The sequence below is a fragment of the Rufibacter immobilis genome, from assembly GCF_003721565.1.
In the GTDB taxonomy this organism is placed as follows: domain Bacteria; phylum Bacteroidota; class Bacteroidia; order Cytophagales; family Hymenobacteraceae; genus Nibribacter; species Nibribacter immobilis.
On record NZ_RJJE01000002.1, the window covers coordinates 56,540 to 287,225 of the forward strand.

193 protein-coding genes (2 of these 193 cut by a window edge) are annotated in these 230,686 nt (G+C 51.1%); 78 read left to right on the forward strand and 115 right to left on the reverse strand.

Annotation, left to right across the window (positions count from 1 at the left end; translation table 11 throughout):
• Positions 1 to 925 carry the 5' portion of a tetratricopeptide repeat protein gene (locus EFA69_RS02720; RefSeq protein WP_123131560.1) on the reverse strand. The gene continues 164 nt to the left of window position 1, outside the view, so 925 of the gene's 1,089 nt are visible here — the first part of the coding sequence; it begins with the start codon at positions 923 to 925; the stop codon falls past the left edge of the window.
• Positions 926 to 1,164: 239 nt separating this feature from the next.
• On the opposite strand from EFA69_RS02720, the gene EFA69_RS02725 reads away from it, so the two are divergent.
• The 5 genes from EFA69_RS02725 to EFA69_RS02745 all read left to right on the forward strand — a co-directional run bounded on the left by EFA69_RS02725 (position 1,165) and on the right by EFA69_RS02745 (position 4,387).
• On the forward strand, positions 1,165 to 1,536 hold the full coding sequence (locus EFA69_RS02725) for a phage holin family protein (RefSeq protein WP_123131965.1): 372 nt from the start codon (positions 1,165 to 1,167) through the stop codon (positions 1,534 to 1,536).
• Positions 1,537 to 1,550: 14 nt separating this feature from the next.
• Positions 1,551 to 2,189: a hypothetical protein gene (locus EFA69_RS02730; protein WP_123131561.1), complete on the forward strand. Its 639-nt coding sequence runs from the start codon at positions 1,551 to 1,553 to the stop codon at positions 2,187 to 2,189.
• Positions 2,149 to 2,931, forward strand: a complete 783-nt coding sequence (locus tag EFA69_RS02735) for a geranylgeranylglyceryl/heptaprenylglyceryl phosphate synthase (RefSeq protein WP_123131562.1) — start codon at positions 2,149 to 2,151, stop codon at positions 2,929 to 2,931. Before EFA69_RS02730 ends, EFA69_RS02735 begins: the two co-directional genes overlap by 41 nt.
• 410 nt (positions 2,932 to 3,341) lie before the next feature.
• The gene (gene rnk, locus EFA69_RS02740; protein WP_123131563.1) at positions 3,342 to 3,746 is read left to right on the forward strand and encodes a nucleoside diphosphate kinase regulator; all 405 of its coding nucleotides are present in this window, start codon (positions 3,342 to 3,344) and stop codon (positions 3,744 to 3,746) included.
• A 197-nt stretch (positions 3,747 to 3,943) separates the two neighbouring features.
• Positions 3,944 to 4,387, forward strand: a complete 444-nt coding sequence (locus tag EFA69_RS02745) for an STAS/SEC14 domain-containing protein (RefSeq protein WP_123131564.1) — start codon at positions 3,944 to 3,946, stop codon at positions 4,385 to 4,387.
• 139 nt (positions 4,388 to 4,526) lie between these two features.
• Here EFA69_RS02745 and EFA69_RS02750 read toward each other — a convergent pair whose 3' ends face one another.
• From EFA69_RS02750 to panC, 7 genes are all read right to left on the reverse strand, one after another.
• Positions 4,527 to 5,447: a helix-turn-helix domain-containing protein gene (locus tag EFA69_RS02750; RefSeq protein ID WP_123131565.1), complete on the reverse strand. Its 921-nt coding sequence runs from the start codon at positions 5,445 to 5,447 to the stop codon at positions 4,527 to 4,529.
• A 168-nt stretch (positions 5,448 to 5,615) separates the two neighbouring features.
• Positions 5,616 to 6,755, reverse strand: a complete 1,140-nt coding sequence (locus EFA69_RS02755; RefSeq protein WP_123131566.1) for an acyl-CoA dehydrogenase — start codon at positions 6,753 to 6,755, stop codon at positions 5,616 to 5,618.
• A 224-nt stretch (positions 6,756 to 6,979) separates the two neighbouring features.
• On the reverse strand, positions 6,980 to 7,660 hold the full coding sequence (locus EFA69_RS02760) for a zinc metallopeptidase (protein ID WP_183906669.1): 681 nt from the start codon (positions 7,658 to 7,660) through the stop codon (positions 6,980 to 6,982).
• A 19-nt stretch (positions 7,661 to 7,679) separates the two neighbouring features.
• Positions 7,680 to 8,171, reverse strand: coding sequence for a D-glycero-beta-D-manno-heptose 1-phosphate adenylyltransferase (gene rfaE2 / locus EFA69_RS02765; protein WP_123131568.1), 492 nt, complete (start codon positions 8,169 to 8,171; stop codon positions 7,680 to 7,682).
• Positions 8,172 to 8,286: 115 nt separating this feature from the next.
• Positions 8,287 to 9,300: a lysylphosphatidylglycerol synthase transmembrane domain-containing protein gene (locus tag EFA69_RS02770; protein ID WP_123131569.1), complete on the reverse strand. Its 1,014-nt coding sequence runs from the start codon at positions 9,298 to 9,300 to the stop codon at positions 8,287 to 8,289.
• Positions 9,301 to 9,311: 11 nt separating this feature from the next.
• Positions 9,312 to 9,659: an aspartate 1-decarboxylase gene (gene panD / locus EFA69_RS02775; protein ID WP_123131570.1), complete on the reverse strand. Its 348-nt coding sequence runs from the start codon at positions 9,657 to 9,659 to the stop codon at positions 9,312 to 9,314.
• 89 nt (positions 9,660 to 9,748) lie between these two features.
• Positions 9,749 to 10,588 (reverse strand): pantoate--beta-alanine ligase, encoded by an 840-nt coding sequence (gene panC, locus EFA69_RS02780; RefSeq protein ID WP_123131571.1) that lies wholly within the window; start codon positions 10,586 to 10,588, stop codon positions 9,749 to 9,751.
• A gap of 141 nt (positions 10,589 to 10,729) precedes the next feature.
• Here panC and EFA69_RS02785 point away from each other — a divergent pair, with 141 nt between their 5' ends.
• From EFA69_RS02785 to EFA69_RS02805, 5 genes are all read left to right on the forward strand, one after another.
• Positions 10,730 to 11,542, forward strand: a complete 813-nt coding sequence (locus EFA69_RS02785) for a glycogen/starch synthase (RefSeq protein WP_123131572.1) — start codon at positions 10,730 to 10,732, stop codon at positions 11,540 to 11,542.
• Entirely contained in the window at positions 11,526 to 12,974 is a 1,449-nt protein-coding gene (locus EFA69_RS02790; RefSeq protein ID WP_123131573.1) for a DUF4270 family protein, read from the forward strand. The genes EFA69_RS02785 and EFA69_RS02790 overlap by 17 nt, the downstream gene beginning before the upstream one ends.
• Positions 12,975 to 13,014: 40 nt before the next feature.
• Entirely contained in the window at positions 13,015 to 14,853 is a 1,839-nt protein-coding gene (gene glmS / locus EFA69_RS02795; RefSeq protein ID WP_123131574.1) for a glutamine--fructose-6-phosphate transaminase (isomerizing), read from the forward strand.
• A gap of 455 nt (positions 14,854 to 15,308) precedes the next feature.
• A complete protein-coding gene (locus EFA69_RS02800; RefSeq protein WP_123131575.1) occupies positions 15,309 to 17,333 on the forward strand; it encodes a DUF1800 domain-containing protein in 2,025 nt (674 codons plus the stop codon).
• Entirely contained in the window at positions 17,333 to 18,634 is a 1,302-nt protein-coding gene (locus EFA69_RS02805; RefSeq protein ID WP_221175659.1) for a DUF1501 domain-containing protein, read from the forward strand. Before EFA69_RS02800 ends, EFA69_RS02805 begins: the two co-directional genes overlap by 1 nt.
• 62 nt (positions 18,635 to 18,696) lie before the next feature.
• On the opposite strand, the gene EFA69_RS02810 is transcribed toward EFA69_RS02805, so the two are convergent.
• Positions 18,697 to 19,110 carry a hypothetical protein gene (locus EFA69_RS02810; RefSeq protein ID WP_123131576.1) on the reverse strand — a complete coding sequence of 138 codons (414 nt, stop codon included), beginning with the start codon at positions 19,108 to 19,110 and terminating at the stop codon, positions 18,697 to 18,699.
• Positions 19,111 to 19,157: 47 nt separating this feature from the next.
• On the opposite strand from EFA69_RS02810, the gene EFA69_RS02815 reads away from it, so the two are divergent.
• A complete protein-coding gene (locus EFA69_RS02815; protein ID WP_123131577.1) occupies positions 19,158 to 19,541 on the forward strand; it encodes a RidA family protein in 384 nt (127 codons plus the stop codon).
• A gap of 90 nt (positions 19,542 to 19,631) precedes the next feature.
• Here the strand turns inward: EFA69_RS02815 and EFA69_RS02820 are convergent, their stop codons facing one another.
• Positions 19,632 to 20,612 (reverse strand): YihY/virulence factor BrkB family protein, encoded by a 981-nt coding sequence (locus tag EFA69_RS02820; protein WP_123131578.1) that lies wholly within the window; start codon positions 20,610 to 20,612, stop codon positions 19,632 to 19,634.
• A 208-nt stretch (positions 20,613 to 20,820) separates the two neighbouring features.
• Here EFA69_RS02820 and gltX point away from each other — a divergent pair, with 208 nt between their 5' ends.
• The 3 genes from gltX (at position 20,821) to EFA69_RS02835 (ending at position 23,710) form a co-directional block, all read left to right on the forward strand.
• Positions 20,821 to 22,359, forward strand: a complete 1,539-nt coding sequence (gltX, locus tag EFA69_RS02825; RefSeq protein ID WP_123131579.1) for a glutamate--tRNA ligase — start codon at positions 20,821 to 20,823, stop codon at positions 22,357 to 22,359.
• A gap of 214 nt (positions 22,360 to 22,573) precedes the next feature.
• Positions 22,574 to 22,936, forward strand: a complete 363-nt coding sequence (locus tag EFA69_RS20195) for a hypothetical protein (RefSeq protein WP_183906670.1) — start codon at positions 22,574 to 22,576, stop codon at positions 22,934 to 22,936.
• A 12-nt stretch (positions 22,937 to 22,948) separates the two neighbouring features.
• Positions 22,949 to 23,710 carry a TIGR00266 family protein gene (locus tag EFA69_RS02835; RefSeq protein WP_123131580.1) on the forward strand — a complete coding sequence of 254 codons (762 nt, stop codon included), beginning with the start codon at positions 22,949 to 22,951 and terminating at the stop codon, positions 23,708 to 23,710.
• Positions 23,711 to 23,845: 135 nt separating this feature from the next.
• On the opposite strand, the gene EFA69_RS02840 is transcribed toward EFA69_RS02835, so the two are convergent.
• On the reverse strand, positions 23,846 to 25,330 hold the full coding sequence (locus EFA69_RS02840; RefSeq protein ID WP_123131581.1) for a GH3 auxin-responsive promoter family protein: 1,485 nt from the start codon (positions 25,328 to 25,330) through the stop codon (positions 23,846 to 23,848).
• Positions 25,331 to 25,637: 307 nt separating this feature from the next.
• Entirely contained in the window at positions 25,638 to 26,369 is a 732-nt protein-coding gene (gene lptB / locus EFA69_RS02845; protein WP_123131582.1) for an LPS export ABC transporter ATP-binding protein, read from the reverse strand.
• Between the two features lie 194 nt (positions 26,370 to 26,563).
• Here lptB and EFA69_RS02850 point away from each other — a divergent pair, with 194 nt between their 5' ends.
• Entirely contained in the window at positions 26,564 to 27,313 is a 750-nt protein-coding gene (locus EFA69_RS02850; protein WP_123131583.1) for a glycoside hydrolase family 25 protein, read from the forward strand.
• A 58-nt stretch (positions 27,314 to 27,371) separates the two neighbouring features.
• On the opposite strand, the gene EFA69_RS02855 is transcribed toward EFA69_RS02850, so the two are convergent.
• Both EFA69_RS02855 and recJ read right to left on the reverse strand, forming a co-directional pair.
• Positions 27,372 to 27,767, reverse strand: a complete 396-nt coding sequence (locus EFA69_RS02855) for a spore germination protein GerW family protein (protein WP_123131584.1) — start codon at positions 27,765 to 27,767, stop codon at positions 27,372 to 27,374.
• A gap of 192 nt (positions 27,768 to 27,959) precedes the next feature.
• Positions 27,960 to 29,672 carry a single-stranded-DNA-specific exonuclease RecJ gene (recJ, locus tag EFA69_RS02860; RefSeq protein WP_123131585.1) on the reverse strand — a complete coding sequence of 571 codons (1,713 nt, stop codon included), beginning with the start codon at positions 29,670 to 29,672 and terminating at the stop codon, positions 27,960 to 27,962.
• Between the two features lie 333 nt (positions 29,673 to 30,005).
• Between recJ and EFA69_RS02865 the strand changes: the two genes are divergently transcribed.
• The gene (locus tag EFA69_RS02865) at positions 30,006 to 30,440 is read left to right on the forward strand and encodes a PH domain-containing protein (RefSeq protein WP_183906671.1); all 435 of its coding nucleotides are present in this window, start codon (positions 30,006 to 30,008) and stop codon (positions 30,438 to 30,440) included.
• 79 nt (positions 30,441 to 30,519) lie between these two features.
• Here EFA69_RS02865 and EFA69_RS02870 read toward each other — a convergent pair whose 3' ends face one another.
• From EFA69_RS02870 to EFA69_RS02910, 9 genes are all read right to left on the reverse strand, one after another.
• The gene (locus EFA69_RS02870) at positions 30,520 to 32,343 is read right to left on the reverse strand and encodes a tetratricopeptide repeat protein (RefSeq protein WP_123131587.1); all 1,824 of its coding nucleotides are present in this window, start codon (positions 32,341 to 32,343) and stop codon (positions 30,520 to 30,522) included.
• 159 nt (positions 32,344 to 32,502) lie between these two features.
• Complete coding sequence (locus EFA69_RS02875) at positions 32,503 to 34,608, reverse strand: peptidylprolyl isomerase (protein ID WP_123131588.1); 2,106 nt, start codon at positions 34,606 to 34,608, stop codon at positions 32,503 to 32,505.
• Positions 34,609 to 34,691: 83 nt separating this feature from the next.
• Entirely contained in the window at positions 34,692 to 35,957 is a 1,266-nt protein-coding gene (locus EFA69_RS02880; RefSeq protein ID WP_245964476.1) for a hemolysin family protein, read from the reverse strand.
• A 172-nt stretch (positions 35,958 to 36,129) separates the two neighbouring features.
• A complete protein-coding gene (gene lptC, locus EFA69_RS02885) occupies positions 36,130 to 36,696 on the reverse strand; it encodes an LPS export ABC transporter periplasmic protein LptC (protein WP_123131589.1) in 567 nt (188 codons plus the stop codon).
• Positions 36,697 to 36,782: 86 nt separating this feature from the next.
• Entirely contained in the window at positions 36,783 to 38,126 is a 1,344-nt protein-coding gene (locus EFA69_RS02890) for a hypothetical protein (protein ID WP_123131590.1), read from the reverse strand.
• A complete protein-coding gene (locus EFA69_RS02895) occupies positions 38,119 to 38,835 on the reverse strand; it encodes a type III pantothenate kinase (RefSeq protein ID WP_123131591.1) in 717 nt (238 codons plus the stop codon). The genes EFA69_RS02890 and EFA69_RS02895 overlap by 8 nt, the downstream gene beginning before the upstream one ends.
• A gap of 15 nt (positions 38,836 to 38,850) precedes the next feature.
• Positions 38,851 to 40,548, reverse strand: a complete 1,698-nt coding sequence (locus tag EFA69_RS02900) for a pseudouridine synthase (protein WP_123131592.1) — start codon at positions 40,546 to 40,548, stop codon at positions 38,851 to 38,853.
• A 54-nt stretch (positions 40,549 to 40,602) separates the two neighbouring features.
• Entirely contained in the window at positions 40,603 to 41,166 is a 564-nt protein-coding gene (scpB, locus tag EFA69_RS02905; RefSeq protein ID WP_123131593.1) for an SMC-Scp complex subunit ScpB, read from the reverse strand.
• Between the two features lie 16 nt (positions 41,167 to 41,182).
• The gene (locus EFA69_RS02910; protein ID WP_123131594.1) at positions 41,183 to 41,566 is read right to left on the reverse strand and encodes a TraR/DksA family transcriptional regulator; all 384 of its coding nucleotides are present in this window, start codon (positions 41,564 to 41,566) and stop codon (positions 41,183 to 41,185) included.
• A gap of 311 nt (positions 41,567 to 41,877) precedes the next feature.
• Here EFA69_RS02910 and EFA69_RS02915 point away from each other — a divergent pair, with 311 nt between their 5' ends.
• On the forward strand, positions 41,878 to 42,414 hold the full coding sequence (locus tag EFA69_RS02915) for a DUF3575 domain-containing protein (protein WP_123131595.1): 537 nt from the start codon (positions 41,878 to 41,880) through the stop codon (positions 42,412 to 42,414).
• A 186-nt stretch (positions 42,415 to 42,600) separates the two neighbouring features.
• Here the strand turns inward: EFA69_RS02915 and ribH are convergent, their stop codons facing one another.
• The 3 genes from ribH to pdhA all read right to left on the reverse strand — a co-directional run bounded on the left by ribH (position 42,601) and on the right by pdhA (position 45,088).
• On the reverse strand, positions 42,601 to 43,083 hold the full coding sequence (gene ribH, locus EFA69_RS02920; protein WP_123131596.1) for a 6,7-dimethyl-8-ribityllumazine synthase: 483 nt from the start codon (positions 43,081 to 43,083) through the stop codon (positions 42,601 to 42,603).
• 172 nt (positions 43,084 to 43,255) lie between these two features.
• On the reverse strand, positions 43,256 to 43,945 hold the full coding sequence (locus tag EFA69_RS02925) for a tetratricopeptide repeat protein (RefSeq protein WP_245964477.1): 690 nt from the start codon (positions 43,943 to 43,945) through the stop codon (positions 43,256 to 43,258).
• A 111-nt stretch (positions 43,946 to 44,056) separates the two neighbouring features.
• Positions 44,057 to 45,088, reverse strand: a complete 1,032-nt coding sequence (gene pdhA / locus EFA69_RS02930; protein ID WP_123131598.1) for a pyruvate dehydrogenase (acetyl-transferring) E1 component subunit alpha — start codon at positions 45,086 to 45,088, stop codon at positions 44,057 to 44,059.
• A gap of 140 nt (positions 45,089 to 45,228) precedes the next feature.
• Between pdhA and recF the strand changes: the two genes are divergently transcribed.
• The 4 genes from recF (at position 45,229) to EFA69_RS02950 (ending at position 48,014) form a co-directional block, all read left to right on the forward strand.
• A complete protein-coding gene (gene recF, locus EFA69_RS02935) occupies positions 45,229 to 46,350 on the forward strand; it encodes a DNA replication/repair protein RecF (protein WP_123131599.1) in 1,122 nt (373 codons plus the stop codon).
• 196 nt (positions 46,351 to 46,546) lie between these two features.
• Positions 46,547 to 46,873: a DUF721 domain-containing protein gene (locus EFA69_RS02940; protein WP_183906672.1), complete on the forward strand. Its 327-nt coding sequence runs from the start codon at positions 46,547 to 46,549 to the stop codon at positions 46,871 to 46,873.
• Between the two features lie 20 nt (positions 46,874 to 46,893).
• Complete coding sequence (locus tag EFA69_RS02945; RefSeq protein WP_123131600.1) at positions 46,894 to 47,367, forward strand: hypothetical protein; 474 nt, start codon at positions 46,894 to 46,896, stop codon at positions 47,365 to 47,367.
• Positions 47,368 to 47,438: 71 nt separating this feature from the next.
• Complete coding sequence (locus EFA69_RS02950; protein ID WP_123131601.1) at positions 47,439 to 48,014, forward strand: acyl-CoA thioesterase; 576 nt, start codon at positions 47,439 to 47,441, stop codon at positions 48,012 to 48,014.
• A gap of 52 nt (positions 48,015 to 48,066) precedes the next feature.
• Here the strand turns inward: EFA69_RS02950 and cls are convergent, their stop codons facing one another.
• The 8 genes from cls to EFA69_RS02990 all read right to left on the reverse strand — a co-directional run bounded on the left by cls (position 48,067) and on the right by EFA69_RS02990 (position 58,523).
• Positions 48,067 to 49,539 carry a cardiolipin synthase gene (gene cls / locus EFA69_RS02955; protein ID WP_245964478.1) on the reverse strand — a complete coding sequence of 491 codons (1,473 nt, stop codon included), beginning with the start codon at positions 49,537 to 49,539 and terminating at the stop codon, positions 48,067 to 48,069.
• Between the two features lie 89 nt (positions 49,540 to 49,628).
• Positions 49,629 to 50,675, reverse strand: a complete 1,047-nt coding sequence (locus tag EFA69_RS02960) for a metal-dependent hydrolase (RefSeq protein ID WP_123131602.1) — start codon at positions 50,673 to 50,675, stop codon at positions 49,629 to 49,631.
• Positions 50,676 to 50,791: 116 nt separating this feature from the next.
• On the reverse strand, positions 50,792 to 52,141 hold the full coding sequence (locus EFA69_RS02965) for a serine hydrolase domain-containing protein (RefSeq protein WP_148041240.1): 1,350 nt from the start codon (positions 52,139 to 52,141) through the stop codon (positions 50,792 to 50,794).
• 236 nt (positions 52,142 to 52,377) lie between these two features.
• Positions 52,378 to 53,070 (reverse strand): ABC transporter ATP-binding protein, encoded by a 693-nt coding sequence (locus EFA69_RS02970; RefSeq protein ID WP_123131604.1) that lies wholly within the window; start codon positions 53,068 to 53,070, stop codon positions 52,378 to 52,380.
• 37 nt (positions 53,071 to 53,107) lie between these two features.
• Positions 53,108 to 54,595, reverse strand: a complete 1,488-nt coding sequence (locus EFA69_RS02975; RefSeq protein ID WP_123131605.1) for a DUF5687 family protein — start codon at positions 54,593 to 54,595, stop codon at positions 53,108 to 53,110.
• A gap of 709 nt (positions 54,596 to 55,304) precedes the next feature.
• Positions 55,305 to 55,943 carry a hypothetical protein gene (locus tag EFA69_RS02980; RefSeq protein WP_148041241.1) on the reverse strand — a complete coding sequence of 213 codons (639 nt, stop codon included), beginning with the start codon at positions 55,941 to 55,943 and terminating at the stop codon, positions 55,305 to 55,307.
• Positions 55,927 to 56,469: an RNA polymerase sigma factor gene (locus EFA69_RS02985; RefSeq protein ID WP_123131607.1), complete on the reverse strand. Its 543-nt coding sequence runs from the start codon at positions 56,467 to 56,469 to the stop codon at positions 55,927 to 55,929. The genes EFA69_RS02980 and EFA69_RS02985 overlap by 17 nt, the downstream gene beginning before the upstream one ends.
• Positions 56,470 to 57,098: 629 nt before the next feature.
• Positions 57,099 to 58,523, reverse strand: coding sequence for a Glu/Leu/Phe/Val family dehydrogenase (locus EFA69_RS02990; RefSeq protein WP_123131608.1), 1,425 nt, complete (start codon positions 58,521 to 58,523; stop codon positions 57,099 to 57,101).
• Positions 58,524 to 58,753: 230 nt separating this feature from the next.
• On the opposite strand from EFA69_RS02990, the gene EFA69_RS02995 reads away from it, so the two are divergent.
• From EFA69_RS02995 to EFA69_RS03005, 3 genes are all read left to right on the forward strand, one after another.
• A complete protein-coding gene (locus EFA69_RS02995) occupies positions 58,754 to 60,130 on the forward strand; it encodes a M20/M25/M40 family metallo-hydrolase (protein ID WP_221175660.1) in 1,377 nt (458 codons plus the stop codon).
• Positions 60,131 to 60,287: 157 nt separating this feature from the next.
• Entirely contained in the window at positions 60,288 to 61,652 is a 1,365-nt protein-coding gene (locus tag EFA69_RS03000) for an HTTM domain-containing protein (protein ID WP_245964479.1), read from the forward strand.
• Positions 61,653 to 61,941: 289 nt separating this feature from the next.
• On the forward strand, positions 61,942 to 64,257 hold the full coding sequence (locus EFA69_RS03005; protein ID WP_123131609.1) for a patatin-like phospholipase family protein: 2,316 nt from the start codon (positions 61,942 to 61,944) through the stop codon (positions 64,255 to 64,257).
• Positions 64,258 to 64,622: 365 nt separating this feature from the next.
• Here the strand turns inward: EFA69_RS03005 and EFA69_RS03010 are convergent, their stop codons facing one another.
• The 7 genes from EFA69_RS03010 to EFA69_RS03040 all read right to left on the reverse strand — a co-directional run bounded on the left by EFA69_RS03010 (position 64,623) and on the right by EFA69_RS03040 (position 72,431).
• Entirely contained in the window at positions 64,623 to 65,117 is a 495-nt protein-coding gene (locus EFA69_RS03010) for a GIN domain-containing protein (RefSeq protein WP_245964499.1), read from the reverse strand.
• Positions 65,071 to 65,352, reverse strand: a complete 282-nt coding sequence (locus tag EFA69_RS03015) for a GIN domain-containing protein (protein WP_123131611.1) — start codon at positions 65,350 to 65,352, stop codon at positions 65,071 to 65,073. The genes EFA69_RS03010 and EFA69_RS03015 overlap by 47 nt, the downstream gene beginning before the upstream one ends.
• A gap of 236 nt (positions 65,353 to 65,588) precedes the next feature.
• Positions 65,589 to 66,104: a fasciclin domain-containing protein gene (locus EFA69_RS03020; RefSeq protein ID WP_123131612.1), complete on the reverse strand. Its 516-nt coding sequence runs from the start codon at positions 66,102 to 66,104 to the stop codon at positions 65,589 to 65,591.
• Positions 66,105 to 66,192: 88 nt separating this feature from the next.
• Positions 66,193 to 66,816 carry a rhomboid family intramembrane serine protease gene (locus tag EFA69_RS03025; protein WP_123131613.1) on the reverse strand — a complete coding sequence of 208 codons (624 nt, stop codon included), beginning with the start codon at positions 66,814 to 66,816 and terminating at the stop codon, positions 66,193 to 66,195.
• A 111-nt stretch (positions 66,817 to 66,927) separates the two neighbouring features.
• Positions 66,928 to 67,902: a polyprenyl synthetase family protein gene (locus EFA69_RS03030; RefSeq protein WP_123131614.1), complete on the reverse strand. Its 975-nt coding sequence runs from the start codon at positions 67,900 to 67,902 to the stop codon at positions 66,928 to 66,930.
• A gap of 185 nt (positions 67,903 to 68,087) precedes the next feature.
• Positions 68,088 to 70,427, reverse strand: coding sequence for a ribonuclease R (rnr, locus tag EFA69_RS03035; RefSeq protein ID WP_123131615.1), 2,340 nt, complete (start codon positions 70,425 to 70,427; stop codon positions 68,088 to 68,090).
• 189 nt (positions 70,428 to 70,616) lie between these two features.
• Positions 70,617 to 72,431 carry an ABC transporter ATP-binding protein gene (locus tag EFA69_RS03040; RefSeq protein WP_123131616.1) on the reverse strand — a complete coding sequence of 605 codons (1,815 nt, stop codon included), beginning with the start codon at positions 72,429 to 72,431 and terminating at the stop codon, positions 70,617 to 70,619.
• Between the two features lie 228 nt (positions 72,432 to 72,659).
• Here EFA69_RS03040 and EFA69_RS03045 point away from each other — a divergent pair, with 228 nt between their 5' ends.
• Complete coding sequence (locus EFA69_RS03045) at positions 72,660 to 73,271, forward strand: hypothetical protein (protein ID WP_123131617.1); 612 nt, start codon at positions 72,660 to 72,662, stop codon at positions 73,269 to 73,271.
• Positions 73,272 to 73,338: 67 nt separating this feature from the next.
• Here EFA69_RS03045 and EFA69_RS03050 read toward each other — a convergent pair whose 3' ends face one another.
• Together EFA69_RS03050 and ileS are read right to left on the reverse strand one after the other, a co-directional pair.
• Positions 73,339 to 73,956: a lipoprotein signal peptidase gene (locus EFA69_RS03050; protein WP_123131618.1), complete on the reverse strand. Its 618-nt coding sequence runs from the start codon at positions 73,954 to 73,956 to the stop codon at positions 73,339 to 73,341.
• A gap of 98 nt (positions 73,957 to 74,054) precedes the next feature.
• Positions 74,055 to 77,612 carry an isoleucine--tRNA ligase gene (ileS, locus tag EFA69_RS03055; RefSeq protein ID WP_123131619.1) on the reverse strand — a complete coding sequence of 1,186 codons (3,558 nt, stop codon included), beginning with the start codon at positions 77,610 to 77,612 and terminating at the stop codon, positions 74,055 to 74,057.
• Between the two features lie 492 nt (positions 77,613 to 78,104).
• On the opposite strand from ileS, the gene EFA69_RS03060 reads away from it, so the two are divergent.
• Positions 78,105 to 79,193 (forward strand): dipeptide epimerase, encoded by a 1,089-nt coding sequence (locus EFA69_RS03060; RefSeq protein WP_123131972.1) that lies wholly within the window; start codon positions 78,105 to 78,107, stop codon positions 79,191 to 79,193.
• Positions 79,194 to 79,420: 227 nt separating this feature from the next.
• Here the strand turns inward: EFA69_RS03060 and EFA69_RS03065 are convergent, their stop codons facing one another.
• Entirely contained in the window at positions 79,421 to 80,917 is a 1,497-nt protein-coding gene (locus EFA69_RS03065) for a glycine--tRNA ligase (protein WP_123131620.1), read from the reverse strand.
• A gap of 243 nt (positions 80,918 to 81,160) precedes the next feature.
• On the opposite strand from EFA69_RS03065, the gene EFA69_RS03070 reads away from it, so the two are divergent.
• A complete protein-coding gene (locus EFA69_RS03070) occupies positions 81,161 to 82,567 on the forward strand; it encodes an inorganic phosphate transporter (RefSeq protein WP_123131621.1) in 1,407 nt (468 codons plus the stop codon).
• A 582-nt stretch (positions 82,568 to 83,149) separates the two neighbouring features.
• Here EFA69_RS03070 and EFA69_RS03075 read toward each other — a convergent pair.
• The 10 genes from EFA69_RS03075 to EFA69_RS03120 form a co-directional block, all read right to left on the reverse strand.
• A complete protein-coding gene (locus EFA69_RS03075) occupies positions 83,150 to 83,629 on the reverse strand; it encodes a hypothetical protein (protein ID WP_123131622.1) in 480 nt (159 codons plus the stop codon).
• Positions 83,630 to 84,198: 569 nt separating this feature from the next.
• Positions 84,199 to 85,788 carry an Ig-like domain-containing domain gene (locus tag EFA69_RS03080; RefSeq protein WP_123131623.1) on the reverse strand — a complete coding sequence of 530 codons (1,590 nt, stop codon included), beginning with the start codon at positions 85,786 to 85,788 and terminating at the stop codon, positions 84,199 to 84,201.
• A gap of 68 nt (positions 85,789 to 85,856) precedes the next feature.
• The gene (locus tag EFA69_RS03085; RefSeq protein ID WP_123131624.1) at positions 85,857 to 86,744 is read right to left on the reverse strand and encodes a class I SAM-dependent methyltransferase; all 888 of its coding nucleotides are present in this window, start codon (positions 86,742 to 86,744) and stop codon (positions 85,857 to 85,859) included.
• Position 86,745: 1 nt separating this feature from the next.
• Complete coding sequence (gene mnmG / locus EFA69_RS03090; RefSeq protein ID WP_123131625.1) at positions 86,746 to 88,608, reverse strand: tRNA uridine-5-carboxymethylaminomethyl(34) synthesis enzyme MnmG; 1,863 nt, start codon at positions 88,606 to 88,608, stop codon at positions 86,746 to 86,748.
• Between the two features lie 69 nt (positions 88,609 to 88,677).
• The gene (gene ybeY, locus EFA69_RS03095) at positions 88,678 to 89,109 is read right to left on the reverse strand and encodes an rRNA maturation RNase YbeY (protein WP_123131626.1); all 432 of its coding nucleotides are present in this window, start codon (positions 89,107 to 89,109) and stop codon (positions 88,678 to 88,680) included.
• Positions 89,090 to 89,509 (reverse strand): ATP-binding protein, encoded by a 420-nt coding sequence (locus tag EFA69_RS03100; protein ID WP_123131627.1) that lies wholly within the window; start codon positions 89,507 to 89,509, stop codon positions 89,090 to 89,092. Before EFA69_RS03100 ends, ybeY begins: the two co-directional genes overlap by 20 nt.
• Before the next feature lie 33 nt (positions 89,510 to 89,542).
• Complete coding sequence (locus EFA69_RS03105; RefSeq protein WP_245964480.1) at positions 89,543 to 92,845, reverse strand: DUF4175 family protein; 3,303 nt, start codon at positions 92,843 to 92,845, stop codon at positions 89,543 to 89,545.
• A 350-nt stretch (positions 92,846 to 93,195) separates the two neighbouring features.
• Complete coding sequence (locus EFA69_RS03110; protein ID WP_123131629.1) at positions 93,196 to 93,969, reverse strand: exodeoxyribonuclease III; 774 nt, start codon at positions 93,967 to 93,969, stop codon at positions 93,196 to 93,198.
• The gene (locus EFA69_RS03115; RefSeq protein WP_123131630.1) at positions 93,970 to 94,311 is read right to left on the reverse strand and encodes a hypothetical protein; all 342 of its coding nucleotides are present in this window, start codon (positions 94,309 to 94,311) and stop codon (positions 93,970 to 93,972) included. It lies immediately after the preceding gene.
• Positions 94,312 to 94,456: 145 nt separating this feature from the next.
• Positions 94,457 to 94,807 carry a carboxymuconolactone decarboxylase family protein gene (locus tag EFA69_RS03120; protein ID WP_123131631.1) on the reverse strand — a complete coding sequence of 117 codons (351 nt, stop codon included), beginning with the start codon at positions 94,805 to 94,807 and terminating at the stop codon, positions 94,457 to 94,459.
• Positions 94,808 to 94,876: 69 nt separating this feature from the next.
• Here EFA69_RS03120 and EFA69_RS03125 point away from each other — a divergent pair, with 69 nt between their 5' ends.
• Positions 94,877 to 95,590 carry a ComF family protein gene (locus EFA69_RS03125; protein ID WP_123131632.1) on the forward strand — a complete coding sequence of 238 codons (714 nt, stop codon included), beginning with the start codon at positions 94,877 to 94,879 and terminating at the stop codon, positions 95,588 to 95,590.
• Between the two features lie 71 nt (positions 95,591 to 95,661).
• Here the strand turns inward: EFA69_RS03125 and gldJ are convergent, their stop codons facing one another.
• Together gldJ and EFA69_RS03135 are read right to left on the reverse strand one after the other, a co-directional pair.
• On the reverse strand, positions 95,662 to 96,849 hold the full coding sequence (gene gldJ / locus EFA69_RS03130) for a gliding motility lipoprotein GldJ (RefSeq protein ID WP_123131973.1): 1,188 nt from the start codon (positions 96,847 to 96,849) through the stop codon (positions 95,662 to 95,664).
• A 74-nt stretch (positions 96,850 to 96,923) separates the two neighbouring features.
• Entirely contained in the window at positions 96,924 to 97,997 is a 1,074-nt protein-coding gene (locus EFA69_RS03135) for a PorP/SprF family type IX secretion system membrane protein (RefSeq protein WP_123131633.1), read from the reverse strand.
• A 45-nt stretch (positions 97,998 to 98,042) separates the two neighbouring features.
• Here EFA69_RS03135 and EFA69_RS03140 point away from each other — a divergent pair, with 45 nt between their 5' ends.
• Together EFA69_RS03140 and EFA69_RS03145 are read left to right on the forward strand one after the other, a co-directional pair.
• Positions 98,043 to 101,060 (forward strand): AsmA family protein, encoded by a 3,018-nt coding sequence (locus tag EFA69_RS03140; RefSeq protein ID WP_123131634.1) that lies wholly within the window; start codon positions 98,043 to 98,045, stop codon positions 101,058 to 101,060.
• Between the two features lie 237 nt (positions 101,061 to 101,297).
• Positions 101,298 to 101,996: a DUF4382 domain-containing protein gene (locus EFA69_RS03145; protein WP_245964481.1), complete on the forward strand. Its 699-nt coding sequence runs from the start codon at positions 101,298 to 101,300 to the stop codon at positions 101,994 to 101,996.
• 114 nt (positions 101,997 to 102,110) lie between these two features.
• On the opposite strand, the gene EFA69_RS03150 is transcribed toward EFA69_RS03145, so the two are convergent.
• The 3 genes from EFA69_RS03150 to EFA69_RS03160 form a co-directional block, all read right to left on the reverse strand.
• Entirely contained in the window at positions 102,111 to 102,596 is a 486-nt protein-coding gene (locus tag EFA69_RS03150) for a DinB family protein (protein WP_123131636.1), read from the reverse strand.
• Positions 102,597 to 102,689: 93 nt separating this feature from the next.
• The gene (locus tag EFA69_RS03155; RefSeq protein WP_245964482.1) at positions 102,690 to 103,079 is read right to left on the reverse strand and encodes a diacylglycerol kinase family protein; all 390 of its coding nucleotides are present in this window, start codon (positions 103,077 to 103,079) and stop codon (positions 102,690 to 102,692) included.
• A gap of 98 nt (positions 103,080 to 103,177) precedes the next feature.
• On the reverse strand, positions 103,178 to 104,116 hold the full coding sequence (locus tag EFA69_RS03160) for an acyltransferase family protein (protein ID WP_394342812.1): 939 nt from the start codon (positions 104,114 to 104,116) through the stop codon (positions 103,178 to 103,180).
• 769 nt (positions 104,117 to 104,885) lie between these two features.
• On the opposite strand from EFA69_RS03160, the gene EFA69_RS03165 reads away from it, so the two are divergent.
• Genes EFA69_RS03165 through EFA69_RS03175 form a run of 3 tightly spaced genes read left to right on the forward strand, consistent with a single transcriptional unit; the run spans position 104,886 to position 110,512 of the window.
• A complete protein-coding gene (locus EFA69_RS03165; protein ID WP_123131637.1) occupies positions 104,886 to 107,984 on the forward strand; it encodes a SusC/RagA family TonB-linked outer membrane protein in 3,099 nt (1,032 codons plus the stop codon).
• Between the two features lie 11 nt (positions 107,985 to 107,995).
• Positions 107,996 to 109,624 (forward strand): SusD/RagB family nutrient-binding outer membrane lipoprotein, encoded by a 1,629-nt coding sequence (locus EFA69_RS03170; protein ID WP_123131638.1) that lies wholly within the window; start codon positions 107,996 to 107,998, stop codon positions 109,622 to 109,624.
• 12 nt (positions 109,625 to 109,636) lie between these two features.
• Positions 109,637 to 110,512, forward strand: a complete 876-nt coding sequence (locus EFA69_RS03175; RefSeq protein WP_123131639.1) for a DUF4397 domain-containing protein — start codon at positions 109,637 to 109,639, stop codon at positions 110,510 to 110,512.
• 95 nt (positions 110,513 to 110,607) lie between these two features.
• On the opposite strand, the gene fumC is transcribed toward EFA69_RS03175, so the two are convergent.
• The 3 genes from fumC to EFA69_RS03190 all read right to left on the reverse strand — a co-directional run bounded on the left by fumC (position 110,608) and on the right by EFA69_RS03190 (position 114,536).
• Positions 110,608 to 112,002 (reverse strand): class II fumarate hydratase, encoded by a 1,395-nt coding sequence (fumC, locus tag EFA69_RS03180; RefSeq protein ID WP_123131640.1) that lies wholly within the window; start codon positions 112,000 to 112,002, stop codon positions 110,608 to 110,610.
• 138 nt (positions 112,003 to 112,140) lie between these two features.
• Positions 112,141 to 113,682, reverse strand: a complete 1,542-nt coding sequence (locus EFA69_RS03185; protein ID WP_123131641.1) for a glycoside hydrolase family 10 protein — start codon at positions 113,680 to 113,682, stop codon at positions 112,141 to 112,143.
• A 134-nt stretch (positions 113,683 to 113,816) separates the two neighbouring features.
• Positions 113,817 to 114,536 (reverse strand): M15 family metallopeptidase, encoded by a 720-nt coding sequence (locus EFA69_RS03190; RefSeq protein WP_123131642.1) that lies wholly within the window; start codon positions 114,534 to 114,536, stop codon positions 113,817 to 113,819.
• A 527-nt stretch (positions 114,537 to 115,063) separates the two neighbouring features.
• Here EFA69_RS03190 and EFA69_RS03200 point away from each other — a divergent pair.
• Both EFA69_RS03200 and EFA69_RS03205 read left to right on the forward strand, forming a co-directional pair.
• Complete coding sequence (locus tag EFA69_RS03200; protein WP_123131644.1) at positions 115,064 to 117,928, forward strand: M16 family metallopeptidase; 2,865 nt, start codon at positions 115,064 to 115,066, stop codon at positions 117,926 to 117,928.
• Between the two features lie 213 nt (positions 117,929 to 118,141).
• Positions 118,142 to 118,843, forward strand: a complete 702-nt coding sequence (locus EFA69_RS03205) for a hypothetical protein (RefSeq protein ID WP_148041242.1) — start codon at positions 118,142 to 118,144, stop codon at positions 118,841 to 118,843.
• A 3-nt stretch (positions 118,844 to 118,846) separates the two neighbouring features.
• On the opposite strand, the gene EFA69_RS03210 is transcribed toward EFA69_RS03205, so the two are convergent.
• Positions 118,847 to 121,555, reverse strand: coding sequence for a TonB-dependent receptor plug domain-containing protein (locus EFA69_RS03210; protein ID WP_183906675.1), 2,709 nt, complete (start codon positions 121,553 to 121,555; stop codon positions 118,847 to 118,849).
• Between the two features lie 186 nt (positions 121,556 to 121,741).
• On the opposite strand from EFA69_RS03210, the gene EFA69_RS03220 reads away from it, so the two are divergent.
• Positions 121,742 to 122,059 carry a thioredoxin family protein gene (locus tag EFA69_RS03220; RefSeq protein ID WP_123131648.1) on the forward strand — a complete coding sequence of 106 codons (318 nt, stop codon included), beginning with the start codon at positions 121,742 to 121,744 and terminating at the stop codon, positions 122,057 to 122,059.
• A 9-nt stretch (positions 122,060 to 122,068) separates the two neighbouring features.
• On the forward strand, positions 122,069 to 122,311 hold the full coding sequence (locus EFA69_RS03225) for a DUF6952 family protein (protein ID WP_123131649.1): 243 nt from the start codon (positions 122,069 to 122,071) through the stop codon (positions 122,309 to 122,311).
• Positions 122,312 to 122,377: 66 nt separating this feature from the next.
• Here EFA69_RS03225 and EFA69_RS03230 read toward each other — a convergent pair whose 3' ends face one another.
• The 5 genes from EFA69_RS03230 to EFA69_RS03250 form a co-directional block, all read right to left on the reverse strand.
• Entirely contained in the window at positions 122,378 to 122,986 is a 609-nt protein-coding gene (locus EFA69_RS03230; RefSeq protein ID WP_123131650.1) for a TetR/AcrR family transcriptional regulator, read from the reverse strand.
• Positions 122,987 to 123,104: 118 nt separating this feature from the next.
• Positions 123,105 to 123,713 (reverse strand): TetR/AcrR family transcriptional regulator, encoded by a 609-nt coding sequence (locus EFA69_RS03235; protein ID WP_123131651.1) that lies wholly within the window; start codon positions 123,711 to 123,713, stop codon positions 123,105 to 123,107.
• 200 nt (positions 123,714 to 123,913) lie between these two features.
• Positions 123,914 to 125,332, reverse strand: coding sequence for a hypothetical protein (locus EFA69_RS03240; protein ID WP_148041243.1), 1,419 nt, complete (start codon positions 125,330 to 125,332; stop codon positions 123,914 to 123,916).
• Between the two features lie 190 nt (positions 125,333 to 125,522).
• Positions 125,523 to 127,010 (reverse strand): 1-hydroxycarotenoid 3,4-desaturase CrtD, encoded by a 1,488-nt coding sequence (crtD, locus tag EFA69_RS03245; protein ID WP_123131653.1) that lies wholly within the window; start codon positions 127,008 to 127,010, stop codon positions 125,523 to 125,525.
• 117 nt (positions 127,011 to 127,127) lie between these two features.
• The gene (locus EFA69_RS03250; RefSeq protein WP_123131654.1) at positions 127,128 to 127,571 is read right to left on the reverse strand and encodes an SRPBCC family protein; all 444 of its coding nucleotides are present in this window, start codon (positions 127,569 to 127,571) and stop codon (positions 127,128 to 127,130) included.
• A gap of 188 nt (positions 127,572 to 127,759) precedes the next feature.
• On the opposite strand from EFA69_RS03250, the gene EFA69_RS03255 reads away from it, so the two are divergent.
• The gene (locus EFA69_RS03255; RefSeq protein WP_123131655.1) at positions 127,760 to 128,413 is read left to right on the forward strand and encodes a hypothetical protein; all 654 of its coding nucleotides are present in this window, start codon (positions 127,760 to 127,762) and stop codon (positions 128,411 to 128,413) included.
• A 141-nt stretch (positions 128,414 to 128,554) separates the two neighbouring features.
• Here EFA69_RS03255 and EFA69_RS03260 read toward each other — a convergent pair whose 3' ends face one another.
• The 9 genes from EFA69_RS03260 to rbfA all read right to left on the reverse strand — a co-directional run bounded on the left by EFA69_RS03260 (position 128,555) and on the right by rbfA (position 137,837).
• Positions 128,555 to 128,794, reverse strand: coding sequence for a PLD nuclease N-terminal domain-containing protein (locus tag EFA69_RS03260; RefSeq protein WP_123131656.1), 240 nt, complete (start codon positions 128,792 to 128,794; stop codon positions 128,555 to 128,557).
• Between the two features lie 73 nt (positions 128,795 to 128,867).
• Positions 128,868 to 129,602, reverse strand: a complete 735-nt coding sequence (locus EFA69_RS03265; protein WP_123131657.1) for a hypothetical protein — start codon at positions 129,600 to 129,602, stop codon at positions 128,868 to 128,870.
• Between the two features lie 408 nt (positions 129,603 to 130,010).
• A complete protein-coding gene (locus EFA69_RS03270; RefSeq protein WP_123131658.1) occupies positions 130,011 to 130,430 on the reverse strand; it encodes a hypothetical protein in 420 nt (139 codons plus the stop codon).
• Positions 130,431 to 130,704: 274 nt separating this feature from the next.
• Complete coding sequence (locus EFA69_RS03275) at positions 130,705 to 131,103, reverse strand: hypothetical protein (protein WP_123131659.1); 399 nt, start codon at positions 131,101 to 131,103, stop codon at positions 130,705 to 130,707.
• A 200-nt stretch (positions 131,104 to 131,303) separates the two neighbouring features.
• Positions 131,304 to 134,246, reverse strand: coding sequence for a DEAD/DEAH box helicase (locus EFA69_RS03280; protein WP_123131660.1), 2,943 nt, complete (start codon positions 134,244 to 134,246; stop codon positions 131,304 to 131,306).
• A 313-nt stretch (positions 134,247 to 134,559) separates the two neighbouring features.
• On the reverse strand, positions 134,560 to 135,783 hold the full coding sequence (locus EFA69_RS03285) for an FtsX-like permease family protein (protein ID WP_123131661.1): 1,224 nt from the start codon (positions 135,781 to 135,783) through the stop codon (positions 134,560 to 134,562).
• Positions 135,784 to 135,912: 129 nt separating this feature from the next.
• Positions 135,913 to 136,380 carry a GNAT family N-acetyltransferase gene (locus EFA69_RS03290; protein WP_123131662.1) on the reverse strand — a complete coding sequence of 156 codons (468 nt, stop codon included), beginning with the start codon at positions 136,378 to 136,380 and terminating at the stop codon, positions 135,913 to 135,915.
• 149 nt (positions 136,381 to 136,529) lie between these two features.
• Positions 136,530 to 137,339, reverse strand: a complete 810-nt coding sequence (locus EFA69_RS03295) for a class I SAM-dependent methyltransferase (RefSeq protein WP_123131663.1) — start codon at positions 137,337 to 137,339, stop codon at positions 136,530 to 136,532.
• Positions 137,340 to 137,384: 45 nt separating this feature from the next.
• Positions 137,385 to 137,837, reverse strand: a complete 453-nt coding sequence (gene rbfA / locus EFA69_RS03300) for a 30S ribosome-binding factor RbfA (protein ID WP_123131664.1) — start codon at positions 137,835 to 137,837, stop codon at positions 137,385 to 137,387.
• Between the two features lie 96 nt (positions 137,838 to 137,933).
• On the opposite strand from rbfA, the gene EFA69_RS03305 reads away from it, so the two are divergent.
• Positions 137,934 to 139,343 (forward strand): hypothetical protein, encoded by a 1,410-nt coding sequence (locus EFA69_RS03305; RefSeq protein WP_148041244.1) that lies wholly within the window; start codon positions 137,934 to 137,936, stop codon positions 139,341 to 139,343.
• Positions 139,344 to 140,187: 844 nt separating this feature from the next.
• Here EFA69_RS03305 and rpiB read toward each other — a convergent pair.
• The 9 genes from rpiB to EFA69_RS03350 all read right to left on the reverse strand — a co-directional run bounded on the left by rpiB (position 140,188) and on the right by EFA69_RS03350 (position 152,084).
• Positions 140,188 to 140,619: a ribose 5-phosphate isomerase B gene (rpiB, locus tag EFA69_RS03310; RefSeq protein WP_123131666.1), complete on the reverse strand. Its 432-nt coding sequence runs from the start codon at positions 140,617 to 140,619 to the stop codon at positions 140,188 to 140,190.
• 10 nt (positions 140,620 to 140,629) lie between these two features.
• A complete protein-coding gene (tatC, locus tag EFA69_RS03315) occupies positions 140,630 to 141,484 on the reverse strand; it encodes a twin-arginine translocase subunit TatC (RefSeq protein ID WP_245964483.1) in 855 nt (284 codons plus the stop codon).
• Between the two features lie 14 nt (positions 141,485 to 141,498).
• A complete protein-coding gene (locus tag EFA69_RS03320; protein ID WP_123131976.1) occupies positions 141,499 to 142,773 on the reverse strand; it encodes a serine hydroxymethyltransferase in 1,275 nt (424 codons plus the stop codon).
• Positions 142,774 to 142,947: 174 nt separating this feature from the next.
• Positions 142,948 to 145,284, reverse strand: coding sequence for a T9SS type A sorting domain-containing protein (locus EFA69_RS03325; RefSeq protein WP_123131668.1), 2,337 nt, complete (start codon positions 145,282 to 145,284; stop codon positions 142,948 to 142,950).
• Between the two features lie 635 nt (positions 145,285 to 145,919).
• Positions 145,920 to 149,336: an IPT/TIG domain-containing protein gene (locus EFA69_RS03330; protein WP_123131669.1), complete on the reverse strand. Its 3,417-nt coding sequence runs from the start codon at positions 149,334 to 149,336 to the stop codon at positions 145,920 to 145,922.
• 404 nt (positions 149,337 to 149,740) lie between these two features.
• Complete coding sequence (locus EFA69_RS03335) at positions 149,741 to 150,436, reverse strand: metallophosphoesterase family protein (RefSeq protein WP_123131670.1); 696 nt, start codon at positions 150,434 to 150,436, stop codon at positions 149,741 to 149,743.
• 137 nt (positions 150,437 to 150,573) lie between these two features.
• Positions 150,574 to 150,816 (reverse strand): hypothetical protein, encoded by a 243-nt coding sequence (locus EFA69_RS03340; protein ID WP_123131671.1) that lies wholly within the window; start codon positions 150,814 to 150,816, stop codon positions 150,574 to 150,576.
• Positions 150,817 to 150,872: 56 nt separating this feature from the next.
• Positions 150,873 to 151,160, reverse strand: coding sequence for a hypothetical protein (locus tag EFA69_RS03345; protein ID WP_148041245.1), 288 nt, complete (start codon positions 151,158 to 151,160; stop codon positions 150,873 to 150,875).
• A 63-nt stretch (positions 151,161 to 151,223) separates the two neighbouring features.
• Positions 151,224 to 152,084: an SDR family oxidoreductase gene (locus EFA69_RS03350; RefSeq protein WP_123131673.1), complete on the reverse strand. Its 861-nt coding sequence runs from the start codon at positions 152,082 to 152,084 to the stop codon at positions 151,224 to 151,226.
• A 209-nt stretch (positions 152,085 to 152,293) separates the two neighbouring features.
• On the opposite strand from EFA69_RS03350, the gene EFA69_RS03355 reads away from it, so the two are divergent.
• From EFA69_RS03355 to EFA69_RS03380, 6 genes are all read left to right on the forward strand, one after another.
• Entirely contained in the window at positions 152,294 to 152,539 is a 246-nt protein-coding gene (locus tag EFA69_RS03355; RefSeq protein ID WP_123131674.1) for a 4a-hydroxytetrahydrobiopterin dehydratase, read from the forward strand.
• A gap of 102 nt (positions 152,540 to 152,641) precedes the next feature.
• The gene (rsmI, locus tag EFA69_RS03360; protein WP_123131675.1) at positions 152,642 to 153,331 is read left to right on the forward strand and encodes a 16S rRNA (cytidine(1402)-2'-O)-methyltransferase; all 690 of its coding nucleotides are present in this window, start codon (positions 152,642 to 152,644) and stop codon (positions 153,329 to 153,331) included.
• Positions 153,303 to 154,940 carry an apolipoprotein N-acyltransferase gene (gene lnt, locus EFA69_RS03365; RefSeq protein ID WP_245964484.1) on the forward strand — a complete coding sequence of 546 codons (1,638 nt, stop codon included), beginning with the start codon at positions 153,303 to 153,305 and terminating at the stop codon, positions 154,938 to 154,940. Before rsmI ends, lnt begins: the two co-directional genes overlap by 29 nt.
• Positions 154,941 to 155,196: 256 nt before the next feature.
• On the forward strand, positions 155,197 to 155,997 hold the full coding sequence (locus EFA69_RS03370) for an inositol monophosphatase family protein (RefSeq protein WP_123131677.1): 801 nt from the start codon (positions 155,197 to 155,199) through the stop codon (positions 155,995 to 155,997).
• A gap of 124 nt (positions 155,998 to 156,121) precedes the next feature.
• Positions 156,122 to 156,307: a FeoB-associated Cys-rich membrane protein gene (locus tag EFA69_RS20205; RefSeq protein ID WP_183906677.1), complete on the forward strand. Its 186-nt coding sequence runs from the start codon at positions 156,122 to 156,124 to the stop codon at positions 156,305 to 156,307.
• A gap of 232 nt (positions 156,308 to 156,539) precedes the next feature.
• Positions 156,540 to 156,878 (forward strand): hypothetical protein, encoded by a 339-nt coding sequence (locus EFA69_RS03380; protein WP_123131678.1) that lies wholly within the window; start codon positions 156,540 to 156,542, stop codon positions 156,876 to 156,878.
• Between the two features lie 36 nt (positions 156,879 to 156,914).
• Here EFA69_RS03380 and EFA69_RS03385 read toward each other — a convergent pair whose 3' ends face one another.
• The 4 genes from EFA69_RS03385 to radA all read right to left on the reverse strand — a co-directional run bounded on the left by EFA69_RS03385 (position 156,915) and on the right by radA (position 162,031).
• Positions 156,915 to 157,889, reverse strand: a complete 975-nt coding sequence (locus EFA69_RS03385) for a mechanosensitive ion channel family protein (protein WP_123131679.1) — start codon at positions 157,887 to 157,889, stop codon at positions 156,915 to 156,917.
• A 111-nt stretch (positions 157,890 to 158,000) separates the two neighbouring features.
• Positions 158,001 to 159,056, reverse strand: coding sequence for an SPASM domain-containing protein (locus EFA69_RS03390; RefSeq protein ID WP_245964485.1), 1,056 nt, complete (start codon positions 159,054 to 159,056; stop codon positions 158,001 to 158,003).
• Positions 159,057 to 159,117: 61 nt separating this feature from the next.
• Positions 159,118 to 160,563, reverse strand: a complete 1,446-nt coding sequence (locus EFA69_RS03395; RefSeq protein WP_123131681.1) for a peroxiredoxin family protein — start codon at positions 160,561 to 160,563, stop codon at positions 159,118 to 159,120.
• 88 nt (positions 160,564 to 160,651) lie between these two features.
• Complete coding sequence (gene radA / locus EFA69_RS03400) at positions 160,652 to 162,031, reverse strand: DNA repair protein RadA (protein WP_123131682.1); 1,380 nt, start codon at positions 162,029 to 162,031, stop codon at positions 160,652 to 160,654.
• Positions 162,032 to 162,239: 208 nt separating this feature from the next.
• Between radA and EFA69_RS03405 the strand changes: the two genes are divergently transcribed.
• The 3 genes from EFA69_RS03405 (at position 162,240) to EFA69_RS03415 (ending at position 165,333) form a co-directional block, all read left to right on the forward strand.
• Positions 162,240 to 162,695 carry a hypothetical protein gene (locus EFA69_RS03405; protein WP_123131683.1) on the forward strand — a complete coding sequence of 152 codons (456 nt, stop codon included), beginning with the start codon at positions 162,240 to 162,242 and terminating at the stop codon, positions 162,693 to 162,695.
• A gap of 57 nt (positions 162,696 to 162,752) precedes the next feature.
• The gene (locus tag EFA69_RS03410; protein WP_123131684.1) at positions 162,753 to 163,826 is read left to right on the forward strand and encodes a hypothetical protein; all 1,074 of its coding nucleotides are present in this window, start codon (positions 162,753 to 162,755) and stop codon (positions 163,824 to 163,826) included.
• A 91-nt stretch (positions 163,827 to 163,917) separates the two neighbouring features.
• Positions 163,918 to 165,333, forward strand: a complete 1,416-nt coding sequence (locus EFA69_RS03415) for a methyltransferase RsmF C-terminal domain-like protein (protein WP_123131685.1) — start codon at positions 163,918 to 163,920, stop codon at positions 165,331 to 165,333.
• A gap of 366 nt (positions 165,334 to 165,699) precedes the next feature.
• Here the strand turns inward: EFA69_RS03415 and EFA69_RS03420 are convergent, their stop codons facing one another.
• A complete protein-coding gene (locus EFA69_RS03420; protein WP_123131686.1) occupies positions 165,700 to 166,887 on the reverse strand; it encodes a class I SAM-dependent rRNA methyltransferase in 1,188 nt (395 codons plus the stop codon).
• 161 nt (positions 166,888 to 167,048) lie between these two features.
• Between EFA69_RS03420 and EFA69_RS03425 the strand changes: the two genes are divergently transcribed.
• The 6 genes from EFA69_RS03425 (at position 167,049) to EFA69_RS03450 (ending at position 177,124) form a co-directional block, all read left to right on the forward strand.
• Positions 167,049 to 168,035 carry a dipeptidase gene (locus tag EFA69_RS03425; protein WP_123131687.1) on the forward strand — a complete coding sequence of 329 codons (987 nt, stop codon included), beginning with the start codon at positions 167,049 to 167,051 and terminating at the stop codon, positions 168,033 to 168,035.
• Positions 168,036 to 168,292: 257 nt separating this feature from the next.
• Positions 168,293 to 171,031, forward strand: coding sequence for a TonB-dependent receptor plug domain-containing protein (locus EFA69_RS03430; RefSeq protein ID WP_183906678.1), 2,739 nt, complete (start codon positions 168,293 to 168,295; stop codon positions 171,029 to 171,031).
• Between the two features lie 306 nt (positions 171,032 to 171,337).
• Positions 171,338 to 173,944, forward strand: coding sequence for an MG2 domain-containing protein (locus EFA69_RS03435; protein ID WP_183906679.1), 2,607 nt, complete (start codon positions 171,338 to 171,340; stop codon positions 173,942 to 173,944).
• Between the two features lie 113 nt (positions 173,945 to 174,057).
• The gene (gene prfA / locus EFA69_RS03440) at positions 174,058 to 175,131 is read left to right on the forward strand and encodes a peptide chain release factor 1 (RefSeq protein WP_123131690.1); all 1,074 of its coding nucleotides are present in this window, start codon (positions 174,058 to 174,060) and stop codon (positions 175,129 to 175,131) included.
• Positions 175,132 to 175,260: 129 nt separating this feature from the next.
• Positions 175,261 to 176,685, forward strand: a complete 1,425-nt coding sequence (locus EFA69_RS03445) for a hypothetical protein (RefSeq protein ID WP_123131691.1) — start codon at positions 175,261 to 175,263, stop codon at positions 176,683 to 176,685.
• 16 nt (positions 176,686 to 176,701) lie between these two features.
• Positions 176,702 to 177,124 (forward strand): secondary thiamine-phosphate synthase enzyme YjbQ, encoded by a 423-nt coding sequence (locus EFA69_RS03450; protein WP_123131692.1) that lies wholly within the window; start codon positions 176,702 to 176,704, stop codon positions 177,122 to 177,124.
• A gap of 110 nt (positions 177,125 to 177,234) precedes the next feature.
• Here the strand turns inward: EFA69_RS03450 and EFA69_RS03455 are convergent, their stop codons facing one another.
• Positions 177,235 to 179,478, reverse strand: coding sequence for an ATP-binding protein (locus EFA69_RS03455; RefSeq protein WP_123131693.1), 2,244 nt, complete (start codon positions 179,476 to 179,478; stop codon positions 177,235 to 177,237).
• Positions 179,479 to 179,647: 169 nt separating this feature from the next.
• On the opposite strand from EFA69_RS03455, the gene EFA69_RS03460 reads away from it, so the two are divergent.
• Complete coding sequence (locus tag EFA69_RS03460; protein ID WP_123131694.1) at positions 179,648 to 179,947, forward strand: antibiotic biosynthesis monooxygenase family protein; 300 nt, start codon at positions 179,648 to 179,650, stop codon at positions 179,945 to 179,947.
• Positions 179,948 to 180,044: 97 nt separating this feature from the next.
• Here EFA69_RS03460 and EFA69_RS03465 read toward each other — a convergent pair whose 3' ends face one another.
• Together EFA69_RS03465 and gpmI are read right to left on the reverse strand one after the other, a co-directional pair.
• The gene (locus tag EFA69_RS03465) at positions 180,045 to 180,668 is read right to left on the reverse strand and encodes a hypothetical protein (RefSeq protein ID WP_123131695.1); all 624 of its coding nucleotides are present in this window, start codon (positions 180,666 to 180,668) and stop codon (positions 180,045 to 180,047) included.
• 118 nt (positions 180,669 to 180,786) lie between these two features.
• The gene (gene gpmI / locus EFA69_RS03470; RefSeq protein WP_123131696.1) at positions 180,787 to 182,322 is read right to left on the reverse strand and encodes a 2,3-bisphosphoglycerate-independent phosphoglycerate mutase; all 1,536 of its coding nucleotides are present in this window, start codon (positions 182,320 to 182,322) and stop codon (positions 180,787 to 180,789) included.
• 141 nt (positions 182,323 to 182,463) lie between these two features.
• On the opposite strand from gpmI, the gene EFA69_RS03475 reads away from it, so the two are divergent.
• From EFA69_RS03475 to purU, 9 genes are all read left to right on the forward strand, one after another.
• On the forward strand, positions 182,464 to 182,865 hold the full coding sequence (locus EFA69_RS03475; protein ID WP_123131697.1) for a DUF4783 domain-containing protein: 402 nt from the start codon (positions 182,464 to 182,466) through the stop codon (positions 182,863 to 182,865).
• A 101-nt stretch (positions 182,866 to 182,966) separates the two neighbouring features.
• Positions 182,967 to 183,824: a carboxylating nicotinate-nucleotide diphosphorylase gene (nadC, locus tag EFA69_RS03480; RefSeq protein ID WP_123131698.1), complete on the forward strand. Its 858-nt coding sequence runs from the start codon at positions 182,967 to 182,969 to the stop codon at positions 183,822 to 183,824.
• A gap of 141 nt (positions 183,825 to 183,965) precedes the next feature.
• Positions 183,966 to 184,565, forward strand: a complete 600-nt coding sequence (locus tag EFA69_RS03485; RefSeq protein WP_123131699.1) for a YcxB family protein — start codon at positions 183,966 to 183,968, stop codon at positions 184,563 to 184,565.
• A 42-nt stretch (positions 184,566 to 184,607) separates the two neighbouring features.
• Positions 184,608 to 184,907 carry a hypothetical protein gene (locus EFA69_RS03490; protein WP_123131700.1) on the forward strand — a complete coding sequence of 100 codons (300 nt, stop codon included), beginning with the start codon at positions 184,608 to 184,610 and terminating at the stop codon, positions 184,905 to 184,907.
• A 230-nt stretch (positions 184,908 to 185,137) separates the two neighbouring features.
• Positions 185,138 to 185,227 (forward strand): heavy metal-binding domain-containing protein, encoded by a 90-nt coding sequence (locus tag EFA69_RS20680; RefSeq protein ID WP_394342818.1) that lies wholly within the window; start codon positions 185,138 to 185,140, stop codon positions 185,225 to 185,227.
• A 64-nt stretch (positions 185,228 to 185,291) separates the two neighbouring features.
• Positions 185,292 to 186,026 carry an SAM-dependent methyltransferase gene (locus EFA69_RS03500; protein WP_123131977.1) on the forward strand — a complete coding sequence of 245 codons (735 nt, stop codon included), beginning with the start codon at positions 185,292 to 185,294 and terminating at the stop codon, positions 186,024 to 186,026.
• Positions 186,027 to 186,029: 3 nt separating this feature from the next.
• Entirely contained in the window at positions 186,030 to 186,824 is a 795-nt protein-coding gene (locus EFA69_RS03505) for a ZIP family metal transporter (protein ID WP_123131702.1), read from the forward strand.
• A gap of 161 nt (positions 186,825 to 186,985) precedes the next feature.
• Positions 186,986 to 187,669: a DUF2939 domain-containing protein gene (locus EFA69_RS03510; RefSeq protein WP_123131703.1), complete on the forward strand. Its 684-nt coding sequence runs from the start codon at positions 186,986 to 186,988 to the stop codon at positions 187,667 to 187,669.
• 101 nt (positions 187,670 to 187,770) lie between these two features.
• Entirely contained in the window at positions 187,771 to 188,601 is an 831-nt protein-coding gene (gene purU, locus EFA69_RS03515; protein WP_123131704.1) for a formyltetrahydrofolate deformylase, read from the forward strand.
• Between the two features lie 62 nt (positions 188,602 to 188,663).
• Here the strand turns inward: purU and EFA69_RS03520 are convergent, their stop codons facing one another.
• Both EFA69_RS03520 and EFA69_RS03525 read right to left on the reverse strand, forming a co-directional pair.
• Entirely contained in the window at positions 188,664 to 190,031 is a 1,368-nt protein-coding gene (locus EFA69_RS03520; RefSeq protein ID WP_123131705.1) for a deoxyguanosinetriphosphate triphosphohydrolase, read from the reverse strand.
• Between the two features lie 116 nt (positions 190,032 to 190,147).
• Positions 190,148 to 192,304, reverse strand: a complete 2,157-nt coding sequence (locus EFA69_RS03525) for an IPT/TIG domain-containing protein (protein WP_123131706.1) — start codon at positions 192,302 to 192,304, stop codon at positions 190,148 to 190,150.
• 693 nt (positions 192,305 to 192,997) lie between these two features.
• On the opposite strand from EFA69_RS03525, the gene EFA69_RS03530 reads away from it, so the two are divergent.
• The 3 genes from EFA69_RS03530 (at position 192,998) to EFA69_RS03540 (ending at position 197,561) form a co-directional block, all read left to right on the forward strand.
• A complete protein-coding gene (locus EFA69_RS03530; protein WP_123131707.1) occupies positions 192,998 to 195,184 on the forward strand; it encodes a prolyl oligopeptidase family serine peptidase in 2,187 nt (728 codons plus the stop codon).
• Between the two features lie 115 nt (positions 195,185 to 195,299).
• Positions 195,300 to 196,982, forward strand: coding sequence for a S41 family peptidase (locus tag EFA69_RS03535; protein ID WP_123131708.1), 1,683 nt, complete (start codon positions 195,300 to 195,302; stop codon positions 196,980 to 196,982).
• A gap of 102 nt (positions 196,983 to 197,084) precedes the next feature.
• Complete coding sequence (locus tag EFA69_RS03540; RefSeq protein WP_123131709.1) at positions 197,085 to 197,561, forward strand: GNAT family N-acetyltransferase; 477 nt, start codon at positions 197,085 to 197,087, stop codon at positions 197,559 to 197,561.
• Positions 197,562 to 197,743: 182 nt separating this feature from the next.
• On the opposite strand, the gene EFA69_RS03545 is transcribed toward EFA69_RS03540, so the two are convergent.
• Entirely contained in the window at positions 197,744 to 198,052 is a 309-nt protein-coding gene (locus tag EFA69_RS03545; RefSeq protein ID WP_123131710.1) for a DUF4286 family protein, read from the reverse strand.
• Positions 198,053 to 198,393: 341 nt separating this feature from the next.
• Positions 198,394 to 199,629, reverse strand: coding sequence for an MFS transporter (locus EFA69_RS03550; protein ID WP_123131711.1), 1,236 nt, complete (start codon positions 199,627 to 199,629; stop codon positions 198,394 to 198,396).
• A gap of 206 nt (positions 199,630 to 199,835) precedes the next feature.
• Between EFA69_RS03550 and EFA69_RS03555 the strand changes: the two genes are divergently transcribed.
• The gene (locus EFA69_RS03555) at positions 199,836 to 200,723 is read left to right on the forward strand and encodes a TraB/GumN family protein (RefSeq protein ID WP_123131712.1); all 888 of its coding nucleotides are present in this window, start codon (positions 199,836 to 199,838) and stop codon (positions 200,721 to 200,723) included.
• Positions 200,724 to 200,878: 155 nt separating this feature from the next.
• Here EFA69_RS03555 and EFA69_RS03560 read toward each other — a convergent pair whose 3' ends face one another.
• From EFA69_RS03560 to EFA69_RS03570, 3 genes are all read right to left on the reverse strand, one after another.
• Positions 200,879 to 201,436 (reverse strand): type 1 periplasmic binding fold superfamily protein, encoded by a 558-nt coding sequence (locus EFA69_RS03560; RefSeq protein ID WP_123131713.1) that lies wholly within the window; start codon positions 201,434 to 201,436, stop codon positions 200,879 to 200,881.
• A 34-nt stretch (positions 201,437 to 201,470) separates the two neighbouring features.
• Positions 201,471 to 203,867: a TonB-dependent receptor gene (locus tag EFA69_RS03565; protein WP_123131714.1), complete on the reverse strand. Its 2,397-nt coding sequence runs from the start codon at positions 203,865 to 203,867 to the stop codon at positions 201,471 to 201,473.
• Between the two features lie 150 nt (positions 203,868 to 204,017).
• Entirely contained in the window at positions 204,018 to 204,293 is a 276-nt protein-coding gene (locus EFA69_RS03570) for a hypothetical protein (RefSeq protein WP_221175662.1), read from the reverse strand.
• 520 nt (positions 204,294 to 204,813) lie between these two features.
• On the opposite strand from EFA69_RS03570, the gene htpG reads away from it, so the two are divergent.
• Complete coding sequence (gene htpG, locus EFA69_RS03575) at positions 204,814 to 206,640, forward strand: molecular chaperone HtpG (RefSeq protein WP_123131716.1); 1,827 nt, start codon at positions 204,814 to 204,816, stop codon at positions 206,638 to 206,640.
• Positions 206,641 to 206,723: 83 nt separating this feature from the next.
• Here the strand turns inward: htpG and EFA69_RS03580 are convergent, their stop codons facing one another.
• Positions 206,724 to 207,668, reverse strand: coding sequence for a hypothetical protein (locus tag EFA69_RS03580; protein WP_123131717.1), 945 nt, complete (start codon positions 207,666 to 207,668; stop codon positions 206,724 to 206,726).
• 233 nt (positions 207,669 to 207,901) lie between these two features.
• Here EFA69_RS03580 and EFA69_RS03585 point away from each other — a divergent pair, with 233 nt between their 5' ends.
• Positions 207,902 to 209,170: an exo-beta-N-acetylmuramidase NamZ family protein gene (locus EFA69_RS03585; protein ID WP_123131978.1), complete on the forward strand. Its 1,269-nt coding sequence runs from the start codon at positions 207,902 to 207,904 to the stop codon at positions 209,168 to 209,170.
• Between the two features lie 117 nt (positions 209,171 to 209,287).
• Here the strand turns inward: EFA69_RS03585 and EFA69_RS03590 are convergent, their stop codons facing one another.
• The 5 genes from EFA69_RS03590 to EFA69_RS03610 all read right to left on the reverse strand — a co-directional run bounded on the left by EFA69_RS03590 (position 209,288) and on the right by EFA69_RS03610 (position 214,343).
• On the reverse strand, positions 209,288 to 210,046 hold the full coding sequence (locus EFA69_RS03590; RefSeq protein ID WP_123131718.1) for a DoxX family membrane protein: 759 nt from the start codon (positions 210,044 to 210,046) through the stop codon (positions 209,288 to 209,290).
• Between the two features lie 209 nt (positions 210,047 to 210,255).
• Positions 210,256 to 211,086: a 4,5-DOPA-extradiol-dioxygenase gene (gene ygiD, locus EFA69_RS03595; RefSeq protein ID WP_123131719.1), complete on the reverse strand. Its 831-nt coding sequence runs from the start codon at positions 211,084 to 211,086 to the stop codon at positions 210,256 to 210,258.
• A 409-nt stretch (positions 211,087 to 211,495) separates the two neighbouring features.
• Positions 211,496 to 212,110 carry a Crp/Fnr family transcriptional regulator gene (locus tag EFA69_RS03600; protein ID WP_123131720.1) on the reverse strand — a complete coding sequence of 205 codons (615 nt, stop codon included), beginning with the start codon at positions 212,108 to 212,110 and terminating at the stop codon, positions 211,496 to 211,498.
• Between the two features lie 171 nt (positions 212,111 to 212,281).
• Positions 212,282 to 213,277 carry an NAD(P)H-dependent flavin oxidoreductase gene (locus EFA69_RS03605; RefSeq protein WP_317125618.1) on the reverse strand — a complete coding sequence of 332 codons (996 nt, stop codon included), beginning with the start codon at positions 213,275 to 213,277 and terminating at the stop codon, positions 212,282 to 212,284.
• Between the two features lie 67 nt (positions 213,278 to 213,344).
• Entirely contained in the window at positions 213,345 to 214,343 is a 999-nt protein-coding gene (locus tag EFA69_RS03610; RefSeq protein ID WP_123131979.1) for a sugar phosphate nucleotidyltransferase, read from the reverse strand.
• Between the two features lie 312 nt (positions 214,344 to 214,655).
• On the opposite strand from EFA69_RS03610, the gene EFA69_RS03615 reads away from it, so the two are divergent.
• From EFA69_RS03615 to EFA69_RS03630, 4 genes are all read left to right on the forward strand, one after another.
• The gene (locus EFA69_RS03615; protein ID WP_123131722.1) at positions 214,656 to 215,234 is read left to right on the forward strand and encodes a LemA family protein; all 579 of its coding nucleotides are present in this window, start codon (positions 214,656 to 214,658) and stop codon (positions 215,232 to 215,234) included.
• Positions 215,235 to 215,364: 130 nt separating this feature from the next.
• Entirely contained in the window at positions 215,365 to 215,829 is a 465-nt protein-coding gene (locus EFA69_RS03620; RefSeq protein WP_123131723.1) for a TPM domain-containing protein, read from the forward strand.
• On the forward strand, positions 215,826 to 216,617 hold the full coding sequence (locus EFA69_RS03625) for a TPM domain-containing protein (protein ID WP_123131724.1): 792 nt from the start codon (positions 215,826 to 215,828) through the stop codon (positions 216,615 to 216,617). Before EFA69_RS03620 ends, EFA69_RS03625 begins: the two co-directional genes overlap by 4 nt.
• Before the next feature lie 258 nt (positions 216,618 to 216,875).
• The gene (locus EFA69_RS03630; RefSeq protein ID WP_221175664.1) at positions 216,876 to 217,463 is read left to right on the forward strand and encodes a DUF4269 domain-containing protein; all 588 of its coding nucleotides are present in this window, start codon (positions 216,876 to 216,878) and stop codon (positions 217,461 to 217,463) included.
• A gap of 71 nt (positions 217,464 to 217,534) precedes the next feature.
• Here EFA69_RS03630 and fbaA read toward each other — a convergent pair whose 3' ends face one another.
• Positions 217,535 to 218,599 carry a class II fructose-bisphosphate aldolase gene (gene fbaA, locus EFA69_RS03635; protein ID WP_123131726.1) on the reverse strand — a complete coding sequence of 355 codons (1,065 nt, stop codon included), beginning with the start codon at positions 218,597 to 218,599 and terminating at the stop codon, positions 217,535 to 217,537.
• A gap of 52 nt (positions 218,600 to 218,651) precedes the next feature.
• On the reverse strand, positions 218,652 to 218,933 hold the full coding sequence (locus EFA69_RS03640; RefSeq protein WP_123131727.1) for a 2TM domain-containing protein: 282 nt from the start codon (positions 218,931 to 218,933) through the stop codon (positions 218,652 to 218,654).
• A gap of 664 nt (positions 218,934 to 219,597) precedes the next feature.
• Between EFA69_RS03640 and polA the strand changes: the two genes are divergently transcribed.
• Entirely contained in the window at positions 219,598 to 222,465 is a 2,868-nt protein-coding gene (polA, locus tag EFA69_RS03645; protein ID WP_123131728.1) for a DNA polymerase I, read from the forward strand.
• A 152-nt stretch (positions 222,466 to 222,617) separates the two neighbouring features.
• On the opposite strand, the gene EFA69_RS03650 is transcribed toward polA, so the two are convergent.
• From EFA69_RS03650 to EFA69_RS03665, 4 genes are all read right to left on the reverse strand, one after another.
• Positions 222,618 to 223,061, reverse strand: a complete 444-nt coding sequence (locus EFA69_RS03650) for a hypothetical protein (protein WP_148041246.1) — start codon at positions 223,059 to 223,061, stop codon at positions 222,618 to 222,620.
• Positions 223,062 to 223,223: 162 nt separating this feature from the next.
• Complete coding sequence (locus tag EFA69_RS03655) at positions 223,224 to 223,688, reverse strand: lipocalin-like domain-containing protein (RefSeq protein ID WP_123131730.1); 465 nt, start codon at positions 223,686 to 223,688, stop codon at positions 223,224 to 223,226.
• Between the two features lie 130 nt (positions 223,689 to 223,818).
• Positions 223,819 to 225,162: an SGNH/GDSL hydrolase family protein gene (locus EFA69_RS03660; RefSeq protein ID WP_123131731.1), complete on the reverse strand. Its 1,344-nt coding sequence runs from the start codon at positions 225,160 to 225,162 to the stop codon at positions 223,819 to 223,821.
• Between the two features lie 18 nt (positions 225,163 to 225,180).
• Complete coding sequence (locus EFA69_RS03665) at positions 225,181 to 226,425, reverse strand: OmpP1/FadL family transporter (protein ID WP_123131732.1); 1,245 nt, start codon at positions 226,423 to 226,425, stop codon at positions 225,181 to 225,183.
• A 258-nt stretch (positions 226,426 to 226,683) separates the two neighbouring features.
• On the opposite strand from EFA69_RS03665, the gene EFA69_RS03670 reads away from it, so the two are divergent.
• Entirely contained in the window at positions 226,684 to 227,577 is an 894-nt protein-coding gene (locus tag EFA69_RS03670; protein WP_123131733.1) for an NAD(P)/FAD-dependent oxidoreductase, read from the forward strand.
• A 122-nt stretch (positions 227,578 to 227,699) separates the two neighbouring features.
• Here the strand turns inward: EFA69_RS03670 and EFA69_RS03675 are convergent, their stop codons facing one another.
• A complete protein-coding gene (locus EFA69_RS03675) occupies positions 227,700 to 228,530 on the reverse strand; it encodes a cyanophycinase (RefSeq protein WP_123131734.1) in 831 nt (276 codons plus the stop codon).
• Between the two features lie 149 nt (positions 228,531 to 228,679).
• Between EFA69_RS03675 and EFA69_RS03680 the strand changes: the two genes are divergently transcribed.
• Positions 228,680 to 230,017 carry an MBL fold metallo-hydrolase gene (locus EFA69_RS03680; protein ID WP_123131735.1) on the forward strand — a complete coding sequence of 446 codons (1,338 nt, stop codon included), beginning with the start codon at positions 228,680 to 228,682 and terminating at the stop codon, positions 230,015 to 230,017.
• Positions 230,018 to 230,044: 27 nt separating this feature from the next.
• Here EFA69_RS03680 and EFA69_RS03685 read toward each other — a convergent pair whose 3' ends face one another.
• Positions 230,045 to 230,260 (reverse strand): hypothetical protein, encoded by a 216-nt coding sequence (locus tag EFA69_RS03685; RefSeq protein WP_123131736.1) that lies wholly within the window; start codon positions 230,258 to 230,260, stop codon positions 230,045 to 230,047.
• Between the two features lie 87 nt (positions 230,261 to 230,347).
• Here EFA69_RS03685 and EFA69_RS03690 point away from each other — a divergent pair, with 87 nt between their 5' ends.
• On the forward strand, positions 230,348 to 230,686 hold the start of the coding sequence (locus EFA69_RS03690; protein WP_221175665.1) for a DUF481 domain-containing protein. It continues 468 nt past the right edge of the window; the window shows 339 of its 807 coding nt (coding positions 1-339); its start codon is at positions 230,348 to 230,350; its stop codon lies off the right edge, out of view.

Here is a 230,686-nt window from a genome sequence, read left to right on the forward strand (position 1 = left end):
CTGTGTCTTGCCACGCCTTCTCCAGGTTCTTCATGCGCAGGTACGCAAACGCGCGGTACAGCAATGCTTCTGCCGTGGCAGTGGCGGCTACACTCTTGGAGTGGCGCAGGTAGTGGCTGATGTCTGCCTGGGCGGCTTCAAAATCGTCTTCAGATTGCAGGTGCACAATGCCCCGGTCCAGGTAAGCCTCAGCCTGTTTGTTGTCCAGGAAAATGGCTCGGTTCAGGTCTTCCAGCGCCTGCGGGTACTGCCTGGTTCTGAGATAGCCTTTGCCGCGGGCGGCGTACCAGGCGGCGGGCGGCTCCTCGTTTCCCTGCAGGGCCTGGGTATAATCGTCAATGGCTCCGCCGAAGTCCTGGAGATGGCGCAGCCGCAGGGTGGCCCGGCCTACCCGCGCTTCTTCCAGCCCGGGGCGGTGCTCCAGTGCGGTAGAATAGGCTTCATGGGCCTGGTGCCAGTTCTGCTCCCGTTCCGCTTCGCGGGCCCGGTCCATGGCCCGCCCAGAGGCAATCTGCCGCCAGCCAAGGGCCACGGCCACTACCAGCAGAACCGCCAGCAATACGACCGTAACCGTGATCTGGATATCGCGGCGCGAGAAATGGGTATGCTTCACGGGCCGCTGCCGGTAATACCGCTCCTTAAACCCGGCAGGCGGACGGGTATGGTGGTAGCGCGGATTAGTGTAGGCTTCGGCTTGCCGCTGACGCTGCTGGTATTCCTGCTGCAGGTCAAAGGAAGCCCGCCGGCGGGGGTCTGAGAGCACCTGGTAGGCTTCGTTCACCTGCTTGAAGCGCTCCTCGGCCTGGAGATTGTTGGGGTTTTTGTCTGGATGGAACTTGAGCGCCAGCCGCTTGTAGGCCGCCTTTATCTCAGCGGCCGAGGCGGTGGAGGAAACCCCCAGAATATGGTAGTAGTTCTTGCTCAAGAGATACGGTCACAGACACACACGTTGCAAAAATACGAGATAGCCCGCTGCTTGGGCATACCTGCGGCGCGTTTTTAGCTTAATTTCTGAAAATGAGCCCCTAAACGGCACGCTTCCCCACCTCATCTGGTAATCCGGGAGCGGGCCATTTGCGTATGGAATTTTGAAGACGTTTATTTTTGGAATATTTTCCGCCAATGTTCCGTATATCCACTACGCACACCATCAAAAAAACACACATGGCTACCGAAGACAAAAGCAAAACGGACAGTATCATCGCCAACCTGATGGGGTACATAGATACCCGCATAGAACTGGTTAAACTAGACCTGCAGACTAAACTGAAAGGGGTGTTCGTGAGCACCATCCACGGGGTGCTGCTGGGACTGGTGGCGTTAATGGTGTTGCTTTTCCTCAACCTATTCATCGCGCTGCTGTTGAACGATGTATTGGACAGCCGGTACTGGGGCTTCGGGATTGTCACGCTTTTTTACCTTATCTTGCTCGTTGTTCTGGTGGTGGGCCTTGATAAGAAGGTATTCCAGGGCATGGCAGACAAGGCATTCCGGAACACTATTTACAAGGCTGACGAATCTAACCAAACCAACTAATTATACCTGTTGCCATGAGCGAACTAAACAATCCGCTTTTTGATGACCCGCGCGAGTTTCTGGAACGTCAAAAAGAAGAATATAAAAACGCCCTCCTCAGTGACGTGACCGACCTGAAGGACCAATCGCAGAAGATGGGCAAAAACCTATTGATTGCCGGCGGCGTGCTGGCGGGTATTTACTTTGTGAGCAGAGCGCTTAACGGCGGCGGCAAAGACAAGCCCAAGAAGAAGAAAAGCAACCGCCTGGAGAACCCCGCCCGGTTCAAAGGCGCCGAAGACCGCGCCTGGATTTCGTCTATTCCGGAGGTAGAGGATGACGAGCCCCTGTACAGCGCCATTGAGCGTACCTACCCCGCGGTATACCACCCATCTACCGGCACGGTAGCTTCTGGGCACGGCCGCTCTGCCTCCAAGGAGGAAACTTCTTTGGTGAAAGCGTTCTTCAAATCAGATTTATTTAAGATCTTGGAACAGCAGCTGGCGGCTATCCTGATGGTGTACCTCACCAAGATGGTGGAAAAACACCTGCAAGCCCCGGAGGCCCCGCAGCAGCCTGTTCTGGTGGAAGAAACCACCGTTGCATACGAGTTACAGCCAGACCCCATCACGGATGCCCAACCACCGCAGTCATCAGCTTTACCTAACGCCTAACACCCCAGACGTAACCGCCAACCGCCCCAAACGGCTGGCGGTACTTCTGGACCCCGACCACCTCACCGTAGCCCGCTGCCAGGAAATTCTGGCCTTGAGCCACCGGCACGAGGTGGATTTCTTTTTCATGGGCGGCAGCCTGATCTCTAACCCAGAGCAGGCCTCGTTTGTGGGCTACATCAAGCAGCACAGCAATATTCCGGTTATTCTGTTCCCCAGCAGCGGCTTGTACATAGATGCGCAGGCAGACGGCATGCTCCTGCTTTCGCTTATCTCTGGCCGTAATCCAGATTTTCTCATAGGCCAGCACGTGGCGGCCGCTCCCCTGCTCAAGAAAAGTGGCCTGGCCCTGTACCCCACCGGGTACATGCTCATAGACTCGGGGCGCCAGACCACGGCCTCCTACATGAGCGGCACCACGCCTATTCCGCATGATAAACCCTCTATTGCCGCCTGCACCGCGCTGGCCGGGCAAATGCTGGGTCTGCAGTACATGTACCTGGACGGTGGCAGCGGGGCTATGTACCCGGTAAGCGCTTCTATGATTCAGGCGGTGCGCGAAGCGGTTTCCGTGCCTATTATTGTGGGCGGCGGCGTGAACACCGTGGAGAAAGCCGAAGCCGCCTGGAAAGCCGGCGCCGACATTCTGGTAGTGGGCAACCACATTGAGAAGAGCCCGCAGTTTATCTCTGAGGTAAGCGAAGTGAAACAGCGGTTCAACGTGGTACTGCCGCAGGCATAGCCCTGGCCAAGATTGCTCCTGAGTTTTCTTTTGGCTATCTTTGAATAATTGACCTAACGCCGTGCTGCCTTATCGGAACATATCAACTACCCTGGAAAAGCCTTTCACTGGCCTGGTAGCAGCATCGCATCATGCTTCTCTGCGTGATGTCCTGAACGGCTATTGCCTCTTCTTTTTTACGTCACCCAAAGACTTTAATAACTAAGCCGGGATAAAGTATTCCCCGGCACCCTTCGTCGTCGCCATCAGGAGATGAAGCTGGAAACTGTCCTTAGGGGCATTTCCTTCCTCATCTCCTGATGGCGCTTTCCTTTTCTGGCTTTTCCTGGGTTTTGGCAACAGAGGCATACCGCTGAGGTACGCCCAGAACCCAACGCTTTCATCAGAAAATAACCTTAACCTAAACTATTATGGAAACTGTTTTTCTAACCGAAAAAGACTATGAACGCCTGCACCTGCTGGTACAAGCCCAGCGTTCATCCGGAGCCCCTGCCCAAGTGGAAGGCCTCTGCAAAGAACTCCGTACTGCCCAAATCATTCCCTCAGAGGAAGTGCCGGTAGATGTGGTCACCATGAATTCGCTGGTGAGGCTGCGGGAGAAAAAAAGTGGCACGGTAATGGAACTCACCATCACCTATCCTAAAGACGCCAACGTAGCGGAGCGCAAAATATCTGTGCTGGCGCCGGTAGGTACGGCCATCTTAGGTAGAAAAGTAGGGCAGGAAGTGGCTTGCGCTGCTCCTAGGGGTATGTTAAGCTATGAGATTGAAGAAGTGATTTACCAACCAGAGGCCGCCGGTGACTTTTATCTGTAACGGCCTCCGGCGCCGCAGACTTCTGCTACTGCGCCTATTTGCTTCTCTTTCCGTTTAGGGGCTGTTTTTAGAAAAAGAGCCCCTAAACGGGAAAAAGGAGCTCCTCCCTTAGGAAGCCTAAGGGAATTACTGGAGGCCAGCTGCTCCACAAGCGCTAGCCTTTGGTTGAACTGTGACGAATCTTTAATTTTTGTGCTATGAGATCAGAACTTGTGAACGCTTTTGGCCATGTGTATCTCCAAATTTTGGCAGATCCTGATAACCATTGGATTCAGGCCACCTGGCAAGGTTATTCTACCCCAGAGGCTGTTAGAACCGGTATGGAAGCCTATACTGAGGCCCTGGAGGAAGCCAATTGCCATGCCATGCTCATAGACACCCGCGACATGGTAGGCTCCTGGAGCCATTCCCTGGAGTGGACGCTGGAGGAGTGGGCTCCCAAGGCTGCCCAGGCGGGGCTTCAGTTCTACGCACTGGTGGTAAAGCCTGAGACGTTTGCGGAAGCCACCGCCGATGCCTTCTATGCCAGCGTCACTTCTTTTGAGGCCGAAGTCTTCGCAGATCTGGCCACCGCCCGGGCCTGGCTGCGCCAACGCCGGCTCCACCAGAAACAAAGAGACAGTTACCAATTCAGCATATAAACATCCTCCACCTTGGCCTGAACGGCTTGCTCATAAAACCCATAAGCTGTTTAGGGGCTCTTTTCAGAAAAAGAGCCCCTAAACAGAAAAGCCCGCTTGCGGCGGGCCTTTCTGTGGGTATGTGAGTGGAAGATGTACGTTATACGTTCATGGAAGACTCTCTGCGGCGCATTTTACCGGCCGGAATCCCGAACATCATCTTAAAGCGGCGGCAGAAGTACGCCGTGTCTTTGTAGCCCACGTCTTTGCCAATTTCTCTGATGCTTTTCTTGGTTGTGCGCAGCAAGAATACGGCACGCTCCATGCGCTGGTATTCAATGTAGTCCTGCGGGTTAATACCGGTCAGCATTTTGAAGTATTGGCCTACATAGTCCTCAGACACGTTGGCTACGTTGCTGAGCACTTTGTTAGACAAGTCGCCACCCAAGTTCTCTTTGATGTAGTTGAACAGGTCAATGAGGCGTGGGTCTTTGAAGTAGGTACTGTTGGTGGCCAACTGCTCCACAAACATCTTGTTCTTTAAGATGTAACGGATCAGTTCCACCACCATCTGCTCTGTGTACAGGCTGATGATACGCTCCTTACCCGGCAGATCCTGCATGCTTTCCTCCACAATCTTGATCACCAGCGTGGCCAGCTTGTTGCTGGAAATCACGAACGCCGGCACCTCCAGAGAGGTGAAGAAGTTCACAGAATCAAATACCTTAGCCTCAAAGCTCACAAAGCTGTGGCTGTCATCTGCCTCTCCAATAAGGTCAAGGTCATTGTTGCTTTTGAAGAACTTGTCTTTGGTGGTGATGTAGTCATCATTGGAGATGACTCTACTCTCGGTGTCACCGTAGTAGATTTTGGTACTACGTCCACCCGGAATGAAGAGCAACTGTCCTTCTTCCGCCACTTGCTTATCATCACCGAAAGCAACAATGCCATTGTGCACCAATATGAGGTTGTTACCAACATCATAGTAGTTACGCACAGTGAGTGGCTGCTGCAACACCAGGTTTTTAGCCTTGATGTAGCGCACTTTCAGCGACTCAATTATTTTATTGTAATCTTCCATGTAAGGGAACTTATTAAAGGGTTTCTATTTTTGTTGATTTTTTAAGTTGTCTGTCGGCTTAAAATTAGTACTTATCTTTGAGCTTATCAAACAAATAAGTAATATATTTATAAAAGCACATTCCCTATATACCTAAATATCAACTTTAAACGTTTAGAAACCCCTATTCTATTTCAAGATCTCCCTTGAGATTACTATTTTCTGAATTTCAGACGTACCCTCATAAATTTGCGTGATTTTGGCATCACGCATTAAGCGCTCCACGTGATATTCTTTCACAAAGCCGTAGCCACCGTGTATCTGAACGGCCTCTACGGTTGTTTCCATGGCCACTTTAGAGGCAAAAAGCTTCGCCATGGCGCCAGATTTAGAATAATCGCGGTGCGCGTCTTTGTCTGCGGCGGCCTGAAGGCACAGCAAACGGGCGGCATCAATGTTGGTAGCCATGTCTGCCAGCTTGAACTGGATAGCCTGGTGCTGTGAGATAGGCACCCCAAACGCTTTACGCTCTTTTGAATATTTCAGCGCCAGTTCATAAGCTCCGGAGGCAATGCCCAGCGCTTGGGAGGCAATTCCTATTCTACCGCCGTTAAGGGTAGACATGGCAAACTTAAACCCGAAACCGTCCTCACCTATGCGGTTCTCCTTGGGCACCTTCACGTCTGTGAACATAAGAGAATGGGTGTCTGAGCCTCTAATACCCAATTTGTTTTCCTTAGGCCCTACCACAAAGCCCGGCGTGTCTTTCTCCACAATAAGAGCGTTGATGCCTCTGTGGCGCAACTCTGGGTTGGTTTGGGCAATAACTAAGTAGACAGAAGCGGTGCTTCCGTTGGTGATCCAGTTTTTGGTGCCGTTGAGCAGGTAGTGGTCTCCCATGTCAACAGCAGTGGTGCGTTGCATGGTGGCGTCTGAACCCGCCTCAGGTTCAGAAAGGCAGAAGGCGCCAATGATCTCGCCGGAAGTAAGGCGTGGAAGGTATTTCTGTTTCTGCTCCTCGTTTCCGTACTTCTCCAGCCCCCAGCAGACAAGGGAGTTATTGACAGACATTACCACTGAAGCGGAGGCATCTACCTTAGAGATTTCTTCCATGGCCAGCACATAAGAAACGGAGTCCATTCCGCCGCCGCCATATTTAGGGTCTACCATCATTCCCAGAAAACCAAGCTCCCCCATTTTCTTGATCTGTTCTGCAGGAAACTTCTGGTGTTCATCTCGCTCAATTACACCAGGCAATAATTCTGTCTGCGCAAAATCCCGGGCAGCTTCCTGCACGGCTAAATGTTCTTCCGTTAATTTAAAATCCATAGAGAAAGTTACTTATGAGTTGCAGTCATTAAATAATAGATTAAACAAAGTTAGGTAAAATTTAGTATGCAAGCAGCGCATCTAAATTTCTACACCTTTCAAAGCTAACATTTGTTCGGTAAAATTGTTGCATTTTCCCCGTTCTATCATACGTAGGCATTCATAAAAAAAGAGGGAGCAAATTATTATGCTCCCTCTTTTTTTATGAATGCCTTAGCTGTTTACTAGTCTCTTCTGCCAAACAGGAAGGAGGCATAGTATAACAATGTGGCCAATGAACCCAAAGCAGCTACCACATACGTCATGGCCGCCCATTTAAGCGCATCTTTTGCCATGCCATGTTCTTGGGTGGTTACTACGCCGCGGGTGCTCATCCAGGCCAAAGCCCTTTTGCTGGCATCAAACTCTACCGGCAACGTGATAAAGCTGAAAAGTGTGGTCAAAGCGAAAAGTGCCACCCCAATGGCCAACGGCAAAATAGTGGTCTGTATCATCAAGATCCCAATGAGCAGAATCCATTGCATGTAGCGGCTAGCCACACTCAAAGCCGGCACCATAGCCGAACGGAATTTCAAGAAAGAATATGCCCGGGCGTGTTGCACGGCGTGACCGCACTCGTGTGCCGCTACCGCCGCCGCGGCCGCAGAACGGGCTTCATACACATACTCACTTAAATTCACCGTCTTGTCGGCGGGGTTGTAGTGGTCTGTGAGTTTGCCGGGGGTGGAAATCACCCGAACATCGGTAATGCCGTTATCAGCCAACATCAATTCGGCAATCTCCCGTCCGCTCAGGCCAGAAGTCAGACCCAATTTAGAGTATTTCTCAAACTTACTTTTCAAGGTCCAGCTGACTAAAGCCGAAGCCAGCATCATGACAATCATTATAATCCAAATACCACCCATAGTCTTTTCTGTTTAAAGTTTAACGCGGCTGTACAGCTAACACTCTCTCTACCACCTGTGTAGTAGAATACCCCTTCACCAACGGAATTGTTTTCACAGCCCCTCCATTTGCTAAAACGATGTCATGTCCCACAATAGTGTCAACCGTGTAATCATCGCCTTTCACCAGGATGTCTGGCTGTACCGCTTTGATGAGTTCATAAGGAGTCTGCTCGCCGAACAGCACTACGGCATCTACAAACCAAAAGGATGCCATAACCCTTGTACGTGACATTTCGTCCTGCAATGGCCGGGATGGCCCCTTTAAAGTACTGACAGATTGGTCAGTATTCAGCCCCACCACCAGTTTATCGCCTAAAAGGCGCGCGCGCTCCAGATAATCTACGTGCCCCAGGTGCACAATATCAAAGCAACCGTTGGTGAACACAATCTTCTGGTCTTGAGCCCGCCACTCCTGCACATTGGCCAGAAGCTGGGGAAGCGATACAATTTTCTCTTCTGAGGGAAGCATGGATATGGAAATGATGGATGGTTTCTTTTACGTAAAACAGGAATGGCTACATGGCCCAAGAACAGATAAGTTTCCCGTTTAGAGGCTCTTTTTCTGAAAACTGCCTCTAAACGGCCTAAGCTACCTGCTGGGCTGGTTTCCTTTTGACTTGCAGAAGGCTGGCCACCAGACTCACGCCTCCCATTGCCACCACCAGCAGGGCGCCCGTGGTATGGGTAATCAACGCATAGGCCATGCCGGTGTCTAGTGGCACCGCGTATAAAAGCAAGGCAGTACGTACCAGAATATGGTAAACGCCAATACCACCCTGTACGGGAGCAGACATTCCCAGCCCTCCTACTACCAGAATAGCCATACCGGCTTGCCAAGAGAGGCCGGCTGTACCCGGCAGCGCAAAGAACGCAAGGTAACTGGTAAGATAGTACGTGAGCCAAATGAAGACCGTATGGAAAATAAAGGCTCCTTTCTGCTCCATTCTCTGGATACTGGAGATTCCTTCCCAAAGCCCCCGCATAAAATCGCTCACCTTTATGAAAAAGGCGTTCCGCCGAAGCTTTGCGATATTTTTATAAATGTACCAGCCTATGCTTCCCGTCCCAACAACGGCCACCACACCCAACAGATACAGCGTCTGCAGGTTCTGCTGGAAGCCATGATAGCGCTCAGTGAAAATTTTCAGGAAGAAATCGTGCAGGCGGTCAAACTCCAGCAAAAAGGTAAAGCCGGTGCACATCATTAACATGAGCAGATCTATGACACGCTCTGTGATGACCGTCCCCAAAGACACATTCACCGGCACGTTGGCGGAACGCTTCAGGAAGGTACATCTAATCACTTCCCCTGCCCGCGGCAATACCACATTGGCCAGATACCCCACCATAAGTGCGTGGTAAGATTGCCACAGCCCAGGCTTGTACCCCAGCGGCGCGTACTGCATCTGCCACCGGATGGCCCGGCTCAGGTAACCCGCCACCGATAAAAGCAGCGTTACCCCAATCCAGACATAATCTGCCCGGAGCAGTTCTGCTTTTACCGCGGCAAAGTTAATGCTGCGCAACGCATAGGCCATCAAGAAAACCGATACCGCCAACAGCAGCAGGTACTTAAGTACGTTTGCGATTTTCTTCATGCCGGGCGGGTCTACACTAGCCGGTTGTGTTGGTCTGGGAAAATAACGGTAGGTTCGTGGGTACGGGCGTCAGCGAAATTAATAAGAGCATAGGAGATGATAATAATCACATCGCCTACCTGCACCTTACGGGCCGCTGGTCCGTTCAGGCAAATGGTTCCGGTGCCTCGCTCCCCCTTGATAATATAGGTCTCAAACCGCTCCCCGTTGTTCACGTTCACGATCTGCACTTTCTCATGGGGTACCATGTTGGCGGCATCCAGCAGATCTTCGTCTATGGTAATGCTACCTACGTAGTGTAATTCGGCCTGGGTTACTTTAGCCCGATGTATCTTGGATTTAAGAACTTCAATCTGCATCAAAATAATCTAAAAACGTGCAAAGTTAGAGATTATTTATGAGACAAACAGGTCTTCTTGCCTTGCGCTTACTACCGGAACTTGCTCTTTTAGCGCAGAATATTGTCAATCAAGCGCACTTCCCCTAAAAAAGCGGCCAGACACAAAGCTACAGGCTCTCCTTCAGCCAAGTATTCAAGCGGTTGCAGGCTTTTGGCATGTACCACTTCAAGATACTCCAACTTAATCTCCTCAAAGCTGCGCAAGAATGTTTCCGTTTCTTTTTTAGCCTCCTCAATAGGCAATGTCTCCAATTTGGAATTCAGGAACTGCAACGCCTGGTATAAACGGGGCGCCAATGCTCTCTGCTCTGGGGTAAGCCGGCGGTTTCTGGAGGACATGGCCAGACCATCTTCCTCGCGTATGATTGGATAACACACCAGCTCCAGGTCAAAACTCAGATCCTGCACCAACTGCTGCACTACGGCAAACTGCTGTAAATCTTTCTGCCCAAAAAACGCTTGGTGCGGCTTTACTAAATGGAAGAGTTTACTTACCACCGTGGCCACCCCATTGAAATGGCCCGGCCGGTGAGCCCCCTCCATTACCCGCTCCAACTCACCAAAATCAAAGGTGAGCTTGGCTTTTTGCTTGTACATTTCATCGGCGGTGGGCAAAAAGAGCACATCACACCCTACCTGCGCTAGCAATTGCGCGTCTTTCTCCGGCAGCCTTGGGTAGAGCTTGTAGTCTTCGGCATTGTTGAACTGCACCGGGTTCACAAAAATGCTGCAAACGGTGATATCATTTTGGCTCTTGGCCGCTTTTATCAAGGAGAGATGCCCTTCATGCAAGGCCCCCATGGTGGGCACAAACCCAATGCGTTTACCCTGCTGGCGCAGCATCTCTGTATGCTGCCGAATGTCTGATAAAGAAGAAAGCTGCAACATGAAGGCTGCTAATTTTAATGTGAGGAGGCAAAAGACGCCAAAGGTATGATTTTATTCAAATAAATTGAGAATCAGCTAATAATTGCTTAATTTTGCGTCTTGCAATACCTATTGCCAATTTTATTTTAATCATTCCAACCTATGTCCAAATTGAGAATCTTATACGCGGCCACTGAGATTGATCCCTTTCTGCAAACCACAAAAGTAGCGGAATTCCTGAGGATGTTGCCACAAGCGATGCAAGAGCGTGGGATGGAAGTTCGTATTTTCGTGCCTCGGTTTGGCCTGATCAACGAACGCAAAAACCGTTTGCATGAGGTTGTTCGCCTTTCCGGCATCAACATTGCCGTAGGCGAAGAAGAAAAGCCTCTGATTATCAAAGTGGCTTCTATTCCTAATGCGAAGCTACAGGTTTATTTTATTGACAACGAAGACTATTTCCACCGCAAATCCGTTCTGGTGGACAAAGACAACAAATTCCACGCAGACAATGATGAGCGTGCCATCTTCTTCTGCAAAGGCGTTTTGGAAACGGTGAAAAAATTAGGCTGGGCTCCGGATATTGTGCACTGCAATGACTGGATGACAAGCTTAATTCCATTATACCTGAAGACGACTTATAAGAATGACCCTATTTTCAAGACGTCTAAGTCTGTTTTCTCTGTCTACAACAGCGAATTTACCCACAAATTTGAGGGAGATCTGCTGGAGAAAGCCAAAATGCTGGACATTGAAGACGAGATGCTGACAAACCTGAAGTCGGGTGACTTTGGCGCTTTCATCAAAATGGGCATCCAGTACGCCGATACCGTGATCAAGTCTACTGAAGACTTCAGTGACAATCTTAATGCTATGTTCCAGGAGTACAACAGCACAAAGCAGATCAACACCATCAGTGCAGACGAAAACACATTAGATTCTTACTTTGACTTATATAATGAACTGGCGAATTAGTAAAGCAGCTGCCGTACTCTTTCTTTCCTCCTTCTTATTTCCCTCTTGTGAAGACCCTACTGCCATTGGACTGGAATTGCAGGAACCGGGCACCCAGATAGGAACCACTTATTCAGATACATCTACGGTAGTAGCCTCTACTGTTCTGCTGCAAGACTCTATCATTGGTCTAGGGGCCCCGAATGTGCAGGTAGGCCGCGTCACCGACGGTGAGTTTGGCACAGTAACAGCCAAGACATTCGCGGAGTTTGGTCCGCTGAGTTTCCCGGCACATCCAGACTCTATTGATGTAACCAAAGGTGCCGACTCCCTGATCATCAATCTGGATTACAGCTACTCCTTCGGCGATACTACCAAGACCCTTGCGTTCAACGTGCACCGTTTAACGCAAGGGTTCAGAGATGACGAAACCTACTATACCAACGAGGCTATGTCATACAATGACACGCCCGTAGGTACGGTTACCTTCTTGCCACGGCCTAGGTCTACCGTCAAGAGCACCGCGGATACTTCTAGAACTGTACCGGTTTTGCTTAAACTGAAGATTACCGGTGGCTTCGCCAACGAGGTACTCCAGACACTAGCGCAAACGTCTACCCTTGATGCCTTCACAAATGTGATGAAAGGCTTAGCTATTGTTCCCGCTAACGGTTCGGCCGGGGAAGGCAGCATCATCGGGTTTTCGTTGCTTTCTTCTTCCACCAATCTTACGCTGCACTACAAATCAAAGAAGAACATAGCTAAGACCACCACCTTCCTCTATACAGACCGTTATTACAACCAAGTACAGGCAGACAGAACGGGCACACCATTAGCCTCCTTCACCCCTACCTCAGCTAACGGGAGCACGCTCAGCTCTACTGCAACGAACAACCGCACATACTTACAGGCAGGCACCGGATTGGCTACGGTTATCCGTATGCCACACCTTGCGTTCTTCCGGGAGTCAGATCCTGTAGCCGCGGCACTCACCGGTAAAAAACAGGACAGACAGTTGGCCATCAACAAGGCTGAACTGATCATTCCGGTGGTAGAATCTTCCGTGATTTCCGCTCAGGACTCTGCCAAGCTTCCTCCAGTTATCTCTGTGGTAACGGCCACCCCTTCTAACCGTATGGCCTTAACTCAAGGCACCCAAGGGATTCCTATTGCCCTAACGGCAGAAGGCACCTCTCAACGTGCTACTCTCCAGTACAGAGGTAAACAAGGAGGCTACGTATACGTAATCAATATAACAAGCTATATCCAAAACCTGCTCTACAATAGATTGGCGAACAACGGTCTCATATTATTGCCTTCAAATCTATCTGATGACGCAGCAACGCCTACCAATCTGGCGCAAACGGTGAATCGTGCTATCATTGAAGCTAACCAAAGCAACAATGCTGCCCGCCGGATCAAGCTCAGATTGTTTTATTCAACAGCTCAATAAAACATCTATTACTTTAAGCTAAACCGAACCGAACATTACTATGTGTGGAATTGTCGCATACGTAGGGCAGCGTGAGGCATGCCCTATTATTTTGAAAGGATTAAAGCGTTTGGAATACCGCGGCTATGACAGTGCCGGGGTAGCCTTACTCAGTGAGGGAAACCTGAATGTGTTCAAAAAGAAAGGCAAAGTAGCTGATCTGGAAGCCTACATTGGGGACCGCAACACAAGCAGCAACATTGGTATAGGGCACACCCGCTGGGCCACCCACGGTGAGCCGAATGATGTAAATGCGCACCCACATTATTCTAGCTCAAAAAAGATAGCCATTATTCACAATGGCATTATTGAGAACTATGCTTCTTTAAAGCAACACCTCATCAACAAAGGCTACGAGTTCCACAGCGATACAGACTCTGAGGTATTTGTCAACCTGATTGAAGACATCCAGAAGAACAACAGTGTTTCACTGGCAGAGGCAATCCGTTTGGCATTACATGAAGTAGTGGGCGCGTACGCCATTGTCGTGATCTCCCATGACTCTCCTACCCAATTAGTGGCCGCCCGCAAAGGAAGCCCCTTGGTGATTGGGGTAGGCAAAGGAGAATATTTCTTAGCTTCAGATGCGACACCTATCATTGAATACACCAATGAAGTAGTGTACCTGAATGATTATGAGATTGCGGTCATCAAAGACGGCACCCTAGATATCCGTACCAAAGAAGACGTAGTACAAACACCTTATATCCAAAAACTGGAGCTGGAGCTGGAGTCTATTGAAAAAGGCGGCTACCCACACTTCATGCTGAAGGAGATTTTTGAGCAGCCCCGCTCCATCTTAGATAGCATGCGCGGTCGTTTGGTGGCTGAGAACACACAGCTTACTATGTCCAGCATCAGAGAGTATGCAACGCGATTCAAAAATGCGGAACGTATCATCATTGTGGCTTGCGGTACCTCCTGGCACGCCGGCTTGGTAGCAGAGTACATGATTGAGGAGTTTGCCCGCATCCCGGTAGAAGTAGAGTATGCCTCTGAGTTCCGTTACCGGAACCCTATCATCCGCGAAGGCGATATTGTGGTAGCCATTTCACAGTCTGGCGAAACGGCAGATACGCTGGCCGCTTTAGAACTGGCAAAATCCAAAGGCGCACTCATCTTTGGGGTATGTAACGTAGTAGGTTCTTCTATTGCCCGCGCCACAGACGCAGGTGCCTATACTCACGCTGGCCCAGAAATTGGAGTAGCTAGTACAAAGGCTTTCACCGCTCAGGTGACTGTTCTTTCTCTCATTGCCATGATGATCGCCGAAATGAGAGGTACCTTGGAGCTGTCTACCTTACGTCAGCTCATGCTGGAGATGGAAACCATCCCTTCCAAAGTAGAGCAGGCGCTCCAGTTAGATAAAGAAATTCAGGCTATCTCTGAGATTTTCAAAGATGCTTCTAACTTCATCTACCTAGGCCGTGGCTATAACTTCCCGGTAGCCTTAGAAGGTGCCCTCAAGCTGAAGGAAATCTCCTACATCCACGCGGAAGGATACCCGGCGGCAGAAATGAAGCACGGCCCTATTGCCTTGATTGATGAGAACATGCCGGTAGTGGTGATTGCCACCAAGGATAGTTCCTATGAGAAAATCGTTTCTAACGTACAGGAAGTAAGAGCCCGCAAAGGAAGAGTAATCGCTATCGTGACGGAAGGAGATACAACAATCCCTCAAATGGCGGAATTTGTGATTGAAGTGCCAAGCACCCACGAAGCCTTGATGCCATTGATCTCTGTGATTCCGTTGCAGCTATTAAGCTACCACATTGCAGTAATGCGTGGCTGTAACGTTGACCAACCACGTAACTTGGCTAAATCTGTAACGGTAGAGTAATTACTCCAAGTTCTAATAAAACAAGAAAGGGAAGCATATTGCTTCCCTTTCTTGTTTTATTAGAACTTCCGTTTAGAGGCTCTTTTTAGAAAAAGAGCCTCTAAACGGAAGTTCTAATAAGCTGGCTGGTTCTGCTTCGCACTCAACGGCAGAAGTTATGATACGGTGTTGTTCCCATCTTCGTCCCCTAGGCGTACTGATTAGCCAAAGTCCGTTTAGGGGCTCTTTTCCCAAAAAGAGCCCCTAAACAGAATCTGACCATGGAAGCTATCTTGGATTACCCGTCTACTGATTCCCCTCGCAGATTATAAAAATTAATCTGCCTCTCATTAAACCTTATTAGCGTTTTCCTATCTATAGGAGACAAAGCAATATTCCCTAGAAGCACAAGTAACTCAATGGCTTAGGGCCTGCTGTTCGTCTTTTGCCCAAACCTAGTCACCACCTCACAGCCTATGAAAAAAGTAATTCAGCTTTCTTGTTTTGCGTTGCTCCTGCTGGCAGGAGGGTTGCTCTTTTCTTCGTTCGGTGTTAAAAATGCATTGGGTGCCAAAGGCCCCAGATTCCCCTACAAAAAAGCCGGGCTTACAGAAAGGCAGGCGGCCGCCCATTTACTCAGCCGGTTCACCTACGGGGCTAAGCCCGGGCAAATAGACGAAGTGGAAAAGATGGGCCTGGAAAACTGGTTCATGCAACAACTGACCGCCCAACTCCCCGACCAAGCGTTACAGCAACGGCTGGAAGGCTTGGCCGCTCTTAAAATGACCAATGAGCAGATAATACAGACTTTTCCGCAGGGAGGGCAACTGGTGCGCCTGGCGGTGAAAGATGGCGTGATTGAGCAAGCGAAGGTGAAAAATGGGTTTGCAGATAAATCTGCCAATGACGAATACCGCCAAAAGCTGGGCAACTACATGAAGCAAAAAGGGTATCGGCCGGAGCGGGAGTTGTACCAGGAGCTCATCAACCAGAAGATATTAAGGGCAACTTATTCGCCAAACCAGCTACAGGAGATTCTCACCAGCTTCTGGTTTAACCACTTCAATGTGTCCTTCACCAACAAGAACTGCTCTCCTTATATTCTCTCCTATGAGCGGGACGTGATAAGGCCTAACGCAGTGGGCTCATTTGAAAAGCTACTGTTGGCTACCGCCAAATCGCCGGCCATGCTGACTTATCTGGACAACTTCAAGAGTACTGTCTCCTCAGAAAGCCTTACTCCCTCTCAGAAGAAAGTGCAGCAGTACCAAATGCGGGCGCTAAAAGAACGACAAGCTCAAGACACTTCTATGCAAGGGATGCAGATGACAGAGAGGATGAAAGCGGCACAGAAAAAACAAGGCCTCAATGAGAATTACGCCCGCGAAATCATGGAACTGCACACCTTAGGCGTAGACGGCGGCTACACCCAGCAAGACGTAACCCAGGCGGCCCGCGTCCTCACCGGCTGGACCATCAACCCCGCTATTGGCCAAAGCAACGTGGAAGGGAACAAGAATGCGGCCTATACACCCAAACGCCTGGAGGCCATGGCTCAACAAGGGTACGTACTGGAAGGGGACTTCAGATTTGCGGCAAACAAGCATGACAAAGGCCAAAAGACAGTCTTGGGCAAAGAATTCCCGGCTAACGGTGGGTACGAGGAAGGGGTAGAACTCATTAAATTACTGGCTCACCACCCTTCCACCGCTAAGTTTATCTCTAAAAAACTGGCTGTACGGTTTGTGCATGACAATCCGCCACAGAGCCTCATAGACAAGATGGCCAAAACGTTTTCTGAAAAGAACGGCGACATTCAGCAAGTGTTACTCACTATGGTTTCCTCGCCGGAGTTTTGGAGCAAGGGCGCGTTACGCGAGAAAACAAAGTCGCCGTTTGAGTTAGCCATTAGTTCGGTGCGCAGCCTGAACGCTGAGGTCAAAGCTCCTTTCCAACTGCACAACTGGATCTCCAAAATGGGCGAACGCCTCTATTACTACCAGGCCCCCACCGGCTTCCCCGACAAAGCTGCTTACTGGATTAACACCGGCTCTTTGCTCAACCGCATGAACTTTGGGTTGGCGTTGGCGTCGCAGCGCATTCCGGGGGTGAGCATAGATTTGATGGCCCTGAACCAGCACCGGGAGCCGGAAAGCGCGGAAGCTGCTTTAGCCATCTACAGCCATTACCTCCTGCCCGAGCGAGACCTCACCGAGACCATCAAGCGCCTCACCCCTTCCCTCAAGGATCCTACGTTCAGCAGCAAGGTTGATGCCGCCGCCAATCAGAACAACCCCATGGCTCCCAGCGGTGCATCTTCAGAAGAAGACGAAGAAATGACAATGACCGCACCTCGGGAGAAAAGGAAAGGTGCCCGCAGAAATGGAGGCGCAGAGAATGCTGTCTCGGCCAACGCTTTGCAGATGAACAACGGCAGCAATACGATGTTGGCCCAAGTGGTAGGCATCATCATCGGGTCCCCCGAATTCCAGCGCCGGTAATGAACCCATTTTCCACCCCTAAAGACACAGATATGATCACCAGAAGAGGTTTTCTTAAATCAGGGGCGTTTGCCATGTTTGTGGCTGGGTTAGGCGGCGTGCCCAATTTCCTGGCGCAGGCGACCAGCAGCTATAAACTATCAAGACCATACAAGCGCAACAAAATACTGGTCTGCATCTTCCAGCGCGGTGCCATGGACGGACTCATGGCCGTTACCCCATTCACTGATCATTACCTGCAGAAAGCCCGCCCCAGTCTGTTCATGACCGCTGCCAAATCCGCGGCCAACCCGTTACTGGATTTAGACGGAAGGTTTGGTCTACATCCCGCCATGCGTTCATTTGAGCCCCTGTTCCAGGAAAAGCGGCTGGCTATTGTGCACGGTATGGGCTCCCCTAACCCTACCCGCTCCCATTTTGACGCCCAGGATTACATGGAAGCCGGGACCCCGTTCCATAAAGGCACACCCAGCGGCTGGTTAAACCGCGCCGTAGGTTTAATGGGCCATGAAGCGGCCACGCCGTTTCAGGCGGTGAGCCTCACCTCTTCCCTGCCCCGCTCCTTTTATGGAGACCACGCAGCCGTGGCCATCAGTAATTTGCAGGACTTCGGGGTTCAGCTCCGCGGCAATCAGAAAGCCTCCACATTGGCCTCCCGCAGCTTTGAAGACCTCTATGACCAAACCTCTTCCTCACTGCTCAGCCGTACCGGCAAAGAAAGCTTTGAGGCCGTGAAAATGCTGAAGCAGGTAGACACAAAGAAATACACGCCCGCCAATAACGCAGTATACCCTAATAGCCCATTGGGGAATTCATTGAAGCAGATTGCGCAATTGATCAAAATGGACGTGGGGCTGGAAATTGCCTTCGCAGAATCTAACGGCTGGGATACGCACTTCAACCAGGGGGCCGCCCAGGGTACTTTCGCGCGCAATGTGCAGGACCTGAGCCAAAGCATGACCGCTTTCTGGACCGATGTTGAGGCTTACCAGGACGAGGTAGACGTGATGACCATGACCGAGTTTGGCCGCACCGTGCACCAGAACGGCAGCAACGGCACAGACCACGGCCGTGGCTCCTGTATGTTCATCCTGGGCAATGACGTGAACGGAGGCCTGGTCCACGGTAACGTACCAGTACTAGCCCCCGAAAATCTGGAAGACGGCCGTGACCTTCCCGTCACCACTGACTTCAGGAACATTTTCAGTGAAGTGGCCGGCAAACATCTGCACATCAAAGATACGCAGGTGCTGTTCCCAGACTGGAAAGATGCTCCCATAGGCGTAATGCGCCACAGCTAAGGCCGTTTTATGTGGTTGCGTTTAGAGGCTCTTTTTGCAAAAACGGCCGCTAAACGCAACGCTTATTTCTTCTCCTCTACCAGTTCATAGAGCGTGGCCAGAAACACAAACGCTTTGTCCACTGCCCGCCTGGAGTCATCGCGCAGCAGGCTTACCTGCAACACTTCCTTGTTGAGCAAAGGCGTACCTTTGAGACCGGCCAGGTGAAAGTTAAGGGGAGTATACGCTTGGGCGAAGGCCGCTATATCTACGCCATTGGCGTTGAAGAAAACCGTTAACTTATCGGCTTTGCCCTGCGTCTGGTATTGGGCTAACCGCTCGGGCTGTTCATGCAAAAGCAAATCAATTACCAGATCTGCCTGCGGAAGCCAAATAGCCAGGTCTTTGGAATCCTGTACGTGCAGGTAAGCCCGATGGTGGAATTTAAGCCCGTACTCTTCTTCCTGCTCCGGGGTAGCCAAAAGCAATGTGTTCATAATTCTGTACCTTTAGGCTTGTAAAGATACAGATAACCTATCCGCTTATGGCAACCAACATCATAGAAAGTAAAGCAGCGCCGGCACCAATTGGGCCGTACAGCCAGGCCGTTTTAGCCGGTAACACCTTGTACATCTCGGGGCAAATTGCCTTAGACCAGGCCACGGGCCAGCTTGTGCAAGCAGATATTCAGACGGAGACGCACCAGGTCATGAAGAACCTGCAATACATTTTGCAGGAAGCAGGCATGGATTTCAGCCACGTGGTAAAGTGCAGCATCTTCGTGAAGGACCTGGGTAACTTTGCGGCCATCAATGAAACGTACGGCAGCTATTTCACCAGCAATCCACCGGCCCGCGAGACCGTGGAGGTAAGCCGCCTGCCCAAAGACGTGAACGTGGAAATTTCCTGCATCGCGGTGAAATTCTAACTCCCTTTTTTAGAGTGAATCCTTTTGCGTTTAGCGGCTGTTTTTCGAAAAACGGCCGCTAAACGCATTTTAGGCGAAGGCTTAAAAACGTCACGGCTTTGCCTCTTCCTCCTCGCCTTTGGCTTTGGCCTCATTAGGGCCAGGATCATCGTTGACGGGAGCGTGCCCTACTTCCTCCTCCCGGTTAATGACGCGCACGGCATAATCTGACGGATAAATATCGGCGCCATAGCGGCGGGCGTAGACTAAGGTGAACTGCGCCCCCAGGAAAACAATCTGCGAGGTGTAGAATACCCAGGTAAGCACCACAATCACAGAACCGGCGGCGCCGTAGATGCCCGCAAAATCACTGTTGCCCAGGTACAAGCCTATGAGGGTTTTGCCCAGCGTGAAAAGCAACGCCGTGACCAGCGCCCCCACCCACACATCGCTCCACCTGATCTTGGCATCGGGCAGGAACTTGTAGATGAGCGCGAACAGGAACGTCACCACGCCCGTGGAGACCACAAAATTGGCCAACTGCGTCAATTGTAGCATAGAAGGGTCTACTCGGTCGGCTAGAAAAGAGGTGACGGCCACCAGAATAGCGTGTACCACCAAACTCACCAGCAGCAGGAATACAATGGCCAGGATCATGGCAAAGGAAAGCAGCCGGTCCCACAGCAGTTTCAGATATTCATTGCGCGGCTTGGGCTTCACCCCCCAAATCTGATTCAGGGATTCCTGCAGGGAAACAAACACGCCCGTAGCCCCTATCAACAGCGTACCCACCCCCACCAGCGTGGCGAAGGTAAAATCTGCCGAATGGTTGATGTTCTCCACCATGGTCTGGATGTCTGCGGCGCCTTTACTCCCCAACAATTCCCGCAACTGCGTATAGACGCGCCCGCTTACGGCATCGCGGCCAAAGACGGCGCCCGCAATATTGATCATGATGATGAGGATGGGCGGCAACGCGAAGATGGTATAATACGCCAGCGCAGCCCCTTTCTGGAAAGAGTTCTCGTCCAGAAAATCAAACCACACTTCTTTCACAATGCACCAGGCCTCTTGTAACTTCTTCTTGAGCATGTACCAAATTTTACGCCTACATACGCAGAAGCGGCCACAGGTATACAAACATGTTGAGAAACAAATACTTTCGGCAGGCCAGCTACTGTCCCGGCAGCGGTACCTTCCAAAAAGAATACACTACCCAAGGGCAAGGTTTTAAGGGTAAAATTTCAAGAAAGGCTTGAAATACTGTACTTTTGCACCTCTATTGAAACACCTACACAACATGGAAAGAGAAGTACGAGTACGCTTTGCCCCTAGCCCCACCGGGGCACTGCACATTGGCGGGGTGCGCACGGCGTTGTATAACTATCTGTTCGCGAAGAAAATGGGCGGCAAGATGTTGCTGCGCATTGAAGATACTGACCAAACCCGCTTTGTGCCCGGCGCAGAGCAATACATCTTTGAAAGCCTGGAGTGGTGCGGCATTAAGCTGGACGAAAGCCCCATCCATGGCGGCCCCCATGCCCCTTACCGCCAGTCTGAGCGCAAGCCCATGTACATGGACTACGCCCTGCAACTGGTAGAAGCCGGCCACGCCTACTACGCTTTTGACACCGCCGAGGAACTGGACGCCATGCGGGAACGCCTGAAAGCCGCCAAAGTGGCTACCCCGCAATACAACGCCATTACCCGCGCCACCATGAAAAACTCCCTCACCCTACCAGAGGATGAGGTGAAACGCAGGCTGGAAAGCGGAGAGCCGTACGTAATCCGTCTTAAGGTGCCCCGCAAAGAGGAAGTAAGGCTTAAAGACATGATCAGAGGTTGGGTAATGGTGCATTCCTCTGCCCTGGATGATAAAGTTCTGATGAAGTCTGACGGCATGCCTACCTACCACCTGGCCAACATTGTGGATGACCACCTCATGGGCATCACGCACGTGATCAGGGGCGAGGAGTGGTTGCCAAGTGCTCCGTTGCACGTGCTCCTGTACCGCTATTTGGGCTGGGAAGACACCATGCCGGAGTTCGCGCACTTGCCTTTACTTTTAAAGCCAGACGGTAACGGAAAATTGAGCAAGCGCGACGGCGACAAACTAGGCTTCCCGGTGTTCCCATTGCGCTGGGTAGACCCGGTGTCTGGTGAGGTTTCCAGCGGTTACCGTGAGAGCGGCTATCTACCGGAGGCGTTCATCAACTTCCTGGCCTTCCTGGGCTGGAACCCGGGCACGCAGCAGGAACTGTTCACCATGGAAGAACTCATTGAGGCTTTCAGCATTGAGCGCATTGGCAAGTCAGGTACCCGTTTCGATATCCAGAAAGCCCGTTGGTACAATGAGCAGTACCTGCGCGCCAAGCCAGACACAGAATTAGCCCAGTATTTATTAGCCGCACTGCCCGAGCAAGACATTGCCTGTTCACCGGAGCGCGCCGAGAAAATTGTGGGTCTTATGAAAGAGCGCGTAACCTTCCCGCAGGATTTCTGGAAAGAGGCTTCCTATTTCTTTGTGGCTCCCACGCAGTACAATGAGCAGGTGGCCGCCAAAAAATGGTCTGCCGCCGCGGCCGGTGCCTTTGAGCAGTTCAGAAATGAGTTGGGTTCTTTAACAGAGTTCAACGCAGACACCGTGAAAGCCCTGCTTTTGCAGGTGCTGGAGCGCAACGGCCTCAAAATTGGTCAGGTGATGCAGGCTTTGCGCATTGCCCTTACCGGCGTAGAGGCTGGCCCAGACTTAATGGCCATTATTGAGATCATTGGCAGAGAGGAAACCGAGCAGCGCATTGACGCCGCGCTGAGCAAGCTGGCCCAGTACGCCGCTTAAGCTTAGCCAAAAATGCGTTTAGCGGCTCTTTTTCCTAAATAAGGCCTAAAACAGTTTACAATAGTTTAATACATCCGCCGTCTTAAATAAGCCACAGTTGCTTGTTAAAGACGGCGGTTTCTTTTTAATTCGTTTATCCTTCTTCCAGATTTCCCGTTTGTAATAAAAGGCAGACCGGGCGGCTGTGTGTTGCTGCGGTGTAAACTTTACTACTATGGCAAAGAAGAAAGCAGATAAAGACAAAAAAGAGAATAAGCCAGAGAAGAAGGCGAAAGTACATCCAGAGCTGGAAGGCTTTGAGATCAAGATCAACCCTTTAGGCGATATCACCTCCAACTTCAACATTGACCAGTTGAATTCCTTCCTGGACCGCAACGTCACCGACAAAAAGCTGGTGGGCGACCAAGGCAAGAAACGGGCCCAGGAGGAGGAAGAGGAATATCCCATTGAGGAAACCGTGGATGAAGAGGAGAACGAGGAGGATTTCTTCAAAAAAGGAGCATCTTTAGAGGACGAAGACGATGATTTCCCTGACAAAGGCGATGAGGCTTCTAAACCCACTCCCAAGAAAAAATAACCCTAAACCCCTATGACATCCCACGAAGTAGACTACCGTATTTACGGCTCAGACATCCAGGTATTGGAAGTAGAACTGGACCCGCAGGAAACCGTGATTGCCGAGGCCGGCGCCATGGTGTTCATGGAAGACGGCATCCAGTTTGAAACCAAGATGGGCGATGGATCCAACCCCAGTTCAGGCTTCTTCGGAAAGCTGATGCAGATGGGGAGCCGCGCCATTACCGGTGAATCGCTGTTCATGACGCACTTTACCCACCGCGGCTATGGCAAAGCCAAAGTAGGTTTCTCGGCTCCTTACCCCGGCACTATCGTTCCCATTAGCCTGGCGGAGTATCCTAACGGTTTAATTGTGCAGAAAGACGGGTTCCTGGCGGCGGCCTTGGGCACCAGAATCGCCATGCACTTCAACCAGCGGCTGGGGGCCGGGTTCTTCGGGGGCGAAGGCTTTATCATGCAACGTCTCACCGGCGATGGTCTGGCCTTCATCCACGCGGGTGGTACTGTCATTGAGCGCCACCTGCACAACGAGACCCTGCGCATAGACACCGGCTGCGTGGTAGCCTTTGAAAGCGGAATTGATTTTGATATTCAGCGGGCGGGCGGCTTGCGTTCCATGGTGTTCGGTGGCGAAGGTTTGTTCCTGGCCACCCTCAGAGGCACCGGCCGGGTCTGGATCCAGTCTATGCCCGTGAAGAAACTGATTCAGGCATTGATGCCATACGGCGGCAACTCCAACAAAGAGGGCGGTTTGCTGAGCAGCTTCTTAGAATAGCCGTTCCTCCAGCGCACCTTGCGTGCGGCAGCGCCTGATATACGTTTACAAAACACCGCCTTAAAAGGCGGTGTTTTGCGTTTAGGGGCTCTTTTTTGAAAAAGAGCCCCTAAACGCAAAAATGGAGCAATTAACCTATAGATTATTCACAGCCAGAATCTCCTCCAGATACTCCCGGTTGTTGGCCAGGCGCGGTACCTTGTGTTGTCCGCCCATTTTGCCTTTGTGCTGGAGCCAATTGAGGAAAGCGCCTGCGGGGGCTACCGTGATTAGGGGTGCCTGCAGGGCCAGGTCTTTCTGGCGCTTGGCGTCATAGTCTGAGTTCACAGTGCGCAGCGTCTGGTCTAATACCTGCGTAAACTGATCCAGGCTGGAAGGCTGCTGGGAGAATTCAATCACCCACTGGTGGCCGCCTTTGCTTTTGCCTTCAAAATAGACCGGTGCCGCGGTAAAGTTGGTGATGGTGGCGTTGGTAGCCTCACAGGCTTTGGTGATGGCAGTCTCGGCGTTTTCCACTACCACCTCTTCGCCAAAGGCGTTGATGAAGTGCTTGGTACGGCCAGATATTTTAATGCGGTACGGGTCCAGCGATGTGAACTTGATGGTGTCCCCTATCTTATAGCGCCACAGCCCGGCATTGGTGGAGATAAGCAGGGCATAGTTCTTGCCTAATTCCACTTGGTCTAGCGTGAGCACCTGCGGTTGCTCCTGGTCCATCTGGTCAACGGGAATGAACTCATAGAACACGCCGTAATCCAGCATCAGGAGCATCTCGTCCAGCAGGCTGGGCTCATCCTGTATCCCGAAGAAGCCTTCCGAGGCATTGTATACCTCCAGATACTTCATCTTATGGCTTGGAATCAGCTGGCGGAACAACTCCCGGTACGGCCCGAAGGCCACGGCACCGTGGGTGAACAGCTCCAGGTTAGGCCATACCTCCGTGATGTCTTTGGCGCCGGTCTCCTCCAGAATCCGGTTCAGGAGCACATAGGTCCAGGTGGGCACGCCCGAAAGACTGGTCACATTTTCTTTGACGGTGATCTCCACCATCTTCTCTATCTTCTCCTCCCACTTGTCCATGAGCGCTACTTTGAGCGGGGGAGTGCGCATGGCCTCGGCCCAAACGGGAAGGTTCTGCATGATCACGGCAGAGACATCGCCGCAGCGGGTATTGCTGTTGAAGTCATTAGGATGGTGGCTCCCGCCAATGGACAAGCCTTTGCCAGAGAACACCTTGGTGTCTGGGTAGTTGTTCACGAAGATAGACAGCATGTCTTTGCCACCTTTGTAATGGCAGTCTTCCAGCGCCTCCGGGGTAACGGGAATGAACTTGCTGCGGGCGTTGGTGGTACCAGAGGATTTGGCGAACCATTCCACCTTGCTGGGCCACAGCACATTCTGCTCGCCCCGCATCACCCGCTCAATGTACGGGTACAGGTCTTCATAGGCACTGACTGGTACCCGCTCCTGAAATTCCCGCACGGTTAACTTGTCTGAATAGCCGTATTTCTGTCCCCACTCTGTGCCTCTGGCAGTATGGATAAGATTGGTAAACAACTCGTTCTGCACATCATGCGGGTACTTCCGGAAGAGATCTATCTGATGGATTCTCTTCTTCATGACCCACGTTACCAGCGAATTGATTATCTCCACTCTATAGAATTGTTGATGGTTGGTTGTTGATTGCCTAAAAGTATGAGCTTGTACTGTTATATCGCTTTTTGGTTTCCGATGATAGCAGTTAACCTTCTAGAAACGGCCTTTCCTCCTCCCTTGTCCTCCTAAAAGGATCTTGTAGGCGAACAAGAGCGCCGTTAGCTATGGGAAAACCACCTTTCCTTTTATCAACCGCTTTTAGATCTGACCCACAAGGTTCTTTTAGGAGGACAAAAGAAAGTGTAGTCCTTAGAACACCTGGCAATCAGAATCAGACTTTCCGCTTCAGCTCAAAGTGCTTGCCCAGGTATACCCGGCGCACCTGTTCGTCGGCGGCCAGCTCTTCGGCGGTGCCGGCTTTCAGGATCTTTCCCTCAAAAAGCAGATAGGCGCGGTCCACGATGGAAAGGGTCTCGTTCACGTTGTGGTCTGTGATAAGGATCCCGATGTTCTTGGTTTTGAGCTTGGCCACTATGGTTTGGATCTCTTCCACGGCAATGGGGTCTACCCCGGCAAAAGGCTCATCCAGCAACACGAAGGAAGGGTCTACGGCCAGGGCGCGGGCAATCTCGGTGCGGCGGCGTTCCCCGCCTGAGAGTACCACACCTTTGTTTTTGCGCACGTGCGTGAGCGAGAACTCTTCCAGCAATTCCTCTACCTTCTCGCGGCGCGCCTGCTTGGATTTATCGGTCATCTCCAGCACAGACATGATGTTCTCTTCCACCGTGAGGTCGCGGAACACAGAGGCCTCCTGCGCCAGGTAACCCACTCCTTTCTTCGCGCGGCGGTACATGGGCAGGTCCGTGATGTCTTCCTGGTCCAGGAAAATACGGCCGGAGTTGGGTTTCACCAGCCCCACAATCATGTAGAACGAGGTGGTTTTACCGGCACCGTTAGGCCCCAGCAGCCCCACAATCTCCCCTTGGTTCACCTCCACACTCACATCGTTCACTACCGTGCGAGACTTATATTTTTTGAAAAGATTTTCGGAACGTAGAATCATCGCTTAAAATTAAGGAATTAACCTTATATCTTTTGCGTTAACGCCCAAGTGGGCCCGGTACGTGTACGCAATGAAGTTGGTTGCGCCAATTTTATCAGTTAGCGAACAAGTTTCTGTATTTATAGCATTTTATTTGCGAGGGCGCAAAATAACTCTTAACTTTTACTACATAGTTTTACACCAGTACTTCCCTCATGTTTTCCTTCTCAAGACTGGTAACGGGTCGCGCGGGAGTGGCCGTTGCCTTGTTTGTCTGCTTTCTAACCCTTGTGAGCGCCCGCACGTTCACCGGTGAGTACTTGCACGGCATTGACGTATCACGTTACCAGAAGGAAGTAGACTGGAGAAACGTCAAAGACTCCAACATCAACTTCGCCTTTATCAAAGCCACCGAAGGCGATTTCCTGAAAGACCCTTACTTTGACCGCAACTGGGAGCACAGCCGCCAGCACGGCATTAAGCGCGGCGCTTACCATTTCTTTCTGCCCTGGGTAGACGCTGACCAGCAGTTGGCCCATTTCAAAAGAAACGTTGTTTTACAGCCCGGCGATCTGGCCCCGGTGCTGGACATTGAAACCTTCGCGCAGGATGTTTCTGATGCCCAGATGCGGCAGAACATACGCCGGTGGCTGGAAGGCGCGGAGGCGCACTACGGCGTGAAGCCCATCATCTACACCTACCAAGGGTTCTATGACCGCAAGCTGAGAGGCCATTTTGCCGGTTACCGCTTCTGGATTGCCCGCTACAAAAACGAAGAGCCTTCTACCCATCCTTCAGACAAGATGGCGTTCTGGCAGTACTCAGAGAAAGGCATTGTAAACGGCATTGAGGCCCCGGTAGACGTGAACTGGTTCTACGGCGACTTAGCGGCCCTTAACACCTTGTGCGTTCCTAAACTGCCTGTTTCCTCTGCCGGAGCAATGGCCCAGAAAGAAGCGTTTTAAGCCTAATTCCGGAAAAAGAGCCGCTAAACGGAAAACCCTTCCCTGCTGCCCCCAAAGGCTAGTGCAGAAGTTTAGCCTTTGCCTTCCGTTTCGCGAGCAGCCAGCCTACAGCGAAACCCATCATGGCTCCTAGCCAATAAGGCCTTGCCGGGGACACCGGAACGTAGCGGGTTCTTTTGGCGGTGATTTCAAAAACTCCTTTGGGAATGGTGATGAGACCGGCCCCAGCCCCACTGCCCTGCCCCTGGCGATCCTGCACGCCTTCTTCGGCTTCTCGTTCGCCGCTCCCCTGTCCTCCGCCCAAACCTAACACCACCTGCGCCACCGGCACAATGGTTTTGCCCTGGGCATGAATGGGTTCGCCAAAGATATTTTGGATGGACGCGTTCTGGTTCAGGCTTCCGGCTATGTGGGCCACCACGTTTCTGTCTTCTTGAGCGTTGGAAGAAATCATCTTATACAAAGGCTGGTTTCCTGCCTCTGTACCGCATCTTGCCGCCAAATGTTACTTTCACCCTCAAACCCAGCCTTCAGTGATTGCCTATAGAGATAAGTAAAAGCTATTCTCCCCGCTGAGTACGCTGTTTTAGCCCTAATTTTAGAAAAAGAGCCGCTAAACGCACTGAAGGACGAAAGAAAGTTTCCGTTATTCCTGGAACCGGATGTCTTTGATCCGAAGCTGTAGGGTCACGTTGCCCCTGAAGACGTTCTCCTCTATGCAGTAGCACACATCAAACGGAATACCTTTCTGGATGCGGGGATAATATTCGGCCATGCCGAAAGCAATGGCGTCAAAGGAAATGTCGCCATCCTGGGTGAGGCGGAGCTTCAGGTGGGCGTCGCCTACCACGCGGGCAGAACCGGTGTCATAGACGCAGGTGCTCATGAACACGGGCGCCATGTTGCCCGGGCCCAGCGGCTCCATCTGCTTCAGGATATTGAAAAAATTAGGCCGTATCTGGTGGAACTCCAGGGGCATGTCTATCTCCACCATGGGTACCAACTGCTCTTCCAGAATGGTGCTGGCGACAATCTGCTCAAACTTCTCCCTGAAGGCGGGAACGTTCTCTACGGGCAGCGTAAGCCCGGCGGCGTACATATGGCCGCCAAACTGGTCCAGCAAATCTGAGCAAGCCAGTATAGCCTGGTGCACGTCAAACCCATGCACAGACCGCGCCGAGCCCGTGGCTTTGCCGTTAGACTCCGTGAGAATGATGGTAGGTCGGTAATATTTCTCTATGCAACGGGAGGCCACAATGCCCACCACGCCCTTATGCCAATTTTCCTTGAACAAGACCGTGGAGCGCGCATTCCGCAGGAAGTCATCCTCTTCAATCATCTGGAGGGCCTCTTTGGTGATGCTGGTGTCATGCCCCCGCCGCTCTGAGTTGGAGATATTGATGTTCTGGGCTACCTCAAAGGCTTCTTCTTTGGTCTTGGCCAGCAACATGGCTACAGAACGCTTGGCATCGCCCATGCGGCCGGCGGCGTTAATGCGCGGGGCAAACCCGAAGACGATCTGGGTAATATCCAGCTCGCTGCGCAAGTCTGCCAGTTCTTTCAGAGCCTCTAAGCCCGGGCGGAGCAGGTCTGCATTGTTCATGCGCTGTAGCCCGTGGTAGGCCAGCACGCGGTTTTCGCCGGTTATGGGCACAATGTCTGCGGCTATGCTCACCACTACCAGATCTAAGAGCTGGTACAGCGGCTCCAGATCATACCCTTGGTGCAAACTGAACGCCTGCATGAATTTAAAGCCTACGCCGCAGCCAGAGAGTTCTTTGTAGGGGTACGGGCAATCTGAACGCTTGGCATCCAGCACGGCTACGGCCTGGGGCAGTTGATCGTCGGGGAGGTGGTGGTCACAGATGATGAAGTCTATGTTGCGCTCATTGGCATACGCAATCTTGTCAATGGACTTTACGCCGCAGTCCAGGGAGATAATTAGGCTGAACCCATTTTCCTGGGCCCAATCTATGCCTTGGAACGAAATGCCATAGCCTTCCGCGTAGCGGTCTGGGATGTAGTACTCAATCCTGTCCTGGAAGTAGGGCTGCAGGAACCGGAAGACCAACGCCACGGAGGTGGTGCCGTCCACGTCATAATCGCCGTAAATGAGGATGCGCTCCTGGCGGTGCAGGGCATTTACCAGCCGGTCTACGGCTTTGTCCATGTCCTTGAGCAGGAACGGATCATGCAGGTCTTGCAGCGAGGGGCGGAAATACGCTTTGGCTTCCTCAAAGGTGCAAATCTCACGCTGACAGAGGATGGCGGCCAGGGTGCGGCTAATGTTCAGGCTGTCTGCTAAATTCTGTACTTTTGCGGCGTCCGGCGCTTCCTTTACTACCCATCGTTTCTGCATCGGTGTTGCTGCGGCTTAATCTGTGGTGTGAGGCCACAAATTTACGAAATCTGAGAGAGAACCAGGCACTCCTTAGGGCTGCTTGGTGTTTTTAACAAAGCGAATCCGTTTTATTTTAGTTTCTGTCCCGTGAAAAGATTAAAAGAAATTTACCACAAGTACAAAGATTACGGCTTGGTAGACATTCTCATGTACCTGTCTTTCTTCCTGTTCCTGGCTATCTTGTTCATCTTTTTCCGGGATTAGCATTTAGCGGCTCTTTTTCCTAAAACAGGCCCTAAACGCCCACGAGTGCCAGAACTTTGCTATCTTGAAGAAAAGAAACCAATGGGTATGGCTCCCGTCACCTTCCTTTCCTCCAGAAGTTGGTTAAGTAGTTTGACTATCTGGGGCACCTCGCTCCTGCTGCTGGGCTTACTGGCCACGGAAGTACAAAGTACCATGCCCCTACTGGGTAAAATCGCGCTGGCCTTGCTCTGCCTCCTCCTCTGCGGACTGCTCCTCTGGATTTGGTTTGGCACCTTCTATCGCATTACCTCCTCTACCCTTTCCTACAGAAGCGGCCCTATTCATGGGCAGATACCGGTGCAGCAGATTAAAGAGATCAGGCTGAATACCTATCTGTGGTCTGGGTTGCGTCCGGCGCTGGGGCCGAAGGGGCTGGTGGTTCTTTATAACAAGTGGGACGAAATCTACCTTTCACCGCTGGACCAGGAAACCTTCCTGAAGACGCTACTACAGCTTAATCCAGATATTATAATTTCTTAATATTCTACTGCCTTCCCCGTGCGGTGCGTTTAGCGCCTGTTTTTGGAAAAAGAGCCCCTAAACGCACCGCATGGTTTCCTTATACTTTGTCCCCTCTCAATTTGCGCAGGCGCTTGCGGGCTTCGGCCACAAATACGCTGCCGGGGTGCTTTACCAGTAGCTGGTTGTAGAGTTCCTGAGCTTTTTGGGGCTGGTTCAGGTTTTCTTCGTTGAGTCTGGCCAGCAGAAAAAGGGCATCGTCTGACAGGATATCGTACTTGGGGTTGTCAATGATGAGCTGTAGGTTTTGGGCGGCTTCGGCAAATTGCCCCATCTGTTGCTGCAACTCGGCTTTCTGGAAGTAGATTTCATCTGTGAGACTGTGGCCCGGGTACTTGGTCAGGAGTTTATCCAGAGCGCTGAGGGCCTCAGGGTATTTGTGCTGGAACACCAGGAAGTCAATGGCCGCATATTCTTTCAGGGCGGCCGCCGAGGTATCAAGCCCTGTGTTGTCTATAATGAGCAGGCTCAGGTCCAGGGCATCATTGGCGATCTCGCGGCTGGTGGCTAGCTTTAAAATGTCTAAATGGCTTTGCGCCAACTCAAAGTCGCCTTTGTAGTAGTTGAGCCGGGCGTTGCGGAGTTTGGCTTCATAGCCCAATGGCTGCTCTTTGTGCGTCTTCTCCACCTGGCTGTAGAGCAAAGTGCTTTCCCAAGGCTCGCCCCGGAGCAGGTACACATCGGCTAAGGCCAATTTCGCCTCCGCCACCACATTTTGGTTGGCCCGGGGCATGGCAATGACTTCCTGCAGGTTTTTAACGGCCGTTTCCGGGGCATCTAAATAGAAAGCCTGCAGTTCTCCCAGCTCTTTCAGGATTTCGGCGGTACGGTCAGTACGGCCCATCTCCTGCAACAGTGCTTCGTACTCTTGGGCGAGAAGTTTTATTTTTTCTCTGTCTAAGGGAAAGGTATTCTTCACCTGCTCTTCCCGGGCCTGGATGATGCGCTGCCTCGCGATGGGGTACAGGTCGCCGGTGCGGTACTGCTGCATTACGTAGGTGTATCCTTCTATAGCGGTGGCGTAGTCTTTGTTCCGTAGACTGATGTCTGCCATGGAGAGCACCCGTGCCCCGCCGCCTTGCGTACGGCGGTCCAGAGCCCGGGTCTGGAGCAAGGCCGGGCCGAAGTCTTTGCGCTGGAGCAAGGTCCAGATGAGGAGTTCCTGCACAGGGGTGGCATCGGGATCGGTCTGTACCTCAGTCATGAGGCGCTGTTCCAGCTGAACCAGAGACTCCTCATCCCGAAGCACGTTTTGCAGCAGATTTTGAGCATAGGTTAAGGGTACGGCATTGCCTTTTACCTGCCGCAGCACTTCATCTACCAATTGATCGGTTTTGCGTTGAAAGGCGTACAGTTGGAGCAACTGCGCTGCGAAGCTTTTCTCGCTGCCGCTCAACTGGCGGGCCCGCAGGTAACTTTGTTCGGCGTAGGGAAGCAAATCGGCCTGTTGAAAAGCACTGGCCACGCTGTACACGTTCTCTGGCGTGGTAGCCTGCACCACCTGTGCCCACTTCTTCTCGGCGGCGGCGGCATTGCCGGTGGCCTGCAGCACTTTTCCTTCATCAACGGCATAGGCCGGCACCGCTGGGTACTTCTTCTGGGCGCGCTTTACCAGTTTATCGGCTTCCTTGAAATTACGGAGCGCCAGCAGGGTTTTGAGGTAATCTGGGTAAACCAGCCCAAACTGAACATCCTGCTCCACCAGTTGGCTGTACAGCGCCTCGGCTTTGGCAAAATCATTCTGCCGCAGGTACTCTTTGGCCAAGGCCATCTGCTCAGCCACCCCCTGCGCTTTTGCCTGCGGCACCATTAGGCCCAGACACCCTATGGCCAGTAACCAGATCAACAATAACTTTCTCTTCATGCGTATCTCTTTGGCAGTGCCTTCTCCTTAACGTATTCTGCGCCTGTACAATATACTGTTTAGGGGCCGTTTTTCTAAAAATAGGCAAAAACCAGGCGGGCATAAATAACAAGAGCCGCGCTGGATGGCGCGGCTCTTGTTATTTGAAGAAGATTTGGCTTAGAAGAATCTAACGCGATTGTCTTCAATCTCTGCGTTTTTACGGATGGCTTCATACAAGGCGCTCTGTACACGTCCGGCGCGGGTTCCTTGCAGTTGCTGCTTCACAGAGGCGATGTCTGCCACTGGAGTGGCTGGCGTCACGTTGGTTAACTCTACCACAATCACGCCGCCTTCACCGTCTACCGGGGCCGTACGCTGACCTGGCTTCAACCCGAAGGCTCTACCAATGGCCACCGGCTCGTATCCAATTCCCTGTGCGTTGGCGGCACCCAAGGTAACGTCTGTAGCGGTACGCACAAGCGCATCTGGACCGTATTTAGCTGCAATTTCCTCTAATGTACCAGAAGCAGCACCTAACTTCTCTTTAATCTTTTTGGCTTTGAGCTCATTGCGTACAGCGGCGGTTAACTCTTCCCGCACGTCTTCCACTTTGGCAGTTCCTTTTTCACGTTTACCGGTTAATACCGCTACCACGTATTGGTCATCCATAGTGATTACCGGAGAGACATCGCCTTCTTTGGTGTCTTTGGAGAACGCCCAACGTACCAATTCACGCGCATTCTGCAGGTTGTTTACAGAGCGGTCGCTGGCGCTGAAGTTCTTGGCTTCTGCTTTCACCAGACCTTTCTCATTGGCTACCGCTTTGTTGAAATCCTCCAGGTTTGAGCTGTTAGCGGCAATACCGCTGGCACGCCCGAAAGCAAACTCACGGGAGTTGTCGCTTGGGGTTAAGGCGCGGGTTACTTGGGCAATCTGGTAGGTTCTGGTAGTTTTAGGTTCTGTGATCTTCACAATATGGTAACCGTAATCTGTTTCTACCAGGTTTGGCAGCAAACCTGCTCCAGAAGCACCAAATACTGCTTTCTCAAAAGATGGCACCATTCTGCCTTCGGTGAACCAACCTAAATCCCCACCTACAGAGGCAGTTCCGTCAGAGCCGTGCTGGGCAGCCAGTTGGGCGAAGTTCGCTCCCCCTTTGATCTGGTTCAAGATGCCCTGCGCTTTGGTTTTAGCCGCGGCTTTGGCCTCTGGGGTATCACTTTCTGGTTTGATCAGGATGTGGCTGGCACGTACAGAAGCCTGGCCACCGTCTTTCACATCCATTACTTTGTACAGGCTGAAGTTTCCGTTCTGAGCGAAAGGACCGTACAGTTTGCCTTTCTCCAGGGTTTGGTTTTTCAGTTCTGCCGGTACTTCATGGGCTGCCACGTAAGCTCCGTTGAAAGGAGTATCTGACTCTGCTTTTACAAACAGGGAATCATTCTCAGCAGTGGCAAAGCGCGCCGCCAGTTCTGCGGTTTCAGTGCTGTATTCTGCGCTATCTTCTTTAGAGGCAGCAACCGGCACAGACACATACGTAATGGAACGGCCTTCTTCTACCTCAAATTTCTTTTTGTTCTTGTTCAGGTATTCGCTCAGTTGGTCATCGGTTACCTTCACCGCTGAATCAGCAATGCTGAAATAAGGCACGAACAACGCTTTGATGGAAGCTCTGGTGTTTTGTTCCGTGTTGAAGCGTTTGGCTTCTTCTGTGGTTACATAGTTAGAGAACGTGAACAGGTTGTAATATTTGTTACGCAAACGGTCTGTAGCCAGATCTTGCTCATACTTACGCCAGGCCGCTTGTTGCTCTGGAGGCATGCTGCCCAGGTTGCGCAGGGTCTGTTTTACCTGTTCCACGTTGAACTGACCGGTCTGCGGGTCTGTGAACATCTGTCTCAGGGCAGGGTGCACGTTACGTCCCTGCACCATGTCTACCTGCTCTTCTTCAGAGATTCCCAAGCCCACTTTCTCAAACTCTCCTTCAAAAGCGTATTTGAAAACCAACTGGTTCCAGGTTTGCTCGCGCAGAGAAGCCATTTCAGCTTCAGAAGGCTGGCGTCCGTACTGGTTGGCGTAATTGTTTCTGGCTTCCTCAAACATGGCCTCAAACTCCTGCACAGAGATTTCATGCCCCGCAACTTCCCCTACCACCATTTTGTCTCCGAACAACCGGGAATTTGGTCCCAGCAAGTCTCCCAACACAATGAAAATGAGCAAGCCAATGGCTATTGCGCCAATGGCGAAGCCTGACTTCTCCCGAATCTTGTTAATTAATGCCATGTAAGTATTAGACGTATTTTAAGCGTTATGCAAAATAATCTGAATATGTGATAAAATCAAAATATAAGTGTCTATAGAGCAGGTTATTCTTCTGCGGGGGCAGATCTGACGGAAAGATGCACGGTGTTGATGCGGTGCTCATCCATGGAAAGGATTCTGATTTCAAAAGGCGGAACCACCACCACATCGCCGGCGGTGGGTATTTCTTCCAGTACAGACAAGATAAACCCGCCCAAAGTTTCATAGTCGCCCTCTGGTAGGCCTAGGTTGTATTTCTCATTGAGGTAGTCTATCTCCTGCCGGGCGCTGAACAGGTAAGATCCGGTTTGGGCCAAAGATTGCTCCAGCAGGTCTTCCTCATCATATTCATCGTTGATGTCGCCCAGGATTTCCTCCATCACGTCTTCCAGGGTCACCAAGCCGGAGGTACCGCCAAATTCATCTACCACCAGCACAATGCTGCGGTGTTCGGTAATGAATTTCACGAAGAGTTCCCGCGCCAGCATGTTCTCGGGCACGGCTTCCAGAGGTGTCAGGATCTGCTCCAAGGAAGTGGGGTTGTTGAAAAGGGAAAACTGGTGGCAGTAGCCTAAGATATGGTCCAGGGAGTCCTGGTAGATCAGAATTTTGGAGTGGCCAGTTTCAATAAACGCCTGCCGCAGCACCTCCACGCCTTCGTCCAGCTCAATGGCGTCTATCTCAATGCGGGGCACCATACATTCCCGCACCTTCACGTTTTTGAACTCCAACGCATTATGGAAGATCTTACTGTCTACTTCATTGGTAGGCGTCAGCAAGGTTTCCTCCGCTGTAGGGATTTTCAGCCCAAAGGGTTGAAAGGCTACGGCATTGCCTACTACCTCCGGGGCGTTTAGCGGCTCTTTTTCTGAAAACAGCCCTAAAACAGCGTGCACTACGGCAGTAATTGGGTACAGCAACACCACCATAATTGCCATTGGCCCCGCCACCACGTTAAACAGCCGGATGGGTGAGGCTACGTTGGCCCACATGCCTATGGTAAGCAGCAGAAGCCAGGAAGATACTACTGCCGCAAGACCAGCCAGCAAAACCGCTGCCCCAGGCACTACGTGCGACTGCAACTGCCCATAGAAGCTCCCATACAGACCAAGACCCAGCAACAGCAACGCTGCCCCCATTCCAATCTGAATGGTAAGCGCTAGAATACCTTCGCGGCGCAGCAGGAAACTACGTATGGATGGCTTCTGCTCCGCTGTTTCCAGTTGGATGTAAGGTTTCCCAACTTGCCGCAGGGCGACTTCTGCCATACTGAACAGGAGAAGCAGCAGCACTCCTACCCCAGCGGTCATGTAAGAGGAGACAAGGTCCATCAGAATCAAATCTATTGCTTTGGCTTTGCCTTATCCATACGGAAAAGCATCAGAAAGATAACGGATAACATGAAGATCCAATAGCTTCCTATCAAGCCCGCCACAATAGATTGATGTACTCCTATCACCAGACAGACCACTGCCAGGGCCATGTAGATGGTTTGTTTTAAGGTCATTGCTTTAGTACAAAAGAGCCGGAGAACTGTTTTAAAGTATAATCAGAGAAATCTTGTTTGGCAGTAAGCCCTACGCCGGTCACTACTTCCTCTTTGCTCGTGATCCGGACGAATTTGTCAGTGAAGATGCTCTGCTTTTGCCGCTCCCAGAAAAGCTCCTCGGTGTTTAACTGCTCCTCTTTCACCACATTTCTTACCACCACGTCATTGCGGGCAAAGTACTGATCTTTGGCTTTATCATACTTACCATATTTGGCGGTGATGATGGTAGTGGGCCTTTCCTCCTCGTAGAACGTGATGTACATGCCTTTGGGGTACAGGATGTCTCCGTTCTGTAACTGCTGCTCTACCGGAGCACTTAGCTTCAGCTTGGTTTTGGCAGAATCACTGTAAATAGTTACCTGGTTGTATGTCTCAGAGGTTGGCCCTTTGTACTCAATGGGTCTTACTACCTCATCTGCCTTCTGGCAGCTCCAGCTAAACATGGCCACCAAGGGCAAACAGGCCATTGCGGCTTTCATACGCGTGTATTCTTTGAGCAGAGCCAGCACTTGATTCACCATTCCTTTAAACGTTTCAGATACCAGACCCCAGAATCTAATGATTCAGGACCTGGTATCTGTCTATGTTCTTTAAGTACGTCTTCTTTTTAATCAAACCTGCGTTTAATAAACCAGCGGTTATTAAAGGTAATACCTACGTTTACCCTAAAGTATTGCTCTTTAAGACCCGTGTTCTTGGCCTCCAACTGTCCTACCGTGAAACTGGTGTTCAGGAGCGCCTGCGTGTAATCTGGTGGCCTCACCCCTCTTCCCAGAGGAAGGGAGAAACCCCAGGTGAACGCCATGTCTTTCAGATCATGAGCTGTAACGGCATTAGAACCAATTGTGCCCACTAACTCTGATTTTCCGTAGTAGCCACCCAGGCGGTAGCTTATCCGTTTAAAGTAAGAACTGACAGAACCCGCATCTGGTGTAAACTCAGTACCTAAACCAACTCTGTATCCATCGCCCAACTCCTGGCCGCCTTCGTTCTTGTTCAGGGAGAATCCTCTGAAGTCAGAACCTTTTATGTTGGTGAAGTCTGCGCCTATTGTCCAGTTTTTATTGTTGTCAAAAGACACACCCGCCTGCCACATCTGAGGCAAAGTAGTATGCCCATCCAAACTATCTATAACTAAGGCAGAGATTAGAGATTCATCCAAAAACCTGCGTTCCTGGGTGGTGACACGGTCTGCGCTAATGGCAGCCTTGCCTGTATAGGTAGCACCAAGGCCTATATTCGCTTTCGGGCTGAGTGATTTACGGTAGTGCAAGCCGCCTTTCAACATTACCCCAGTGTATTTGGTAGTAGTGTTGAATAAAGTTTTCTGCAGGGCGCTAGTTTCATCAGCGGGATCTACCAAAATATTTGACGACTGTCTCTCAATCGTCCCAAAAATATAGGACCCAGACACCCCCGCCGTTAAGCCGTTCGCAATTCTAATGCCGTGGGCAAAATAGACTTCGTTCAAGCCGCCGCTGCCTCTGTATTCTGTAAGAGCCGTTACTGGCACTTCATTCTCTGTACCGGGCACGGTAGAAGTAGCAACCGTCTCATAGTTCACCCGGCTGTATGGCTTAAGCCCTAAAGCAGTTGTCCAGCGGCGGGAAAGCGGAATAGACAGGGAAAGAGAACCCAAATTTGCCGTGCCGTCTACCTGAGACGTATTTCTATCAGAGAGCTTCTTCAGCTCAGAAGCCACAGTTGCCTCAAACGTTACCAAATTATTGTAATACAGCAGCGCCGGGTTCATGTCATTGATAAGAAAGGGACTAGCAGTTGCCACCCCTACCTGGCCCATACCGGCACTACGGACTGTACCGGTGCCATGCACCAGATCACCTACGCCGAAGCGGGAATATGGGGAGTTGGAAAGCTGCTGCGCCTGTACCTGCTGTGCTCCAATAACTAAACCAGAGATGACTAACAGTGCGCGGAAGGGCTTATACATTATACTCAAGTATTCGGTTTAACCCGATTAAAACCAATTCGGGAATGACAAAGATGCGTGCTTTTACTGTACTTTCAAAAAACGGGGCATCGCCGCCGCAGAATATGACCGTTACCGGTTTGTATTGACGTTCATAATGTTGAATAAGCGCTTCTGCCTCTGCCTGAACCCCAAACAGAACACCTGCTCTCATGGCGTCTGCCGTGGTTTTGGCGGGTAGAGATGGCAGCTCATATCCCTCCAGTAGCGGCAGTTTACCAGTAAAGGCATGCATGGCCTGGTACCGCATGTAAATACCAGGTGAAATACTCCCTCCCTGAAACGTGCCATTGGCCAGGAGCAAATCATAGGTAATACAGGTGCCGGCGTCTATAATGAGGCAATTCCGCTCCCGGAACAGGTAATGGGCTCCCACAGCCGCCGCCATACGGTCTACACCCAGCGTATGCGGGGTGCCGTAGTGGTTCTGCACCGGAACCGGCGTCTGGGCATTGTACATGATTCGTTGCCCAGAAACCGGAACATGCTGCACCAGCTCCCCCGACTCATTGCTGACAGAGGACATGATAGCGTTCTGCAAAGGCATACCCTCCAGTTTCTGCCCCAAAGAGGCAAAATCTGGGCAGATAAACTGCTGCACCAGCTGCCCGTCCTGGAAAAGACCGGCTTTGATGCGGGTATTGCCCCTGTCTATTGCCAGATTCAGCATTCTATGAACGAATGATTACATAAAGTATTTCAGACGCACTACTTCTTTTTCTGTTAAGAAGCGCCAGTTACCTCTTGGAAGGTCTTTCTTAGTGAGTCCGGCATACTGTACACGGTCCAGCGTAACTACTTCATAGCCCAGATGCTCAAAAATACGGCGCACAATGCGGTTACGGCCAATGTGGATCTCAATCCCCAGGAACTTGTTGCTTTCACCTAACAGCGCTACTTCATCTACATCGGCTTTGCCGTCTTCCAGCTCCAAGCCTTCCTGTATTTCTTTCACGTGGGCCTGCGTGATAGGCTTATCAAGTTCTACCTGATAGATTTTAGACACTTTGTTGGACGGGTGCGTCAGTTTCTGCGCCATTTCACCGTCATTGGTGAACAGCAACAAACCAGTGGTGTTTCTATCCAGACGCCCTACCGGAAACAGCCGCTCCTTTGAAGCGTTTTTCACCAGGTCCATCACCGTTTTACGGCCTTCTGGGTCATCTGTGGTGGTGAGGAAATCTTTTGGCTTGTTCAGAAGCACGTACACGGTTTTCTCCCGGTTCAGGGTTTTACGGCCGTACTGTACTGTATCTGTAGGCGCTACTTTGTAACCCATCTCCGTTACGACCTGTCCGTTTACTTTGATCTCACCGGCGGCAATTAACTCATCTGCCTCGCGGCGGGAGCAAATACCGGCATTGGCGATGTAACGGTTCAGGCGAAGGTCTTCATTGCCGTATTCTGGGTTCTTTCTCTTCTGGCGCTCTTCATAGCGTCTCAGGTTGTAAGAAGGAGCCTCCTGGATTTCTTCGTTTGAACGGCCAAACTGGCCTTCTTTGATGCCTCTGTCACTTCTCTCTGACCTATCTTGGCGGTCTGGTCTGCTGCCCCGGTCAAACTTACCGTCACGTTTCTGGAACGAAGAGGAGCGGTCATCGCGGCTGCGGTTTTCACGTGGAGCGCGGTCAAAACTTCTCTCACCTTCTCTGCGCGGTGCACGGTTATCGTCTGAGCGGTTAAACCCTCTGTCTTCCCGGCGGTCAGCGCCTTTGTCTCTCCTGTCCTCGCCGCCACGGTTGAACCCGCTGCGGTCATTACGGTCAGAGGAGAAACCTGGCTTGCGGAAGCCGCTCTCTCTTCTGTCTTCGCCAAAAGAAGGGCGTTTATTGTCCCGGCGCTCGCCGCCCCGGTTAGCCCCACGGTCATCGCGGTTCCCGAAAGAGCGGCGTTCCCCTCTTTCGTCGCCTCCGCGGGCCGGGCCTCTGCCTTCTCTTCTTTCAGAGGAATAGCTGTTGCGGCGGTCATCTCTGCCTTCAGATCTGTTGTAGCCACCTTCTCTGCCTTCGCGGTTGTTCTCTCCCCTGGGGCGGAAATCTGAGCGGTCATTGCCTCTGTCTGGCCTTTCAAAGCCACGGGCCGGACGGAAATCGCCGCCTTTGCGGTCGTTTTCTCTTCTGGGCGCACGTTCTCTGTTTTCGCGGTTGGTATTGATGTCACCCTCACGGTCATCACGGTACGGCCTGTCTGAACGCTCCCGGTTACCGTAGGGTCTGTCTGATGGGCTGGAATTTCTGTCTCGGTTGCGGAAGCCGCCTTCCCGTTTGCCGCCTTCCTGGCGGTCAAAGCGGGTGCCTCTGCCAAATACTTTCTTGCCTTCGTTCCCGGAGTTACCCCGTGAACGATTGTTGCCTTCTTGAGGCCTATCTTCGTTTCTTGCCATGTTCTTGTGAAAAATTGCAGTATCGCTACTGTATAAAAGGATGTGTGTTGAAGCTTATAGTCCGGCGGCTTCGCCGATGGTGTTCTCCTCCGTGGCCAAATCTCTGAGTTGCGGGAGGTCTTTGAGGTGGTTTATCCCAAAGTATTCCATGAATTTCTGGCTGGTGCCAAATAATACCGGGCGGCCAATGGTGTTGGCTTTGCCTTTGATTTCCAGCAGGCCTTTTTCCAGCAGGCGCTGGATGGCATAATCACAGCTCACGCCTCTGATCTGTTCTACCTGTGAACGCGTAATGGGCTGTTTATAGGCAATGATGGCCAGAGTCTCCAGAGAAGAGGCAGAGAGTTTCTTCTTGGACTTATGCTTAAGCAGAATGCTTACTGAGTCTTGGTAAGCAGGCTTGGTTAAAAACTGATACCCGCCTCCAATGGCGTAAATCTGAAAGGCGAAGGCATCGGTAGAGAATTGAGCATTGAGCTGCTCAATTCCCTCCAATACATCACTCACGCTCACCTCCGTGACCAGTGCTTCAGAAAGGCATTTCTGCAGTTCCTCAATAGACACCGGCGAAGTGGCGCAAAAGATGAGCGCCTGAAGATGGTTCAGTAACAGGTTCAAATTCTAATGGATTAACTTAGTCGTTGCGGCTCATTTTGGCCTCAATGGTGTGCTGCGTGTGCGGCACCGCCTTTAAACGCTCCTTAGGGATCAGTTTGCCTGTTTTGATGCACACGCCGTAGCTACCGTTCTTAATGCGGATGAGCGCGTTCTCTAACTGCTGGATAAACTTCAACTGACGGGAGGCCAACTGGTTTAAGCTTTCTTTCTCTGCGGTATCAGCGCCATCTTCCAACACTTTAGCGGTAGAAGCGGTATTGTCTGTACCGGCATCATTGCGGCGGCTCAGGGTTTCCTTAATAAAGGCTACTTCTTTGCGCGCGTTATTTAGTTTCTCAATGATAATTTCCTGGAATTCGTTCAACTCCTCTTGGGAATACCGCTGTTTTTCTTCACTCATGGCTTTTTTGTTCGTAACGGTTGGGGTATAGTTTGTTAGTATTCAAGTTCTGGCAGCCCGTGCCTTCTGTGTTTCCCTCACTTCCCACTACGGAGAATTTATTTCATCCCGTGGGTTTTGAAAGCACTGGCTACTTATTTTTTGCGCAAAAATACTTCTAATATTTCGGAAAAGTAAGCAGAGTATCAAAATGGTAGCTGAATTTTACCATTTCTTTAACCTGAGCGCGAGCAGGTGCACCTTCTTCGGCCGCTGCGGCTAAAGTTGGCACCATTTCTGAATAGCCGCTCCTGAACCTTATTTTCCGTTTCATGAAGTCACTACTCGCCTCTTTTCTGCTGTTCTTAGCCGCCCTGGCTGCGCCCCGTTTCTCCCAGGCGCAGCAAGTAACGGTAAAAGCCAACATCTTAAGTCCTATCGTGAAGACGGGCTCTTTCTTTGCCGAATATGCCATCACGCCCCAGGTGAGCGGCCAGATTGGCTACTTCCAGACGGGTATTAAGGTGAAAGACACCAGTTTTTCCGGGTTTGGCATTACGCCCGAGGTGAGGTATTTCTTTTCTGGAAACGCACCCACAGGGTTCTACGGGGCCGGTTACATGCGCTACCAGAATTTTGACCTTACCCGCGAAGACACCCAAGCCCAGGGCACCCTCACGTCCTTCGGTGGGGGCGCGTTGTTAGGTTTTCAGTTCCTGATGGGGCAGTTTATAGTGGTAGACCTCTTCGCCGGACCTGGTTTTAATGCTGCCACAGTAAAAGGAGGCGGCGGGGAAGATAATTTCAACCTGGGCACATTTGGCGGTTTCAGCCCCCGGGGCGGTCTGTCAGTGGGATTTGCTTTCTAAGCAGCCCCATTACAACGTTTGAGCAGATTTGCGTTTAGCGCCTGTTTTTGGAAAAACGGCCGCTAAACGCAATCTGTAAGTTTGATGCCTGTTTAGGCCGCAGAACCCCAACTTTGATCATCAACAAAAAAAGAGGAGCCTGGCTAGTATGGCCGGGCTCCTCTTTTTGGTAGAAACAGGATAACCTTACAGCACCCAGTTCAGCATCTGAATGGCCGTGGCCGCCGCTTCTACTCCTTTGTTGCCATGTTTTCCGCCGGCGCGGTCCCAGGCCTGCTGCTCGTCATTGGTGGTCACCAACCCGAAGATCACGGGCTTTTGGAACTTAAGTCCTACCTGCGTGAGCCCCTGCGCCACGGCGTGGCAGATGTAGTCATCGTGTTTGGTTTCCCCTTTGATCACAACGCCTAGGGCAATCACTGCGTCTATCTCATTGCTCTGCGCCAGATACTGGGCACCCAGGGTCAGTTCAAAGGAACCGGGCACGGTGTTGCGGTAGATGTTCTCAGGTTTGGCGCCGTGCTGCAGCAGTGTATCATAAGCTCCCTTGCAGAGCGTGTCTGTGATGGCTTTGTTCCATTCTGCCACTACCAGTCCGAACTTCTTTCCGGAGATATCCGGCAGGTTATCTGAGTTGTACTCACTAAGGTTTTTTAGGGCGCTTGCCATTCCTTTACAAGAATTAAGAGGATAAATGTTGAGGGTACTGCGGTTACTGTTTTAGGGCAGATTTAGGAAAAACGGCCGCTAAACGCTTCTACGCAAAGTTGCATAAAAAAACGGATCGGGTACCGAAAATCTCTTCCGGTACCCGATCCGTTTCTAAGTAGCTCTAGGTGACTTATTTTTTGGCTAAGCCTTCGGCACGGGCCTTGTATTTCTTGGCGTCGTTTACCTCTGGACTCAACGGATAGTCGTTGATGATGCGGTCATACACCTCTGCGGCTTCTGCATACTGGTTGGCAGCTTCATGGGCCACGGCGGCTTTCATGAGGTACTGCGGCGAGAAGAAATCATTGGCTTTGTGCTCAGCGGCTTTCTTGTACAGCGCAGCGGCCTCTTCTTTCTTACCCAGTTCCAGGTTGGCATCGCCTTGCAGGCTGTAGGCGCGGGCTTGCAGGAGCAGGTCATCAGACTTGAACTCCTCCAGGAAATTCAGCGCCTCCTGGTATTTACCTTGTTTCAAAGAAGCGATACCGGCGTAGAAGTTGGCCAGGTTACCGGCTTTGGTGCTGCCGTATTCCTCGGCCACAGCCTTAAAGCCTGAGTTCTGGCCATCGCCGTTGAGGGCTTTGTTCAAAGAGTCAGCTTCTAAATAATACTCGGCTTGGAACATGGCAGCCAACGCCTCCTGGTTTTTGTTCTGCTGGTTCTGGTAGTACAGGAAACCTCCCACTACGGCGGCGGCAATGGCCACAAACAGACCTATCAGCAGATTCTTATGGCGCACCACAAAATCCTCTGACTGCACAAGGCGTTCGGCCAGGGCATCTGGATTCTCCACTAGCTCGAATTCGCTCTCTCGCTTCATTGTGTTATTTGACATCAGAAAGTATAAAAAATAAGATTAGATGCTACTCTATAAAATGCGTTGCCTGCTGAACCCCAGTTTTTTACGCCTGGTTCCCGCATGCCCGCCTTTTTAGACCATCACGTACGGATAGTCTTTCTCTACATAGATATCGGTGTACAGTTCTTCAGGGGCTGGGTACGGAGAGTTCTCTGCGAACTCCACAGATTCCTGCACCTGGGCTTTGATCTTGTTGTCAATCTCCTCCAGTTCCTGCTCCGTGGCGAATTTGTTTTCCAGAATGGTGAAACGCACGCCCTCAATTGGGTCTTGGCTGCGGTAGTTCTCCAGCTCTTCTTTGGTGCGGTACTTGGCAGGGTCAGACATGGAGTGGCCTTTGTAACGGTACGTTCTGAACTCCAGGAACGTAGGTCCCTCGCCGGCGCGGGCACGCTCAGCGGCACGGGCCACGGCCTCATGCACGTCTTCGCAACGCATGGCGTTCACGGGCTCGGAAGGCATGTCATAGCTCAAGCCCAGCTTGTACAGTTCTGTTACATTGGAGGTACGCTGTACAGAAGTACCCATGGCGTAACCGTTGTTCTCCACCACAAAGATCACGGGCAGTTTCCAGAGCATGGCCATGTTGAAGGCCTCGTGCAGGGCACCCTGGCGCACGGCACCGTCTCCCATGTAGGCAATACACAGGTTACCGGTTTTGTTGTATTTCTCGGCAAACGCCAAGCCAGCGCCCAAAGGCACCTGGCCGCCCACAATACCGTGGCCGCCCACAAAGTTCACCTCTTTGTCAAAGATGTGCATGGAACCGCCTTTGCCTTTAGAGCAACCGGTGGCTTTGGCAAACAGTTCGGCCATAACGGCGTTAGGCGATGTTCCCAGCCCTAGCGGGTGGGCGTGGTCGCGGTACGCGGTGATCCACTTATCGTCTTTGGTGAGCGCGGTGATGGCACCGGCCGCACACGCTTCTTGCCCAATGTAAAGGTGGCAAAACCCTTTTATCTTTTGTTGACCATACAATTGGCCGGCTTTCTCTTCAAATTTGCGCATGAGCTGCATCATCTCATACCAACGCAGATAGGTCTCTTTTGAAAATGCAGGGGCACCGTTTACCTTTGCCTTCTTCGCTGCTTTCGTCTCCGCCATACTTTATGTCTGTTGTTCGTAAGGGTTAATTGCAAGAATACAGAACATCAAAATTACTTTTTCAAGCCTGAATCAGTTCTAGTTTTGTTCTGTAAGGTCTTATAACATGCGAAATTAAGTAAAAATCTGGAAACAAGTTCATGCTCCTCGAAAATCTACACGTCCTGCACTTCAAGAACTACGAGGAGGCCACGCTGCCCTTTTCTTCCCATATCAACTGTTTCATAGGCGATAACGGCAGCGGCAAAACCAATTTGCTGGACGCCATCCATTACCTTTCGCTCACCAAAAGCGCCTTCACCTCCAGTGATCTGCAGAACATCAAAGACGGCGAAGACTACTTTATAGTACGGGGCAGGTTTAAAACCGAAGAGAAAGTAAGCGCGGTACAGTGTTACCTGAAGGCGGGGCAGAAAAAAATCATCACCTTAAATAAAGCGCCCTATGAGCGGGTAAGTGAGCACGTGGGCAAGTTCCCGGTGGTCTTGATCTCGCCGTATGACACAGACCTGATCAGGGAGGGCAGCGAGGAGCGGCGCAAGTTCTTTGACAGCCTCATGGCGCAGCTGGACCACTCTTACCTGGATTTGCTCATTCACTACACTTACGTGCTCAAGCAGCGCAACTCGCTCCTGAAGCAGTTCTATGAGAAGAACTACGTAGACAAAGAGTACCTCCAGGTCTTAGACGAGCAGCTCATGCCGCTGGGCACCGAACTGAGCATCAGGCGGGCGGCGTTTCTAGAGACTTTTGAGCCGGTGTTCCAGCGCCACTACCGCCACCTCTCAGATTCTTCTGAGGTGGTAACGCTTGACTACCAGAGCCCGCTCATCAGGCAGAACTATGCTTATCTGCTGGACCAAAGCCAGCGCAAAGACCTGCTTTTGCAGCGCACCACCGTGGGGCCGCACAAAGACGATTTCGTGTTTCTCATGGACGGGAAAAGCGTGAAGAACTTTGGGTCACAGGGGCAGCAGAAAAGTTATGTGATTGCCCTTAAGCTGGCGCAGTTTGAGGTGCTAGCCCAGCAGAACGGCCAGAAACCGCTCCTGCTCCTGGACGATATCTTTGACCGCCTGGACCAGAAGCGCATTGAGCAGCTCATGCAACTGGTGGCCAACAACACCTTCGGGCAGATTTTCCTTACCGACACCCACCTGGACCGCACAGACCGGATTCTTCGGCCGCTTTCCAACAACATCCGTAGATTCAGGATAGCCCAAGGCACCGCCGTGACCATTGAGGATGAGGAGGACGTATAACTTCTACTTTGAATGGTGGCAGTAACCAGAAATTGCGTTTAGCGGCTCTTTTTCGGAAATTATGCCCAAAACAACGTGCATAACTGAGGGAAGTCTGGGGGATAACTGAGTGCGTAAATTCATCTGCCCCCGGGCGCACTTTCTCGTATACAAATAGAGTAATTTAGCGCCGTAGCACCACCTAAAATAGCCCACTATGTCCCTGCGTCCGCTTAACCCCAGAAGTCCGTTCATGCGCAAAGCCGATACTATCTCTCTCAAAGACAGTATTGAAGCCATGCTCAAAGCCTACAAGCTGAACGGTAAACTGAGCGAGGTGCAGTTGGTGAGTTCCTGGGAGAAAATCATGGGCCGGGCCATTTCCCTCAAAACGCAGGAAGTATTTGTGCGCAACCGCAAACTGTTCGTGCGCCTCACCTCGGCCCCGCTCAAGCACGAGCTCAACATGGCCAAGACCAAAGTAATCGCCCTCATCAACAATGACATGGGCGAGCAAGTGATTGATGACGTGGTGTTTCTGTAATGCCTTAAACAGCCGCCGCTATGAAATACTTCCTTCTGTTAGGGTTTGTCGTATTTGCCAGGTTTAGTAGCGGCCAATCTGTTTCGCCTGCCTTAGATACGGTATTGCTGAAGAAAATTGTGGATACTTCCATTCGTTTCTCCAGTAGTAGCTTTCCAGAAGCACCCGGGTTTGCCTTGTTGCTTATCTCAAAGGAAAACGGTGTCTATCAACTGGAGTCCCTGCATGCCACCAACCCTGGCTATGATCTTTCACAACAGCAGTTGCTTCTACAGAAACTTAGAAAACAACCCGCGGGCGCGCTGCCTGAAACGTTCTCAGCAGTAGTTTCATTTGAGTTCGATCTGGCAGGGAAAACGTCTTCTCCGCCCCTTGCAGAAAAACAGGCAGTACAAAAGAAAATAGCCGAACTAAAAAAGAAACGCCAACTTGTGCTGAACCAGGGAAAGATGACGCTGTCTTTCATCACCTGTCATCAAATCAGAACAAGGTAACCAGAAGCACCTTCCTAGCTGTATATTTCCTGTTTTTGCCTTACTTTTAGAAAAACAGGCGCTAAACAGACATGCAGCAACCCATTCCAGAACCGGATTTCTACCGGCCCGTCTCCCACTCCCGCACCACCCTCACCGAACTCATGATCCCCAGTTACGCCAACTTCGGGGGGAAGATCCACGGGGGCATTCTGCTTTCGCTCATGGACAAGGTGGCCTATACCTGCGCCGCCAAGCACGCCGGCAATTACTGTGTGACGGTAACCGTAGACGGGGTGCATTTCCTGCAACCGGTAGAGGTGGGAGAACTGGTGAGCCTCATGGCCTCAGTGAACTACGTGGGCCGCACCTCGCTGGTGATTGGCATCAAAGTCATTGCCGAGAACGTGAAATCAGGCTACGTGAAGCACACCAACACCTCTTACTTTACCATGGTGGCCAAGGCCGAAGACAACAAACCCACTAAAGTACCCGGCCTGCTGCTGGAAACCCCCGAAGACGTGCGGCGGTTTATGGAAGCCATCCAGCGCAAAGAAATAAAAACCCGTTCTGAGCAGGAGCTCACCAAGATGAAAACCAACCTGGAGCTGCGCCAGAACATTTCGGCGCTGCTGGGGCAGCGGTGTTCCCTGGGGTTTGAGCTGTAGTGCGTTTAGCGGCTCTTTTTGGGAAAACGGCCCCTAAACGCAAACCGGCCGCTTACAGCAACGGCGACAGCAGGCGCGCCAGTTTCTCAAAGAACTGTTTCAGGCGGGGCCGGTTGCGCCAAACCTCCAGGTCAATTTTATCGGCGTGCCGAAGGTCCTGGTAGAAAATCTCCCTTAGCTGCTGCGAAAGTGCGGTGTCATAGACCACGGCGTTCACCTCAAAGTTAAGCTCAAAGCTGCGGTTGTCCATGTTGGCGGTGCCCACCATGCTCACAGAACCGTCTATGACCAGGGTTTTGGAATGGATGAAGCCTTTCTGGTACAGGTAAATCTCCACGCCGGCGTTGAGCATGTCATCATAATAGGACCAGGCGGCCGCGTTCACCAGCCCAGAGTCTGAGATGCCCGGCACCAGCAGTTTCACTTTCACGCCGCCCATGGCCGCCACCGTGAGCGCCTGCAGAATACTCTCGCCGGGAATAAAATAGGGCGTGGTGATGAGCACTTCCTCCTGCGCCAGATAGATGGCCTGCAACAGCGAGAACAGAATGGTGGGTCTGGGCGAATCTGGTCCGCTGGCGGCTATCTGCACCAGTGAGTTGGCATCTGGCTTGGGCCTGTTGATGAAATAGCCTTCGTGCGGGTGCAGCTGCTGGCCCGAGGAGAAATTCCAGTCGCAGAAGAACAGGTACTGGAGGTAATAAATGCCGGGGCCGTCAATGCGCAGGTGCGTGTCGCGCCAGTAGAGGCCTTTGGGGTTCTGCGGATCGTTTATGTAGCGGTCGGCTACGTTAATGCCGCCCACAAAAGCCGTTTGGGCATCTACCAGAATAATCTTGCGGTGATTGCGGTAATTGAGCCGGTTGGCCAGCAGCAGGAAATGCACCTTGTGGAAGGGATACGCCTCCACGCCCGCCGCCCGCAGTTCTGCCGTGTACTTCCGCCTGATGGCCCGGCTGCCGTAATCGTCATAAATGAACCGCACCTTTACCCCTTCACGGGCTTTCTGGATGAGGATGTCTTTGATCTGGTTGCCTATGTGGTCATTGTCAATGATGTAATACTCTATATGGATGTGGTGCCGGGCCTGCTGGAGCACCTCCAGCACCTCGGGGAATTTTTCCTCGCCGTTCAGGAGCAGTTTTACCTGGTTGCCGCCGGTGAGCGGGCTCAGGCCATCGTTGAGCAACAGTTTCACCAGTTCGCGGTAACTCTGCACGGTGGCATTGCTGGCGGCCAGGGTTTCTTCGGTGTGGGCATGCACCCGCCGCTCCAGCCGCTGCAGAAAAATTTCATCGTCTACCAGCTTTTTAGAGTAAATGCGGCGCTTCTTGTAGTTTACCCCGAAGGAGAAGTAGATAATAATTCCGGCCACGGGCACAAAAATGGCCAGCAGTAGGTAGGCCAGCGTTTTGGAGGTGGAGCCGGTATCATAGATAATGCGCAGGCACACCAGCGCCAGCACCGGGAAGTACACCAGGTTCCAGATGAGCAGCCAGTCTATGCTTGTGAGCAGTTGGGTCACGCGTTATGTCTTCGGGTTAATGGAACAGTTGTCATCAAGAACTTCTCGGCTTGCCCTAGGGCAGGAACAGAGCAGATTCTGTTGGTTGATTATGGCATTGCTGAATGTGCTTTCTCTGGCGGCGGCCCAAAAATGGCGATTTTCATGCGTTGCAGCGATTCTCTGTTCCAGCCTTTGGCTCTTCCGCGCTGCATTACCAGCCTGTTGTCTACCCCGGCGGGGCTCAGGAAATAATGGAACGTGAAACGGGATTTAGGGTCTTGCCAGCCCTGCATCTGCCCGTAGCGCAGCACATTGAACACCAAAGTATCATTCCAGCGCTCTACGGTGTAGTAGCCATGGGCGAAGCGCTTCAGCTCCTGTACTTCTCCGGGGTCTATGGCAAACCGGAGAAGTTCTTCCTGCTTGGGAAAGAAGGTAAACTCCGTGGGCACCGCTTTCTCGGTAAACACAGACCTGTGCCCTATCTGGTAGCCATTTTCGGTAGCCACCACTGCGTACCAGAGCCAGTTATTGAAGGGCGTAGGCGTCACGAAGTAATCTGAATACGGGATTTGCTGCTTGGCCAGAGAGGCTTCTATCTGCTGACTTATCTGCTGCTTGTTCAGAAACGCGTACCCTAGGTACACAACCGCGGGTACTAAACCGGCCAGGGCCCAATAGGTGCGTTTGGGGTTTGAGTTTCTGAGCAGCAGCAAGGCTATAAGGCCCAGGCACGGCCACAGGGTGAAAAGCGGATCTGCCACGTAGAGCAGGTGAAAGGAGAAACGCTCCTGGCTGAAAGGCTCCAGCAGCCCGGTACCGTAGGCATTGCAGGTATCCAGCAGGTCATGCACCAGCAGCTGCACCAGAAAGAAGCCGAAAAACTGATTCCAAGGCACCTGCCGGTCCCGATATTTCCTTCGGGCTAATAAGGATAGCAGCACGGCTAGCCCCAGGGCGAACAAGAACGAATGCGTGCCACCCCGGTGCACCAGCAGGTTCTGGTCCGGCGATAGCCACAGAGCGGCTACTACGTCAATATCTGGCAGGTTCTGCGCAAGGGCTCCCCAGAACAAAGCCCGCTTCCCTATTTTCCTGGAAAGCATGACTTCACCCAGGCAAGCGCCAAGTGCGGCGTGGGTCAATGAATCCATGAATTATGTGTCTGGAGTTTCTATACGCTCCTGAACAGAACAGCGTTTTGAGCCAAATTTAGGAAAAACGGGCTCTAAACGCTGCCTTACCAAAATCAGCCGCTACGGCGGGAGCTTTACTGCTCTTTGGTGAACGTGAACTTGCCGCCGCCCTGCTTCAGGGTAAATTGATCATAGGCTGCCCCGGCAGCCGACTTGTTGAACTCCATCACGATGCCGGCAGGCTCAAACACAAACTCGCTTTCGCTGCGGGCCTCCAGGTCTATGGTGCCCTGCCCGGTTGCCTGTGCCACCAGTTTCTCCCCTTCTTTCCTGACCACTATCTTAAGCGGGAACTGCTGCGAAGAGAAAGTACCTTCATACTTAGCCAAATCCAGCTTCAGGTTCTTAGGGGCAGCGTACGTGGGTACTTTATACGGGAAGTTAAACGCTATGCTCAGGATACCTACCAGCACGTCGTTGGCATTGGTGTTCACTCCGTTGAAGGTAGAGACCATGGTTACTTTCTGAGTAGGATAATAGCTCATCATGGCAGAAAACCCGTCAATCACGCCCCCGTGCCCGTACCCGGTGTATGGCCCCAAAGGCAGCGGAGTAAGAGCCATGCCGTAATTGTCTTTCATGCTGGTCATCTTGGCCAGAGAAGCCTCAGAAACCAATTTATGCTGAAACAGTGCCTGTATGAACCTGGCTAGGTCCTGGGTAGTAGACACCACCGCACCGGCTCCGTGCGGAATGCTCATATCCGTCTCCGGGACTTCGGTCCATTGGTCGTTTATAAACCGAAACGAAGAGGCCTCCTGTTGGGCACTGTTGATTTTACCGCCGTAATATGTGTTTCTGAGGCCTAATTTATCCACAATGTTTTTCTTAAGCACCTCAGCGTAAGACTGTTTTGTTACCTTTTCCACAATATAGCCCAGCAGTACATAATTGGTGTTGCTGTACTCATACTTGGTGCCCGGAGCAAAACTACTTTTCTGCGCTAACATGATCTCCAGCATTTGGGCCTGCGTTTTGGGTTGGTTCAAGTAGAGGCTGTATGCTGGGTCTGTGGTAAAGCTTTTCAATCCGCTGCGTTGGGTAAGCAGATGCTCTACAGTAATGGAAGAGGCGTTCTCAAACTGCGGGAAGAACTTAGCCAGCGGTGTTTCTAACGTCAGTTTCTTCTGTTCCACCAGTTGCATAACCATGACCGCTGTAAAGGTTTTGGAGATAGAACCTACCCGAAATTTAGTACTTGTGGTTGCCTTTGTTTTCTGACCATCTTTGATGGATTGATACCCGATGGCCCGGTTGTAGACCAGCTGATCCCCCTGGTAGAGCGCCACCGCGCCCATCACTTTGTTCTTCTCTTCCAATACCGTGAAGAGGCTATCCATCTTAAGTTTGTTGAATGACTGTTGCGCCTGACTTACCAGCGGCAGGGCCAACAGCAGCCCAAACATTATTGAATAAGTTTTCATGATAGGAGATTTAAGATAAGATTGGAGAATGGGCGGGGAATTGGTACACGTCTTGCTGGAAGGCGCCAAAGAAGTACTTCTGGAAGAAGCCTAGGAAATCAAATAAAACAAGGCGGTCCTGTTTAAGGGCTACTTTTCAAAAAAGAGCCCCTAAACAGGACCGCCTCCCTTGCTGTTTTTACTGTGGATTAATTCTGATCCGCTATTGGGTTATCCACAAACAGCAACGTGGATAATTAGACTGTGAAGTAGCTTTCCAGCTGTTGGAGCGTGGTTTCATTGGTTTGCATATCTTCCACCACCTGGCCTTTTTCCAGCAGCACAATGCGGTCACAGACTTCAATCACGTGGCTCAGGTCATGGCTGGAGATAAGCATGGTCATGCCCTGGCGCTTAAGGTCTTTGAGCAGGTTCTTGAGCCTGATCTGGGAACTTGGGTCCAGGTTGGCGAAGGGCTCGTCCAGAATCAACAGCTCGGGATCAGACATAGCGGCGGCGGCCACGCCCACTTTTTTCTGGTTCCCCTTGGAGAAGTCTCTGATGTACTTGCGCTGCTCCAGAATCTCACCGTTGAAGAAATCCCGGAAGCGGTCCAGGAACGCCTGCACATCGCCGGGCGTGAGGCCGTTCAGTTTGCCAATGAAGTTGAAGTATTCTTCGGGGGTGAGGAAATCGATCAGGAAGCCTTCATCCAGGTGCGAGCCGGTGTACTGTTTCCAGTCCTCGGTGGAACGCACATCTTCGCCTTTGCTGAACACCTGCCCTTTGGAGGGACGGATCAGGTCCAGAATCATCCGGAAGAAGGTGGTCTTACCCGCCCCGTTGTTGCCTACCAGGCCAATGGTTTCGCCTTTCTGAACCGTGAGCGCCGGAATATTGACTACCGTTACGCCGTTGTAGATTTTTTGGAGGTCGCGTACTTCTATCATATCGTTTAGAGGCTATTTTTCTGAAATCAAGGTAAAACTAAGCTTGCCGGAAACCGGCGGCAATGGCATATTTCTGCTCCTGGAACCGCTTCACCACCAGACCCAGCAACTGCCGGTGGAAGATGAAGCCCAACAGCCCCAGCACGCCCACGGCGGCCACTCCCCAGTAAGGTTTGTCCATCAGCCCGAAGGGCACATACACCAGAATGGGCAGCACCAGGGCAGGCAGCATCAGGATGAACTGCGAAGCGCCCACGCCCTGCCAGTTAAACGAGGAGCCTTTGCTCAGATCAATGCGCTTCTTGTTGTAGGTACTCATGTACAGCACCACAAAGGTGTTTATGCCAATGTTGTACAGGAAGCAGGCCGTATTGATGAGCATGATCTTGCCGCCAATCTCGGGCATGAGGCCGTAGAGCAAGGTAATGAGGTAAGCAGCGGTACAGGCGGGCACAAACATCCAGAACTTGCCCAGGAAGAAGGTGTACGGACTCAGGCGCTTGGTGAGCAGGGCATCAAAATGGGCGCTCTGCCAGCCCGGCACAAACTGCCCGTAGCTCAGCATCACAAACCCCGACATGAAAATGCCTGGGAAAATAAGCATGGCATAACCGTCTGTATAAACTTTGTTGGTATAGAACAGAAAGCCGTAGGCCAGAAAGAACACGCCCATGGTCATGGTAGATTTGGGCCGCTTGTGGCGGGCAATGAGTTTCAGTTCCAGGCTGATGAGGGTACCCAACTCCCCGAAACGCTGTAGGAAGCCAATCTCAGTGGTGTCGCCTACTTTGGATTGCTTTCTGATGCGCATTTCCTCCGGATAAGTGTGCGCCTTGAGGTAAGCATAGTTGACCACGTACGCGCCTGCAAAAAGCACCAGAGGCAGCAGAAGCCACACTGGGTTACTTCCCAGACCGCTGAAGAACCCCGCCGAAACCGTTCCCAAACCAATGTACCCCAGATAATCGGCGGCACCCAGGCCTACCACGGCAAAGAGAAACCCGAAGGTGACCAGTGGTTTCTCCACCAGCAGCCGTTTGAAGTAGAGCGTCAGGAAGTTGTTGAACAGCGTGAGCAGGAATAGTCCCAGTACCCAGGCCCAGGTGCCAACGGTGCCGTACAGTTCCGGCAGCATTCTCACCGCAAACGGGATGAACAGCAACAGAGACAAGAAGTTGAACATGCTGGTGATAGACTTCCAGAGCACAAAATGGATGAGTTTGCCTTTGCCCACCGGCAGGTGCAGGTACGGCTGTATGCCCATGACCGGCAGTTCCTGAATGAAGAAGCGTAGGGCAAGATCAAAAAGGAAGTAGTACAGCAAGGCCCGGTTCACCACCTCAATGGTATTGGCGCCCGGCTTCACGGCCTGCACCAATTCATCCATGAAAAACCCGATGAGCACCACGTACATCAGCAGGATGAGCATGAAGAAGCCCAAGACGGCATTGATGGCTACATTTTTTTGCCACACGCTAGACCGCGTAGCCTCTTTCCATTGGTGTGAAAGCAGAAGTCTTATCATACTGGTAGGGGTAAATGAAAAGCTGTTTTACCTGTTAGTCTCCCCAACCCCTTAAATATTACAGCTTTGCCATATATTTTTCTCTTCTGTTCGTCTAAGGGTTTCCTTTCTCAGCCCAGAGAAGTAGCGCTGCGGCTTCCGTTTAGCGCCTGTTTTTCCAAAAAGAGCCCCTAAACAGACCTGCTACTTTCTGAACCGATAGGCATTAAACAATGAAGAGGCAGATTGGCGTGAGCAGGCATGGGGTATTACAAATTCCCCTCTCAGGGTGCTTTCAGCTTATAAATCAGAAAGAACAGGAAGGAACTGATTGAGAAACGAAGGGAGTCTAAAGAACTTCAGATGAACCGAATTTGGTAGAAAGAATGAACCAGCGGCAAAGAAAGTGAATCTGTAAAGGTAAAGCTGCTTAGGATTGGCAACCAAAACGAAGGGGGGTCGGATTTGTAATTACCTGCTTCCACCTACAACTGCTTCTACTACCCGCACCGTTTCCAGTCTTCCCATCGAGCGCCTCGCTTGTGGCCACAGATAGGCAGTTACTAAGTACTAACTTCAGCTACATGGCCGCAAGGGCAGTGCGAGAGGGGAAGACGGGGCCCCGCGGCCGTGAGCGCTTGCCGCCAAAGATGAAACATCACAGCCCATAAACCCATAGACAAACGCCACCGCGCAGGCATCAGCCAGCTAAAGAACTATCTTACACAAATCAAGCCGCTACCTCCACACTCTCCAACTCCTGATAAGCACCGCGTAAGGCTTTCAGGTGATCCCCGAACATTTTCCGGATGTACCATTTCAGGAAGAAGTAGCCCAACACCGCCCCAAACACAAAGCCAATGATGAGCCGCAGGTACAGCTGCTCCCAAGGTAAATGCGTAGCATTGATGCCTTTGACCAATTTAAGGTACACCAGTTGCCCTGCCATTAAACCAATAGGCGCCAGCAGCATGTTGGTCCAAAAATAGAGCCTGATGAGGCCCTGGAGCATGTCTGTGAGGTTGCGCAAGGTGGCTCTGAGATTGGCGGTGGTCACGTTCAGGCGCTTGATGTAAGACAGCTTGGCCCAGAAATAGCCCAGGAAGGGCAGGCATACCATCACCACCACCACGCACAGCGCCTGGAACGCCGGGTCTTCCTTCACCAGAAAAATCGTCACCCCAAACAGCAGAACGGTTAACCCCTGCACGCCCAGCTCAAAGTAGATGTTCTGCTTGAGCTTGGTTACGGCATTCTCCGTGCGCACCTTGAGCAGGTCTGCTATCTGGTTCTCCGTGACCTGGTTTGCCGCCGCCGCTTGCGCCGCGTACACTTTCCAGGCATCTTTCAGGCTATCTAAGTTCATCATACACGGGGGTTAAGAGCTTCTCCAATTTCGCTTTGATGCGATTCAACTTCACGCCTACGTTAGACTTGGTGATCCCGATGATCTCGGCCATCTCCTCATAGGTTCTATCTTCCAGGTACAGCATCACAATGGCTTTCTCTACCTGAGAAAGCTGGTCAATGGCGGCATAGAGGTACTTGATCTTCAATTCATATTCTGCGGAAGTATCCGGCGAGGCCGGAATCTGCAGATCTAAGTCAGAGAGGGAACCGTGGTACGGACGGCGACTTTCTTTCCGGAAACTGGAGACGGCTGTGTTCAGCGCCACGCGGTACATCCAGGTACTTACCTTAGACTCGTGCTTAAACGCAGGATAGGACCGCCAGAGTTGCAGCACTATCTCCTGGAAGAGATCTTTCCGCTCCTCGAGGTCCCGGCAGTACATGCTGCATACCTTATGGATCAGGGCCTGATCCTGGGCAATGAGCTTCACAAATTCTGCGCGTAAAACCGGATTCTCCACCGTGGTACGTAAAGGTTTAGCCATTAGTAGCCGAAAGCCCGGGTAAATTACACTACACCTTTCAAAAGACACACATTTTTAGTTCTGAGTCTTGAGTTCAGTTTTGGCTTAGTTTGGGAAAAAGAGCTCCTAAAGGGAAGCCTTGGGTTCTGAGTCTGCATCTATAGCAGAAACTGGCGCGAGACTAAAGTCTCGTGACAAAGGATGAAGCGAGTCTCCAGACTCGCCGGGAACCACCGGCCGGAACACGGGAGTCCGGAGACTCCACTCATCCATCGGCACGAGTCTGGAGACTCGCGCTATGCCATCATTAGTTTCAAACTGGAACTGCTCTTACTACCCGCACCTATTCCAGTCTTTCCCTAGAGCGCCTCGCTTGTGGCCAAGTAAGAAAGAAGCTAAGAGCCAACTACACTGGCCTGGCCGCAAGGGCAGTGCGAGAGGGGAAGACGGGGCCCCGCGGCCGTGAGCGCTTACCAGAAGAAACGCAGCAACACAGTCTATAAACCCATAGACAAACGCCACAGCCAAGGCATCAGCCTAATCCATCAGCCAAAGGCAAACCACCCAACGCAAAAATTCCGTTTAGGGGCCGTTTTCCCAAAAACAGCCCCTAAACGGAATCCTATCCATTTACAATAGTTACGCCGGCATCACGGGAAGATACCCAATGACTGGTAGCTCACGCCAATTTTCTCAATGGCGGTATAGAAACCGGCCGTACGCAGGTCGGTGATGGCTTTGATCTGGTGTGTGACCTCGCGCATTTCATTGTAGGCCGTGATCATGGTGTCTTCCAAACCGGAATATACCAGATCGCGTTCATCGGCCCCGTGAATGATCAGGAGTTTCTCCTCAGCGCTGAGGCTCTTGCCGGTGGTTTTCTCAATGGTACTCACCAAACGTTTGAGGCTGGCTTCCTCGGCGCGTTTCCCCATCCGCCCGAAGCGGACGTTAGACAGGTTCTTGAGCCACTCAAAGTAAGAAACGGTAACCCCGCCGGCATTGAGGTAAAGGTCGGGCAAAATCACTACTCCGCGGGCATGCAGAATGCGCTCGGCTTCCTGCGTAATGGGGCCGTTGGCGCCTTCGGCGATGATTTTGGCTCTGATGCGCTCGGCGTTGCCATTGTGAATCTGGTTTTCCAGGGCGGCCGGCAGCAACACGTCACAGTCGTACTCCAACATTTCCACCGAGTTCTGGATGAACGCCCCGCCGTTGTAGCCTTCAAAAGAGCCGTTCTCTTTGCGGTACTGGAAGATGCTCTCAATATCCAGACCGTCTGGGTTGAAGATACCGCCCTCGCGTTCGGCCACGCCGGTAATGATGGCACCGTCCTGTTGCAGGAACTTGGCGGCGTGGTAGCCTACGTTTCCTATCCCCTGCACAATGATGCGTTTGCCCGAGATGCCGCTGTTCAGGTTGAGCGGTTTCAATACCGCCGGGTCTTGCAGTGCTTCACGGATACCAAAGTAAATACCCAGACCGGTGGCCTCGTTTCGGCCCCTGATTCCGCCTTGGCCTACCGGTTTACCCGTTACGCAGCCCAACGCGTTGGTTTCCCCAAATTTGAACGTGTGGTACGTATCGGCGATCCAGGCCATTTCACGGCTGCTGGTTCCGTAGTCGGGCGCGGGCACGTCTACGGCCGGGCCAATGAGGTTTTTCTTGATCAGCTCGGTGGCGAAACGGCGGGTCACTCTCTCCAAGGTCTCCACCGAAGAGGTTCTGGGGTTGATTTTCACGCCGCCTTTGGCCCCGCCGAACGGCACATCCACCACGGCGCACTTAAAGGTCATGAGGCTGGCCAGGGCCACTACCTCGTCTTCGTCTACGTGGGTGCTGAACCGGATACCGCCTTTGGTGGGCAGTTTGTGCTGGCTGTGCTGCGCCCTGATTCCCTCAATCACGTGGATTTGGCCGTCTATCTCAACCGGAAAATTTACTTTGTAGACACTGTTGCAGACTTTGATCTGCGCTAGAATACCAGGATGGAGTTTAGAATGTTGGGCAGCCTGGTCATAGTAGTAATGGACACTGTCCAGAAATTCTCTGCCGGGTGATACGGGTTGGCTCATAGTTTCTGCAATTGGTGGAATAATGTAAGACGTACGGAAACCGGGGCGCGTTGTTTAGGGCTGGGTCATGTTCCACGGAGAACGTTTCCTGGGTAGCCCTCCCGGTTTGGGTGCGTTTCCGCAAAAGTAGCCTTTAAACAGATACCTTCGGCTTGCCTTCTTTCCATTGGTTTCTGCGGATAAATGCAGAAATTACCTACCCATTACACCAACACAAACCAATACTTTCTATGTCTTCTTCCGTTTTCTCGTTCGCCCGCGCGGGTGCCGCTGCGCTGGGCTTGCTTTTTTTACCTAGCCTTACCCAGGCGCAAGCCATCATCAAGACAGACCCCGTCATCAAAACCATGACCGAGCAAGTGTCTGCGCAGGAACTGGAGCGGCTGGTGCGCGGTCTGGTTAGCTTTGAGACCCGCCACTCGCTCAGCACCGTCAAAGACAAGAAGAAAGGCATTGGCGCCGCCCGCAACTGGGCGCAGGCCGAAATGGAGAAAGCCGCCGCCACCTCCGGCGGACGTATGACCGTGACCCAGGACCGCTACACCGTGAAAGCCGACGGCCGCCGCATTCCCCAGGACGTGGAGATGGCCAACGTGATGGCTACCCTCAAAGGCACCGACCCCAATGATGACCGCGTGTTCATTGTGAGCGGCCACATAGACAGCCGAAACACAGACGTGATGGATGCCAAAGGCAAAGCCCCCGGAGCCAATGATGACGGTTCCGGCACCGCCGCCGTGATTGAACTGGCGCGGGTCATGGCCAGGCAGCAATTTCCAGCCACCATCATTTTCGTGTGCGTGCAGGGCGAAGAACAGGGCCTTTACGGCGCCAAACACTTAGCCGAACGTGCCAAGCAGGAGAACTGGAACCTGGTGGCCATGCTCAACAATGACATGATTGGCAACTCTTTCTCAGACGAGACCAACCTCAAAGACAACACCCGCGTGCGGATTTTCTCTGAAGGCGTACCGGCGGTGGAAACCCCCGAGATGGCGGCCCTGCGCAAAAGCACCGGCGGTGAAAACGACAGCCGCAGCCGTCAATTGGCCCGCTATATGAAAGAAATGACCAGCCGCTACGTGCCGCAACTGGAAGTGGTCCTGAATTACCGCACAGACCGTTTCCTGCGCGGCGGCGACCACACCCCGTTCAGCCAGGCGGGTTTCACGGCTATACGCGTCTGTGAGATGAACGAGAACTACCAGTACCAGCACCAGAACGTGCGCACCGAGAACGGCATCAACTACGGCGATTTCCCGGAGCACGTGGACTTTGAGTACGTGCGCAAGAACACCGCCATGAACCTAGCTACCCTGGCCAACCTGGCGCTGGCTCCTTACTCACCAGAGGAAGTGGGCGTAGTCACCAGCAACCTCACCAACAAGACGGAACTGCGCTGGAAAGCCCCTGCCAAAGGCGAAAGACCGGCAGGCTACTACATTCTCATGCGCGAGACTTCCTCGCCCATGTGGGAAAAGAAAATTTACGTAGAAGGCACCACCACTACCCTGCCCTACTCCAAAGACAATTACTTCTTCGCGGTACAGGCCGTTGACGCCGAGGGCCACGAGAGTCTGCCGGTAGTGCCAAGGCCTTTGCGTTAAGAAGCGTTTAGCGGCTCTTTTTCCAGAATTAAGCCTAAACCAGCCCGGCAGTGCGTTCTGCTGGGCTGGTTTGTTTTTTTTAATGCAGTCCTTTTCTTAGCGCACCTGAAATCATTCCAGGTTTAACTCTTTTGCTGTTCCTCCAGTACTAGTGAGCATGCTGTCTACCGCTACTGCCCCCGTTTCTAAGATGTCTCTCCTGTCGTGGCTCCGCCAGCCGGTAGACAACGCGCCGTTGGTGGTGTTCCGGTGGTGTTTCGGGTTGCTGCTGTTTCTGGAGACGGGCGGGGCTATTTTGACGGGTTGGGTGAAGAAGAACCTCATAGAACCTACGGTACATTTTCCCTTCATCGGGTTTGAGTGGCTCAAACCGCTGTCCGGCAACGGCATGTACTTCTACTACGGGACAATGGCGCTGCTGGGCCTGCTGGTGATGGTGGGCTTCTACTACAGAGCCAGTCTTACGCTATTTACCTTGCTTTGGTGGGGAGCCTACCTTATGCAGAAAGCGGCTTACAACAACCACTACTACCTCTTGCTGGTGCTGTGTTTTCTCATGCTGCTGGTACCGGCCCACACCTATGCTTCTATAGACGCCAAACGCAACCCACCGCTAAAATCCCTTTCCTGCCCCCGTTGGTGTCTGCTGGTGTTTGTGGTGCAGATGACCATTGTGTATACCTATGCCGCCATTGCCAAAATAAACGAAGACTGGTTGGCGGGTACTCCGGTTTCTATCTGGTTCTCCAACAAAAGCCATTATTGGCTCATCGGGGGACTGTTGCAGCAGGACTGGTTTCAGAAGCTGGTGGTGTACGGCGGTATTTTCTTTGATTTGCTCATTGCCCCCTTGCTATTATGGCGGCGAACTCGGATTTGGGCCTTTTTCCTGGCGGTGTTCTTCCACGGGTTCAACTCGGCGGTGTTCCACATTGGCATTTTCCCGTATCTGGCGCTGGCGCTGTGCCTGTTCTTTTTTCCGCCGGAGCAGATTAGAAAGATTTTCCTGCGCCGCAAACCCATGCTGCCTGTTTCTGCACCTGCGTTAGCGCCTGCCCCTCCTGCCTTCAAAGAGAAAGCGGTGCTTCTGTTGCTGGCCCTCCATCTGGTGGTGCAGCTTGTTTTGCCCATGCGGCAGTGGTGGTTCCCGGGCAATACCAACTGGACCGAGGAAGGCCACCGCATGTCCTGGCACATGATGCTCAGGAGCAAGTCTGGGTATGCCACCTTTAAGGTGGAGGCAGACGGTAACGCATTTTGGGAGCACCCTGAAACCCACCTTACGCCCAAACAGTCCCGCTCCGTAGCCACCCGCCCCGATCTGATTTGGCAATACTGCCAGTTCCTGGCGCAGAAGTACCAGCAGAAAGGCTATAAACAAGTGAAAGTATTCGCGTATACCCACGTAAGCCTCAATAACCGTCCGGCGCAGGCCTTGGTAGACTCTACGGTTAATCTGGCGGCAGTGCCCTGGCTCACGCACCAACCTTCGCCGTGGGTGGTGCCGTTACAGGAAAACTAACCTTTTCCCGCGGGCTGAAGAGAAGTGCGTTTAGGGGCTCTTTTTGGAAAAAGAGCCCCTAAACGCACTTCTGGTATTCACGTGAAAAAGCGGCTTTTCTCTCTTCCCTCCTCCAGCTCTAACCTTTTACCGCAGAAATAGTAAGTGCACCTAAGCGGCTTTGCCCATGGCTTTTAGTGTAATGGCGTTCCTTTTCTCCTTGCCTCTGGAAAGCTCCCCGTTTCTGGTTAGAGGAGAATCTGTAGTCACGCAGAAGCTTTTACCTCAACTCAATTTCTAGCGAATTCATATGTCTACACAGTTACCCCGCCTATGGGTACTTTTGTTCTTTTCTCTGGTTCTCTCCTGGCAGGCCCGTGCCCAGAAGGTGGGGCTTGTTTTAAGCGGCGGCGGCGCCAAGGGACTGGCCCATGTGGGGGTACTCAAGGTGCTGGAGAAAAACCAGATCCCCATCGACTACATTGTGGGCACCAGCATGGGCTCTGTGATAGGAGCGCTGTACGCCGCCGGCTACTCGCCGCAGGATATTGAGGACCTGGTGCTTTCGCCTAAGTTCCAGTACTGGGTGTCTGGGAGGCCACTGGAGGAAAACGCCTTCAACTACTTCAGCCTGGACCCATCCCCGGCCGCGCTCCGGCTGCCCCTCACGCTGCAGAAAAACATAAAGGTACAGACCTCCCGCGGGCTGGTGAGCGACGTGAACTTGAACTATGCCCTGGCCTCTACCCTGGCTGCCGGCGCGGCCATCTCCAAATATGACTTTAACCGGCTCTTTGTGCCTTACCGCAGCCTCACCGCCGAGATTTTCACCCGCCAGCAGATTGTGCAGCGCAGCGGGTCTCTGGCAGATGCCGTCCGCAATTCCATGGCCGTTCCCCTGGCGTTCAGGCCCATTCGGCAAGCCGATGGAAGGTATCTCTTTGACGGAGGCTTGTTCAATAACTTCCCTACAGATGTGATGCGCGCTGAGTTTAAGCCCGATGTGGTCATTGGCGTGAATGTGGGCGATGTCTCCTTCAAGAAGTACCCCCATGAGAAAGACGATGAACTCCTGAGCTCTTCCCTGGTTTTTCTGGGCTTTGACGTAGCCGATACCTTGGCCGTGGGGCCCAACGGAATCCTGATCCAGCCCGATCTGGAAGGCTTCGGCACCACCGCCTTTGACCGCGTGCGCGAACTCATTGAACTGGGCGTGAAATCTGCCGAGGAAAGACTGCCCCTCATGAAGGAGCGCATTAAACGCCAGGTAGACACGGTGAGCCTACAAGAACGGAGAAGAGCCTTCCAAGACAAAGCACCGCCCGTTCGCTTTACCAATGTAAAAATTCAGGGGCTCAAAGAAAACCAGCACAACTACGTCCGGAACTTCTTCAGGAAAGAAGGCAATAATTACACCATCAGTGACATTGAGGAAGGCTATTACCGGCTGGCGGCCAATGATTTCTTCAAAGGAATCTATCCCAGAATCAGGTTTGACAGCCTCTCTGGCGGCTATGAGCTCAACATTGACGCCAGACAGAGCAACAATGCCACCGCCGAGGTGGGCGCCGTGTTCAGTACCCGCCCCGTAGACAATCTGTACCTGGGGCTGGAGTACCGGTACCTGAACAAGCTGCTGTACACCGTGGGGATCAACGCCAACGTGGGTCGGTTCTATACCGCCGGTCAGTTCGGGTTTAGGGTGAACGTACCGGCCAAGCTGCCTTTCTACATAGAACCCTCTGTCATGTACAGTTCGCTCAATTACCAAGACGCCAACGATTTCCTGAACCGCGATGCCACCAGTACCCAGCTAAGGCAACGTGATTTCAAAGTGGGGTTGCAAACCGGCTTCAGCCATAACTTCAGGAGCCGCGTGGTGCTGGACGGGGCCTGGTTCTCCAACGAAGACCAGTACGCCAACATCAATGACGTGTCTTCCTCTGACAAACTAGACGAAACCGACTTCAGTGGATTAACCTTGGCCCTGCGTTTTGAACGAAACTCCCTTAACCGGAAAATGTATTCCACCAGAGGGCACCGGGCGGTACTGGGCGTACGTGGCGTGACCGGCGAAGAGTTATACAGACCCGGCACCACCTCCCTCCAACCCCAATCCAGAACGAAAGAGCACCAATGGTTGCAGTTTTCGGCCACCTATGAGGGCTACTACCCTTTCAACCAGGATAAGAGTAGCTGGGGCTATTTTGTGGAAGGGATGGTAAGCACCCAGGGCCTGTTTTCCAACTACCGGTCATCGCTCACCACCGCCCCGGTGTTTGCGCCCCTGCCAGATTCCCGCACCCTTTTCCTGGACAAGTACCGCGCCACCCGCTACGGAGCCGTGGGCTTGCGCTACTCTCAAAACCTGCTCACCAAATTTGAGTGGCGCACCGAAGCCTTTGTACACGTAATGCACCGGCCGTTTGAGGAAGGTCCGCTCCAGGAGGCCATACGGGCAAGTGGCTTTGAACGCCCCCGGCTTACGGCCAGTACCGGCATTGTAATGCAGTTGCCCATTGGTCCGGCGGCCCTGCACTTCATCCACTATGACAATGACCAGAACCGCTGGAGCGTGTTCGGGCATGTGGGGTTCCTGCTGTTCAGGGCTCGGTCTTTGCAGTAATGGTTTTGCAGGGAGCTTTTGCGTTTAGGGGCTCTTTTTTGGTAAAAGAGCCCCTAAACGCAGATTGAATTTAGAAAGTAACTTCTGCTAAGAGCATGCTAAACCTTCAGCAAAAACGAAGACCTCCCCGGCACGCATTGGTGCCAGGGAGGTCTTCGTTCTGCATTGCCTTTTGGGCATCCTTTACCAGTAGCGTAAGGTAATCTTCACCGCGGGGATTTCATGTTTCTCTACAAACAACAACCTGAAGATGCGGTGAAGATACCTTACGCGTATCACTGGTAACGGCACTATGTAATAGTTTGCTTCTGGTGGGCTGATTTTGGCCTCATTCTGGAAAAAGAGCCGCTAAACGCTTTTTGGGGCTAACCGCGCTTCCTCACAGAGCCGCTGCCGCTCACCCGGCTGTCTACGTTGGGCGAACCATGGTAAGTCACCCGGCCGCTGCCGCTGATGCTGGATTTTAAAGAGGAGGTAGCGTTGATCTCACAGGAGCCAGAACCGCTGATGCTCACTTTGGCGTCTGAGGTTTTAAACTCATACCCCTTCATGGAGCCGGAGCCGCTCACCGAGATGACGCTTTGTTTTCCTTCGCCGCTCAACAGAATGCTGCCGGAGCCCGCGATACGGCTGGTGACTTCCTCCACCGTGGCATTCAACTGTATGGCACCAGAGCCGCTCACGGCCAAGTCTAAAGAAGAAGCCTGGAAGGTTCCCTCGCCCTTGATTTTACCGGATCCACTCACGCTCAGGCCGTCTACCGTTGGCACGGTGATGTAGATGGTGAGCCTGTCTTTGTCTGAGGTAAACCAATTATTTTCCTTGTACTCGTCTTTTCTTATTAATGATGAGGCGGCCACTTTCAACTTTGAGATCCAGTTGGCTCATTTGCTCCTTATTGCCCTCTATGCGCAGGCTTTGGGTGTTTCCCTGCCTCAGGATGACATTGGCCGGATAAGCCAACCCGATTTTTCTGAAGGGAGCCACATTGCGGGTCTCTTCATCTTCGGTTTGAGGGGCACCGGCTTTGAAGGAAGAAAGCGTTGCGAAGAGGGCCAGCACAGCCAGCAAAGGGAGGATAGACAGTTTTTTCATGGCAGTTGGGTTAGGTTTCGTTCTAAAGATGGCAAGTAACTACCAAGGGTTGCTTCTACCCTGAAAATATTTTTTTGATTATCAGGAACATTCCCCATCTGCCCCGCAACCCTGCCACACTATGTATGCTGTTTAGCGCCTCTTTTTCCAAAAACGGCCCCTAAACAGCATGCACCTAAACACGTGAGGCTGCCTTGAGAAAGGCAGCCTCACGTGTACATTCACTGATGCGTATACTATAGTTGGGAAGTGACCGCTGGCTGAAAAGCTCCATTCAGGCGGTGCCACACACCGTTGGCATAAAGCTGGTCAGTTTCTTTCAGGCGTACTCCACTCACAATGACAGCACCTTTCTTACGGCAGATGCGCAGGTTGTTTCCGCTCAGCGCCTTTAGATCATGGCCGTCGCGCAGGTCTTCGGCGGTTAAGTGGCCTTTCACTATGTGCTGTTCCAGAAAAGCCCTGAGCTGTTCTGGTGTGTCTGCGGCGTGCTGTTGCAACACTTGCATAGACGGGGCAAACAAGGTATGTTCTTCGTTGCTGGAAAGAACCGGCATGAGGCCCGCCTTGGTAATGAGGTCTAGCAACAACTGGTCTTTTTGGGCAATGCCTTCGCCCAGGCTCATGCGGGCTACTTCGGTGGTAGCGGCTACTTCGGCCATAAAGGTCTGCGCCTCGGTCTTGGTGGCCTGTAGGCCCAGCCAGAGCACTAAAGCCAGAAATATCTTCGGATAATCAAACAATCGCTTCATCTCTCTCCCCTTTAAATCTCCTGTAATACAATAGTATACGCAGATTTAAAGAAAATAGATGTAGCGTCCCCTCTACAATAAATACAAATCAGGAGCCAATAATAGCCTGAAAGAAGCCCAAAATTTGGCTGGGTACCAGAAGCACACTTACCAGAAACCCGAAGGCCGCGCCATAAAAGTGCGCGCTGTGGTTAATGCCGTCATTCCCTCTCTTGCTCAGGTAATAGGAGTAGCCCAGATACAACGCCCCAAAGATGTAGCCTTTGATGGGAATGGGAATAGGGAAAATAATGAGCTCTGTGAGCGGATTGAAGTAGATACTGGCGAAGATAATGGCCGCCACACCACCGGAAGCCCCCAAAGAATAGTAGCGGCTATCGTTCTTGTGTTTGATGAGCGTGGGAATATCTGACACCACAATGGCCGCCAGATACAGCAGCACATAGAAAATTGCCCCCATGGGGAACCCGAAGGCGCCCAGAAACACCTGTTCCACCACACCGCCAAACACGTAAAAAGAGAACATGTTGAAGAAGAGGTGCATGAAATCTGCGTGCAGAAACCCAGAGGTAAGCAGGCGCCACCACTCCTTGTCCCTGGCCACCGACTGCGGATGGTGCACCCAGTTCTCCATCAGGTTCTGGTTCTGCCAGGCAAACAGAGACACCAGCACGGTTACCGCAATAAGAATAATGGTTATACTAAGGATCATGTTCAAATAAGTTACTCCAGGAACCAGCCTTTTGACTCCCTTCCGTTTAGCGGCCGTTTTTCTAAAAACAGGCGCTAAACGAAGCGCTGTTCTACCAGAACGGTGCTGTTATTAATTGTCACGCTCAATGAGCTGAATGGCCAATTCCCGAAGCAGTTCTTTTTTGCTGTTGAGCGCGTTGACATTGTTCAGGTGGTGCAGGCCTTTCTGAAAGTAATGGTTGATCTGGCTTTGGGTGATGTTCTGGATGTCCAGTTCATCATAAATCTCTTTCACCGCCTTCACTTTCTGATCCTCCTTCTCAGGCGAGAGAGTACCCTGCCATTTCTCCAGTTCTTTGCGCTGCGTGGCAGAGGCACGGTCCAGCGCAGTGAGTAGCAGGTACGTTTTCTTGTCTGAGACAATGTCTCCGCCCACCCGCTTGCCAAACTTGGCTTGGTCGCCGTACACGTCCAGCAGGTCATCGCGGAGCTGGAAGGCAATGCCCATGTTTATCCCGAACTCCTTCAGGTGGCGGGCATCTTCTGGCGTAGCGTTGTTGAGTAGCGCGCCCAGCTCCAGGCTGAAGCCCAGAAGCACGGCAGTCTTCAGTTTAATCATGTGCAGGTACTCCTCTATCTGCACATCTTGCCGGTTCTCAAAATTCATGTCCAGCTGCTGGCCTTCGCACACTTGGGCGGCACAGGTACTGAACAACTTTAGCACCACCGGAAGCTTCTCGGGCTCAATGTCCAGGAAGAACTCATAGGCGCGCACCAACATCACGTCGCCACTCAAGATAGCGGTGCTGGTATTCCACTTTTCATGCACCGTGGCTTGCCCTCTGCGTAACGGGGCCTTGTCCATGATGTCATCATGCATGAGCGTGAAGTTGTGGAAAACCTCTACGCCTATGGCGGGCATAAGGGCGTTGTCCACGTTGTCATGGAAGAGGTAAGCACCTAGCAGGGTAAGCAGCGGACGCACTCTTTTCCCGCCCATTTCCATTGTATAGCGGATTGGCGCATACAGCTCCTCTGGATTTTGCCCGTACTGGAGCGTGGACAACTGCTGGCGAATGCGTTCTGAGAATTGTGAAATATCCACAGAGATAATTTTAGCTAAAGGGTAAAAATCTGGCTGCAGCTTTTGGAAACAGCTTCTTTACTTGCTCAAAGCTACAGTAAAATAAAGAAACAGCCTTTTTGTTTTTGTGTTTAGTTAAAAAAGCGTTTAGGGGCGCTTTTTGGAAAAAGAGCCCCTAAACGCTTTTCAGGGTGAGCAGCAACCTGCTATTTCTTTACCACATCAATCAGTTCAAGGTCAATGGTACGCTCCAGCACGTTGGCCGCTTTCACTTCCACTATGACCTCATCCCCGAAGGAAATGATGCGCTTGTTGTTCTGCCCAATGAGGCGATAATTAGCGGCATCAAGCTCATAGAAATCGTCTTGCAGGTCTGCCAGCCGCACCATGCCCTCGCATTTGTTCTCCTCAATCTCCACGTACATGCCCCATTCCGTTAGGCCAGAGACAATGCCTTTGAACTGCTGCCCAAGGAACCCGCTGATGTACTCCACCTGCTTGAACTTGATAGAGGCCCGCTCTGCGTCTGCCGCGCGTTTCTCCATGTCTGAGGAATGCAGACTGCGTTCTTCAAACTCTTCCTTCTCTGCGGTGAAGTCTTTGTGCTGGTACAGGTCAATGAGGCGGTGGGCCATCATGTCTGGGTACCGCCTGATGGGCGAGGTAAAGTGCGAGTAGTGCGCAAACGCCAACCCAAAGTGCCCTTCAGCCTCTGTGCTGTATTTGGCTTTGGCCATGGTTCTGATGGCCAGGTTCTGCAATACGCTCTGTTCCGGCTTGCCTTCAGTTTGGCTGGCCAGTTTGTTCAGTTCCTTGGAGATGTCCTTGCCTTCCTCCAGGTCAACCTTATAGCCGAACTTACGCGCGAACACCGAGAAGTTCATGAGTTTCTCCGGGTCTGGAGCACCGTGCGTACGGTACACCATGGTCAGTTTCTTGGGCCCTTTCTTGAGCTTGTACACGTGCTCGGCCACGTACTTGTTGGCCAGCAGCATGAACTCTTCAATGAGCTTGTGCGCGTCTTTGCGTTCTTTCACGTACAGGTGCAGCGGCTTGCCGTTCTCGTCCAGCTTGAATTTTACTTCAATGGTCTCAAAGTTCACGGCTCCGTTCTTAAAGCGCTTGTCTTTGAATTTCTTGGCCAGTTCGTTCAGCTTCAGAATCTCCGTGGAGAAATCACCCTCGCCGGTTTCAATCACCTGCTGGGCTTCTTCATAGGCAAACCTGCGGTCTGAGTGGATGATGGTGCGGCCAATCCAGTAATCATGGATCTTGGCGTTTTCATCTATCTCAAACACCACGGAGAACGTGAGTTTGTCTTCATTGGGCCGAAGGGAGCACAACCCGTTAGACAGGCGCTCCGGTAACATAGGAATGGTTCTGTCTACCAAGTACACAGAGGTGGCTCTGCGGTAGGCTTCTTTCTCCAGTCTGCTGCCCGGGCGCACGTAATGCGTTACGTCTGCAATGTGCACCCCAATCTCCCAGTTTCCGTTTTCCAGCTGCTGCACACTCAGGGCATCGTCAAAGTCTTTGGCGTCTGCGGGGTCAATGGTGAAGGTGGTTACGTCTCTGAAGTCGCGGCGCTTGGCAATTTCCTCTTTGGTAATGCCCTCCGGGATGCTCTCGGCCTCTTTCTCCACCGACTCCGGAAACTCAAACGGCAAGCCAAATTCGGCCATGATGGCATGGATCTCAGCGTTGTGTTCTCCGGCCGGGCCGAATACCCTAGTGATCTCTCCCGTAGGATTGCGCTGCGGATCTTCTGGCCACTCGGTCACTTTCACCAGTACTTTGTCACCGTGCTTGGCATCGGCTAGGCCGCGTTCACCCACAAACACATCAAAGTACATGCGTTTCATGTCTGGCACCACAAACCCGAAACCTTTGGACATCTCCAGGCGGCCTACCACTTCCTCACGCTCGCGCTTGAGCACTTCCACTACTTCACCCTCGGGGCGGTCACCTTCGCGGCGGCTGCGCCGAAGCTGCACCCGCACGGTGTCACCGTCCATGGCAAACCTAAGCCGTTCCACGGGTACGCGTACGTCCTGTTCGCTTTCCTCGCTCACCACATAGGCATGACGGCCATTGGCTAAATCTACCTTGCCCACAATGGTGGCGCCTCCCCGGCGGGAAAGGAACCCACCACGGTCTGTGTCTCGTCGGCTGCCGCGTTCCCCGCGGTCATAGCTCTTCTCAGTAGTGCCTTTATAGTCAGGGTTGAAGATATAGGCGTCTTCCTGCAGGTGAACAAGCTCACCGCTTTTGCGCATTTTCTTCAGGAGGGCGAATACTTCCTCACGTCCTTCTTTGTTGTTGATGCCCAACCGGCGGTGCAGTTGGCGGTAGGTGAACACCTTCTTCGGCTCCCGGCTGAAAATATTCAAGAGCACTTCTCTGGACACTTCACCGGCATTTACGCCCCGGCCACCACGGCCCGAGGAAGCACTGCTCCTGCGTGGGGCACCTTTGTCTTTTCTGGTATTACTAGAACGGGGCGCAGAATCTCTGCCTCCACCCGAACCTCTTCTTTTTCTTTCCATTAATTCTTGTCAAATGTGTGCTGCTCCCATGTTTGGAAAATAGCACTTGGCGGCAGCTTCTTTTACCACTGCCCAATTTTGTTTAGTTCTGCTCCCCTGGCTTGGGGAGCGGTTTATTTTCTGTTTAGCGCCTGTTTTTGGAAAAACGGCCGCTAAACGCACCTCAAGAAAAGCTGCCTACAAATATATCTATTCATCTATACTTGCTTTGTACGCATTTCGTTTCTCTTGCGCCGCTAAAATATCTGCTATTTCTCCGGCCGGAATGGCCTGCAGCAGTGCCTTGGTATAAGGTTGTTGCGGAGAAGAGAAAATTTGCTGTGTGGGTCCCTGTTCCACTATCTGTCCTCTGTCCATCACCAACAGGCGGTTAGACATGAATTTGGCCACAGACAGGTCATGGGTAATAAAGAGCAGCGTGAGGTTGAATTCTTGTTTGAGACGGTTGAGCAGGTTCAGGACCTGGGCCTGCACAGAAACGTCTAAGGAGGAAACTACCTCGTCGCAGATGATACACGTGGGTTCCAGGGCCAGCGCTCTGGCAATGCAGATACGCTGTAATTGACCACCGGAAAATTCATGGGGATAACGGTGAAAATGCTCTGGGAGAAGGCTTACTGTTTCCAGTAACGCCAAGGCGCGTTGTTTTCGCTCCCATTGATTCTTTAACACCTGATGTACCTGCATGGGTTCCATAATGGCTTGCCCAATGGCGAGGTTTGGATTAAGCGAAGCATAAGGGTCCTGGAAGATCATCTGAAAGTTTTTCCGCCTCTTTCTCAGTTCCTCTTTAGACAAATTGCTCCAATCTTCCCCGTTGAAAACTACTTTACCGGCCGTTGGTTCTATCAACCGTAATAAGGTTCTGCCCAACGTGGTTTTCCCACAGCCAGACTCGCCTACAATACCAATAGTTTCCCCGGGGAAAACTTCAAAAGAAACTCCGTTTACAGCTTGTATCTGCTCTTTCTGCTGCCAAAAGAAGATCCTGCCTCTGGTGAATTCCACGTGGATATCCTGTACCTGCAACAATGGCTTCTGCGGTGCTTCTTGCTCCTGTTGAGATAGAAGAACAGCTTGCTCATCTTTCCGTTTTTCCACAGGCAAATGCTGCTCTTCTATAGGTAAGGCATCTACCGGAAGAGTTCCCTCCTCTGGCACCGGCATAAAGTCTGTGAGGGTAGGCAAAACGGCTGCTTGCATCTTCACCGTGGGTCTACAGGCCAGCAACGCTTTGGTATAAGGGTGCTGCGGATTGCTGAAGATTTGCAGTACCGTGCCATGTTCCACTATTCTGCCCTGGTACATGACCAGAATTCGGTCTGCTAGCTCAGCGACAACTCCTAAGTCATGAGAAATGAAGAGTAAGGCCATCTCCTTTTCCAGACGTAGTTGATTGAGCAGCTGCAACAGATTAGCCTGTACCGTTACATCCAGCGCAGTGGTAGGCTCATCGGCAATAAGAAGGGATGGGTTACAAGCCATGGCCATGGCAATCATGACCCGCTGCTTCTGCCCTCCTGATAACTCATGTGGATAGCTCCTGAAAATACGGTCTGGATTTGGGAGCTTCACCAACTCAAAAAGCTCCTGAACGCGCGAATAAGCCTCTTTTTTAGAAATAGGTAAGTGAAGTAACAGCACCTCTGCCACTTGTTTTCCACAGGAGATAACAGGGTTCAAAGAGGACATGGGGTCTTGGAAAACAATTGAGATCTCTTGGCCCCTTATCTTTTGCAGTTGCTTCTCCTGAAGTGCATACAGATCCACTTGCCCTAGTTGACCGCTGTTAAAGACAGCTGAACCGGTAATCTGCGCGGCAGAAGGCAACAGCTTCATGAGTGACAGACCCGTCACAGTTTTCCCGGAACCCGACTCGCCTACAATGGCCACTGCCTCCCCCTTCTGTATCTGAAACGAAATAGAATCAACTGCCTGCACTACACCCTGCTCTGCCTGAAAGCTAATGCTGAGTTGTTCTACCTGTAGAATGGGTGAAGCCATATAAGGTTTGTTTCTGCGTAAGAGGTACTGTTTGGATGAATATTCCAGATGTAATTCTAAAAGAGTATGGCTCTATCTAAAGACATTCAATAGTTTACCTATCGTATTAAGGTAAGTTAAAAAGCAAAGTATATAGAAATCAATCACAGAGACAACCTAAATTCTCAAACCTAAGTATTGTCAGTACTTAACACCCATAATCCCCTTCTTCGGCATTACAGAACTTTTATGAAACACTTTCACTACTTAAGCACCCTGCTTCTGAAAACAGCTTTAGTAGGGTTCTTCTTCCTATTCTTGCAGCAGAGCGCTTTTGCCCAGCACCGTTACCCAAACCACTTCCGTACCGGCGTGGGCTTTGCGTACATCATGGAGGGAGATAACAGTGGAGCCTTGTTCTCCCAGCAATATACCCGCGAACTCACCGACCATCTACACTTTACCGTGTCTGCGGAATATCTCAGTTCTTCAAGATATGACCAAACCAGAGAACTCTTCACTTCCAGAAAGGCATTTGTCATGTTTGATGCCTCTTTGTTTTATGACCTCACGGAAACCGCAAAATATACCATCAAGCTGGGAGTAGGACCTGCCGTGAGAAGACGCTCTGAGCTGGATCTGGTACGGGGAGAACCTGATGAAGGGGTAGTCACTCCCATCGCTAATTCTGATGATGCTTTCGTGCACATCAGGAAACGTGATATTGGTGGCAAGGTAGTGCTGGAAACAGACTTCTTTAATGACAACCGCCTTTTCTTCGGGATGAGGGCTTCCGGTTATGTCTACAACCATGGCACCTCTATCTTTGCGGTAGGCTTAAACATGGGCTATTCCTTCTAATTCCTTACATCACCTACATACGTCCATAAAAAGATGGGGCGGCTCAAATTTGAGCCGCCCCATCTTTTTATGCCTCTACAATATTAATTTCGTGCTTTTCCTTGGCCGGTGGTGGATTCAGGAATTTGTTCTGGTTAAAAATGATGATCAGGACTCCCATGAAAATGGCTGCATCTGCCACGTTGAAGATTGGCCAAAGTGACATAGGCGTACCGCCGATGATGGGAATCCAGTTAGGTACAATACCTTCCCAGATATCAATGTAGAACATGTCTATCACCTGACCGTGCAGCCAGGGAGTAGACACGCCATAAGGGGCATTGTCTAACAAAACCCCGTAGAAAATACTATCAATCAGGTTACCAACAGCGCCGCCCAGAATCAGACCCACGCACCAGATCAATCCTTTGTGGTAACGGTGCTGCACCAGGTAGTAGACCAAATACCCAATGGCTACCATAGCCACCATTCTAAACACGGTAAGGATGATCTTGCCGTAATCTGAGCCCAGTTCCACGCCGAAGGCCATGCCGGGGTTCAGGGTGTAATGCAGCTTAAACCAATCCCCGAATACCGGAATCTGTCCGGGCATCCCCATCTGCATGTTATTGTGCACCAGCATCTTCACGACCTGGTCAACAATGATTACCAACACGGCAACCAGATAGTATTTTGTGTACTTCATGATAGTGGTTTAGCCTTTGCGTTTAGCGCCTGTTTTTGGAAAAAAAGGCGCTAAACGCAAAGGCGGTCAATCTTCATTTCTCTCCCGAAAGGGCGGGTTTATCTGGCCACTTCTAAACGGACCGGCAAACTGAATCCTTCCATGTCCAGCACGGCGGCTTCTGCATCCGCTAAGGACTGCACCAGGGTTAGTTCTACCGCCTGTACTTCTTCCGCGATGTAGGCTCCAAAAGCTTGAACGGCGGCGGCTACTTCTGCATTGTCCTCCTGCAGGAACACTCTGATCTTATCCTGCACATCTAGGCCGCTGTCTTTGCGGAGGTTTTGCAGGCGGTTCACCAGTTCGCGCGCCATGCCTTCCAGACGAAGTTCCTCGGTGATGGTAATGTCCAGCGCCACAGTCAACGCTCCTTCCGAAGCCACCAACCAACCCGGGATATCCTCAGACATGATTTCTACGTCTTCGCGGCTGAGCACGGTCGTGTCATCTTCCACCGGAATCTCGAAGAAACCTTCACGCTCCATCTTGGCAATGTCTTCCTGGCTCATCTGCTGGATTTGGGCGGCCACCAACTTCAGCTTCGGACCGAACACCTGGCCCAGACGCTTGAAGTTAGGTTTGATCTTCTTCACCAGGATGCCGGTGGTGTCTTCCAGGTACTCCAGGCTTTTCACGTTCACCTCAGACAAAATCAGATCTTCCACGGCTTGCAGCTGCGTCTTCATCTTCTCATCTAAGATCGGAATCAGGATACGGCCCAGCGGCTGACGCACTTTAATCATGTGCTTCTTCCGGAGCGAGTGCACCAAAGAAGACACGCTCTGTGCCAACTGCATGCGTTGCTCTAGATCTACGTCAATCAAATCTTCCTCTACTTGCGGGAAAGATTCCAAATGGATAGACTCGGCTTTACTGCGGCCACTCACTTGGTTCAGATCCAGGAACAGGCGGTCCATGTAGAACGGCGCAATCGGTGAAGCCAGTTTAGCTACCGTTTCCAAGCAAGTATATAACGTTTGATAAGCCGCCTGCTTGTCCTGGTTCAGTTCGCCTTTCCAGAAACGTTTACGGTTGAGGCGCACGTACCAATTGCTCAGCTCATCGGCCACAAAGTCCTGAATGGCGCGGGCGGCTTTGGTTGGGTCGTAGTCGTCAAAGTACGCGCCCACTTCTTTCACCAGCGTATTCAGGCGGGAGATGATCCAGCGGTCACTTTCGGTGCGTTGCGCTACCGGGATTTCTGCTCCCTCAAACGTGAAGCCGTCCAGGTTGGCGTACAGCGCGAAGAACGAGTATGTATTCTGCAGTGTCCCGAAGAACCGACGCTGTACCTCGGTGACGCCATCAATATTGAATTTGAGGTTATCCCAAGGTGGCGCGTTCACGATCATGTACCAACGGGTGGCATCGGGACCGAAGCGGCCGATGGTCTCAAACGGATCTACGGCGTTGCCGAGGCGCTTGCTCATCTTGTTGCCGTTCTTGTCCAGCACCAGGCCGTTCGCAATGACGTTCTTGAACGCCACGCTGTCTTCCAGCATCACGGCCAGGGCGTGCAGGGTGAAGAACCAACCCCGGGTCTGGTCCACGCCCTCAGCGATGAAGTCAGCCGGGAAGTTGGCTTTGAACGTCTCCTGATTCTCAAACGGGTAGTGCCACTGGGCGTACGGCATGGCGCCGGAGTCAAACCACACGTCAATGAGGTCGGTCTCGCGCTTCATGGGTTTGCCGCTCGGGCTTACCAGGATGATGTTGTCTACGTACGGACGGTGCAGGTCAAAACCTTCGTAGTTGAAATCAGTGATGCCCAGTTCAGCCCGAGGCTCCTCGGTACCGGTTGGGCTCAAGGCAAACTCACCGGCAAATTCCAGTAAGGTGTTGGCCTCATGCTCGTCTTTGGTGCCAGTGTTAGTAGTGCCTTTCGCGGACTTGCGCAATGGGTTCTCCGTCATCACGCCGGCAGCAATGCTGCGCTCGATTTCACGGTCCAGCTCGGCCACAGAGCCGATGCAGATTTCCTCGTCGCCTTCCTCTGTGCGCCAGATAGGCAGCGGCGTTCCCCAGTAGCGCGAGCGCGACAGGTTCCAGTCTACCAGGTTCTCCAACCAGTTCCCGAAACGGCCCGATCCGGTTGACTCCGGTTTCCAGTTGATGGTTTTGTTCAGGTCAATCAACCGCTGCTTCACCGCGGTGGTCTTGATGAACCAGGCATCCAGCGGGTAATAGAGAATCGGTTTATCGGTGCGCCAGGAGTGCGGGTAGGTGTGCTCGTACTTCTCTACCTTGAAGGCCTTGTTCTCTTCCTTCAGGATGATGGAGATGATGACATCCGTGGTTTTGTAATCCGGGTGGCTTTCATCTTCATTCGTGTAATTCTTCACGTAGAAGTCATCGGGCCCAAGCGGCTTGTGGGTTTTGATGTTATACTTCTGTACGCCTTCCTGCAGCCTTACCCCAATCTCATGGATGAACTTTCCTCTGCGGTCAACCGTGGGGAGTTCATTGCCCAATTCGTCTTTGATGGTGAGGGCTGGGATGCCGTGTTGCTTGGCTACCCTAAAGTCATCGGCCCCGAAGGTTGGGGACGTATGCACTACGCCGGTACCATCCTCGGTGGTCACGAAATCTCCGGCCACCACCTGGAACGCTTTGTCTGCATCGTAGAACGGCTGCAGATACGGCATCAGTTGCTCGTACCGAAGTCCCACCAATTGCTTCCCGGTAAACTCCTGCACCATCTCGAAAGGAATGGCTTTGTCTCCGGGTTTGTAGTCAGTAAGCTGCAGGTCTTTGTTCTTCTCAGAGAAATATTTTCCAACCAGCGCTTTCGCCAGCACCACACTCACCGGCTGGTGGGTGTACGGATTGAAGGTATTTACCTGCACATAGGTAATCTTGTCGCCAACGGCCAGAGCGGTGTTGGAGGGCAAGGTCCAGGGAGTGGTGGTCCAGGCCAGGATGAAGACATCGCCGGAAGGCTGCGCGAAAAGAAATTCTGAAGCAGAATTCTTGATCACTTTAAACTGCGCCACGATGGACGTATCCTTTACTTCTTTGTAGCAGCCCGGCTGGTTCAACTCGTGGGAGCTGAGTCCGGTGCCGTCTGAAGGCGAGTACGGCTGAATGGTGTAACCTTTGTAGAGGTAGCCCTTATCATAGAGTTTCCGGAGCAAGGCCCAGTTGGATTCTATATATTGGTTGTCAAAGGTGATGTACGGTTTGTCCAGGTCCACCCAGTACCCCATGCGCTCAGTTAAGTCATCCCACTGGTGCTTGAAGCGCATCACGGTCTCGCGGCAACGGGCATTGTACTCCTCCACCGAGATGGTCTTCCCGATGTCGTCTTTGATAATGCCCAGTTCTTTCTCTACCTGCAACTCAATGGGCAAACCGTGAGTATCCCAGCCACCTTTGCGGACTACCTGGAAACCTTGCAGCGTTTTGTAGCGGCAGAAAATGTCTTTCACGGCACGGGCCATCACGTGGTGAATACCCGGTGCGCCGTTGGCCGAAGGTGGTCCCTCATAAAACACAAAGGTAGGCTGACCCGCACGGGTCTCCACCGATTTCTCAAAGATGCGGTTCTCTTTCCAGTAGGCTCTCACCTCTTCGGCCAGACCCGCATAGTCCAGTTGCTTATACTCGTTGTACTTCACCTTATTGTTTGTAGGATGTGGTAGGTGTTACTCTATATTAATATGCAGTAAGGCCAGAAACCAAATGGAACCGCCCCCGGCAGATACTTGCAAAAGCGTAGGACCGCAAAATACGACCTATGTAGCTCTCTTCGCTCCTTTTAGCAAAGTTAAGCAATAAAAACTTGAGTACAGGTTTTCAGCGCTTTTCCGTTTAGCGGCTGTTTTTCTAAAAACAGCCGCTAAACGGAAAAGCGCTGATGTATGGTTGTTCATGGCTAGTAGTAGGCGCTGTAGTTACTGCCTGTGCCAAGCGGCAATTACTGTTCTTCAGGTAAGTGGATAACCGCACGTTTAGCGGCCGTTTTTCTGAAAACAGCTCCAAAACAGGAAAATCATTTTTTCACTGGATAACTTCAGGAAAAATAGGGCAGGTATGATTCTTAGGCGGATTTTGTGTTGTACGGCTTCGCTTTCTTTGTTTCTTTGCCGCTACATTTTTCCACCAAAACTATGACTTCTACCAAAATCGCCTCTGTACGTTATCAACCATTGAATTTACCCTTGATTGAGCCCTTCGCCATTGCCACGGGCACGCAATACCAAGTAGAAAATGTGGTGGTGCAGATCACCTTGGAAGACGGAACCCTTGGCTTGGGCGAGGCAGCCCCCTTCCCCGCGGTGAGCGGCGAGACGCAGCAAAGCACCCTGGCCATGCTGGGCGAACTGGAGAAGCACCTGCTACAGAAAGATGTGAAAAGCTGGCGCACTCTGGCTAAAGAACTGGAGCAATTGGCTCCCCAGGCACCCGCAGCCCGGTGCGGTCTGGAGATGGCAATCTTGGATGCGCTCTGCAAACATTACCAGATGCCGCTCTACGTGTTCTTCGGGGGGGTGCAGACAGAACTGAAAACCGACCTCACCATCACCGCCGGCGACGAGGCCCATGCAGCCGCCTCTGCCAGGTCAATCGTGGAACGTGGCTTCTCTGTTATAAAGGTGAAGACCGAAGGAGTAGATGTGGATTATGACTTGCGTCGTTTGCAGGCAATTCACAAAGCGGCGCCGGGGACAAAACTGATTGTAGACGGAAACTGCGGCTATAATCTGGCCCGGGCGCAAGACTTTGTCAACAGAGCTACCGAAGCCGAAATCCCGGTTATTTTACTGGAACAGCCGCTTCCGCGCGAATCCTGGGAAGACCTGGCAGTGTTGGCAACGAACTGCCCTTTCCCCATCGCCGCCGATGAATCTGCGCGCGGTGCCCAGGATGTTTCACGATTAGCGCAGGACCGAAGTGCCTCGGTTGTCAACATAAAATTGATGAAGTGCGGAGTGTTGGAAGCTATGCAGATGGCGGCGCTGGCTCAGGTGCACGGCCTAGGGCTCATGATTGGCGGAATGGTGGAGAGCATTTTGGCCATGACTTTCTCGGCGCATTTCGCGGCAGGCGTTGGCGGATTTGAGTACATAGATCTGGATACTCCTTTATTTATAAGAGAACATCCGTTCAAAGGTGGCTTCACCCAAACAGGTGAACTCCTGCAACTGAATCCCACAATAGCGGGGCACGGGGTGAGTTTGACTTCTCCCCTACCCTAAGAAATTCCTGCTTAAAACCCACGGGCGTTTAGGGGCTCTTTTTTGAAAAACAGCCCCTAAACGCCCGATACAGTTTCGCCTTAGTACCACGTGGAAAACCGCTGATTCTTCTGTGCTCGGGTCTCTAAGCTTTCCACAACAAAAAAGGCTCTCCTGTAGCAGGAGAGCCTTTTTTGTTATTTCTGTTTTGGGCTTTATTTCAGAAAAAGAGCCGCTAAACGCACAGTTTACAGTTTCTCAAAAATCCGCTTGAAGCTAACCGCGTCACCAATGTACTGGCGCAGTTCTGAGATAGGCATACGCTTCTGCTCACGGCTGTCGCGGTCACGCACGGTAACGGTGTTGTTCTCCAGGGTCTCATAATCAACCGCAATACAGAACGGCGTCCCGATCAAGTCCTGGCGGGTATAGCGTTTGCCAATGGCATCTCGCTCTTCGTAGATCATGTTGAAGTCATAACGGAGATCGTTGAAAATTTCCATGGCTTTCTCAGGCAGCCCGTCTTTCTTCACCAGCGGGAACACGGCGGCTTTCACCGGGGCAATGGCCGGGTGGAATTTCAGGAAGGTACGGGTCTTGGTGTTCTCGCCTTCGGTGATTTCCTCTTCCTGGTAGGCGTTGCAAAGGGTCATCAGGAACAGACGGTCGGCGCCAACGGAGGTTTCTACCACGTATGGTACGTAGTTTCCAAACGGTTTGCCATCTTCGTTCAGGTCGTTGTCAAAGTACTGCTGCTTTTTACGGCTCAGTTCCTGGTGCTGCGTCAAGTCGAAATCGGTGCGGGAGTGGATTCCTTCTACTTCTTTGAAACCGAACGGAAATTCAAACTCAATGTCAACTGCGGCGTTGGCATAGTGGGCCAGTTTCTCGTGGTCGTGGAAACGGAGTTTTTCGGCGGGAACGCCCAGCGCCTCGTGCCAGTTGCGGCGCATGGTTCTCCAGTGCTGGTACCATTCCATTTCGGTGCCAGGGCGAACGAAGAACTGCATCTCCATCTGCTCAAACTCACGCATTCTGAAGATGAACTGACGGGCCACGATCTCGTTCCGGAAGGCTTTCCCAATCTGGGCAATCCCGAAGGGCACTTTCATACGGCCCGATTTCTGCACGTTCAGGAAGTTCACGAAGATTCCCTGCGCGGTTTCGGGGCGTAGATAAATGGTGCTGGAGTCCTCGGCCACGGATCCTACCTGTGTGGAGAACATCAGGTTGAATTGGCGCACCTCGGTCCAGTTAGAAGTACCTGAAATTGGGCACTTTATGTTTTCTGAGATAATCAATTGCTGTACGCCTTTGAGGTCTTCGGCTTCCAGCAGACGCGCCATTTGGTTGAGCAGATTCTGCTTTCTTTCCACATCGCCGGCTTTCTCGTACTCAGCGGCTTTCTCCTCTAAGAGAACATCGGCGCGGTAGCGCTTCTTGGAGTCGAGGTTATCAATCATGGGGTCATTGAACGAGTCCACGTGGCCCGATGCTTTCCAGGTGTTGGGGTGCATGAAGATGGCGGCGTCTATACCCACCACGTTTTGGTTGAGCTGCGTCATGCATTTCCACCAAAGTGTCTTGAGGTTATTTTTCAGTTCTACCCCATTTTGGCCATAGTCATACACGGCCTGCAGTCCGTCATAGATCTCGCTGGAGGGGAACACGAAGCCGTACTCCTTGGCGTGCGAGATGATATCTTTTAACTGTGCGTTTTCTGTGGTTTTCTCAGTTGTGCTCATGGCGCAAATATAGAGGTTTCCTTGGCACTTTCTCTAAAGCGCCGCATAGGTTTGGTTATGGCAATACCGCTTCTGGAGGAGAAATGTTTGGTTAAAAATCCTGAGAATGAGAAGGGTTTATGCTTACTTCGTACTTTTGTGTCCGTATAATTTCCTTTCAACTGATTCCTTAACAATTCGGTAACATTACAAGGAATTAATTCCTTTACTTTTGGCACCTTTTTTTCTCACCAATACTTAATTATGTTCGGATTAGAGACACATTTACTGATCTTGCTGGTAATTTGCTTACTGGCCGCGTGTGCTTTTGAATTTGTGAACGGTTTCCATGATACCGCCAATGCAGTGGCTACCGTTATTTACACCAATACGCTCAGACCATGGGCAGCGGTAGTCTGGTCTGGTTTCTGGAACTTCATTGGCGTTTTTGCCGGCGGTATTGGGGTGGCCATGGGAATTGTGTACCTCCTGCCCATAGAAACGCTTATTGACCAAGATGTCTGGCACGGCATTGCCATGATTGGTGCACTGCTGTTAAGTGCGATCATCTGGAACGTGGGTACCTGGTACTACGGCTTGCCTTCTTCCAGCTCCCATACCTTAATTGGTTCTATTCTAGGCCTTGGCATTGCGTATTCTCTACTTCCTTCCACCACTGAGGCTACTTTCTCCTGGGACGAGGCCAGCAAAACCGGTATGTCTCTTCTGGTTTCCCCCGTTTTGGGCTTTACCTTAACCGTGTTTCTGATGTTCCTCCTGAAGCGGTTTGTGAAGAACAAGACTATTTTCAAGGAGCCGCATAAACGCAAAGCCCCCCCTCTGTGGATCAGAATCATCTTGATTATTACGTGTACCCTGGTTTCATTCTTCCATGGTTCTAATGACGGTCAGAAGGGAGTAGGTCTGGTGATGCTGATTTTGATTGCCATTGTGCCTACTTATTATGCTCTGGACAATGACAAAGACCCAGCCGGACTCAGAACCTCCATTACCCAAGTTGAGCAAGTTCTTTCTAAAGTAGACAGCACCGTGCTTTCTGCGTCAGATGCCAGAGAATTAAGTTTGCTTAACGCCGAGGTAAGAGAAATGAACGGTGTTTTTGCCGCCAATCCTACTACTCATAACCTTCCTAAAGATACCCGTTTCCTTCTGCGCCGCGATATTCTCCTGATTACTAAAGGAACAGACAGACTCATGGAGAGCCCAGACATCACGTTGAGCCAGCGCGACCGTGATCAGCTGAAAGCTGGTGTCACCGGTATGCGGTCTTACACAGATTATGCTCCTAATTGGGTGATTATGATGATTGCGCTTTCTCTGGGTATTGGAACCATGATTGGCTGGAAGCGCATTGTGAAAACCATTGGCGAAAAGATTGGAAAAGAGCACCTCACCTATGCCCAAGGAGCCTCTGCCGAGTTCATGGCAGCCAGCGTGATTGGTTTCTCTACGTTTATCTTTAAGTTACCCGTTAGTACCACCCACATTCTTTCCTCTGGTATTGCAGGTAGTATGGTGGCCAACCGCGGTATCAAAAACTTGAATGCCGGTACCATCCGGAACATTGCTTTGGCTTGGGTACTAACGTTACCAGTCTCTATGTTCTTATCTGGTACCTTATTCCTGCTTTTCCGCTGGATGTTTGCCTAGGACTATAGTAAAGAGATATAAAAAGAGCCGCTTCAGAAATGAGGCGGCTCTTTTGCTTTATAATATCTTATACTCTTTGAATAGCTTAAACGCTTACGCTCTCAAGCTCTTATCTGTACCTATATGGGAAATTAGAAGCTCCAACAATATTCTGATGATCAATAGTAGGTCGATTCATTAGCGGCAAGGCTGATGAACTCCTATGCCTGCCCTTCTATAACCCAGTAGCCCTCGAAGTCCTTTTCCCTTTTTAGACTCTGTAGAAGACTTTGAAGATTCTAGGCTCTCAGAGTTCGCTATTTCTAATAGGTGGTCTTGTAGGGCTTAAAAATGGCCTCTCTTAGGGCCTTCTGAAAGGCTGTTCCACGCTAAATACCGTGGAACAGCAAAAATGAATCGCGCGAGAATGGCGTATTTTTATTGAAATGGGTAGTTCATGGAGAATAATGTCAGTAGCAAAAGGATTCTTTAAAGCTTAATTATGCTAAGGAGGCTTACACAGAAGGTATTAAAAACAGAAAGAACCGCTTGAGGCGGTTCTTTCTGTTTAAGTGAGATGTTATAAGAATGTCTCAGTCTGCATTAGGCTTGTTTTGGCCAAAGAACTTCCAGGTTATCGTCCATATGAACTCCAAAGTTCACCGCCAGCAGCTTTCCTTCTTCAAAATAAAGGTCAATCATTTCACGCTCGTAAGAAAGACAGGTCACGTTGTTCTCAATCTTTTCCTTCTCCACGTTCTGCACGCCGTTCTGTTTAAACAGATCCTCCACTTCCTGCTGGCTCATTTCAAAAATCTTTTTGCCAAACAGTGTTACGTTAGGGTTTGCGGTTTCAATGCAGCTCAGGCGGTAGTCATCTTCCTTATCAAAGTAGAATGAGAAGCCACTGTCCCAGTAGTTCCAAGCCTTGTGCTCAAATTCATCTTCTTCATCAGACTCTTCAATTTCCTCTGGCTCGCCCATGATCTCCTCCACGTCATCCATGCTCAGCCCGAAGTACAGGTCACCTATGCCGTACCCTAATTTTATCTCGTTGTCAAATTCTTCTCTGTCCTGTTCCATAGTTTCAAATGATTATATGGTGGTCCGTTTCCGGCTTTGTTTTCCTAAAACTACTCAAAAATTGCGGTTCTTCCACATTGTACACCTGTTTGGGGCCTGCCTAAAAAATTTGCGCCGCGCCCCAGCTCCCCCTTTCTCTTTTCTGATCTGCGCGCTTTTCCCACTTTTCCACGAAGTCAACTTGATATCTATTATAAAATGATTTTTTTAAAAAGAATCTTGTTCGTCATTAGGGCTGTGTAGAAGTGGATAAAAAATCTTATCCGCACGTTTTCCCCGCACTTTCTCAATATCCGCTTACTACCCACTTTTATACTCACTGTTGTGTGGATTCTTTTTTTATCATTTTCAAGCACTTAAATCAGATTTCCACTTCTGCACACATATTCTGGAAAATTGAGGCCTACGTTTATACTCAGGTTGATAACTTCTCAAAAACTTTGATTTTATAAACGCTTCCCCACATTTCTGCTAGTTCTGCTCCTTTTTGGGTTCTGGTGAATCTGATTTTTCAGACAATGGGTTCTTTTATCCATATTCTTGTCCACAGTTATCCACTGTGAATCCACCTAAAATCTGATTTCCTGAGTTTCTATTTCCCAATTGGCCCTGATCTCCCATTTATCAACTGGCAGGACCACGGGTTCAGGTAATCTTCGTTCTTTTAATAGACCATTATCCCATTTTCCATTGCCGTTCTCGTCTACCAAAATCCTGATTTGGTAAGATCCTGGTTCCAATTGGTCCCACAGAATTGACTTTTGGTCCCTCACTTCCTTCACCACCACATTCTGACGCATGAGCTGTACAATGAAGTTTTTCTGTTCAGTGGCCAATTTCACGAGCAAGCTACCTACGTCTACTTTATCTGTGATCTGTATTTTCTGTGGAGTATTGGCATAAGGCGCACCTATGAAAGGCACTACCTTAGTTGTGTCCATGGTGATAAGAATATCTCTTTTGGCTTCCAGGGGAAGATTAAAAGTAATAGTGGTACCTTCTTGGTTTAACTGAAAGTCTTTGGCAGATCTAGTAGCTATAGTGGTAGCTGAATCTAATAGGAAGGTAAAGGCGCCTACTGTGTCTCGTACAACTGTGGGTACTTCAAACTGTACCGTAATCTTCTCTGTTGGCGCTATGGAAGAACCATTAGTCACCGCAAAACTATTGTTCTTTCTGGCCGCAGCGTTACCACTCAGACGTACAGCTACGGTGTCTACTCTTGGATTGGAGGCGCTGTCCTGTACTTCTACCAGCCAGCGTTTCTCTTCTGGTTTACCCGGGAAAAGACGAAGTGTTTTGCCGTTGTTGGCAATCAGCCATTTGATGTTCTGGTCCTTATCTGGGGCAGTTACAGTTGCTTTAGAAATACCCTCATTATATTCTACTTCATACACATTCAGGAAACTTTTGCGTGAGACAACATTGGGTTTGGTCACATCCTGGAAGTGTAGCTTTAGCTGTATGTTTTCAGCTACAGGACGTACCTGAATAGAATCGCTTATATAAGCTATATTCTCCTTTTCATTGTCGTACCGCAGGTTGTTGTTGGTTTCCGTTAACCCATAAATGAAATAATTGCCTTCTTTAATGTTCCGGATGCTGAAGTTTCCGCTGGAATCTGCGGTGGTCACATAGAGAGGTCTTCCTTTGGTAACCTGTGAGGTATCATTAGTAGGGTACAGCAGTATGTTTGCCTCCTTAGGTGGCGTATTGCTGAACAGTAATTGGGCTGTACCGCTCACCCTACCTGAATCTAAATAAGACCCGGTGCTGAAAGTGATGATCACATCTTTAGCCGGATTCTTTTCAGTGATATCTGCCAGGCTATTTCTGAAATTCAAACTGTAGGTAGTGTTCTCTTGCCAAGGGTCAGTGAAGGTGAGTTCTACTGTATTGTCTTTTACTTTGCTTTTATACGTGTTGTCTGTGAAGGGCGCAATGATGAGTTGCCGGGTAAGGTCCACGGTCTGGATGTCTTCATCAAATGTTAAGACAATTTTCTCCGGTTTTACGTTGATCTGCCCGCTTTTTGGGTAGCTCTGTACTAGTTTTGGAGCAATGATATCCCGTTCCCCTCCTTCTGGGCTACTGATGCTAGCGCACCCGCTTAGAACTAAGGCTAACGCCGATAGTGCGTTTTTAAGCTGTTTTTTCATTTTTTGCTTTAAAATGGAAATGACCTTATAGTGTCAACTATAAGGTCATTACTCTAAGTATAGATTCTTTATTTCTTCTCGGCAATGAAGATTTGGCTTGAGTACGAATTACCATTTTGGGCACCATGAAGATTAGACCTGAAGCCCGTATAAAACGAATCCAGCATCTTAGTCTGCCCATGTTTGTACTTCTCGCTTAAGATGCTCACATAATAGGCATCCCACTTCATGGGCAGTACTTCTTTCAGCTGTAGCCGGTGCTTTTTCAAAAGCCGCTGCATACTGGCTTTGTTAAAGTGGTACAAGTGACGGGGAACATCATATGCCGCCCAATCTGCACCGTACTTTTTAGCATCGTAGGAATCTGCATTAGGAACAGCTATGACTAGATGACCTCCGGTTTTAGTTGCGTTTACCAAAGTTTTGAGCGTTTCATTCAACGTGTGTACATGCTCTAAGACGTGCCACATAGAAACAACATCAAAACGTTCTTCGCCTAACTCCTGCAACGGCTCTTGAAATAAGGCTTTCCCAAGCTTTTCTTCGGTCTGTTTACGGGCTGCTTCATTCGGTTCAAAACCTTCTACTTTCCAGCCCTCTTTCTGACAGGCTTGCAGGAAATACCCTACCCCGCTACCATAGTCTAAAATTTCTCCTTTGCCACTAAGGCGGTTTACTAATTCCACCTTATTTTTCACGGCCATTGACCTAACCAACCGGTAGGTCTTGTTCAGTAGACCTTTACTGGTATCTGAATGTGAAATATAAGCCTCAGAGGCATAGTAGGGGCCAATACTTTCTTCGTTGGGCCGGGGATTTGTAAATTTGAGTTGGCAGTTGGTGCACTGCACAATCACAAAACTCTCCTGGCTTACACTTTTGTCTTGTACTACTAGAAAATTTTTAAACTCTGTTTTGGAACAAATGGGGCAATGGTCTAGCCGTTCGTAGCTCATTCTATTTACCTAAGTATACCATCAGGATGGAGATATCTGCCGGAGATACGCCACTGATGCGAGATGCTTGTCCTAATGTTTCTGGTTGGATTTTGAGCAATTTTTCACGGGCTTCATTGGAAAGCGCAGTGATGGCTTTGTAATCCAAGCGATCTTTGATGCGGTAATTCTCCAGTTCCTCCATTTTAGAGGCCATCTGGTTTTCTTTGTCAATATAGCTGGCATACTTCAATAAGATTACCGCCTGTTCTAAACTTTCTGGTAAATACTTGCTCAGGTATAGTTTCAGACTTTCAGAAGATTCCAGCAAATGCTCCAGCTCCACATTAGGGCGCTTCAACAAATTGCCGGCCTTAGCTCTCTCACTGATAGGCGCTGAATCTAAAGATAGAAGCATAGCGTTTACTTCTTCCGGTTCAATGCCTTTCTGCTGGAGATAAGTTAAGACTTCTTGGGTCTCTTGCTTTTTACGCATGACTTTCTGCAGACGCTCTTCTGAGGCCAGCCCCAGTTGGTAACCTTTCTCTGTTAAGCGGAGATCAGCGTTATCCTGGCGAAGCAGAATGCGGTGCTCGGCGCGGGAGGTGAACATACGGTAAGGCTCGTTGGTCCCTTTATTCACCAGGTCATCTATCAAGACACCAATGTATGCCTCTGATCTTTTCAAGATGAATGGCTCTGCGTTATGCACCTTGTTGTGGGCGTTAATTCCCGCCATAAGGCCTTGGCAAGCGGCTTCTTCATATCCGGTGGTACCATTAATTTGGCCCGCGAAGTAGAGGTTATCCACCAACTTTGTTTCCAGAGTCAGGTTCAATTGAGTTGGTGGGAAGAAGTCATATTCAATGGCATAACCTGGCCGGAACATCTTCGCATTCTCAAAACCCGGAATCTCACGCAACGCCTTTAACTGTACATCTTCGGGCAACGAGCTGGAGAAACCATTTACATATACTTCCACGGTACTCCACCCTTCCGGTTCCACAAAAATTTGGTGACGGTCACGTTCCGCGAAGCGGTTGATCTTGTCTTCAATGGATGGGCAGTAGCGCGGACCTAATCCTTGAATCCTTCCCTGGAACATAGGCGATTTCTCAAACCCGGTCTTCAGTATTTCGTGAACTTTGGAATTGGTATAAGTGATGTAGCAGCTCCGCTGATTGGTAAGCGCCGGCGTATCGGTGTAAGAGAACTTGGACGGATTTTCATCGCCCTTCTGTTCTTCCATTACCTCATAGTTCAAGCTCCGGCCGTCTACCCGCGGTGGTGTTCCGGTTTTCATGCGACCGGCTTCAAAGCCTAATGACACCAGTTGCTCTGTAATACCCTTTGCTGATTTTTCGGCGGCTCTGCCGCCGCCCAATTTTTTCTCACCAATATGGATGATGCCGTTGAGGAACGTACCGTTGGTCAAGACTACCGCTTTGGCTCTGATCTCAATGCCCAAGCTAGTCTTTACTCCCACCGCTTTTCCTTCTTCCACTATAATCTCTGACACCATCTCCTGCCAGAAATCAATGTTAGGCGTTTGCTCCAGAGCCATTCTCCACTCCTCCGCGAAACGCATACGGTCACTTTGGGCACGGGGGCTCCACATAGCTGGGCCTTTAGACATATTGAGCATCCGGAACTGGATCATCGTCTTGTCCGTGATGATTCCGCTCATGCCGCCCAGAGCATCAACTTCTCTTACTATTTGGCCTTTGGCCACGCCACCCATGGCTGGGTTACATGACATCTGAGCTATGGTATTCATGTTCATGGTTACGAGTAATACCTTCGATCCCATGGTTGCGGCCGCATGTGCTGCTTCACACCCGGCATGTCCCGCCCCTACTACTATTACATCATAACTTGTGAACATAGTGTGGATTAATGTGGTGTTTCACGTGAAACATTGTTGATAAGTGAGGAAAACTTCAGAAATGAGTGTTTACAACTTAAAGAGCTCTAAGCATTCATTTTCTTTAGAACGCATGATAGTCTGCTTTTCTGGTGATTTATCGTCAAAACCAAGCAGATGAAGCAATCCGTGCGCCATTACCCTGTGGAGCTCTTCTTCTGGGGTAATGTTGAAAGTTGCGGCATTGTCCACAATGCGATCAATACTAATAAAAACATCACCTTCAATAACTCCTTCAAAGTCGGAATTATCAAAGGTGATGACATCAGTGAGCGTGTCATGCTCCAGGTATTCTACATTCATCTGATGAAGATATTCGTCAGAACAAAAAATGTAGTTCAAAGATTCTAATTCAAAAGAATATTTTGAGATAATTTCTGAAAGCCACTCTTTGACTTTCTCTTCGTTCTTTACCTCAAAGTCTACCTCCTCGGTAAAGAACTCAATTGGCAGTTCCTGCATTCTCTATATTAAAAGTTAACGAAACGGTGCGGCCGTCATTGCTGAAAGAAACGTCATCACAGAGGTTACGCATTAGGAAGATGCCCCTACCGCCTGGATTCTCCAGATTCTCTGGAGCGGTTGGATCTGTCAAAGACTCCGGATCAAAACCATTTCCTTCATCTTCTATTTCAAAGCGCAATTGGTTTGGTTCTACAAAAAGAGAAAGATAAACGTTTTTATCTTTATCAAACTTGTTTCCGTGTCTAATGGCGTTGTTCACAGACTCCGTTACGGCAACCATGATATTACCATAGATGTCATCCTCTATCTGGAATTTCTCCCGGGAGTTGTCAATGAAGCTCTCCACAATGCGGATATTCTCAATGATAGAAGGAATCTGAATTTTTACTTGATTCATAATATGTTTACTATATCTGAAATGTCTGCAAATCTAATAACCTAATCGCTTATAATAAGCATCTACTTGCTTTTTATAATAAGGTGTCAAAGCAGGTAGGTTCTGACGGAGCGATTCTGTCTGCTGTTTCTGGCGTTCCTGGTACTTCTGTAACGAAGGCGGGATACGAGCGGGCAAATCTTTGGCGGTATTGGCCTCTCGTTTCTCATCCAGATCACGTTCATTGGCAGCTTTCTCAGCCTGTAATAAGCGCGTCAGAATCTCTTTCTGCCGCATCATTGTCTGCTCCGTGAGACGTTTATTAACGAGATCAGTTTCGGTTTGTTCCATGAGCTTGTTCAAATTGCTTAGTTTCTCGCCGCCTTCCTTTCCGCCTGGGGAGGTAGGCGATGGAGCCAAGTCTTTCATGGCATTTCTGAGCATTTCCTGTTGGGCTGCCAAACGGGCCAATTGCTCAGACAATTCTTTGCCGCTTTTCCCGCTCTGCTGTAACTGCTGTATCTGCTGATTGAGCTGCTGTTGCATTTGGCCCAATGCCCCCGGCAGATTCTTCCCGCTCTGGCCCTTCCCTTTCTTCTTGCCTGGCCCGCTCTGTTGTGCCGCCATCATGGCTTGCTGCATTTGCTTCTGCACATCACTCAGCATTAACGCCAGGTTGTTCATAGAGGTCATAGCCAGTTGCTGGTGCGTACCGGTTTTGGAAAGATTACGGTCTTTGATAGACTCAGAGCTTTTGCTCATTTCTTCTTCCATGGCCCCTACCTCACGGGTCACGAATGACTGAATCTGGATTACCCGCTTGGCCAATGAGAGCAGGCTGTCTTCAATGATTTTGGCGTCATCAGACAACTTGAGTTGCTGTTGGGCTAATCCAATGAATCTGGGATCACTTTGCTGCACGTTCCGGAAGTCTTTCATCAGTTTCTCCTGATCAAAAGATAAGGTAACCAGGTTCTCCAGAATGTCGCGGAGATGGTCCAGGTTCTGCTGCATCTGCTGCATGTCTCCGCTCATTTCCTGGCTCTGCATTTGCTGGGACATTTGCTGCATTTTCTGCGCCGCCGATTTCTGCTGCTGGCTCGCTTTTTTGTTCTGGCCTTTCTGCATAGATTCCTGCGCATTCTGCTGCTCCTGCTCTATCTGCTCTTCTAACTGCTCAGTGTTGGGCATGTCTTCTGGGTGCTCCAGTTGCTCATTCATCTGTTCGGCCTCCTTGAGGTCTTCCTGCATTTGCTTGAATTCCTCTTGCAGTTGTTTCTGTTCCTGCTGCAGGCTCTGGTCTGCTTTGTCTTTCTGCTGGGCTGTCTGGTTGGCTAGCTCTTCCTGTTTCTTGGCCAGATCATCTAGCTTCTGCATAGCGTTCTCCAGTTTCTGTTCTGCCTGTAGCTGCTTGAAAAGTTCCAGTAGTCGGTCTAACTCTTTCTGAAGGTTCTCTTCCTTGTTATTGAGCTTGTCTAACAGCGGCTGAATCTGGGCGGGATTTGGCTCTTTCTGCTGCAGAAGCTTCTCCAGTTCCTCATAGAGCTTCTTGGTTTCATCGTCCAGCAGTTGGTCCATCATTTTCTGGAGCTGCTCGCGTTTAGCGGCCATTTTTTCGTTTTGAGGCGAAAAACGCTCCTGTTGTTGGTTTAGCTGCTCGTTCATCTTCTGCAGGGCTGCCAGGTCTTCCTGCAAGGCTTTCTTCTTTTCTGTCAGTTCCTGCAGGGCTTTCTTGTCTTGGTAAGACAATTCGCGTTTCAGTTTGGTCTTCTCTTCATTTCTCTCCAGTGACTTCTGCAACTCCTCTGCTTTGGTAAGGGAAGATTTCATCTGTGACTGCACCTGCTGGGAGGTCTCCTCAATGGACTTTTGCAGTTCAGAGGGGTCTGGGTACTTGAAGAGGAAGGTAGAAGTGCGGGCGCTCTTAGGTTGGGGCACCTGATCATTATCACTTACCTGCACGTAGTACTCCAGCTTATCGCCGGGCTGCAGGTTGAAAGGTTTCAGGTTGAGCTGCTGGAAATAGGATTGGGTGGCCAGGGAGCCGTTGAAAGGGATGGCCACAGTTCTGTAACCCGATGTAGAGTTGTTTCCCTTCAGCACGCGGTAATGGAGCGCTAGCCTGCTGAATCCATAGTCATCTGAGATGGTTCCTCCTACCACCAGGTAAGAATACAGAACTGAATCTTTGAACTGCTCCAGCGTAATTTCTGGGGCTCGGTCTGGAACAACCGTAATCTGGTGCGAGATTTCCTCCTTATTCTCGCTGTAGCGATTACGGAGATGCATGCTATAGCGCTGGTTCTGCATAAACGTGCGTGTGACCACAAACCCGTCTTCCCGGGCCTCTGCTTTTACTTTCTGTGCGGGAGCGTCAAACTGTAACCAAAGGGAATCAGCATTGTCAGCGGCTAAGTGCCAAGTCACCTGAGTTCCTTCTGGGATGGTGAGGTCACCGGTGTTGTCCAGCACCTCGGCTGGTTTGCGCAGATAAGATGGGTACTTCAGCTCTGCCTTCAACTGCCGAAGGGCAGGCCTGGCTACCACTGTTAAGCGGCTGGGTTTAGAGTAGAAGCCAGCACCGGCCAACTGAAAATCCACCGATTCCTGCACCTGCTGAAATTCATAGACGTAGGTCTGCCCTTTTCCTTTTTTAAGAGGTACTTCCTGCCCATCCAGCACCAAGGCCACTTCTTCGGGCACCGATTTTCCTTTGATTGCAACCTCCAATTGAAAATCCTCGCCCTTGAAGGCTTGCAGGCTTGAATTTTGGATAACAAACTCAAACGGCGCCTCGGGAGCATAATGCGTCTTGAAGTTGATGATGCGCTCAGTTCCCTTCACAAACAGAGCCGGATAGATGAAGGCCAGGATGAGCACCAGTGAGAGCGGCAACAGCAGGTATTTGAAGTAAGATCTGTTCTGGGTGAATTTGATCCGCTCAGGGAATTTATAGGAAGCCAGTTCGCCAGAGCGTTGCTCTACGCTGGCGGCCACCAAGTCATTGGTCATGGCCACGTTCTTGAGCTGGAGCAGGTTTAAAAGCCGGTCTTGGATCTCGGGGAAAAACTGCGCCACCTGTTGGGCCGCCTGTTCATCTGTGAGCAGTTTCTTGAGGTTGGCCAAAGCCAACAGCGGAGTCCAGAGCCAGCGAACTACGGCAAACGCGCTTATGCCCAGAAATGAGAAAAGAAGGAATGCCCTCACCTCCGGCTGAAAATAGAAGAAGTACTCCAGCACAGTGATCAGCAGATAAGAAGACAGCACCAAGCCTAACGTGAGCAAAATACCTCTGAAAAGCAGGTTCAGGTAAAATTTGCGCTTAAACGCCTGAAGCTGCTGTAAAACTGTATTCAAGGAGCTGGCCGCCTGCATACGGGTAAATAGGGTTAGTAGAAGTATTGGGATTAGGAAGCAAGGGTAGGCGAAGCCTTTCCCCTTCTGTTCCTCCTATACGTAATTGAAGATTAGAATATTAACTCTTCTGCTTACTAATTTATTGTTATTTCTTAGATAAGAGCCTGCCTGCTCCTGGTTTTGCCTCAAATTAGGAAAAAGAGCCCCTAAACGCGCTTTGAGTTGCTAGTAAACAAAGAGCCGAACCAGAAATTGCTAGGTATTTACAACGGTTCTAAAAGAAAATTGCGTTTAGCGGCTCTTTTTGGAAAAATAGCCGCTAAACGCAATTACTGCTGGGTGATTTAATTTTACGCCTCTACCGGATGCATTTCCAGCAAAATTGGGCAGTGGTCAGAATGCTTGGCTTCTGGCAGAATGGCCGCTCTCTTCAGGAGCGGCTTCAGGTGCTCAGAAACCAGCAGGTAATCAATGCGCCAGCCCAGGTTCTTCGCCCGCACGTTGGCGCGGTAACTCCACCAGGTGTATTGGTGTGGCTCTGGGTTAAAGTGCCGGAACGAATCTATGTACCCGTCTTGCAAGAAGCCAGAGAACCAATTCCGTTCTTCCGGTAAAAATCCGGAGCTGTTGGCGTTGGCTTTCGGGTTGTGGATATCTATAGCCTGATGGCAGATGTTATAGTCGCCGCAAATGACCAAACCGGGCACAGTGGCCTTCAAATCCTGAATATACTGTTGAAAATCTCTGAGCCATTCCATCTTGAACGCCTGCCGGTGCTCCCCACTGGAGCCCGAAGGCATGTACACATTCAGGACGGAATAGCCTTCATAATCTGCCCGGATAACCCGCCCTTCCTGGTCATACTGCTCCATGCCGCAGCCAATGCACACGTTCTTGGGCGCAACTTTTGAGAGGATGGCCACGCCGCTGTAGCCCTTCTTCACCGCCGGGTGGATGTACACGTGGTAGCCTAGTTCCTCAAAGCAGGCCTTGTCAAATTTGCTCTCATCGGCTTTTATTTCCTGGAGGCACAGCACGTCTGGGTTAGCGGCCTTAACCCAATCCAGGAATCCTTTGGAAATAGCAGACCTGATTCCGTTTACGTTGTAGCTAATGATTTTCATTTACTTCATTTGATCAAAATACTCCAGAGCGTGCCACTTGAGCATTCGCTCCTGCTCTTTCAGATTACAGGCCGGCAGCGGCTTCACCGATTTCCAGTGCGGCCATCCTTCCTGGTCCAGCCCTTCCAACGCATAATAACCCGACAAACTCAACAGTTTGCAGGTGGCAATGTGCATCAGGTCCTGTTTCTCTTCTTTGGTGAACTCCCGTACCCCCTGCCCCAGCTCCTGCACACCAATCAAAAAAAGGATAGCGTTCAGGTCAGGCTTTTTCCCAAACATGCTTTTGATGTTCTGCCGGAGGTCGGCCCACCGCACATCAAAATCTTCTTCGTTCTCCATACATCAATTATGAGTGAGTGGTGAGAGAACATTTCTGCAGATTTCTTTCACCACTTATTGTTAGTTTACTCAAAAAGATTCCTGTTTAGGGGCTGTTTTTAGAAAAACAGCCCCTAAACAGGAATCTTCTATAAAGACAAAAGAACTAGGCTTGCTGTTCCGTTTTTAGTTCTTCCCAGTATTCTACCGCTCTGCGGAAATGCGGTATCACAATGGAACCGCCAATTAGATTGGCAATGGCAAATACTTCATACACTTCCTCATCGGTAAGGCCGCATTCAAAACATTTGCCCAGGTGGTACTTGATGCAGTCATCGCAGCGCAGTACCATGGAACAGGCAAGGCCCAACATTTCCTTCGTCTTCACGTCTAAAGCACCCTCGGCATAGGCATTGGTGTCCAGGTTGAAGAAACGTTTGATTACTTTATTGTCCGCTTCCATGATCTTCTCGTTCATGCGGGTGCGGTAGTCGTTGAATTCTTTTATTAAGCTCATTGTTGATCGGGATTATAATTGGCCCTGTAGGCCATTTCTGTAAAGTTACATCAAAATCTGCAAGAGTGTATGGCGTCTCTACAGTTGGGGTTACGCACCGTTTACCATGATTTTCTGGCCCTGCTTTTTCCGGAGGATTGCAAAGCCTGTGGAGGTGAACTTGCCGTGGGCGAAACGGTCATTTGCAGCCATTGCCGCATCAAGTTGCCTTATACCAATTTCCACCTCACCCCCTCTGATAATATTGTGCACAGGGTATTTTGGGGAAGAGTACCTGTTCAACTGGCAACGGCCTATCTTAAATTTCAAGAGAAGGGCCGGGTGCAGCGGCTCCTCCATCAGCTAAAATACAGAGGACAGGAAGAAGTAGGCAATGTTTTAGGCCAATGGCTTGGTACTGAGTTGAGCACGCAAGCTGATTTTAAAGCGGTTGAAGTGGTAGTGCCTGTACCAATGCACAAAGCCAAGCAGAGACAGCGGGGATATAATCAGGTAGAAGGATTTGCGAAAGAAATCGCGCTGGCTCTTGAAGTGCCTTTCTCCACAGACGTACTAAAGAAGAATGCCACCAAAGGCAGCCAGACCAGTAAGAACCGAGAAGCCAGATGGGAAGCCATGCGCCAGTTATACGGCATCAAGAATGTTGCCGCCATAACAGACAAACATGTGTTATTGGTAGATGATGTCATTACCACGGGTGCTACCGTAGAAGCCTGTGCGCATGTATTGCTGAATAATGGGGCTAAAGCCGTGAGCGTAGTTTCTATCGCCTACACTCTATAAATATAATTAGCCATAAATAAGAAAGGCCGGGTTATTAACCCGGCCTTTCTTATTTATGGCTTCTAAGCCAATTATTTATTTGAACCAGTGTTGATCATGGCGCAACGGAAACCGATGGTTGAAGTAGCAGAATCCTGCTCCATGTAACGACGGGTACCAGGTGACAACCAGTAAGCTACGTCTTTCCAAGAACCACCTTTGTACACGCGTACGGTGTTGGTGATTAAGGACTGGAAGCCAGCTACATCATACATAGAGGAGTCATCTTGTACCCCATTTCTACGTACTGGGTTCAGGTCTTCTACGTCTTGGAAAGAAAGCGGACGGTAAACGTCTTGTACCCACTCATTCACGTTACCTGCCATGTTGTAAAGACCGAAGTCATTTGGCGGGTAAGCGTATACATACTCCGTGATCATGGCACCGTCATTCAGTGAACCGGCAATACCAGCGTAGTCACCGCGGCCACGTTTAAAGTTAGCCAGGAATTGACCTTGGCCTTTGCCATACGGGTTCCGAACCTGATGGCCGTCCCAAGGATAGATACGTTTGTTAGTTTGGTTTTCTTCTTCGCTCAATTGCGTGCCAATCAAAGCCTGGGCAGCATATTCCCACTCAGCCTCTGTGGGGAGACGGTAGTTTGGCAGAATGGCGCCAGACTCAATTGGAGGAGTAGATCCTTCAGTGAGTTCGCCGTCATAGTTGGCTGCCAAGCCTTTATTTACCATGGCAGTACGCCACGTACAATAATCCTGCGCCTGTAACCAACTTACTCCCACTACCGGGTAGTAACGGAAGCCTGGGTAACGCAGGTAATAATTTACGTAGGGGTCATTGAAGGATAATTCACGCTCCCAAACAGTAGTATCTGGTAAGGCTTTGGCGTAGATTTCTTCAGAAGAGTCTTTCCGGATATAATGCAGGTATTCCAACCAGTGAATATTGGCCACCTCTGCTTCATCCATATAGAAAGAAGCTACTGTAACGGTACGCTCAATGTTGTCACGGGTCATGGCCACATCTTCCTCAGAAGACCCAAGGGTAGTTCTACCCCCTTCAATAAATACCAGACCAGGTCCTTCAGGTACGTCGCTGTAATCAGCTACTGCGAACCCACCATCTTCTTCATCATATTCAATTCCGGTAGCGGTACTTCTGCTCCCGGGATCTGTACTGGTAGGACGGTTATTCTTGGAGCAGGAGGAGAAAACCATAGCTCCTGCGGCCAATACGTACAATAAGTGTTTAGACAGTTTCATAAAATTGGTAAATACCAGGTAAAATTGTATTCTTTTGGTCAAATGCGGCTTTTAACACGTAAAAATATATAAAATTAAAACGCAGGGCAAGCAATGCGATTGTATTTTTTATCGTAACCGGATCTTTTAAAGATCTTGAGGTAATCCACTTTCTCAAAGGAAAGAACAAGTTCATGTGACGGGCCTATGGCAACCGGGCTTGAAGCCAGCGGGTGCCTATACGCATACCCTATCTTAACTCCTTTATGCGTAACGCCCAACAGTCCTTGTATAGTACTGGCAAGCGGTGTATTTTCTGTGCCTGGTAACAATGTCATCCCAATCCCCATAGTAACCGGTGTAACAGTTGCATAAATAGTTGCGTCTAAGCGGTTAAAGTTGCGTTGCTGTGTATACGTAAGAGTGGGAATAAAGCTAATCTCCTCAAAATGATTTTTAGCGAAATAACTTCTCACGTAAAACTTATAGCCTGTCTGTAGTTGAAAACTGGGAGCTGCTGTGCTGGAAGACATTTCCCCAACAGTAGGATTATTTAAATGATTCCCCGATAGTCCCACCCAGAACTGATTTGTGAAAAGGAGCACCCCTACTGATACCGTTAGATACGATGTTTTGTCCAAATTAAAGGTTTCAGCAGTTGGCCGGGTGACTGTTCCATTGGGGGTAAGCTGATCCTCAAATATGAGGCCGTTGGCAGAAGGCTTCTGCGACCCATACCCTATTTGCATGCCAGCACTTATATCTAGTTTTTCTCTCAGTTTGGTGTGGTACGCGTAGAGAGCCCCAATTTGTATTTTCTGATAACCACCGGCTGGTGCTCTATCCGTCATGAACGTAGCGCCTACGGCATTTCTGTTATTTTCAAACCGGTACTCGCCGCTGGCCCATTGGGTACTGAACCCGCCCTTGGTGCCTGTCCACTGAGACCTATGCCCGCCCGTGATGCTGTATTCAGACAATAATCCGGTAAAAGCAGGGTTAAGAAAAAGGCGGTGGGCATAGGGAAGAACACTGGTGGTTTCCTGGGCCAGAGCGCAAACAGAACAGGAAAAGCAAAGAGCGCCCAGCAGAAAATACTTTCTCAGGCTTTCCTGCTTAGGAAAGAACAGGCGGCACACAAATTGCAGGGGCTCCAAGAATATTTTCATTTGAAAATACCTAAACTTACAAGCTGAAAACACATCATTACCAATATGAGGAAAGTATTTATAGGGTTGGCAATATTCATTGTAGTACTGCTAGCCTCCGCAGCACTTATACCTGTCTTTTTCAAAGATAAAATCAAAGAGCGGCTGGATAAAGAAATAGCCAAAAGTATTAATGCCCGCGTCTTATACGAAACAGATAACGTTGGTCTCTCTCTCTTTAGCACATTCCCAGACTTAGGATTGAGTGTAAAAGAATTAACCATCATAGGCAAAGATTCTTTTCAGCGTGATACGCTGGCGTATTTGCCCAACTTCAGCCTGGGATTGGATTTAATGAGCGTGATTTCAGGAGATCAAATAGAGATTAAATCAGTGCAGCTGGAGGAGCCAAGGCTTAGATTGTTGGTGCTTAAAAGCGGAAAAGCCAACTGGGATATCTTTATTCCAGATACCGCCGCCACGCCAGAAGCTCAAGATACTACTGATTTCAAAATGGGTATTAACCATTGGGAGATCAACAAAGGGCAGATTGTGTACCAAGACCTCAGTATTCCGTTTGGGGTAAACGCCTATAACGTGCAACATACCGGTAGCGGTGACTTAGCCAAAGATATCTTTGACATGGACACCAAGACACAGGCAGAGCGTTTTACGGTCACCTATGCCGGAACAAACTATATTGAGAACAAGAAGCTGGACGCTGATGTAACCTTGGCTATGGACTTGGCTAATGCCAAGTATACCTTCAAAGACAATAATTTCAGGATAAATGATTTCGTGCTGGGTATGGCTGGTTCCATAGCCATGCCAGCGGAAGACATTAATCTTGATCTTACTTTTAAAGCGCTTGAGACTGACTTCCGGAATATTTTCTCATTGGTACCAGGTGTTTTTACGGAGAAATTCAAAGACGTAAAAACTGATGGAAAGGTAGCTTTCAATGGTTACGTGAAGGGGATTTTTAATGAGACGTCTATGCCGGGGTTTGGAGTAGACCTAAAGGTGAACAACGGTACCTTTCAATATCCAGATTTGCCACAGGCAGCCCGTAACATCAATATTGACATGAGTGTGAAAAACACCGATGGCAATATTGACCACACTTTAGTAGACGTACGAAAACTGCACCTGGATTTAGGTAAAAACCCAATAGATGGCCGGGTAGTGATAGACGGCCTGGAGCCGATGAAAATTGACGGGAATCTGCAGGCGAAACTAGATCTGGCTGAGATCACCAAAGTGTTTCCGCTGGAAGGTACTACCCTCAGAGGCTTGCTTGCCGTAAACGCCCAGGCCAAAGGGGTATATTTTGAGAAGCATATGCCAGTGGTAACAGCTACCCTCAACCTCTCCAACGGGTATGTGAAATCTTCTTCTTTCCCAGCTCCGCTGGAGCAAGTTACAGTGGCTGCTACAGTAGCTAACCGTACGGGCAATGCCGCAGACACAGACATTCAGATTTCCCGCTTCAGAATGTTACTGGACAAAGAGCCTTTGGAAGGTAGGGTAGCTATCAAGAACTTGGCCCAGCCTCAGTTTGATGCAGACATTAAAGGGGTCTTGGACCTCACTAAACTAACCAAAATCTTTCCCATTGAAGGAACCACCCTTAGTGGACGCTTGAATGGGAATATCATGGTCAAAGGAAAGATGACTGATGTAGACGCCGGTCGCTACGGTAATGTTCAGGCCAGTGGAACAGTGCAGATAGCACAACTTAATTATAAGAGTACAGACTTGCCACAGGGCATGCGCATCAATTCGGCCAAAGCCACCTTTAATAATGAGCAGGTCGCATTGCAACAATTAAATGGTTATCTGGGCAAGAGCGATGTGCAGATGAATGGTACAGTCTCTAATTACATGGGCTATCTGTTCTCTGAGAACCAGCCGCTCCGGGGTAACTTCACGCTACGTTCCACTAGCTTCAATGTGAATGAGTGGATGGTAGATGAGCGTACGGGGCAGACAGTATCCGCTTCTACCCAGCAGGCACAGGGTGTAGTACAGGTTCCCGCTAACATAGACATGGTGTTGACAACTCAGATTGGAACTGTGGTATATGATAACCTGAAGCTACAGAATATCAATGGTAAAGTTTCACTTAAAGATCAGATAGCCAAGCTGGAAGATGTTTCTTTTAATACCTTGGGTGGTCAGTTTTCCACTACCGGTTCCTATGACTCAAGAGATCTTATCCACCCCAAGTTCTCCTTCGGACTTGATATTAAGAACCTGGATTTTCAACAGTCCTTTAATGCTTTCAATACCATTCAACACATAGCACCCATTGCTAAATTGCTGAAAGGCGAATTCTCCACCAAATTCAATCTAAATGGTGAATTGGGGAGTGACATGATGCCTGTTATGAGCACCCTTACCGGTAAGGGAATGGTGGAAGTGGTAGAAGCCGTAGTTTCCAATGTGAAGGCCTTAAGCAAGATCAGCCAGTTGACTAATTTAAAAGAAGTTCAGAACTTCTCTTTGAAAAACCGTGGCTTTGCGGCCGAGATTGTGGGCGGTAACCTGGTGGTGAAACCCTTTGATTTTTCAGTGGGTGATATAAAAATGACTGTGGGGGGCACCAATAATCTTTCTGGAAAAGTAGACTATGTAGTGGCTATGGATGTACCCTCAGGCAAAGTAGGAAGCTCATTAGCTAGCAAGATTACTGGTTTAACGGGCGCCCAGAACCTGAACAGCCTGGAGCGGGTAACCCTGCAGTTAGGCGTTACGGGCACCTACAATGATCCGGCCGTTGCCTTGAAAGGCAGCAGCCTTAAAGCAGAAGCCTCTTCTATTGTGAAAGAAGTAGTCTCCAGTAAACTGGAGAATGTGAAAGAGAAGCTAAATGTGAATGTGCCTACTAACAGAGACAGCATTAACGCAGAATTGGCAAGGCGTAAACAAGAAGCTGAACTGAAAGCCCGGCAAGAACTGGAGAAAAAGCGCCAAGAAGCAGAGCAGAAGCTGAAGGAGGAGGCTAAATCACGGTTGAACAAACTTTTAGGTCCTAAAAAGCCTGTAAGTACACCGCCTGTAGATACAACCAAGCAACAATAGTCTTTTCACTTGGCATTAAGTTTGTTCCAGGCTTGCTTCTATGAAGCAGGTCTGGAACAAACTTTTTAAGGGACTTTCCTTCTGGCAACTACCACGTACAAGGGCCTGCTATCATAGGATAATATTTCACCCTAATATTTTTACATGAAGAAGAGTTTCTTTTTTGCAATGCTTTGGACTGCAGTCTTCGGATTTTCATCTTGTTCAGATGAGGCAGACCCCGCGGGATCGGCACGTATGGAAGTGCGGCTAACCGATTCTCCCGGTGATTATGATGAGGTTAACATAGATATCCGCTCCGTACAGATACACCGGGAGGCTACTGATGATGGTACTGGCTGGACCACTCTAGAGCATATCACTCCCGGAGTATACAACCTTCTAGACTTTGCCAACGGCCGTGACACGCTCTTGGCCAGCGCCACTCTTCCCGCCGGGCGTATTTCTCAGATAAGATTAGTGTTAGGTGAGAACAACACGCTCAAGTTAAAAGGTGAGCCAAACAGACGCCCGCTTACCACACCAAGTGGCCAAACCTCTGGTTTAAAGCTACAGATCAATGCAGACCTGAAATCTGATGTCACGTATGTAGTCCTGTTAGATTTTGATGCCGCTAAATCAATTGTGCCCCGTGGCAACAGCGGGCAGTACAACCTTAAGCCGGTCATCCGTACCCTAACGCAGGCGATTGCTGGTGGCATTAGAGGCAACGTTACCCCGGCGGCTGCCAAGCCAGGAATCTTAGTGATTTCTGCCGCTAACGACACCATTGGCGGTTTCACCGATGATGCCGGGCGGTTCCTGATCAAAGGAGTACCCGCCGGGATATATAAAGTACAGTTCAGCGTTACTGAGCCTTATCAAGGAAAAGAACTCACCAACATTGTAGTGACTAATGATCAGATCACTGAACTACCAACTGTGAACCTGGACTAAAGAATATACCTTCCTAAAAGAAGAGGGGGAGAAGCTTTTGAAGCTTCTCCCCCTCTTCTTTTTTATGATCTGTTTTTGCCCAGTTTTCAGAAAAAGGGCCGCTAAACGCACTTATCAGATCTCTAAGTCCTGCCCGTACTGAATACGCACATAAGTTACATAATCTGAGTTAATCGGCTCATGGCCTGCTAACCGAAGTTCACGGGCTACTTGCCCCCGGTGGTACGTGGCATGGTTAATAGCATGGGTAAGGATATCCTGTACTTTGGTAGAATAAGCTTTCCCTTGGGTATTGGTATAGTCAATGGTGCGGTTCAGTTCTGCTTCATCTGCGTTGGCGTATAGTTCTACCAATTTTGGCGATGTCTGCTCGTGCAGGCGGTGCAGTTCTTCCAGCGTGTGCCGTTGCAAAACCGTAACCGGGCTTTTAGTGCCGGTAATACGGGCAATCCAGATGGCTTGGGCATTCAATACGTGGCTGAACATAAGTTGGGCATAGTCTGGAAGATCGCCTTCAATGCGGTCCATGCTTTTCAGAACCCGGGCGTTTGCCCAGACATTATATTCCGTTAGGTTCTTGAGTACGTCGTTTGATGTCATATAAGAATAAGAAAAGTAAACACACAGAAGAAGTTTGTGCCGTTCAAAATTGGGCAAAAGTAGTAAACGCGCGGTTTAGAAAGAATGTTTATTTCATTTTTGAAACAGAGCCCCCAAGTAAGGGAAGAACACCAGCAAACCTACTAAGGAAGCGGTAATGGAAGCTACCAAAACAGCGCCCGCCGCTATATCCTTTGCCTTGCCCGCCAACAGATGATGCCCCGGCGATACCAAGTTAACCACCACTTCAATGGCGGTATTGAAGAGTTCAGCCATCCAGACCAAGCCTATGGAGAAACAGACAAGGGCCCACTCTATCTTGGAAAGACCAACATAAAACCCAACGGCTACCACTGCCCCAGCTGATAATACATGCCATCTCAGGTTGATCTCTGACCGGAAAGCCGCCGCAATTCCCTTAAAGGCATAGCCAAAGCTATTAAGGCGTCTTCTTATAAAAGCAGGTCGTCTTCTTTCCATCATGAACGCATACGAAAAGAAAGCGGAAGCAGGTTTGTGGCCAGCTTCCGCAACTATGGTTAATAAGGTTAGGGAATAACAGTAGCGTTGTAGAGCAAGTACTAAACTTTGATGATGATGTTCTTTCTATACATGATCCAGAGGATGATCATCCAGAAGCCAATCCAGGTGAGCGCCCACGCTAGTGATGCATTGTAAGGGTCTAAATGAGGAGTATAGAAAGTCTCATACAGATAGGTCTTGCTGTCTACTTCTCCTGAGGCTGTCTGTACCTTGATCATCCCCATGATACGGGGAATCAGGCCTGATAAGAAGAACACCGTAATCGCATTGATGCCATAAACCAAAAATGGAGTAGTGAACTTCTGGTACCCTTTTACATCAATAAGCCAATAGCAAAGCCCTAACCCAAGCATAGCCAATCCGGAGGTATACAGCACATATGAGCTGGTCCAAAGGCTTTTATTGATAGGAAAATGTAGATCCCAGATTAGGCCCAGGCAGGTGCAGATCACACCCCATACCATTAGCCACGCAATCTTGTTTCCGGCATCGTCTTTCTTCTTGAGCCACTGCCCTACCAGTACTCCCGTTAAGGCGGTAGCCACGGCCGGAATAGTGCTCAAAATTCCTTCAGGGTCCCATACTTTAGTAGACTTCCATAAGTGACCAGCCAGTAATTTATAGTCTAGCCACGCAGCCAGATTGGTAGTAGGCTGTAGATTGGCTAGACCTATACCCGGAACGGGTGCAAACATCATCACTGCCCAATACCCTATCAGTATAACTGCAATAGTCATGATTTGGGTGCGTCGTTCCGTCTTCAGAAAGATGATACCAGCTACAATGAAGACAATCCCTATGCGCTGGAGTACACCCGGTATACGAACAGTATCAAATTCAAACTTTGGGAACAGTGACAGGAACATGCCTAAGGCAAACAGCGTCAAGCCCCGTCTGATGATTCTTACTATTGTTTGGGTGTGTTTCTCATGGGTGAGCTTGGCTCCGGACAACGCATAGGCTATGGAAACTCCCACTATAAATAGAAAGAATGGAAAAACCAGATCTGTAGGCGTGCACCCATGCCAAGCCGCATGCTTCAACGGCGCATAAATCTTTCCCCAGCTCCCGGGGTTGTTCACCAGAATCATGGTTAGTACGGTTATGCCCCTAAATACATCCAGAGACAGGAGCCTTGTTCTAACAGGTTTAGTCTCTTGCAGAAGGGGTTGTTCTAAACTGGGGGCTGAGGTGGGGAGAATTTGCACGGGTGGATGTTAAGAGTGTGAATCTAAAAGATCAAATTAACTTTTTGCTTCCTTCCGCTAGAAATACTCTTAGCAAAATAAACTGTGCCATAGATAGAGTGTTGAAAAGCTTAAGTGTAAGAGAGTTTTACTCATACTAGCTACAAAAGCAAATTTGTTTAAACTTATGCAGAAAGTTTGTAATGGAGATATCTTAGCTTTAATAATTAAATTAAAATCTTCCTTGTATAAAAGGAGTATCTTAGTTATTTTCAGCATTTCTTCTAGTTTCATAAACTCGATACGGACAATATTTCTGTAACTAAAGGTCTAGTTTATAAATTTTATTAAAAAGCTTTGATTTTTCTTTTACTAATTAAAAAGATCAAAATAGAATTCGATATTTAATAAATTTATAATATTGTGCCTGTTTTATAGAAGCCTTTAAATGTTTGTATTCCTCTCTAACTCAGGAAAACTACTTTTGCTTATGATATAACTATCTCTTTTTTATTCCGATGACCAACAACAAAACAATCATTACCTAAACCCTTTTTTTATGAAAATACTATTACGGCTAATGCTATTTACTTTGAGCTTATGTATTGCTCAAGCTGGTTTTGCCCAGAGCAAGACCATTACCGGGAGGGTGACTTCCTCCGAAGACGGCTCTGCTATGCCCGGCGTGAGCGTAGTTTTAAAAGGCACAACCGTAGGTGCTTCTACAGATGGAAATGGCCGTTATTCCATTCAGGCTCCAGTGGGAGGAGTCTTAGTGTACAGTTTTATTGGGACCATCGCTCAAGAGAAAGTTGTGGGTGCCTCTAATTCTATTGATGTTATTTTGAGAGCTGACTCTAAAGCAATTGATGAAGTTGTAGTAACAGCATTAGGTATTCAAGAAGAAAAGAAATCATTGGGCTACGCAATTACTGAAATCAAAGGGGCAGATGTAGCGCAAACACAGCGGGAGAATTTTGTCAATGGTTTAGCTGGGCGTGTGGCCGGAGTTGAGGTTACTTCTACTTCTGGTTTACCAGGTGCTTCTTCCTCTATTGTCATTAGAGGTATTAGTTCTTTGAGTGGTAATAACCAACCCTTATTTGTGGTAGATGGGTTACCTATCAGTAATAACACTACCTCTACTAGCGTGTTGGCTTCAGCAGGAGTTACTGGGAAATCTTTTGAGAACAGAGGTGTTGATTTTACAAACCGTGGAGCTGATATAAACCCTGAGGATATTGAGAGTATTACTGTACTTAAAGGACCAGAAGCTTCTGCCCTATATGGAATTGAAGCTGCTTCAGGGGCAATAGTGATTACAACAAAGCGTGGTAAAGCTGGCCAAGGCCGTATTAACTATAGCTATAACACTAGAGTTAGCAAAATCACAAGACTCCCGGAGCGTCAATTAGTATATGATAGAGGCGTTAATGGTTATACAGCTGAGGGTAATGAGGAAGTTAGATATTTTGGAAGCAAATTCCCTGAAGGGACACAGTTCTATGATAATATCGAGAGCTTTTTTGAAACAGCTATCCAACAAAAACATAATGTTTCTTTTACAGGAGGAAGTGACAAAACTCAATATCGAATTTCAGGAGCATACACAGATTCTAAAGGGTATGTTCCTAATACAGGTCTTGATCAAATCAATTTATCCTCTTCTATCTCTTCAACGTTGAACAGATTCATCAATACGGATGTAACTTTCGATTATACTAGATCTGACAATAACAAGTCCTTTACCGGAGCAAATGGAGCATTCCTGCATTTAATGCTTTGGCCAGTAACAGATGATGCCAGTAATTACCTGACTCCAACAGGAGGAAGAAGAGATTATGCTGGTGCTTTCTCTAATGATGTTGAAAATCCTTTCTTTAACGTCAATAAAAATAAATTTAATACGCTCACAGATAGATATAGAACCAATGTGTCGTTAACCATTGATCCTACAAACTGGTTTAAGTTCGTGGTTCAAGGAGGGGTAGACTATTATACAGAGAAGACAACTATTGTACGTCATCCAGAATCAAATACCGGGAAGTCATATGGGGGACTTTTTGATCAGTCAGTAGGGACTACACGCAATCTCACCCTTCAGTACTATGGTGCTTTTAACAAAGCATTCTTCAATGACAGGTTTAGGGTGAATTTTAGGTTAGGAAGTATGGTACGGGATTATAATACCTTTACTGCTTCTGCTAGTGGAGAAAGATTTCAAGCTCCCAATCTTTACTCAATCAACAACACTCTACTCACTTCACAGAGAGCTTTCAACAACCTATGGCAGTATCGTAACATTGGTGCATTCAGTCAGTTAACATTAAGTTATTCTGACATGTTATATTTGACTGTAACAGGACGTAATGACTGGACTTCTACCCTTCCGGTGGAGAATAATTCATTCTTCTACCCGTCAGCAGCAGTTAGTTTCGTATTTACAGAGTTAGCACCTTTTGCAGGAATCAAGGACATTCTTTCATACGGAAAATTGAGAGGATCCATAGCGCAGGTAGGTAAAGATGCAAGGCCATATAGCATTCGGCCTTTCTATGAAACAGCAACAACTACAGGTGGAGGTTATAGATACGGTTTTACAGGGCCAAGCTTTGGTTTAGAGCCAGAAATGACAACTTCATATGAATTTGGAACTGAATTGAAGTTTTTCAATGATCGTTTTGGCATTGATGCAACTTACTTTAGTAAAACATCTGAAAAGCAAATAGTTAAAGATTTGCGCCTGAGCTATGGAACAGGTTTCGTTTTGTCTACCTTCAATGCTGGAGAAATTAAGAATGAGGGAATTGAGTTACAGATGAATGCTTCACCTGTAGTACGTCCTAACTTTACTTGGGATGTAGCTGCTAACTTTACCAAGTTCTGGAGTGAACTTGTAAGTTTACCTGAAGGTGTAACAGAGTTTTATAATTCTGATACCTTTCTCTATGGAAACGTGAGAGCAGGAGCAAGACCAGGAGGGCCACTTACTACATTTACCGGATATGACTACCTAAGAAACAATAGAGGTCAGTTAATCATTAATCCAACAACAGGCCTTCCCTCAATAAAAGAAGAATGGATTGTTGTAGGTGATAAGAATCCAGATTTTACCGTAGGGGTACAAAATACTTTCACATACAAGAACGTATCATTAAACTTCAATGTTGACTTCAGAGTTGGCGGAGATATTTATAATGCTACTGAGCACTACATGGTAACCCGCGGTATTAGCCCTAGAACCTTGAGTCGTGAGACGCCTAGGATTGTTGATGGAGTATTACAAGATGGGTTAGAGAATACAGATAATCCTACAAAGAATAACATTCCTATTGATGTTTCTAGAAACTCATCTTACTGGAGCTCTATCTATTATAATAACACATTTATAGAAAAAGACATCAATTGGGTACGATTAAGAGATATTACTTTAAACTACCGTTTACCTTCTGCTTTATTACAAAGAATAAAATTCATCAAAGAGTTTAACATCTATGTAACAGGAACAGATTTGTTTATTCTTACAAACTATTCTGGGCTTGATCCTATAGGAGCTGGTACATCAGCTGCTACTGGCGGTGCAGGAGGTGTGGGTATGGATTATGGGAACTTCCCAACACCTAGAGGACTAAACTTTGGAATTAGAGCAGGATTTTAACTAAAAGTTACATGAAGAGAATAATATATATATCGCTTATAGCTGTATGTACCCTTGTATCTACTAGCTGTGAGAATTGGTTAGATGTTAATACTAACCCTAATGGTCCAGATGCTATCTTACCACCAGACTTGTACCTGCCACAAATTCAATCTGAATTGTCTGTGGCTATTCAATGGGATGCTAGATATGCGGGTCAATATACGCAAGATTGGGTTTCTACAGGTGTAGATAATGTCTTTGACGCCCATGGGCACCCTACTTCCAGTGATGCTTATTCTCAATTATGGAGAGCGGTCTACTTCAGCATGGGTTATAACCTCATAGACATGATGAATAGTGCAGAGGCATCACAAAAGTATGATTTTGTGGGAGTAGGCCACATACTCAAAGCTTTAGGATGGCAAATGCTCACAGACTATCATGGAGAAATTATCTTATCAGAAGCTTTTACTCCTGATCAAAGAACATTTGAGTATGATAATCAAGAGTTTGTATACAATGAAATTAAAAAGGAGCTACAATTAGGTATTCAAAATCTTGAAAGAACAGACGGAATTGATGCAAATGGTTCTGGTTTAAGAACCGCAGATTTAATTTATAATGGTGACCGTTCAAAATGGATCAAATTTGCATATGGTTTACTAGCTATCAATGCCAATAGACTTACAAACAAGAGTAGCTATAATCCGGATGAAGTAATCACCAATTTGAATAAATCATTTACCAGCAATGCAGATGACGCTCTTATAAGATATGAAGGGACAAACTCTGCTAATGCTAACTGGTATGGGCCCATCAGAAACAACTTAGGAGCATTAAGGCAATCCACTTTTATAATTGGCTTACTCAATGGAACGAATCCATCTTTGATGCCTGCTGCGAATGATCCAGTTTTAACAACAGAAAAGCTAAATGATCCTCGTATTGCTGCAATGATGGCACCTGCCCCAGATGGTAAATACAGAGGGCTTACCCCACTTGCTGGATTAGGATCTGTTGTGGCAGAAAGGCCCAATACATTTTGGGGAACAACTTCTGGTAACGTAGTTACTCCAAGCAGTCAACAAGTGTACTTGTTTGGAAATGCTACTCCACATCCTATCATGACCTATGCTATGCTTCAATTCATAAGAGCAGAGGCAGAATGGCGTAAGGCAAAAGGAGCTTCACAACAAGCACTGGATGCATATAAAGCTGGAGTTACTGCTCATATTGATTTTGCACGTCAATTTGCAGTAGACAAAGCACTATATGATCAAAGAAGAACTGCTTACTTAGGCAGTGAAGAAACAATTCCAACTACTCCTGTTGGTCTTACGCTCTCAAAGATTATGTTACAAAAATATATTGCAACTTGGGGTTGGGGACTAGGAATGATGGAGACTTGGTCAGACTTTAGGAGATACCACTATAATGTTGATGTAGTGCCAAATGATGGTATTACTACTACAGGAGTGTACACAGGGTTTGTATTGCCATCAGCATTAGCAGTCAGCAATAATGGTCAGCTTGCTTATAGAGCACGGCCAAGATTCAATTCAGAATACATGTGGAATAAAGATGCCCTTGAAAAAATAGGTGGTTTTGATCCTGCGTTCCATACATTTGAAACTTGGTTTAGTAAGCCTAGCGAATAAAATTTTAAAGATATGAGATATATACTCACTAGAACATTTGCGCTACTAGCTGCAGTAATCATGCTGGGAGCTTGCGAGAAAAATGAGCTTCCAGAGATTACAGAAGCTTACAATGTCAGTACTAAGGCTAAAGTGAAGTTCTTCTTTCATTCACAGGGAGCACCTGCTGCGGCATTCTATGTGAATGATGTGAAAGTTACTGCCATTGCCCCGGTTGCAACAGGTGCAACAGCCGGGCAGTTAAGGGGTCAGGGTTTTGGTACAGTATTCCCCAATAACAATTATGCAGAAGTGGATGCCGGTAGTTTTAAGATGCGGGTAATAGATGTAGAAGCTTCTAAAACAGCTGGTCAATTGGTTGAATTGACAGCTAAAGAAATTACATTAGAGCCAGCTACTTTTTATTCAGCCTATTTTGTAGGTGTACCAGCTACAGCTACTTCTCCTGCAACGTATGAGATTCATTTGGCAAGAGATAATCAGCCTGTATCAGATTTTAGTAAAGTTTGGTGGAGATTTGTTAACACTATGGCAGAAGCTCCCTTTAAAGTAGATGCTTATGCCGTGAAAGCGAAGGTTCCGGCTACGGCTACTGCGCCTGAAGTGCCTGCTGTAATTGTACCTTTAGGAATGAATCTAGATTATAAACAACAAGGTGACTATGTACAATTGCCTGTTGTCGGTACTTGGGTTTTCAAAGTGTATCCTTCTGGAACAACGTATGACCCTGAAACCTCAGCACCGTATATTTCTCACTCACTTGCTGTAACTAATTCTCATTTTGGGCGTGTTTATACAACCCAAATAAGGGGTAAATATGAGGCTCCAGTTCCTCCAAGTATAACTCCTGTTACTACGGGCAAAATTGACTATTGGAGAGAAAGATAATCCACCCAAAAGCTTAAAACGAAGAAGCCCCCTCTGTATAAGAGGGGGCTTCTTCGTTTTAAGCATGTTTTTGCCAAATCAGGTCAAAACCGGAATTACTTCAAGCTACCAATCATATCCTCAGGCCGAACCCACTCCGTGAATTGCTCATCGGTCAACAAGCCTAAGTCAAGGGCAGCTTGGCGGAGGGTAGTGCCTTCTTTGTGGGCTTTCTTAGCAATTTTGGCGGCATTGTCATAACCTACGTGCGGGTTTAGGGCGGTTACCAGCATCAGAGAGTTCTCTAGCTGGCGCTTGATCACCCCGTGGTTCGGTTCTATGCCTACGGCGCAGTGTTTGTCAAAAGAATCACAGGCATCGCCAATAAGGCGGGCGCTCATGATGAGGTTGAAGATCATGACAGGCTTGAACACGTTCAGCTCAAAATGGCCGTTCATGCCACCTACAGATACTGCTACATCGTTCCCCATTACCTGGGCACACACCATGGTCATGGCTTCGGCCTGGGTTGGGTTTACTTTACCAGGCATGATGGAAGAACCCGGCTCGTTTTCTGGGATGATGATTTCGCCAATACCGGAGCGCGGACCAGAAGCCAGCAGACGGATGTCATTGGCAATCTTCATGAGACTCACGGCCAGTTGCTTCAGGGCACCGTGGGTTTCCACAATGGCGTCATGGGCAGCCAGCGACTCAAATTTATTCTCGGCGGTTTTTAAAGGAAGGCCAGAGAACTCAGAGATTTTCTTCGCCACCAGTTCGGCGTAGCCTTTAGGCGTGTTCAGGCCGGTTCCTACCGCTGAGCCACCCAGTGCCAGTTCGCTTAAATGGTCTAAGGTGTTGCGCAGGGCGCGCGTGCCGTGGTCTAGCTGAGACACATAACCAGACAACTCTTGACCCAACGTGAGCGGGGTGGCGTCCATTAAGTGGGTACGGCCAATCTTCACCACGTTCATGTACTCCTGCGCCTTGGCATGCAGGGTGTCGCGGAGTTTCTGTACCATGGGAAGGGTATGCTCGGTCACAATCTTGTAGGCCGCAATGTGCATGGCCGTAGGAAAAGTGTCGTTGGAGGACTGTGACTTATTTACGTCATCATTGGGGTGAATCTGCTTTTTCTCGTCCATCAGGTCGCCGCCCAGCAATACGTGCGCGCGGTTAGCCACCACTTCGTTCACGTTCATGTTGCTTTGGGTACCAGAACCCGTCTGCCATACCACCAGCGGGAATTGATCGGCTAATTCACCGGCCAGGATCTCGTCGCACACGCGGCCAATGATTTCGGCTTTGTCCTGGGAGAGAACGCCCAACTCAGCGTTGGTGTAAGCGGCGGCTTTCTTCAGGATAGCGAAGGCCTCAATGATCTCAGTGGGCATCAGTTGGCCACCAATGGTGAAGTTTTCTTTGGAACGTTGGGTTTGCGCTCCCCAATATTTATCGGCGGGTACCTCTACCGGACCCATGGTGTCTTTCTCTATGCGTATGCTCATGTCTGTTAGAAAATGGTTAATACTTTAGATGCCTCAAAACTACGCAATTATTCATAAAAAACGGGCGACTGACTAGCCACCCGTTTTACGCCTGATTTGGGAAAAAGGCCGTCTAAACGGCTTAAGAAGCTTCCTTCTTTATTTCTTCCGCTTCCCTCCTACTGTATTGGACAAACCACTTTCATTGTGCAGGCGGTCTGCGGCGGTTACGGCATAGATAAAACCCTCACCGGCTTTGGCCGAGGTGTCTGTGTAGGAAGCCTCGCCATGGTGAACCGCCAGAATATGGGCAGGGTTCTCCAGATTGATGCGTTGGCCCTTAGTTACACGGTAGATAACGTAATACCGCGCGGTATTGCCGTCTGAGGCGGCTTTGGGAGCCGTCCAGCACAGGGAGACGCCGGCCGTGGTGTTCTGCACTTTCAGGTCTGTGGGTGCCAACGGCGGAATGCTATCCAGCCAGGGCATGGTGGGCAAGAGCGCCGGGTTGGCGTAGTAATGCTGGCGCAGGCTGTCCTGTACGCCCAATGGGTTTGCCATCACAGATTTGGAGCTGAAATACACCTGGCCGTGGGCGTTGGGGGTGGCACGGCTCAGGCGTATCTGCCTTCCGCTTTCCCGCGGGTCTGACCATTCTTTGAACTTGGTGTCACTGTTGACTTTGTAGGTGCCCAAGCCTATGTAGGTGTGTTTCCCGAAGCTGTTCTTCGCCCACCAGTCCAGCATTTTGGCGTAGTCTGCAATGGGATAGCCAATGTGGAAGTAGATCTGCGGCACGTTGTAGTCAATCCAGCCTTTCTCCAGCCAGCCTCTTATGTCTGAATACAGGTCATCGTAGTTGTTGATGCCTCCCTGGGTGTCTGAACCGCGCGGGTCCTGCGACAGGTTGCGCCAGATCCCGAAGGGGCTTATCCCGAACTTCACGTACGGCTTCTCTTTCTTGATGCTGTCAGACAGGACCCTGATGACCTCGTCTACGTTGTGGCGGCGCCAATCTGCCTTGCTGGCAAAGCCGGAGCCGTATTTGGCGAAATCCTCATCGTCTGGGTAAGGGTCTTTGGTGGGGTACGGGTAGAAATAATCATCGAAGTGTACGGCGTCAATGTCATAGTGGCGCACCACGTCCATAATGATGCCAATGATGTATTCGCGCACTTCGGGCAGGCCGGGTTTAAAGTAGTACTTGCCGCCGTATTGCACAAACCACTCAGGCTTGGTTCTGGTGATATGGTCTTTGGCGATCTTAGCACTGATGGTGTCATGCGTGGCCCGGTACGGGTTAAACCAAGCGTGAAACTCCATGCCGCGCTTGTGAGACTCCTCAATCTGGAACGCCAGCGGGTCGTACGGCGGATTGGGTTCCTGCCCCTGTTTGCCCGTGAGCCAATGCGACCACAGTTCTTTCTTGCTGCGGTAAAGGGCATCGGTGGTGGGGCGCACCTGCACCACCACGGCGTTGATGCCGGTTTTCTGGTGCTCGTCCAGAATATAGCGGAACTCCTGCATCTGGGTCACAGGTGAAAGTCCGGGCTGGCTGGGCCAGTCAATGTTGGCCACAGAGGCAATCCAGACGCCCCTGAACTCGCGCTTGGGCGAGGGCTGGGCATGAGCCGATGAAATCAAAAGGGCAAACAGAACCGCCAACAGCGCGGTTGGCTTCAGGAGGAGAGGTTTTCTCATAGCGGAGGAAAAGGGTTAGTAACTCTGAAAGAGCAAATAACCGCCTTCCGCCTAGCTCTGCAAGTTTTATTTGGATTAGCTTCCTGTTTAGGGCCCGATTTTGGAAAAACAGCCCCTAAACGCAAACCGAACGCTTATTTTTGAAGCACCTTCAGGTCCTCAAACCGGATGTCCATCAAGGGGAAGCTGCGCCACTCCTTGAAATCGAAATGCCACCACTCGTCTAGGTACACCTGAAAACCGTTCCGGAGCATGGCCTGCTTGAGCAGATCGCGGTTCTGCTTTACTTTATGGGGCAGCTTGGCGTAGTCTGTGTGGGCTTTGGGCGTGAAGGCATCATAGGCGGTGGGCATCCTGAGTTCCTTGCCATCCCGGAGCCGGATCAGCGTCAGGTCCATGGCGCAGCCGCGGTTGTGGCGGGAACCGGTCCTCGGCGAAGCCACAAACACAGAATCACGTACTTTCTCATAGAACTTCACCGTGACCTGGTACGGGCGGTACCCGTCGTAGATTTTGAGGCCCAGCCCCAGCGGTTTCAGCTCTTCCTGTATCTTTTTGAGGGCGTCTGCCACGGGTTCGCGGGCGTAGGCGGTGGCCAGCGTGTACACCGGCTGTTTGGCTAAATTGTCTGCCGTGGCATATTTAATGTCCAGCACCAGGCCTGGGATGTAAGAAGCAAGCTCCACCAACTCCTGCTCTGGGTGCTGCGCCACCAGCTGCTGGTACAAAGCCACAGAGGAAACCACTGGCAGCCCGTACTGGTTTTTGGGGATCACCGGTGTTTCTGGAGTCTGCGCCCCGGCAGAAGCCACGGCTGCTATCCAGAGCAGGAGAAAAAGGAGGCGCTTTTTCATTTTCTTCTGTACACAACATAGGCCAGAATGGCTGAGGCCAGGAACGTTAGCAACCGGAGCCATTCTATACGGCCGGTGGCAAAGTAAGTGAGGCACAGGGCGGTCCAGGCCAGGAGAGACCCCAGGCAGAAAAGGAATAGGATAAGCTTTCTGTTCTTCATGTAACTGATGCGTAAAGGCCGGAGCAACGGGCCGGTGCCCACTCATCGCCTTGACAACTTATATGCTCTTAAAGCCGTTTAGCGGCTCTTTTTCCCAAAACAGGCTCAAACCAGAAACAACTCTCTGCGCCTTCGGGCCGGGAATAGCCAATTGCTAATATAAATATTTGCGCCTAAACAGACAGGTAAATATTTTCCTTACCTTCAAGGATAAGTAACGGTTCTACAGACGGTTTATGCTTAATTTTAGAAAAAGAGCCGCTAAACGCACCTGGGGCCGCCTGTTAAAAACAGGACAATCTGTAAGAAAAGACCCGTTTGCACTACCAATAGAACGCCAAAAGACCCCTTTATTCCCGTAATACCATGAACAAAAAATTAAAGACCGCGTGCCTCTCTGTCTTAATGGGCGGCATGGTCATGAGCGCAAGCCAACCCGTATGGGCGCAGGCGAAGAAAGCTACGGCTAAACCCGCCGCAAAAACCTCGGCCACGCCGCAGTTCGACCTCAAGTTTGAGAAATACAAGCTTCCCAACGGCCTGGACGTAGTGCTGCACCAGGATAAATCTGACCCTAAAGTGGCCGTGGCCATCATGTACCACGTGGGTTCTAACCGCGAGAAAGCGGGCCGCACCGGCTTTGCGCACTTCTTTGAGCACATGCTGTTCCAGAACTCAGAGAATGTGGGCAAGGGCAATTTCATCAAAGCCATCAATCAGGTGGGCGGAAACTTCAACGGCGGTACGTTTGAAGACGGAACCGTGTATTATGAGGTAGTGCCTAAAGACGCCCTGGAGCGCGTGCTCTGGCTGGAGTCTGACCGCATGGGCTTCTTCATTAACACCGTGAGCGAATGGGGCCTGGAGAACGAGAAGCAGGTGGTGAAAAACGAGAAACGCCAGCGCGTAGACAACCAACCCTACGGCCACACAGACTACGTGATTCTGAAGAACCTCTACCCTGCCGGCCACCCGTACAGCTGGGATGTGATCGGGTCGCTGGAAGACCTGCAGAACGCCACCTTAGCGGATGTAAAAGAGTTCTATGATCAATGGTACGGCGTGAGCAATGCCACCCTGGTTTTGACCGGCGATTTTGAAACCCCCGAGGCCAAGAAACTCATTGAGAAATATTTTGGGGAGTTGGCCACCAAGCCTGAGCCCAAGCCGCTTCCGGCCATGCCGGCCAAACTGACGGCCACCAAGTCGCTGTTCCACGTGGACAATTTCGCCAACCTGCCGGAGCTTACCATGGTGTTCCCCACCGTGGAGCAGTACCACAAAGACGCCTACGCGCTAGACATGCTGGGCAGCCTGCTCTCAGACGGCAAAAACTCACCTTTTGAGAGAGTGATTGTGGAGGAACGCAAATTGGCGCCCGGGGCCAGGGCGGGGAACCGCTCCAGCGAGATTGCCGGTACGTTCAGAATCAGCGTAAGAGCCTTTGACAAGAAAGATCTGGACGATGTACACACGGCCGTGATGGCCGCCCTGGATAAGTTTGAGAAAGAAGGGGTAAACCAAAAAGAACTGGAGCGCCTCAAGATTAAGCAGGAAACTGCGCTGTACAACGGCATCTCCAGCCTCCTGAACAAAGCGTTCCAGCTGGCCCAGTACAATGAATTTGCCGGCGACCCAGGCTTTGCCAAGAAAGACATTGCCATGACCCAGGCCGTGACTGCACAGGACATCATGAACGTGTACCGCAAGTACATCAAAGGCAAACCGTACGTCATGACCAGCTTCGTGCCCAAAGGGCAAGAGGAATTGGCCGTGAAAGGTGCCGTGAAAGCCGATGTGGTGGAAGAGAAAGTGGTGGCCGGCGCCGAGAAAAATACCGGTCAGGAGCCTACTTCCTTCCCTAAAACCGCCTCTAAAATTGACCGCAGCAAAATGCCTGAGCTGAGCAACAATTTCAGCTTTAAAGCGCCCGCTATCTGGAGCAACCAGCTCAAGAACGGCATGAAAGTGTACGGCATTGAGCAGAATGAGCTTCCGCTGGTGCAGTTCAGCATTCAGATCAAAGGCGGCATGCAGCTAGATGCTCCTCAGAAAATTGGTACCGCCAGTTTGGTGGATGCCATGCTCATGGAGGGCACCAAAAACAAAACGCCGCAGCAACTGGAGGAAGCCATTGGGCAACTGGGCGCGTTCATCAACGTAAATTCATCTTCTGAAGACATCACCATCTCCGGCAACACCCTGAGCCGCAACTTCCCGCAGGTTCTGAAACTGGTGGAGGAAATTCTGCTGGAGCCACGCTGGGACGAGGCTGAGTTTGCCAAAGTCAAGCAGGCAGCCCTCACCAGAATCAAGCAGAACATGGCCAACCCTAATGCCATTGGCTCCTTGGCCTTCAACAAAGTACTCTACGGCCAGGACAGCCGCTTCGCCTACCCTACCAGCGGCACCCTGGAAACCGTGCAGGGAATTACCTTACAAGACCTGAAGGAGTACTACCAGAAGAACTTCTCGCCCAGCGTGGCCAGTTTCCAGATTGCCGGTAACATCAAGCAAGCCGATGCCACAAAAGCGCTGGCTAGCCTGGAGCAGAAATGGGCCGCTAAACCGGTCACGTTGCCTACCGCCGTAACCGCTACCGCTAAACCCGCTGCCCGTCTGTATTTCATTGACCAGCCAGATGCCAAGCAGTCGGTGATTTATGCGGGGTACCTGGCCGTGCCGGTAGGAACCCAGGAATATCCGGTGATGCAGGCCATTAACCACAAGCTGGGGGCCGGTTCTGCCTCTACCCTGTTCAACGTGCTGCGTCTGCAGAAAGGATACACCTACGGCGCCTTCTCCGCGTTCTCCCGCCGGCCAACCGCCCCAGGCACGTTTGTGGCCTCTTCCAGCGTGCGGACTAACGTGACCAAAGAGTCTCTGCAAACCATTGACGAAATCCTGAAAACGTACGGTTCCAGCTACACAGAGCAAGACCTGGCTACCTCTAAAGGAGCTTTGCTGCGCCAAACCGCTTTAGGATACGAAACGTTGGGAAGCCTGGTAGGCCTGCTGGAGACCATCAGCACATACAACTTGCCTACAGATTACCTCAAGCGTGAGGAGCAAGCCATTCAGAACCTGAACTACGCGCAGGCAAAAAGCATGATTGGCAACTACATTGATCCTAATAAAGTGGTGTATGTTGTGGTAGGCGATGCCAAAACCCAGCTGGAAGGCCTCAAAAGCTTAGGCTTGGGTGAGCCGGTAGTGCTGCAAAACAAATAACCAGAAATCACATCCCTTTACAGGAAAAGCCCGTTGCATTGGCAGCGGGCTTTTCTTTTGCCTTTGCGTTTAGGGGCTGTTTTTCCAAAAATAGCCCCTAAACGCAAAGGTATCAACAAGGGGAGGCTACTTCCTGCCATTGTGTAAAACCAACGCATGCCCCATCTTTGTAAGAGCTAAAAAGCCGCTGACGCTTTATTTCCTATGCAATACATGATCAAGAAGAGCCTATATTTTACCTTCACCGTCTTAGGGCTGATGGCGGTGGCCTGTGAGCCGGAAAAACTGGAGAGAGGCAAAGAAATGGCCGTTGAGGCCGAACGCCACAAAGTGAAACGCATCACAGAGGAAGACATGGAAAAGCAGGCTGTACTGGCCGGAGATACCATTGTAGGCCTTATTGAAGGTGCTTTTCTGCAATTAGCCGAGAGCCAACCCAAGGAACAGGAGCTGTTTGTTGCCCAACCAGATAAGCTCCCCACGGTTAACAGCATTCTGCAACGGTATAACGCCACCCTCCAACGCCAAACCTTCTCTTCCCTAGCTGAGGCGCAGAAGTTTTTCCCAGAACAGGTGAGTTTATGTGGGGCTAAAGTTCCCGCTGCCCAAGCCCAGCTAAACGTGGCCCAGCAAACTATTCTGTATACCAAGCCTTTGCAGATCCGGCGGCGTAATTGCGCCAGCTGCGATGAGCCTAGCCTGCTGGACTTTTCGGCGCAGAGCCTGGCACAGCTGAGGGTGTTCTCGGCCTTGGGCAAACCAGAAGGCTATGAAGCCGGTCAGGTGCGGGGCGTGTGGCTCATCACTTTTCCCCGGCAAAAGGTCATAGAACAGATCACCTTGAAAACTAAAGCCTCCAGAAGAGGCCGTGGCGGGCTCTTTGGTGGTAAGCCAGATTCCACCAAGGCTAAGTAAGCATTACTTTACCTGAAACGAAGCCACCAGATGCCCCAATTTTCCGTCTGGGCTCATACCTTCCAGAATTGCGCGGTAAGTGGTTTTCTGATCGGCAGTGAAGAGGGTGACGGTGCCTTTGCCCGCGGCATCGGTTTGCACAGATGGATTCCAGTAGAGGGTAGTGCGCAAATCTGGCATCTCCACGTTGCTGGCATCGGGCTTGTCATAGCGGGGCATGTAGAACTCGCGGTGTTTCTGGTAATACAAGCCTTGGTAGGTCGCGGTGCCGGGCAGCTTGGCCGTTACAGAAGAAGAGCCATTGTCTGAGCCACCTCTTTTGGTGGTGATGGCCACCACTCCGTTCCCGCCCCTGGAGCCATACATGGCAGAGGAAGCGCCCGGTTTCAGAATCTCAACGGTTTCTACCTGGTCAGCAGTAAGGGTTCTGATGAACTCGGCGTCAATGGGCATGCCATCCAACAGAAACATAGCTGGACCGCCGCCGCGCATCACTACTTGCCCATTGCTTACCTGCAGGCCTGCCACGCGCCCCTGCAAAGATTGAATCACGTCTTGCCCTCTGGGTAATTCAGCTCCTTTCAAGACATGGTCTGGGGTAGAGTACAGGGTGCTGGAGGTAGCCTTCCGCTCTTCCTGCTTTTGGCCTCGTATTTCCACTTGCCGCAGTAGAATACCGCTTTTGCCGGAGAACTGGTCTAGTTTCAGCTGTTCGCGGTTGCGGCGCAGATACGCCCACACTTCATTGGAGTAAGGAGCCGGAACGGGTTCATAAGGTACCTGCGGAAACACCTGCAGCTGCGGCAGGTTATTGTCTAACGTAAGCAGAGAGCCTATGCCCTTGCCTGCCTGTACCACCAGATTAGCACTGTCTGTGAACCCGTTTAGGTTGAACTGGAACTTGCCCTGCCCATCGGCCTGGCCGGTAATGGTGGTTTGCAGGTTGTTGAGGTCCATGAGCGAGACACTGGCATACGCGTCTGGCAGACCCGCTATTTTATTCACGGTACCGCTGATATAGAGGCCTTTCTCCGCCGCAAAGTTCATCTGCGGATATTTGTCCTGTACCACGTCTTTCCAGACAAAGCGCCGCCAGCCCTGCGTGAGCATGAGGTTGTCTAAGGCGGTGGCCGCCTCTGGGGTATTAGTGTTGAAGTAGTAGGAAGGGTCTTCTACATGGCCTTTCAGGTCTGAGCTCATGAGAAGGTAAGACACAATGGAAGCCGCATTGGGAGCCGGCGTAACGGCTTTTTGATCTGTGATGGCCAGGGAGAAGTTCCCTGCCACCGGAGCACCGGTTTCATCTTTGGCCTGCACCTGCAGTGTCACTTTCTCCCGGGGTTTATAAGCCGGTTTGTCTGGCGTAAGCGTTAGCTGTACTTGCGGGGCGCGTTTTACAAAGGCCAGACGTTCAGCCAGGGGTTCGCCGGTTTCTGAAAACACCGTAAATTGGACAATGCCCGCGGGGAGTTTGTCCAGTGGAATATCGGCTTGGAAGAGTTCACGGGCTACGGGGCTGGCGGCGGCATATACTACCTGACCCCGTACCTGAGCAATGAGGTTGAGCGCCTTGGGTTTACCGGTGCTGTCTGTATTGAAGCCCAGCATATAGAACTTCAGCCTGAATTTATCGGGTACTTTGTTGTCTACAGACAGAATAAAGCCCTTTTTCTGCGGGGCAGGCAAAGGGTATTCTTTGGCGGCACCCTTCACAGAGGTAAGGCGGGCTACATACTTTTTAGAAGCATCAGGAATGAACCCAAACCGGCCCATGCCATATTTCAGGCTTTTTAAATCGGCTACTTTCTGGCCGCTTTGGTCATAGATTGCTCCCTGCACGTCTTTTCCCAATCCGTTGGCGTCAACGGCTTTAAAGCCTACGGTATTCCAGAGACCGCTCACCAGATTGCCCCCTTCTGGGAAGAATTGCACGTCTACCTGTTCTTTCAGGCTGGGGAAAGGAATGGTTTTGTTGATGTTGCCGCCCGGCTGTTCTACCGTTAGGTGCAGCTTGGGGTTCTTGGTTTCGCCGTCTGGCAGAAAGAAGCGGAGTATGGTTTTGCCTTCGGCGTTCGTGGAGGCCTTTCTGGAAGAGGCTTTCCGGTCAAAGTTGGTGGAATAAGAGACGCTAGTGTTGCCCAGTGGTTTTTCCTGGTGGTTCAGGAGCCGGAGGTTCACCAGAATAGAGTCTCCGGAAGACTGCCGCTTGTGGGTGAATGCAGTAGAGGTCACCAAATCATTCTTGCGTGGGCTGTAGATGGTGATGTTCTGGTGGAAGATATAGTCTTCAGGGAAGTTCTGCATCCAGCTGGTGAAGGCCCGTAGGCGGTAAGTACCCTCTGGGAGATCATCTGGCAAGGCAAAGCTCCCCTGGCCCCTTCCCCGGTTAATACTGACGGCGTTGGATTTATAGAACGTATTCTCTGGCGTGATGAGCTCTACATACAAAACTTTGCTTAAGGCACTGGGGACATGGTCCTGGGCCTTGACCAAGTACGCTTTAAACCAGATGTCTTCTCCGGCGGCATAATACGGCTTATCTAAGTGCAGGTACACTTTCTCCTGCGGAAACTTGGTGTTCCAGGCCTCAAGCTTGGCCAGTAATCTGTTGACAATATCTGTCTGTGGCCAGAGAGGGGTGAAACCAGACACTGCCAGTGCAGCTATGATAAGAAGAGACAGAAGGGTGCGTTTGGCGGAAGAGAAAAACATGCGGTAACAAAAGTGGGGAAGGCAAAAATGCGCATCTATAGCGAAGATAACCTTTTTAGGTAGTAAAAACACCAGTCCTGCTGCCGGGCAGTGACCAGGGCTGGTTCAGTGATGTATTCTAAAAGTAGGCTAGAAACGCTATCTTTGCAAGAACGTAATTTAAACCAAAATAAATTATAGTACCCTATGGCTATTATTCAAGCTACTGATACAGATTTTCAAGAAGTGCTGAAAAGCAACGAACGTGTGGTGGTAAAATACTTCGCTGACTGGTGCGGTAACTGCCGTCTGTTTTCTCCTAAATTCAAGCGTATGGCCGCCAATGAGGAGTTTGGCAATGTGGCTTTCGTAGACGTGAACGCCGAGGTGAGCCCAGAGGCCCGTAAATTGGCTGGCGTAACCAATCTGCCTTACTTTGCCGTGTTCAAAAACGGGGAGTTGGTAGAGGGCGCTGCTACCAGCAAAGAAGATTATGTCATGGAGATGGTCCGTAAACTAGCCTAAGCACACATCATGAAGATACCTGCTATTAAGAAACTGGTGGAAACGCAGACCATTGAAAGCCTGCGCGAGGCAGAAGAGCAATTGATCAATGAAGAAACGCCTGCCTTTGAGATTGAAGGCGCAGACGAAGGCGAGAAACTGACCCACGTGTTTGGGGCTATCTGGATCCTGAACCACATGGGCGACCACAACACAGATTTCAAGACGGCCCTGCGGGAATTCACCCAAAAGGTGCGGGTGTCTATTAGCTAAGCAAAAGCACCTGCTTACATGAAAAGGCCTGCCCAATAGATTGGGCAGGCCTTTTTTATAGGGAGATTATCTTAAAGCGGCGAAGTACTCTTCGGCTATCTTGGTGCCTTCTTCGGTGCAGATGCCTCTTATGTAGTAGAGGAAGACGCTTCTGAATACCTCTGCCACATTAAATCGCTCCGGCGGGAAAACAGCTGGGTTTACCACCAGGGTAAGCTGTTCCAGCATGATTTTGGTCACCAGCTGGATGTTCAGGTCCCGGCGCAGTTCTTTTTGCAGAATACCTTCATTGAGGAGCTTGTACAGCACATGGGCGGTATAGTCATTAGAGTGGTTCCAGTACAGCGCCCAGGCTTTAGGGTACAGTTCCTGCGTTTCCATCAAGGCCGTAGGCCTAATGGCGCGCAGTCCCTCCAGCCCCACTTGTACCATTAACAGCAGTCGCCGCAATGGGCTAGGCTCATTAGCAAACAGACGTTCATGTTCTTGCTTTCGGATCTCCAGATCATATGCCACTACTTGGGTAACCATATCTTCCATGCCAGAGAAGAACTCATTGAACGTGGCAGAAGAAATGTCTATGCGGCTAATAATTTCCTGCTCATTTAAATGGGAAAGTCCTTCCTGCCGCATTAGGGTGAGCAATTCCTGTAACACCGTCTGCTTAAATGCCATCTGCCATAGATTTTAAAGTAGTAGATAAACCAGGCCCTTAGCCGTAGTTCCCTCCGCAAAGATAGAACTTCACCGGGAGCTAATTACACTGTAACATAATTAGCGCTAGTTATGGGTCTTACTGTGTGAACGTGGAAAAGAAGTTTTCCAGTTCCTTGTTGCCTCTCTCCGTAGAAATTCCTTTCAGGTAATACAGAAAGATACCCCTGAAGACCTCTGCCATGTTGTAGCGGTGCGGCGGAAAGATAGCATGGTTGAGAAGGATGTTGATCTGCTCCAACAGAACCTTGGTGACTACCTCAATATTGAGATCTGGCCGGAATAACTGTTGTTGAATGCCCTTGTTGAGCAGATCATAAAACAAATAGTAAGAATGCATTTGTGCGTGCCGGAGGTACAGAGACCAAATGCGCGGGTACAGGTACTGTATCTGTACAAACAAGGCCGGATTGATCTGCTGCAACTGCTCTACATGGTGCTTGATTACTTGCATCAGTTTGGCAATAGAGTGATCCGCTTCCTTGAGCAGGCTAAGCTGGACCTCTTTCTGCTCTTCCAGGTACAGTTCTACTGCCTGGCGGAGGAAATCTTCCTTGTCTTTGAACGCTTCATGGAACTCTGCGGCAGTCAGCACATGCTCCTGCATCAGCTGACGCTCTGTTAAGCCTTTCACTCCATTTGCTGAAAAAGAGCGCATGGCGGTACGTAAGAGTTCTTTCTTCATCATCTCAAAACCGGGAGAACTACTACCTCTGAAAGTAAATATAATAATATTTAGCTAAAACTATATTTAACCGTTTAAGAATCTTAGGGAGAGCAGTAGAATTCCTTCTAACAATAGGTAGTGCGTTTAGGGGCTCTTTTTCCAAAAACAAGCCCTAAACAGAATGGCCATGATAAGTGAGCGAAGCCCGTGAAGCGGCTAGTTTATCTTTTTGCATACAGACGCATGAATACCTGGCCGCTGCTTAGCTCATGCACTACTACCCAGTGGCGTTGCAGGGCCTCCAGCTCCTGATCTGTGAAACTATTAAGCACATTAGAATAAAGAATATAAGGCTGGGTAGCGAAGTCTTTGGCAGAAAGCTGTCTTCTGTCTGAAGCCAAATCCGTGTCTGCGGGCGCCGCTAGGTTAGGGAAATCACTGCCCACCTGCGACCACTTGATCTGCCGTTGATCTAGATAGGCTAGCATCTCCCGGCGAAGCTCAAAATACGGCCAATGGGCCAGTGTGGCATCCCATCCTTTGGCTATCTTAGGCGGGTACAGCCAGAAATGACCGCTCAATAAACTGACGACCAAAACTAAGTAGATTGCCTGTTTTACCCGCAGCCTAACCATTTGCTCCAGCAGGTGTGTGGTTAGAATCCCTAGCAGCACATAAATAATTAACCAGTACCTATGCGCAATAGGATTAGTAAACCAAACCAGCACCAGACTTTGGGTGATCAATGGAACCAACAAAAGCACGAGCAATTGTTGGGTAGAAGATGAGAGATGCTTTCTGTAGTGCCAGAGCAATACTGCTGCCGTGAACCATAGCGCAATTCTGCCAAAGTCCAGCAAGCGCCAGCCAATAAGACCAACGTTCCGGAGGAACCCTGTGGGCGAGACAAAAGCCGCGTACTCTCCCCAATCCGAAGTTCTTGAAAAACCTACCCATCCATAGTGCCAGTAATGCAGTCCCAGCCAAAGGCAAAGAAGGAAAGCCGCGGGAAGGTAAACTTTACTATTTCTGATGAAGATTTGAAAAGAGATAGTTTTACTCTCTTGCCACTGGAGGAACAGTTGTGTGAGATAAACGGCGGGGAGTAAGAGTTGGCTTCTAGGGCTGAGCAGCGCCATACACACCAGGGCGGTGGCTAAAGGAAGCGATTGGTGCCGTAGAAGCGCGTTGAGGCAAATTAGGTAGAGGAACAGCAATGCCAGATCTGGGGCCACTTGGGTACTTTGAGCCAGCAGCGTTGGGTCCAAGAAGACCAGGAGCATGCCCAGCATTAGCCAAACCCTGGAAGCCACAAAACGCTGAACCAGTAAATACACTTGCCAGACAATGCCCAGCAGAAACGGAAGCATGAGAAAGTGGCTCACGGGCAAACTCTTCCCGCACAGGTGCCAACCGGCGGCTATGTACATGCCAAACAGCGGCGGGTAACCAGCCAATTCCTCCGGCACAAATAGCGTTGAAAATCTAGTCTGGTAATACCACTGGCCATACTTGGAGGCCAGCAAGATATTGTCCCAAAAGAAGCCGTTGTCTTGTGCCTGCCACGTGAGCCATCCCATGAAAACCATAAACGGCGAAACAATGGGCAAAGCCTTCCAGAAAAGGGAAACTTGGGGCATGTGCACTACGGCAGAGATTAAGTAAGGTAGTACAAGGTAAGACGTAAACCCGCACCAAAACAGAGACCACACCAGAAAATGCGTGAGGTTCAGGCTTCGCCTCTAAAGAAAGTAGACAAAGGAACTGCACTTAAGCCAGGCAAGTGCTTCTTGGGCAGGAACAGCAGTTTAAGCTTGGGCAACTTTTATATCATTCCGCAATAGGAGAGGAAACACCCGGTACCAGATCTGCCGCTATCTTGGCCGAAAGAAGGCAAAGCGGGATTCCGCCGCCCGGGTGTACACTACCGCCCACAAAGTATAAACCTTTGATCTTGTTGGTGAAATTGGGGTGCCGCAGGAAAGCTGCCATTCTATTGTTGGAAGAACTGCCGTACAAAGCTCCTGCAAAAGAAGAAGTGTCTGCCTCAATCCCACGCGGGTCCCACACTTTTTCTGCGGTAATAAGCGGTTCTATGGGAGTGCCTAAGGCTTTGCTTACTTTCTGGAGCACGCTCTGCCTGGTTTTCTGAATAAGCGCGTCCCAATCCTGGCCTTGGTTATACGGCACGTTCACCATCACAAACCAGTTCTCGTGTCCGGCAGGTGCATCTGTGGGCGTGTATTTGGAGGTAACATTCACGTACACCGTAGGATCATCGGCTACCGTTTTCTTCTGGAAAATATGCTCAAACTCCTGTTTGTAGTCCTGGCTGAAGAAGATGTTGTGCAGGTCCAGCTCCGGGAAGGAGCGCGAGATACCCCAGTAATAGATAAGCGCCGAACTGCTGCGCGGTTGCCGCAAGGTTCGTTCTGGAGCCGGATGACGGGGTAACAGCCTGCGGTAAGTGGGCATGACGTCCATGTTGCTGACTACCGTGTCCGCCTGATAAGTGTTTTGGCTGGTGCGCACGCCGGTGGCGCGGGAACCCTGGAGCAGGATTTCTTCCACGGGCTCCTTGTACCTGAACTCCACCCCCAGCTCCTCCGCTAGCCTCACTAAACTCACAGCGATGGCGTAAATGCCCCCTTCTGGGTAGAATGCGCCAATGTTGAATTCCAGATGCGGAATAAGGTTGAGAGTGCCGGGTGCCTGGTAAGGATCTGAGCCGTTGTAGGTGGCATAGCGGTCAAGCAGCTGCACCAGGCGCGGGTCTGAGAAAGCCCGGGCATTGGCGGCGTGCATGGTGGTAGTGAGCCCCAGCTCCGGCAGGGCCGGAAGGGTTTTCAGTACATCTGGGCTCAGGAAAGTGTCCAGTTTGTGCAGAGACTTGTGCAGGAAGGTATGGGCGGTGGCGTGGTAGAGCCGGGCCACTTTCTGCAGGTGCCGGTGCAACTGCGCCTTCGGGACGTTCAGTTTAGTCTCCACTTCCTGCGCGAAGAGCTCAGAGTCAGCGTGGGCCGTGAGATGGGTGCCGTCTGGCCAGAAGTACTGCGTGACAATGGGCAGGCGCTGGTACCGGAAGTAGTCTGTGGGGTTTCGGCCGGCCAGAGAGAATAGATCGTCTACCAGTTGGGGCAGCGTGAACAGCGAGGGTCCGGCATCAAAGCGGTAACCGCCGGGTAGGCTGAACTGCGTCATCTTTCCTCCAAAAGTGGCATTGGCCTCCAGCACCGTCACGGAATATCCTTTCACAGCTAGTCTCACGGCTGCCGCAATGCCCCCAATGCCAGAACCAATCACTACTGCTTTTGCCATATCGCTTATCTGCGCAGTTTCCTGCTTTTCTGGTTTTATTGTTGAATGTATAGGGGAATGCCGCCATTGGGCTAATGGGCGTTTAGCGCCTGTTTTTGGCAAAAGAGCCCCTAAACGCTAACGCACCTTCCCGAAGAACCTTTGGTATACCGGGCCTCTTACGGCAAACATGACATACATGATGGGGTACAGCAGCAAATCTAACAAACGGGAAGGGGTGCGGTATTCAATCTGTTCCTGAATAATACTATGGTCGCCGGAACGGGAGATCAGGTGCCGGTGCCGCCAGTACGTGAGCGGGAACGGGAGCTCTTGCCCCTCGTCTGTAAACCAGGCTTCCTGCGCGGTAATCTCCCGCTCAGTGATGAGGCTGGTCCAGCGGCGTCTGATGAAACCGGCCTGTAGCTCTACTTCTACCCTATCACCGGGAAAGCTGCCCTCAAAGCGTAAAATTTTTAGGCGGGGGAATGGGGGTGAAAGTGCCCTGAACAGGTCTACTGTAAAACCTTCTAGCACGGTTTGGTACGGCTGGGCAACGGGCGTCTGGAGGTGCAGTTTCATGCAAGGAGTAGTCAATTACCTATATAACCCGTTCCGGCAGGGAATGTTACTGCTCAAACTCCCGAAGGGAAAGAAAAACAGGAGCTTTATGCGCCGCAGGGGCTAGTTTAACTATCAGATTTTTAATAGATTTATAGAAAAAATATAACCATTTATCACACATTCTTTCAATCCAATCACAACCCTTTATGAAAACTACTTCAGCTTTTGTTCTTCTTTTGGCCCTGGTGTTCAGCCTTGGAGCTTCGGCACAGACCAAAGAAATTTACACCAACCCGGCTTTCGCTACTTTAGCCAAACAGCACAAAGTAATTGCCATCATTCCTTTTGACGCTAAGATTGGTCTTAGACCAAACCAAATGAAGAATATGACGCCCGAGCGTATGAAGGAGATGGAGAAGAATGAGGGACTGGCGGTGCAGAGTGCTTTGCAAACGTACTTCCTCAAAGTGAGCAGCAAAGACGATTTTACTATTTCTTTCCAGGATGCCGCCACTACCAATGCCCTGTTGCTGAAAAACAACATTACCACAGAGAACATCAAAAGCTTTACTCCCGCCGAGCTGTCTAAAGTGTTGGGCGTAGACGGTATCATCTCAGGCACGTTCAGCACAGACAAGCCTATGTCTGACGGGGCTTCTCTGGCCTTGGGTTTGGCCGTTGGTTTCTATGGGGCTACCAACTCTGGTAAAACCGCCATAAATATTCATGACGGAACTTCGGGCGAACTGCTCTGGAAATACGAGAAAAGCCTCTCCCGCGGACTGGGCAGTGACACCAACACCATCATTACCACAATTATGCGCAAAGCCTCCAAGAAATTCCCTTACGCTAAAATCTAAACATTAGAGGATAGCTCTTATAACACACCGGCCACCTGAGCTATTGCTCGGGTGGCCGGTGCCGTTTAGTGGCTCTTTTTCCAAAAACGGCCCCTAAACATAAGGAAGCTTTGATTTCTCTTAAATTTTAAGTAAGTTTTGTTATAGGGCCGAATTTTTCAGCTTCTGCCTGCGGCCGATGATGAGGTAGAGCAAAGCTCCCAACACTGGAATAAGCGCAATAGCCACCAGCCAAATGAGTTTGTCTACCCTGTTGGAAAACTTGCTGGAAAGTAAATCTACAGTAGCCCAAAGCCAGATAGCCGCCGGTGCCCCTAATAAGACCAAAAGAAAGATGAGTTCTGGCAGGCCTATTCCTATAAAAGTAAAAGTTGTTCCCATGTTGTTAGTAAATATGGTATTGAATTGCTTTGCTATATGGAACAAGCCTGTGTAGCTAACAGCTGTGTACTCGTTAGTCTACACGAAGCCTGATATACCCATTTTTAATTCTTTTTGGCTTTGCTTCCTCCATCACCTTTTTGTCAGCGGTAATTTTTCCCTCAAAATAAAAGAGATTAGCGGAAAACTTCGCTTCTAGCAGGTATCCTCCGGTGGACAGTTTATGCAAATTAGTGATTTCAAAGCTTGAATTCTCCTGGCAGTCATAGCCAATGGAAGTTAGCCAGCGGCGCATTTCTGGAAGATATGTCTGCAGATTCAATCGGTTAGAATTACTGTCTATGAGGCTTGCGTCTATCGTGATACCGTCAGTAGTATTAAACCTTCCAAAATCAACGGCATAAGGTTGCATTCCTTTTGTATACAGCTCCAACACATTTGTCGGTCTGCTCATAAAATTAATACTGCTCAATTGGTTCTTGCTGTATTTCTTCACGAACCTGATGCCAATTCCCTCAAAGTTTGAATTCATCATCTTGAATTCTCTCCAGTATAAAACAGAGTCTGGATGCCCTTTGTCTGTTACACTATCCAAATTGACCTGTGCATTACCACTGCCATGCCCCAAGGGTCTATCAAATGTGTATATGCTCCCGTCTAACTCGAAAGAGATTGAATCTTGTAGACTCTCTATCTTAGCTTGCGGATCTTTAATTTCAATTTCATCAAGTACTTCAAGTTCTTCTTTGCAAGAATTAAGCAGGAATAAAAAAGATAAAAAGGGTAATAGCAGAAAATTTGGTTTCATTTATTAAAAGGTTGAATAAAATAATTTATTGTTCTAGATTCTATCTCTAAAGTAGGCTAAAATATTTAGTTAAGCTAATTTTACATCTATACTAACGGACTTGTAGAAACAACTTGCAAGGCCGTGGGCCGAAGTATGGTGTTTATACAATAATGGCTTTAGTTATATATTACCTTCACTCTGGCTCATTTGGCAATACATAGTGAATATTGCTGCCAATCCAATTAGCTATTCCGTTTTGCCAAAAAGGCTTCTAAGCAATATCACATCAAAAGCGATAGAAAATATCTGTCACTAGTGACAAGTCTAATGTATGTCTGCCAATTTTCAGAGGAATCTTATGGTCTTTTCTTGGTAGTCCCCTCAATTGTAGGCCAGACTGCTCATTGAAGCACTACCCAGCCAATCTTATTTGATGCGCTTGTACTTGTATGAGCATCCTTCAATGCATGTGGGTGAAGTAGGAACAATGGTAAGTTCTCCAGTTGGTTGAATTTTACCGATAAGCTCGCTTTGCTTAACGTATCCAGTACTGCACGAAACGGTAATTATAATATCTTGGCCGTTTGCTACCGAATACTGCCCAGAGCAGTCTTCTTTGCCGCTGATATAATCTCCATTTGCTTTGAATTCAATAATAGAAGGTTGAGCCGGGTCTGCTTTAGTCCAAGAGCCAGGGCCACCAATACTCATATAGTATTCTTCCAACTGCCATTTACCTGTTACGATGGCATTATTTTCTGAACGAGGCTTAATGTCCTCTTGGTGCTGGCATTGAAAAGCTGACAATAATATAAAAAACAGCAAAGAAGTATAGGTGATTTTCATGATGGTGGAGATAAGGTTATAGTGATTTTATAGATGACCCGGCCATGAAGGATTTGGTTGCAAGCCAATCAAAATAAATAAAAGACTGCAACTCCGTATTTAATATTAGCAAGAGCCGGTTTATTAAATATGAAGCATTCAGATTATTCTCAAAGCGGGGCATCTTCCTTTATCTCTTTCTTTATTTTATTCTTTTCACTTTAAATTAACGATTAGTATAAACGACGGCGGAGGCCGTCGGCCGAAGCTGACTTTTATACAGTGTTATGTGTTGTTATTTTTCTTTTTTAAATTTTATACCTCTTTCGAAAAGACACGCTTTTGCATCATTTCTCACTGATTTATCTTCATGATTTACAAATTCTAATACCAACTGTAAATCTTCATCTTGCCCAATCACACATAAAACTTGAATCGCAGTTCTAATCATTACATGATTGTCGATTTCTAATGACTTCAATGCAACTGTTCTGGCTCTTTCATAAAACTTTTCGATTGTTTCTGCACGCTCGTCAATAAAATTTTCCAGATAATGCAAATCACTTTCGGCGTAACTAGGTTTTTCCCAAGTGAATCTTTCTCCATGAGGTCCATTGCAAATAAACCAATGCCATACTGGGTCACTAGGGTCCTCGGCTAATGAAAGAGGCGGGTGAGTGCCATATAAAGCCATTTCTTAATTTTTTAATTACACATAACATCTGTATATCTGCACCGGTACATTTATTTTCAATATATCTCTTATAAAACATCCTTTTATCCCTTGAAATCAGCAAATAACAGGAATCGCACTATCTAATATAATAAATAGCTACCATTTAAGGAAGTGCCTCCCGTTTAGGGGCTCTTTTTAGAAAAATAGCCCCTAAACGCTTAGCTCAACAGGTTCTCAATGTCTTCTTTGGTGAGGCGTTTGATGACGGCTTCATCGGTGGAGATGAGGTCAGAGACCATCTGGAGTTTCTTGTCCTGGAGGGCCAGGATCTTCTCTTCCACGCTGTTCTTGGTGATGAACTTGTAGGTGAACACGGTGTTTTGCTGGCCTATGCGGTGGGCACGGTCTACGGCCTGGGCCTCCACGGCGGGGTTCCACCAGGGGTCTAGGATGAACACGTAGTCGGCGGCGGTGAGGTTGAGGCCCACGCCTCCGGCCTTGAGCGAGATCAGGAAGACGGGCAAGTGAGGGTCGTTCTGGAAATGGGCCACCTGCGCCTGGCGGTCTTTGGTGGAGCCGTCTAAGTACGCGTAGTTGATCTTCCGTTCATCCAGCGCCTCGCGTACAATGTCCAGGTGCTTCACAAATTGGCTGAAGATAAGGACTTTATGGCCTTCGCTCACTACATTTCTGGTGAGGCGCAGCACTTCGCCCAACTTGCCAGACTCCGCTTCTGAGGCCGGGTCGGCCATGCGGGGGTGGTTGGCAATCTGGCGCAGCTTCATGAGGCCCTGCAAGAGCATGAACTGCGATTTACCGGCCCCCTGCTCCTCAATGTTCTTCAGGATCTTGTTGCGGTAGTAAGACTTGGTTTCCTCGTAGGCATGCTCCTGCTCCTCGGTCATTTTGCAGAACGTGACGTGCTCAATCTTCTCGGGCAGTTCTTTGGCTACCTGGCTTTTGTGGCGACGCAGAATGAACGGTTTTATGAGGGTGTGGAGGCGGCGGGTTTTGTGTTCGTCTTTTAGTTTCTCAATGGGGCGCAGGAACTCCTTCTTGAAGAAGTTCTGGGTGCCCAGCAACCCCGGGTTAATAAACGACATCTGGCTCCACAAATCCAGGGTGCTGTTCTCCACGGGCGTACCCGTTAAGATGAGCCGGTGCTTAGACTTCAGCTCCCGGATGCTCATAGACGTGTTGGAGTTAGGGTTCTTGATGGCCTGGCTTTCGTCCAGAATCACGTAGTCGAACTGGTATTTCTTCAGGATCTCGTAGTCCAGGCGCACAATGCCGTAAGACGTGAGAATAAGGTCATAGTGCTTGAACTGCGCCACGCTTTTGTTCCGGTACGTGCCGGTATAGGTGAGAATGCGCAGCTGCGGCGTGAATTTCTGGGCCTCGGCGAGCCAGTTGTAAATCAAGGAGGTGGGCATGACCAGCAGAGAGGCACTCTGGGCTCCATTTTCTTTGCGGTGCTGCAGCATGGCCAGCGTTTGCACGGTTTTCCCCAAGCCCATGTCATCTGCCAGACAGCCACCAAAGTGGTATTCCTGCACAAAATGCAGCCAGTTGTAACCCGCTTTCTGGTACGGGCGCAGCTCGCCCATGAAGCCAGCTGGCAGGGGCTTGTCTTCTACGGTTTCAAACTCGCGCAGCTTCTCCAGTTTGCGGCTCATGGTCACGTGGGCCAGGTTGCCGTTCTGGAGGTCACTGACCAGCGAGAGGTGGTGCTTGTGCAGTTTGAGGTCATCATCGCCTTCAGAGAAGGCAAACAGCTCCAGGTACTGCGTAAACCACTCCTCCGGAATAATGGCGATCTGGCCGTTGGGCAGCTTGTATTCGCGGCGTTTGGTAAGGATGTGGTTACGTAGTTTGATGAACGGGATCTCATAAGGCCCAAACCGCACGGTGCCGTAAATGTCAAACCAGTCGTTGGTCTCGGAGATGCCCACGCTCACGCTGGTTTCGCCTATAAAGTAGTTCTTCTCAGACTCGCTTTGTTTAAAGGTGAACCCCAGTTCTTCCAGCGCCCGGGCGTGGTGGTTGAGCCAGCCAAAGGCTTTAGGTTTGTCCAGCACGGCCTTCCCGTTCCTGATGTCCAGGCCGCGGCTGGAAAGTTCGCGCAGGAAAGCGGTTTCCTGCTCCAGGTTGCGGTGCAGCCGGTGGAAGATGTAGGAGTCTTCGGTTTTCTCCACGCTTACGCTAATCTTGCGGCTCTCCTGGGTGCTTACGGTGTAACTGCCGTACTGGAAGTTGAGTTGGAACACAATTTTATCGCCGTCTGAAGGGTGGTGAACTTCTTCTTCCTCTTCCTCCTCGCCGCCGGCGGTGGCAAACAAAGCGGGAGCCGGTTCAGCCACGGTCAGTTCTGAGAACTGCAACTGGGGCTGCGGCGCGTACCGTTCCGTTTTTATGTCAAACCCCTTGGCGTACACGTCAAACTGCTCTATGAGCGGGGCCACAAACTTGCGGTAATAGCTTTCCTCCACGTTGCGCGGCACCGCAATGAACTTCTTGTTGAGGAAAGGCTGTAGTTTTTTGCCGTCTACCTGTTTCTCAAAGTTGTGGAGCACGTCGTTCAGGAGCAGCCAGGCGGGTTCTTTGCAGACCAGAACGGCATTCTGGTACTGGAAATCAAGCCGTTCGCCTTTGTACTTGATGGTAGGGAAATAATGGGTATTGTCTTCGTTGCGCCGGAAGTGGAAGAGCACGGTGGCTTTCTCCGGGGCCATTTTCAGGCGCTTCCATGTGGGTTCGCCGTCTTTGCCCATCACAAACACCATCTTGTCCTGGAGCAGGTCCAGGATCTTGGCCATGCGGCTCTGCACGTAGTGCTCAATGTTTTCCTGCAAGGGCTTATCGCCTTTGGCGGGGTCATAGGTACGCAGGAAGAAATCAGCTAAGGTGCCTTTCTTCACCGAGAATTTCTTGAACACGGCGTCCTGCTGGATCTGGTCCATGAGGTCAATGAGCAGGAAATCGGTCTCGTCCAGGCGGGAAGAGAATTCCTCGGCGTTCTTGGTGGAGATGTTCTGGTGCTGGAGCGTGAGCTGGCGTTTGGAGTTGACCTGCACCACGAAAGACTCAAACAGATAGCCCAGGTATTCATGCTCAAACAGAGAATAAATGACTTGAAAAGGCTGTGTGGTATATACTTTCATGGCAGAGGCTCGCTATCCCAACTTTGAAAGTACAAATTTTCTCTCTTCTGCCTAAGCAAAAGACATAATTTTTAGCAGCGCCTAATCTGTTTGGCACCGGCCTTTCCTGTTTTTGGCCTAATTCCGGAAAAAGAGCCGCTAAACGCCCTCATTCCCATAGAGTTGAAGCAGAGGTAAGCCATGCCCCGGAAAAGCCATCCGAGCATCGGCTTTAGCCGAATGAGATGATCTGTTTACGGTGGCGCGGCCGAAAGCCGAAAGAAGGGCAAAGCCGTTTAGCGGCTCTTTTTCCGGAAACTGAGCCAAACCAGCTTTACAGGTTCTCTCTGATGGAAATGGCGGCGGCGCGGCGGGCGGGCCTGATGGAAACGATGAGCGTGATGAGGATAATGGCCACGGCGGTAAACACAAAGTCTGTGGGGCGCATAAGCACGGGGTACGCCTCTACCACTGAGGTACTCATGCCCATGGAAACCCAGCCAAACGTCTGCTGCAGCCAACAGATGGTGCCGCCCACCACCAGGCCCACAAAAGCCCCGGAGAAAGCCACAATGGCTCCTTCCAGCAGGAAAATACGCCTAATGGTGCGGGCATCGGCACCCAGTGAGGTGAGAATGGCAATGTCTTTCTGCTTGTCCAGCACCAGCATGGAGAGCGAGAAAAAGATGTTGATGGAGGCAATGAGCAGCACAAACGTGAAGGTGACAAACACAAACAGCTTCTCTACCTTCACGGCCCGGAGCAGGCTCACGTGCTGTTCCTCACTGTTCTGCACATTAAAACCCGGGCCAAGTACCTTCTGGAGGGCCGCTTTTACCTTGTCTACGTCTTCTACGTGCTGGGTCTTGATCTCCAAGGATGTGCGCTTGCTGCCGTAGCTCAGGAGCTCCTCCGCGAAGGCCAGGGGCACGAACACGTACTGGTCATCGTACTGGCGCTCAATCGCGAAAACGCCGCCCGCCTGTATACCCAGCTGCCGGAATGCGTTCTCTGGGTTGATGATGGTTTTCTTGCCGGCCTTGGGGTACAGGAACTGCATGGGCGAGAACGGGTTCTCTGGCCTAATGGAGAGCTGGTACTGCACCCCCCTACCAATGAGCGCGTACTGCTGGCCGCGGCGTTTCAGGCGGTAGTCACCGTCTACAATGGCGGAGTCTATCTGGTTCTGCTGGAAAAAGTTATCGCTCACGCCTTTCACCTTCACCACCATTTGGCGGTCATTGTAGCGGAGCAGGGCGTTGTCTTCAATCACCTCGGTGAGCAGCGCCACGCCCGGGGTCTTCCTGATGCGCTCCAGCAGCTGTTCATCTGTCTCAAAAGACTTGCCTTCCACTGACGTGATCTTGATCTCGGGGTCAAACTTACCGTAGAGCGACCGGATGAGGTCTTCCAGCCCGTTGAACACTGAGAGTACCACAATGAGCGCCATGGTGCCCACGCCCACGCCAATCATGGCAATGATGGAGATGATGTTGATGATGTTGCGCTTCTTCTTGGAGAAAAAGTACCGCCGGGCGATAAAGAGAGCAACGTTCATCTGGTATGTAATGTGTGAATGAGTGGTTGTAAGAATACGAAGCAGCCTGCGCCGTTCCGGTCACGTTTACTGTTCTACCGCAAAAGGGTTCCGTTTTTTAGCGATTGGGCAGCAGTTGCGCCGGTAAAGTTACAGCATCCTTTCCTGATTCAAAGCTTTCTGCATGCACACGCTGCTTTCAATGTTCTGGTACTGCCCGTAGTTGGGGATAACGGTAAAGCCGCTTTTGGTGTAGAGCCTGATGGCCTCTGGCTGCGCCTTGCCGGTTTCCAGAATGAGCTTCTTGAAGTGCAGCTCGGCTGCCCAGCGCTCCAGTTCCTGTAATACCTGCCCGGCAATTCCCTGCCCCCTGAACTCCGGCAGCACAAACATACGCTTCACTTCTGCGGTATCTGGGGTGTATTGCTTGATAGCCCCGCAACCTACCGCCAAGGAATCCAGATACGCCACCACCGCGTGCCTGATGTTGGTGAGTTTGTTGAACTGCGCGAAAAAAGAATGGTCATCTCCGTCTCTCACGTGCAAGTCGGCGTCCAGCAAGGTGACCAGCTCTGTAAAATCTGGGTTGTCTGAATCTGTTCGGGCTAACTCTACCATTTTAAGGGGAATGAGTGGAACGTATGCACGCTATGAAGTTACTAGTTCTCAACCCTTTCTCAAAGCCTGCCCAAAGTTTTGCGTTTAGGGGCTATTTTTCTGAAAATAGCCCCTAAACGTAAACCCTTTTTGAAATTACAGGGGATCGCTTACTTCCAGGCCTTCACAATAAGACCGGTGCCGGTGGGGTGTTTTCCGTTAGTGTCTAGCCAATTGAGCACAAGGCAGAACGGGTACACCAGCAGGTAGTAGAACGGCAGAAGCACGAAAAACAGTTTAGATGCCCCCAGCATCAAGATTGGGTACTTCATGCTCAGGCGCCAGGAGATTTTACCCGGGGCACCGTAGGAATAGTGGGCCTCTGTGCGGCTGAACCCGGCGCTCTTCAGTTTCTGCTGTATCTCCTGAATGTTGTAGCCGTCGCGCACGTGTTCTTCAATGAAGGAGCTCTCGTCATCGCCGTGCACGTCTGAACCGCCCTGGTCAGAAGGGGTGGAAATGAGCACCATACCGCCGGGCCGCAGCGAGGCGTGGAAGTTTCTGAACACCTCCACATCTTCCAGAATGTGCTCCATCACGTCTACAGACAGCACCAGGTCAAAGGCCTGCGGGTCCTGGAACGTAACCAAGTCTTCTTTGCGGAACATCACGTTGTGGCGCTTGATCTTTTGGAAGAAGTTGCCGCAGTCTGCAATCTGCTCGTCTTTCACGTCAACGGCCAGAATGCGCCATTTAGGGCTCATACCGGAGAGGTAGTACGTGTATTGCCCAAAGCCCGAGCCGGCATCCAGAATCTGCACCGGTTGCTGGCGTTTGCCTTTGGCCCAGGCCCGCAGTTCTTTGTGGATGTGCCACGTGCGCAGCAGCAGCAGGTCTAGGAGGTTGTAAAAGAGCTTGCGCAGGAGAGGCGTCTTGTTGAAGGCCTCGCCCAGAACGCGTTTTATGGGATCGTACTGCATGGGTGGGTTTAGTAGCTGGCTGCTGGCTGGATAACAGGTGCGGGATTAGCGGTCTTCGGCGTCTTCTTCGTCATCCTCGCCGTCTTCGTCAGATAGATAGTAGTCTTCCTCGGTGCGGAAGGGGTTGGTAGGGTCTTCCTTAGATTCAGCGGGTATGTCAAGTTCTGAGATGATTTTGTCCATTTTGGCGGCGTACTCAGCGGTCTCGTCCAGGTAGAAGATCAGCTCCGGGATCACGCGCACCTGGTTTTTGATGCGCTTGGCCAGCTCATGCCGAATGGTCTTGGTATGGATCTGGATTTCTTTGAGCATTTCGCGGCCTTTGGGGTTGAGCAACAGGCTCAGGTGTACTTTGGCTACCCCTAAGTCTGGCGACACTTTCACTCCGCTTACAGATATATAGGCGCCCTGAAACAAGTGCGATACCTCACGCTGAAAAATCTCAGCAAGTTCTTTTTGAATCAGTCGGGCGAATTTTTGTTGGCGTTTACTTTCCATGGTTCAGCAAATATCGTATTAATTTCACATTTTTACCCCACAAACCGCTTTCCTCTTCTCCGTAAGGCAAGAGCGAGGGCTAAGCCGCGCATACGCTTGATACGATTCTTCCGCAGTTTGTTTCCGTCCAGGTGGGTGGTGTTGGTGCTGCTGTTTCTGCTTCTTCGGCTTCCGTTGCTCTTTTTTGGGCTTCCTACCACGCTTTCTGAGCTGCACCATGTGTTGGTGGGCGAGCGCCTGCACCAGGGCTATACCCTTTACCAGAGCCTTTATGATACCATAGGTCCGCTCTCAGGGGCGGTGTACGGGTTGCTGGACATGGTGGCGCCCAAGTCTTACCTGGCGCACCGGTTGCTGGCGATGGCGCTTATTGCGTACCAGGCGTTTCTGCTCAACTTTATTTTTAACCGCAACCAGGTACACCCTTTCAAGTCTTTTGTGCCGGCGCTGCTGTACCTGCTCTTTGGGAGCATTTTCTTTGAGCTGGATATTCTTTCTCCGTTGCTATTGGGGCATACATTTGTGCTGCTGGCGGTCTACAGCCTCACGGTAATCTCTAAGGAAGCCACCAACGCCGGCCGGTTGTTTGAGGCCGGTTTTATGCTGGGGCTGGCGGCGCTGTGCTATCTGCCGCTGGTGTGGTTTCTGGTGCTGGGTTTCTTCGCGATTATCTATTTTGCCTCCAACGCCTTCCGGAGTACGCTCCTGATGCTGACGGGCTTTGTTTTCCCGTTCACGGTGGTGCTCACGTACTTTCTATACCAAAATGCGCTGGTGCCGTTTCTTGAGCAGGGCCTGTCTTGGTCCTGGCAGTTTACGTTTGACTTTGGGCTGCCCATCAAGCAGGTACTCATGGTGGCGGCTTTGCCTCTGAGTATTCTGGTATTGTCTTTCCTCTCGCTTCCGCTCATCAACTTAGGGCCTAACTACCAGGCGCGTTTCCTGCAGTTTATGTTCATTTGGGCTATTGTGGTGGTGCTGGTGCTCATTAGCGGCCACGATGGCTCTGCCAAAGGTCTCATCCTGCTGCTGCCTTTGCTGGCGTATTTCGGGCTGTTTCTGTTTGGCTTTTGGGAAAAGCGTTTCTGGGTGGCCGAGATTCTGTTTCTGGTGGTAGCCGCCGGTGTTGTGGCCATGCGCTACAATCCCTTGGGAGTAGTGTACCATCCTTTAGGCATTGACCCCGAGCTGGTGCAAGTGCGCGATGCGCCGCAATACCGGCAAGTGCAAGGCGAGCGCCTGTTGGTGCTGGGCCCAGACCTGAATTACTACCAACACAACAGCTTGGGCTCCCCCTACCTGCGCTGGGACTTGGCCCAACCCTACTTTGGCCGACTGAACTACTATGAAGCCCTGTTCACCATCTTGCAGGACCTCAGGAAAGCCCCTCCCACCTATATTGTGGACCAGAAGAACCTCATGCCGGAACTACAGTATAAATTACCTTTGGTGTTTCAGCGCTACGAGAAGGTTGATGACGGCCCCTTTTACCGGTTGGTGAAGTAGAAGCCATCAGACTCATTTACTTTCCTCATTTGCGTTTAGGAGCCATTTTAAGAAAAAAAGCCGCTAAACGCCAACCCACCCCTCCCCCTCCCAGGAGGGGAGTCTCGCAGTCAACAGCTCAATACGCAGTTCCTTGAATTCATTTCCCCCATACTCCAGCCACATCCGCAGGGGACGATGAAAGCATGTAAAAGGCACCAAAGCCGTTACACAGGCAGTTGGTTTGCCTGCGGGAGCGGGCAACGCAGGGGCAATATGCCCCGAGGCGCTTAGCGGGAGCACGCTCAGACGGTAAAAGCCTGCAACGGCCCGCGCTCCCTATGGAACAGAGGACGGTTGCCCGGTGGTACAGAACCGAAGCTCCGCCTGTTTGAGCGTCAGCGAGTTCGGAGCTTCTTGATTCTTTTGGTTACTTTTCTCATCAAGGAGAAAAGTGACAGACGCGGGCAGAGCGCATCAGCCGCCAAGAACTTAGCAGGAAAAGGCGTGGAGAGTAAAGACGGATAGCTAACCGGGGCGGCAGTTTTGGTTGTCGGTGAGAACAGCGACAACGGCGAAAGTGACAGACACGGGCAGAAGGTAATATAGCCCTAGGTTCGGCAGGAACGGGAGTGAAAGGTAGTTGCCCTTGCAGACAGCTCAGCAGAAGAGAGATCTGCTCGTGTCAACATCCCCCTACCCCCTTCAAAGGGGGAATCTGCGGAGCAAAACCAATTGAGGTTAAGAACTCCCATTCAACAGAAGGTGAACAAAAGACGATAATTAGGAAAAGCAAAATTGCGTTTAGGGGCCGCTTTTCCAAAAACAGCCCCTAAACGCAATTCCCTAAAAAGATGTATTGGTTTTACGCGCAGGCAATTTTGTCTACGCGGGTCTGGTGGCGGCCACCCTCAAACGGCGTGGTTAAAAATGCATCTACCATTTCCTTGGCTGCTTCCTGGCTCACAAACCTGGCCGGGAGGCATAGTACGTTGGCATTGTTGTGCGAACGGGCCAGTTCGGCCAATTCCTTCGCCCAGCACAGGGCGGCTCTGATGCCCGCGTGTTTGTTGGCGGTGATGGCTACCCCGTTGCCACTGCCGCAGATCAGGATGCCCAATTCGTACTCTTTGTTCTCTACGGCGGTAGAAAGCGGGTGCACAAAGTCTGGGTAATCTACAGAGGCGTTAGAGAATGGCCCGAAGTCTTTCACCTCATGGCCCTGGGCCTCCAGGTGCTGGATCACGATGCCCTTATATTCAAAGCCGGCGTGGTCGCCGCCTAATGCAATTTTCATGTCTTAGAAGTTAAGAAGTAGCTTGTTCATTCAGTTTGGCCAGATCGCGGCGGCGTACCCACCAGGAGATATTGATACTCACCTCATAGAGCAGCAGCAGCGGAATCCCCATCAGGGTCATGCTCAACACATCTGGCGGCGAAAGTACCGCGGCCACAAACGCAATGACCACAATGGCGTGTTTGCGGTAAATGCGCATGAGCTCCGGAGATAAGATACCCGCCCGGGAGAGGAAGAACACAATCATGGGCAACTCAAACATGATCCCGCAAGACAACACCAGCGTCACCAGCGTAGAGATATACGATGACAGGTCAAACTCATTGGCGATACTGGGGTCCACCTGGTAAGAAGCCAGAAAGTTGATGGAGAGCGGCGACACAATAAAATACCCAAACAAGGACCCCAGCAAAAACAGGAACGACACAAAGAACACCGCCCCGCGGGAATTCTCCCGTTCATTGGGGTACAGTCCCGGTTTAATGAACCGCCATATCTCCCAGAACAGGTACGGGAAACCCAGTAGCAAACCTATCACGAAGGAACTGGTGAGGTGCATGGTGAACTGCGAAGACAGTTCGCGGCTCTGCAACGTGAAATCCAGTTTATTGATGCACAACCCCGGCGAGTTAATGGCCGCCCCCACCTCGCACAGTTTTCTATAGGTGAAAAAGTCTGTGCGCGAAGGCCCCAGGATAATGTCATGGAAGACAATCTCCTTGTTGGCCATGGCAATGCCCGTGAATACCACAATGGCCACCGCCGAACGGATCAAGTGCCACCTGAGAATCTCCAGGTGGTCCAAAAAGGTCATTTCATGTTCCTCACCGCCGTGCGCTGCCACCTCTCCGGATCGTTGTGTCATGTAATAGTGAGTGCTTAGTAACTGAACAACGGAAACTCCTGCATCCAGTTGTTGATCTCTTTTCTGGTGTCAGAAAGAATGGTTTCATTCTCATGGTTCATGAGCACGCGGTCAATATAGTCCACCACGCGGTCCATGTCCTGCTCTTTCAGACCACGGGTAGTTACGGCGGCGGAGCCAATCCGGATTCCGGAGGTCACAAAAGGAGACTTATCATCAAACGGCACCATGTTTTTGTTGATGGTGATGTCTGCTTTGATAAGTGTATTCTCGGCCAGTTTACCCGTCAGGTTTTTAGACCGAAGGTCAATGAGCATGAGGTGGTTGTCTGTGCCGCCAGAGATAAGCTTATAGCCGCGGTCTACGAGAGACTTGGCCAACGCCTGGGCGTTCTTCTGCACCTGGGCAGTATATTCTTTATAGGAAGGCGAGAGGGCCTCAAAGAAAGCGACGGCCTTGGCGGCAATCACATGCTCCAACGGACCACCCTGTGTGCCTGGGAACACGCCACTGTCTAGCAAGGAAGACATCATGCGCAGCTCGCCTTTAGGCGTCTTCAGCCCAAAGGGGTTTTCAAAGTCTTTCCGCATCATGATCATACCGCCGCGTGGGCCCCGCAGGGTTTTGTGGGTGGTGGTGGTCACAATGTGGCAGTGCTCAAACGGGTCGTTCAATAAGCCAGTGGCAATTAAACCGGCTGGGTGAGAAATATCGGCCAGCAACAGGGCGCCAACGGCATCAGCGGCTTCGCGCAGAGCCTGGTAGTTCCAGTCACGGGAATAGGCTGAGGCGCCGCAGATGATGAGTTTAGGTTTCTCCCGCTCCGCTACCTCTCTTACTTTGGTCCAGTCAATCTCGCCGGTTTCTGGCTCTACACCATAGAAAGAAGGCTGGTACAGTTTACCGGAGAAGTTCACCAATGAACCGTGCGTTAAGTGCCCCCCGTGCGACAGGTCAAAACCTAAGATTTTATCTCCTGGATTCAGAACCGCCAGCATTACGGCGGCGTTGGCCTGCGCGCCGGAGTGCGGCTGTACGTTCACCCACTCAGCTCCAAACAATTGCTTTGCGCGATCAATGGCTAATTGCTCTGACTGGTCCACAATCTCACAGCCGCCATAATAGCGTTTGGCGGGTAAGCCTTCTGCGTATTTATTGGTGAGCACACTGCCCATGGCTTGCATTACCTGCTCAGAAACAAAGTTCTCAGAAGCGATAAGTTCAATGCCATGCAGCTGACGCTGGTGCTCTTTCTGGATAAGATCAAAGATTTGGGAATCGCGTTGCATTTTGATATTGTTAGTGGGTGCCCAAAAGTACAGCCATTGCGGCAAATTACCAATGTTTTGAAGCGGCAAGCGTACACAGAAATATGAAAGGCGTTTAGGGGCTCTTTTTCCTAAATAAAGCAAAAACCCCCAGGGTGCGCCTGGGGGTTTTTGAAGGTGGTATGTGAATGTTAACTATTTCTTTAAGATGCGCTGGGTAATGATTTTACCGTTCAGCTCAGTGAACAGGTAATACAGACCTGGTTTCATCTTAGGGTCAACTCTGACCTCTGTCTCAGACTTGCCCTTTGGCACCATCACTCTCTTGGACATGCTTTCTTTGCCGTTGCTGGAGATAAGCTTGATGTTGAGGTCTCCGGCTTTGGGCGTGCTTACAGAAAGCTTGAGGAGGTCTGTGAACGGGTTAGGAGAAGCCTGTACAACCTGCACGCCGCAATTGAACCTCACTATCAGAATTCTGCTGTAGTACTTTCTGCCTTTGGCGTCATACATCTTCAGGCGGTAGTATCTGATGGACTCGTTTCCGGTTTTGCTGTCTTTCAGTTCAAAGGTCTGGGCCTTGTGCTTGGAATTGTTCTTCTGGAACTTGCCAATCACTTTGAAGTCGCCTTTGAAAAGATCGGTGGCTACTTCCAATTCATAGTAGAGTTTCTTGCTTCTTGGGTGGGCGTTCCACTTCAGTTTGATGATGCTGCAGTCAGTTGGGTCTTCTTCCGGCTCCAGTTCTTCGTCCTCGTCATCCTGGTCTTCACCAGGAGTAGGTTGCTCTACTACCGGTGGGGCTGGCTTAGAAGCCTCAAAGTCAATGGCGGTTCCTCCGTTATGCAGGTAAAGTTCTGTAAAGTCTGTGAGGCCCGTTAGTTCAGCAGTGAAGTAATTACCGGCGGTAGCGAAAGATGCATTGCTGATCAAGGTGGTGATGCCTGCCGCGGTATTGTCTAGATAGGCGCAGTTTTCTGTGCTGTCCTGGTTGCTGTATGAGGTGAAAAACAGATCTGTCAGGGCCGCCACACTACCCGTTGCCGCCTGATAATTGCTGAACTCAGACTGTAAACCGTACACTCTAATGCTCACCGGTTTGTCAGAAGCAGGCGGGTTAGTGGAGGAGACTCTCCAGTTTCTGGGCATCAGGCTGATTTCTGCCCCGCCTGCATTTTTTACAGTGCGGCTGCTGTCTGCGCTTACGGTAAAATCTACGGTTACTTCGCCCAAGGCATTGCCCCCATCTCTGATAGCGCCAACCAACTCACCGTTGAACTTGATTTCCTGCCACTTGTTTGATCCGTCTGAAACTACCGGTATGGTGGTGAATACAGTGTCAAAATCAGCGGTTTTTTTGGGGCTGTACACATTGGTGGCACAGGTAATGAAATGCCAGCCGTTGTTGTTTCCTTTGTTTTCGCTGTTCAAACCCGCAAAATAGTTGCCTGGGCCTGTAGCATGCACATCTGATACAATCAGGTAATCTGTGCAGAAGCCAAGGGAGGTAAAGTTGAAGGCGGCATTACTTCCTTTCACTGAAGACTGGATAGTGGTATAAGGTGCGCTGCCCAAGGTGGACAATGTTTCTATGGTCTGGGTTTGGCCGCTTTCTAAGGTTAAGATATTACCGGCGGTGCTGTCTGTTGTAATGTTGATAGGCAAAGACAGCTCCTTGAACGTGTTGCTGTTGTTTACAAAAGATTCTGGGCCGTGGAGGACTACAGATCTATAAACCTGATCTCCGCCATTGAAGGTGTGGGTGCCGGGGCCATTCAGCACTAGTTTAGATTCTGTTGCACTCAGGTTGAGGGAAGAAGAGACATCCCAGGTGCTCATGTTGTTGATGGTGGTAGTGCCTAACTCCAATGTTCTTGCTTTCTCACCAATAGACCTGAAGGTATTGATGGAAATGTTCTGGTTATTGGTCTTGAGCGTTCCTTCAACCAAGGTAATGCTGCTCCCTTGCCCGGCACTCAATTGGCTTTGTAGTATCCAGCCGCCACTACCTTCAAAGGTGATTCTGGAGGAGCCCGGGAAAGATTTGTTCAGCAGGTTAATAGGTGTCTCAGGGGTAGCCGACTTGAAGTTGATGGTAAAGCCGGCCGGCCCTGCCAACAAAAGGTTGCTGTGCACTTGGAAAGAGCCATAGACATTCAGGGCGGCGCCGCTACCTTCTAAGGTGGTAGATCTAATGTTCACCCAAGAAATGTTTTTGGCGTTGGCTTCTACGTCTACCGTAACTTTCTGCCCGGTAAATAAGAATGAGTTGAGGTCAAATACAACATCATCTGCGGCAGTGGGTAGAGTTGTATGTTTCACTTTGCCGCCACTGGTGGTAGCCCAGTGCCCTAGTTCACTCCAGGCTCCGCTGCCTCTGTTGTTTACGCCAAACGGCACCCAATAATATGTTTTTCCTGAAGCCGTTGAATCATTCATGGTGAGCGGAGACAAAGATTGTCCTAGCCATGTGAGATTTGAGAGCGACAGAGGAGCTTGCAGGCTTCTGAAAGACTCCACTCTGTTGAGCATGCTTATGCTACTATAGCGGGCGGAGGGGCTATTTGCCGTAGCCATGGTTCCGCTAATCAGAAGGAAGCTGAGTGCGAAATACACTACCTTCTTTAGAAGAGTAAAAGTTTGCTTCATAGACATGGGCTTAGTGATTCATGATAAATAAGGTATGCTTTCAGAAATAGTAACAGTCAGCTAGGGCAGATAAGGTAGTATTGAAGTGTGATATATGTAGAAATCGCAGATGTTTCTAAGGGTGGTTGTGCAGTTTTAGTACTATCATAATCCCCTTAATTTTTACATATAAACACTTTTAGATACTAATCCCTCTATTGCGCGTTCTAATATAGAATATTAATATATAAATACAAGGATTTTAGGGATTATTATATCTTTAAATATATATTGTTATATATGGGCAGATAAGACTTTTTAGAAGCAGAAAAAGCTCCCAGCTTACGAGAGGTGATAGGATTTGAGCTGTAAACTTAGAATTGGTGAAGAGATTCAACACTCTTTTTTCTTACAAGAACAGCAGGAAATAAGTGAATGGCCGCTGGGGCAGGGGATTGGGCCAAATAGGTATGGCGGTTGCAGAAGGCATAAAAAAAGGGAGACGATAGTCTCCCTTTTTTTATTTGGTCAGAGGGTGGCTATTTTTTTACCACTCTTGTAGTTGTTGTTTGACCGTTCAGTTCAGTAGATAAGATGTACATTCCTGCGCCAATTGAAGCAGTGTTTACTGGTAGCTCAATGGTGGATATGCCGCTCTCTACATTGAATGAGCGCTCAAAAGCTTTCTTACCTGTAACGTAATAGAGAACCACGTTCAGTTGGCCAGCTTGTTCAGCTGTCACCTCAATAGTTAGGTTACTTCTGTCGTCAAACGGGTTTGGATAAACAGTAACTGGTGTTGCAGCTGGAGTAGCAGCAGCAGCAGTGCGTGCTACCGCAATAGTTTTGCTGTATTCTACAGAACCATCTAAATCTACCTGTTTCAGGCGGTAATAAGTAGTAGTGCTCTTGGCTGGAGTACGGTCTTCTATTTCATAGGAGGTCAAAGAAGAACTGTTAGTTACTTTGCTTTCTACGCGTTTAACCGTCTTGAATTCCTCTCTCTTTGGATTAGCGCTTGCCTGTACTTCAAAATAGGCGTTGTTCTTTTCTGTAGCGGTTTTCCAGCTCAGCATAACAGCGTTAGAAGCAGGCGTTGCTGTGAAGTCTACCAGTTCTACTGGCAAGGTGGTGGTTAGAACGAAGAAGTTCATTTCTGCAGTTCCTCCAGCCGTTTTCACAATGATTGGCCCTTCTGTGGCGGCTTCAGGCACAATGGTAACTAAGCCTTCTGCAGTTTCTTCAAATTGTGCAGGAGTGTTTTTGAAGGATACGGAGAGAACTCTGCTTAAGTCTGTGCCTGTGATGGTCACCACTGTTCCGGCCGGACCAGCGTTAGGTTCAACATTGTTGATCACTGGGGCAGGCACAATCATGGTAAACTTAGAGTCTGTTTCAGTTAGTCCATATTCTCCGTCCACGGCAATGAAGTCAGTGGCTGCATCGGCTGGTACGGTAGCTCTTACTTCATTCTCGCTAATGAACTCGTAGTTGTCTGCGTAGATATAATTGCCAGAGGCGTCCTTGAAGTACACGTTGCCGTCTACCCAGAAGTTAGCACCTGTGATGGTCACCACTGTGCCCGCAGGGCCAAACTTAGGAGAGAAATCTGTGATGATTGGAGTTGGAACCGTTACGGTAAAGTTAGTTTGTGCAGCGCCTCCTGCTGTGGTAACTATCATGTTGCCTGAGACTGCTCCCTCTGGAACGATCACGATTAAATTGTTCTCGTCTGTGTCATCATATTCCGTGGCAAGAGTTCCACCAAAGGTGATGCTTTGGATCCCTTTTAGGTTAGAGCCTTGTACATAAACGATTGTTCCTACAGGGCCTGCGTTAGGGTCAACAGTGGCGATTACTGGTGCAGGAACCGTTACAGTGAATTTGGTGGCAGTTTCAGTAAGTCCAGACTCTCCGTCCACGGCAATAAAGTCTGATGCCGCATCGGCTGGAACAGTGGCTCTTACCTCAGTGGTGCTCACGTACTCGTAGTTGTCTGCGTAGATGTATTCACCTGACGCATCCTTGAAGTACACATTGCCGTCTACCCAGAAGTTGGAGCCAGTAATGGTGACCACTGTGCCCACTGGGCCAGACTTAGGAGAGAAATCTGTGATGATTGGAGCTGAGATAACGGTAAAAACAGCTATGCTGGTAGTGGTCTGCGAAAAGTTGTTATAAGATAACTTCACAGTTCCTGTAGCAGCGCCTGCTGGCACTGTGGCGGTTAATGTGTTGTCATCTACTACCGTATAGGTGGCTGTTTTTCCGTTTTCAAAGATAACGCTTGTGGTGTTTACCAGATTGGAACCCTTGATCAAAATGGTGTTTCCTACCGCTGCCGCGTTAGGCTCAAAGCTGCTGATAGTAGGCGGAAGAAGAACTCCTGTTCCTGAAAGGTTAATGGAATAAGGGTTCTCATTGGCGTCATTATTGGCAATTAAGATGTTCGCAGTTTTGGCCGATACTGAAGTTGGCTTAAACGCTACCTCAAAGGTAGACGAACCGCCGGCTGGGATGGAAGCATCTGGTTGCTTCGTGATCTGAAACTGGTTTGCATCTGTGCCTCTTAAAGCCAACGGGGTGGTTAGGGTAAGAGGTACATTGCCCGTGTTGTGGATAGTGAAAGTAAAAGGAGCGCTGGTGGTGTTGATGTTGCGTTCCCCAAAGGCTTGGGCGGAGCTGCCTCCCTGAGAGTTGCTGCCAGGAGTTACATCAATTTCTGGAGCTTGCACTGTAAAGGAAGCAGTACTGGTTGAACTTTGAGAGTTGTTATTGTACGTAAGCTTCACTAGTCCGGAAACAGCACCGGCGGGTACTGTGGCCGTGAGGGTATTGTCGTCCAGTACTTTAGGAACTACGGTTTTATTACTTTCAAAAACTACGTTGTTCGTATTGGTCAGATTAGAGCCTTTGATCGTAATGGTAGTACCCACCGAAGCCGCATTGGGTTCAAAGCTGCTGATGGTAGGGGCAAGAAGGACACCTTTCCCGGTTAAGTTAATTGTATAAGGATTCTCAGTGGCATCATCATTAATGATGCTGATTGTTGCGGTCTTGGTAAGTACTGAAGTGGGTTTAAACGCTACCTCAAAGGTAGACGAACCGCCGGCTGGGATGGAAGCATCTGGCTGCTTCGTAATTTGGAACTGGCTCGGGTCTGTACCACTTATCGTAATTGGAGTAGTAACTGATAAAGCTGCAGGGCCAGTATTCTGGATAGTAAAGGTAACCGGAGCACTAACTACATTCAGGTTCTGATCTGCAAAAGTATAAGAAGAACTGCCTCCCTGTGCACTGCTGCCTGGGATGACATTGATCTCAGGAGCAGATGGTGGTGGTGGAGTAGCTTCTGCAATACTTACTCGGTCAATCAATACAGCGCCATTGGTTTGTAGGTTTGTGGCTAATCTAAGTCTCACAAACTTCGTACTTGGTTTAATATTGACTTTTTTCTCTTCACCGTCACCGCTTGAGTTTATTTGTCTCACTAAAGTCGTGTATGAAGCTATTGGAGAGTAATTGCCATCTGTTTCAGATTCTTCAACCACAAAAGTACCGTCATATAGTGCCGTGCCTGTGCCAGTATATCTATAAGCGATATAAAAGCTTAGTTCACCGGGTATTATACTGGCAGGTAAGCCAGAGAGATTTATTTTGATGAAATCTCCAGTACCGTCAAAACCTGCTGATCTTGTATTCAGGGCATTGTTAGTGGACGGACCTAAGTTAACAGAGGGGTCAGTGGCTAAACCATTTTGAGACCAACCTGAGGGATAGGGTAATGTGGGGGTGCTATTATCCCAACGACCATAATGTAACGTGGGCAAACTTGTTACCTGCGCCTGCGCTTGCAGCATAGGCATCAATCCGTAAAGCAGCACGGCTATAAATAACCAGACCCTGCTCGCATTTCTTTTCCCGGAAGACTTACTTCTGAGTAAATGTTTCTCCATAAAGGCTACTTTAAGTTAATTAATTGTTTTTGTTGCTGTATGTTTAATCTATTGTGCAATACTTATTTATAAGTATTCGCTGATTCTTGTGTGCTGCAAAAATTTAAAATTATATAAGATTAATTATGTATTAAGCCACTTAAATATTTAAGCGGCTTAATACGTGTAAATTTAATAGAAAGTTCCATTACAGATGCTAAAAAGATATAAATCTTTTTAGCTGTTATTTACCCCTAGGCAATAACATCTATATATACGAATTGGCTAATTTATGTTTATAAGCCTTGAGAAAGCCCATTTTTTGGCAGGTAAGTTCTAGCAATTGTGAGGGTATTTGTAATAAGGATGTAAATATTAAGATTGTAGCAACTAATATATTATATTATAAATATGAATATTTATAATTACTTGACATTGATGGGATAAGATTGTTCTATATTCTTTAGAAAGAATAGTGCTACTTCATCTAAGTGAAAGGCGCAAAGCTGTCCAAATTCTTCATTACGGTAATAAGTGCAGCCTGCATCTAGATTGATGGCTGCCTTTTTCTTATTGGTCGCTTTTCTAATAGTACTGGCTGTAACGGGTACGTGACCATGCAACAGCAGGCGCTCTCCCAACTTGGCTTTGGAAGGTTGCATGCGTTTTGTGTTCAATAGAAGGTGATTACTGGTGAGCAATGGGTTAGTGAGTGAAAAATCTAGCCCCGCGTGTACCAGGATGTAATCATCCAGCACAACCAGGAGCGGCATGGCTCTGATGAAGGCGATGTATTTGGAAGGGATGTCCTTGAACTGATGTACGCCAAAGTTTTGCAGAGTCTTCTGCTTTTCGGCTTCCGGAAGCCATACAGTATGCTCTCCCTGGTCTATGGCATCTAATAAAAGCTGGTCATGGTTACCACGCAGGCAGGTAAGTTGGTAGCCTCTCTGCTGGAGCGTGAAGAGGTAATCTAACACACCTTTGCTATCAGGGCCTTTGTTAATGTAGTCTCCCAGCAGGTAGAGGTGGTCCTGGGGGCGCAATTGTATGATTTCTTCAACCATGGTTCTGAACGTGACCAGACACCCATGAATATCTGAGATGGCATAGCGGGCCATAGGCAAGTGGTTTTGTGAAACAGGAAGCCGTTGAAGAGTAGCCGTTTAGGGGCCGTTTTTCCAGAATTAGCTCTAAACCAGCCACAAAAAAGCACCTTCTGGTGGGGAAGGTGCTTTTCTTGAAGAGGCATGGCAAATCAAGTTCCGCCGTAGCCGGGCTTGTTGATGCTTGGTTTATTGGTGTTGCGGTTAGGGTGCGTGATAGCCTCCGGAACCGGACGCTCCTGGTCGTCTAAATGTTTGGCCACAATTTCCTCGGCTCTGTCAATTTCCTCTGGGCCACCGGTGGTTTTCATTCCGGCTTTTGAGGTGCCGTGGGCAGTAGGGTCGCCTTTCTGAGACTTAGAGTCGTGGCTGGTGTTCTTGCTTTTATAAGGCATAGTAATCCTCCTTCGCTTTTAGTTCAACATCAAAAAAAGTACTGTGACAACGGGCATCAGGTGCCGCGGCCTTCTTCCTCGGTGCGCATGTTATCTTTGGGCGGCTCAGTGCTATCGGCTTCTTCATTTACGCTTACGCCGGTTGGTCCGTCAGAGGAATCTGAACCGTAGCCTTCCTTGCCGTCTCTGTTCCCAAAGCCGCCGCGCTGAGCTTCGTTTTTGGGCGGATCTGCGCCCGGAATGATATGCCCGGCCATCATGTCTTCCATGTTGGTGGCCGTGTCATCTATAACCCGTATAGGACGATCGTGCCCGTTGGGGTGTCCATTATTTTCAGTTGCCATAGGCGTTTGTGTTAGGTGAGTTGGTCTTACCGTTTACTGTTTTCCACGTGGAAAGGTTGAGGCTTACCCTCCTATCTGCTCGCCGCCGTTCACGTGAATGGTCTGCCCGGTAATGTAAGAAGCGTCTTCAGAGGCCAGGAAAACGTAGGCAGGGGCCACTTCTGAAGGCTGACCCAACCGGCCCATGGGCTGGCTTTTGCCAAACTCCCCTACTTCCTCCAATGTGGCCGGAATCAAGGGCGTCCAGATAGGGCCCGGAGCTACGGCGTTTACCCTAATGCCTTCCTTGGCCAGGTTCTGCGACAGCGAGCGGGTAAAAGAGGTAATGGCGCCTTTGGTGGCTGAGTAGTCCATGAGGTGGTCTGAGCCGCGGTAAGACGTAATGGAGGTGGTGTTAATGATGCAGTCGTTTTTCTGGAGGTGGTTCAGGGCTGCCTGCGCCACGTAGAAGTACGCGAAAATATTGGTCCTAAAGGTCTTCTCCAGTTGGTCAGCGGTGATTTCACGCAGGTCTTCTTTTTCGTGCTGCTCCGCGGCGTTGTTCACCAGAATGTTGAGGCCGCCCAGTTCTTTCACGGCCTGCGCCACGCTGTCTTTGCAGAAAGCTTCATCGCGCAGGTCGCCGGGGATGAGCACGCACTTGCGGCCTTCCTTCTCCACCATCGCTTTGGTGTCCTGGGCATCCTGGTCTTCGTTGAGGTAAACAATGGCCACATCGGCGCCTTCGCGGGCGAAATGCACCGCCACCGCCCGACCAATGCCGCTGTCGCCGCCGGTGATGAGGGCTTTCTTGCCTTTCAGCTTGTCGCTGCCTTTGTAGCTTTCCCGTATCACAATGGGCTCAGGACCCATTTCATGTTCATGACCGGGCTGGCTGCTCTGGTGCTGGTCTGGCACCTCTTGGGGTTTCTGTTCTTCTGCCATAGTTTTATAATGGTTGGAATAGGTTTCAGCTATACCGCTGATGCCGGCTACTCCAGAGGGAGCCAGACCATCAGGGGTTGGCCTTCGCAGAATGCGAGGGCGTTAAAAGAATACGAGGGGCGAGAAAAGAAAAGCTACGTTTAGCGGCTGTTTTTCTGAAAACAGAGTAAAAACACGGAGACCAGAACCAATAGACAAACCCTCTTGCTATGTGGACCGAAGAAGAAAACTGCCTGCGCCGCCGCTTCACGTTCAAAGACTTTAAGGAGGCCTTCGGGTTTATGGTGGAGGTGGCCCTGGTGGCCGAGGAACTGAATCATCACCCGTGGTGGAGCAACGCCTACAACCGCGTGGAGATCAGGCTCAGCACCCATGACGCCGGGAACGTTGTTACGCCCAAAGACCATGAACTGGCCCGCCGCATTGATAGAATAGCCCAGGGCTATGGCCTCTGAGGTGCGTTTAGCGCCTCTTTTTCCTAAAACAAGGCCAAACTGGAAATCAATTCAAACCCCAAGACTCAGAACTCAGGACTAAATAATTAGTATCTTTGACCTATGGCCGAACCTACTGAAGAGACCTGTTTATATTTAGTGCCCACGCCCATTGGCAACCTGGAAGACATTACCCTGCGCGCCATCCGGATTCTGAAGGAAGTGGACGTGGTGCTGGCAGAAGATACCCGCACCAGCGGCAAATTGCTGAACCACCTGGGCATTGAGAAACGCATGCACAGCCACCACCTGCACAATGAGCACAAAGCCGTGGCGCACCTGGTGGAGCGCCTGAAAAAAGGCGAGAAAATGGCCATGGTGTCAGATGCCGGTACGCCCGGAATCTCAGACCCGGGGTTTCTGTTGGTGCGGGCCTGCGTGCAGGAAGGAATCAAGATTGAGTGCCTCCCCGGCCCCACCGCCTTTGTGCCCGCGCTGGTAAAATCTGGGTTCAGCACCGATAGGTTTACGTTTGAAGGTTTCCTGCCCGTGAAGAAAGGCCGCCAGACGCGCTTGCAGAGCCTGGCCCAGGAAGAGCGCACCATGATCTTCTATGAATCGCCGCATAGGGTGTTAAAGACGCTGGAGCAGTTCAAGGAATACTTTGGGGCGGAGCGCCAGGCCTCCGTGAGCCGCGAGATCAGCAAACTATTTGAAGAAACGCTCAACGGCACCCTGGAGGAGCTGGTGCAGACGTTTACCACTAAAGCTATAAAAGGAGAATTTGTCATTGTTGTTCAAGGAAGCAAATAACCGCTTTTACCTCCCGCTGCTGGCGCTGCTGAGCGCTTTTACGTTGTGGTTGGGCTGGCCCGTGAAGCCGCTGGCCATTGTGTTGTTTCTGGGTTGGGTGCCGTTCCTGTTCATGGAGCAGGCCATCTCGGCCAAGGCCGAACCCAAGCGCGGGCGCACGTTTTTCAAGAACACGTACCTGCTGCTGCTGCTCTGGAATATCTTCACCACGTATTGGGTAAGCTACTCTACGCTGGGTGGCGGTATTGCGGCGGTGCTGTTCAATGCGCTGTTCATGTCTGTGCCGCTGGTGGCGTTCTTTTTCACGAAGAAAGCGGCGGGCAAAACTATTGGCTACCTCAGTTTGCCCGTGTACTGGATCGCGTTTGAGCAGTTCCATCTCAACTGGGACCTAAGCTGGCCCTGGCTCACGCTGGGTAACGGCTTCTCGGCGCTGCCCGCTTGGGTGCAGTGGTATGAATACACCGGTTTTTTAGGTGGCTCAGTTTGGGTGTGGGTAGTGAATCTGCTGGCCTTCTTTGCTTTGCAGGCTCCCAAGGATGCCTGGGGGAAACGTTTGGCGCCGGGACTGGCCGTGTTGGTGCCCATGATCATCTCCTTCCTTATCTACAGCAACTATGAAGAGCAGGGCGAGCAGGCCGAGGTAGTGGTGGTGCAGCCCAACGTAGACCCGTACCGCGAGAAGTTTGAGGGCGGCGAAGGCTACATCCCGTTTGAGCAGCAGCTGAACCGCCTCATTAAACTGTCTGAGCAGCAAATCACCCCCAACACCAGGTTTCTGCTCTGGCCCGAGACCTCCATCAGCAACGGGCTTAACTGGGAAGAGAACTTCAGTACCAGCAGTGTGCGCTACGTGCTCAGTGATTTCCTGAGCCGCCACCCCGGCCTGGAACTGGTGGCGGGCATTACCACCGCCAAGTTGTATCCAGACTCTACCCAAAGATCCGGCACGGCCCGCTTTCATCCGCAGATTGGGTATTTTGATGTCTATAACGCGGCCCTGCACTTGAAGCAGAACGGCCAGCATGAGTTCTACCACAAATCCAAACTGGTGCCGGGCGTGGAGAAAACCCCTTACCCTGGGTTCTTCAAGATTCTGAAAGCCCTGGCCATTGATCTGGGCGGCATTGCCGGGAACATGGGTAGCCAAGACACCCGCTCCGTGTTCGCGCATAGCCAAGCACCTACTTTGGTGGGCGCCCCCGTGATCTGCTATGAGTCTATCTACGGCGAGTTTGTGAGCGAATACATCCGCAACGGGGCCAGTGCCATCTTCATCATCACCAATGATGCCTGGTGGAGCGACAGCCCCGGCTACAAGCAGCACCTGAGCTACGCCTCTCTGCGGGCCATTGAAACCCGCCGTGACGTAGCCCGCGCGGCCAATACCGGCATCTCGGGGTTCATCAATCAGAAAGGCGAGTTATTGCAGAAATCGGGGTGGTGGGAACAGGCGGCCCTCCGTGACCAGATCCGGTTCAACCAGAAGCAGACGTTTTACACCCGCTACGGCGAGTTCATTGGGCACGGCACCCAGTGGCTGGCCATTGGCTTGGCGGTGCTGGCGGTGGTGCTGGGCATTACGCGCCGAAACAGAAATGCCGTATAAACAAAGTTTAAGTGTCCGTTGCGTTTAGCGCCTGTTTTTGCAAAAACAGGCGCTAAACGCAAATCAGACGTAACGTTTTACCAAACTCTCGCTCGCCTCTGGCGAGTGTGGGTGACCTGCGGCCTCTGGCCGAGTTAAGAAGTGTAAGCGCTAAAGCGGCGGCGGGACGCCGTATGCAGCTCACACTCGCCAGAGGCGAGCGAGAGGTTATTTAAGAACTATAAACAGACTGTATCAGTCATTCCTTTTTGAATTTATGACAGATTTATCCGCGCTCCGCGACCAGGTAGTGACCCTAACCAGAGAAGTTGGGAAATTCATTTTTTCTGAGGCTGCCAACTTTGACGCTTCCCGCATGGAGCACAAAGGCCTCAATGATTTAGTCTCCTACGTAGACAAAGAAGCCGAAAAGCGCCTGGTGGAAGGTCTGGAGAAGTTCTTGCCCCAGGCTGGGTTCATTGCCGAGGAAGGCACCAAGACCGAGCAGGCCGAGGAATTCAACTGGATCATTGACCCGCTGGACGGCACCACCAACTTCATCCACGGCTTGCCGGTGTACTCGGTGAGCATCGCCCTGATCCAGAGAGACGAGCTGGTACTGGGCGTGGTGTATGACATCTGCCGCGATGAGTGCTATCACGCCATCAAAGGCGGCGGGGCATACTGCAATGAGGAGCGCATCTACGTGTCTAAAGTGCCGTCTCTGTCCGGTTCCCTGATAGCCACCGGTTTCCCGTACTACAGCTTTGACCTCATGCAGAAATACCTGCAGGTGATGGGCTCGTTCATGCAGGGCTGCCACGGCCTGCGCCGGTTAGGCTCTGCCGCGTTGGATCTGGCCTACGTAGCCGCGGGTCGGTTTGAAGGGTATTTTGAGTTCAACATCAACTCCTATGACGTGGCCGGCGGCGCAATTCTGGTGCAGGAAGCTGGCGGGCAGGTCACTGACTTCAGGGGCGGCAAGAACTTTGTGTTCGGGCGGGAAATCTGCGTGAGCAACAGCCCACAGGTGCAGCAGGAAATGCTAGGCCTCATTGAGCCTTTCTGGAAGGAATAGAGAGCGTGGGGCCTTTCCGTTTAGGGGCTGTTTTTGGAAAAAGAGGCCCTAAACGGGAAGGCCCGGCGCACATTTTAGACGGGCGGTAAACTATTTGTACCTTTGCCCGCGTTACGCTTGTGTTATGGTACAGGAAATCATCATCTTCATCATATTTGCGTTGGCCAGCGGTTACGTGCTGCGGCTGGGCTACAAGAGCTTCTTTGCCAAAGAGGCGGGGTGTGCCAAAGGCTGCGGCGGGGCCTGCTCCTCCATAGACCTCAAAAAGATTGAACGCGAGATACAGGCGAAGCAGGCCGCTGCTAAGTAACCTGTTCTTCCCTTCGCTCCTACCTGAAAAGCCATTCTACCCAGAATGGCTTTTTCTTTTGCGTTTAGGGGCTGTTTTTGGAAAAAGAGCCCCTAAACGCAAAAGCTATCCGGAGCATCTTCCATCGGCTTGAATATCTTTTTTTTTGAATATAACTGGCAACCACCGGCGGGTTTTACGTATAGGCCACATATAAACCAACGATTCTGACAACACCTTAACATACCTAGCCATGCAAGACAAGGAAGAAGAAAGAAGCTTGATAAACGTAGAAGCCCGCCTGAAGAAAGAAGGATATGTCACCGATTTCAGAGTGACCGAAGACAACCGCCTCTGTACCCTGAAGGGCGATAAAAGTTATTCTGTGGAAGAAGTGCGCATTGTGGATTTCTACCGCTTTGAGGGCGAGACCAACCCAGATGACATGTCCATTCTGTACGCCATTGAATGCACAGACGGCACCAGAGGCACTATCTCCAACTCCTACGGCCCCTACGCCGACCAGAACATTGACGCCTTCCTCAAAGAGGTGGAAGACATGGGCAAGAACCTGGACAAGAGCGACAAGTAATCTGTACAGTTAGCCACAAAGAAAAAGCGGCAGAGGTTATTCCTCTGCCGCTTTTTCTTTGCCTTCGTCTTGCTGGGTGGGGTGCACTTCCAATTTGGTGGTTTTGGCCAGGGAGGGCAGCCCGTCCTTTTCTTTGAGTTCTATAGAGAGGTCTTTGCCGCCCTTCACCCCAAAGTTGAGGGTCGTGATTGGGAACGGTATTTCTATCTTATGCTGGTCAAAGGCTTTCTTGATCTTCATGATGGCCTCGCTCTTGGCGTACACGAAATCGGTCTGGCGTTTGTAGTTGATCCAGTAGCGCACCAGAAAGTTGATGCTGCTGTCCCCAAACTCCTCATACACCACTTCCACCTCCTTGCTGGAGATCATGTTGGTGATGTCTTTCATGGCCTCTTTGACCACGTGCTGCACCCGTTCCAGGTCCTCGGCGTAAGAGACGCCCACTTTCAGGTCAATGCGCCGGATGCCGTAGTGCGAGAAGTTGGTGAGCGCAGATTCAAACACCTTGCGGTTGGGCACCTTCACCAACTCGCCGGTCTGTCTTCTAATATCCACGGTACGCAGGTTAATGCGCTCAATGGTCCCGAAGTGCTCATTCGTTTCAATGACATCACCTACCACAAACGGTTTTCGGAAGGCGATGATCACCCCAGAGATAAAGTTGGCGGCAATGTCCTGGAACGCGAAACCCAAGGCCAAACCAATGATACCGGCACCCGCCAATAAGGTGGTGACTGTTTTGTCCAGCTTGAGAATACTGAGGGTGAAAAAGATGCCCAAGGTAAGAATACCCACATACACTGAGGTGCCCACCAGGTTGTTGAGGGCGCTGCTATGGGTGAACCTGATGAGCAGTTTGTCTGAGGTACGGCGCAGGAGCCGGGCCGCAATGAACGTAAGCACCAGCACCAGCATGGCCAAAAACAGGTTGGGCAGCATGAGTACAATCTGCTTCAGCCAGATCTCAAGCTTGCGCCAAAGGAGTTGAAACGCTTCGTTTATTTCAGTCACAGGAATGGGAATAGTAGAAAACAGAAACCACGCCCAAGAACGACGGCTCAGGCACTGAATTCCTCATACGGAAGATAAGGAAATCTAGCTACGGAAACCAATGCCAACGGGTTAGCCCCAGACTTTGGTGCCCTCAGAACAGTTGCGGCACATCTCTATCTGGCTGCGCCCCCTGAGCAGGGAACCCCTGAACTTGCGGTACGTCTCGCTTTTCCAAAGCTCCTTGAAGCTCTGCTCCTTCAGGTTGCCCAGGCGGTTATGTGCGTCTTTGTCAAAGCAGCAGGGCACCACCAGCCCATCCCAGGTGATGACGCAGGAATGCCACATTTTCCAGCAGCCATCAATGAGTTTGTTCTTGAGCGAGTACGTGCCGTTAGGCTGCGCCTGGTAGCGCGAATAGTAATCTATGGTAGGAATGAGCGGGGAGCCGTTCTGGTAATCGTAGATCTGGGCGGTTTTAAACCAGACATCGTCCACGCCCAGTTCTTTGGCCAGCTGCCGGGCCTCGTCTATTTGGTGCTCGTTGGGGCGCACCACCAGAAACTGGAAGATGAGGTACGGGGTCTTCGACTTGAGCTCGCGCTTGTACTTCACCAGCCGTTTGGTGCCCTCCAGCACTTTGTCCAGTTTACCGCCTACGCGGTATTGCTTGTACACCTCCTGGGTGGTGCCGTCCAGGGAAATGATGAGCCGGTCCAGGCCAGATTCAACGGTGCGGCGGGCATTTTCTTCGGTGAGATAATGGGCGTTGGTGGAGGTGGCCGTGTAAATGCCTTTGCCGGAGGCGTACTTTACCATGTCCAGAAAGGAAGGGTTGAGGTACGGTTCGCCCTGGAAATAGAACAGCAGGTACAGCAAACGGTCCTGGAGCTCGTCAATGGTTTGCTTGAACAGATCATCGGCCAGCATGCCCGTGGGCCGCGTGAATGACCGAAGGCCGCTGGGGCACTCTGGGCAGCGCAGGTTGCAGGAGGTGGTGGGCTCAAACGAAATACTGACCGGGCTGCCCCAGTGCCGGGGCTTCTTGGTAAGGCGGGCCAAGGCATAACTGCTCACCACCTGCAGCGCGTTCCAGGCGCGGCGCGGCGTAAGCTTAGACGCTAAATTCAATCCGTCTTGTAAGGTGCCTCGGGTCAAAGTGAGTGGGGTATAGACAACAAATGCCACCTTTTACGGATGGCACCTGTCTGTGTTTAGAGCCTCTTTTTTCAAAAGTAAGCAAAAAACGTTATTTGCGGGCAGAGGAGTTACGGTATTGGTCTACGGCGGCGGCAATGTCGCGGGCTCCTTCGGCGTGGCCCGGACGGCGGGCGTTGGTGTTAATGAGGGTACCGTCTGGCGCGATGAGGAAGTATGCCGGGAAAGATTTCACATCATAGTCCTTCAGAATCTGCGCCGACAGGTCTGGGGCGTACAGGTGCGTTCCCGGCAGTTTTTTCTGCGCGATGTTCGCTTTCCAGGTATTAAAGTCTTCGCCTACGGAGACCTGCAGTAACTCAATGCCTTTAGATGCCAGCTGCTCCGCGAAGTATTTGTAAGCCAGTTGGTCTACGGTGCAAATGCCGCAGTGCGTGCGCCAGAAGCCCAGATACACCATTTTGTTTTTGAAACTGCTCAAAGAAACGCTGTCTCCGTCTGAGGATATCAAGGTAAACGCCGCTGCTTTGGTGCCTAACCCTACCCTTCTGAACTGACGGTATTGGCTCGTGACATAAGAAAGGTAATTGGTGTCTTTCACTTCTTTCTGGAAATCAAGATACATGGCGTCTGCGTCTGGCACATATCCAAACCGGAACGTCTGAGACAGGATACGGGACAGCATCATGTCACGGGCGCTGCCACGCAGCTCTTGTTTCACTAATTTGTAGAGCGTAGGGTAATAGTCTCTCTCCAGGTTGGTGGGCTGCTCCTGCAAAGCTCTGTACTGGAAGTAATTGTTCAGGAAGTCTAAATAGGCTTGGTTGCGCAGGGCGCCGGGGGCATTCAGGTTAACTTCCTTCAGGAAATCATAATAAGTAGGGGAAAGCTCGGGCGGAAGGCCACCCACCCGCTTGCGCACATCTACATACGTAAGGCGGTCGTTGGCGTAGCTGAAGTCTATCTGGGCCTGGGCATAAGCTTTAAACGCCTCAGAAACTTTATTACTTTTCAGGAACTTCTCTAGGAACTTGCGTTGGTCCTGGCGGCGCTCGTCCAGAAACAGCAGGAAGTTCTTTTCCTGTTTAAAGATGTTGCTGGGCAGTACCTGGTAATCTTCCTCTTCCTCAAACTTGCGCTCAAACTGCACCAGATAGTTGTTCTCCACAAAACCCTGGCCTTTGAGTTTCAGGCTGCTCACAAAGTCTTCGGCATCTACCCGTACATCCAAATTGTCGCCGGGTTGCAGGTACAGCATGACAGACTCCGGGCCGTGCACCAGCTCACCCAGCATTGGCTCCGCAACCGGAACTTGCAGGGTAAACTCGCCATTGCCTTTGAGGGCAACCGTGTGCGATTGACCAGAGTAAGAAGCCGGCACGGTGTAAAGCTCCAGCAGCACGCTGTCACTAACGGAATTGTCTATTTTGCCGGTGATGGTAGCCGTGCCCTGAGCCCAGGCAGCAGAGCCGGTTCCAAAGAAGATGGTCAGGAAAAACACCGCAGAAGTCAGCAACCTTTGAGTAGGGAAACGCATCGCTATTAGTTATGTAAGAGGATGAATGTTGTCTTCAAGTATGGTTGGTAAACGCCCAGGCTCATTGAAATAGTTCAAATCCAGTAAACTATCCGAACAGGCCACTAAACACTTCCTCCAGTCTGCAGGCGGCATGGATTCTGATGTTGAACCTATCCAGATCTACTCCCTTTTTGTTGTACTTGGAGATGTATATATCCTGGAACCCTAGCTTTTCGGCTTCAGAGATGCGTTGCTCAATGCGGTGCACGGCACGTACCTCTCCTCCCAGACCCACCTCGGCGGCGAAGCAGGTGGTATGCGGAATGGCCACATCTTCAAAAGAGGAAAGCAGGGCCGCGCAGATGGCCAGGTCCAGGGCCGGGTCTTCTACTTTGAGGCCTCCGGCGATGTTCAGGAATACGTCCTGCGTACCCAGTTTAAAGCCGCCGCGCTTCTCCAGTACAGCCAGCAGCATGTTCAGGCGCTTCACGTCAAAGCCGGTGGCGGTGCGCTGCGGAGTGCCGTACGTAGCCGGGGAAACCAGGCTCTGTACCTCAATGAGCAGCGGGCGGTTGCCTTCCATGGTGCCGCCAATGGTAATGCCGCTGAACGACTCCTCGCGCTGCGAAATCAAAATCTCCGAAGGGTTGCTCACCTCGCGCAGGCCGGTGCCCAGCATCTCGTAAATACCCAGCTCAGAGGTAGAGCCGAAGCGGTTTTTGGTGGTGCGCAGAATGCGGTACGTCATGTGGCGGTCGCCCTCAAATTGCAGCACGGTGTCTACCATGTGCTCCAGAATCTTGGGCCCGGCCAGGTTGCCTTCTTTGGTGATGTGCCCAATCAGAAACACCGGCGTGCCGCTCTCCTTCGCGAACTTGAGCAGCTCAGCCGTACATTCCCGCACCTGCGCCACGCTGCCCGCACCGCTTTCAATAAAGGAAGAGTGCAGGGTCTGGATGGAGTCAATGATCAGGACATCGGGCTGCAGTTGTTCTATCTGCTTGAAGATGTTCTGCGTGCCGGTCTCGGTGAGGATAAAGCAGTTGGGGTGCTGGGCGCCCAGGCGCTCGGCCCGCATTTTTATCTGTTGCTCACTTTCCTCCCCAGAGATGTAGAGCACGCGCTGGCCGCGCAGGCTCAAGGCAATCTGGAGCATGAGCGTGGATTTGCCAATGCCCGGTTCTCCGCCAATCAGGACCATGGAGCCGGGCACAATGCCGCCGCCCAACACGCGGTTCAGTTCGGCGTCTTGGGTCACAATGCGAGCCTGCTCAGAGTACGTAATTTCCGCGATGGGTTTGGGTTTGCTGGCCACTTGCTGGCTGCTGGTGCCCACTTTCCAGGCGGTGGTGGGCGTCACGTCTTCGCGCGCCAGCACTTCCTCCACGTAGGTGTTCCACTCGCCGCAGGCCGGGCAACGGCCAATCCATTTAGCCGATTGCGCTCCGCAGTTCTGACAAAAATATGCTGTTTTGATCTTAGCCATAAAAGGATGTTCCGCGCCGCCCGAATGGTGAATGAGTTGGGAAAGCAGTCTGCTAACGCGGATACAGAGTTAACAAATCTGCCGGTATAAATACTCCGTTTAGCGGCTCTTTTTCTAAAAATAAGCTAAAAACGCAGGAACAACCAATACTGGGTTCAGCTGTTTTTGCGCTGTTTCCGTTCATAGATTCCAACCTAACTGTAAGACCATGAAGAAGATAAAAATCCTCTGGGGCTATCTGTTGTTTTCTGTTCTCTGCAGCGTTTACCTGCTGGGCTGCCAGGCCACGGCCCCCGCCGGGCCAGACGCCACCGCCAATGCCACCGCCAATGCCACCACCGCAGACTCCACGGCAACTGAAGCCCCTGCCCGTCTGGCCCCTAAGCGGGTAGATTTACGCGGCACCATTACCAGAAGGGTCTATGACAGAGGGCAGGTCACCATTGAGGTGGAAGGATTTACAGATGTGCAGCAGTCGCGCTATAGCCGGGGGTATGTACTGGTCACGCCCACCACCCAGATCATTAGTGAGGAAGGCCGCACCATAAGCTTAAGCGAACTGTATGAAGGGCAGAACGTGGCCATTTTTATGCGCGGCGGCGGAAGGGGGAATTTTGTAGGATTAGGGGTTGCCCGCAAGATGTGGATTGAGCCGAGGTTCTGATTATGAGGCGTTTTTCGTAAATTAGCGCCAAAATAAAATTTTACTTCTGCTTGCTGTATGTCTGGCAATTCCTTTCGTTCTGTTCTGGCTCTCTGCGGGCTGTTTCTGAGTTTTTCCTTGGCCACCGTGGCCCAGTCTGGCAAGGCCATCAAGATTGCCGACCTGGAGGTGCAGGTGGCGGGCACCAAGCAGCCGGCCACGCAACTGCAATACGCGTTTCAGGCCGGCGATGTGCTGGTGCTGGACCTGGAGAACAAAGCCAAAACCAACTACAAAGTAACGGTGCAGGAGTATTTCTCCAACTCACCGCTCTACAGCACGGAGGAAACCAAGAAACTGAGCAAACTGCGTCTCACGGTTCCGCAGAAATCGGTGTACACTATTACGATGCAGAGCTTGTCTGAGACCAGCACCAAAAGCCATTTCACCCTTACCCGCATTCCGGCCAGTGCGGCCAGCCAGAACTTCAGCACGCACGTAGCCTGGCGCACCGTGCAGGACACCGCCTGGACCACCGGCACCGAGAAAGTGCTGGTGAAAAATGACCTGAAGCCCGAAACCGTGGTAGACAAAACCTTCCGGCTGGCCTCGCTCACCAACATCACCAGCAACAACCGCAGTACGGAGCGCTTTAAGCTACCGGCCAACACCAGGCACTGGGTGTACTGGGTAGGCGTGGGGCAGGAATCTGTGCAGGCCTTGCAGGAAACGGGCAAGACGCTGGCCAAAGGAGCCACGGCGTTGCTGTCGGGGGGGAATCCTTTGGTGGCTTTCGGGTTGGGCCTGTTGCCGCAGCTGCCGCAGGTGAAGTCCAGCGGGTACATCAGCTACTACTTGTTCAACAAGAGCAACGCCAACCTGTTCACCCAAGACGAAGACGGCTGGAAGCCCTACGGCGTGGCCAAAGGCCAGGATGTGCTCTCAGACTACGGCAAAATCCTGATCTCCCAAACGCCCAAGACCGATGACGGATATCTGTACCTGGGTTTCCAGAACCCCAGCACCATCACGGGCCTTGACCTTACCCTCAAAGTAGTGGCCTTTGTGGACAACCCCGTGTACCAGACCCGCACCGTGCGCAAGCCCGCTAAAATCACCACGCGCCGGGAACCCATTTTGGCAGCGGACTAGAGGCGTTTAGCAGCTCTTTTTCCGGAAACAGGGCAAAAACAGAATTGGTATCTTTGCAGGTGCTTCGGCCTAAGCCCGAGGACTGATTTTTATGAGCCTAGAACTTCCCGCTTCTTTCCAGACCCGCATGCAGACGCAGTTGGGGGCTGCCTACCCCGCCTTCGCGCAAGCCCTGGCCCAGCCCTCGCCCACCAGCATCAGGGTGAATCAGGCCAAAACCGCTTTGCCAGAAGGGCTGCCGCAGGTGCCTTGGTCAGAGACCGGATTTTATCTTTCGGCGCGGCCGAGTTTTACCTTAGACCCTCTTTTCCACGGCGGGGCCTATTATGTGCAGGAGGCCAGTTCCATGTTTCTGGAGCAGGCGCTCAGGCAATGCGTGGACTTAAAGGAGCCGCTGGCGGTGCTGGATCTGTGTGGGGCCCCCGGCGGAAAGTCCACGCACATCGCCTCACTGCTTTCCCCGGAGAGTCTGTTGGTGGCCAATGAAGTCATTAAACCAAGAGCCAACATCCTGGCCGAGAACATCCAGAAATGGGGCAGCGGCAACGTGGTAGTCACCAACAATGATCCCAGCCATATTGGGCAGCTCACCGGTTTCTTTGACGTGATGGTGGTAGACGCGCCCTGTTCGGGCGAAGGCATGTTCCGCAAAGACCCAGATGCCATGTCTGAATGGTCTGAGGCCAACGTGAAACTCTGCTCTGAGCGCCAGCGCCGCATTCTCATGGATGTCTGGGACGCGCTCAAACCCGGCGGCGTACTCATTTACAGCACCTGTACCTACAACCTGGAAGAAAACGAGGAGAACTTGGCCTGGCTGGCCAAGCAGCAAGACGCTGAAACCCTGGCGCTGCAGCTACACCCAGACTGGGGCGTGACCGCAACCGAACTGGAAGGCATGCACGGCTACCGCTTCTACCCGCACCAAACCCAGGGCGAGGGCTTCTTCCTGGCCGCCGTGCGCAAAACCGATGGCGAGGAAGCCCGACCCTACCGCAAGAGCAAGCGTCCGTTTCTGGTCATCGCTTCCAAACAGGAGAAAGCCCTGGTGCAGGATTGGCTGCGGGAGCCGAAGTTCTGGGAGATTGTGAAGCACAAGGAAACCCTCAGGGCCTTGCCCAACGCCTGGATGCTGGAACTGGAGCAGCTCTATGAAAACCTGCGCGTGGTCTACGGCGGCATTGAACTGGCTGAGGTAATGAAAAACAACGCCAAGCCTCTGCCCGCCCTGGCTTTGTCGCAGCACTTAGCGGAAGACGCCTTCCCCGCCGCCGAGGTTGACCTGGCCACCGCCCTCAAATACCTGCACCGCGAAGACGTTTCTCTGGAAGAATCTGCCAACGGATGGGTACTGGTGCAGTTCAATGGCGTGGCGCTGGGCTGGGGCAAGAAGCTCCAGAACCGCGTCAATAACCACTACCCCAAAGAATGGCGCATTAGAATGAGTTTAGATGAGGCCCTGCAACCGGAGAATCTAGCGAAGCAGTTTGTGCTGGGTGGTCAGTAGTATCAGGTAGCGCGTATCAGGTATCAGGATTTCGTTTTGCGTTTAGGGGCTGTTTTTGGAAAAAGAGCCTCTAAACGCATGCATTGGATGTTCTCTTGCAGCCCTGATGGTTAGAGGAAAGGCCGTTTTTTACACACAAAGTTGGCAGTAGGGGCAATCCCTTGTGGTTGCCCTAACGCGGTGGAATACGTAAAGGGCAACCACAAGGGATTGCCCCTACGTTTCTAAAGCTCTTTCAATGACTTAAGAAGCTATATAACCGCTAAGGAAGCGGCAGTACTCATTTTAACTGTTTTTCTCCAAAAACAGCCCCTAAACAGGAGGTCATAGTCTTGCTACGTGATACGCGCTACTTGCTACCAAATCCTACTCCACGTACAGCACCAAGCCCTTCAAATACTCTCCTTCCGGGTGGAAGATGCTCACGGGGTGGTCGGCGGGTTGGGAGAGGTGGTGCATGACTTTTACGTTGCGCCCGGCTTCAATGGCGGCGGCCATAATGGTGCTGTCAAATAGGTATTTGTCTACCACGCCTGAGCAGGAGAAGGTGAACAGAATGCCGCCAGGCTTTATTTTCTGAATGGCTTCGGCGTTCAGGCGCTTGTAGCCCATGAGCGCGTTGTGGCGTACTTTCTGGCTTTTCGCGAAGGCCGGCGGGTCCAGGATGATCAGATCATACAAACCTTCTTTCCCCCTCAGATACTCAAAAGTGTCTACGGCGTAGGCTTCGTGGCGGTCCTGACCGTGGTTCAGTTCGGCGTTCTGGTTCGTGAGATCAATGGCTTTTTTGGAGACATCCACTGAATGGACCGCCTTGGCCCCGGCATTGAGCGCATAAATGGAGAAGCCCCCGGTGTAGCAGAACGTGTTGAGCACGGTTTTGCCTTTGGAGTAATGCGCCAGCAATTGGCGGTTTTCGCGCTGATCAATGAAGAAACCGGTTTTCTGTCCGGTCACCCAGTCTACCAGAAACTGGTTGCCGTTCTCGGTCACCACGTGGGGCACCGGCGTATCACCAAACAGATAACCGTTTTGGCCCTGCACCGGACCTTTGGCTGGAAGCGTCTCGGCAGACTTATCGTACACCGCGGTCAGTTTGCCCTCAAAGACCTCCATGAGCGCCTGCGCAATCTGCTGACGCACGTGGAACATGCCCACGTTGTGCGCCTGCAACACAGCGGTATTGCCGTACACGTCCACAATGAGGCCGGGCAGCTGGTCGCCTTCGGCGAAAACCAGGCGGTATACATCGGTATCTGGGGTGTCCAGGAAGCCCTGCTGGCGGCGGTAATCCACGGCCTGCTGCACGCGGCTGCGCCAGAAAGCATAATCAGGCTCTACTTCCTCAAAGGAGAAAATGCGCACGGCAATGGAGCTCGGCTGGTAGTGCCCAATGCCCAGAAACTCACGGCGGTTGGTGTACACGGCCACTATGTCGCCCTCCTGCACGTCACCTTCAATTTTCTTGATGGCCCCCGAGAAAACCCACGGGTGGAAACGTCTGAGCGAATGTTCTTTGCCTGCGTGTAAAAGGATGGAAGGAAGTGTTGCCATAGCGTATGAAAGAGGCCGGCCTTTCGGCTCCGCCGATGAAATTTCTGCAAAATTCGGTAAAAAATCCGGCTTTGCGGCGGCTTGTGGGGCAGTTCTTCGTAAACTCGGCGGTAATGTCTCATTTTATATGATGTACAACATCATTCCCCGTTCCGTTGCCCATGAACCTTCCCATTGTTGACCTGCATTGCGACCTCACCGGCTACCTGGCCTGGGTGCCCGGCGCCACCGCCATGGACGTGAACCGCATTGGCTGTGCCATTCCGCATTTACAGGCCGGGCGGGTGAGGCTGCAGACCATGGCTTTTTTCACGCCCACTGAACCGGGAAGCGCCGCGTTTACCCTAAAGCAGGCCCGGTTATTCAGAGAAAACCTGTTGCAGAACCAGGAAGTGTTTGCGCCCATCAGGCCGCAGGAACTGGAAGAGCAGGTGGTGCACGGGGAGCGGGTGGCTTTGGTGGCGGCTATTGAAAATGCCTCAGGGTTATGCGAGGAAGACGAGCCGCTGGAGCAGGCATTTCTGCGCCTGGAGGAAATTATAAGGTTGGCGGGTCCGCTGCTGTACATCGGGTTTACCCACGCCGATGAGAACCGGTTTGCGGGCGGAAACTTTACCCCTGGCATTGGCCTGAAACCCGATGGTGAAGAGCTACTGCGCTACATGAGCGGCCGCAAGATTGCGTTAGATCTGGCCCACACTTCAGATGCCGCCGCGCTGGACATGCTCCGGTTCATAGACCAAAACCGGCTGGACATTCCCGTCATAGCCAGCCACTCCAACTTCAGGGCCGTGTATGACAATGCCCGTAACCTGCCCCTGGAACTGGTGCAGGAAGTAGTGCGTCGCCAAGGGCTCATCGGGATCAATTTCCTGAAGACGTTTGTGCACCCGCACCGCCCCCAGATCCTGTTGGAACACATCTGCTACGGATTGGAACACGCCCCTCTGGCCCTCAGCTTCGGCGCCGATTTCTTTCAGGAATCTGGCATGATGGAGGGCGGGGAATCCTACTTCCACGAGGAACACCGCAATGCCTGCCGCTACCAATCTATCCTGAAGGAGCTACGCCAACAGTTCTCTAGGGAGGAGATGGCCGCTATTAGTCACCAGAACGCCCTACGGTTTATGAAGCGGTTGTGGCAGTAACGTAAGCTATTCCCTTGGTGAGGTGAGCGGTTTGCGTTTAGGGGCTGTTTTTCCAAAAACAGCCCCTAAACGCAATGTTTTTGCAAAAGCAGCGCCTTGTCTGTTTTCTATAGTATTTAATAAACTATATACTTAGATATAATAGTTATAAAGCCCTGTGTTTTATTTACATTTAGCACAGTATTCCATATCAAATCATTATATACAACCCCATATTATATTTTATGCTTTCTAAGACTAAAGTTGTCGCTAGCCTAGTGACAGTACTTCTTTTAGCGGCCCTAGTCTCGTTTGCTCCTAAGGCTTGGCAAGGCGGAATGCTGGAGAAAATTACCTCTAAACTTACCTTCTTTGAGAACAACTATCCGCAGGAAAAAGTCTTTCTACATTTAGACAAGCCTTATTACGCCGCCGGCGATGATGTGTGGTTCAGCGCCTATCTGGTAAACAGTTCAGACCACGCCCCTAGTCCCTTGAGTAAGGTGCTGTATGTAGAGTTGGTAAACCCGGAAGACTCAATTGCCCAGCGGGTAGTGCTTAATATGCAAGAAGGCAAAGGGTTTGGAGACTTTACCTTGCCAGACAGTATTCAAGCGGGCCTTTACCGCGTGAGAGCCTATACCAGCTGGATGCAGAACTTTCATGAAGATTATTTCTTCCACCAGAACATTCAGATTTGGAACCCTAGAGAAAGCGATTTGACACCCGCTGCCAATTTTTCCTTCAAACGTCAAGGGAGTGGGGATTCAGTTATAGTAGACCTACAGCTACTGACCCCTAAAAAAACTCTGGCTCCGCCGACGGCTATCACTTATACTGTATTGCAGGGGGCGAAAAGAGCAGCTTCCAGAAAGCTCAATACCAGCCCTACGGGTAAGACTAAATTGCGCTTTTATCTGCCAGACGCAGGTGACAATCAAGTAGCCCAGCTACAGCTTTCCATCCCGCAGGGGCAGAAGACAGTAAAAAAGAAGCTTGTCGTTCCAAGATCAGGCAGCGCCCTTGATCTTCAGTTTTTCCCCGAAGGAGGGAATTTAGTGAGCGGTTTCTGGAACAATATAGGATTTAAAGCTACCAATGCACAGGGGTTGGGCGAAGACGTGAAGGGAGTGGTGGTAGATCAGAGTGGGGCTAAAGTGGCAGATCTCACTAGCCTTAAGTTTGGGATGGGCCGCATTGGGTTCATGCCTGAAAAAGGCAAGCGCTATGAAGCAAAGATCAAAGGGGCAGACGGCAGTGAAACTACATATTCCTTGCCACCGGCGCAGGATAAGGGTATAATCATGACCGTAGACAATTCAAAGCCTGATAAAGTGCGGGTAAAATGCTATACTATAGGTTTTGCAGATGGAGCCGGAAAGCCGACGGCTTTGCATGTAGTAGCCCAATCAAGAGGTACAGCCTTCTTTGGTGCCAGCAGTACTACCGGCCGAGATGTATTTCAGGCAGATATCCCAAAGGAGAAGTTCCCTACCGGTATTTCACAAATCACTCTCTTTGATCAAGCAGGTGAACCGTTGGCCGAACGGCTAGTCTTTGTGAATCAAAACAAGAACCTCCAGATAACCATTACGCCAGATAAGCCTACCTATAAGCCCAGGGAGAAAGTGACCCTTCAGGTAGAGGTAAAAGACGCTGCAGGAAGTCCGGTGGCCGGTAACTTTTCAATGAGCGTCACAGATGGGCAAACGGTGGTGCCTGACGCCAACAGCGCTACGCTTATCTCTTACCTGCAGTTATCTTCAGACCTGAGAGGATACATAGAGCAGCCAGACTTTTACTTCTCAGCTACCCAAGAGGAGGCGCAGACAGCACTTGATAACCTAATGCTCACTCAGGGCTGGCGCCGGTTTGTCTGGAAAGACATTCTGCAAGATAAGTTTCAGGCTATGCCCGCCCCTTTGGAGCAGGGTTTATCAGTAAGTGGAGTAGTCACTCAGTACAATGAAAAAAAGCCTGTGAAAGATGCGGTGGTGACTATGTTTGATGTGGCTAATATGAAGAATATTCTGTTTGGGAATACAGATGCGCAAGGACGATTCTCTATTGCATTGCCCACCCTCAAAGACAGCTCCCGGGTAGTGCTGCAGGCCCGTAACCCCAAAGGCAAAAGCAATCTCATTGTCTCCTTAGAGGATCCTGCTCCCGCGCTGGTGAAGCCTCAGGTGCCTTATGGTACCGTAGCTGCTTCCCTTTCTGACCAACAATGGGCATACCTGCGCAATAACCAGGAGCAGATGAAAGTAGACCAGTCCATGGGCAAGGGCGTGCTGTTGGGAGAGGTAGTGGTGAAAGGCAGAAAAGACCCGTATGCGAACAAAAGCATTGCCGACCGAACCACCTTGCACTCTCCCGGTGATGTGAGTTACTCCGTAAGAGGGGATAGATTTCCGCCGGGGTTAGACATTATCTCAGCGCTGCCGGGCCGTACACCGGGGGTGCAAATGAAGGAGGGAAAGTTGGTGCTGAGGGGCGGTGTGACCCAGTCATTTGATTTTGGCGGGGAAGGTGGCGCCAGCGAGGGAGGATCAACCGAGCCCATGTATCTGATAGATGGTGTGCGGGCAGACATGGGATTAGCCCAAACTCTTGATCCCACCCAGGTAGAGCGGATAGATGTCCTCATGCCTGGAGCGCCTTCTGCTATTTACGGGGGAGAAGGAGTGAACGGGGTGATCTCTATCATTATGAAAGTTCCTGGTTCCTTTGTGGCTAAAACCAATGCAAGATGGCAAGGTGTAGCCATTTATAGAGGACCAAAGTTCCAGACCGTACGCGAGTTCTACATGCCCAAATATGACAAGCCCTCAAAAGAGTTTACTCCTGACTGGAGAAGCACGCTGTACTGGAACCCAGTGATCAAAACCAATGCCGAGGGCAAAGCTCAAGTCGCCTTCTATTGTGCAGACGCTAAAACAACTTACCGTGCCGTGGTGCAAGGCTTAACTTCTAAAGGGCTGTTAGGCAAAGGAGTCACGGCAATGCAAGTACGGTAGACTTCCTATAGGCGGATTAGGTTAAACGCATGAAAGGCATGATCTGCTTTATTGTTTTTAGAGCAGAACAACCTATAATAAGTATATCCCTCAGGCTGCTTTTTTAAGGAATATTCTGAGGGATATCCTTCCATCCTTTCTACAAGCAGCTACTACTTGAGTTCTGCCTAGGCACATAGGTGTTAATCTTGAATCTTCAAATAATTTATAATGATAATGGCCGGTAGAAATAAGTTACTCTTATTAGTAGGGGTATGTGTGTTAACGGCATTTAGCTTCATCTCTAAAGGATTCAGAGATGAAGCAATGCTGCAGAAGGTGCTGGCCAAACTCACAGCCTACACGGCTAATTATCCGCAGGAGAAAGTGTACCTGCACCTGGACAAACCCTATTACGCCGCCGGCGAAGATGTCTGGTTCAAAGCCTATCTGGTCAATGCCGACAACCATGCCCCCAGCCTTCTGAGTCAGGTGATGTACGTAGACCTCATCAACCAGGAAGATTCACTCTTTAGCCGCTTGGCGGTGAATGTGAAGAACGGCGTGGGGCACGGAGATTTTGCGCTGCCAGACACCATCCCGGCGGGGCAGTACCGCCTGCGGGCCTACACCAGCTGGATGCAGAATTTTGGGCAGGACTATTTCTTCCACCGGAACCTGCAGATCTTCAACCCCAGAGTAGATGACATGGTGGTAGTCCCTACGTACAGCTACAAGCGCCAAGGCTCCGGAGATTCTGTCTTGGTGAACCTGAGCCTCAAGAACCTGTGGGAGGAGCTACTGGCCCAGGTGCCGCTTTCCTACAGCCTGCAAACAAGCCGTAAAACCTCTGGCAGACGCAAAGGAGTCACAAACGCCGCCGGGGAAACACAGCTTCGGTTTTACCTGCCAGACGGGGAAAACCGGCAGCAGGCCCAGATTCTGTTAACAGTTAACCAAGACAAGCAAAGTGTGCAGAAAAGGATTCCGGTACCAGGCGCAACCCAGAAAGTAGACCTGCAATTCTTTCCCGAAGGCGGGGAACTGGTCAACGGCATGTGGAGCGTCGTTGGTTTCAAGGCCATAGCTGCCAATGGGCTAGGCAGAGACGTGCAGGGGGAGGTCTATGACAATACAGGGGCAAAAGTAACCAGTTTCAAGAGTCTGAAATGGGGCATGGGGCGCTTTGGGTTTCTACCCCAGAAAGGAAAACAGTACCACGCCCGCCTCCTAAACACAGATGGCGCCATAAAAGAATATCCGTTGCCCGTAGCGCGGGAGAAAGGGGTAATACTGACGGTGAACAGCGCGCAGCCAGACGTGGTGCAACTCAAAGCATTCATAGTGGGGTATGCCGGCGGAGACGGCAGGCCGGAAGCTGTGAGTATTGTAGGCCAGAGCCGGGGCACTGTCTATTTCACTGCGTATACCACTACCGCCAAAGACCTTCTGCTGATCAACGTGCCCAAACGCAAGCTACCTACTGGAATCACGCAGTTTACCCTGTTCTCCAGTACCGGGGAGCCCCTGGCGGAACGTCTGGTTTTTGTCAATCATCAAGACCAACTGCGGCTAACGGTCACGGCAGATAAACCCAGCTACAAATCTCGTGAGAAAGTAACCATGCAGGTACAGGCCGCAGACACGGCCGGTCGGCCAGTGGTAGGGCATTTTTCTGTGGCCGTCACAGATGCCCAGAAAGTGATGCCAGAGCCGTACGCTCCTACCCTGCTTTCCAATCTGCTGCTCACCTCAGATTTGCGTGGCCACGTAGAACATCCCGGCTATTATTTCTCGGCCAAAGACCCTGAAGCTCCCCAAGCCTTGGATAACCTCATGCTTACGCAAGGCTGGCGCCGGTTCACGTGGAAAGACGTTCTGGAGGATAAGCAACCCAATCTCACCTATCCGCTGGAGCGTGGTTTGGCTGTAAGCGGCACCGTCTTGAAGCTGTCCGGTAAACCAGAGCCGTACGCCATTGTGACGTTAATTAGTATGCGCCCGCCCAGCCTGATTTTACTGGACACCGCCGATGCGCAAGGCAAATTCGCGTTTGGGGTCTCTTCTTTGGATGACAGTGCCCGCATAGTGGTACAGGCCCGTAACGCCAAAGGCAAGAGCAATTTGGAAGTAGTACTGGACAAGCATGTGCCTATCATGCCCATTGCGCCACTGCCGTACTTCTTGCCGCCAAGCCTGCTGTCGCAGACGCAGTGGGCTTATTTGCGCGGCAACCGCGAGCAGTTGCGGTTAGACCAGCTTTCCGGGAAGAGCATCTTGTTGAGTGCGGTAGAAATTAGGGCGAAGAAACTGCAGGAAGAAGAGCGCATGTCTAGAGGGCTGTACAGCCACGCAGACCATACCCTCAAAGCCGAAAGTTTGCCTCCCGGAACAGATGTGATCTCCGCACTGTCGGGCAGGGTGGCCGGACTGATGGTAAGGGGCGACAACGTTTCCATGCGTGGTGCCGGCCCGCCGCTCTTTTTAGTAGACGGAATGCCCATAGACATAGACTTTGTGCGCAATCTGTCCATGGTAGAAGTAGAAACCATTGACATTCTCAAACCCGGGGCGTCTTCCGCTATTTACGGTTCTCAGGGAGGCAACGGGGTAATTGCCATCAACCTGAAGAGAGGCAGCTCCGGGGGGGCAGCCTCCAGTACCCGTTACCAAGGGGTAGCCGCGTACAAAGGCATCCGTTCCCAGACCCCAAGGCAATTCTACGTACCGGCGTATACCAAACCCGAAGAAGCAGAACTGCCTGACCTGCGCACTACTTTGTATTGGAACCCAACCGTACAGACAGATGCCACTGGCAAGGCAAGTTTCACGTTCTTTGCCGCAGACGCTAAGACCAGTTATAGGACCATTTTAGAAGGAGTGAGTACCAAAGGGCAATTAGGCCGCGCCGAGGCAGAGGTGTTGGTGAAGTAGCGGCAACTTTTTCTGTTTCTGTACTGTTCCTTTTAAAAATAGCCTGAACACACACGTCCGTAAATGCAAGGGAAATTCTCTATCTTTGCGGCCTGAATTAAGTAACGCAGAAGATGTTAGATAAACTGGAAGCCATAAAGCAGCGGTTTGAAGAGGTAAACGAGCAACTCATCCAGCCAGATGTAGCCAGTGACCTGAAGAGATATAAGTCCTTGAACAAGGAGTTCAAAGACCTGGAAAAGATTGTGGCAGAGTACGAACGCTACAAATTATTGCTCAGCAACATTGAGCATACCAAAGAAGTCATTGCCACCGAGAAGGACGAAGATTTCCGGGAAATGGCCAAAGAAGAACTGGACGAGCTCCTGCCGCAGCGCAATGAGATGGAAGAGCGCATCAAAGAGATGCTTATCCCCAAAGACCCGGATGACAGCAAGAACATCATCATGGAGATCAGGGCCGGGGCCGGGGGCGATGAGGCTTCTCTGTTTGCCGGTGACCTGTACCGCATGTACAGCCGCTTCGCGGAGAAGCAAGGCTGGAGAATTGAGGTGATTGACGTGATGGAAGGTACCGCTGGTGGGTACAAAGAAGTTATCGTGAACATTTCCGGCGAAGACGTGTACGGCAAGCTCAAGTTTGAATCTGGCGTGCACCGCGTACAGCGGGTACCCGCCACAGAAACCCAGGGGCGTATTCACACCTCGGTGGCTTCAGTGGTAGTGTTGCCAGAGGTAGAGGAGTTTGACATCGAGCTCAATATGAACGACATCCGGAAGGATCTTTTCTGTTCTTCGGGACCGGGTGGTCAGTCTGTGAACACCACGTATTCTGCCGTTCGTCTCACACACATCCCAACCGGATTGGTGGCGCAGTGCCAAGACCAGAAATCGCAGCTCAAGAACTTTGACAAAGCCTTGGCGGTACTTCGGTCCCGTATCTATGAGCAGGAATTGGCGAAGAAGAACGAAGCCGAAGGTGCCCAGCGCAAGAGCATGGTGGGCGGCGGCGACCGTTCAGACAAAATCAGAACCTACAACTATCCGCAGGGCCGCGTAACCGATCACCGTATTGGCTTAACGGTATACAACCTGCCCAGTGTGGTAGACGGAAATATTGACGAGTTTGTGGAGCAGCTCCGTATTGCGGAGAACGCTGAGCGCTTGAAAGAAGGCGCCCAGGTATAAGCAAACTTTCTGGAGAAAGCGCAGCCTGAACAGGCTGCGCTTTTTTATTTTGACAGCATTGCGTTTAGCGGCTCTTTTTCCAAAATAAGGCCTAAACCGGAAACTGGTATTTAACTTAATTAGTACGCCTTGTCAGCATCTCCTCACGTTTCTGGTGGTTTTCTGAAAGCTTTCTGGCAGAGCCTGGCGCTGCTGTGCGCCCTTGGCTGGAGCATGGGCAGCTGTACGCCCACAGAGGAAGAAATCACGCCAGATGCCGGGGCCATGCTCCGCTTTGAGGCCGACACGGTGCTGTTTGACACCGTGTTCACCCAGGTAGGCAGCATCACCAAACGTCTGAAGGTATATAACCCCAGCAAGAACGCGGTCAGGATCTCTGAGGTGAGAGTAGGTGGTTTGGGCAGTTCGGCGTTTCAGGTGTACGTGAACGGAATGCCGGGGCCACAGGTGCAGAACCTGGAGCTGAGAGGCCGTGATAGCTTATTGGTGCTGGTAAAAGCCACCATCAATCCCACTTCGGCGGAGCAGCCTTTCCTGGTGCAGGATTCACTCTTGTTTTCCACCAACGGGAACCAGCAGAAGGTAAAACTGGTGGCCTACGGGCAGAACGCCACCTATTACAAGCATAACTACACCACCGCTCCCGCAGAAACCTGGACGGCCGCCAAAGCCCACGTTATCTATGATTCTGTGACCGTGCCCGCCGGACAGACACTTACCATTGAGAAAGGAACCCAGGTGTATCTGCACCGCAGGGCCAAAATAAAGGTGCAAGGCACGCTCCTGGTAGAAGGGGAGCACGAGCAGCGAGTGGTGTTCCAGCAGGTGCGCCAGGAAGATACCTACCGGAACGCGCCGGGCCAGTGGCAGGGGCTTGAGTTTTTGCCAGCCAGCCAGGGCAATGAAATCCGCTACGCTGAGATTAAAAACGCCGTAACCGGTATCTACCTGCGCGCCGAAGGTGCTACCGTGCCGCAGGTGATGCTGCAAAACAGTTTTGTGAGGAACATGCTCCAGAACGGTGTCCTGAGCCACGGCGGAAACCTTCGCTTGCAGAACAGCATGGTGGCCAATTGCGGGGAATATGCGTTGGCGGGCTTGGGTGGCGGACGCTATGAGATTATCTTCAGTACGCTGGCCAATTATGCGAATGAATTTATCCGGCTCTCGCCCTCCTTTGTATTTGATGAGAAATGGCAGGCAAATAATAACGTAGTGCGGCAAGCACCTTACCACCTGATTGTTCTCAACAGTATTCTGTGGGGGCGGCAGGACGAAGAACTACAGTTTGGCGCCATGGGGCAGAGTTCCAGCAGAATCATCCGGCACTCGTTCCTCAAGACCAAAGCTTACGTTGCTGAGTTTGACAAACTGGGGAATCAGCTCAACGTAGATCCCTTGTTCAGAGACGGGCCTAATTCCGATTTCCAGATCATTAAATTATCGCCGGCCAATGCTGCCGGAGAGCCGGTGGCGGGCATTACGCTGGATTATGAAGACAAAGCCCGCGATGCCGCCAAACCCGATGCCGGTGCTCTGGAGGTAGATTATTGATATTTGTTTCTTGCCTATGAAGTGGTTCCAAAAAGCTATCCGCCTGCCCGCCGTTCCGCGGGGCTTTCATCTCATCACTGATCTGCTGGAGGCGCAATTGCCCGAGTTGGAGGAAATAGAGGTGGGGCTGGCGCATGTTTTTATTCAGCACACCTCGGCCAGCCTGTGCATCAATGAGAACGCAGACCCTACCGTGCGGCATGACTTTGAGCAACACTTCAACCGGGCTGTGCCAGAGAACGCTCCCTATTACCGCCATACCCTGGAAGGGGCAGATGACATGCCCGCGCACATCAAGGCGGCTTTGTTAGGTGCCTCGGTGACGGTGCCCATCACCAAAGGCCGTTTCAATCTGGGGACCTGGCAGGGCATTTACCTCTGCGAACACCGTAACCACGGCGGCAAAAGAACGGTGATGGTCACGCTACAGGGCCAATAGAAATCCATCCATTTCCTTCCGGAATAGTTTTTGCGTTTAGGGGCCGTTTTTGGAAAAAGAGCCCCTAAACGCAAAAACCGCTTCTCCTCAAAGACGGGTTAAAGCTCGGGCTATGCCCTGGAAGCGGAGTTATAGTCAATCTCCCCGAAGTGAACGGTAAACGTGGTGCCCACTCCTTCCTGACTTTCCACCTCTATGGTGCCGCCTAAGGCTTTTACCTGCATTTTGGTGAGGTATAGCCCTAAGCCTTTGGATTGTTCATGGCTGTGGAAGACTTTGTATAAGCCAAATAGCTTATCCCCTACCCTTTGCAGGTCCATGCCCAGGCCGTTGTCTGCCACTGAAAGGTGGAGAATATCATCTGAGGTGCGCCAGCTTCTAATGAGCACTTCCGGCGCCCGGTCTGGGGAGCGGTACTTCAGGGCGTTGGAAATGAAGTTGTGCAGGATGCTCTCCAGGTACAGCTTAGGAATGTAGATGGAGGCCTCTTCCAGATCAGTTTTGATCTGGGCGCCGGTCTGTTCAATAAGGGTGGCCAGATTCTGGGCTTCCTTTTCAATGAGTTCGGCTAAGGGCACCTCTTCATGCGGAAGCTGCTTTACCAGGTGGGTCTTGAGGATCACGTTCAGATCATCAATGGTCTCAGACATGTTGTCACTGACCCGCTGCACGTTCTTCATGGCGTAAGCGGCGCTTTCTTCACCCGGTTCGGCGACATAGAACTGGTGGAGGCTCTTGATGGTGGCCAGTGGGGAACGGAGGTTGTGCGAGATGATGTACGCGAAGTCCTCCAATTGGGCATTTCTGGTGCGCAGCTGCTCTGTGTTGAGCAGTAGTTCCTGGTTCAGGCGCTGGAGCTTAGAAGCTTGGTTGCGCAGCCGGATGGCAATCAAGTCTTTGAGCAGGATCTGGGTGATCTCTATCTCATTCATGGTCCAGGGCTCAGACTTGCCTCTGATGACTTCCACCCATTGCTCAAAGGATTTGCGGGGGTGCAGATGCAGGTTCTGGTCTTCCAGCATGGGTTTTTCCGGGTTGCCGGCCCAAATCCTGGTTTCCTGAATCTCGGGTTTGAAGAACAGCAGGTATTCTTGGTTGTAGCGTGAAATCTCCAGCGCCAACAAGCCGCTGGCCGTGTCACTGTAAGTGCTAGCCTGCGGCCACTCCTGAGACAGCTGCCGGGTATAGAAAACACCTTCAGACACATGTTCAGAAAGCCACTGCGCCATTTCTTTGATTTCCTGGGCGGGCGGCGTTTTTCCTATAGTAGTGACGGAACTGTCCAGCAGCAGTGCGGCGCCGTGGCTTTCTGTGATGTCCAGCAAATTGGGATGCTGGTCAAAGAGAGCTTTCTCCATGCCCAACCCTTTGTTTAGGTGCTCTATCAGGGTCTGCTCATTGGCTTTAAACCTGTTGAACTGCTCCTGGTCGCGTTTCTCCTGCATGGAAGAAATGGTGTTGGCGAAGGCTTTGGTGACCAGATCACAGAGCTGGCGGCGCCATACATCAATATAGATGGGTTCCACGTGGTGGCAGGCAATCACTCCCCAAAGCTGGTCTTTCACAATGATGGAGAACGAGATAGTGGCGGCCACACCCGTGTTTCTGATGTACTCCAGGTGTATCTCAGAGGGATTCCTGAATTCAGAGAGAAGAATGTTGGTGGGTTTGCCGGTAGCGGGATTCAGGTAAGGCGTTATCTCCACGGCCTGGGCGTCCACGTCTGGGATTTGCCGCACGTGCTTGTGCAGGAGCAGCTGCCGCGCCGGGGAGGGAATGTCTGTAGCCGGGAAATGGTGGCCTATAAAAGAATGCAGCCGCTCATTGCGGCTTTCGGCAATTACGTCTGTGTTCCACTCCTGGTCAAACCTGGTCACGTCTACCCGATCATAGGCTAAGATGGTGCGGAGGGTGTGGGCAACGGCTTCGGCGGCATGCTCCAAGGTATATACCATGTTCAGTTTGTTGTGCAGCTGGTACAAGAGCGTGTTGTGCTGCATTTTCTGGGTGTCTGGGTACGGGGCGCTGGGCTCGCACTCCAGTACCAGCTTGTCTCCAGACACATGGGTATAAGCCACAAAAGGAGCCTTGGCCAGCACTACAAACTGCGCCTCCGGCACTGTTGGGTCAAAAGTAGCGGACTCTTCTGGGAAGAGAATACTTAGCGGCTTGCCCAGAAGTTCTTCTAAGGCAAAAGGAAGAAACTGGGGAATGTTCTGACTGCCCTGTTCTATCTGAAGTGTCTCCTGGTCCAGTACAAGTAGAAAACCGTGCGGTTGTATGCGGCCTATGATGTGAATAGGTTCTGTGTCACAGTTGGAGAGATCTACTTGGTGGTTCTGGTAATTTTGCATGCGGCTTCTTTCTTCTCCCTGATCTGCCGAAGGAGGCACAGGAATAAACTTTCCGATAACGGGGCAGATTCAATTACGTTACAATTTTGCCTAACTTACTGCCAATTACAAATCTTACGTAAAACGCCGGGTCCGCAGATGTAGCGTTTAAGAATTAGAAAAGCAATATATGTTCATAGCCCTCAGTACTTTTACCATAGCCAATGACACCGAAGCCAGTGTGAAAGAGGCGTTCAGAAACCGTCCGCACATGGTAGACAGCACCCCCGGGTTTCAGAAACTGCAGGTACTTTCTCCGCAGGACAATCCCAATGAGATCTGGCTCATGACGTACTGGGACGATGAGGAAAGCTTCAAGACCTGGTACAAAAGCCACCAGTACCAAGAGTCGCACAAAGGCATCCCGAAAGATACCAAGCTGGTGCCTGGAAGTACCAAAGTACGTTACTTCTCTGTAGTGGGTGAATAGGCGGCAGTGGGCACGGTAACTTGCGTTTAGCGGCTCTTTTTTGAAAAACAGGCCCTAAACAGAAAACCAGAAGAATCACCTTAGGGCTAATGCTTTCTTAGCGCACTACTTCGGCGGCCACGCCGTAATGCTGCGCATCCATCAAAAGAAGTTTCTGGGTTTCTTCCAGACGGTACCGTTGCAGGCTGGGCGTGGTGCCGGGCTGGGCTTGCAGGAACAATTGCTTCTGCGTTCTGAACAGCATGTTTTCCTGTACTATGGTGGCACTTAACTGGACCAATTGCCCCTGGGCATTTACCGTATATGTTACCTCCTGCACGTTTGTATTGGCCCCGTCTTTAGCTTTATAACGATGTACCTGCTGCCCGGCGGCATTATTGGACGTTTCCTGGGTGAAAACGCCGGCAAGGGCAGGTTTATTGATGTCGGCGTCAGCGAAGGCACCTAGTTCTTCCCCCCAATGGAGGGTAGCGATGGTTTTGGTTTCAGTGGGTTTGCCTTCCTCTGAGACCGTTTTGCGCACAGCGGCTGGTTGGGCACTCAACGCTTTGGCTTCCTGATCCAGGAAGGTTACCAAGTCAAACGCCTGCTGGGTACGTCTGGCGGTGGTAGGGCCGGTGGGCTGCTCTTCTTCACAGGCACTTGCCCCAAACAAAATGAAAACGAGGCCTAGAAGCAGGGCTCTCCTGAACCAAAAGCGTACAGCGGTAGCGAGAAACATAGCGGTGATGGATGAATGATGGGCGTTTAGAGCCTATTTTACGGAAAACAGATGAAAAACGGAGACAGAGAAAGCAGGTTCATGTTTCTCTGTCTCCGTTTTTTATAGTGGAGTAAGGTTACTCTGCCTTTGCAATAAGCAACGAAGTGCCGCTCATGTCAGCGGGAGCTTCTACGCCCAGCAGGGCCAGCACGGTGGGGGCAATATCACCTAATTTCCCATCCTGCAATTCTCCCTGGTAGTTGTTGTCGGCTAAGATAACGGGCACCAGGTTGGTGGTATGGGCCGTGTTAGGCGTACCGTCCGGGTTGCGCATCACATCGGCGTTGCCGTGGTCTGCAATGATGATAGACGCATAGCCATGCGCCAGAGCGGCAGAAATAACGGCCTCAGCGCATTGGTCCACCGTCTCCACAGCTTGTACGGCGGCTTCAAACACCCCGGTATGGCCCACCATGTCTGGGTTGGCGAAGTTGAGGCAGATGAAATCAGCGGTTTCCGCTTCAATTTCTGGTACAATGGCATCTCTGATGTCAAAGGCGCTCATCTCGGGCTGCAGGTCATAGGTAGCCACTTTAGGCGAAGGGCACAACAGCCGCTTTTCGCCGTCAAAAGGCTGCTCGCGGCCGCCGGAGAAAAAGAACGTCACGTGCGGGTATTTCTCGGTCTCCGCAATCCTGATCTGGGTTTTGCCGGCGCTGGCCAGTACTTCGCCCAGCGTGTTGGCCAGGTTGTCTTTGTCAAAGATGGGGTGTACGCCTACAAAGGTGTCATCATAGTTGGTGAGCGTGTAGTAGCGCAGCTGGAGCGGTTGCATGTCCTGCTCCGGGAACGCGCGTTGGGTGAGCGCCTGGGTAATTTCGCGCCCGCGGTCGGTCCTGAAGTTGAAGCAGATCACCACATCGCCCTCCTGGATCTTGGCCATCGGCTCGCCGGCCTCGTTCAGGCACACAATGGGCTGGATAAACTCATCGGTCACGCCGTTGTCATAAGATTCCTGCATGGCTTCGCGCCAGTTCACAGAGCCTCTTCCCTGGGCGTGCACCAGCAGGTCATAAGCCAGTTTTACGCGCTCCCAGCGGTTGTCGCGGTCCATGGCGTAGTAGCGGCCAATAATAGAAGCCAGCTTGCCGCCCGTGGTATCTAAGGTGTTCTGGAGGTCTGTGAGGTAAGGCAAGCCTCCTTTGGGGTCTGTGTCGCGGCCATCAGTGAAGGCGTGCACAAATATCTGGGGAGCGCCTTGCTCCTGCGCCAACGTGCACAGGGCCTTTAAGTGGTCTATATGGGAATGCACGCCGCCGTCAGACACCAGGCCAATGAAATGCACCGGTTTGCCGTTCTCGCGGGCGTACTGGAAAGCGTCTTGCAGCACCGGGTTCTGGCCCAGGCTCTTCTCCCTGATGGCCACGTTCACTTTCACCAGGTCTTGGTACACCACCCGGCCGGCGCCCAGGTTCATGTGGCCTACCTCAGAGTTGCCCATCTGGCCTTCCGGTAATCCTACGGCTTCGCCGGAGGCTTGCAGGCGCGCGTGCGGGAAACGCTGGAAAAGAGAATCCATGAAAGGGGTTTTGGCGTGCTCAATCGCCGATACGGAAGGGTCTGTTCCCAGGCCCCAACCGTCTAGAATCATCAAAAGTACCTTCTTGCTCATGCGCGTAAAGATACAAGCCTCTCTTGAAAAAGAAGCGCCTAGTCTTTGATTCTACAGATTTCGTGTATCTTTAGGGGGCTGAACTTATCTGCCTTTGGCATAGTTTTGGCATACGAAGAAGAAAATCTGGTTTAAGAAAACATGAAAAATTTCAGAAGATTGATGGCGATGACCGTGGTGCTGTTGGGGATTCTGGTTGGTGCCGGACAGGTAACCGCCCAGTCTGACGTGATGGGAGGCATCCAGTCGGCGATAAAATCTGGTTCTTCCCGTGACCTTGCCCGCTATTTCAATTCTAAGGTAGACGTGAACATTGACGGCGACAACGGCAGCTACAGCCAGAGCCAGGCCGAGATGGTGGTTCGCAACTTCTTCAGTAAAAACGCGCCGGTAAGCTTCTCCTTTGACCACCAGGGTGGTTCTGAAGACGGCCAGCGCTACGCCATTGGCAAATACAACCACAAAGGCGGCCGCTACAATGTGGTGGTGAAAGTGAGGAAATACGGCGATTCCTATAAGATTGACACCATTGAGTTTAAGTAAATAAGGCAAGACTACTCACTTAATAGAAATATAATGGCGGCTTTGCGCCGATAGAAAGGAAAAGGCACCGTAGATTCGGTGCCTTTTTTTATTTTTGCACCGTGAAAGCTCCGTACCTAACCCCCGATGCCATAAAAGCCTTCATCCGGCAGGCCCTGCAGGAAGACGTAGCCGATGGCGATCACTCTTCATTGGCCTCAATTCCGGCAGATGCCACAAACCAAGCCAAGCTTCTGGTGAAAGCCGAGGGCATTCTGGCCGGAGTGGAACTGGCGGGCTATATCTTTGCAGAGGTAGACCCGGCGCTCAAGCTGGAGCTCCGCATGAAAGACGGCGACTCCATGAAGCCCGGAGACATTGCGTTCACGGTGCACGGCAAGGCGCAGTCTATCTTAACGGCAGAGCGATTGGTTCTGAATTGCATGCAGCGCATGAGCGGCATTGCCACCTACACGCAAAGCATTGTGCAGCTCATTGAAGGCACCGGTGCCCGACTACTGGATACCCGCAAAACCACGCCCAACTTCAGGATGATGGAGAAATGGGCGGTGTTAATTGGCGGCGGCACCAACCACCGGTTCGGGTTGTATGACATGATTATGCTCAAAGACAACCACGTAGACTATGCCGGGGGCATCAGGCAAGCCATTGAAGCCACGCACCGCTACCTGGAGAAACTGGGCCGGAAGTTGAAGATTGAAGTGGAGACCCGTAATTTGGACGAGGTGCGGCAGGCCCTGGAAACGGGCGGCATTGACCGCATCATGCTAGACAACTTTGAGGTGAATAAACTGCGGGAAGCGGTGGAACTCATTGGCGGCCGCTATGAAACCGAAGCCTCTGGCGGAATCACGGAGCAGACCATTAGAGCCGTGGCAGAGACGGGAGTGAATTTCATCTCCGTGGGCGCCTTAACGCACTCTAACCGCAGCCTGGACCTGAGTTTGAAAGCATTTTAAGGAGACGTAAGATTTAAGACCTAAGACATAAGACTAAAAGAGTAAAACAGAAGATTGGGCTAGAGGTTAGGAGAAGTTGTTAAGGAAAATCATACATCTTGTGTCCTTGGTCTTATGTCCATTTACAAAGTAGAGTAAATTATGCAACAACCAAATCAACGCGGCGGACAGCGGATGCAGCAACAGCAGCCCTTTAACCCATTGGCCATCCGCACAAAGAAAAATCAGTTAGATAAAAACGACTACGCCAAGATGGCGCTGCTCCAGGTTTGGAAAAAAGAATGGTGGCGGGCGCTCATTCCGCTGGTGCTTTTCTCTCTGCCGGCCGCTTTCGCCTTCTCCTGGTGGTGGGTGGCGGGTGCCGTGTTGGTAACCGTGCTGTACGTTCTGGTGCGCTCTGCCCAGGTGATGGGGGTAACCCAGATGGAACAGAGCAACGTGCTGTTTGAGCGCGTGATGTTTGAGATTGACCAGCGCCAGATTCTCATGAAGCGAAATGACCGCGAGGGCATGGCCCTGCAATGGGATATGATTGAGCGCGTAAGCCAAACCAAAGACGCCTACCAGATGTACCTGAAAGGCCCCTCTCCGGAGCAGATGCCCAAAGGCTGGAAAGGCTGGTTAGCCAAAACTTTCAACGTGCCGGTTTTTTTGCACCTGCCCTACAAAATCTTCAACAGCCCCAATGACCTCAAGTTGATGGAGTCGCTGTTGCGCCGTAAAAACTTTATTCCCGCGTAAGCGTCTAAAACAAAATCTGTTTCAGGCTTAATTTCCGTAAAAATGATAAAAAATACTCTTTCCGTTTTCGCCGTGGCCGGTGCCCTTTTGCTGGCTTCTTGCAGCAGCGAGCCGTCTGACCTGCGTCCTGAGGTAAAAGTTACTACAGATTCCGTTCCTCCAGGAATGCGCAACAACACGTCTAACATTGACAACGGCAACGCCGAAGAAGCGGTGGCCCGTGAAGACGTGCAGGTAAACCATGATGAGCACGAGAACGCCACCAAGCCTGGCGCTGAGAAAGGGGTTGTTGACCCAGCTCAGAAAGCCAACACCAAAGAAGTGGTAGAAAACCACGAGTAATCACCTCTGGCCAAAGCCCGTTTAGGGGCTGTTTTTCCAAAAACAGCCCCTAAACGGGCTTTGGCTTACCTTTTATTTTCATGAAAAAGACTTTCTATACCTGGGCGTTGGCGTTAACGGCCCTGGCCACTGTCTCTTCCTGCAATAGTTCTTCCACCGCTGAGCAGCCCGCCACTTCTGCCCAGCAAATGGCGTACATATGCCCCATGGAGTGCGAAGGCAGTGCCAGCATGCAGCCGGGCAAGTGCCCCGTATGCGGCATGGACTTAGAGAAGAATCCTAAGTTCCAGGCATCGGCAGACAGTACTACCACTTTATAGGCCCAGCCCCGGAGAAAGAAGCCGGAGCGGTGGCATTGCTTTTCATCCTTGTCTGCCCATGCCCATGACACATCCCGCAGAATGGTTTCACACCTGGTTTGATTCACCGTATTACCACATCCTGTACAAGAACCGCGATGCCCGGGAGGCCCAGCGGTTCCTGGACAATCTGTTGGATCATCTCAGGCCTAAATCTACCTGCAAATTTATGGACCTGGCCTGCGGCCGAGGGCGGCATTCTGTGTACCTCAACCAGAAAGGCTTTGACGTAACCGGGCTAGACTTGTCTGAGCACAGCATCGCCTATGCCCGGCAGTTTGAGAACGCAAAGCTACGGTTCCACGTGCATGACATGCGCGAAGTGTTTGCCCCAGATGCGTTTGACTTCGTCTTCAACCTGTTCACCAGCTTCGGTTACTTCGCCCCAGATTATGAGAACGTGGTGGCGTTGCGGTCTACGGCGGCTTCCATCAAACCCGGCGGCAAGCTCATCATTGACTTTATGAACACACGGCGGGTCATTAACCGTTTGGTGGCCAAGGAAACCAAGCAGATAGACCAGCTCACGTTTCATATTACCCGCAAAGTAGAGGCTGGCTTCATTCTCAAGACCATCCGGTTTGAGGACCAGGGCCAGCCCTATGAATTTATAGAAAGAGTACGCGCCCTGGAGTATGAGGAGTTTCTGGAGTACTTCCGGATGGCAAACCTGCGGCTGGCCAACGTGTTTGGCGACTACCAACTGCGGCCTTTTGACCCTCAGCAGAGTGAGCGTATGATTTTCATCCTGAAGAAATAACCCATGATAGTAGCGGTTTCCGTTCTATTCTTTACTGTATTGCTGGCGGGGTGGCTGGTGCGTTTTCTGCCTCAGAACAACCAGCGGTGGCTTAAATTGCTGTTGGCCTTTAGTGGCGCCTACCTGTTTGCGCTCACCATCCTGCACATTTTGCCAGATGTGCTCCTGAGCACCCAAGACCCACACCGGGTAGGCTTTTACATTCTGGCGGGTTTCTTCCTGCAGCTGGTGCTGGAGGTTTTTTCCCACGGGGTGGAGCACGGGCACATCCACGCGCACCCGCAGGGACACCATCACCACCACCAAGGCATTGGCGCCGTTCCGGTGCTGCTGCTCACCTCCCTGGTGATCCATTCTTTTCTGGAGGGCAGCGTGATGGTGCAGAGCCGTATGGCCGCCCAGCAAGCGCATGAGCATTTACACAGCCACGCCCACACTCATGTGGGGGATAATTTTTACCATATTCTGGCTGGTATTGCGTTGCACCACATCCCGGCGGCCATCGCGCTCATGTCGGTGTTGGTGGAGCGGCTGCATAGTTTCAAGAAAGCCTTTGGGTACCTGCTCCTGTTCGCTTTGGCCTCGCCTTTGGGGCTTTTGTTCAGCAATTACGTAGCCTTGGAGAAACTTCTTTCCGGCGAAGCCTACACTGTTTTATCTGGTCTAGTGGTAGGGAACTTCCTGCACATCTCCACCACCATCTTGTTTGAAACCAGCCCGGAACACCGCTTCAACCGGGGCAAACTGCTGGCCACCATAGCCGGGGCCTTGATCGCCATTGGCGCGGGCATGCTGTAGATTATCTCTCTTATTTTTCCTTGGGTGAGCCGAGGATGCGTTTAGCGCCTGTTTTCAGAAAAACGGGCGCTAAACGCACCCTCGGCTTTTTCTTTGAAGAGACATTGGCAGACATTGCTTTTTTCCGTAGATAGAAGTCAGACAGACAAACGGAAAACGATATGAAAAGAATCATGGTGGTGCTCTCGGTGCTGGTGCTGGTGGGGGCCGTGGGCTTCTGGCTGTACAAGCGTTACGCCCAAGGGCCCGAATATTCCCTGTACCAGATTAAGCAGGCCGTAGATAACCGCGACCTGGTGGCGCTGGAGAAATACGTAGACGTAGACCGCACCACGGCCAGTTTCCTGGACCAGGCGGTAAAAGCTGGCATGGCCGAACTGCCCCAGAAAGAACAGGCGCTGGCGGCTATGGCCTTAGGCATGGCCATGGCCTCTAAGAAAGAACAGGTGTTGCAGGCCATGCGGAGCGGGATTGAGGAGTACGTGGAGAAAGGCGAAGCTGGCAAGAACCCGCCCGCCCAGGTGAGCGAGGAAGAATGGCAACAGTTGCAGTCCGTGCTGCCCGTGCAAAAGCTCTTGCAGGAAAACCCACTCATGAACAGCCGCCTGGAGGGAATCACCTACGTACGCCGACAAGATTCGCTGGCCGTGGTGGGGCTTGACCTTAGGGTAGCATCGCAGGCTAACCCGGTGATTGTGGAAGTGCAGATGCGGGACCAGGGCAATTATTGGCAGGTGGTGGGCTTGCCCAACGCCGGCGCCGTCATGAAGCAGCTGGGCCTGCTGGAAACCTTCAAAGAACTGCAGAACCTCAAAAACCTGCCGCAGCTGAAACTACGCTTTTAAACCATTGGGATTCAGTTGCGCCCAACTTTATTATATTGGCGTTTAGCGGCTCTTTTTCCAAAAACAGGCGCTAAACGCAAACCCGTCACGCTCAAGTAAAAATGGTCCATATCCTCCTCATTGACTGCCCAGACCGCAAAGGCCTCATCTTCACCGTTACCCAAATCGTTTTTAGGAACAACCTCAACATCACCAGCAACGATGAGTTTGTGGACCGGCAGCAGAATCAGTTTTTCATGCGGGCCGAACTGGCGGGGGACGTGCAGCCCGAGGCGCTGGTGCAGGAACTTAAAGCTGAACTTCCGCCCGAGGCCAACATCCGGCTGGTGCCGGAACGCAAAAAAGACATCGTGATTCTGGTCACCAAGGAGCATCATTGTTTAGGCGATCTGCTCATCCGGCACGAGTACGGCGACCTCAACGCGAACATTCTGGCGGTGCTGGGCAATTACGCCGAGCTGGAATCGCTGGTGTCGCGCTTCGGGATTCCGTTCCACCACGTGCCGCACGAGGGAAAGACCCGTGAAGAGCACGATCAGGAAATGGCCCAAGTGCTCACCGCCTACGCCCCAGAGTACGTGGTGCTGGCCAAGTACATGCGGGTGCTGAGCCCGGGGTTTGTGGCGCAGTTTCCCAACCGCATCATCAACATCCACCACTCGTTTTTGCCCGCATTCATTGGGGCCAACCCGTACCGGCAGGCCTATGAGCGCGGCGTGAAGATCATTGGCGCCACGGCCCACTTCGTGAACAGCGACCTGGACGAAGGCCCCATCATCGCGCAGAACGTGATTCAGGTAAACCACGCCCAGAGTGCCCGAGACATGGCCCAGTCTGGCCGCGATGTGGAGAAGATTGTGCTGGCGCAGGCGCTTAAGCTGGTGTTCACGGAGAAGGTGTTTGTGAGCAACAACAAGACCATTATCTTCTAAACCTGCGCATCTGGCATGGGTACGTTTAGGGGCGCTTTTTGGAAAAACGGCTCCTAAACAGGTTAATACATCTTGGGCAGTTCTATCCCTTTGATTTTGCGGTACAGGCCAATGGCGCTGCCGTCGGTGAGGCCGGAGATAAAGTCTGTGATGTTGAGGATTTTCTCGTAAGGGTCTTGGGAAAGCTGCCGCTGCGGGCTCAGGAACTGATCTGGTACCAAATCTAAGTACTTGCGGTGGCGGCCGGCGGTGGGGTCAAACACGGCCTTGAGAAAGGCTTCGAGCAATCCGCCCAGCACCTCAAACCCAGCGGCTTCAATCTCCAGCACCGGCCGGTTGCGGTAAATGCGGTCAATGGAAATTTTCTTGATCTCATCCAGCGCTGCCTTCTGCTGCACCAGATTAATGAGTGATTGGTCAAAGGTGCCGTTCAGGATAGCCTCCTCCTGATCCAGGAAAATGCTGCGGCATTCATAGATGAGCTTGTTGATGATGACCGCCCGCCACACGCCCAGCTGTTCGCGCCAGTCATAGAACGTGGTGCTGTGCACCTTACCGGGTTGCTCGTTGAGCAGCGGGCGCAGCAGTTCCCGAGCCTGCTCAAACGGGATGAGGCCCAAACGGCAACCGTCCTCAAAGTCAATGATGCGGTAACAGATATCGTCGGCGGCTTCTACCAGAAAAGCCATGGGGTGGCGGTGGAACGCATTCTCTCCGGCCGGTAACATGCCCAATTCCTGCGCAATTTTCCTGAAGTGCGCCTGCTCGGCCTGGAAGAAGCCGTACTTTTTCTCGCTCGCATTCTTAGAGCCTTTCACCACCGCGTCTGAGGGGCGCGGGTATTTGGTGAACGTGGCCAGGGTGCTGTAAGTTAGGCGCATGCCGCAGGTGCCGTTGCTCTGGCCCGGGTGCGTGTGCGTGAGAATCCGGAAGCCGGCGGCGTTGCCCTCAAAGTTCTGGAGATCCAAAATCTGGGCGGGAGTTAAGTCTTGCAGAAAGCCGGCGGCCTCAGGGCTCCTGAAAAATGAAGAAATCGCGTCTTCGCCGGAGTGCCCGAAGGGCGGGTTCCCGATGTCGTGCGTGAGGCAGGCCGCCGCCACCATGTCCCCGAAGTCAGACTCCAGCATGCGGTTAGGCGAAGTCTGTATCTCTGGGTGGCGTTCCAGCAGCACCTTGCCCACCATGCGGCCCAGGGAGCGGCCCACGCACGATGTCTCCAGGCTGTGCGTGAGCCGGTTGTGCACGAAATCGCTCTCCGGCATGGGCATCACCTGCGTCTTGTTCTGCAGGCGGCGGAAGGGTGTGGAAAACACCAGCCGGTCATAATCGCGCTGAAACTCGCCGCGCACAGACTCATCTGTGGCGTGTTCTAAGGTTTGTTCATCAAAGCGTTTCTTGGAGATCAGGCGCTCCCAGGTCATCTGTGGCATGGCAAAACTCTAAACCCCGAAGCTACGGCTCCGGCGCGAGCAAAGCAACCGGCTGGCGTTGGACAGAAGGGTGCGTTTAGGGGCTGTTTTTCCAAAAACAGCCCCTAAACGCAAGGTTACAGTTTGTCTACTTTGATGTACCGGAAAGTGCCGCTCTCCCTGCCAGATTGCCACCTGATGAGGAACAAGCCCTGGCCGGCTACCGGCAGCGTGAGCTCATAGCGGTTAGATGCCGGCACCACATCTACCGTGAGTGAGGCGTGTAGGCGGCCAGAGAGATCATAAACCGTTAATTGCAGCCGGTCGGCCACGGGAGAGTCAAAGTACAGAGAAGTCTGGCTGCCGCCCGGGTTAGGCGCCAACTGCCGTACAAACTGAGGGCCCGTTACCTGCACTACATTGGAGAACTCTGTTTGCCCATTGTCTTTGAGCACCCGCAGGCGGTAATAGTTGAGGCTGCCCAGCGGCGCCGGGTCTGTGAATTCATAGGCGCTGGGCGAGGTGGTGGTGCCGTTGGCCGCAACACGGCCTATTTCTGTATACGTGATGCCATCTGGGCTTCTTTCCACCGCAAACTGGGTGAACCCGTCCTCGGCCTCCGTGGTCCATTGCAGTTGTACCTGGTTATTGGCCGTGAGGGTAGCTTCCAGCTCTATGAGGATTACCGGGATGGCACAGGCATTGGCCGGTCTTGATTCCATGAGGTTATAGTCGCAGATGGTGGGCCGTTGGCTTAGCTCCATCACGTAATTTCCCCCGGCAATGTCATTGGAGGCGTTCAGTTCTCGGGAAACCTGTCCTCTGGCCACGGCGTAATGCATGACGGCGCGAGGCAAGATCAAGTGGCTCAGTTGGTGGGCATGGCCCAGTTCATGCACCACCACCGACTGGAAATCGAACTGTTGGTTGCTGGGGGTGCCCGGGCCGAATTGCCAGTTGAAGTTGGAGGCGTACTCCATGTCTATCTCATCTACCGCCCAGTCAAGGGTGTTGTTGGTGGTGGAAATACAGCCCGCGTACCTGCTGATGGTGCGGCCCAAGACCCGTTCCGGTAAGTCGCCGTTGTTCACAAAGCGCACAGAGTTGATGTTGTCATCGGCGGTGGTGGCTACGGGAGCGTTGGGGATGGTGTTCCAGTTCACGAAAGTAGCGCAGGACCATTCGTTCATGGCGCGTTTGAACGCATGCAACGCCGGTTTATTGGCCTCAAAGCTGGCTCCAAACCGGAAGTTATAGCCACCCTCAGCATTTTTGGAGATCATCCTCACGGGGTAACTCTGCAGCGTAATGTTACGGTCTGCATTTTCATACTGTACATTGGAGTGGGCGAAAACGATGCTGAGCTGCGTTTCTGAGGTGGCGGTGTTGGGGTCATTGTTGGTGACTCTTATCACGCCAGAGCCGGCCGTGCCGTTGTCTTCGCCGGCGGTGGGTACTTTCACGCGTATCTCGGTGTTGGTCCAGCTCACGTAATCGGTGGGCAGCGGTTTAATGAAGGTGGCGCCTCCGTCATCGGCGTTCCGGAACTCCACAAAACCGTTGCCGCGCGTGTTCCCGAAGTTGTTACCCCTGATGGTGAGCACCTCGCCGGTACCGGCCCGCAGGCTGGCCGGGCTGAAGCTGCTGATGGCCGGGGTGAGCCTGCGCTGGTTCATGGTGCTTTCTTTGGGCTGTAAGGCTTTCTCCAGCTCCACGTTGGCTTTCACGGTACGCGCCGCCCGCCCAGACAAACGGGTAATAGAGCCATAGACTTGCAGCGGAATAGAGGAATACCGGGCGAAGGGGTCTTGGGCGGTGCCCTCAGAAAGCTGGTACTTGATGAAACCCTGCATGCTCCCAAAAACAGTGTAGCGTTTCTCTGTAGATTTCCCTTTAGAAGGGTTCAGGAAAAAGATGCCTTGTTGCTGCGGTTTCAGTTGCAGCGTGGCGGAGTAAACGTGCAGGTCAAGGTCTACCCGGCCTCCCTCCGTGATGACTTCCACGGTACTGGTGCCGGGAGTGCCTTTGAAGACTTTGTACACTTCCACCTGGTGCGCGGTGTAGATGTTCTCGTGCTTATCGTCCCAGAAAGAGCGTTGGCTCACCACCTTTCCCTCCACCACCACCTCGGCGGCTTGTACGCGTTCCTCCAGAGACAACGGCAGGAGCAGGCACACCTCCTGGCCCTGGGCCGAAGTAGCGGAAAGCCAGCCTATGAGGTTAAACGCCAGCAGCAAAACGGCCAGACGGTTCTTGAGAAAATAAGAAAACAGACGGGTAAACCTGTGCTTCATAGTAGCCTTTGATAGATGCCGCAGTATAGAATTAGCGTTGCGTGGTAACCCCTCCGCTAGAGAAAGATACTGTACCGGCGGCACCCTTGCAATACACCTACGGAAATTTGCCCCGGTACGGATGTGGCCCAGGCGGCAGGCATAAAAAAACTGAGGCACCTACCCCTAAAGGTAAATGCCTCAAGCTAAACAGGAACTACTTCAGTAATAGAAACGGGTAGCGGTGCCCTATATTGCACAGAACATAAATAAAGTTGTTTTTAAGCTGAATCTGGAAAAACAGCCCTAAACGGCTTTAGAGGAGGCAGCGGAAAACCGAAGAGCCAAGAGAAAGACTTTGCATCTCGGCTCCGCCACTGTCACATGATCTTCTTGCCCTATAATAGCGGCAACATGGGCTGCTGTCTGGTAACTAACAAAGGGAGCCAGCTATAATCAGCTCACTCCCTTTGCTACGGTACACAACAACTATTTCGCCCTTAAAACGGAGGAGGTAGGCGGGATATTGTGTGGCTGAGAAAATTTATTTTGCGTTTAGCGGCTCTTTTTCCAGAATTGAGGTAAAAACGAATCCTTGCGGAAAGCGGAACTGTACCGGAAATTGTCTTCCTGGCGTTAGAAATATATCTTTGGAAGGAGCCTTTTTCCTGTTAAGGCTACTGTAGAACCCTCCAGGCTATAACCCACTAAAACATGAACAGACAAACTTCGTTTCTATGCCTTGCGGCGCTGGTGGCGTTCACCGGTTGCAAAACCAGTACACCCGCTGGTACGGCCGCAACTACCGCCGTGGCCGCAGAAGCTCCTGCGGTGGCGGCAAAACCTTCAGATATGTACCCTAAAACCGAGAAAACAAATCACGTAGATACCTACCACGGGACCCAGGTGCCAGATCCTTACCGCTGGCTGGAAGCCGATACGGCCCAGAACGTGGCGGCGTGGGTCAAAGAACAGAACCAAGTGACGTTTAATTACCTGGATAAGATTCCGTTCCGGGAGCAGATCAAGCAGCGCCTGACGCAACTCTGGAACTATCCTAAGTACGGTGCCCCTTTCCGCGAAGGCGACTATTACTACTTCTATAAAAACGACGGGCTCCAGAACCAGGCGGTGCTCTACCGCCAGAAAGGCCTGAACGGCACCCCGGAAGTGTTCCTGGACCCCAACAAGCTCTCAGAAGACGGTACCACCTCGCTGGGTAGCCTGGCGTTTAGCAAAGATGCCAGATACGCCGTGTACACCACCTCCACCGGGGGATCGGACTGGCGCGATGCCTACGTGCTGGACGTGGCCACCGGCAAAAAACTGACCGATGAGCTGCACTGGATCAAGTTCTCGGGCACCAGCTGGCACAAAGACGGGTTCTTCTACAGCCGCTACGCCGAGCCTACGCAGGGTTCCAAACTGGCCAACAAGAACGAGTACCACAAAGTCTATTACCACAAAATAGGCACGCCGCAGAGCCAGGATAAACTTATTTGGGAAGCCAAAGAACATCCGCTGCGGTTGCTGTTCGCCAGCACTACGGAGAATGAAAAGTATTTAATTCTCACCGCCTCTGAAGGCACCAGCAATAATTCTTTGTATGTGAAGGATCTCTCTAAACCCAACAGCCCCATTGTGCCGTTGGTGGAGACTTTTGACAAAGAATACGGCGTGGTGGAGAGCGTGGGCGACAAACTCATTGTGCTCACCAACCAGGGGGCGCCCAAGTACAAGCTAGTGGAAATTGACCTGAAGAAACCGCAGCAAAACAACTGGAAAACCCTGGTGCCCCAGACCGACAACGTGCTGAACTACGCCACGCTGGTAGGCGGGAAACTCATCCTGAACTACATGAAAGATGCGGCTACGCTGGTGCGCGTGCATGACACCACCGGTAAATGGCTACATGATGTACAGCTGCCTACTTTGGGTACTGCGGGCGGTTTTGGGGGCAAGAAAGCAGATAAAACGGTCTTCTATACTTTCACGTCGTTCACGTACCCCAGCGCTATCTACCAGTATGATATTGCCACCAACAAATCTACCCTGTTCCGCAAGGCCGAGGTAGACGTGGACATGGAGGCCTATGAGACCAAGCAGATTTTCTATACCAGCAAAGACGGGACCAAGGTACCCATGTTCATCACGCACAAGAAAGGCCTGCCCCTGAACGGCGACAACCCCACCTACCTCTACGCCTACGGCGGATTCAATTCGGCGGTAACGCCGGGCTTCAGCATTTCGCGTATGCTGTGGCTGGAGAACGGCGGTGTGCTGGCTATTGCCAACATCAGGGGCGGCGGTGAGTACGGCGAGGCCTGGCACAAAGCGGGCATGACGCCTAACAAGCAGAACGTGTTTGATGACTTTATCGCCGCCGCAGAGTACCTGCAAAACCAGAAATACACATCGCCGCAGAAACTGGCCATTGTCGGAGGTTCCAACGGAGGTCTGTTGATTGGCGCAGTAGCCAACCAGCGCCCGGAGCTGTTCAAAGTGGCTTTGCCCGCCGTGGGGGTCATGGATATGCTGCGGTTCCATAAGTTCACGATTGGCTGGGCCTGGGTACCCGAATACGGTTCCTCAGATGATCCGGCGCAGTTCAAGAATCTGCTCCAATTCTCGCCTCTCCACAATATCAAGGAAGGCGTGAAATACCCCGCCACGCTGGTGACCACCGCCGACCATGACGACCGCGTAGTACCGGCCCACTCGTTCAAATACATTGCTACCTTACAGGAGAAAGCCGCGCCGGGCAATCCTTACCTGATTAGGGTAGACGTGAAAGCCGGGCATGGGGCGGGCAAGTCTACCACCGCCCAAATTGCCGAGGCCGCCGATACCTGGGCTTTTACCTTCTACAACATGGGCGTGAACCCGTATCCGGCGCAGTAGAAGAAAGATGTGCATATATATAGGAAAGCCGATGTTTGTATACAAGCATCGGCTTTTTTGCGTTCTTTTTAAAATACATAATCTTATTTCTTAAACGTATCCTTAAAACGAATCTATGAAGTTTGCTGCTACACAGGTCTCCTTTCTGCTTCTTATTGTTTTTCTAGTGACAGGTCACTCGGCGGTGGCTTTGACAGAAACAGAACGTCTTGCTTCTTGGGCTAAAATCTGGGGCTTTCTGAAATATTACCACCCAGAAGTGGCCAAAGGAGAACGAGATTGGGACCAGCAGATGATCACCTTATTGCCTGAGGTGCGAATGGCAGCCACTCCCGAAGAGCTTTCAACTATTTACGCTAAGTTGCTTGAACAACTGGGGCCGGTAACTAACTGCAAAAAGTGTGGTTCAGAAGAAAAGATTTCTGTATGGCACCGGCGTAATCTGGATTTGTCTTTTCTGGCAGATTCCCGCATGCTTACCCCAGCCTTGCAGCAAAAGCTGCTTCACCTGAAAAACAACCGGAACCAACAGCCTAATTTTTATGTAAAGACCAGATTGCCTGGTGTGGCTCATTTCAGCAATGAAAAATATTATGAAGAGATGCTGTTCCCTTCAGAAGAATACCGGTTATTGGCGCTCTTTAGGTATTGGAATGCCATCCATTACTTCTTCCCATATAAGTATGCCATTGACAGAGACTGGAATCAGGTGCTGGAAACCCTGATCCCGCTATTCAAGGATGCTAAGGACTTGCGGGCTTATAATTCGGCACTTTGGCAAATGGTTTCCAGTGTTCAAGATAGCCACAGCCTATTTGTGGCAAAATCGCCGGAGACCTTAAAAGCGCATCGTAATGTAAATGGCACTGGTTACATCTCTCCCTATGCAATTTCTTTTGTAGGTCGTAAACCAGTAGTTAGTGGATTCAGGAATGATTCTGTGGCGGCTTTAGGGCCTCTGCAACTAGGAGATGTCATTACGCATCTTAATCACTTACCGGTAGACTCCATTATTGAGAGAAGCAAAATATCTATTCCGGCCTCCAACCAAGCCACTTTATTACGTTCGCTCAAAAATACCTTGCTTACAGGTTATACCCCAGAGATGGACATAACCTTTGAGCGAAACGGCAGAAGTGTGACGCAGAAGTTACGCCTCTATAGATATAATGAGTTGAGACCTAAAAGGAATCAACCTGCCCCAGCGGTTTCCTGGGTAGAAGATGGGATCGCCTATGTGCACATGGGGAATCTAAAAGAGACTCAAGTAGACAGTACCATGCAATCACTGATGACAAGCAAGGCTATCATTTTTGATCTGAGGTATTATCCGCAACTGACAGGCTTTAAAATTGCTCCTTATCTAACCTCTAAAAAGGTAGTAAAAACCTTGGCTACAGGTCCTGATTTTACATTTCCAGGTATATTCCAGAGTCTTAAGCCTGCAGTCATACAGCCCGTCAAAGGAGTATGCTACAAAGGGAAAGTCATCATGATCATGAATGAAGACACCCAAAGCCGAGGCGAATATACGGTCATGCTTTTCAAGGCCTCGCCAAGGTCTATGACGGTGGGTAGCCACACGGCGGGCGCTGATGGTAACGTGGCCTATCTTCCCTTGCCGGGCGGGGTGGAAGCTGTTTTCACCGGGTTAGGCGTTTACTACCCAAACCGGCAAGAAACGCAGCGTGTGGGGCTTTTGCCAGATATAGAAGTAAAGCCTACCATCAAAGGAATAAAAGACCAACGCGACGAGCTACTAGAAAAAGCCCTGCAAGTGGCGCGAACAGAAATGTAGTGCTGCCATTAGAAGGTAAGTTATTCTTGTGTTTCTTTGCCATTAGCAGAGCCATCTAGATTAGTGAGGCCTTGATTTTTTCAAAATAGCTGTAAATAAAATATGAGCTTGACCGTCACCATCCGGAAAGGAACCGAGGCCGATTTACCCGGTGTACACGCCCTTATTGTGGAACTGGCCGTGTATGAGAAAGCGCCTAACGAGGTCACCAACACCATAGAGGACATGCGCCGCGATGGATTTGGCCAAAGCCCCATCTTTGAGTTCTTCGTGGCAGATTCTGTGGAGGAAGGCATTGTGGGCATCGCGCTCTACTACACCGCCTACTCTACCTGGAAAGGCAAGATGCTGTTTCTGGAAGATATTGTGGTCACAGAACGCCTTCGCCGGCAGGGCATAGGCCGCATGCTGTTCAACGCGGTGGTGCAGGCCGCCAAAGAAGGAAGCTATAAGCGCATGAAATGGCAGGTGCTGGACTGGAACGAACCGGCCATCAACTTCTACTGCAGCATAGGCGCCAACCTGGACGGTGAGTGGATCAACTGCAACCTCAGCCAGGAAGAACTGCAGCGGCTGTAGCGTTTGCGTTTAGGGGCGCTTTTTCTGGAATTGGGGCAAAACTGGGGAAGTAAAGTCACCTTGCTCAGCCGCAGGCTGTAGTATCAAAGCAAAAGAGGATTCCCGTTTAGGGGCTGTTTTTGAAAAAACGGCCCCTAAACGGGAATCCTCTTTTAATGTGCTTCAGGCGGTGGTTAGACTATTTACTCTGCCACTACTTCCAGCACCGTCCTGAAGGAAACGTACTGCTCTGGGTAACGCGCGCGCATTTTGGCCTGCATGGCCGGGTCGTGGTCGCGGTGGTACTCCAGGAGGTCATCCATGTGGCGGGCGTAGTACTGGATGGCGTAGGTGGTGCCCCCGTTGTCCTCTTCCTCCATTACTTTGGCAATCTGGAATTTCACGAAGAAGGTGGTCGCCATCACCTCTGGAATATGCGTTTCCTGCATCCACTGCAGCCACTCGGCGGCCACGGCGTTGTCTATGTTTACGGTCTCGTTGAAAAGAATCATTCTCAAAATTAGTGCTAATCTTGCTAGACTAACAAAGAGTCCTGAAAAATGGTGCCTGATTCTGTTGCGGGCTGTGTTTCTTCGGTTGCTTTCCCTAGGCTAAACTACGTCTGGCTACAGGATTACTACTCCAATGAGCATCCGCCCCAATAAAGTGTCAGGCATCAGTGCTTAAAGGAGTAGCCACTCATAAGTTATTTAGCAGTAGGTGATTTTATGCCCTTCAGCACTTTTATTTCGGCTTCGGGAGAAGATAGCCCTGGTATACTGGTTTGGGCGAGTGTGGCCAGAACCAGCACATAGCTGTAGGGGCCGTTTTCAGAAATAACGGCCCCTAAACGCTATTCTACGTAATCCAGGTCTTTGTCAAAGCTTTCGGGCAGGGTGCTGATGGCCAGGAGTGCGATGAAGAGAGTGGCTGCGCCCAGGAGAGCCGCCGTTTCCAGAAGACCCAGCGTGTCCTGCAATCCCTTGAACGAAAGCGTGAGCAGAACCACGGCCCCGCGCACAAAGTTAGGGACGGTGGTAGTCACGGTGGCCCGTATATTCGTCCCGAACTGCTCCGCCGCAATGGTCACGAAGATGGCCCAGTAACCTCCCCCAAAGCCTAAGGCCACGCACAGCCCATAGAAATAGACCTCGCTCGCGCCCCGGGCCAGCAGGAACAACGCGATAATGCCGGCCAGCAACAGCAGGAACAGGACTACCACCCATTTTCTGCTGCGTAACTTCTGGCTCAGCAGGCCGCTCGCCAAATCACCTACCGTAAGGCCGAAGTAGGAATAGGCGATGCCCTTGGCCGCCGAAATGGGGAAGGTGATGCCCAGGGCCTGGCCAATCTCAGGAGAGAACGTAATCAGGACCCCTATCACAAACCAGATAGGCACCCCAATCAAGATGCACTTGAGGTACTTGTAGAAGCGGGCGCCGTTGGTGAAGAGGCTCAGAAAATTGCCCTTTGCCACGTTTTGGCGCTGCGTACGGGCAAACATCCCAGACTCATACACGCTCACCCGCAGCAGTAACAGCAGTAACCCCAGGCCCCCGCCCACAAAATAGGCGGTGCGCCAGTGGAAATACTCACCAACCACGCCCGCCAGAATCGCCCCTGAAATCCCGACGGAGGCGACAATGGTAGTGCCATATCCCCGCTTCTCTTTGGGGAGTACTTCAGACACTAAGGTGATGCCCGCCCCCAGTTCCCCGGCCAGACCTACCCCGGCTATAAACCGCAGCCATGCGTAAAGTTCAAGATCTGAAACGAACCCATTTAAGATATTAGCGGAAGAGTACAATAAAATAGAGCCAAATAGGACCGATATGCGGCCTCTTTTGTCGCCCAGAACTCCCCAGAAAATACCACCTAGCAGCATTCCGGTCATTTGCATATTTATGAGGTAAACGCCTTTCTCTAGGAGTTCCTCTGGTTGGGTAACCCCTAGATCCCGGAGGCTCGCCACCCGAACAATGCTGAACAGTACTAGGTCATAAATGTCTACAAAGTAGCCTAATGCCGCAATAATGACGGCGGCGGAGAGAATTTTAGAGGGGGAGGCAGAAGGGTTTGTTGTGTCCATGTGACGATTGGGTTAAGAAAAGGTTTGTAATTATTTTGGATTTTGTCTAGGATTATTAAAGTATTTTGAAAAAATTATATTTATTATGTTTACAATTAATTATATTTTTTAAAGTATTTTCGCGAATCGTAGAAAATTTCAACTCGGTGATTCTTGCGCAGGAGAAAAATCTTATACTTTTGTAAAAGATTTGTAACCTTAAACATATGGCCACGTATAAAGGCGGTTTTATTTGGTGCTTCCTGGCAAGCTTATTTGTAGGGATCTTCTTCTCTTCAGAGGCGCTTTGCTCCACTCCTGCTCCCCAGAAGCAGTCGTTGCTTTGGAAGGTGAGCGGCAAAGGCATCAAAACTTCTTACATCTACGGAACATTTCACCTGGTGCCCAAAGATCAGTTTACCTTGCCTGAAAATGTAAAGCAAAAACTGATCAAATCCCAGGCGGTGGTGTTTGAAGTTGACTTAGACAGCCCACGCCTGAACAGCCTGCTGTCCAGATCCATGCGCATGAGCCAGCCCATTGAAAGCCTGATGACTGCGCAGGAGTATAACCTGCTCACTTCCTTTGTGAAAGACTCATTGGAGCGCAGCATGCAGCAGTTCCGCTACATTAAGCCGGGTTTCCTGGGGCAGTTGCTGCTTTACCCTAAACTGTTGGGTTATAACCCAGAGTCTTATGATCTGGCCCTGCTGAATCTGGCTAAGAAATGGCACCGCTCTGTATATGTGCTGGAAACCCCGGAAGAGCAGATTGCCCTGTTTGACAAATCTACCTTAGAGAAACAAACCACAGAATTACTTAACAGTGTGAAGCAGTTTGACCGCCAGCGCAAGCTGATGAAAAAGATGCTGAACCTGTACCAGCAGCAGGATCTGGATGGTTTGTACTCGCTTATCACTGCCCAGGAAGAATCTGCCGAGACCCAAGGCCTGCTTCTGGATGAGCGCAACCATAAATGGTTGACTCCCCTGGTGAACATGATGCAGAAAGAGCCTTCCTTTGTGGCGGTTGGCGCGGCTCACTTACCCGGTGAGAATGGTTTGATTCAGTTGTTACGTTCCAAAGGATTTAAAGTAGAGCCCGTATTAGAATAGACACTTACATACTTAGTAACAGAAAAGGACCGGTTCATAATGTTGAGTCGGTCCTTTTCTATTTAGAGGCCGTTTTTGGAAAAAGAGCCCCTAAACAGAAAAGCCTCCGGTACAACCGGAGGCTTTTCTGCAATGCAAGCAGCAAGATGAGGGCGTTATTGTATCTGGACCGGGAAGGTTACTTCCACATCAGTCTCGCCGGTGTTAATGGTGCTGGTGGCGTTCTTGAGGCCGGGCTGGTGCTTCAGGACTACCTGTAGGGTACCAGTGGAGGATGAGGTGGTCATCATTCTGGTGGTAATGCCTATGGGCAGGTTGTTGCTGTCCTTGTCAGTTGAAGTTACGGTCAGGTTTAGGCCGGGAGACGGCACATAGAAAAACTGGTGCTCGTGGCCTTCTTCTTGTACTTCCGCGGTGATGTCTTCTGCGGGACTTTTAGATTCGTCCAGCACCTGCACCGTTACTTCATACGTTTTATTGGCGGCCAATTGCGCACCGGTAATTACCGGGTTCGCGCCTCCGTCGCCGTCCAGGTCACGGTAAGAAGCGGTTACGGTAGTGCCTCCGCCTTGCGGAACCATGGTCAATTTAAGGGTAGTGATGAGCTCTTCTTCGTTTTCAGGCAGTGGGTCTTCGTCATTGCTGCAAGAGCTGGTCGTGAACACGGTGGCGGCAAACAGAATAGCGAGGGATGGTTTCAGAAATAATTTCATGGTGTGTTTTACTTTAGGTAACTAAAAATCAAGGTTAGAAATGCAGCGGGATGCTCACCCGCAGGGTAATAGACCTGCCCACTTCATCGGCGTAGTACCGGAAGCGGTTCAGGTAATCTCGGTAGGCTTTGTTGAGCAGATTGCGGCCAATGAGGCCAATCTCCACTTGCTGCTTGCCTAGCTGTAAGGTGGTGCCGGCTTCGGCGTTCAAAAGAAAATAACTGGCCGGCGGCATGGCGTAGTCCCTTGCCAGATAATTGTCTGGGATATGGCGCTGCCTTGCCACGGCCAAGCCGCTGAGTTGGATAAAGTTTTGCGCAAAGGTTCCCTGGGCCCCCAGTTTGTCAAGAGTGTAGCGGAGGCTGTTCTCATAGCGGTCAGTGGGAATCCAGATCAGGTACTCGTCTGCGGAGCGGTTATAGGCCCGTACCAGAGAGGCTTTGGTGGCAAAGGCCAGGTGTTCCGTGAGCTGGTAAGACGCGCTCACATCTACCCCGGTAAACGTGGCGTTCGCCTGCTTTTGCCGGGCCGTCAGAAACGCTCCCCTAATGGTAAGGGTAGGCACCGTGTCTGGTTCCTGGTAGATGTAGTTGTCTATGTAGTTGCGGTACACACTGATCTCGCCGTTCAGGCGCTTGTTCTGCACGTAAGCCAGCGTAGCCATGAAGTTGTACGCCCGTTCCACGCCTAGATTGGCATTGCCGTACTCATAGGTGCCGGTGCCGTGGTGAATGCCGTTGCTGTACAGCTCACTGGTGGTAGGCGATCGCCAGGCGGTGGCGGCGTTGAACGCCAGGTTCAGGTGTGGGCCGAAGTCATAGATGGCACCCAGCGTACCAGAAAGGTTCTGGAACGTGTGGGTGGGCGTGAGCAACTCATTGTCTGGCCCGGCCTGCCCGGTTCTCTGCGGGGTGTCTTTGCGGTACATGCGGGCCTGCAGATGCCGGTAGTCATACCTTAGGCCTGCCTCCAGGTGCCACTGGTTTTTCTCCCAACGCTCAATCCAGAACAGACCGCCGGTGTGGCTCTCATAGAACGGCACAAAGAAGCGTCCTTCAAACCGGTTGAACTGGTACTGGTAACTGGCGCCCAGGCTGCCCTTCAGGTTCCCGATGAGCGGGTGCTCCCAGAGGGCTTCGGTGTGGTGGGTTTCGATCTCAAACCTCAGGCCTGGCCGGCTGCGGTCGCCGTGCGCGTCATATTCCTCCCGCTGGTTGAACTGCCGCGCATACGTGAGGTGCAACTTGCCTGAGGGGCCGGTGCGGTAAAAGGCGTGCAACTTGAGCAGGTCATGCGTCACGTTCTGGTACGGCACCCCAATGGCATAGGTGAAATCAGCCTCAGGCTCGGGACGTTCCCGCTGCAAAGCGTTCCGGATGTCGGTGAGGTTGCCCACGTGCGAGCCCGAGAATACCCCTAACTTGGTATGGAACCTGCTGAAATAAGCGTCTACGCCGTACTTCTCACGGGTCCAGCCGGCAGCCGCCGAAAAGTTCTGCTCCCGGTATCCGGTGTTGTCTAAGTAATAGTCTGGCGTTTTGCTGTTGCCTGCTTGCTTGAGCGTGCCCTGCAAGCGCCAGCTTAAACTCGGCACCGCCGCCGGATTGCTTTCCACCATGCCAGACACCACGCCTTGGCGGTTGTGGCTCACGCCTACCAGATTCAGCACCGCACTGGTACCCGCCGAGTCCCGCAGGGGTTTGGGCTCCACCAGAATTACGCCGCCAATGGCATCGGCGCCGTAGCGTACGCCGGCGGCGCCTTTCACCACCGTTAGCTCAGAAGCCACAAAAGGGTCAATCTCGGGCGCGTGTTCAGAACCCCATTGCTGGGCCTCGTGGCGCACGCCGTTGTTCATGACCAGAATGCGGTTGCTGTGCATGCCGTGGATGACCGGTTTGGCAATGCTGGGGCCAGTCTGTATGCTGCTCAGGCCGGTCATGCGTTCCAGGGCCTGGGCCAGCGACTGGCCTTGGGTTTGGGCAAGTTCGCGGCCGCTCAAATGGCTGCTGGCCTGCGTAGGCTGCTCCCGCTGGCGCGCGGCCCGCACCTCCACTGATCTAAGCAACAGAGCATCTGGGTGTAGCCTGAAATTTACCACCTCCGGGGCCCGGAAAAATTTCTCCAGCCGTTCAGAGGTATAGCCCAGGTAAGACACCACCAGTTTGTAGGTGCCGGGGCAGAGGTCATGGAAATGGTAGTGGCCGTTGGCATCTGTCACGCTGGTATGGGGCGTTCCCTCCAGCACTACGGTGGCCCCTATCAGAACACTGCGTCTCTCATGGTCTGTGACGGTGCCAGATAAAGTAATGCCGCAGTCTTTCTCAGAGACCGTCTCAGCCGCGGTAGGGCCACTCTGGGCGTACGCACTAGCCAGCGGCACGCAGGCGCACAGCAGAAGCAGCACAAGATAATTAATGTATTTGCGCAACTCAGTAAGAAAAAAGAAATGGGAAATAGGAGGAGCGTCCTCCCAGCGCCTTCGGCGGAAGAAATGCGTTTTGGGCCTGTTTTCGGAAAAACGGCTCCTAAACAGAAATACCCGGGATAGCGCAGCTACCCCATCCGAAGGAAAAGGAAACTAAGCGTGTTGCGTGGCGGGCGGGCCGCGAAGAAAGTAGGAAGAGCTGGAAGTAACGTATCCGGGTTGGGGCGCGGCGGCCCCGTAAGAAACTTCAAAGGAGAAGGGGGTGGGCAGGACAACGGCTTCGCTGGGCTGGAATGGCGCGTGGAAGAGGTTGTCTGTGTGGCAGTGCGTGTGCTTCTGCCCAATGTGCGTCTGCGACTCATCGTGCGGGCGCTCCTCTTGCGTGTGCTCGTGCGCGTGCAACCGCAGCAGCAGTTCGTTGGGGGTCATGACCCGCGTAAACAGCAGCAGCAGAAAAAGGGCGCTATATCTGGTGAAGTTTCTCACAAACACAAAAGACTCACCGGTAAATATACTAAATCTTTGGCAAGGGAATCAACCGTCTGCGTATTTTGCCATTGCCAACCCTGACAACCTGTCATTTTCCAGAGGCTGGAACAGCTTTTGCCTACCTGAATTGTTGATTGTTCATTGCTGACGGCTGATTATTGATTGTTTTGAGATACATATTCCTGTAAGTTCCCTTTGAAGGGGGGAGAGGATGACGAAGGCAGTAGAAGAACCGTCTGCTTTAGCAATAAAAAAATTGGAATGATTCTCGGGAATGCGTGACTCTGCACGAGTAAATCAGCACGAGCAATCATCCCCCTACCCCCTTCAAAGGGGGACGAAGACGTACCTGTTTTGTGTTTAGCGCCTGTTTTTCAGAAAAGAGCCGCTAAACAGGACATCGGCCTAGGCCGAAAGCGAGAGAAAAAGAATTTAATTACTTACACAGATATAAACGGAAATGGAAGAAAAAGGCACGATTTCGATTCACACCGAGAACATTTTCCCCATCATCAAGAAGTTCTTGTACTCAGACCACGAGATTTTCCTGCGCGAGCTGGTTTCCAACGCCGTTGACGCGAGCCAGAAAGCCAAGAGCCTCAGCAGCATTGGCGAGCTGAAAGGCGATTTAGGCGAGCTGAAGGTGACCGTGAAGGTGGACAAGGAGAAGAAGCAAATCATCATCTCGGACAACGGGATTGGGATGACCGCCGAGGAGATCAAGAAATACATTAACCAGATTGCCTTCTCGGGCGCTACGGAGTTTGTGGAGCGCTACAAAGACTCCAACGCAGACAAGAGTCAAATCATCGGGCAGTTCGGGCTTGGGTTCTACTCGGCGTTTATGGTGGCCAGCACCGTGGAGATTGACACTTTGTCGCACGCAGACGGCGCGGAGCCTGCGCACTGGATTTGCGACGGTTCTACCGAGTTTACCATCACCAACGGCACTAGAACCGAGCGCGGAACCGATGTAATTCTGAACATCGCCGAGGATTCTGAGGAGTTTTTGGAAGAGGCGCGTCTGCAGACCATCCTGAACAAATACTGCAAGTTCCTGCCAATACCAGTAGAGTTCAACGGCGAGGTTATCAACAACCCGAACCCGATCTGGACCAAGTCGCCGTCTGATTTGACCGACGAAGACTACAAGAACTTCTACAAAGAACTGTACCCGTTCTCTGAGGACCCGCTGTTCTGGATTCACCTCAACGTGGACTATCCGTTCAACCTCACCGGTATCCTGTACTTCCCGAAGGTGAAGAACGAGTTCGATTTCCAGAAAAACAAAATCCAGCTCTACAGCCGGCAGGTGTTCATCACCGACGAGGTGAAAGACGTGGTGCCGGAGTTCCTGATGCTGCTGCACGGCGTGATTGACTCCCCAGACATTCCGTTGAACGTGAGCCGCTCCTTCCTGCAGGCCGATGCGAACGTGAAGAAAATCAACACCTACATCACCCGGAAGGTGGCCGACAAGCTGAACGAAATTTACAAGAAAGACCGCACCGCCTACGAGGAGAAGTGGAACGACATTGCGGTGTTCGTGAAGTACGGCATGCTGTCAGACGACAAGTTCTACGAGAAAGCCAAAGACTTCGCGCTGCTGCAAAGCACCGACGAGAAATTCTATACCCTGGAAGAGTATCGCAATTACGTACAAGCCAACCAGACCGACAAAAACGGCAACCTGGTCATTCTCTACACCAACGACGCCGAGAAGCAGCACGCTTTCATTGAGACCGCCAAGAACCGCAACTATGACGTGGTGAAGCTGGACCACATGATTGACCCGCACTTCATCGGGCAGCTGGAGCAGAAACTGGAGAAAACTACGTTGAAGCGCGTTGACGCCGACACCATTGACAAGCTCATTGAGACCGATGCCAAGCCCGAAAGTGTTCTGTCTGAGGACGAGACTAAGCGCTTGAAAGAGCTCTTCGAGAAGGCTATTGACAACCAGAACATGACTGTAGGCGTGGAGGCGTTGAGCGTAGATGACCAGCCGGTGATTATCACCTTGCCCGAGTTCATGCGCCGTATGAAAGACATGAACCGCATGGGCGGCGGTGGCATGATGATGATGGGCAACCTACCCGACATGTACAACGTGACCATCAACGCGAACCACCACATCAACCACCGCATCTTGAAAGGTGACGATGCCCGCGGCGAGAAGATAGCCAAACAAGCCTATGACCTGGCGTTGCTGTCGCAGAACATGCTTTCGGGCGCGGCCTTAACGGCCTTTGTGAAGCGAAGCGTGGAGTTGATTGACAAAGAGTAGCAGCCTGCTAGTTTAGCGCTGGTTTAGAAAAAAGAGGCCAGAAACGGAAGTTTCTGGCCTCTTTTGGTTTTTAATGAGAAGTGTCAAAACAAACTAAGTTGGCCTCTTGAATCAATAATGGAGATAGAGATGAATTTAATTCTAGGTCTCTTTTCAATAAAGGTTCCTTGTTTGTCTTGTCTATCGATATACCCCTTGATTACACAGTTATTGAAAAGTGCGGTTTTGTAGTCTTTGATATTTCCTTTCTGAGGTAAACACGTTAAAACATGGTTTTGGTAAAGTAAGCCCAAAGTATTCGTCTTCTCATTACCCCTTGTGATATGACCTTCTAATTCAACATAGGCACCATGTTCTAGTTCTGGGAAGAGTACTTCTTTGTCCTCTTCCTCATTTAAGAATATATATCTATTTTTATAATTTACCCTTGCTTGTTCCTGTTCTAGCGGTTCAATATAGCCTATCACAAATTCTCTATCCTCTTCAACAATACCAATTATCTTCTGGAAGAGACTTTCAGGGCAATTAGAGAAATGCTCCAGAAATTCAACAGGAAACCAGAGTATTCTATCATAATCGTTTTTCAGCCCAATAAATCTATTATCTGGTGAAAAAGATATATTTCTAAAGTTCTTTCTGCTTAATGCCCCTAAATGAGTAGCTGCTTTAATAACCCAAGTCATTGCCTTAAAAGCATTTCTGAAAATGTCTTTGAACCCAAAATCTTTGAAATCATTTTTGGCCATTTCTTCAAGAGCACTTCCAGCATACTTGCCAATGCTCCATGCCGCCAATCCTTTTAAAAGCAACTCGTCAAGATTCTCAGGGAATATTGCCTCCCAACTTCCTTTTCTAATTCGGACTGGAATTTCAAAAGGAATAAGTTCTAAGTCAGGATTTTCATGGTACAGAAAAAATCTAAGTGCCTCATCTATACCAGATAAAGCACTCGCTGTTTTTCGAGCATCTAAAAAGCCATCTTCAACAAGTTTTCCTTCATATTTAATAAAGGTTACAGCTGATTCCATGCAATTTTTGGTTAGTAATAAGTTATATCAACTTGTTGAGCTTACTTCACAGAGTTGAATATAGAATTGCGATTGTCAAGTTAGCTTTTTACAATTTAATTATCCGGCCTCTTTGGGAGGAACCTTCTGCAAACCTTGCTTTTTAATCTTTCTTAAAAACCTTTCTTAGCTCTTTGATTCCTTTCTACATTGCACTCATTCTTTCCCTCATCCTATTTAACTTTTCCCAAACCATGACCAAACCCCTCCTTTCTTACCTTTCCATGGGCTTTTTAACACTGGTGCTAGGCTGCTCTTCCTGTTCAAAGGAAGCTTCTACCACGGCCACAACTACTTCCTCCCAAAGCAGTTCCAACTCAGCCAAGGCCAAACCGGGGCTTATCACCGGGGCAGACCAGACACAGAAATACGTGCCGTACCTCAGAGGCAAGAAAGTGGGCATGGTGGTGAACCCTACTTCTATCATTGGCGATAAACCCAGTGTAGACAGCCTGTTGGCGCTGGGGGTTCAGGTGGTGAAGGTGTTCGGGCCGGAGCATGGGTTCAGGGGCAACGCCAGCAACGGCACCCATGTGGGCGATGAGGTAGATGAGAAAACCGGGATTCCCATTATCTCGCTGTACGGCAAAAAGAAGAAGCCCAGCAAAGAAGACCTGGCAGGCATTGATGTGCTCATCTATGACATCCAGGACGTGGGCGTACGGTTCTACACCAACATCAATACCCTCCGCGATGTGATGGAGGCTGCCGCCGAACACAAGGTGGAATTCATGGTGCTGGACCGACCTAACCCGCACGGCTACCTCATTGACGGCCCCATTCTGGACATGAAGCACAAGTCCGGCATCGGGCAGTTCCCAATCCCGATTGCGCATGGCGTAACGGTGGGCGAGTTTGCGCAGATGATCAACGGCGAAGGCTGGCTGGCGAATGGGCTTAAACTGGACAAGATCAATATCATTAAGCTGGCCAATTACCACCATGACATGCCGTACGTGCTGCCAGTGAAGCCATCGCCTAACTTGAACACCGCCCAGTCTGTGATGCTCTACCCCAGCACCTGTCTATTTGAGGGCACCATCCTGAACCACGGGCGCGGCACACAGTATCCGTTCACGGTGTTGGGTGCGCCAGCTTTGCAAGGCAAATATGCGTTCTCCTACACCCCTGTGAGCATCCCCGGCATGAGCGAAAGCCCCTTGCACATGAACGAACTCTGCTACGGTCTGGACCTGCGTAATTATGACGTGGAACAGCTCAGAAGGAAACGCCAGATCAACATCAGTTGGCTCCTGGAGCTCTACAACGCTTACCCCCAGAAGGAGAAGTTCTTTGACTCCTCCTACAGCAAGCAGATGGGCGTGATAGAAAAATTGGTGGGCGTGACCGAGTTCCGGAAACAAGTACAGGAAGGTTGGTCTGAAGAGCGCATCAGGGAGACGTGGCAACCGGGGTTGGCGGCCTACAAAGAGATGCGGAAGAAATACCTGCTTTATCCGTAAGGCGAGCAAGAAGGCAAGCAAGTACGTTTAGGGGCCGTTTTTCCAAAAACAGCCCCTAAACGTTTATGATCGTTAAGTCCTTGTTTAACAAATAGCAGGTGCTCTCAAGTAGCTGACTTATGCCACCCCCGAAGGAGAAAGAGACTTTCTGCTTTTCAGCCAGAGATTTAGCAGCAGGAGCAGCAAAAGCACGGCACTGTTTACGGCCAGTACGGGGAGGGCACCAGAGATTTTTCCCAGCGTCATGAGGCACATATTGGCAATGGCTTGGGCTACCATCACCTTCTCCCATTTGTTGAGCCCCGCCGGAACCAATACTGCAATGCCTGCCAGCGCAAAGGTGCAGAGTCCGGCCGCATTCGTCAATAACGTGCTGTTGGCTGGCGCAACAAATAAGGTTACCAGAGCGGCGGCTACCATAGCCCATGGCCAGAAACCGGTTCTGTAGGTATCTAACCGCGGGACAACTGGCGCAGGCATCGGCTGAGCCGAAAATAGGAACTGGAATTTCTGGTATTCATAAGCCAGCAAGAGCAGGTTGAGCAGCAGAAAAACGGCGTTCACATAGGGCGTTCCCGTCCAGTTCTGCGACACCGTAACCGCCAGAATGGAAATGTTCATGGGTACCAGCATCACCGCCCCCAGCGTACTGAACCGCTGCGAAAACAACAATGCTCCCACCACCACCTGGCTCACCGCCACCACCTGCGCAAACAAGCCCAGACCATACTGAGCCAACCGTTCCTCCAGCCAAGGCGGACCAATCAGCTGCCCGAAATTGCCGTGCGTGAGCTTGCAGATGCCCGCCGAGAAGAAGACATAGCCTAAAAACAGCCGGATAAGAAGAACCAGGAAATCTTTATTTTGGAGTGCCATCGCCGTATTAGTTAGGGTGCAGAGAACATATCCTACTTATATGACACCAAGTACCAGATCCTTTAGCAGGCCGGCAAATCTTTTAGACCAACAGGCGCAGGAGATAGACCAATCCTGCACTTGTCTAGCGGTAACAAAGGCGTTTAGGGGCCGTTTTTCCAAAACAGGCCCTAAACGGAAAACAGCAGCCCACCTATAACCAGCGGTTCCTATGCCCCAATCTTCACCGAGGTCATGGTGAGGGAGCCGCCTGCCATCTTGTCATTGAAAAACGAAGTCTCCTCGTCTTTGCCCTGTAAGCCCAGCGTGTACAGGAGCGGCAGGTAATGTTCTACCGTAGGAATGGCCAGCAGGGCCTCTTTGCCTAGTGTCTGATAATGGATCAAAGGCTGGTGGTCGCGGTTCTGGATGAGGTCCTTGAACTTCTCATTGATGGTATGGGTCCAGTCATAGCCGCCGCCGTTGATCATCTCCCAGCTCACCATGCGCAGGTTGTGCACCATGTTGCCGCTGCCCACAATAAGCACGCCTTTCTTGCGCAACGCCGTCAGTTCTTTGGCCAGCTCATAGTGGTACTGCGGACCTTTGGTGTAGTCAATGCTGAGCTGCAGCACCGGCACGTTTGCCGCGGGGTACATGTGCCGGATAATGGTCCAGGTACCGTGATCCAGCCCCCAGTCATGGTCCAGTTCCACCTGGGCAGTTTTTACCAGTTCTGCGGTTTCCTGAGCCAGTGCGGCATTGCCGGGAGCGGGATACTGGACGGCAAACAGTTCCCTCGGGAAGCCACCGAAGTCATGGATGGTCTGCGGAAAGTCCATGGCCGTGATCTTGGTTCCCCTGGTAAACCAGTGCGCCGACACCACCAGCACCGCCTTAGGCACCGGTATCTCCTGCGCCATCTTCTTCCAGCGCTGGCTGAATTCATTGTCCTCAATGCCGTTCATGGGCGAGCCGTGCCCAATGAAGAGCACGGGCATGGTATAGTCCTGAGGCGTCAAGTCCTCGGTAAATTTTCTGAAAGCTGATAACGTTGTCATCCCTAAAGCCCCTCCGGCGGCTAATTTTATAAAATCCCTCCTTTCCACCGCTCTGTTTTTTGCGTGAGAAAAAGCGTACAACTCGCCCGCGGAAGTTTTTCACACGGCCTTCCGCCCCGCAAGCTCACTCTACAAAGGTCGGGAAGGCTACAGCCGAAAAGAATAAGGTAGTTTAAGAAATGGTCGCTGCCTCAATAATAGTGATATCTAAATGTTTTCACGCATTCCGTCCCCCTTTGAAGGGGGTAGGGGGATGACCAAGGCTGTTGAAGAACCATCAACTTCAGCGGAGCGAAATGAAAAAAATGATTCTCGGAAATGCGTGATCTGCCTATGTAAATCAACACGAGTGATCATCCCCCAACCCCCTTCAAAGGGGGACGGAATGCGTTTTAAAACAAAAAAACAGTTACGTTTGGGCAATCGCCTTCTGGTACAAATCCAGCCCTTCTGCTTTGATGGTGCTGAAGAACTCCGGGGTGATGCCTAGGTAAGAGGCAATGTAGTACTGCGGAATGCGCTGGGGCAGGTGGGGGAACTTGAGCAGGAAGTCACGGTAATTTTGGGCGGCGGTTTGGGTCATGCCTGTGAGCATGCGCTTCTTAAACGCGAAGTAGCCGTTTTGGAGCAGTTTTCTGAAAAACAGGTTAAAAACGGGGAGATCCTGCGTGAGCTGCTCAAACTGATTGATGTTGATCTGCAAGTACTGCGTAAACTCCAGCGCCTGAATAGACAGTAGCGCCGGTTGGTTGAACGCCACATCACTGATCCAGTACCCTTCCACCGCAAATTCCAGGTTTACCTCTTTGCCGCTCTGGTCCACAATAAACGACCGCAGGCAGCCGTGCAGCACAAAGTACATCTGCTGGTTCAGCTCCCCGGTTCTGAGTAGAAACTCCTTCTTCTTCGCTTCCTGCGTGACGCAGATGGCCATAAACGCGGCTTCTTCCTCGGGCGTGAGCGAGACGTGTTGGGCCAGGGCTGCGGTGAGGAGGTTGTGAGGCAAATTAGAAATTTTATACATGAGTAAACATAGCCCAACATCGAAATAGAGTAGGGGCAATCCCTTGTGGTTGCCCTTTTTCCGCTGGTACCACAAAGGGCAACCACAAGGGATTGCCCCTACCTCAGAAAAGCTGAGAAGAGCATGACTGTTTAGGGGCTCTTTTTCCAGAAACAGCCCCTAAGCGCAAGGCTACTGCCACTCTCCGCAGAAACGGTTTTTAGCCTCCAGAAACTCCTGCCACATCTCCTGCACAATCTGGCCGGCGGGTTTAATGTCTTTAACCAGGGCGGCAATCTGACCAATCTCCAGCTCGCCTTCTTCCATATCGCCTTCGTACATGCCCCGTTTGGCCCGGCGAGAGCCTAACAACTCGGCTAACTCCAGAGTAGAGGCACCCCGCAGTTCGGCGTCTTTCACGTCTTGGTAGAACTTGTTTTTGAGTAAGCGTACTGGCGTGAGCTGTTTCAGGGAAAGCTCCGTGTCACCTTCCTGTGCGGCAATAACACGGTCTTTGAAGCTCTGGTGCGCGCTGCTTTCCACGCTGGCCACGAAGCGGCTGCCCACCTGCACGCCCTCGGCCCCCAGGGCCAGTGCCCCGAAGATTCCGGCCCCGCTGGCAATGCCGCCCGCAGCGATGAGCGGAATGCCCACGGCCTGGCGTACCAAGGGGATGAGGCAGAAGGTGGTAGTTTCCTCGCGGCCGTTATGCCCGCCGGCTTCAAAGCCCTCGGCCACGATAGCGTCGACTCCCGCTTCCTCGCATTTGCGCGCGAACTTCACGTTACTGACCACGTGCACCACTTTGGCGCCATTGGCCTGCAAGGTCTTGGTCCAGGTTTTGGGATTGCCCGCCGAGGTAACCACCACCGGCACTTTCTCTTCCATAATAATCTTGAAGTGCTCCTCCAGGTCTGGGTACAGCAGCGGCACGTTCACGCCGAAGGGTTTATCGGTGGCTTTCTTGCACTTCTGGATGTGTTCCCGCAACGTGTCTGGGTACATGGAGCCCGCACCAATGAGGCCCAGTCCGCCGGCATTACTCACCGCCGAAGCCAGTTCCCAGCCGCTGCACCAGATCATGCCCGCCTGTATAACAGGATATTGTATGTTGAAGAGTTGGGTGATTCTGTTCATTTTTGAGATATAAGATGTAAGACACAAGACGTAGGATTCTCTTGGAATGATTTCACTCCGTCATTTGCGCAAGCATAAAAGTCTTGTGTCGTATGTCCTATGTCTTGCGTCCAGAATATCAGTGGCTAAAATCTATCTCCGTACTATCGCCAATGTTCAGGCGCTGGCTCAGGCCTTTGAGGGAGGAATCTGAACCTACCAGCGAGTCTTCCAGCACGGCATAGCCCAGTTCGGCGTAGCCGCCGATGATGGAGTTGCGCACGATGGTGTAGCTCAGGATGGCGCTCTCGCCAATGGCCACGTTGGGACCCACAATGGAATTGGAAATTTGCACACCTTTGCCAATGCTCACCGGCGGAATGATGATGGTGTTGGGAAACTGCGGGTACTCGCACTTCCTGAACTCGGGGCGGTTGAGCAAGGTGGCATTGGCTTGCAGCAGCGTGTCTTTGCGGCCGCAGTCAAACCAGTGGTCTACCGTGAGCGACACCATCTGCTCGCCCTCCTGGATCATGTGCATGAGGGCATCGGTGAGGTGGTGCTCGTTCTGGGTCCGGATGTTGTTGGCGACAATGTACTCCAGGGATTCGGCCAGTTTTGCCGGGTTGGCTATCTTGTAGAGGCCTACCAGCGCCAGGTTAGACTTCGGGATCTTGGGTTTCTCCACCACTTTGGTGATGAACCCGTTGGCATCTGTCTCCGCTATCCCGAACATGCTGGGCGTTTTCACCATTTTCACGGCCAGCATGGTGTGCTCAGAGGCGTAAAGCCGGGCCATGTCCACATCCACAATGGTATCGCCTAGCTGGATGAGCATGTCTTTCTCGTGCCGGAAGGTCTCGCGGGCGGCCCAGAGGGCGTGGCCCAGGCCTTCGCGGGGCTGCTGCACCACAAACTCGGCCTCAATGGTGGGGTATTTGCGCTGCACATAGTGCATGATCTTTTCGCCCAGGTAACCTACCACAAAAACAAACTGCGTAATGCCTGTGGCCTGCAAACGTTCAATGATATGCCCCAGAATGGCCTTGCCGGCAATGGGCACCAGCGCCTTGGGTTGGGTGTGGGTATGCGGACGTAAACGGGCACCCATGCCCGCCACCGGAATGACTGCTTTCATAGAAAAAAGAAGGCTTAACTCCACAAGCTACGCATTTCTTGCGGTTTTCATGGCATATAGGCGCGGCAGAAAGCATGCCCGCCAAGCAAAAAGCGAAATTAATTATAGCGTTTCTTCAATATTTGAGCCGATCCTTCCTATCTTTAGAGAAAGGCTTTCGTACGTATTACCCGCAGCCGCTGTAGCTGTTTTAGGGCAGTTTTGAGGAAAATGTGCCCTAAACGCATATTTTGTGGCGCTGGTGCGTATAGAGGTTCCTTAGACCGAAAATATCCGTATCATTACCAGCTAGACAGAATAAACAACCTTTCTATGAAAAAACTATTGCTTTACTTCTTCGGCCTGCTTCTTCTGGCATCGCAGACTTCCTGTGGGTACAATGACATGGTGCAGAAAGACGAGAGTGTTTCCAGCCAGTGGGCACAGGTGCAGAACTCTTACCAGCGCCGCGCAGACCTAGTGCCTAACCTGGTGAACACCGTGAAGGGGGCCGCCAATTTTGAGAAAGAAACCCTTACCCAGGTAATTGAGGCCCGTTCCAAAGCCACCAGTGTGCAACTGAACGCCGACCAGCTCACCCCCGAGAATATTCAGAAGTTTCAGGCGGCCCAGAGCCAGTTGAGCGGCTCCCTTTCCCGCCTATTGGCTACCGCCGAGGCCTACCCAGACCTGAAGGCCAACCAGAACTTCCTGGAGTTGCAGGCCCAGCTGGAAGGCACTGAGAACAGAATCTCCGTGGAGCGCCAGAAATTCAATGCCACCGTGCAGGACTACAATTCTTACATAAGAGCCTTCCCGCGCAACTTCTTTGCCGGTTGGTTCGGGTTTGAGCGCAAAGGTTACTTTGAAGCCGATGCCGGTGCCCAGAACGCTCCTACCGTGCAGTTCTAATACGCAGCAAGTAGCGCGTATCACGTAGCAGGAATTTTTCTGTTTAGGGGCCGTTTTTGGAAAAACGGCCCCTAAACAGAAATCCCCTTTGGCTTAGCCTTATCACTCAAGACTCAGAACTCTTTTCTTTATGCCACGCAACAACATTACGGAAGCAGACGAGGCCATTATTGTGCAGGCCATTCAGGAAGCCGAACGGAACACGTCTGGCGAGGTACGGGTGCACATTGAAGATACCTGCGAGGGCGAGGTCCTGGACCGGGCTACCCAGGTGTTTGCGTATCTGCACATGCACCAGACCAAGTTGCGCAACGGCGTGCTGTTCTACGTGGCCATGAAAAGCCACAAGTTTGCCGTCTTAGGCGATGCCGGCATCAACGCCGTGGTGCCCAAAGATTTTTGGGTAGAGATTAACAAAGTAGTGATTGCAGACTTCAAGGAAGGCAAATACGCCCAAGGGCTGAGCAAAGGTATTAAAATGGCCGGCGAGCAGCTCAAAACTTATTTCCCGTATGCCGGAGACCACCAAGATATCAATGAGTTGTCTGATGATATCTCCTTTGGCAGTTCCCTTGACCAAACCCCTACTAAATGAGAAAATCAATTTGGCTTCTGGGAGTACTTTGGCTGTGGGCCTGGCAAGGTCTGGCGCAGGATTTTCCGCCGCGCCCTTCTCCGCAGCGTCTGGTCAATGACCTAGCCAACATCCTTTCTCCTGAAGAAGAGCAGGCGCTGGAGCGGAAGCTGGTTGCTTATGATGACAGCACCTCTACCCAGATTGCCGTGGTCAACATCACCTCCATTGGCGGCTATGACATCTCAGATTACGCTTTCAGATTAGCCGAGCAGTGGGGCATTGGCCAGCAGGGGAAAAACAACGGGATTCTCATTTTAACTGCCGTCAATGAGCGGCGGGTGTTCATTGCCACAGGCTACGGCATGGAAGGCGTGGTGCCAGACGCTATTGCCAAACGCATCACGGAGTACACCATCAAACCTGAGTACCAGCAAGGCAACTATTACGCCGGTCTGGACAAAGGCACCAGCTTTATCATTGACGTAGCCAGCGGGGAGTACAAAGCAGACCCACGCCAGCGGCAAGACCAGGGCGAAGGTGGTTTCTCCTTCATCTGGATTATTGTCTTAGTCTTCATCCTGATCATCTTCCTGAGCCGCAGAGGCGGCGGCGGACGGGGCGGACGCGGGGGCGGCATGCGCACCTTGGGCGGACCGTTCTTCCCTCCCGTTATCTTCGGGGACTTCTCCGGCGGGCGCGGCATGTTTGGCGGCGGAGGCGGTGGCTTTGGCGGAGGTGACGGAGGTGGTTTCGGTGGCTTTGGGGGCGGAAGCTTCGGCGGCGGCGGGGCTGGTTCTAGCTGGTAGTAAAACAGCGAGATCAGTTAACAGTAAACAGTGATGAGGCAATAGTGGTCAATCAAATGAACTGTTGCTGTTGGGTATATATTGGCCTCTCTGGGAGCACAAACCCAGAGCTGTTGCTTGGTTAATTTTCCAGAAACAGGCTAAAAACGCGTAACCAAAGTTCCTTCTCCCTCAGGGAGAAAGTTAGGATGAGGGAACATACTCAAATGAGTAATAGCCTCAGTTCAAACAACCTCTTAATGTCCGGAGGAGCTGCGAGTGTCTGCGCCAATTAACCTCGGTGCATCTTTGCAATACCACACATCATCAATGATCCAATTTGATACCATTGACTACCTGCGTTCTGGAGATGCAAGGCAAAGGCAGGCGTATGAGGTGCTCACCAGCTATGCTGTTCTAGACTGCTTAGCGGAATTCACTCCGGTATTAACTGGTACCATTCCGCTCCAGATTTATGTAGAAACCAGTGACCTGGATATTAGCTGTTACTGGCAAAAGAAAGCAGACTTTCTTTCAACGCTGCATAAGTGCTTCGGGCCTTATGAAGGCTTTGCAGTAAGAGAACTGCATCTGGCAGGTTCTGAGACTATCATCGCCAATTTCTTTCTGAAAGACTTTGAAGTAGAAGTATTCGGGCAGAACAGACCCAGTAAAGAACAACATGCTTACCGCCACATGCTCATAGAGTATCAGATACTCTCTGTTAAGGGAGAAGAGTTCAGAGAGCAGGTAATTGCTTTGAAGAAACAAGGCTATAAAACAGAGCCAGCTTTTGCCAAGCTGTTAGGGTTGGCAGGTGATCCTTATAAGGCTTTGCTTCAGGTATCTTTAGATGATCTTCCTTAGGTTGTGTAGGTATGAAAACAAAAAAGCCGGCTTATAGCCGGCTTTTTCTATAAATCATGCGGTGAAGCAGATTAGTTTCTGTCTAAAGCATTCAAGTCTTGGAACGCTTCTTTCAGGCGGGTCACAAAAGCGTCTTCGCCGGCGCGTAACCATACGCGTGGGTCATAATGCTTCTTGTTAGGGCTGTCTTCACCATCTGGGTTACCAATCTGGCCTTGCAGATAGTCTTTCTTCTTCTCATAGTAGCCACGGATACCATCCCAGAACGCCCACTGCATGTCAGTGTCAATGTTCATTTTGATAGCGCCGTACTCAATGGCTTCTGTGATTTTGTGCTTCTCAGAACCAGAGCCACCGTGGAATACGAAATGTACCGGGTTAGGCTCAGTGCCAAACTTCTCCTGGATGTACACCTGAGAGTTTTTCAGGATCTCAGGGCGAAGCTCCACGTTACCTGGCTTGTACACACCGTGAACGTTACCAAAAGCAGCCGCTACAGTAAAGCGGTGGCTGATTTTTTTCAGTTCTTCGTAAGCGTAAGCTACGTGCTCAGGCTGCGTGTATAAGTGTTCGCTGTCAACATCAGAGTTGTCTACGCCATCTTCTTCACCACCGGTTACACCTAACTCAATTTCAATGGTCATGCCCATTTTAGACATGCGCTCCAGGTATTTGGCAGAGATTTCAATGTTCTCTTCCAGAGGCTCCTCAGAAAGGTCCAGCATGTGGGAGCTGAACAGAGGCTTGCCGTGCTGGGCGTAGAATTTCTCACCAGCGTCCAGAAGGCCATCAATCCAAGGCAACAGTTTCTTAGCGGCGTGGTCTGTGTGCAGAACTACTGGTACACCGTACGCCTCGGCCATTTGGTGCACATGGTGGGCACCGGAGATAGCACCGGCAATAGAGGCTGCCTGACCCTCGTTGCTCAGGCTTTTGCCCGCGTAGAACTGCGCACCGCCCTGGGAGAACTGAATAATTACCGGCGAATTTACCGCTTTGGCTGTTTCCAGTACCGCATTGATGGAGTTGGTACCAATTACGTTTACGGCCGGAAGGGCAAAGTTATTGTCGTTAGCATACTTGAATAAGTCCTGCACTTCATCGCCGTACAGAACGCCAGATCTAAATTTAGGCATGGGTTAGCTAGTTTTGGTCTATAAGCAAAACTAGCTAAATTATCCGTTAGTTCTAAAGATTCTTCTTTCGGGAGAGTTTCTCGTACTCGCGCTCCACGGCGTGGTCCTGGGCGCCATGGTAGGCATCATAGTAACTGAACGCGAGGGCGACGCCCCAGCCCAGGGTCATCCAGACCGGCCACGGAAGGCCGCCGGTGGTGTTGCTCTGCCCTTGCGTGAAGAACCACGCGGCCCACACCAGAAGGTTGATGACCAGGTACGTAAAGAGATGGCGCCGGAACGCCACCCGCTTCTTGGCCATCTTCCAGAGGAACTTGTCTTTCTCAGCTTCCATAAACGTCTTTATTATATAGCAAAAGCTAAATATAATAAGAACTTCCCATAAAGTGCTGTTCCCTAGGAGTAAAGGTTTCTGCCAGCTAGCAAAGAGACAGCACGTTTTGAGCCTGTTTTCTGAAAAACGTGCCCGAAACGCCGTGACCCTAGGAAGCGTGGCCGGCCGGCGTGAACATCCCCCTTCGCCCCTTCAAAGGGGGAGTATCTGGTAGAGGTGCAATTCACCTTTACCCCTAGAAAAGAAACAACACTTCATTTGCTGCAACGGCCTCTACCAAACGCACCTATTCCAGTCTTTCCTTCGAGCGCCACGCTTGTGGCCAAGTAAGAAAGAAGCTAAGAGAAAACAGCATCGGCTTGGCCGCAAGGGCAGTGCGAGAGGGGAAGACGAGGCCCCGCGGCCGTGAGCGCTTACCGCCAAAGATGGAGCAGCACTGCTTATAAAGCCATAGACAAGCGGCAAGCCATGGCAACAGCGAACTGCGTGCACCAGCGCATCCAGAATCCTTCGGCAGGCTCAGAATAATCAAACAAAATGCGTTTAGGGGCTGTTTTTCCAAAAACAGCCCCTAAACGCATTACCTCCAAATTTCTGTCATCATCGTACTTTATACCTATACCACATTGCACAGCCGCGGCTTTGCCCGTACCTTCGCTAGACTATGAGTACACCAGACAAACGCCTGTTTCTGCTAGACGCCATGGCGCTCATCTACCGCGCCCATTTCGCGTTCAGCAAGAACCCCAGAATCAACTCCAAAGGCATGAACACCGGGGCTGCCCTGGGCTTCACCAATACCTTGGTAGACCTGCTCAACCGCGAGAAGCCTACCCACATAGGGGTGTGTTATGATGCACCCTCCAAAACCTTCCGGCACGACAGCTTTGTGGAATATAAGGCCAACCGGCAGGCCATGCCCGAAGACATCGCCATTGCCATCCCCTACGTGAAGAAGATTGTAGAGGCGTTTGGCATCCCGGGCATGATGCTGGACGGTTACGAAGCCGATGACATCATTGGCACACTCTCCTGCAAAGCCGAGAAAGCGGGCTATGACGTGTTCATGATGACGCCCGACAAAGATTACTACCAACTGGTCACTGATCACGTGTTTGTCTACAAACCGGCCTTTCTAGGCAACGCCATTGAGGTGATTGACAAACCCAAGGTGCTGGAGCGTTGGGAGATCAGTAATGTGAAGCAGGTGATTGACATTCTGGGGCTGCAGGGCGATGCCGTAGATAACATTCCGGGTATACCGGGTATTGGCGAGAAAACGGCCAAGACCTTGATCCAGCGCTTTGGGAGCGTGGAGAACCTCATCGCCAATGCGCACGAGCTCAAAGGCAAGCAGAAAGAGAACGTGGTGAACTTCGCGGAGCAGGGCCTCATGTCCAAGGAACTGGCCACCATTCACTTGGACGTGCCCATTGACTTTGACGAGGAAGGCCTGCGCTATGACGGCCCCGACACCGAGAAACTAGCCGCCCTGTTTGATGAGCTGGAGTTCCGGCAGCTGGCTACCCGCGTATTGGGCACTGCCTCGCCGGCGGTTCCCAAGCCCGTGAGCCACAAGCCTACGGTGGGCAAAGGTGTGAAATCAAACACCCCTATGGGCCAGACTTCTTTGTTTGACGCACCCGCAGAGGCAACGGCCCCGGAAGCAGGAGAAGCCACAGAAACCCAGACAGACGAGTTCGCCCCGCGCATCCGCAAGACCATAGACACCACGCTGCATGAGTACCACTTGCTTACCACCCCAGAGCAGCGCCAGCAGCTATTGAAATACCTCAAGCTTCAGAAGGAAGTCTCCTTTGACACCGAAACCACCAGCATAGACGCCATCACGGCCCGTCTGGTGGGGATCTCGTTTAGCTACCTGCCCGGCGAAGCCTACTATATTCCGGTGCCGCCGCATGATGAGGAAGTTGCGCTGGAGATTGTGCAGGAGTTCAAGGAAGTGCTGGAAAGCCCGTCTATAGTGAAGATCGGGCAGAACATTAAGTATGATCTGGTGGTGCTGCAACGCTACGGCATAGACGTGCAGGGACCGCTGTATGACACCATGCTGGCCCATTACCTCCTGGAGCCCGACATGCGCCACAACATGGATCTGTTGGCCGAGACCTACCTCAACTACACGCCCATTTCCATTGAGACGCTCCTGGGCAAAGGCAAGAACCAGCTCACTATGGACAAGCTGCCCGCCCTGCAGATCTACGAATACGCCTGCGAAGATGCTGACATCACCCTACAGCTCAAAAACTACTTTGACCCACTTTTGGAAAAACAAGGCCTGAAACGCCTGTTCAATGACGTGGAGAACCCGCTGCTGGCCGTATTGGGGCACATGGAACGCGCCGGGGTGAGTATTGATGCCGAGGCCTTGGCCGAGTCTTCCATTTCATTGGAAACTAGTATTAAGGAGATTGAGCAGAAGATTTTCGAGCACGCGGGCATGGAGTTCAACATAGGCTCACCCAAGCAGTTGGGCGAGGTTCTGTTTGACCGCATGGGCCTGGGCGGCAGTAAAATCAAGAAAACCAAAACCGGCCAGTACGCCACCGGCGAAGAAATTTTATCAAAGCTGGCCTTTGAGCACGAGATTGTGCAGCTCATTCTGGACCACCGGCAGCTCACCAAGCTCAAGAGCACTTATGTAGACGCGCTGCCGCAACTGGTTTGCCAGGAAGACAACCGCCTGCACACGTCCTATAACCAGGCCGTGGCGGCCACCGGGCGCTTGAGCTCCACCAACCCTAACCTGCAGAACATTCCTATCAGGACGGAGAAAGGCCGGGAGATACGCAAAGCCTTTGTGCCCCGTGATGAGAACCACGTGCTGCTTTCCGCCGACTACTCCCAGATTGAGCTCCGGATCATGGCGCACTTCAGCAATGATGCCACCATGAAAGAGGCGTTCCAGAATGGGCTGGACATTCACGCGTCTACGGCGGCCAAAGTATTTCGGGTGCCGGTGGAGGAAGTGACCTCAGACATGCGCCGCAAGGCCAAGACCATCAACTTTGGGATTATCTACGGTATTTCGGCCTTCGGCTTGGCCGAACGACTTGCCATTCCGCGCCGCGAGGCCGCCGAGATCATTGAAGCCTATTTCCTGGAGTTCCCGGCCGTGAAAGAGTACATGGACAGCGCCATTAACCAGGCCCGCGATCAGGAATACGTGGAAACCTTGTTAGGGCGCCGCCGGTACCTACGTGACATCAACTCCCGCAACCAGAACATCAGGGGCTACGCCGAACGTAACGCCATCAACGCGCCTATCCAAGGTACTGCCGCCGATATCATCAAAATTGCCATGATCAACATTGACCAATGGCTACGGGAGCAGAACTTGGCCAGCCGGATGATCCTGCAGGTGCATGATGAATTGGTGTTTGACGTGCTCAAAGAAGAGTTGCCGGTAGTACAGCCAAAGATAGAGGAGCTCATGAAAAACGCCTTCCCGCTCAGCGTGCCTATGGAAGTAGGCATGGGTACCGGCGAGAACTGGCTACAGGCGCACTAAGCGTTTAGCGGCCGTTTTTCCAAAACAGGGCCTAAAACAGGAAGAGAGGCAAAATAGCTTCTCTTTCTGTTTTAGGCCCTGTTTTTTGGGTGGTAAGGAGGGGATTCCTGCTGTTAAATCACTTCTTCTGCCTTATTAAGGAGGGAGAACGGCTACTGTACGGCCATGCGGAGGGTGCCGGTTAGGCCTCCTTGGGTAAAGTTAGCGGTGAGGGTGGTGTTGGTGATGCCGGTTAAGGTGAGTTCCAGCTTGTCCGCCGGGATTCCCAGTGCCTCTATGCCTTCCACGTGTAGAAGGTCGTCCTGTAGAGACCAGGTTCCTGAAGCCTGCTGCGGAGTAGGGGCATTGCATTTGGTGGCACCTTCATCCATCAACAATACGCCCCCTTCCTGGAATTGGGCAAAATTATCGCGCTGGCAAGCGGCAAACGTTTGGTAATAATCTATGCTGGAGGGGCTGGTAACTTGGAGCGCGGCAATGTTCCACCGTTTGTTCTTGAGTAGTTCCTCTTTGGAAACCGCATCTTCGTCATCGCTGCAGGAGACCAGTAGCAATGCAGGAAGCAAAGACAAAGGAAATAAATAGCGCTTTTTCATGGACATGCAGGAGAGCTTTATTGCCTCTGCTATTTCCTGTTTTAAACACAAAAAAGCAATAGCATGCTTAAATAACCTTGCTTCTATTTTATTCTCTTACAGATGTTTAATAAGAAGTAGAAGGGGACTATGATACATTCTCTGTTTGGCTTTATGGTTACCTTATTTGGCCGTCATGGTCACGGTTCCGGGAGCTCCAGTGCCCAAAACTGTGTCTGTAAAGGTTAAGGTCATAGAGGTGTTCGTGATCTCCTTGATTGTTAAATCCAAATCAGAGAGCGGAAGGGCCAAGGGCTCTATCTCACCAGAGATACGCAATACATTGCCTGCGATAGACCAGGTGCCTTGCGTTTGCTGCGGGACTAAGTCATTGCACTTGGTAGCTCCTTCATCATATATGAAGGTTTTATCACTTCTAAACTCAAAGAAATCATCTTGCTGGCATGGTGCCGCTCCTTCAGAGGAATAGCCTGGAATAAGTCCGCCGGCTAACGTGACCGTAGTTAGCTGCCATTGCTTTGCTACCAATCTCTGCTCATTTTGTGAAACTTCCTCATCGTCATCGCCGCAGGAGGTGGCAAGGGTCAGCAAACAGAAGAGCAGGGGAAGTAAACGTGATTTGTTCATACAACAAAGAATAAGGTAATAGCTTGGGAGGGTTAAGGAGTGTGAAGTTTTCTAGAATAACTTATACGTTTAAGAGCATAAAAAAGGCCCGGAAATTTCCGGGCCTTTAGAAGATTATTTTGACAGATACTTACGGGATCAACACTGCCCGGAACTGTGTCACGTCAATGGTAGGAATAGTCGCCTTATAATGGGCATTGATTCTGGTGATCATTTCATTGGCGATGATCGCATATCCTCTTGGCGTTAAGTGTACACCGTCTAAGGAGAAGAGATTACCAGTGATAAAGGCAGGGGAATAATTGATGCCACTCATGGAGAATCCGCTCTTGATGTTGTTGAAATAGGCATGCACATCAAAGAAAGCAAGGTTGGCGCTCTTGGCTGTTTGCTCAATGATGGCATTCAGTTCAGAGGTTCTTGTCTTGATCTCCGCTACTTCAACTTTATCTAACACTTCATTGTCATTGAGAGGGTTTGCAGGGTGGAAGCCGTGCGGGATTTTTACCGTTCCTGAGGGAAGGGTAACATCATCTTGGCGGCCAAGATTAGCTTGGGTGGTTAAAAGAATGTAGTCACCATCTGCTATTGGGCGCGCACCGTTTGGAGCGGCCTCGTCTCTGATATAGATCACCAATTGGTCATTGCCCGTTGATCTTCTAACAGAGGCCTGGGTAACGGTGGTAAAGAACGGAACAGACGTAACATCTGGAATATTCATCACTATCCCTTTCGCCTTTCCTCCCTGCACCAATCCTCCTGCTAACTGTTGATAAATAGCCTGAAACTGGGCTACAGGTGTCATGTTGCTGAAAGGATTGCTTGCTACCGCTACTCCTCCACTGGTGGCATACGTAAGCACATCATTGTTTCCTAACCATAGGGAGAAGAAGGTGGGTTGGGTGGCCACTACCTTCTGGATATAAGTAGTCTTGGCCGTTACTTCAGCATCTGTTAACAAGCGCTCAAAGTAAGGGTTTACATTTCCGTACTCATTATAGGCGCTGGACAAAACAGAAATGCCTGGTACTCCCCAGTTTTGAACCTTTGCGGCATCAGCAAATTTGGTTAACCTTGGGCCACCCGGTAGGGGTTGCGCGTCTGTACGTACAGCCAGATTAGTGGTAACCGGTGCCAGTGTGGGAGAACCTGTTGCAGAAATTCCTGCTAGTCTTATGTATCCAGAACCATTTGACTGAGCTTCACTGAAGTACGGTTGCACAAAGGCCCCCCCTCCCGCAAAGGAAAATTGGTTGGCTAGGATGTTAGGGTAAGAATATACCTGTCCTTCCAAATACAAGCCATTGTCCTGGAAACCGGCAGTAAGGGAATTTCCTACGGCCACGTATTTGCTCAGGTTCAGCTCGCCGCGGCTAACGGTAATGTCGTTCTCAAACTCTGGCTCACAGCCAGTAAAGAAGAAGGCGCTGGAAAGAATTAAGGCGGCGCCTATTTTATGGAATATGTTCTTCATGATTGTGCAGGAAATAAATTAGAATTTATAGTTCACGGCAAGGCCAGGGATGTAGGCCACCGCCTTGTAAGTGCCGGGTACACCGCTGGATTTATCAGATAAGTCTGTCCGCTCTTTTTTGTTGATATAGCTGAAGGAAAGGTCCAGGTCTATTTTCTCGCTCAGCGCCAGAGTTAAACCACCTGACACGCTTCTTGAGTCTGCATCTGGAGTTTCTGGGGTAAGGTAGCCTGAGCGTACGGGTGTTTTGTCAAGGTAACCACCTGCGCGTACCGTAAGCATCTCGTTTACTTTGTACTGCACACCAAGGCGGTAGATGTAAGAGTCTTTGTAATTACGCTGTGCCTCTGTGTGGTCCTGGCCTCCTACAATTCCGTTGAAATCAAAGCGAAGGGCCTTGTAAGCCCCCCAGCCTACGCGCTGAATGTCGGCGCCAATGGTAAGGCGTTCGGTTGGCATAAAGCCAATACCCAGAGTGATGTTATCTGGCAAGGGAAGGGTGGCATCAAATTCAGTGGCGGTGAATTGGGCGGCAACCGGAGCGGCACCCGGTATACGGAAAGTCACGTCACCGGCCTCTACTGTGGCATCTACTTTAGAGCGGTAAGTAAGTCCCAGAGACAATTTATCAATTGGACGGGCGTATACCCCCACGTTGAAGCCTAAAGCCGTTTTAGATTTTCCGTCCAGCTCAATGTGCCCTTCTTCTCCAAAGGCGTTTTGCAGAGGAATGCTGCGCTGCAGGTTTACGCTACCGGTAGAGATGATAAGCCCGGCACCAACGCCAAATCTATCTGAGATACGGTAGCTCACCGTAGGCTGGATATAGATGGCCTGTAAGCTCAATTCATTCAGACCGAAACGACCTTGCCAGTAATTACCCCAATTTACGGTGCTGCCATAAGGAGTATACACCCCTATCCCGAAACGCCAAGGGCTTTCCTCTGCTCCGTAAGAAGCATACGCCTGAAAAGGAGTCCCCATAGGATTGTCTGTGCGGGCTTCTGATATACCAGGGCTGAGCGATCGGTAGGCAATTTTGGAGGTTAACGCACTTACGCCTAGTTGGATGCCATTCTGACGCAGGTGGGCCAACGCCCCAGGGTTAAAGAAAATGCTGCTCTGGTCCAACACAAGGCCTGTTCCTACGTGCCCCATGCCTATCTGCTTCTGCCCCTGTAGGTTAACTTGGTAACCTCCGGCAGTGGCAATACTCGCCGAGAGGAGGGCACTCCCCAAGAAGGCTAAAAATTTACTTTTCATGCGTTTCGCTCTTTAAAATAGGTATAATGGTTTGTTGGTAATTTGGTAATCAAATATAGAAAAATTGAACAGGTATTCTAATAGTGTTATGCATAAGCACTATATTTTTTAGAAATAATAATCAATAGTTTAGCGCTGGGCAGGCATATCCAAAGGTTTCTACCAGCCAGACTGCTGCTTGTAAGAAAAAGTAAGGATAGAGGTCATCTCTTTTTTGCCAGATGCGTTAAGCCATGACTGGTTAAGAGATAGACAACTATGTATGATGTATTGATAGTAGGCGGCGGACCGGCCGGACTGAGTGCTGCTATGCTGCTGGGGCGCTGCCTGCGCAAAGTGGCTTTGTTTGACACCCAAGAGTACCGTAATTCCTATTCCCACGCCATGAATGGGTTTATCACCCGAGACGGTACCCCACCCGGTGAGTTCCTGCGCCTTGGCCGCGAAGACCTGGCCAAGTACGAGGTAGACATCAAACATAAGCGCATTGTCAAGATCACCAAGGAAGGCGAACTGTTTCAGGCAACAGACGAAGAAGACCAGGTGTACCTGTCCAGGAAGGTGTTGCTGGCCACAGGCCTCAAGGATAGGTGGCCTCAGCTGCCCGGGGCCGAGCCCTTCTACGGCACCAGCATTCACCACTGCCCTTACTGTGACGGGTATGAGTCCAAGAACAAGCCGCTGGCGGCCTACGGCAAAAACCGCGATGCCATTGGCCTGTCGCTCTCGCTCAAGACCTGGAGCAGTGATGTGATGCTGTTCACAGACGGCACCAACCGCCTCACCCGCGAAGACCGAGAACTGCTGGGCAGAAACAAAGTGCAGATAAACACCGCCGCTATTGAACGCCTGGAGGGCGAAGACGGGCAACTACAGCGCATTGTGCTCAAGAACGGACAAACAGAGAACCGCGAAGCCATGTTCTTTTCCACGGGCTCAGACCAAAGCGCAGACCTGGCCCGCCAGCTACAGTGCGATTTCACGAGTAAAGGAGTGGTGAGAACCTATAAGCACCAGCAAACCAATGTGCCGGGGCTCTACGTGGCCGGAGACGCCGCCCGTGACATGCAATTGGTAATTGTGGCCGCCGCAGAAGGTACCAAAGCGGCGGTAGCCATCAACATGGAACTACAGAAAGAATTCAGGCTGTAAACCGCCGGCATCGGGTTTAAACGAAGTACTTGCGTTTAGGGGCTCTTTTTTGAAAAAGAGCCCCTAAACGCATTTGTCGTTTTACCCCCCCGTAAAGACAGCCTGTGGTCAGGTACTGGATACTACACTTTGGGAGAAGTGCTTTTCTTTTGCTGTGAAAGTTTCCGGAAGGCGCGGTCAGAGAGGCAATATTCATGGCCTTCCACCAGGAGGTGCATGGTCAGGTTCTCAATGGCAATGGGGTCACCTTCGTCTACCTCGTCTAAATTGGAGTAGCGTACGTGGGCGCCGTCCATAATGGTCACCACTCCCGTCCCGAAGACCTCCACGTGGTTGCCGCCTTTGATGATGATGCCGGTTTCTTCGCCCAGGCCAATGCCAATGAACTGCGGGCGCTTAGTCACCGCGTGGGCCAGACGGCCAAAACGGCCGCGTTCCGTGAAGTGCGTGTCAATGAACACATTCTGGATAAAAGACAGGCCATCGGTGGTTTTAACTTCGCCCTTCATGAGAGAATAGGAGCCGTAGCCTTCATAGATCATGCGGTCAGACATGGCGGCGGCCCCGGCGCTGGTGCCCGCAATAGTGATTTCCTCCTCCAGGTACCGGCGTTGCATAAGCTGGTGCAGTTGGGTGCCGCCTAAAAATTCCTTGAGCCGCAGCTGGTTGCCGCCCGTGAAGAAGATCACCTCCGCTTTGGCAATTCTGGCCAGGTTATCGGGTTTGTCAGCTTCGTTGTCTTCATCAATGTGCATGAACCGCACGCTGCTACAGCCCAGTTCCTCAAACGCTTCTTTGTAGGCCTGGCCAGATTCCATGGGTTCCAGCGTGGCGGTGGTAATGACTTCAATGTGCGAGTCAACGCTGCAAAGCTCAGACCTGATCAGGCTGATCAGGCCATCGTCATCGCCGCCGCCAAGGGCTATGAGGGTTCCTTTGGGTGTTTGCATCATTATTTCCTTTGGTCAACTGTGTACGGTAGTTTCCTGTAACGGTAGAACCGGCGCAGGAGGCCACCAAACATACTACTTATTTGCCAGCCCTGCCTAGGCCCCGTGCGCCGTCTCAACGCAGGGAGGGCTTCCTGCGTATTTTAGCTGTTATGAAGATAGAGCAATTTGAAGACAAAGGCCTGGCCCACTTCTCCTACATTGTCATGAGCGATGCCGAGATTGCGGTCATTGATCCGGCGCGGGACCCTAAGCCGTACGAAGAGTACGCCATGCTTCATGACGCCCGCATTACGGCTGTCATTGAAACGCACCCGCACGCAGACTTTGTGAGCGGGCACCTGGAGCTTTCTGAGGCCCGGCAGGCGACTATCTACGTAAGCAAACGGGCAGGAGCCACTTACAAACACACCCCCTTTGATGACGGCAACACCATCCGGATTGGGCAAGTGACCCTGCAGGCCATGAACACCCCCGGGCACTCCCCAGACAGTATCTCCATTTTGCTGCGCGATGAAGAAGGAAAAGAACACGCCGTCTTCACCGGCGACACTCTGTTTATAGGAGACGTGGGCCGCCCAGACCTGCGCGAGAAAGTAGGCAAAGAGACCGCCGCCCGCGAGGAATTGGCGCGGCAGATGTACCGCTCTACCCGTGAGAAGCTCATGACCCTGCCCAATCACGTGCTGGTGTACCCGGCCCACGGCGCCGGCAGCCTCTGCGGAAAAGCGCTGAGCGATGCCAAGAGCAGCACCATTGGGGCAGAGAAAGCCTCCAACCCTGCCCTTCAGCCCATGACCGAAGACGAGTTTGTGGCTTTCCTGACCGCCGACCAGCCTTTCATGCCCAAGTACTTCGCCTATGATGTGCAGCTGAATTTGAAGGGGGCGCCCAAGTTTCTGCCTTCCATCAAACAAGTGCCCATTATTCCGGCAGACCACCCGCTGGACGAAGACAGCCTCCTGATAGATACCCGCCCAGAGGAGCAGTTCAAGCAGGGGCATTTACCCGGGGCCATCAACCTACAGGACGGGCCTAAGTTTGAAACCTGGCTAGGCGCTATTGTGGGGCCAGAAGAACCGTTCTACCTCATAGGGGAAGACGAGGAAAAACTGCGGGAATTGATCTGTAGAACCGCTTCCATTGGGTATGAGGGCCTTATTTCCGGGGCTATGCCCCTGCCCCCGGCGGGTACCGCGCAGCTGCCTGGCTTAGACGTGGCGGCTTTTAAAGCCAGTCCTGAACAATACACCGTGGTAGACGTCCGGAACCGGAATGAGGTAAAAGAGAAGAAGGTTTTCCCGCACGCGCTGGAAATTCCTCTGCCAGAGCTCAGGGAGCGGGTAGCGGAGATTCCGGTAGACAAACCCATAGTGGTGCACTGCGCGGCAGGTTATCGGTCGGCGGCAGCGGTTAGCATCATTGCGCCGGCCATTTCCCAGGTGCCCGTGTATGATCTGGGCGAGGCCATCAAAGAATTCAACCAGTAAATAGATAACAGCTCATGCAAGAGCCGTTTAGGGGCTCTTTTCCGGAAAAGAGTCCCTAAACGGCTTTTGCTTTAAGTGCCGGAGTTTGAGCAGCAGCAGTGGTTCTAATTGATCGGGCGAATAGGGCAAGATAGGGGCAAACGCGGCGGTGGCCTGGGCAGGAATTGCGGGATTGGCTTGGGTGCCTCGGGTAAAATGCGTAATTTCGGGGACTGGTGCGTTTTCTAATGCGCTATTTCTCATGGGCTTTGAAGCTTCCCTCGTCTTCTGTAGCCTCTTTTTTACCAGATCATGAGCCATTCGGCCAACGGCCCTGGCTGTAAATTGCCTATGTTGTTTTCACCGCGTACTTCCCTTCTTGCCGCCTTTCTTTTCCTTTGTTGTATAAGTGCCTCGGGCCAGATCCTGAACGTGGAGAAAGCCCGGGTAGAGAAAGATTCCTCCGGGTACTTCACCGGAAAGCTGGGCCTCAACCTGAACCTGTTCAACCGCGCCACCGGCCATGAAGGCGCCACCGACCATTACATTGGCCTCACCGGCAGCGGCAACATTGGCTACGTGTCTGAAAACACCACTTACCTGTTGCTGGGGTCTTACAATTACGTGCGGTTGCGGGGCGCTACCCAAATTGAGACCGGGTATGTGCACGGGCGCGTGACCTTCAACAGA

Coding starts and splice junctions, on each gene's coding strand:
- EFA69_RS03175 (WP_123131639.1), top strand. CDS start 109,637: ATGAGATATATACTCACTAGAACATTTGCGCTACTAGCTGCAGTAATC.
- EFA69_RS03490 (WP_123131700.1), top strand. CDS start 184,608: ATGATAAAAAATACTCTTTCCGTTTTCGCCGTGGCCGGTGCCCTTTTG.
- mnmG (WP_123131625.1), bottom strand. CDS start 88,608: ATGTTCACAAGTTATGATGTAATAGTAGTAGGGGCGGGACATGCCGGG.
- htpG (WP_123131716.1), top strand. CDS start 204,814: ATGGAAGAAAAAGGCACGATTTCGATTCACACCGAGAACATTTTCCCC.
- EFA69_RS03530 (WP_123131707.1), top strand. CDS start 192,998: ATGAACAGACAAACTTCGTTTCTATGCCTTGCGGCGCTGGTGGCGTTC.
- EFA69_RS02895 (WP_123131591.1), bottom strand. CDS start 38,835: ATGCTGAATCTGGCAATAGACAGGGGCAATACCCGCATCAAAGCCGGT.
- EFA69_RS02770 (WP_123131569.1), bottom strand. CDS start 9,300: ATGAAGAAAATCGCAAACGTACTTAAGTACCTGCTGCTGTTGGCGGTA.
- EFA69_RS02945 (WP_123131600.1), top strand. CDS start 46,894: ATGAAATACTTCCTTCTGTTAGGGTTTGTCGTATTTGCCAGGTTTAGT.
- EFA69_RS03675 (WP_123131734.1), bottom strand. CDS start 228,530: ATGATGCAAACACCCAAAGGAACCCTCATAGCCCTTGGCGGCGGCGAT.
- EFA69_RS03455 (WP_123131693.1), bottom strand. CDS start 179,478: ATGCAAAATTACCAGAACCACCAAGTAGATCTCTCCAACTGTGACACA.
- EFA69_RS02940 (WP_183906672.1), top strand. CDS start 46,547: ATGTCCCTGCGTCCGCTTAACCCCAGAAGTCCGTTCATGCGCAAAGCC.
- polA (WP_123131728.1), top strand. CDS start 219,598: ATGAGTACACCAGACAAACGCCTGTTTCTGCTAGACGCCATGGCGCTC.
- EFA69_RS02855 (WP_123131584.1), bottom strand. CDS start 27,767: ATGATTTCTTCCAACGCTCAAGAAGACAGAAACGTGGTGGCCCACATA.
- EFA69_RS03080 (WP_123131623.1), bottom strand. CDS start 85,788: ATGAAAAAACAGCTTAAAAACGCACTATCGGCGTTAGCCTTAGTTCTA.
- EFA69_RS02970 (WP_123131604.1), bottom strand. CDS start 53,070: ATGATAGAAGTACGCGACCTCCAAAAAATCTACAACGGCGTAACGGTA.
- EFA69_RS03340 (WP_123131671.1), bottom strand. CDS start 150,816: ATGCCTTATAAAAGCAAGAACACCAGCCACGACTCTAAGTCTCAGAAA.
- EFA69_RS03350 (WP_123131673.1), bottom strand. CDS start 152,084: ATGGCAGAAGAACAGAAACCCCAAGAGGTGCCAGACCAGCACCAGAGC.
- EFA69_RS02975 (WP_123131605.1), bottom strand. CDS start 54,595: ATGATAAGACTTCTGCTTTCACACCAATGGAAAGAGGCTACGCGGTCT.
- EFA69_RS03670 (WP_123131733.1), top strand. CDS start 226,684: ATGTATGATGTATTGATAGTAGGCGGCGGACCGGCCGGACTGAGTGCT.
- EFA69_RS03005 (WP_123131609.1), top strand. CDS start 61,942: ATGTCTACACAGTTACCCCGCCTATGGGTACTTTTGTTCTTTTCTCTG.
- EFA69_RS03625 (WP_123131724.1), top strand. CDS start 215,826: ATGAGAAAATCAATTTGGCTTCTGGGAGTACTTTGGCTGTGGGCCTGG.
- EFA69_RS03190 (WP_123131642.1), bottom strand. CDS start 114,536: ATGAAAAAGCGCCTCCTTTTTCTCCTGCTCTGGATAGCAGCCGTGGCT.
- EFA69_RS02760 (WP_183906669.1), bottom strand. CDS start 7,660: ATGGGTGGTATTTGGATTATAATGATTGTCATGATGCTGGCTTCGGCT.
- EFA69_RS02820 (WP_123131578.1), bottom strand. CDS start 20,612: ATGCTCAAGAAGAAGTTACAAGAGGCCTGGTGCATTGTGAAAGAAGTG.
- EFA69_RS03000 (WP_245964479.1), top strand. CDS start 60,288: ATGCTGTCTACCGCTACTGCCCCCGTTTCTAAGATGTCTCTCCTGTCG.
- EFA69_RS02840 (WP_123131581.1), bottom strand. CDS start 25,330: ATGAAGAAGAGAATCCATCAGATAGATCTCTTCCGGAAGTACCCGCAT.
- rsmI (WP_123131675.1), top strand. CDS start 152,642: ATGGCCGAACCTACTGAAGAGACCTGTTTATATTTAGTGCCCACGCCC.
- EFA69_RS03550 (WP_123131711.1), bottom strand. CDS start 199,629: ATGGACACAACAAACCCTTCTGCCTCCCCCTCTAAAATTCTCTCCGCC.
- EFA69_RS03435 (WP_183906679.1), top strand. CDS start 171,338: ATGCTGCAGAAGGTGCTGGCCAAACTCACAGCCTACACGGCTAATTAT.
- rbfA (WP_123131664.1), bottom strand. CDS start 137,837: ATGGAAAGTAAACGCCAACAAAAATTCGCCCGACTGATTCAAAAAGAA.
- EFA69_RS03165 (WP_123131637.1), top strand. CDS start 104,886: ATGAAAATACTATTACGGCTAATGCTATTTACTTTGAGCTTATGTATT.
- EFA69_RS03115 (WP_123131630.1), bottom strand. CDS start 94,311: ATGGAGAACGAAGAAGATTTTGATGTGCGGTGGGCCGACCTCCGGCAG.
- EFA69_RS03125 (WP_123131632.1), top strand. CDS start 94,877: ATGGCGTCTCTACAGTTGGGGTTACGCACCGTTTACCATGATTTTCTG.
- EFA69_RS03510 (WP_123131703.1), top strand. CDS start 186,986: ATGAAAAGAATCATGGTGGTGCTCTCGGTGCTGGTGCTGGTGGGGGCC.
- EFA69_RS03465 (WP_123131695.1), bottom strand. CDS start 180,668: ATGTTTCTCGCTACCGCTGTACGCTTTTGGTTCAGGAGAGCCCTGCTT.
- EFA69_RS03615 (WP_123131722.1), top strand. CDS start 214,656: ATGAAAAAACTATTGCTTTACTTCTTCGGCCTGCTTCTTCTGGCATCG.
- EFA69_RS02875 (WP_123131588.1), bottom strand. CDS start 34,608: ATGGCATTAATTAACAAGATTCGGGAGAAGTCAGGCTTCGCCATTGGC.
- EFA69_RS03610 (WP_123131979.1), bottom strand. CDS start 214,343: ATGAAAGCAGTCATTCCGGTGGCGGGCATGGGTGCCCGTTTACGTCCG.
- EFA69_RS03050 (WP_123131618.1), bottom strand. CDS start 73,956: ATGAAGTACACAAAATACTATCTGGTTGCCGTGTTGGTAATCATTGTT.
- EFA69_RS03205 (WP_148041242.1), top strand. CDS start 118,142: ATGATCAAGAAGAGCCTATATTTTACCTTCACCGTCTTAGGGCTGATG.
- EFA69_RS02980 (WP_148041241.1), bottom strand. CDS start 55,943: ATGATGAACTTAGATAGCCTGAAAGATGCCTGGAAAGTGTACGCGGCG.
- glmS (WP_123131574.1), top strand. CDS start 13,015: ATGTGTGGAATTGTCGCATACGTAGGGCAGCGTGAGGCATGCCCTATT.
- EFA69_RS03600 (WP_123131720.1), bottom strand. CDS start 212,110: ATGTATAAAATTTCTAATTTGCCTCACAACCTCCTCACCGCAGCCCTG.
- EFA69_RS03525 (WP_123131706.1), bottom strand. CDS start 192,304: ATGAAGCACAGGTTTACCCGTCTGTTTTCTTATTTTCTCAAGAACCGT.
- EFA69_RS03330 (WP_123131669.1), bottom strand. CDS start 149,336: ATGGAGAAACATTTACTCAGAAGTAAGTCTTCCGGGAAAAGAAATGCG.
- EFA69_RS03545 (WP_123131710.1), bottom strand. CDS start 198,052: ATGATTCTTTTCAACGAGACCGTAAACATAGACAACGCCGTGGCCGCC.
- rnr (WP_123131615.1), bottom strand. CDS start 70,427: ATGGAAAGAAAAAGAAGAGGTTCGGGTGGAGGCAGAGATTCTGCGCCC.
- EFA69_RS03640 (WP_123131727.1), bottom strand. CDS start 218,933: ATGGAAGCTGAGAAAGACAAGTTCCTCTGGAAGATGGCCAAGAAGCGG.
- EFA69_RS02865 (WP_183906671.1), top strand. CDS start 30,006: ATGGCTCCCGTCACCTTCCTTTCCTCCAGAAGTTGGTTAAGTAGTTTG.
- radA (WP_123131682.1), bottom strand. CDS start 162,031: ATGGCTAAGATCAAAACAGCATATTTTTGTCAGAACTGCGGAGCGCAA.
- EFA69_RS03155 (WP_245964482.1), bottom strand. CDS start 103,079: ATGATGGAAAGAAGACGACCTGCTTTTATAAGAAGACGCCTTAATAGC.
- EFA69_RS03250 (WP_123131654.1), bottom strand. CDS start 127,571: ATGAAACTGCACCTCCAGACGCCCGTTGCCCAGCCGTACCAAACCGTG.
- EFA69_RS03065 (WP_123131620.1), bottom strand. CDS start 80,917: ATGAGCACAACTGAGAAAACCACAGAAAACGCACAGTTAAAAGATATC.
- EFA69_RS02870 (WP_123131587.1), bottom strand. CDS start 32,343: ATGAAGAGAAAGTTATTGTTGATCTGGTTACTGGCCATAGGGTGTCTG.
- ygiD (WP_123131719.1), bottom strand. CDS start 211,086: ATGACAACGTTATCAGCTTTCAGAAAATTTACCGAGGACTTGACGCCT.
- EFA69_RS03110 (WP_123131629.1), bottom strand. CDS start 93,969: ATGAAAATCATTAGCTACAACGTAAACGGAATCAGGTCTGCTATTTCC.
- EFA69_RS03380 (WP_123131678.1), top strand. CDS start 156,540: ATGCAAGACAAGGAAGAAGAAAGAAGCTTGATAAACGTAGAAGCCCGC.
- recF (WP_123131599.1), top strand. CDS start 45,229: ATGCTCCTCGAAAATCTACACGTCCTGCACTTCAAGAACTACGAGGAG.
- EFA69_RS03210 (WP_183906675.1), bottom strand. CDS start 121,555: ATGTTTTTCTCTTCCGCCAAACGCACCCTTCTGTCTCTTCTTATCATA.
- EFA69_RS03140 (WP_123131634.1), top strand. CDS start 98,043: ATGAGGAAAGTATTTATAGGGTTGGCAATATTCATTGTAGTACTGCTA.
- EFA69_RS03040 (WP_123131616.1), bottom strand. CDS start 72,431: ATGGCTTCACCCATTCTACAGGTAGAACAACTCAGCATTAGCTTTCAG.
- EFA69_RS03120 (WP_123131631.1), bottom strand. CDS start 94,807: ATGAGCTTAATAAAAGAATTCAACGACTACCGCACCCGCATGAACGAG.
- prfA (WP_123131690.1), top strand. CDS start 174,058: ATGTTAGATAAACTGGAAGCCATAAAGCAGCGGTTTGAAGAGGTAAAC.
- EFA69_RS03280 (WP_123131660.1), bottom strand. CDS start 134,246: ATGAAAGTATATACCACACAGCCTTTTCAAGTCATTTATTCTCTGTTT.
- EFA69_RS03295 (WP_123131663.1), bottom strand. CDS start 137,339: ATGCAGTACGATCCCATAAAACGCGTTCTGGGCGAGGCCTTCAACAAG.
- EFA69_RS02750 (WP_123131565.1), bottom strand. CDS start 5,447: ATGGAAGATTACAATAAAATAATTGAGTCGCTGAAAGTGCGCTACATC.
- EFA69_RS03265 (WP_123131657.1), bottom strand. CDS start 129,602: ATGAAACCAAATTTTCTGCTATTACCCTTTTTATCTTTTTTATTCCTG.
- EFA69_RS03405 (WP_123131683.1), top strand. CDS start 162,240: ATGAAGAAGATAAAAATCCTCTGGGGCTATCTGTTGTTTTCTGTTCTC.
- EFA69_RS03685 (WP_123131736.1), bottom strand. CDS start 230,260: ATGAGAAATAGCGCATTAGAAAACGCACCAGTCCCCGAAATTACGCAT.
- EFA69_RS02850 (WP_123131583.1), top strand. CDS start 26,564: ATGTTTTCCTTCTCAAGACTGGTAACGGGTCGCGCGGGAGTGGCCGTT.
- EFA69_RS03425 (WP_123131687.1), top strand. CDS start 167,049: ATGAACCTTCCCATTGTTGACCTGCATTGCGACCTCACCGGCTACCTG.
- EFA69_RS03170 (WP_123131638.1), top strand. CDS start 107,996: ATGAAGAGAATAATATATATATCGCTTATAGCTGTATGTACCCTTGTA.
- EFA69_RS03240 (WP_148041243.1), bottom strand. CDS start 125,332: ATGCCCCAAGTTTCCCTTTTCTGGAAGGCTTTGCCCATTGTTTCGCCG.
- EFA69_RS02995 (WP_221175660.1), top strand. CDS start 58,754: ATGTCTTCTTCCGTTTTCTCGTTCGCCCGCGCGGGTGCCGCTGCGCTG.
- pdhA (WP_123131598.1), bottom strand. CDS start 45,088: ATGGCGGAGACGAAAGCAGCGAAGAAGGCAAAGGTAAACGGTGCCCCT.
- EFA69_RS03255 (WP_123131655.1), top strand. CDS start 127,760: ATGAAAACTACTTCAGCTTTTGTTCTTCTTTTGGCCCTGGTGTTCAGC.
- EFA69_RS03150 (WP_123131636.1), bottom strand. CDS start 102,596: ATGACATCAAACGACGTACTCAAGAACCTAACGGAATATAATGTCTGG.
- purU (WP_123131704.1), top strand. CDS start 187,771: ATGGTCCATATCCTCCTCATTGACTGCCCAGACCGCAAAGGCCTCATC.
- EFA69_RS03560 (WP_123131713.1), bottom strand. CDS start 201,436: ATGAAATTATTTCTGAAACCATCCCTCGCTATTCTGTTTGCCGCCACC.
- EFA69_RS02900 (WP_123131592.1), bottom strand. CDS start 40,548: ATGGCAAGAAACGAAGATAGGCCTCAAGAAGGCAACAATCGTTCACGG.
- EFA69_RS03590 (WP_123131718.1), bottom strand. CDS start 210,046: ATGGCACTCCAAAATAAAGATTTCCTGGTTCTTCTTATCCGGCTGTTT.
- EFA69_RS03015 (WP_123131611.1), bottom strand. CDS start 65,352: ATGAAAAAACTGTCTATCCTCCCTTTGCTGGCTGTGCTGGCCCTCTTC.
- lptC (WP_123131589.1), bottom strand. CDS start 36,696: ATGGTGAATCAAGTGCTGGCTCTGCTCAAAGAATACACGCGTATGAAA.
- panD (WP_123131570.1), bottom strand. CDS start 9,659: ATGCAGATTGAAGTTCTTAAATCCAAGATACATCGGGCTAAAGTAACC.
- EFA69_RS03535 (WP_123131708.1), top strand. CDS start 195,300: ATGAAGTTTGCTGCTACACAGGTCTCCTTTCTGCTTCTTATTGTTTTT.
- EFA69_RS03345 (WP_148041245.1), bottom strand. CDS start 151,160: ATGGCAACTGAAAATAATGGACACCCCAACGGGCACGATCGTCCTATA.
- EFA69_RS02990 (WP_123131608.1), bottom strand. CDS start 58,523: ATGAGCCAACCCGTATCACCCGGCAGAGAATTTCTGGACAGTGTCCAT.
- EFA69_RS03335 (WP_123131670.1), bottom strand. CDS start 150,436: ATGGCCCGCTATGCCATCTCAGATATTCATGGGTGTCTGGTCACGTTC.
- EFA69_RS02925 (WP_245964477.1), bottom strand. CDS start 43,945: ATGAAGCGAGAGAGCGAATTCGAGCTAGTGGAGAATCCAGATGCCCTG.
- rnk (WP_123131563.1), top strand. CDS start 3,342: ATGGAAACTGTTTTTCTAACCGAAAAAGACTATGAACGCCTGCACCTG.
- gldJ (WP_123131973.1), bottom strand. CDS start 96,849: ATGAAACTGTCTAAACACTTATTGTACGTATTGGCCGCAGGAGCTATG.
- EFA69_RS02815 (WP_123131577.1), top strand. CDS start 19,158: ATGGCAACCAACATCATAGAAAGTAAAGCAGCGCCGGCACCAATTGGG.
- EFA69_RS03370 (WP_123131677.1), top strand. CDS start 155,197: ATGACAGATTTATCCGCGCTCCGCGACCAGGTAGTGACCCTAACCAGA.
- EFA69_RS03580 (WP_123131717.1), bottom strand. CDS start 207,668: ATGGAATCAGCTGTAACCTTTATTAAATATGAAGGAAAACTTGTTGAA.
- EFA69_RS02950 (WP_123131601.1), top strand. CDS start 47,439: ATGCAGCAACCCATTCCAGAACCGGATTTCTACCGGCCCGTCTCCCAC.
- EFA69_RS03415 (WP_123131685.1), top strand. CDS start 163,918: ATGAGCCTAGAACTTCCCGCTTCTTTCCAGACCCGCATGCAGACGCAG.
- EFA69_RS03585 (WP_123131978.1), top strand. CDS start 207,902: ATGACCAAACCCCTCCTTTCTTACCTTTCCATGGGCTTTTTAACACTG.
- EFA69_RS20195 (WP_183906670.1), top strand. CDS start 22,574: ATGGCAAAGAAGAAAGCAGATAAAGACAAAAAAGAGAATAAGCCAGAG.
- EFA69_RS03200 (WP_123131644.1), top strand. CDS start 115,064: ATGAACAAAAAATTAAAGACCGCGTGCCTCTCTGTCTTAATGGGCGGC.
- EFA69_RS03660 (WP_123131731.1), bottom strand. CDS start 225,162: ATGAAGAACATATTCCATAAAATAGGCGCCGCCTTAATTCTTTCCAGC.
- EFA69_RS02805 (WP_221175659.1), top strand. CDS start 17,333: ATGAACCCATTTTCCACCCCTAAAGACACAGATATGATCACCAGAAGA.
- EFA69_RS03025 (WP_123131613.1), bottom strand. CDS start 66,816: ATGATCCTTAGTATAACCATTATTCTTATTGCGGTAACCGTGCTGGTG.
- EFA69_RS03225 (WP_123131649.1), top strand. CDS start 122,069: ATGAAGATACCTGCTATTAAGAAACTGGTGGAAACGCAGACCATTGAA.
- EFA69_RS03230 (WP_123131650.1), bottom strand. CDS start 122,986: ATGGCATTTAAGCAGACGGTGTTACAGGAATTGCTCACCCTAATGCGG.
- EFA69_RS02755 (WP_123131566.1), bottom strand. CDS start 6,755: ATGGATTTTAAATTAACGGAAGAACATTTAGCCGTGCAGGAAGCTGCC.
- EFA69_RS03485 (WP_123131699.1), top strand. CDS start 183,966: ATGCAACAACCAAATCAACGCGGCGGACAGCGGATGCAGCAACAGCAG.
- crtD (WP_123131653.1), bottom strand. CDS start 127,010: ATGGCAAAAGCAGTAGTGATTGGTTCTGGCATTGGGGGCATTGCGGCA.
- EFA69_RS03320 (WP_123131976.1), bottom strand. CDS start 142,773: ATGCAACGCGATTCCCAAATCTTTGATCTTATCCAGAAAGAGCACCAG.
- EFA69_RS03085 (WP_123131624.1), bottom strand. CDS start 86,744: ATGAGCTACGAACGGCTAGACCATTGCCCCATTTGTTCCAAAACAGAG.
- EFA69_RS03680 (WP_123131735.1), top strand. CDS start 228,680: ATGAAGATAGAGCAATTTGAAGACAAAGGCCTGGCCCACTTCTCCTAC.
- tatC (WP_245964483.1), bottom strand. CDS start 141,484: ATGACACAACGATCCGGAGAGGTGGCAGCGCACGGCGGTGAGGAACAT.
- gpmI (WP_123131696.1), bottom strand. CDS start 182,322: ATGAGCAAGAAGGTACTTTTGATGATTCTAGACGGTTGGGGCCTGGGA.
- EFA69_RS02960 (WP_123131602.1), bottom strand. CDS start 50,675: ATGGATTCATTGACCCACGCCGCACTTGGCGCTTGCCTGGGTGAAGTC.
- EFA69_RS03235 (WP_123131651.1), bottom strand. CDS start 123,713: ATGATGAAGAAAGAACTCTTACGTACCGCCATGCGCTCTTTTTCAGCA.
- EFA69_RS02745 (WP_123131564.1), top strand. CDS start 3,944: ATGAGATCAGAACTTGTGAACGCTTTTGGCCATGTGTATCTCCAAATT.
- EFA69_RS03655 (WP_123131730.1), bottom strand. CDS start 223,688: ATGAACAAATCACGTTTACTTCCCCTGCTCTTCTGTTTGCTGACCCTT.
- gltX (WP_123131579.1), top strand. CDS start 20,821: ATGGAAAGAGAAGTACGAGTACGCTTTGCCCCTAGCCCCACCGGGGCA.
- EFA69_RS03100 (WP_123131627.1), bottom strand. CDS start 89,509: ATGAATCAAGTAAAAATTCAGATTCCTTCTATCATTGAGAATATCCGC.
- rpiB (WP_123131666.1), bottom strand. CDS start 140,619: ATGAAAATTGCATTAGGCGGCGACCACGCCGGCTTTGAATATAAGGGC.
- EFA69_RS03070 (WP_123131621.1), top strand. CDS start 81,161: ATGTTCGGATTAGAGACACATTTACTGATCTTGCTGGTAATTTGCTTA.
- EFA69_RS03135 (WP_123131633.1), bottom strand. CDS start 97,997: ATGAAAATATTCTTGGAGCCCCTGCAATTTGTGTGCCGCCTGTTCTTT.
- panC (WP_123131571.1), bottom strand. CDS start 10,588: ATGTTGCAGCTTTCTTCTTTATCAGACATTCGGCAGCATACAGAGATG.
- EFA69_RS03475 (WP_123131697.1), top strand. CDS start 182,464: ATGAAAAATTTCAGAAGATTGATGGCGATGACCGTGGTGCTGTTGGGG.
- EFA69_RS03185 (WP_123131641.1), bottom strand. CDS start 113,682: ATGAGAAAACCTCTCCTCCTGAAGCCAACCGCGCTGTTGGCGGTTCTG.
- EFA69_RS03075 (WP_123131622.1), bottom strand. CDS start 83,629: ATGGAACAGGACAGAGAAGAATTTGACAACGAGATAAAATTAGGGTAC.
- EFA69_RS03275 (WP_123131659.1), bottom strand. CDS start 131,103: ATGGCTTTATATGGCACTCACCCGCCTCTTTCATTAGCCGAGGACCCT.
- EFA69_RS03290 (WP_123131662.1), bottom strand. CDS start 136,380: ATGGTAGAGTTAGCCCGAACAGATTCAGACAACCCAGATTTTACAGAG.
- EFA69_RS03260 (WP_123131656.1), bottom strand. CDS start 128,794: ATGGGAACAACTTTTACTTTTATAGGAATAGGCCTGCCAGAACTCATC.
- EFA69_RS02985 (WP_123131607.1), bottom strand. CDS start 56,469: ATGGCTAAACCTTTACGTACCACGGTGGAGAATCCGGTTTTACGCGCA.
- fbaA (WP_123131726.1), bottom strand. CDS start 218,599: ATGCCTAAATTTAGATCTGGCGTTCTGTACGGCGATGAAGTGCAGGAC.
- ribH (WP_123131596.1), bottom strand. CDS start 43,083: ATGGCAAGCGCCCTAAAAAACCTTAGTGAGTACAACTCAGATAACCTG.
- EFA69_RS03270 (WP_123131658.1), bottom strand. CDS start 130,430: ATGAAAATCACCTATACTTCTTTGCTGTTTTTTATATTATTGTCAGCT.
- fumC (WP_123131640.1), bottom strand. CDS start 112,002: ATGAGCATACGCATAGAGAAAGACACCATGGGTCCGGTAGAGGTACCC.
- EFA69_RS02880 (WP_245964476.1), bottom strand. CDS start 35,957: ATGGACCTTGTCTCCTCTTACATGACCGCTGGGGTAGGAGTGCTGCTG.
- EFA69_RS02810 (WP_123131576.1), bottom strand. CDS start 19,110: ATGAACACATTGCTTTTGGCTACCCCGGAGCAGGAAGAAGAGTACGGG.
- EFA69_RS03220 (WP_123131648.1), top strand. CDS start 121,742: ATGGCTATTATTCAAGCTACTGATACAGATTTTCAAGAAGTGCTGAAA.
- EFA69_RS03500 (WP_123131977.1), top strand. CDS start 185,292: ATGACACATCCCGCAGAATGGTTTCACACCTGGTTTGATTCACCGTAT.
- EFA69_RS03145 (WP_245964481.1), top strand. CDS start 101,298: ATGGAAGTGCGGCTAACCGATTCTCCCGGTGATTATGATGAGGTTAAC.
- EFA69_RS03650 (WP_148041246.1), bottom strand. CDS start 223,061: ATGAAAAAGCGCTATTTATTTCCTTTGTCTTTGCTTCCTGCATTGCTA.
- ybeY (WP_123131626.1), bottom strand. CDS start 89,109: ATGCAGGAACTGCCAATTGAGTTCTTTACCGAGGAGGTAGACTTTGAG.
- EFA69_RS03060 (WP_123131972.1), top strand. CDS start 78,105: ATGACTTCTACCAAAATCGCCTCTGTACGTTATCAACCATTGAATTTA.
- EFA69_RS02965 (WP_148041240.1), bottom strand. CDS start 52,141: ATGAAAACTTATTCAATAATGTTTGGGCTGCTGTTGGCCCTGCCGCTG.
- EFA69_RS03325 (WP_123131668.1), bottom strand. CDS start 145,284: ATGCTCAACAGAGTGGAGTCTTTCAGAAGCCTGCAAGCTCCTCTGTCG.
- EFA69_RS03410 (WP_123131684.1), top strand. CDS start 162,753: ATGTCTGGCAATTCCTTTCGTTCTGTTCTGGCTCTCTGCGGGCTGTTT.
- EFA69_RS02910 (WP_123131594.1), bottom strand. CDS start 41,566: ATGAGTGAAGAAAAACAGCGGTATTCCCAAGAGGAGTTGAACGAATTC.
- rfaE2 (WP_123131568.1), bottom strand. CDS start 8,171: ATGCTTCCCTCAGAAGAGAAAATTGTATCGCTTCCCCAGCTTCTGGCC.
- EFA69_RS20205 (WP_183906677.1), top strand. CDS start 156,122: ATGGTACAGGAAATCATCATCTTCATCATATTTGCGTTGGCCAGCGGT.
- EFA69_RS03285 (WP_123131661.1), bottom strand. CDS start 135,783: ATGAACGTTGCTCTCTTTATCGCCCGGCGGTACTTTTTCTCCAAGAAG.
- EFA69_RS02790 (WP_123131573.1), top strand. CDS start 11,526: ATGAACTGGCGAATTAGTAAAGCAGCTGCCGTACTCTTTCTTTCCTCC.
- EFA69_RS03520 (WP_123131705.1), bottom strand. CDS start 190,031: ATGCCACAGATGACCTGGGAGCGCCTGATCTCCAAGAAACGCTTTGAT.
- EFA69_RS03505 (WP_123131702.1), top strand. CDS start 186,030: ATGATAGTAGCGGTTTCCGTTCTATTCTTTACTGTATTGCTGGCGGGG.
- EFA69_RS02835 (WP_123131580.1), top strand. CDS start 22,949: ATGACATCCCACGAAGTAGACTACCGTATTTACGGCTCAGACATCCAG.
- EFA69_RS03395 (WP_123131681.1), bottom strand. CDS start 160,563: ATGCGTTTCCCTACTCAAAGGTTGCTGACTTCTGCGGTGTTTTTCCTG.
- EFA69_RS02730 (WP_123131561.1), top strand. CDS start 1,551: ATGAGCGAACTAAACAATCCGCTTTTTGATGACCCGCGCGAGTTTCTG.
- EFA69_RS02725 (WP_123131965.1), top strand. CDS start 1,165: ATGGCTACCGAAGACAAAAGCAAAACGGACAGTATCATCGCCAACCTG.
- EFA69_RS03665 (WP_123131732.1), bottom strand. CDS start 226,425: ATGAAAAGTAAATTTTTAGCCTTCTTGGGGAGTGCCCTCCTCTCGGCG.
- EFA69_RS03540 (WP_123131709.1), top strand. CDS start 197,085: ATGAGCTTGACCGTCACCATCCGGAAAGGAACCGAGGCCGATTTACCC.
- EFA69_RS03460 (WP_123131694.1), top strand. CDS start 179,648: ATGTTCATAGCCCTCAGTACTTTTACCATAGCCAATGACACCGAAGCC.
- EFA69_RS02735 (WP_123131562.1), top strand. CDS start 2,149: ATGCCCAACCACCGCAGTCATCAGCTTTACCTAACGCCTAACACCCCA.
- EFA69_RS03420 (WP_123131686.1), bottom strand. CDS start 166,887: ATGGCAACACTTCCTTCCATCCTTTTACACGCAGGCAAAGAACATTCG.
- EFA69_RS02915 (WP_123131595.1), top strand. CDS start 41,878: ATGAAGTCACTACTCGCCTCTTTTCTGCTGTTCTTAGCCGCCCTGGCT.
- EFA69_RS03355 (WP_123131674.1), top strand. CDS start 152,294: ATGTGGACCGAAGAAGAAAACTGCCTGCGCCGCCGCTTCACGTTCAAA.
- EFA69_RS03620 (WP_123131723.1), top strand. CDS start 215,365: ATGCCACGCAACAACATTACGGAAGCAGACGAGGCCATTATTGTGCAG.
- EFA69_RS03555 (WP_123131712.1), top strand. CDS start 199,836: ATGGCCACGTATAAAGGCGGTTTTATTTGGTGCTTCCTGGCAAGCTTA.
- EFA69_RS02890 (WP_123131590.1), bottom strand. CDS start 38,126: ATGTATAAGCCCTTCCGCGCACTGTTAGTCATCTCTGGTTTAGTTATT.
- EFA69_RS03570 (WP_221175662.1), bottom strand. CDS start 204,293: ATGACCCCCAACGAACTGCTGCTGCGGTTGCACGCGCACGAGCACACG.
- recJ (WP_123131585.1), bottom strand. CDS start 29,672: ATGCAGAAACGATGGGTAGTAAAGGAAGCGCCGGACGCCGCAAAAGTA.
- EFA69_RS02800 (WP_123131575.1), top strand. CDS start 15,309: ATGAAAAAAGTAATTCAGCTTTCTTGTTTTGCGTTGCTCCTGCTGGCA.
- EFA69_RS02785 (WP_123131572.1), top strand. CDS start 10,730: ATGTCCAAATTGAGAATCTTATACGCGGCCACTGAGATTGATCCCTTT.
- EFA69_RS03020 (WP_123131612.1), bottom strand. CDS start 66,104: ATGAAGCGATTGTTTGATTATCCGAAGATATTTCTGGCTTTAGTGCTC.
- EFA69_RS03045 (WP_123131617.1), top strand. CDS start 72,660: ATGAAACACTTTCACTACTTAAGCACCCTGCTTCTGAAAACAGCTTTA.
- EFA69_RS20680 (WP_394342818.1), top strand. CDS start 185,138: ATGCAGCCGGGCAAGTGCCCCGTATGCGGCATGGACTTAGAGAAGAAT.
- EFA69_RS03450 (WP_123131692.1), top strand. CDS start 176,702: ATGAAGTGGTTCCAAAAAGCTATCCGCCTGCCCGCCGTTCCGCGGGGC.
- lptB (WP_123131582.1), bottom strand. CDS start 26,369: ATGATTCTACGTTCCGAAAATCTTTTCAAAAAATATAAGTCTCGCACG.